The 230686-nt window shown below is 53.9% G+C and carries 206 protein-coding genes, 4 tRNA genes, 2 pseudogenes and 2 riboswitches (2 of these 214 cut by a window edge); of the genes and pseudogenes, 128 read left to right on the top strand and 84 right to left on the bottom strand.

Annotation, left to right across the window (positions count from 1 at the left end; all coding sequences use genetic code 11):
* The 3 genes from acnD to BW956_RS09105 form a co-directional block, all read left to right on the top strand.
* Positions 1–1556 carry the 3' portion of a Fe/S-dependent 2-methylisocitrate dehydratase AcnD gene (gene acnD, locus BW956_RS09115; RefSeq protein ID WP_076462485.1) on the top strand. Its footprint begins 1060 nt before the window's first position, so 1556 of the gene's 2616 nt are visible here — the last part of the coding sequence; its start codon lies off the left edge, out of view; it ends in the stop codon at positions 1554–1556.
* A 236-nt stretch (positions 1557–1792) separates the two neighbouring features.
* A complete protein-coding gene (prpF, locus tag BW956_RS09110; protein ID WP_076462484.1) occupies positions 1793–2971 on the top strand; it encodes a 2-methylaconitate cis-trans isomerase PrpF in 1179 nt (392 codons plus the stop codon).
* Positions 2972–3117: 146 nt separating this feature from the next.
* Positions 3118–4506 carry a diguanylate cyclase domain-containing protein gene (locus tag BW956_RS09105; protein WP_083703000.1) on the top strand — a complete coding sequence of 463 codons (1389 nt, stop codon included), beginning with the start codon at positions 3118–3120 and terminating at the stop codon, positions 4504–4506.
* 23 nt (positions 4507–4529) lie between these two features.
* Here BW956_RS09105 and BW956_RS09100 read toward each other — a convergent pair whose 3' ends face one another.
* Positions 4530–5597: a 3-deoxy-7-phosphoheptulonate synthase gene (locus tag BW956_RS09100; RefSeq protein WP_010323965.1), complete on the bottom strand. Its 1068-nt coding sequence runs from the start codon at positions 5595–5597 to the stop codon at positions 4530–4532.
* Between the two features lie 240 nt (positions 5598–5837).
* Between BW956_RS09100 and dsbD the strand changes: the two genes are divergently transcribed.
* Both dsbD and BW956_RS09090 read left to right on the top strand, forming a co-directional pair.
* Positions 5838–7661: a protein-disulfide reductase DsbD gene (gene dsbD / locus BW956_RS09095; protein WP_076462483.1), complete on the top strand. Its 1824-nt coding sequence runs from the start codon at positions 5838–5840 to the stop codon at positions 7659–7661.
* A gap of 17 nt (positions 7662–7678) precedes the next feature.
* Entirely contained in the window at positions 7679–7996 is a 318-nt protein-coding gene (locus BW956_RS09090) for a hypothetical protein (RefSeq protein WP_076462482.1), read from the top strand.
* Between the two features lie 38 nt (positions 7997–8034).
* On the opposite strand, the gene BW956_RS09085 is transcribed toward BW956_RS09090, so the two are convergent.
* The 5 genes from BW956_RS09085 to BW956_RS09065 form a co-directional block, all read right to left on the bottom strand.
* Positions 8035–9984 (bottom strand): acetoacetate--CoA ligase, encoded by a 1950-nt coding sequence (locus BW956_RS09085; RefSeq protein WP_076462481.1) that lies wholly within the window; start codon positions 9982–9984, stop codon positions 8035–8037.
* 148 nt (positions 9985–10132) lie between these two features.
* The gene (locus BW956_RS09080; protein ID WP_076462480.1) at positions 10133–10678 is read right to left on the bottom strand and encodes a hydrolase; all 546 of its coding nucleotides are present in this window, start codon (positions 10676–10678) and stop codon (positions 10133–10135) included.
* 178 nt (positions 10679–10856) lie between these two features.
* Positions 10857–12041: an alpha-hydroxy acid oxidase gene (locus BW956_RS09075; RefSeq protein ID WP_076462479.1), complete on the bottom strand. Its 1185-nt coding sequence runs from the start codon at positions 12039–12041 to the stop codon at positions 10857–10859.
* Positions 12042–12059: 18 nt separating this feature from the next.
* Positions 12060–12788 (bottom strand): FadR/GntR family transcriptional regulator, encoded by a 729-nt coding sequence (locus tag BW956_RS09070; protein WP_010323971.1) that lies wholly within the window; start codon positions 12786–12788, stop codon positions 12060–12062.
* A 258-nt stretch (positions 12789–13046) separates the two neighbouring features.
* Positions 13047–14357 (bottom strand): Nramp family divalent metal transporter, encoded by a 1311-nt coding sequence (locus tag BW956_RS09065; protein ID WP_139327155.1) that lies wholly within the window; start codon positions 14355–14357, stop codon positions 13047–13049.
* A 617-nt stretch (positions 14358–14974) separates the two neighbouring features.
* Between BW956_RS09065 and paaY the strand changes: the two genes are divergently transcribed.
* On the top strand, positions 14975–15592 hold the full coding sequence (gene paaY, locus BW956_RS09060; protein ID WP_076462477.1) for a phenylacetic acid degradation protein PaaY: 618 nt from the start codon (positions 14975–14977) through the stop codon (positions 15590–15592).
* Between the two features lie 54 nt (positions 15593–15646).
* On the opposite strand, the gene BW956_RS09055 is transcribed toward paaY, so the two are convergent.
* From BW956_RS09055 to efpL, 3 genes are all read right to left on the bottom strand, one after another.
* Entirely contained in the window at positions 15647–16207 is a 561-nt protein-coding gene (locus BW956_RS09055; RefSeq protein ID WP_010323974.1) for a DUF2889 domain-containing protein, read from the bottom strand.
* A gap of 27 nt (positions 16208–16234) precedes the next feature.
* Positions 16235–17155: a phenylacetic acid degradation operon negative regulatory protein PaaX gene (paaX, locus tag BW956_RS09050; protein ID WP_076462476.1), complete on the bottom strand. Its 921-nt coding sequence runs from the start codon at positions 17153–17155 to the stop codon at positions 16235–16237.
* A gap of 79 nt (positions 17156–17234) precedes the next feature.
* Complete coding sequence (gene efpL, locus BW956_RS09045) at positions 17235–17801, bottom strand: elongation factor P-like protein EfpL (RefSeq protein ID WP_076462638.1); 567 nt, start codon at positions 17799–17801, stop codon at positions 17235–17237.
* A gap of 152 nt (positions 17802–17953) precedes the next feature.
* On the opposite strand from efpL, the gene BW956_RS09040 reads away from it, so the two are divergent.
* On the top strand, positions 17954–18319 hold the full coding sequence (locus BW956_RS09040; RefSeq protein ID WP_076462475.1) for a DOPA 4,5-dioxygenase family protein: 366 nt from the start codon (positions 17954–17956) through the stop codon (positions 18317–18319).
* On the opposite strand, the gene ppsR is transcribed toward BW956_RS09040, so the two are convergent.
* Complete coding sequence (ppsR, locus tag BW956_RS09035; protein WP_076462474.1) at positions 18320–19138, bottom strand: posphoenolpyruvate synthetase regulatory kinase/phosphorylase PpsR; 819 nt, start codon at positions 19136–19138, stop codon at positions 18320–18322.
* Positions 19139–19344: 206 nt separating this feature from the next.
* Between ppsR and ppsA the strand changes: the two genes are divergently transcribed.
* The 12 genes from ppsA (at position 19345) to BW956_RS08975 (ending at position 32436) form a co-directional block, all read left to right on the top strand.
* Positions 19345–21714 (top strand): phosphoenolpyruvate synthase, encoded by a 2370-nt coding sequence (ppsA, locus tag BW956_RS09030; RefSeq protein WP_076462473.1) that lies wholly within the window; start codon positions 19345–19347, stop codon positions 21712–21714.
* 282 nt (positions 21715–21996) lie between these two features.
* The gene (locus BW956_RS09025; RefSeq protein WP_076462472.1) at positions 21997–25383 is read left to right on the top strand and encodes an EAL domain-containing protein; all 3387 of its coding nucleotides are present in this window, start codon (positions 21997–21999) and stop codon (positions 25381–25383) included.
* A gap of 120 nt (positions 25384–25503) precedes the next feature.
* Entirely contained in the window at positions 25504–26268 is a 765-nt protein-coding gene (locus tag BW956_RS09020; RefSeq protein ID WP_076462471.1) for a hypothetical protein, read from the top strand.
* 13 nt (positions 26269–26281) lie between these two features.
* Positions 26282–26464 (top strand): tRNA (uracil-5-)-methyltransferase, encoded by a 183-nt coding sequence (locus BW956_RS09015; RefSeq protein ID WP_076462470.1) that lies wholly within the window; start codon positions 26282–26284, stop codon positions 26462–26464.
* A 124-nt stretch (positions 26465–26588) separates the two neighbouring features.
* Positions 26589–27416, top strand: coding sequence for a CvfB family protein (locus tag BW956_RS09010; protein WP_076462469.1), 828 nt, complete (start codon positions 26589–26591; stop codon positions 27414–27416).
* An 87-nt stretch (positions 27417–27503) separates the two neighbouring features.
* A complete protein-coding gene (locus BW956_RS09005) occupies positions 27504–27773 on the top strand; it encodes a PepSY domain-containing protein (RefSeq protein WP_076462468.1) in 270 nt (89 codons plus the stop codon).
* Between the two features lie 10 nt (positions 27774–27783).
* Positions 27784–28317, top strand: a complete 534-nt coding sequence (locus BW956_RS09000) for a cytochrome b/b6 domain-containing protein (protein ID WP_076462467.1) — start codon at positions 27784–27786, stop codon at positions 28315–28317.
* Positions 28318–28343: 26 nt separating this feature from the next.
* Positions 28344–28664: a PepSY domain-containing protein gene (locus BW956_RS08995; RefSeq protein WP_237708656.1), complete on the top strand. Its 321-nt coding sequence runs from the start codon at positions 28344–28346 to the stop codon at positions 28662–28664.
* Positions 28665–28666: 2 nt separating this feature from the next.
* Positions 28667–29344, top strand: coding sequence for a response regulator transcription factor (locus tag BW956_RS08990; protein WP_076462466.1), 678 nt, complete (start codon positions 28667–28669; stop codon positions 29342–29344).
* A gap of 1 nt (position 29345) precedes the next feature.
* Positions 29346–30674 carry a sensor histidine kinase gene (locus BW956_RS08985; RefSeq protein ID WP_076462465.1) on the top strand — a complete coding sequence of 443 codons (1329 nt, stop codon included), beginning with the start codon at positions 29346–29348 and terminating at the stop codon, positions 30672–30674.
* Between the two features lie 90 nt (positions 30675–30764).
* A complete protein-coding gene (locus tag BW956_RS08980; RefSeq protein ID WP_244894341.1) occupies positions 30765–31766 on the top strand; it encodes an inorganic phosphate transporter in 1002 nt (333 codons plus the stop codon).
* Positions 31767–31797: 31 nt separating this feature from the next.
* A complete protein-coding gene (locus BW956_RS08975; RefSeq protein ID WP_010323989.1) occupies positions 31798–32436 on the top strand; it encodes a DUF47 domain-containing protein in 639 nt (212 codons plus the stop codon).
* On the opposite strand, the gene BW956_RS08970 is transcribed toward BW956_RS08975, so the two are convergent.
* A complete protein-coding gene (locus tag BW956_RS08970) occupies positions 32423–33472 on the bottom strand; it encodes an NAD(P)H-dependent flavin oxidoreductase (protein WP_076462463.1) in 1050 nt (349 codons plus the stop codon). The two genes, BW956_RS08975 and BW956_RS08970, sit on opposite strands and share 14 nt — an antisense overlap.
* A 383-nt stretch (positions 33473–33855) precedes the next feature.
* Here BW956_RS08970 and BW956_RS08960 point away from each other — a divergent pair, with 383 nt between their 5' ends.
* The 7 genes from BW956_RS08960 to BW956_RS08925 all read left to right on the top strand — a co-directional run bounded on the left by BW956_RS08960 (position 33856) and on the right by BW956_RS08925 (position 52020).
* On the top strand, positions 33856–34611 hold the full coding sequence (locus BW956_RS08960; RefSeq protein ID WP_076462461.1) for a hypothetical protein: 756 nt from the start codon (positions 33856–33858) through the stop codon (positions 34609–34611).
* A 1-nt stretch (position 34612) separates the two neighbouring features.
* Complete coding sequence (locus BW956_RS08955; RefSeq protein WP_076462460.1) at positions 34613–35077, top strand: hypothetical protein; 465 nt, start codon at positions 34613–34615, stop codon at positions 35075–35077.
* Positions 35078–35320: 243 nt separating this feature from the next.
* Positions 35321–36085: a response regulator transcription factor gene (locus BW956_RS08950; protein WP_076462459.1), complete on the top strand. Its 765-nt coding sequence runs from the start codon at positions 35321–35323 to the stop codon at positions 36083–36085.
* 238 nt (positions 36086–36323) lie between these two features.
* Entirely contained in the window at positions 36324–37748 is a 1425-nt protein-coding gene (locus tag BW956_RS08945; RefSeq protein WP_175611988.1) for a TolC family outer membrane protein, read from the top strand.
* Positions 37749–37775: 27 nt separating this feature from the next.
* Complete coding sequence (locus tag BW956_RS08940; protein ID WP_076462458.1) at positions 37776–39896, top strand: type I secretion system permease/ATPase; 2121 nt, start codon at positions 37776–37778, stop codon at positions 39894–39896.
* Entirely contained in the window at positions 39893–41323 is a 1431-nt protein-coding gene (locus BW956_RS08935) for an HlyD family type I secretion periplasmic adaptor subunit (protein ID WP_076462457.1), read from the top strand. The genes BW956_RS08940 and BW956_RS08935 overlap by 4 nt, the downstream gene beginning before the upstream one ends.
* A 56-nt stretch (positions 41324–41379) precedes the next feature.
* Positions 41380–52020: a DUF5801 repeats-in-toxin domain-containing protein gene (locus tag BW956_RS08925; RefSeq protein ID WP_175611987.1), complete on the top strand. Its 10641-nt coding sequence runs from the start codon at positions 41380–41382 to the stop codon at positions 52018–52020.
* Positions 52021–52040: 20 nt separating this feature from the next.
* On the opposite strand, the gene BW956_RS08920 is transcribed toward BW956_RS08925, so the two are convergent.
* The gene (locus tag BW956_RS08920; protein ID WP_175611986.1) at positions 52041–53927 is read right to left on the bottom strand and encodes an ATP-binding protein; all 1887 of its coding nucleotides are present in this window, start codon (positions 53925–53927) and stop codon (positions 52041–52043) included.
* A 204-nt stretch (positions 53928–54131) separates the two neighbouring features.
* On the opposite strand from BW956_RS08920, the gene BW956_RS08915 reads away from it, so the two are divergent.
* Positions 54132–54467 (top strand): helix-turn-helix domain-containing protein, encoded by a 336-nt coding sequence (locus BW956_RS08915; RefSeq protein ID WP_076462454.1) that lies wholly within the window; start codon positions 54132–54134, stop codon positions 54465–54467.
* A 32-nt stretch (positions 54468–54499) separates the two neighbouring features.
* Complete coding sequence (locus BW956_RS08910) at positions 54500–55729, top strand: type II toxin-antitoxin system HipA family toxin (RefSeq protein WP_076462453.1); 1230 nt, start codon at positions 54500–54502, stop codon at positions 55727–55729.
* Between the two features lie 6 nt (positions 55730–55735).
* Here BW956_RS08910 and ppiC read toward each other — a convergent pair whose 3' ends face one another.
* Entirely contained in the window at positions 55736–56014 is a 279-nt protein-coding gene (gene ppiC / locus BW956_RS08905) for a peptidylprolyl isomerase PpiC (protein WP_076462452.1), read from the bottom strand.
* Between the two features lie 205 nt (positions 56015–56219).
* Here ppiC and BW956_RS08900 point away from each other — a divergent pair, with 205 nt between their 5' ends.
* Positions 56220–57050: a mechanosensitive ion channel family protein gene (locus BW956_RS08900; protein WP_076462451.1), complete on the top strand. Its 831-nt coding sequence runs from the start codon at positions 56220–56222 to the stop codon at positions 57048–57050.
* Between the two features lie 61 nt (positions 57051–57111).
* Here BW956_RS08900 and BW956_RS08895 read toward each other — a convergent pair whose 3' ends face one another.
* Entirely contained in the window at positions 57112–58032 is a 921-nt protein-coding gene (locus BW956_RS08895; RefSeq protein WP_076462450.1) for a DMT family transporter, read from the bottom strand.
* Between the two features lie 109 nt (positions 58033–58141).
* Here BW956_RS08895 and BW956_RS08890 point away from each other — a divergent pair, with 109 nt between their 5' ends.
* Positions 58142–59080 (top strand): LysR family transcriptional regulator, encoded by a 939-nt coding sequence (locus tag BW956_RS08890; protein ID WP_076462449.1) that lies wholly within the window; start codon positions 58142–58144, stop codon positions 59078–59080.
* A gap of 1 nt (position 59081) precedes the next feature.
* Here the strand turns inward: BW956_RS08890 and BW956_RS08885 are convergent, their stop codons facing one another.
* On the bottom strand, positions 59082–60272 hold the full coding sequence (locus BW956_RS08885) for a benzoate/H(+) symporter BenE family transporter (protein ID WP_076462448.1): 1191 nt from the start codon (positions 60270–60272) through the stop codon (positions 59082–59084).
* A 165-nt stretch (positions 60273–60437) separates the two neighbouring features.
* Between BW956_RS08885 and BW956_RS08880 the strand changes: the two genes are divergently transcribed.
* Positions 60438–61001 (top strand): helix-turn-helix domain-containing protein, encoded by a 564-nt coding sequence (locus BW956_RS08880; protein WP_076462447.1) that lies wholly within the window; start codon positions 60438–60440, stop codon positions 60999–61001.
* On the opposite strand, the gene BW956_RS08875 is transcribed toward BW956_RS08880, so the two are convergent.
* Positions 60998–61546 (bottom strand): DUF924 family protein, encoded by a 549-nt coding sequence (locus tag BW956_RS08875; protein WP_076462446.1) that lies wholly within the window; start codon positions 61544–61546, stop codon positions 60998–61000. The two genes, BW956_RS08880 and BW956_RS08875, sit on opposite strands and share 4 nt — an antisense overlap.
* Before the next feature lie 266 nt (positions 61547–61812).
* Positions 61813–63000: an NO-inducible flavohemoprotein gene (gene hmpA / locus BW956_RS08870; RefSeq protein ID WP_076462445.1), complete on the bottom strand. Its 1188-nt coding sequence runs from the start codon at positions 62998–63000 to the stop codon at positions 61813–61815.
* A gap of 175 nt (positions 63001–63175) precedes the next feature.
* Between hmpA and norR the strand changes: the two genes are divergently transcribed.
* The 3 genes from norR (at position 63176) to BW956_RS08855 (ending at position 66102) form a co-directional block, all read left to right on the top strand.
* Entirely contained in the window at positions 63176–64759 is a 1584-nt protein-coding gene (gene norR, locus BW956_RS08865) for a nitric oxide reductase transcriptional regulator NorR (RefSeq protein WP_076462444.1), read from the top strand.
* Positions 64752–65702 (top strand): HPP family protein, encoded by a 951-nt coding sequence (locus BW956_RS08860; RefSeq protein WP_076462443.1) that lies wholly within the window; start codon positions 64752–64754, stop codon positions 65700–65702. The genes norR and BW956_RS08860 overlap by 8 nt, the downstream gene beginning before the upstream one ends.
* Positions 65703–65796: 94 nt before the next feature.
* Positions 65797–66102 (top strand): MTH1187 family thiamine-binding protein, encoded by a 306-nt coding sequence (locus tag BW956_RS08855; protein WP_010324012.1) that lies wholly within the window; start codon positions 65797–65799, stop codon positions 66100–66102.
* A gap of 77 nt (positions 66103–66179) precedes the next feature.
* On the opposite strand, the gene BW956_RS08850 is transcribed toward BW956_RS08855, so the two are convergent.
* Entirely contained in the window at positions 66180–67355 is a 1176-nt protein-coding gene (locus BW956_RS08850) for an MFS transporter (protein WP_076462442.1), read from the bottom strand.
* 186 nt (positions 67356–67541) lie between these two features.
* On the opposite strand from BW956_RS08850, the gene BW956_RS08845 reads away from it, so the two are divergent.
* Entirely contained in the window at positions 67542–68441 is a 900-nt protein-coding gene (locus BW956_RS08845; RefSeq protein WP_076462441.1) for a LysR family transcriptional regulator, read from the top strand.
* Positions 68442–68473: 32 nt separating this feature from the next.
* Here BW956_RS08845 and BW956_RS08840 read toward each other — a convergent pair whose 3' ends face one another.
* From BW956_RS08840 to BW956_RS08825, 4 genes are all read right to left on the bottom strand, one after another.
* Positions 68474–69076, bottom strand: a complete 603-nt coding sequence (locus tag BW956_RS08840) for a hypothetical protein (protein ID WP_076462440.1) — start codon at positions 69074–69076, stop codon at positions 68474–68476.
* Positions 69077–69090: 14 nt separating this feature from the next.
* Positions 69091–69774 (bottom strand): HupE/UreJ family protein, encoded by a 684-nt coding sequence (locus BW956_RS08835; protein ID WP_175611985.1) that lies wholly within the window; start codon positions 69772–69774, stop codon positions 69091–69093.
* Between the two features lie 252 nt (positions 69775–70026).
* Positions 70027–71178 carry a (R)-mandelonitrile lyase gene (locus tag BW956_RS22225; RefSeq protein ID WP_076462438.1) on the bottom strand — a complete coding sequence of 384 codons (1152 nt, stop codon included), beginning with the start codon at positions 71176–71178 and terminating at the stop codon, positions 70027–70029.
* 152 nt (positions 71179–71330) lie between these two features.
* Positions 71331–72275 carry an alpha/beta hydrolase gene (locus BW956_RS08825; protein ID WP_076462437.1) on the bottom strand — a complete coding sequence of 315 codons (945 nt, stop codon included), beginning with the start codon at positions 72273–72275 and terminating at the stop codon, positions 71331–71333.
* Positions 72276–72541: 266 nt separating this feature from the next.
* On the opposite strand from BW956_RS08825, the gene BW956_RS08820 reads away from it, so the two are divergent.
* Positions 72542–73486, top strand: coding sequence for an AraC family transcriptional regulator (locus BW956_RS08820; protein ID WP_139327153.1), 945 nt, complete (start codon positions 72542–72544; stop codon positions 73484–73486).
* Between the two features lie 100 nt (positions 73487–73586).
* On the opposite strand, the gene BW956_RS08815 is transcribed toward BW956_RS08820, so the two are convergent.
* Positions 73587–74006: a DUF4399 domain-containing protein gene (locus BW956_RS08815; protein WP_076462435.1), complete on the bottom strand. Its 420-nt coding sequence runs from the start codon at positions 74004–74006 to the stop codon at positions 73587–73589.
* A 194-nt stretch (positions 74007–74200) separates the two neighbouring features.
* On the opposite strand from BW956_RS08815, the gene yghU reads away from it, so the two are divergent.
* Positions 74201–75052 carry a glutathione-dependent disulfide-bond oxidoreductase gene (yghU, locus tag BW956_RS08810; RefSeq protein ID WP_076462434.1) on the top strand — a complete coding sequence of 284 codons (852 nt, stop codon included), beginning with the start codon at positions 74201–74203 and terminating at the stop codon, positions 75050–75052.
* Positions 75053–75057: 5 nt separating this feature from the next.
* Here yghU and BW956_RS08805 read toward each other — a convergent pair whose 3' ends face one another.
* Both BW956_RS08805 and BW956_RS08800 read right to left on the bottom strand, forming a co-directional pair.
* A complete protein-coding gene (locus BW956_RS08805) occupies positions 75058–75438 on the bottom strand; it encodes a thiol-disulfide oxidoreductase DCC family protein (protein ID WP_076462433.1) in 381 nt (126 codons plus the stop codon).
* A gap of 64 nt (positions 75439–75502) precedes the next feature.
* On the bottom strand, positions 75503–76441 hold the full coding sequence (locus BW956_RS08800) for a LysR family transcriptional regulator (RefSeq protein WP_083702994.1): 939 nt from the start codon (positions 76439–76441) through the stop codon (positions 75503–75505).
* Between the two features lie 162 nt (positions 76442–76603).
* Here BW956_RS08800 and ydiJ point away from each other — a divergent pair, with 162 nt between their 5' ends.
* A complete protein-coding gene (ydiJ, locus tag BW956_RS08795) occupies positions 76604–79663 on the top strand; it encodes a D-2-hydroxyglutarate dehydrogenase YdiJ (protein WP_076462431.1) in 3060 nt (1019 codons plus the stop codon).
* A gap of 108 nt (positions 79664–79771) precedes the next feature.
* Positions 79772–80266 (top strand): ribonuclease E activity regulator RraA, encoded by a 495-nt coding sequence (gene rraA / locus BW956_RS08790; protein WP_076462430.1) that lies wholly within the window; start codon positions 79772–79774, stop codon positions 80264–80266.
* A gap of 348 nt (positions 80267–80614) precedes the next feature.
* Here the strand turns inward: rraA and BW956_RS08785 are convergent, their stop codons facing one another.
* Complete coding sequence (locus BW956_RS08785) at positions 80615–81841, bottom strand: EAL and HDOD domain-containing protein (RefSeq protein WP_076462429.1); 1227 nt, start codon at positions 81839–81841, stop codon at positions 80615–80617.
* 119 nt (positions 81842–81960) lie between these two features.
* On the opposite strand from BW956_RS08785, the gene ylqF reads away from it, so the two are divergent.
* From ylqF to BW956_RS08770, 3 genes are read left to right on the top strand one after another with little or no spacing between them, the layout of a single operon-like run.
* Positions 81961–82884, top strand: a complete 924-nt coding sequence (gene ylqF / locus BW956_RS08780; protein WP_010324024.1) for a ribosome biogenesis GTPase YlqF — start codon at positions 81961–81963, stop codon at positions 82882–82884.
* Positions 82874–83173 (top strand): hypothetical protein, encoded by a 300-nt coding sequence (locus tag BW956_RS08775; RefSeq protein ID WP_076462428.1) that lies wholly within the window; start codon positions 82874–82876, stop codon positions 83171–83173. The genes ylqF and BW956_RS08775 overlap by 11 nt, the downstream gene beginning before the upstream one ends.
* A gap of 30 nt (positions 83174–83203) precedes the next feature.
* The gene (locus tag BW956_RS08770) at positions 83204–84379 is read left to right on the top strand and encodes a BaiN/RdsA family NAD(P)/FAD-dependent oxidoreductase (protein ID WP_076462427.1); all 1176 of its coding nucleotides are present in this window, start codon (positions 83204–83206) and stop codon (positions 84377–84379) included.
* 19 nt (positions 84380–84398) lie between these two features.
* Here the strand turns inward: BW956_RS08770 and BW956_RS08765 are convergent, their stop codons facing one another.
* The 3 genes from BW956_RS08765 to BW956_RS22545 all read right to left on the bottom strand — a co-directional run bounded on the left by BW956_RS08765 (position 84399) and on the right by BW956_RS22545 (position 86932).
* Positions 84399–85502 (bottom strand): MBL fold metallo-hydrolase, encoded by a 1104-nt coding sequence (locus tag BW956_RS08765; RefSeq protein ID WP_076462426.1) that lies wholly within the window; start codon positions 85500–85502, stop codon positions 84399–84401.
* A gap of 81 nt (positions 85503–85583) precedes the next feature.
* Positions 85584–86330 carry an SDR family oxidoreductase gene (locus tag BW956_RS08760; RefSeq protein WP_076462425.1) on the bottom strand — a complete coding sequence of 249 codons (747 nt, stop codon included), beginning with the start codon at positions 86328–86330 and terminating at the stop codon, positions 85584–85586.
* A gap of 26 nt (positions 86331–86356) precedes the next feature.
* Positions 86357–86932 (bottom strand): cyclophilin-like fold protein, encoded by a 576-nt coding sequence (locus tag BW956_RS22545; protein WP_217695114.1) that lies wholly within the window; start codon positions 86930–86932, stop codon positions 86357–86359.
* A 59-nt stretch (positions 86933–86991) separates the two neighbouring features.
* On the opposite strand from BW956_RS22545, the gene BW956_RS08750 reads away from it, so the two are divergent.
* Both BW956_RS08750 and BW956_RS08745 read left to right on the top strand, forming a co-directional pair.
* Positions 86992–87891, top strand: a complete 900-nt coding sequence (locus BW956_RS08750; RefSeq protein ID WP_076462424.1) for a LysR family transcriptional regulator — start codon at positions 86992–86994, stop codon at positions 87889–87891.
* A gap of 198 nt (positions 87892–88089) precedes the next feature.
* Positions 88090–88740 carry a peroxiredoxin gene (locus tag BW956_RS08745; protein WP_076462423.1) on the top strand — a complete coding sequence of 217 codons (651 nt, stop codon included), beginning with the start codon at positions 88090–88092 and terminating at the stop codon, positions 88738–88740.
* Positions 88741–88822: 82 nt separating this feature from the next.
* On the opposite strand, the gene BW956_RS08740 is transcribed toward BW956_RS08745, so the two are convergent.
* Positions 88823–89806 (bottom strand): acyltransferase family protein, encoded by a 984-nt coding sequence (locus tag BW956_RS08740; RefSeq protein WP_076462422.1) that lies wholly within the window; start codon positions 89804–89806, stop codon positions 88823–88825.
* Positions 89807–90051: 245 nt separating this feature from the next.
* On the opposite strand from BW956_RS08740, the gene BW956_RS08735 reads away from it, so the two are divergent.
* From BW956_RS08735 to BW956_RS08725, 3 genes are all read left to right on the top strand, one after another.
* Positions 90052–92238, top strand: a complete 2187-nt coding sequence (locus tag BW956_RS08735) for an OsmC domain/YcaO domain-containing protein (protein ID WP_076462421.1) — start codon at positions 90052–90054, stop codon at positions 92236–92238.
* 114 nt (positions 92239–92352) lie between these two features.
* Positions 92353–93798 (top strand): rhomboid family intramembrane serine protease, encoded by a 1446-nt coding sequence (locus tag BW956_RS08730; protein WP_076462420.1) that lies wholly within the window; start codon positions 92353–92355, stop codon positions 93796–93798.
* Positions 93782–95164, top strand: coding sequence for a tetratricopeptide repeat protein (locus BW956_RS08725; protein ID WP_139327152.1), 1383 nt, complete (start codon positions 93782–93784; stop codon positions 95162–95164). The genes BW956_RS08730 and BW956_RS08725 overlap by 17 nt, the downstream gene beginning before the upstream one ends.
* Positions 95165–95221: 57 nt before the next feature.
* Here the strand turns inward: BW956_RS08725 and BW956_RS08720 are convergent, their stop codons facing one another.
* Both BW956_RS08720 and BW956_RS08715 read right to left on the bottom strand, forming a co-directional pair.
* Positions 95222–95869, bottom strand: a complete 648-nt coding sequence (locus BW956_RS08720) for a pentapeptide repeat-containing protein (RefSeq protein WP_076462418.1) — start codon at positions 95867–95869, stop codon at positions 95222–95224.
* A 70-nt stretch (positions 95870–95939) separates the two neighbouring features.
* Positions 95940–97820, bottom strand: a complete 1881-nt coding sequence (locus tag BW956_RS08715) for a PQQ-dependent methanol/ethanol family dehydrogenase (protein WP_076462417.1) — start codon at positions 97818–97820, stop codon at positions 95940–95942.
* A 386-nt stretch (positions 97821–98206) separates the two neighbouring features.
* Between BW956_RS08715 and pedF the strand changes: the two genes are divergently transcribed.
* The 8 genes from pedF (at position 98207) to BW956_RS08675 (ending at position 108741) form a co-directional block, all read left to right on the top strand.
* A complete protein-coding gene (pedF, locus tag BW956_RS08710; RefSeq protein ID WP_076462416.1) occupies positions 98207–98647 on the top strand; it encodes a cytochrome c-550 PedF in 441 nt (146 codons plus the stop codon).
* Positions 98634–99569 (top strand): substrate-binding periplasmic protein, encoded by a 936-nt coding sequence (locus BW956_RS08705; protein ID WP_076462415.1) that lies wholly within the window; start codon positions 98634–98636, stop codon positions 99567–99569. Before pedF ends, BW956_RS08705 begins: the two co-directional genes overlap by 14 nt.
* Before the next feature lie 37 nt (positions 99570–99606).
* Complete coding sequence (locus BW956_RS08700) at positions 99607–100374, top strand: quinoprotein dehydrogenase-associated SoxYZ-like carrier (protein ID WP_083702993.1); 768 nt, start codon at positions 99607–99609, stop codon at positions 100372–100374.
* Positions 100375–100383: 9 nt separating this feature from the next.
* Positions 100384–101298 (top strand): quinoprotein relay system zinc metallohydrolase 1, encoded by a 915-nt coding sequence (locus tag BW956_RS08695; RefSeq protein WP_076462414.1) that lies wholly within the window; start codon positions 100384–100386, stop codon positions 101296–101298.
* 195 nt (positions 101299–101493) lie between these two features.
* A complete protein-coding gene (locus tag BW956_RS08690; protein WP_139327151.1) occupies positions 101494–103260 on the top strand; it encodes a PQQ-dependent methanol/ethanol family dehydrogenase in 1767 nt (588 codons plus the stop codon).
* A 314-nt stretch (positions 103261–103574) separates the two neighbouring features.
* A complete protein-coding gene (locus BW956_RS08685; RefSeq protein ID WP_040886301.1) occupies positions 103575–104720 on the top strand; it encodes a porin in 1146 nt (381 codons plus the stop codon).
* A 264-nt stretch (positions 104721–104984) separates the two neighbouring features.
* The gene (nosP, locus tag BW956_RS08680) at positions 104985–106145 is read left to right on the top strand and encodes a nitric oxide-sensing protein NosP (RefSeq protein ID WP_076462413.1); all 1161 of its coding nucleotides are present in this window, start codon (positions 104985–104987) and stop codon (positions 106143–106145) included.
* 1 nt (position 106146) lies between these two features.
* The gene (locus tag BW956_RS08675) at positions 106147–108741 is read left to right on the top strand and encodes a hybrid sensor histidine kinase/response regulator (protein ID WP_244894339.1); all 2595 of its coding nucleotides are present in this window, start codon (positions 106147–106149) and stop codon (positions 108739–108741) included.
* 77 nt (positions 108742–108818) lie between these two features.
* On the opposite strand, the gene BW956_RS08670 is transcribed toward BW956_RS08675, so the two are convergent.
* Both BW956_RS08670 and BW956_RS08665 read right to left on the bottom strand, forming a co-directional pair.
* Complete coding sequence (locus tag BW956_RS08670) at positions 108819–109493, bottom strand: response regulator (RefSeq protein ID WP_010324042.1); 675 nt, start codon at positions 109491–109493, stop codon at positions 108819–108821.
* A 22-nt stretch (positions 109494–109515) separates the two neighbouring features.
* Positions 109516–110079 carry a rhodanese-like domain-containing protein gene (locus BW956_RS08665; RefSeq protein ID WP_244894338.1) on the bottom strand — a complete coding sequence of 188 codons (564 nt, stop codon included), beginning with the start codon at positions 110077–110079 and terminating at the stop codon, positions 109516–109518.
* A gap of 246 nt (positions 110080–110325) precedes the next feature.
* Here BW956_RS08665 and BW956_RS08660 point away from each other — a divergent pair, with 246 nt between their 5' ends.
* Both BW956_RS08660 and BW956_RS08655 read left to right on the top strand, forming a co-directional pair.
* Positions 110326–110673, top strand: coding sequence for a PilZ domain-containing protein (locus BW956_RS08660; RefSeq protein ID WP_010324044.1), 348 nt, complete (start codon positions 110326–110328; stop codon positions 110671–110673).
* Between the two features lie 10 nt (positions 110674–110683).
* Positions 110684–111289 (top strand): hypothetical protein, encoded by a 606-nt coding sequence (locus tag BW956_RS08655; protein WP_076462410.1) that lies wholly within the window; start codon positions 110684–110686, stop codon positions 111287–111289.
* A gap of 21 nt (positions 111290–111310) precedes the next feature.
* Here the strand turns inward: BW956_RS08655 and BW956_RS08650 are convergent, their stop codons facing one another.
* Positions 111311–112186, bottom strand: coding sequence for a DMT family transporter (locus BW956_RS08650; protein ID WP_076462409.1), 876 nt, complete (start codon positions 112184–112186; stop codon positions 111311–111313).
* Positions 112187–112301: 115 nt separating this feature from the next.
* On the opposite strand from BW956_RS08650, the gene BW956_RS08645 reads away from it, so the two are divergent.
* Entirely contained in the window at positions 112302–113612 is a 1311-nt protein-coding gene (locus BW956_RS08645) for an MFS transporter (RefSeq protein ID WP_076462408.1), read from the top strand.
* A gap of 16 nt (positions 113613–113628) precedes the next feature.
* Here the strand turns inward: BW956_RS08645 and BW956_RS08640 are convergent, their stop codons facing one another.
* On the bottom strand, positions 113629–114060 hold the full coding sequence (locus tag BW956_RS08640; protein WP_010324048.1) for an RrF2 family transcriptional regulator: 432 nt from the start codon (positions 114058–114060) through the stop codon (positions 113629–113631).
* Positions 114061–114302: 242 nt separating this feature from the next.
* On the opposite strand from BW956_RS08640, the gene BW956_RS08635 reads away from it, so the two are divergent.
* Both BW956_RS08635 and rnk read left to right on the top strand, forming a co-directional pair.
* Positions 114303–115619 carry an LssY C-terminal domain-containing protein gene (locus tag BW956_RS08635; RefSeq protein WP_175611984.1) on the top strand — a complete coding sequence of 439 codons (1317 nt, stop codon included), beginning with the start codon at positions 114303–114305 and terminating at the stop codon, positions 115617–115619.
* 323 nt (positions 115620–115942) lie between these two features.
* Positions 115943–116323: a nucleoside diphosphate kinase regulator gene (gene rnk, locus BW956_RS08630; RefSeq protein ID WP_010324051.1), complete on the top strand. Its 381-nt coding sequence runs from the start codon at positions 115943–115945 to the stop codon at positions 116321–116323.
* 69 nt (positions 116324–116392) lie between these two features.
* Here the strand turns inward: rnk and paaK are convergent, their stop codons facing one another.
* Genes paaK through paaF form a run of 6 tightly spaced genes read right to left on the bottom strand, consistent with a single transcriptional unit; the run spans position 116393 to position 122518 of the window.
* Positions 116393–117697 (bottom strand): phenylacetate--CoA ligase PaaK, encoded by a 1305-nt coding sequence (gene paaK / locus BW956_RS08625; RefSeq protein ID WP_076462406.1) that lies wholly within the window; start codon positions 117695–117697, stop codon positions 116393–116395.
* A gap of 56 nt (positions 117698–117753) precedes the next feature.
* Positions 117754–118962 (bottom strand): 3-oxoadipyl-CoA thiolase, encoded by a 1209-nt coding sequence (gene pcaF, locus BW956_RS08620; RefSeq protein ID WP_010324053.1) that lies wholly within the window; start codon positions 118960–118962, stop codon positions 117754–117756.
* Positions 118963–118973: 11 nt separating this feature from the next.
* Positions 118974–119429: a hydroxyphenylacetyl-CoA thioesterase PaaI gene (gene paaI / locus BW956_RS08615; RefSeq protein ID WP_076462405.1), complete on the bottom strand. Its 456-nt coding sequence runs from the start codon at positions 119427–119429 to the stop codon at positions 118974–118976.
* Positions 119426–120937 carry a 3-hydroxyacyl-CoA dehydrogenase PaaH gene (gene paaH, locus BW956_RS08610; protein WP_076462404.1) on the bottom strand — a complete coding sequence of 504 codons (1512 nt, stop codon included), beginning with the start codon at positions 120935–120937 and terminating at the stop codon, positions 119426–119428. The genes paaI and paaH overlap by 4 nt, the downstream gene beginning before the upstream one ends.
* Positions 120938–120939: 2 nt before the next feature.
* A complete protein-coding gene (paaG, locus tag BW956_RS08605) occupies positions 120940–121731 on the bottom strand; it encodes a 2-(1,2-epoxy-1,2-dihydrophenyl)acetyl-CoA isomerase PaaG (protein ID WP_076462403.1) in 792 nt (263 codons plus the stop codon).
* 4 nt (positions 121732–121735) lie between these two features.
* A complete protein-coding gene (gene paaF / locus BW956_RS08600) occupies positions 121736–122518 on the bottom strand; it encodes a 2,3-dehydroadipyl-CoA hydratase PaaF (RefSeq protein ID WP_076462402.1) in 783 nt (260 codons plus the stop codon).
* 394 nt (positions 122519–122912) lie between these two features.
* Between paaF and paaN the strand changes: the two genes are divergently transcribed.
* From paaN to sppA, 5 genes are all read left to right on the top strand, one after another.
* On the top strand, positions 122913–124583 hold the full coding sequence (gene paaN / locus BW956_RS08595) for a phenylacetic acid degradation protein PaaN (protein ID WP_076462401.1): 1671 nt from the start codon (positions 122913–122915) through the stop codon (positions 124581–124583).
* 14 nt (positions 124584–124597) lie between these two features.
* A complete protein-coding gene (locus BW956_RS08590) occupies positions 124598–125383 on the top strand; it encodes an enoyl-CoA hydratase-related protein (protein WP_010324059.1) in 786 nt (261 codons plus the stop codon).
* A gap of 138 nt (positions 125384–125521) precedes the next feature.
* Complete coding sequence (locus BW956_RS08585) at positions 125522–126268, top strand: SDR family oxidoreductase (protein ID WP_076462400.1); 747 nt, start codon at positions 125522–125524, stop codon at positions 126266–126268.
* 27 nt (positions 126269–126295) lie between these two features.
* A complete protein-coding gene (locus tag BW956_RS08580) occupies positions 126296–126955 on the top strand; it encodes an HAD family hydrolase (RefSeq protein WP_076462399.1) in 660 nt (219 codons plus the stop codon).
* 14 nt (positions 126956–126969) lie between these two features.
* Positions 126970–128007, top strand: coding sequence for a signal peptide peptidase SppA (sppA, locus tag BW956_RS08575; protein ID WP_076462398.1), 1038 nt, complete (start codon positions 126970–126972; stop codon positions 128005–128007).
* On the opposite strand, the gene BW956_RS08570 is transcribed toward sppA, so the two are convergent.
* The gene (locus BW956_RS08570; RefSeq protein WP_076462397.1) at positions 128008–128595 is read right to left on the bottom strand and encodes a Maf family protein; all 588 of its coding nucleotides are present in this window, start codon (positions 128593–128595) and stop codon (positions 128008–128010) included. It abuts the gene before it with no gap.
* Between the two features lie 126 nt (positions 128596–128721).
* Between BW956_RS08570 and BW956_RS08565 the strand changes: the two genes are divergently transcribed.
* From BW956_RS08565 to BW956_RS08500, 14 genes are all read left to right on the top strand, one after another.
* On the top strand, positions 128722–129243 hold the full coding sequence (locus BW956_RS08565; RefSeq protein WP_076462396.1) for a YceD family protein: 522 nt from the start codon (positions 128722–128724) through the stop codon (positions 129241–129243).
* Between the two features lie 17 nt (positions 129244–129260).
* Positions 129261–129440, top strand: coding sequence for a 50S ribosomal protein L32 (gene rpmF, locus BW956_RS08560; protein ID WP_010324065.1), 180 nt, complete (start codon positions 129261–129263; stop codon positions 129438–129440).
* 2 nt (positions 129441–129442) lie between these two features.
* The gene (gene plsX, locus BW956_RS08555; protein WP_076462395.1) at positions 129443–130480 is read left to right on the top strand and encodes a phosphate acyltransferase PlsX; all 1038 of its coding nucleotides are present in this window, start codon (positions 129443–129445) and stop codon (positions 130478–130480) included.
* 162 nt (positions 130481–130642) lie between these two features.
* Complete coding sequence (gene fabD, locus BW956_RS08550; RefSeq protein WP_076462394.1) at positions 130643–131572, top strand: ACP S-malonyltransferase; 930 nt, start codon at positions 130643–130645, stop codon at positions 131570–131572.
* Between the two features lie 29 nt (positions 131573–131601).
* Entirely contained in the window at positions 131602–132345 is a 744-nt protein-coding gene (gene fabG / locus BW956_RS08545; RefSeq protein ID WP_076462393.1) for a 3-oxoacyl-ACP reductase FabG, read from the top strand.
* A 181-nt stretch (positions 132346–132526) separates the two neighbouring features.
* On the top strand, positions 132527–132760 hold the full coding sequence (gene acpP / locus BW956_RS08540) for an acyl carrier protein (protein ID WP_010323864.1): 234 nt from the start codon (positions 132527–132529) through the stop codon (positions 132758–132760).
* Positions 132761–132851: 91 nt separating this feature from the next.
* Positions 132852–134090, top strand: a complete 1239-nt coding sequence (gene fabF / locus BW956_RS08535) for a beta-ketoacyl-ACP synthase II (protein WP_076462392.1) — start codon at positions 132852–132854, stop codon at positions 134088–134090.
* Positions 134091–134126: 36 nt separating this feature from the next.
* Positions 134127–134951: an aminodeoxychorismate lyase gene (pabC, locus tag BW956_RS08530; protein WP_076462391.1), complete on the top strand. Its 825-nt coding sequence runs from the start codon at positions 134127–134129 to the stop codon at positions 134949–134951.
* Entirely contained in the window at positions 134948–135982 is a 1035-nt protein-coding gene (gene mltG, locus BW956_RS08525) for an endolytic transglycosylase MltG (protein WP_076462390.1), read from the top strand. The genes pabC and mltG overlap by 4 nt, the downstream gene beginning before the upstream one ends.
* A 4-nt stretch (positions 135983–135986) precedes the next feature.
* Positions 135987–136616: a dTMP kinase gene (gene tmk / locus BW956_RS08520; RefSeq protein WP_076462389.1), complete on the top strand. Its 630-nt coding sequence runs from the start codon at positions 135987–135989 to the stop codon at positions 136614–136616.
* Complete coding sequence (locus tag BW956_RS08515; RefSeq protein WP_076462388.1) at positions 136613–137605, top strand: DNA polymerase III subunit delta'; 993 nt, start codon at positions 136613–136615, stop codon at positions 137603–137605. Before tmk ends, BW956_RS08515 begins: the two co-directional genes overlap by 4 nt.
* A gap of 17 nt (positions 137606–137622) precedes the next feature.
* Positions 137623–137973 (top strand): PilZ domain-containing protein, encoded by a 351-nt coding sequence (locus tag BW956_RS08510; protein WP_010323858.1) that lies wholly within the window; start codon positions 137623–137625, stop codon positions 137971–137973.
* Between the two features lie 15 nt (positions 137974–137988).
* Entirely contained in the window at positions 137989–138771 is a 783-nt protein-coding gene (locus tag BW956_RS08505; RefSeq protein WP_076462387.1) for a TatD family hydrolase, read from the top strand.
* Entirely contained in the window at positions 138771–139676 is a 906-nt protein-coding gene (locus BW956_RS08500; RefSeq protein WP_076462386.1) for a radical SAM protein, read from the top strand. The genes BW956_RS08505 and BW956_RS08500 overlap by 1 nt, the downstream gene beginning before the upstream one ends.
* An 80-nt stretch (positions 139677–139756) precedes the next feature.
* Here BW956_RS08500 and BW956_RS08495 read toward each other — a convergent pair whose 3' ends face one another.
* The 7 genes from BW956_RS08495 to BW956_RS08465 all read right to left on the bottom strand — a co-directional run bounded on the left by BW956_RS08495 (position 139757) and on the right by BW956_RS08465 (position 143258).
* Positions 139757–140317, bottom strand: a complete 561-nt coding sequence (locus tag BW956_RS08495; RefSeq protein ID WP_010323855.1) for a chemotaxis protein CheW — start codon at positions 140315–140317, stop codon at positions 139757–139759.
* The gene (locus tag BW956_RS08490; RefSeq protein WP_076462385.1) at positions 140295–141107 is read right to left on the bottom strand and encodes a hydroxypyruvate isomerase family protein; all 813 of its coding nucleotides are present in this window, start codon (positions 141105–141107) and stop codon (positions 140295–140297) included. The genes BW956_RS08495 and BW956_RS08490 overlap by 23 nt, the downstream gene beginning before the upstream one ends.
* Positions 141108–141134: 27 nt before the next feature.
* Positions 141135–141467 (bottom strand): TusE/DsrC/DsvC family sulfur relay protein, encoded by a 333-nt coding sequence (locus BW956_RS08485; RefSeq protein WP_076462384.1) that lies wholly within the window; start codon positions 141465–141467, stop codon positions 141135–141137.
* A 2-nt stretch (positions 141468–141469) separates the two neighbouring features.
* A complete protein-coding gene (gene tusB / locus BW956_RS08480) occupies positions 141470–141751 on the bottom strand; it encodes a sulfurtransferase complex subunit TusB (RefSeq protein ID WP_076462383.1) in 282 nt (93 codons plus the stop codon).
* Entirely contained in the window at positions 141748–142107 is a 360-nt protein-coding gene (tusC, locus tag BW956_RS08475) for a sulfurtransferase complex subunit TusC (protein WP_076462382.1), read from the bottom strand. Before tusC ends, tusB begins: the two co-directional genes overlap by 4 nt.
* Positions 142104–142502, bottom strand: coding sequence for a sulfurtransferase complex subunit TusD (gene tusD / locus BW956_RS08470; RefSeq protein ID WP_076462381.1), 399 nt, complete (start codon positions 142500–142502; stop codon positions 142104–142106). Before tusD ends, tusC begins: the two co-directional genes overlap by 4 nt.
* A gap of 75 nt (positions 142503–142577) precedes the next feature.
* Positions 142578–143258, bottom strand: a complete 681-nt coding sequence (locus BW956_RS08465) for a Bax inhibitor-1/YccA family protein (RefSeq protein ID WP_076462633.1) — start codon at positions 143256–143258, stop codon at positions 142578–142580.
* Between the two features lie 114 nt (positions 143259–143372).
* On the opposite strand from BW956_RS08465, the gene BW956_RS08460 reads away from it, so the two are divergent.
* Positions 143373–143460, top strand: a tRNA-Ser gene (locus tag BW956_RS08460).
* 35 nt (positions 143461–143495) lie between these two features.
* Positions 143496–144281, top strand: coding sequence for a pseudouridine synthase (locus BW956_RS08455; protein ID WP_076462380.1), 786 nt, complete (start codon positions 143496–143498; stop codon positions 144279–144281).
* A gap of 17 nt (positions 144282–144298) precedes the next feature.
* On the opposite strand, the gene luxS is transcribed toward BW956_RS08455, so the two are convergent.
* Entirely contained in the window at positions 144299–144820 is a 522-nt protein-coding gene (gene luxS, locus BW956_RS08450; protein ID WP_010323847.1) for an S-ribosylhomocysteine lyase, read from the bottom strand.
* 435 nt (positions 144821–145255) lie between these two features.
* On the opposite strand from luxS, the gene BW956_RS08445 reads away from it, so the two are divergent.
* From BW956_RS08445 to BW956_RS08405, 10 genes are all read left to right on the top strand, one after another.
* On the top strand, positions 145256–146260 hold the full coding sequence (locus BW956_RS08445) for a DUF4214 domain-containing protein (protein WP_076462379.1): 1005 nt from the start codon (positions 145256–145258) through the stop codon (positions 146258–146260).
* Between the two features lie 157 nt (positions 146261–146417).
* On the top strand, positions 146418–147182 hold the full coding sequence (gene mtnN / locus BW956_RS08440; protein WP_076462378.1) for a 5'-methylthioadenosine/S-adenosylhomocysteine nucleosidase: 765 nt from the start codon (positions 146418–146420) through the stop codon (positions 147180–147182).
* Positions 147183–147212: 30 nt separating this feature from the next.
* Positions 147213–148397 carry a pyridoxal-phosphate-dependent aminotransferase family protein gene (locus tag BW956_RS08435; RefSeq protein WP_076462377.1) on the top strand — a complete coding sequence of 395 codons (1185 nt, stop codon included), beginning with the start codon at positions 147213–147215 and terminating at the stop codon, positions 148395–148397.
* A 1-nt stretch (position 148398) separates the two neighbouring features.
* The gene (locus BW956_RS08430; protein ID WP_076462376.1) at positions 148399–149271 is read left to right on the top strand and encodes an NAD(P)-dependent oxidoreductase; all 873 of its coding nucleotides are present in this window, start codon (positions 148399–148401) and stop codon (positions 149269–149271) included.
* 124 nt (positions 149272–149395) lie between these two features.
* Positions 149396–149539, top strand: a complete 144-nt coding sequence (locus tag BW956_RS22425; protein ID WP_175611983.1) for a hypothetical protein — start codon at positions 149396–149398, stop codon at positions 149537–149539.
* A 72-nt stretch (positions 149540–149611) separates the two neighbouring features.
* A complete protein-coding gene (locus tag BW956_RS08425; protein ID WP_010323842.1) occupies positions 149612–149923 on the top strand; it encodes a hypothetical protein in 312 nt (103 codons plus the stop codon).
* 19 nt (positions 149924–149942) lie between these two features.
* Positions 149943–151772, top strand: a complete 1830-nt coding sequence (gene uvrC, locus BW956_RS08420; protein ID WP_217695113.1) for an excinuclease ABC subunit UvrC — start codon at positions 149943–149945, stop codon at positions 151770–151772.
* 30 nt (positions 151773–151802) lie between these two features.
* Entirely contained in the window at positions 151803–152351 is a 549-nt protein-coding gene (gene pgsA / locus BW956_RS08415; RefSeq protein WP_029511181.1) for a CDP-diacylglycerol--glycerol-3-phosphate 3-phosphatidyltransferase, read from the top strand.
* A gap of 98 nt (positions 152352–152449) precedes the next feature.
* Positions 152450–152525 (top strand) — tRNA-Gly (locus tag BW956_RS08410).
* Positions 152526–152545: 20 nt separating this feature from the next.
* Positions 152546–152619 (top strand) — tRNA-Cys (locus BW956_RS08405).
* 408 nt (positions 152620–153027) lie between these two features.
* Here BW956_RS08405 and BW956_RS08400 read toward each other — a convergent pair.
* The 4 genes from BW956_RS08400 to gap form a co-directional block, all read right to left on the bottom strand.
* A complete protein-coding gene (locus tag BW956_RS08400; RefSeq protein ID WP_244894337.1) occupies positions 153028–153651 on the bottom strand; it encodes a trimeric intracellular cation channel family protein in 624 nt (207 codons plus the stop codon).
* A 23-nt stretch (positions 153652–153674) separates the two neighbouring features.
* A riboswitch (glycine riboswitch) is annotated at positions 153675–153770 on the bottom strand.
* A gap of 2 nt (positions 153771–153772) precedes the next feature.
* A riboswitch (glycine riboswitch) is annotated at positions 153773–153859 on the bottom strand.
* Between the two features lie 39 nt (positions 153860–153898).
* Positions 153899–154123, bottom strand: coding sequence for a hypothetical protein (locus BW956_RS08395; RefSeq protein ID WP_076462375.1), 225 nt, complete (start codon positions 154121–154123; stop codon positions 153899–153901).
* Positions 154124–154205: 82 nt separating this feature from the next.
* A tRNA-Leu gene (locus tag BW956_RS08390) sits at positions 154206–154291 on the bottom strand.
* 116 nt (positions 154292–154407) lie between these two features.
* Positions 154408–155412: a type I glyceraldehyde-3-phosphate dehydrogenase gene (gap, locus tag BW956_RS08385; protein ID WP_076462374.1), complete on the bottom strand. Its 1005-nt coding sequence runs from the start codon at positions 155410–155412 to the stop codon at positions 154408–154410.
* A 132-nt stretch (positions 155413–155544) separates the two neighbouring features.
* Here gap and BW956_RS08380 point away from each other — a divergent pair, with 132 nt between their 5' ends.
* From BW956_RS08380 to BW956_RS08370, 3 genes are all read left to right on the top strand, one after another.
* Positions 155545–156201: a DNA-binding protein gene (locus tag BW956_RS08380; protein ID WP_081475223.1), complete on the top strand. Its 657-nt coding sequence runs from the start codon at positions 155545–155547 to the stop codon at positions 156199–156201.
* 95 nt (positions 156202–156296) lie between these two features.
* Positions 156297–156692 carry a response regulator gene (locus BW956_RS08375; protein ID WP_083702990.1) on the top strand — a complete coding sequence of 132 codons (396 nt, stop codon included), beginning with the start codon at positions 156297–156299 and terminating at the stop codon, positions 156690–156692.
* 56 nt (positions 156693–156748) lie between these two features.
* A complete protein-coding gene (locus tag BW956_RS08370) occupies positions 156749–157423 on the top strand; it encodes a response regulator (protein ID WP_010323219.1) in 675 nt (224 codons plus the stop codon).
* A 6-nt stretch (positions 157424–157429) separates the two neighbouring features.
* Here BW956_RS08370 and BW956_RS08365 read toward each other — a convergent pair whose 3' ends face one another.
* The 3 genes from BW956_RS08365 to BW956_RS22420 all read right to left on the bottom strand — a co-directional run bounded on the left by BW956_RS08365 (position 157430) and on the right by BW956_RS22420 (position 159759).
* Positions 157430–157726: a hypothetical protein gene (locus tag BW956_RS08365; protein WP_076462371.1), complete on the bottom strand. Its 297-nt coding sequence runs from the start codon at positions 157724–157726 to the stop codon at positions 157430–157432.
* A 251-nt stretch (positions 157727–157977) separates the two neighbouring features.
* Complete coding sequence (locus BW956_RS08360) at positions 157978–159570, bottom strand: hypothetical protein (protein WP_076462369.1); 1593 nt, start codon at positions 159568–159570, stop codon at positions 157978–157980.
* A 48-nt stretch (positions 159571–159618) separates the two neighbouring features.
* The gene (locus tag BW956_RS22420) at positions 159619–159759 is read right to left on the bottom strand and encodes a hypothetical protein (RefSeq protein WP_175611982.1); all 141 of its coding nucleotides are present in this window, start codon (positions 159757–159759) and stop codon (positions 159619–159621) included.
* A gap of 243 nt (positions 159760–160002) precedes the next feature.
* On the opposite strand from BW956_RS22420, the gene BW956_RS08355 reads away from it, so the two are divergent.
* From BW956_RS08355 to BW956_RS08315, 9 genes are all read left to right on the top strand, one after another.
* Positions 160003–163212: an SNF2-related protein gene (locus BW956_RS08355; RefSeq protein WP_076462367.1), complete on the top strand. Its 3210-nt coding sequence runs from the start codon at positions 160003–160005 to the stop codon at positions 163210–163212.
* Positions 163213–163273: 61 nt separating this feature from the next.
* A complete protein-coding gene (locus BW956_RS08350) occupies positions 163274–164089 on the top strand; it encodes a competence protein CoiA family protein (RefSeq protein WP_076462365.1) in 816 nt (271 codons plus the stop codon).
* Between the two features lie 81 nt (positions 164090–164170).
* Positions 164171–164986, top strand: a complete 816-nt coding sequence (locus tag BW956_RS08345; protein ID WP_244894352.1) for a GIY-YIG nuclease family protein — start codon at positions 164171–164173, stop codon at positions 164984–164986.
* A gap of 118 nt (positions 164987–165104) precedes the next feature.
* Positions 165105–167414, top strand: a complete 2310-nt coding sequence (locus tag BW956_RS08340) for a type I restriction-modification system subunit M (RefSeq protein ID WP_217695111.1) — start codon at positions 165105–165107, stop codon at positions 167412–167414.
* Positions 167411–168796, top strand: a complete 1386-nt coding sequence (locus tag BW956_RS08335; protein ID WP_076462359.1) for a restriction endonuclease subunit S domain-containing protein — start codon at positions 167411–167413, stop codon at positions 168794–168796. The genes BW956_RS08340 and BW956_RS08335 overlap by 4 nt, the downstream gene beginning before the upstream one ends.
* Before the next feature lie 23 nt (positions 168797–168819).
* Positions 168820–172083, top strand: a complete 3264-nt coding sequence (locus BW956_RS08330) for a type I restriction endonuclease subunit R (RefSeq protein WP_076462357.1) — start codon at positions 168820–168822, stop codon at positions 172081–172083.
* A gap of 22 nt (positions 172084–172105) precedes the next feature.
* Positions 172106–172657 (top strand): DUF6933 domain-containing protein, encoded by a 552-nt coding sequence (locus BW956_RS08325; RefSeq protein ID WP_420811629.1) that lies wholly within the window; start codon positions 172106–172108, stop codon positions 172655–172657.
* A gap of 474 nt (positions 172658–173131) precedes the next feature.
* Positions 173132–173458, top strand: a complete 327-nt coding sequence (locus tag BW956_RS08320; RefSeq protein ID WP_076462353.1) for a helix-turn-helix domain-containing protein — start codon at positions 173132–173134, stop codon at positions 173456–173458.
* 382 nt (positions 173459–173840) lie between these two features.
* Positions 173841–174029 (top strand): hypothetical protein, encoded by a 189-nt coding sequence (locus tag BW956_RS08315; RefSeq protein ID WP_076462352.1) that lies wholly within the window; start codon positions 173841–173843, stop codon positions 174027–174029.
* Here BW956_RS08315 and BW956_RS08310 read toward each other — a convergent pair whose 3' ends face one another.
* The 8 genes from BW956_RS08310 to BW956_RS08280 form a co-directional block, all read right to left on the bottom strand.
* Positions 174030–175037 (bottom strand): zonular occludens toxin domain-containing protein, encoded by a 1008-nt coding sequence (locus BW956_RS08310; RefSeq protein WP_076462350.1) that lies wholly within the window; start codon positions 175035–175037, stop codon positions 174030–174032.
* The gene (locus BW956_RS08305) at positions 175034–175330 is read right to left on the bottom strand and encodes a DUF2523 family protein (protein WP_076462349.1); all 297 of its coding nucleotides are present in this window, start codon (positions 175328–175330) and stop codon (positions 175034–175036) included. Before BW956_RS08305 ends, BW956_RS08310 begins: the two co-directional genes overlap by 4 nt.
* The gene (locus BW956_RS22220) at positions 175330–176601 is read right to left on the bottom strand and encodes a virulence factor TspB C-terminal domain-related protein (RefSeq protein WP_139327149.1); all 1272 of its coding nucleotides are present in this window, start codon (positions 176599–176601) and stop codon (positions 175330–175332) included. The genes BW956_RS08305 and BW956_RS22220 overlap by 1 nt, the downstream gene beginning before the upstream one ends.
* Before the next feature lie 54 nt (positions 176602–176655).
* Complete coding sequence (locus BW956_RS22620; RefSeq protein ID WP_244894336.1) at positions 176656–176781, bottom strand: major capsid protein; 126 nt, start codon at positions 176779–176781, stop codon at positions 176656–176658.
* A 197-nt stretch (positions 176782–176978) separates the two neighbouring features.
* A complete protein-coding gene (locus BW956_RS08295; protein ID WP_076462345.1) occupies positions 176979–177308 on the bottom strand; it encodes a single-stranded DNA-binding protein in 330 nt (109 codons plus the stop codon).
* An 11-nt stretch (positions 177309–177319) separates the two neighbouring features.
* Positions 177320–178486 (bottom strand): replication initiation factor domain-containing protein, encoded by a 1167-nt coding sequence (locus BW956_RS08290; protein ID WP_076462343.1) that lies wholly within the window; start codon positions 178484–178486, stop codon positions 177320–177322.
* On the bottom strand, positions 178486–178683 hold the full coding sequence (locus tag BW956_RS08285) for a hypothetical protein (RefSeq protein ID WP_076462341.1): 198 nt from the start codon (positions 178681–178683) through the stop codon (positions 178486–178488). The genes BW956_RS08290 and BW956_RS08285 overlap by 1 nt, the downstream gene beginning before the upstream one ends.
* A 6-nt stretch (positions 178684–178689) precedes the next feature.
* Positions 178690–178887 carry a hypothetical protein gene (locus BW956_RS08280; protein WP_076462339.1) on the bottom strand — a complete coding sequence of 66 codons (198 nt, stop codon included), beginning with the start codon at positions 178885–178887 and terminating at the stop codon, positions 178690–178692.
* 136 nt (positions 178888–179023) lie between these two features.
* On the opposite strand from BW956_RS08280, the gene BW956_RS08275 reads away from it, so the two are divergent.
* Both BW956_RS08275 and BW956_RS08270 read left to right on the top strand, forming a co-directional pair.
* The gene (locus BW956_RS08275) at positions 179024–179311 is read left to right on the top strand and encodes a hypothetical protein (RefSeq protein ID WP_076462337.1); all 288 of its coding nucleotides are present in this window, start codon (positions 179024–179026) and stop codon (positions 179309–179311) included.
* 294 nt (positions 179312–179605) lie between these two features.
* Complete coding sequence (locus BW956_RS08270; protein WP_083702988.1) at positions 179606–182329, top strand: MFS transporter; 2724 nt, start codon at positions 179606–179608, stop codon at positions 182327–182329.
* On the opposite strand, the gene BW956_RS08265 is transcribed toward BW956_RS08270, so the two are convergent.
* A complete protein-coding gene (locus tag BW956_RS08265; RefSeq protein ID WP_076462333.1) occupies positions 182319–183344 on the bottom strand; it encodes an ABC transporter substrate-binding protein in 1026 nt (341 codons plus the stop codon). The two genes, BW956_RS08270 and BW956_RS08265, sit on opposite strands and share 11 nt — an antisense overlap.
* 55 nt (positions 183345–183399) lie before the next feature.
* On the bottom strand, positions 183400–184707 hold the full coding sequence (locus tag BW956_RS08260; RefSeq protein WP_076462331.1) for a tyrosine-type recombinase/integrase: 1308 nt from the start codon (positions 184705–184707) through the stop codon (positions 183400–183402).
* 141 nt (positions 184708–184848) lie between these two features.
* Between BW956_RS08260 and BW956_RS08255 the strand changes: the two genes are divergently transcribed.
* On the top strand, positions 184849–185292 hold the full coding sequence (locus tag BW956_RS08255) for a YeeE/YedE family protein (RefSeq protein ID WP_076462329.1): 444 nt from the start codon (positions 184849–184851) through the stop codon (positions 185290–185292).
* 1 nt (position 185293) lies between these two features.
* Entirely contained in the window at positions 185294–185722 is a 429-nt protein-coding gene (locus tag BW956_RS08250; RefSeq protein ID WP_076462327.1) for a YeeE/YedE family protein, read from the top strand.
* On the opposite strand, the gene BW956_RS08245 is transcribed toward BW956_RS08250, so the two are convergent.
* The 3 genes from BW956_RS08245 to panD form a co-directional block, all read right to left on the bottom strand.
* Positions 185713–188019: a sensor domain-containing diguanylate cyclase gene (locus tag BW956_RS08245; protein ID WP_076462326.1), complete on the bottom strand. Its 2307-nt coding sequence runs from the start codon at positions 188017–188019 to the stop codon at positions 185713–185715. The two genes, BW956_RS08250 and BW956_RS08245, sit on opposite strands and share 10 nt — an antisense overlap.
* 184 nt (positions 188020–188203) lie before the next feature.
* Complete coding sequence (locus BW956_RS08240; protein WP_338066338.1) at positions 188204–190153, bottom strand: propionyl-CoA synthetase; 1950 nt, start codon at positions 190151–190153, stop codon at positions 188204–188206.
* A 272-nt stretch (positions 190154–190425) separates the two neighbouring features.
* Positions 190426–190860, bottom strand: a complete 435-nt coding sequence (gene panD, locus BW956_RS08235) for an aspartate 1-decarboxylase (protein ID WP_076462322.1) — start codon at positions 190858–190860, stop codon at positions 190426–190428.
* A 358-nt stretch (positions 190861–191218) separates the two neighbouring features.
* On the opposite strand from panD, the gene metH reads away from it, so the two are divergent.
* Complete coding sequence (gene metH, locus BW956_RS08230; RefSeq protein ID WP_076462631.1) at positions 191219–194941, top strand: methionine synthase; 3723 nt, start codon at positions 191219–191221, stop codon at positions 194939–194941.
* A 263-nt stretch (positions 194942–195204) separates the two neighbouring features.
* Complete coding sequence (locus tag BW956_RS08225) at positions 195205–197433, top strand: NADP-dependent isocitrate dehydrogenase (protein WP_076462320.1); 2229 nt, start codon at positions 195205–195207, stop codon at positions 197431–197433.
* Positions 197434–197511: 78 nt separating this feature from the next.
* Here the strand turns inward: BW956_RS08225 and BW956_RS08220 are convergent, their stop codons facing one another.
* Together BW956_RS08220 and BW956_RS08215 are read right to left on the bottom strand one after the other, a co-directional pair.
* Complete coding sequence (locus BW956_RS08220; protein ID WP_083702987.1) at positions 197512–198360, bottom strand: DMT family transporter; 849 nt, start codon at positions 198358–198360, stop codon at positions 197512–197514.
* Between the two features lie 104 nt (positions 198361–198464).
* Positions 198465–201380: an insulinase family protein gene (locus BW956_RS08215; protein ID WP_076462629.1), complete on the bottom strand. Its 2916-nt coding sequence runs from the start codon at positions 201378–201380 to the stop codon at positions 198465–198467.
* Positions 201381–201610: 230 nt separating this feature from the next.
* Here BW956_RS08215 and BW956_RS08210 point away from each other — a divergent pair, with 230 nt between their 5' ends.
* On the top strand, positions 201611–202000 hold the full coding sequence (locus BW956_RS08210) for a phasin family protein (RefSeq protein WP_076462318.1): 390 nt from the start codon (positions 201611–201613) through the stop codon (positions 201998–202000).
* A gap of 101 nt (positions 202001–202101) precedes the next feature.
* Complete coding sequence (locus tag BW956_RS08205; protein ID WP_010323206.1) at positions 202102–202593, top strand: phasin family protein; 492 nt, start codon at positions 202102–202104, stop codon at positions 202591–202593.
* A 64-nt stretch (positions 202594–202657) separates the two neighbouring features.
* Here the strand turns inward: BW956_RS08205 and BW956_RS08200 are convergent, their stop codons facing one another.
* The 7 genes and pseudogenes from BW956_RS08200 to BW956_RS22890 form a co-directional block, all read right to left on the bottom strand.
* On the bottom strand, positions 202658–203866 hold the full coding sequence (locus BW956_RS08200) for a UbiH/UbiF/VisC/COQ6 family ubiquinone biosynthesis hydroxylase (RefSeq protein ID WP_076462316.1): 1209 nt from the start codon (positions 203864–203866) through the stop codon (positions 202658–202660).
* Positions 203867–204008: 142 nt separating this feature from the next.
* The gene (gene serS / locus BW956_RS08195; protein ID WP_076462314.1) at positions 204009–205283 is read right to left on the bottom strand and encodes a serine--tRNA ligase; all 1275 of its coding nucleotides are present in this window, start codon (positions 205281–205283) and stop codon (positions 204009–204011) included.
* 59 nt (positions 205284–205342) lie between these two features.
* Positions 205343–205714 carry a fluoride efflux transporter CrcB gene (gene crcB, locus BW956_RS08190; RefSeq protein WP_083702986.1) on the bottom strand — a complete coding sequence of 124 codons (372 nt, stop codon included), beginning with the start codon at positions 205712–205714 and terminating at the stop codon, positions 205343–205345.
* On the bottom strand, positions 205711–207063 hold the full coding sequence (locus BW956_RS08185) for a replication-associated recombination protein A (protein ID WP_076462312.1): 1353 nt from the start codon (positions 207061–207063) through the stop codon (positions 205711–205713). Before BW956_RS08185 ends, crcB begins: the two co-directional genes overlap by 4 nt.
* On the bottom strand, positions 207063–207692 hold the full coding sequence (gene lolA, locus BW956_RS08180) for an outer membrane lipoprotein periplasmic chaperone LolA (RefSeq protein WP_175611981.1): 630 nt from the start codon (positions 207690–207692) through the stop codon (positions 207063–207065). The genes BW956_RS08185 and lolA overlap by 1 nt, the downstream gene beginning before the upstream one ends.
* 4 nt (positions 207693–207696) lie before the next feature.
* Positions 207697–209184: pseudogene (locus BW956_RS22895) on the bottom strand (DNA translocase FtsK); the annotation flags it as partial.
* 549 nt (positions 209185–209733) lie between these two features.
* Positions 209734–210252: pseudogene (locus tag BW956_RS22890) on the bottom strand (DNA translocase FtsK 4TM domain-containing protein); the annotation flags it as partial.
* 237 nt (positions 210253–210489) lie between these two features.
* On the opposite strand from BW956_RS22890, the gene trxB reads away from it, so the two are divergent.
* From trxB to infA, 4 genes are all read left to right on the top strand, one after another.
* Positions 210490–211446 carry a thioredoxin-disulfide reductase gene (gene trxB, locus BW956_RS08170; RefSeq protein ID WP_010323199.1) on the top strand — a complete coding sequence of 319 codons (957 nt, stop codon included), beginning with the start codon at positions 210490–210492 and terminating at the stop codon, positions 211444–211446.
* A complete protein-coding gene (aat, locus tag BW956_RS08165; RefSeq protein ID WP_076462309.1) occupies positions 211446–212165 on the top strand; it encodes a leucyl/phenylalanyl-tRNA--protein transferase in 720 nt (239 codons plus the stop codon). Before trxB ends, aat begins: the two co-directional genes overlap by 1 nt.
* Positions 212158–212886, top strand: coding sequence for an arginyltransferase (locus BW956_RS08160; RefSeq protein ID WP_010323197.1), 729 nt, complete (start codon positions 212158–212160; stop codon positions 212884–212886). The genes aat and BW956_RS08160 overlap by 8 nt, the downstream gene beginning before the upstream one ends.
* 77 nt (positions 212887–212963) lie before the next feature.
* The gene (gene infA / locus BW956_RS08155; protein WP_010323196.1) at positions 212964–213182 is read left to right on the top strand and encodes a translation initiation factor IF-1; all 219 of its coding nucleotides are present in this window, start codon (positions 212964–212966) and stop codon (positions 213180–213182) included.
* A 33-nt stretch (positions 213183–213215) separates the two neighbouring features.
* Here the strand turns inward: infA and clpA are convergent, their stop codons facing one another.
* Both clpA and clpS read right to left on the bottom strand, forming a co-directional pair.
* Positions 213216–215474, bottom strand: a complete 2259-nt coding sequence (gene clpA / locus BW956_RS08150) for an ATP-dependent Clp protease ATP-binding subunit ClpA (RefSeq protein WP_076462308.1) — start codon at positions 215472–215474, stop codon at positions 213216–213218.
* Between the two features lie 14 nt (positions 215475–215488).
* Complete coding sequence (gene clpS / locus BW956_RS08145; RefSeq protein ID WP_040886193.1) at positions 215489–215830, bottom strand: ATP-dependent Clp protease adapter ClpS; 342 nt, start codon at positions 215828–215830, stop codon at positions 215489–215491.
* A gap of 298 nt (positions 215831–216128) precedes the next feature.
* Here clpS and cspD point away from each other — a divergent pair, with 298 nt between their 5' ends.
* Together cspD and BW956_RS08135 are read left to right on the top strand one after the other, a co-directional pair.
* Positions 216129–216338, top strand: coding sequence for a cold shock domain-containing protein CspD (cspD, locus tag BW956_RS08140; protein WP_010323193.1), 210 nt, complete (start codon positions 216129–216131; stop codon positions 216336–216338).
* An 8-nt stretch (positions 216339–216346) separates the two neighbouring features.
* Complete coding sequence (locus BW956_RS08135; RefSeq protein ID WP_076462306.1) at positions 216347–216955, top strand: rRNA large subunit pseudouridine synthase E; 609 nt, start codon at positions 216347–216349, stop codon at positions 216953–216955.
* On the opposite strand, the gene moaE is transcribed toward BW956_RS08135, so the two are convergent.
* A complete protein-coding gene (gene moaE, locus BW956_RS08130) occupies positions 216952–217410 on the bottom strand; it encodes a molybdopterin synthase catalytic subunit MoaE (RefSeq protein ID WP_076462304.1) in 459 nt (152 codons plus the stop codon). The two genes, BW956_RS08135 and moaE, sit on opposite strands and share 4 nt — an antisense overlap.
* An 88-nt stretch (positions 217411–217498) precedes the next feature.
* Here moaE and BW956_RS08125 point away from each other — a divergent pair, with 88 nt between their 5' ends.
* The 6 genes from BW956_RS08125 to BW956_RS08100 all read left to right on the top strand — a co-directional run bounded on the left by BW956_RS08125 (position 217499) and on the right by BW956_RS08100 (position 222757).
* The gene (locus BW956_RS08125; protein ID WP_076462303.1) at positions 217499–217945 is read left to right on the top strand and encodes an NUDIX hydrolase; all 447 of its coding nucleotides are present in this window, start codon (positions 217499–217501) and stop codon (positions 217943–217945) included.
* Positions 217945–219078, top strand: a complete 1134-nt coding sequence (gene mnmA / locus BW956_RS08120) for a tRNA 2-thiouridine(34) synthase MnmA (RefSeq protein ID WP_076462301.1) — start codon at positions 217945–217947, stop codon at positions 219076–219078. Before BW956_RS08125 ends, mnmA begins: the two co-directional genes overlap by 1 nt.
* Positions 219078–219752 carry a high frequency lysogenization protein HflD gene (gene hflD / locus BW956_RS08115; protein ID WP_076462299.1) on the top strand — a complete coding sequence of 225 codons (675 nt, stop codon included), beginning with the start codon at positions 219078–219080 and terminating at the stop codon, positions 219750–219752. Before mnmA ends, hflD begins: the two co-directional genes overlap by 1 nt.
* Before the next feature lie 35 nt (positions 219753–219787).
* On the top strand, positions 219788–220360 hold the full coding sequence (locus BW956_RS08110; protein WP_083702984.1) for a DUF3750 domain-containing protein: 573 nt from the start codon (positions 219788–219790) through the stop codon (positions 220358–220360).
* Between the two features lie 141 nt (positions 220361–220501).
* Entirely contained in the window at positions 220502–221866 is a 1365-nt protein-coding gene (gene purB / locus BW956_RS08105; RefSeq protein ID WP_076462297.1) for an adenylosuccinate lyase, read from the top strand.
* A gap of 57 nt (positions 221867–221923) precedes the next feature.
* A complete protein-coding gene (locus BW956_RS08100; protein WP_076462295.1) occupies positions 221924–222757 on the top strand; it encodes an alpha/beta fold hydrolase in 834 nt (277 codons plus the stop codon).
* Positions 222758–222785: 28 nt separating this feature from the next.
* Here the strand turns inward: BW956_RS08100 and BW956_RS08095 are convergent, their stop codons facing one another.
* The gene (locus tag BW956_RS08095; protein WP_083702983.1) at positions 222786–223595 is read right to left on the bottom strand and encodes an HD domain-containing protein; all 810 of its coding nucleotides are present in this window, start codon (positions 223593–223595) and stop codon (positions 222786–222788) included.
* Positions 223596–223792: 197 nt separating this feature from the next.
* Between BW956_RS08095 and BW956_RS08090 the strand changes: the two genes are divergently transcribed.
* The 5 genes from BW956_RS08090 to BW956_RS08070 form a co-directional block, all read left to right on the top strand.
* Positions 223793–224527: an RNA methyltransferase gene (locus BW956_RS08090; RefSeq protein ID WP_010323183.1), complete on the top strand. Its 735-nt coding sequence runs from the start codon at positions 223793–223795 to the stop codon at positions 224525–224527.
* 71 nt (positions 224528–224598) lie between these two features.
* Positions 224599–224862, top strand: coding sequence for a hypothetical protein (locus BW956_RS08085; protein WP_010323182.1), 264 nt, complete (start codon positions 224599–224601; stop codon positions 224860–224862).
* Complete coding sequence (locus tag BW956_RS08080) at positions 224852–226003, top strand: cupin domain-containing protein (protein ID WP_076462291.1); 1152 nt, start codon at positions 224852–224854, stop codon at positions 226001–226003. The genes BW956_RS08085 and BW956_RS08080 overlap by 11 nt, the downstream gene beginning before the upstream one ends.
* A 506-nt stretch (positions 226004–226509) precedes the next feature.
* Positions 226510–228105, top strand: coding sequence for an isocitrate lyase (locus BW956_RS08075; protein ID WP_076462289.1), 1596 nt, complete (start codon positions 226510–226512; stop codon positions 228103–228105).
* A gap of 864 nt (positions 228106–228969) precedes the next feature.
* On the top strand, positions 228970–230686 hold the 5' portion of the coding sequence (locus tag BW956_RS08070) for a B12-binding domain-containing radical SAM protein (protein WP_076462287.1). The gene runs 218 nt beyond the window's last position; only the first 1717 of its 1935 coding nucleotides appear in the window; the start codon lies at positions 228970–228972; its stop codon lies beyond the right edge, outside the window.

Genomic DNA, 230686 nt, shown 5'->3' with positions numbered 1-230686 from the left:
ATCTGTCCTCTGTTGAGCGTAACCTGGCAGGTCCGTCCAACCCGCACCGTCGTCTGCCGACGTCTGCACTGCATGATCGCGGTATTGCCGATGAAGACATGCTGGCTGCCGCGCGCAAGGAAGAGGAAGAAGGCCTGCTGCCTGATGGCGCCGTCATCATCGCCGCGATTACGTCTTGTACCAATACGTCCAACCCGCGCAACGTGGTCGCAGCCGGCCTGGTAGCCAAGAAGGCTAACGAGCTGGGTCTGATCCGTAAGCCCTGGGTGAAATCATCATTTGCACCGGGCTCCAAGGTTGCGCGTCTGTATCTGGAAGAAGCGGGCCTGTTGCCGGAGCTTGAAAAGCTGGGCTTCGGTATCGTCGCTTATGCCTGCACCACCTGTAACGGCATGTCTGGCGCTCTGGATCCGAAGATCCAGCAGGAAATCATCGATCGCGACCTGTACGCAACTGCCGTACTGTCCGGTAACCGTAACTTCGATGGCCGTATCCACCCGTACGCCAAACAGGCGTTCCTGGCGTCTCCGCCGCTGGTTGTCGCTTACGCCATCGCTGGTACCGTGCGTTTCGACATCGAGAAGGATGTGCTGGGCACCGATCAGAACGGTAACCCCGTTACCCTGAAGGATCTGTGGCCGTCGGACGAAGAGATCGATGCGATCGTCAAGGAAAGCGTTAAGCCGGAACAGTTCAAGCAGGTCTACATCCCGATGTTCGACCTGGGTCAGGTTGAAGAAGCGGAAAGCCCGCTGTACGACTGGCGTGAAATGTCCACTTACATCCGTCGTCCGCCGTACTGGGAAGGTGCGCTGGCCGGTGAACGTACCCTGACGGGCATGCGTCCGCTGGCGGTACTGGGTGACAACATCACGACCGACCACCTGTCACCGTCCAACGCTATTCTGGCCAGCTCTGCAGCCGGTGAATACCTGGCCAAGATGGGCCTGCCGGAGGAGGACTTCAACTCCTACGCGACTCACCGTGGTGACCACCTGACAGCTCAGCGTGCAACCTTCGCCAACCCGAAACTGTTGAACGAAATGTGTCGTGATGACAACGGTGAGGTGATTCAGGGCTCCCTGGCGCGCCTGGAGCCGGAAGGTCAGCAGATGCGCATGTGGGAAGTGATCGAAGCCTACATGAATCGTAAGCAGAACCTGATCATTGTTGCCGGTGCTGACTACGGTCAGGGCTCGTCACGTGACTGGGCCGCCAAGGGTGTTCGTCTTGCCGGTGTGGAAGCGATTGTGGCTGAAGGCTTCGAGCGTATCCACCGCACCAACCTGGTCGGCATGGGCGTACTGCCGATGCAGTTCAAGGAAGGCGAGACTCGCCACACTTATAACATCGACGGTACCGAGACCTACGATGTGAAAGGTGAGATCGCACCAGGTGCTGAGCTGACGCTGGTAGTGAACCGTGCCAACGGTGAATCCGTTGAAGTGCCGGTAATCTGCCGTCTGGATACTGCTGCGGAGGTGGAAACCTACAAGTACGGTGGTGTTCTGCAGCGTTTCGCCAAGGAGTTCCTGCAGGCTGAAGGCGCTGCCTGATTCCGCAATTCCACTGATATACCCCGGGCCGGCACTGCTGGCTCGGGTATTTCCCGGAGCAGGTGCAGCTACCGTGCCGGGATGTAACTGCATCGGACACGCCGTAAACCCGTCCATGGGGCTCGTTGTTGCCGTCCATGGCAACAGACGGTCCGCTGCAGCCACACCCCGTCCCGTCTTTAAGTTCCTTTTGGCTCTTCTGTATCCGGTAACCGACTTATTTTTGGAGCATTTACATGTCCAGTGTTCCCCAGATCAAAGTACCGGCCACCTATATCCGTGGCGGTACCAGTAAAGGCGTTTTCTTCCGTCGTGAGGACCTGCCGGAAGCCTGTCAGGAGCCCGGTGAAGCCCGTGACAAACTGCTGATGCGTGTGATCGGCAGCCCCGATCCCTATGGTCAGCAGATCGACGGTATGGGCGGTGCTACATCGTCTACCTCCAAGACCGTCATTCTCGATAAAAGTACTCAGCCCGATCACGATGTTGACTACCTGTTTGGTCAGGTAGCGATCAACAAGGCGTTCGTGGACTGGTCAGGCAACTGTGGCAACCTGACTGCCGCTGTGGGAGCGTTCGCCATCAGTGGTGGCCTGGTTGATGCGGATCGTATCCCTGAGAACGGTATCTGCACCGTTCGCATCTGGCAGAAGAATATCCAGAAAACGATTATCGCTCATGTGCCGATCACCAATGGTGAGGTGCAGGAAACCGGTGATTTCGAACTGGATGGTGTTACTTTCCCGGCCGCCGAAGTGGTGATCGAGTTCATGGACCCGGCCGATGGTGAGGGCTCCATGTTCCCTACCGGTAATCTGGTCGATGATCTGGAAGTACCAGGAGTAGGTACTTTCAAGGCGACCATGATCAACGCCGGTATCCCGACTATTTTCGTTAATGCGGCCGATATCGGTTATACCGGGACCGAACTGCAGAAAGACATCAACGGCAACGCAGAAGCTCTGGCACGTTTCGAAACCATGCGTGCCTACGGTGCCGTCAAGATGGGCCTGATCAAGGACATTGAAGAGGCTGTTGCGCGTCAGCACACGCCTAAAATTGCCTTTGTAGCGCCGGCGACTGACTATGAAGCCTCCAGCGGCAAGCAGATCAGTGTAAATGACATCGATGTCTGTGTACGTGCCTTGTCCATGGGTAAGCTGCACCATGCCATGATGGGAACAGCCTCGGTTGCGATTGCGACGGCGGCGGCTGTGCCGGGGACTCTGGTTAATTTGGCGGCGGGGGGCGGCCCGCGTGATGCGGTGACCTTTGGCCATCCTTCTGGCACCTTGAAAGTCGGTGCAGCTGCCGAAGAACTTCAGGGTGAATGGACGGCTAAAAAAGCCGTTATGAGTCGCAGTGCTCGTGTCCTGATGGAAGGTACCGTGCGAGTACCGGGTGATACCTTCTAATCAGACCGCTTTGTAGCGTGACTGGAGCAGGCCCGGCACATGCCGGGCCTGCTACTTTATGTCATAAGTGTTTATTTTTACGGACAGCAAAGGACCTGATAGCGTAAACTGATACAGGAATTGTACCGATTGAGTGATTATACCCAATGGTCCGTAAGCTAATCCGCACTGGCCCGTCCCCGGCTATCGCTTACTCGCTGATCGCAGCACTCACACTTTGCCTGTTGTTACTCGGCGGCTATGTTGTCCGACAAGCAGAGCAGCGTGTCACACAGATACAGCAGGTTGAAGCCGTAGGTATGCTGTCGCAGAAACGGGCCGAGCTGGAAAGCCGTATCAATTCAGTCCTGTATCTATCATCCACGCTCAGTACTTATATCGCGGTCAATCCTCAAGAGGATATGCAGCGCTGGTATGACATCTCCAAAGAGATCGTCAAGGAAGCTCCCCTGGTTCGCAACATAGGCCTGGCGCCTGATAACGTGATTCGGTTCGTTTTCCCGTTGTCCGGTAACGAAAAAGCGTTGGGTCTGGATTATCGCAAGGTTTCTTCTCAATGGCCTGCTGTTGAAAGAGCGATGAAAACCGGGGAGATGACGTTGGCCGGGCCTGTCAATCTGGTGCAGGGTGGACGTGGTCTTATCGGACGCACACCCATCTTCACTCTTGATGGCGCAGACTCTCGATATTGGGGGTTGTCTTCGGTTGTTATTGATTACGACGGTTTGCTGGAAAGTGTTGGGCTTTCCGAGCAGATCGGTGAGTTTGCCATTGCCATTCGTGGCAAGGATGGAGCAGGGGGGCAGGGCGAGCTCTTCTTTGGTCGTGAAGATACTTTTTCTGACGCACTTGCCAAGCTTGAGATCTATTTCCCCGATGGGTCCTGGGTGATAGCGGCATCGCAGGCAACCGATACCCGTATATCACTGGTTTGGCTCAGAGTCCTGTCCTGGGCGTTGCCTTTGTTTCTGTGCCTTGCCTTGATCATCATGTATCAGCTTTATCGCTTTGCGCTGACACAGTCGCTCACTGACTCGCTGACGGGCTGTGATAATCGCCGCTCTCTGATGCATAAAATGGAGCAGCTGGCTGCCCTGCATCCCCGCACCGGTCAGGGCTTTGCATTACTGTTCATCGACTTGAACCACTTCAAGGAAGTGAACGATACGCACGGTCACCATGTGGGTGATGAGCTGCTGAGGCAAGCAGCTAAAAGGCTACGGATGCAGGTGCGTCAGTCAGACTCGTTGGCGCGCAACGGGGGAGATGAATTTATTCTTCTGTTGCCTTCTATGGGTGGAGAGGGTGCAGGCAAGCTGGCTGGCAAGTTCGAGGCTTTGATGGCGGAGCCATTCAAGATTGATGATATCGAAATCACTATTTCTGCCAGTGTGGGCTATGCCATTTTCCCGACTGAAGTGCAGACCGCTGATGAATTGATGAATCTTGCAGACGCCCGCATGTATGAGCGAAAACGAGAGAAAAAGGCGCTGGAAGCTGCAGGTGAAAAAGAAGAGGTGATTGCGGAGTCCTGAAGCTCAGGACTCCGCAGCCGGTTTTAGCGGCTGGCCAGCGGTGATTTCAGGCGGTCAGCCATATCACGCAGGCAGGTTTCGGTTGCATCCCAATCGATGCAGGCATCGGTAACCGATACACCGTATTTCAGCTGTGACAGATCATCAGGAATGGATTGATTGCCCCATTCCAGGTTGCTTTCGATCATCAGGCCGACAATGGATTTGTTGCCTTCCAGAATCTGGTTGGAAACGTTCTCTGCAACCAGCGGCTGCAGGGCAGGGTCCTTGTTGGAGTTGGCGTGGCTGCAGTCAACCATGATGTTGCTCTGCTGTCCGGCTTTTTCCAGTGCCTGTTCGCACAGTTTAACGCTGACAGAATCATAGTTGGGCTTGCCGTTACCGCCACGAAGTACAACATGGCCGTAAGCGTTACCACGGGTGCGGACCATGGAAACTTCGCCATTACCGTTGATACCCAGGAAGTTGTGCGGGTGGCTAACGGACTTCATCGCATTCACAGCAACGTCCAGACCGCCATCGGTACCGTTCTTGAAGCCGACCGCACAAGACAGGCCGGAGGACATTTCACGGTGCGTCTGGGATTCAGTGGTACGTGCGCCGATAGCAGACCAGCTGATCAGATCCTGCATGTACTGGGGAGAAATCGGGTCCAGTGCCTCAGTGGCCAGCGGCAGACCCATCTCTGACAGGTCAATCAGCAGCTTACGGGAAATATGCAGGCCTTCTTCGATGTCGAAGGAGTCGTTCAGATGCGGATCATTAATCAGGCCTTTCCAGCCCACGGTTGTACGGGGCTTTTCAAAATAGACACGCATAACCAGATACAGACTGTCCTTAACCTCGTCCGCCAGGGCCTTGAGCTTGCGGCCATATGCCAGAGCGGCTTCCGGGTCATGGATGGAGCAGGGGCCGACAACAACAAACAGACGCTTGTCCTTGCGGTCCAGAATGTCCTTGATTACCTGGCGGCCTTCCATAACGGTTGCGGCGGCTGCTTCCGTGATGGGCATTTTGGCCTTGAGTTCTTCCGGGGTAACCAGGCGAACATTGGATTCGATATTAAGATCTTCTACACGTGTATCGGTCATCGTATTGTCCTGACAGCGGCTTGGTAGCTGAGACCGGCTTCTTGTGAGCCGATTAATTCTGTTTTACCACATCAATGCTTTGGTTATAAGTGCCTGTTGGTGTTAGTACCGGGCGGTTTCAGGGCAATGGAGGTGGTAAACTTATTCAAGGCAGGCAGAACGATTTGCCAGCTGTCGGGTCACAGAGTGAGTGTTAGTGTCAGGATAAGGAAAACCAGCTTGTTTATACGCCTGTTTTTAATGCCTCTAATATTGCTAAGCCTGTTTTCAGGGCCTGCTGCGGCAAGCCTGTTTGGCTCGGGTGCGAGCAATGATGGTCCCTTGGACGTTGAAGACGCTTTTCGCCTGCGTGTTGAGGTGCCAGCGGAGGGTATTACCCGCCTGGTATGGGAAGTTCAGCCGGATTATTACCTTTACCGTGAGCGCATAGAGGTGACTCCGCCGGATGGTGTTGAGCTGGTAGAGCGCCGTGATATTTCCGGTGACATGAAGGACGACCCGCTTTTCGGTCGGGTAGAGGTTTACCATAACGAGGCGCAGGTTGATTTGCTGCTCGGGCGTGCAGAGGATGCCAGTGAGCAAGCACAGCTGCAGGTAACCTATCAGGGCTGCTGGGAAGGGGGTGTCTGTTACCCGCCTGTCACCAAAACCGTAGATGTGGATGATCTGCCACTTGCGGCAGGTTTGAGCTGGCCTGAACAGGCTGGAGATACTCAAGCCAATGCTCCGACTGAGGCAAGCAATCCTGTGCTGCCGGCAAGCGAACAGGACCGCTTTGCCAGTCTGCTGGCCAGTGATAGCTGGACACTGATGCTGGGGGCATTCTTCCTGGCGGGTCTGGCTCTGTCGCTAACGCCCTGTGTGCTGCCGATGATTCCTATCCTGTCCAGCCTGATTGCAGGGCAGGGGCATAAAGCCAGTACCCTGCATGGCTTCCTGCTTTCGCTTGTCTATGTGTTGGCAATGGCTCTGACTTACACGGTGGCCGGTGTCTTGGCCGGGCTGTTTGGCGCCAACCTTCAGGCGGCGCTGCAGAACCCCTGGGTTATCGGTACTTTCAGTGGCTTGTTTGTGCTGCTGGCGTTCGCCATGTTCGGATTTTATGACCTGCAACTGCCCAGCGGACTGCAGACTCGTTTGAGCAAGCTGAGTCATAATCAGAAAGGCGGCACCCTGGCCGGTGTTGCCATCATGGGTGTGTTGTCCGCCTTGATTGTCGGGCCGTGTATGGCGGCACCTCTGGCGGGGGCGCTGATCTACATCGGTCAAAGTGGCGATCCGGTGTTGGGCGGGGCTGCGCTGTTTTCCTTGTCCATGGGTATGGGGGTTCCGCTGCTGCTGGTGGGTGCATCGGCAGGCAAGCTACTGCCTCGTGCCGGCGCCTGGATGGAAGGCGTAAAGGCCGGATTTGGCGTAGTACTGTTGCTAATGGCCGTGTGGATGCTCGACCGTATTCTGGCGACCGAAATCACCATGCTCTTGCTGGCGTTGATCCTCATCATCAGTGCGGTATATCTCAAGGCGCTGGATCGCCTGCAGCATGAGACCAGTGGTTGGCACCGTTTCTGGAAAGGTGTTGGTGTCATCATGTTGCTCTATGGAGGCGCATTGCTGGTCGGTGTTCTCTCTGGCGGCAAGAGCCTTCTCTATCCGTTGCAGGGTGTGATGGGTGTACAGGCGCAAAGTGTTGAAAGCCAGAAATTGCCTTTCGAGATGGTCAGCACTCAAGCCGATCTGGACCGCCTGCTGGCACAGGCAAAAGCCAATAATCAGCCGGTCATGCTCGATTTTTATGCCGACTGGTGCATCAGTTGCATTGAATTGGACTATGTTACCTTCAGTGATGCAGGGGTACAGCAGTCGCTTGCACCATTCAAACTGATTAAGCTGGACGTAACGTCCAACGATGCTGAAGCGAAAGCGCTGTACAAACGCTTTTCCATAATTGGACCGCCCGCACTGATTTTTTATGACGCAGATGGTGAAATCAGGCCTGAGTTAACCTTGATCGGGGTGATTGATCCGGACGACTTCATTGCTCAGGTGGGTTACGTTCAACAGTAACGCTCTGGGGCAGGTGTATGAAAATAAGCAGATGGGCCGGTGTGCTGGCGCTGACAGCAACCTCGGCATTGGCCGCAGACCCGGAAATGGGTCAGCAGCTGTATCAGGATGTGGCAATTGAGCGCACGATCAAAGGCCAGCACTATACCGATGCCAACTGTGAAACCTGTCATCAGGCATCCTTTTACCAGCGTAATGACCGTAAGGTCAGCAGTATTGCCGCATTGGAAGCCTACGTGGAAGGCTGTAATACCAACCTTGATGTAGGCTGGTTTCCGGATGAGGTGGCAGATGTTGCTGCCTGGTTAAACCAGGAATACTACCGTTTTGAGTGAACAAGAGCCCCGTTTTGGGGCTCTTGTGTTTCTGCGCTTCAGCTTTGCAGCTCAGGAAGATTTCGGAACAGTTCCAGCGCTTCAGGGTTTGCCAGCGCGTCCTTGTTCTTCACATCTTCACCCAGCACGACCTTACGCACGGCCAGTTCGACGATTTTGCCACTGATGGTGCGGGGAATATCCGTTACCTGAATCACCTTGGCGGGCACGTGCCGTGGTGTGGTGTTGGCTCTGATCGTGCTGCGAATACGATCAATCAGTGCCTCGTCCAGTTCGACCCCCTCGCGCAGGCGGACGAACAGTACAACGCGCACGTCGTTATTCCAGGGCTGCCCGATACAGAGGCTTTCCAGTACTTCTTCAACCTTCTCGACCTGGCGGTATATCTCGGCGGTGCCAATGCGTACACCACCGGGGTTCAGTACGGCATCGGAGCGGCCATGGATAATGAGGCCATCCTGAGCCGTGATTTCGCCATAGTCACCATGGGCCCAGATATTATCGAACTGATCGAAATAGGCATCGTGGTATTTTTGCCCATCCGGGTCATTCCAGAAGCCAATCGGCATGGAGGGGAAGGGGTGGGTGCACACCAGTTCGCCTTTCTCGCCGATAACGGGTTCACCTGCATCGTTGTAAATTTCAACCGCCATACCCAGGCCGCGGCACTGGAGTTCGCCTGCATAGACCGGGCGGATCGGGCAGCCAAGGGCAAAGCAGGAGATGATATCGGTACCGCCGGAGATCGAAGACAGCTGCAGATCCGCCTTGATGTCACGGTAAACATAGTCAAAGCTCTCATGAGCCAGCGGCGAGCCGGTCGACAGCACCGCTTTGAGTGCAGACAGATCATGGCTTTCACGGGGTTTGACACCGGCTTTCTCCAGTGCGGCAATGTATTTGGCACTGGTACCGAAAATGCTGATCTTTTCCTGCTCGGCAATATCCCACAGGTATTCGGGTTCTGGCGCAAAGGGGGAACCGTCAAACAGTACCAGGGTGCAGCCAGTGGCCAGGCCGCTGACCAGCCAGTTCCACATCATCCAGCCGCAGGTGGTGTAGTAGAACAGGCGGTCATCGCGACCCACATCCGTGTGCAGGATATGTTCTTTCAGGTGCTGCAGAAGAGTGCCGCCGGCACTGTGAACGATGCACTTGGGCACGCCGGTAGTGCCGGAGGAATACATGATGTAGAGCGGGTGATCAAACGGCAGCTGTTCGAATTCGATCTCGGTGGCGTCGGTATCGACATAGTCATTCAGCAAGACAGCGCGATCAATTGCGCTGATATCCGGTTGTGCGCTGATGAAGGGTACCACCACGACTTTTTCGATGGAGGGGATCTGCTTAACAATGCCTTCAACACGCTCCAGGCTGTTCAAAGCCTTACCGTTATAGCGGTAACCATCGGTTGTGAGCAGCACTTTAGGTTCAACCTGGCCAAAACGGTCCAGCACACCATTAATGCCGAAGTCGGGTGAGCAGGAACTCCAGACTGCGCCAATTGAAGCGGTGGCAAGCATGCCGATAAGTGTTTCCGCAATATTGGGCATGAAGCCGGAAACACGGTCGCCGGCAACAACGCCCTGGCGGCGCAAGGCGCTGGCGAGCTGGGCAACCCGCTGGTGCAGCTCGGCATGGCTCAGTTCGACGCGGGTATCGTCTTCACCACGAAAGATGACAGCGGGTTTGTCGTCACCGTAGCGCAGCAGGTTTTCAGCAAAGTTCAGGCGAGCTTCAGGGTACCAGCGCGCACCGGGCATGCGATCCGGATGTTCCAGAACGCGGTCGCCTTTGTGGCTGGCGATGACGCCGGCATACTGCCAGAGTGCATCCCAGAACGTCTCATTGCTGCTCAGGCTCCAGTCATACAGGCTTTTGTAATCGTTCAGTTCCAGTCCATGCTGCTGGTTGAGCTGCTGCATGAAATCCATGATTCGGGTTTCATTGCAACGTGCCTGGCTGGGTGTCCAGAGTGGTGCCGTCATCGACCTCTCCTGTCTGTCGTTCTTATTCGTGAGAATAGTGGCGTTAGATAGCGAAACGCTTGTCTATCGATGAAAGTTTACGTTTACGTAAACTTTCATCGATATGGAGAGGGGAGTCAAGAGGACCTAGGGAAAATACTGATATTTGCTAGCGCAGGTAGGATTTGCTGATGTCCCGGAAGGTATCAGTGCCAGCACGGCGTAACCATTCAAATGCGACCATTTCACGGGTTACGACATGGATGCCACAGTGACGGAAACGTTCCAGTGCGGCCGCACGATCGGCAGGCTTGCGAGAAGAGACGCAGTCCTCGACAACATAGACTTCGCGTGCCTGCTGTTTCAACTCAATGGCGGTTTGCAGTACACATACATGGGTTTCCATGCCGACCAGAATAACCTGATTATGTTTGCCGCTATTGATCACACGGTTGGGTTCGGCATCCGACATGGCTGAAAAATGGATCTTTTCGAGGATGTTTTCCTCGGCAATTAGCTGACGCAGTTGCGGCAGGGTATAGCCCAGTCCTTGAGGGTATTGCTCGGTCGCCAGGACCGGTACTTCAAGGCGGTTGGCAATTTCAATCAGCCAGCGGCAGTTGTCGATGACTTCATCGGCCTGGTGGATCACGGGTGCCATCTTTTCCTGAATATCAATGACGAGCAGGCAGGATTTATCGGGGTGGATCAACATGATTATGTCCTCATCAGGTGCGTGGGGGCAGCTTAGCCCGAACCGGGGCCAGGGTGAATGGTGGCTTGATGAATTGAGCGTTGCAATAAAAACCAGAGGGACGTTTGAGGAAGGGGCAGTCGTTGCCGGTGCGTGACCGGCGAACGGCTGCCTTTGCTACGGAGCGGTTCTAATCAGCTCAGTTCTGGATAGAGGAGTCCTGGTAACGTTGCGGCAGGTACTTGAAATGTTCGGGGCCGAGATCGGTTACGGAGTTAACCCCCATTAAGGCAAGTGAGCGTTCGATTTCAGTCTTTAACAGGGTTAGAGCGCGCTCAACACCTTGCTGGCCACCTGATGCCAGCCCGTAAAGGTACGGACGGCCGATTGAGCAGGCATCGGCACCCTGAGCCAAAGCCTTGATGACATGGGTGCCGCGACGAATACCACCATCCACGATCAACTCCAGTTGGTTGCCAATGACATCCCGGATGGGCGCTATACAGTCAACGGGGGCCGGGGCGCTTTCCAGCTGGCGGCCGCCATGGTTTGACACCATAAGTGCAGTAGCACCGATCTCGACAGCGCGCTGGGCATCTGCCGGCGATTGAATCCCCTTGATAACAAAGGGGCCATCCCACTGTTCGGCGAGCCAGGCGGCATCTTCCCAGGTAACGGTCCGGTCGAACTGGCTGTTCACATAATCAATCAGTGCCATGGCTCCCTTGTCCAGTGCATCGACACGGTGGACCACATTAGCAAGACGGAAGTCGGAATCGCGGGTGAGGTTGTACAGCCACTCGAAACTGGTGCCATAGCTGAAAAAGTTACGCGGCGTGATCTTTGGTGGCATGGTCATGCCGTTATACAAATCACGTTCTCGGTTGCCGGCAAGCGGCGTATCAACCGTCAGGCAAAGGGCCTGGTATCCGCTGGTTTTGCAGCGTTGCACGAACTCACGGGTCAGCTCTCGATCCTTGAGTATGTAGATCTGGAACATCTTGGGCCCGGCTGTCGCAGCGGCGACATCTTCCAGACTGGTGGTGGCCATGGTCGACAGGCTGTAGAGAGTACCGAAATTGTCAGCTGCGCGGCAGGCACCCAGTTCCTTGTCGTGGTGAAAGAGCCGTGACATGCCGGTTGGCGACAGGAAAAAGGGCAGCTCCAGCTCAGTACCCAAAACCCGGGTCTTCAGGTCGATATTATCGACATTGCGCAAATAGTTGGGCATCAGTTCGTAATCATCGAACGCCTCAGTGTTGCGCCGCATGCTCCACTCATCGTCAGCACCGCCGTCAATGTAATGAAACATGGGAGCTGGCAGCTTGCGTTTGGCACGTTTGCGAAGGTCGGCAATATTGTGGCACTGCGACAGTTTGGGCATGGCAATTTCCTTATTGTTTTACGGCGAAGTTTGCGTGTTCAGGCTTTCGGCTACGGCATCGATATGGGCTCTGGCGGCACGGCGGGCAGCAGCCGGCTGGCGCTGGGCTATGGCACGGTAGATACGGCGATGCTGGGTTCGTAGCTGGCTTTTGATTGAAGCCTTGAAATAGAGCTGATCAGATGTATTGAACACAAAGCTCATCATCAGATCGCGAATACTGTTAAGCGCCAGTAGCAGAATAGGGTTGTGGGCGGCTGCGTAGACTGCATGATGAAAGCGCATGTCACGCTCGGCATGGGCAGAGGCGCTGTCTTTTTCCGGCTGTTCCTCGACCAGTGCATGATAGACAGTCGTGAGCTCACGCAGGTCCTCTTCGGTCGCGCGCTGCGCCGCCAGGTACGCAGCTTCTCCTTCGAGTAACCGGCGCACTTCCAGAAGGGATTCAAGTGTTTGCGGATGGTTTTTCAGAAGCTGCTGCAGGGGTGAGCCTGGATCCATCGGCTGTACCTGTGGCTGCATTTCACGAAAATTACAGACGTAATGGCCACTGCCGCGACGCGATTCTATGACGCCTCGAGTGCGCAGGGTCTTCAACGCTTCTCGCAAGGTGTTGCGTGATACATGCAGCTTTTCCACCAGGTGTCGCTCGGATGGGAGGCGGCCGCCTGCCTTGAGCCGGCCATCCAGGATCATGGCTTCTATCTGGCGTGCAACAAGCTCTGGCAGGGACTGGGAGGCGGTCATGGGGGCGAATGTATCCAGGTTAATGGTGAGAAGCGAATCTAGCCATAGTTGTATCTTTGTGGCAATCCAGAAACCAGGTAAGCCCTGATTTACTCTTGTAACTAATTGAATAATTTAATTTAAATCTGAATTTGTGTAGAAGAATTATGCTGAAAACTGGTGGGGCCAATTTTGGGGTTTGATCGTATAGTCCGGTGATCCCGGTGATCCCGGTGATCCCGGTGATCCCGGGGATCACCGGACTGTGTCAGGCTGCTATCAAGACACCCAGAATCTCAGATAGAGATAAGAGCAGGCAAAACTGATCATGACGGCAATGGAAAAGCGACTATACAGTGTCATCAGCTTGCCGGGACGACAGTCCGCAGGCACGAAGTCTGATCGGATTGCCCGGTGGTTCAGGTAGGCGATCAGAGGAGCGGTGATGAAAGCAATGGTGGCCGCCATATCGATCAGGCTTGTCAGTGATGTCATAAAGAACTGATAGGTCAGCGCCGCGCCGGCAGCCATCAACACCAGAGTGCCAATGTAGAAAGGATCAGACTCGGTAAGCTTGTGGTCGTCCTGGTCTTCCGGGATATCCAGCCAGCGACGGTGCAGTGAGGATAGCGCGCGCGGGAAGGCATCCATAATTGCCAACAGGCTGGAATAGATGATTGCCAGGGCGGCAATACCGATCACGGGTCCTGCACTGCTGCCGAATACGGCTTGATAAAGGCTGATGAGCTGAGCCGAAAATGCGGCTGAACCGGATTGCAGTTCTATACCCTTGTCATGCATCAAGCCTGCGCCCAGCAGCATGAAGCACACCGCCAACAGCAGTGTGCCGCCAAAGCTGAGGTTAAAGTCAAAACGACTCTGGGCAAGGGTCGGAGGATGTTCGCTGTTTTCTGCCTTGGCTTTGGCCCAGAGTGATTGCCATACGGACGCATCCAGAGGAACGGGCATCCAGCCGATAAGGGCGGCCACAAACATCAGGCCGACAACATCAAGCTCAGTCGGCAGCCATTGCACGCCTTCACTCCAGGATATCTCCGGTATCACAGTCGCAGTGGCAAAGAGGGTGCACGCCATCATGACCACGACCAATACCTTGGTAACGCGCTCCAGGGTGTTGTAGTGGCCGATCACGAGAATCGCCGAGGTGACAGCAATCAGGCCCAGCGCCATCCAATGTGTCGGGAGTGTAAGGGCGAATACGACCTTGATCAGCCCCGCAGACATCAGGGCCAATGCTGATACTGCGAACAGCAGGGAACTCAGCGTAATAAAGAAATACACGCACAATACCCAGCGACCCTGGCGGCGGTAGGCTTCAAGCAGCGTTACGCCTGTTGCAGGCAGGTAGTCACTGGCAAAACGAAAAGCGGGATATTTGACGGCATTGGCGACAATGACAATCAGCAGGAGCGCAAGGCCGTAGAGCGCCCCGGCTCGGGTCGATTGCACCAGGTGAGAAGTACCTACACTGGTGGCCGCAAACAGCAGACCAGGTCCAAGAACACTGAGGTTGTTTAGCCAGGAGGGTTTAGCCGCTGGTGCGAGCGGCAAGGATGGAGTCCGTTTCATACATAGCTGTCTCTTATAGATTCTTATATGCATCTGAGTCCGTTTCAAGCTGTCAGCGAGGCCCTGAGTTACGGGGACGTACAGCCATGGCTCGATTGCGGCAGCTAAGCTAATTCAGCGCCAGGAGTCCGGCAAGCGATCGGAGATGCTTGAAATTTGTATGATTTTAAATAATTGATTTATAAGGCTTTAATTTCATTTTGCCTTATATCTTTTTGGTAATAACTGGTCCAACCACTTTTGGTTTGGGCGGGGGGGGAGTGTCGGGCTGCAATGAACGGGTATGTAGGAGTTCAAGGCGATCTGGAACAGGCGTGAAGGAAGTACCTGGGTTTGTCTTCGCTGCCTGAGAGGCGCTGGTAAACAGATATAAAAAAGGCAGGCTCTGACGAGCCTGCCATATAAGGGCAAAGTGTTACTCTGGGCTCGTCCTGGGACGTGCCGGATGGGAGTGCAATTGAAATCGTATTTCGACTGCATGCGTTCAGAATAGCATAATCGCCAAAAAGAGATACACTAAATATAATAAATAAATTTATTGTGTATCACATTAGCTGGCTTGCACACTCAGGCTGTGTTAGAAAAGATGCATATAAAAACAACTCTGGAGACCCAACATGAAAGTGTATTCCATCGACGGCATTACCCCGGTGATTGATCCCACCGCCTATGTTCATCCTTCTGCTGTCTTGATTGGTGACGTGATTATTGGTCCGCGCTGCTACGTTGGCCCCGCGGCCTGTCTGCGCGGTGATTTTGGCCGCCTGGTTCTGAAGGAAGGCGCCAATATTCAGGATACCTGTGTCATGCACGGGTTCCCGGGCACCGACACCATTGTGGAAGAGGACGGGCATATCGGCCATGGTGCTGTATTACACGGATGCGTCGTCAAGCGAAATGCACTGGTGGGTATGAATGCGGTGATTATGGATGGTGCGGTTGTGGGTGAGTCATCCATTGTTGCGGCTATGGCGTTTGTAAAAGCGAAGTTTGAGGTTCCGGACCGTTCACTGGTTGCAGGTTCACCGGCTCGGATCATTCGTGAGCTGGGAGAAGAGGAGATTGCCTGGAAATCCAAGGGCACTCAGCAGTACCAGGACCTGGCGGTTCGCAGTCTCAATACCATGCAGGAAGTAGAAGCACTGACCGAAGTGGAGCCGGACCGAAAGCGTTTAAGCTTTGATGACGAAGTCATTCCGCTGTACCAGGCCAAACAGAAGAGTGGCGACGCCTGAAGTCGGTAAGGTCAGGCCCGAGCTGGATGTTCGTTGTCCCGCTCGGGCCAGCTATCAGTTTTCGTCTTCGTGGAACTGGGGCCAATATTGTTTAACGACCGGCCCTTTGGTATCGAAGGCGTGACAGGTATTCAGCATTGGTGGCGGATTATCACCCTTGGCACCAAAATCTTCACGCTTTTCGCGCTCATGGTGAGTGGTCTGGTAGGCCGTCGTCGCCAACACGCCCAGCATTTCCAACAGGTGGGTACACCCTTGTGTGCCACCCAATAGTTCACGCGTCAGTCGGGTGAATCCCGGTGCAATACGGTGCCCGATCAGTCTGCGGAAATTGTCCGCAACCTGAGGGCAGTAACGGAAAGGCGTGTAGTCCATGCATGCCTCAACATCGTGGATGTTGAGATCGTAGTCGATGGTCATGCGCAGTGACATCTTGTGCAGGGGTTCACCGGCAGGAATCAGGCCGTTGTTACGCTCTGCAACCTCAAGATCAAAGCTTTTGATATCGACCAGTTCGCCTTCAATATCCCAAAGGCCATCACTGCGTTTGTAACCGTTGCAGGTTACATGACGGGTATGCAGCAGCTCACGCTGGACAGGAGTTGAAAGAGGCATGGTGTTCTCTCTTGGGCTTCAAGTGGATCAGAGCCCGCCGAAACGCTTGTAAAAGCGGGGCGAAGGTTCTGGCAGGGGGCCATCTGCGGTTTCCTGAGTGTGTGACAGCCATTCATCCGCCTTATTGTAGATCAGGCGGTAGATATTGCGGCACAGCACACGGGCTGAGGTGCCAGCCCAGTCAGCAGGCAGCAGTTTTTCCGGTAATAGCGGGTCCCGCAACAGCAGACGTCGATAGTGGTGAATCAGCAGGGTGCGCAGCTGGAAACACTGTTCGGGCTCCAGCTCGTCGGTCGACTTGATCGCCCGCAGAATCGGTCGGAACCGGTCCAGGAACTGCTGATAGTCTTCAGCCAGTTGCTGCAGGTTCCAGCATTCATGGACCAGCTCTTTCAGCGACTCCGATGTCTGGGTGCCGACCAGCTCAGACTTCATATGGATCACTTCGTTCTGCACACAGAGTTCTTGCAGAGTGTTCGTCAACTCAAGCTCATCGGCCATCGGGTGAGCCATGATGCTGGGGGCGATATTGCCGAACCCCTGCCACTCAAGCTCTTTCTTCAATACCTTGCGCAATTCGTTATCCAGCTGGTTGGCAAGGATCATGTCCCATTTACCATCCCATTCAGGATACAACTTGGCATAGATACGGCGGAAGGCGCTTTCAAAACGGCGGCGACCGGAATCGGTGAGGCTGTAATAGCTGCGTCGACCAATCTGGGTAGACGTTAGCCAGCCATCTTTGGTCAGACGGAAGATTGAGGTGCGCACCAGACGCTGGTTCAGCCCCAGAGGCTCCAGCAAATTGATCAGGCTGCCAAGCCAGACGGTTCCCCCGCGCGGCGCAATGGCATCACCGTAGATGGTGATGATCAGTGAGCCGCCTCGAATAGGACGTTGCTCCTTGAACTCCTGAACGAGCTCTTCGATACAGCGTATTTTTGTCATTGGGGAATTCTGTAACACATTGGCAGCTCTGTAAGACTAGGATTTTAAAGCCAAACGGGGCGCATTCTCAAGTTGGCGCTTAAGCGCGTGATAAAAACTTGCCTGTTTCGGTGTTAATTTTCACCTGTTCACCGGCTTCCAGGTATTCCGGTACCTGCAGTTCCAGGCCGGTGGCAAACCTGGCCGGCTTGGTTCGGCCGGTGGCGCTGGCTGCTTTCATTCCGGGGACAGTTTCAACGATTTCCATAACGACGGTGGCAGGCATTTCGATGGTCAGGATCTCGCCGTCGACCAACAGTGCCATGATGTTGTCCATACCATCCATCAAGTAAGGCAGTTGGGCTTCAATGGCATCCGCGTTCAGCATGTACTGGGAGTAGTCCTCAGTGTCCATGAAGGTATAGAGGTCGTCTTCTTTATACAGGTAAGAGACTTTGCGGCGCTCCAGCAGAGCGTCCTTGATCATGTCATCGCCGGTAAAGCTCTCTTCGTACTTGCCACCACCGGGCAGTTTGTTAAAGCGGATACGATAGAGTGTTTTGGCACCGCGGGCGGTTGGGCTGGAAACATCAATTTGCTGGACCAGCATGTAGTGCCCATTGATTTCGACCAGGTTGCCACGTTTAACATCAGCCGCTTTCGGCATAATGAAGTACTCCATACACAGGTACAGGTTAGAAAAAGGGTATTCTAGGTGAAAACCGGCGGACGGCACAGATTCCAGCATGACTGGTTGTGCCGATGCCTCCGGCGAACGTACACTCGGAGGTATCCAATCTACCCAGGTGAGTATGCGTCATGTCCAGACCATCCCCGCGCTTTCCGGTGAATTGCCTGAAGGCTTACCACGCTCATATCTATTTTGATCAGGACACCTTGCCACGCGTCGAGCAGTTATGTGCCCGCTCTGCGGAAGAGTTCGGTTTAAAAGTCGGGCGTATCCACCAAAAAAACGTAGGTCCGCATACTCGCTGGAGTGTACAGGTTCTGTTTGGCACCCGTGACTTTGATGCGTTTATCCCCTGGCTGGATGAACAGCGGGGTGACCTGAGTGTGCTCGTTCACGGCCTGACCGGTGATGACTACAAGGATCATACCGATCATGCCTATTGGCTGGGCCCGGCCGTTGAGCTGGATCTGTCGATGTTTACACCGACTGAATGATCAGCTGATACGGCGCTTAAGGCCCGTTTCATTGATGATGCGGGTCGCAATTTCTTCAATGGAGAAGTTGGTAGTATTGATGCAATCCACATTTTCCTTGGTAAACAGACGCTCGACCGTACGCACCTCGAAGTCACACTGATCCAGTGACGCGTAACGACTGTTGGCGCGGCGTTCGTGACGAATAGCGGCCAGCTGGAAGGGATCGATGGTCAGACCGTACAGCTTGTGGCGATGCTGCTGCAGAATTTCCGGCAAGCGGTTGGCCTCCATGTCTTCCTCTGTTAGCGGGTAGTTGGCTGCGCGAATACCGAATTGCAGTGCCATATAGAGACAGGTCGGTGTTTTACCGCAACGGGATACACCTACCAGAATAATGTCGGCCTGATTGTATTGACGGGTACGCGCACCATCATCGTTATCCAGCGCAAAGTTGACGGAATCGATACGGTCTTTGTAGCGCTCCATCTCATTGATCGCGTGTGATTTGCCTACGGAGTAGGAGGAGTGGGTTTCCAGCTCTGATTCCAGCGGCTTCAAGAAAGTTGAAAAAACGTCGATTTTGAAGCCGTTACAGCTGGCCAGCAGATCACGTATTTCATCATTGACGATGGTATCGAGTACAATGGGTGGCTTACCGTCTATTTCGCCCTGGCGATTTATACGGTCTACAACCTGTTGCGCTTTTTGGACAGTGTCGACATACGGCAGGGTTATCTTGTCAAATGTAATATCTTCAAACTGCGAAAGCAGGCTGTTCCCCAGGGTTTCAGCCGTAATGCCTGTGCCATCTGAAATAAAGAAAGCCGTGCGTTTCATACCTACCTCGATTGTCGACAACTTGGGTGTTCTCCTGCCATGGCAGGGGGGCTACTTTAGCAGAAAAAAACCGTCCCGTTCTTGTAGTTAAATTACATTTTGGCCAGGCCAAGATTTTTTGATTTATCTGCAGTATTATCCGGCTCTCAGACTGAATAATAAGAATGATCCTTACGTCAAACGGCTCAGACTCAGGAGAACTGGCTTTGCAGGATTATGTACTGCGCCTTGAACAGGCGGGCATGGGAGATGTCGACAAAGTCGGCGGCAAGAATGCATCTTTGGGTGAAATGATTCACCAGCTTAGTGATGCCGGGGTGCGAGTACCCGGCGGTTTTGCCACCACCGCGCTTGCCTATCGTGACTTTCTGGCGCAAAGCGGTCTTGCTGATCGTATCAACAAGGCGCTGGACGAACTGGATGCGGATGATACCCGTGCACTGATTGAAACCGGTAGCCAGATCCGACAGTGGATCATGGATGCCGAATTCCAGCCCGAGCTGGATCAGGCGATCAACGATGCCTGGGCAGAAATGAGCGAGGGCGATGATATTTCCGTTGCCGTACGTTCATCTGCAACCGCAGAAGATTTGCCCGATGCTTCCTTTGCAGGCCAGCAGGAAACCTTCCTGAACATTCGTGGCCTGGAAAATGTAAAACACGCCATCAAGGAAGTGTTTGCATCCCTCTACAACGACCGCGCCATTTCCTATCGTGTGCACAAGGGCTTTACCCACGCCGAAGTTGCCCTGTCTGCCGGCATTCAGCGCATGGTGCGTTCTGAAACCGGCTCTTCCGGTGTCATGTTCACCATGGATACCGAATCAGGTTTCAACCATGTGGTGTTCATTACCTCCGCTTACGGCCTGGGTGAAACCGTGGTGCAGGGTTCCGTAAACCCGGACGAATTTTACGTTTACAAGCCGACTCTGGCGCAGGGCGCCCCGGCTATTTTGCGCCGTACCCTGGGCTCCAAAGCGATCAAAATGGTCTACACCGAAGACGGCAGTGCCGGCAATGCGGTTGAGACCGTTGATGTCGCCAAGGCTGATCGCAACCAGTTCTCCATCAGTGATGCTGATGTAGAAGAGCTGGCGCGCATCGCTGTGATCATCGAGAAACATTACGGCCGTCCGATGGATATCGAGTGGGCCAAAGATGGTGATGACGGCTTGCTGTACGTGGTTCAGGCGCGTCCTGAAACCGTTCAGAGCCAGAGCAAGGGTACCGTGATTGAGCGCTACCTGCTGAAAGAGAAGGGCAAGGAACTGGTTGAAGGTCGTTCCATTGGCCATCGTATCGGCTCTGGCCCGGTACGTGTGGTCAGCGGTCTGGATCAGATGCACGAAGTCCAGCCGGGTGATGTGCTGGTAACCGATATGACTGACCCGGACTGGGAACCGGTCATGAAGCGTGCTGCTGCCATTGTTACCAACCGCGGTGGACGTACTTGCCACGCGGCTATTATTGCCCGTGAGTTGGGTATTCCGGCGATTGTCGGCTGCGGCGATGCCACCGAAAAGCTGAACGATGGCCAGCTGGTCACCGTATCCTGCGCCGAAGGTGATACGGGTCGCGTCTATCAAGGCGAGCTGGCGTTCGAGCATCAGAGCAACAGTGTTGAATCCATGCCGAGCCTGCCGTTCGAAATCATGATGAACGTAGGTAACCCGGATCGCGCGTTTGACTTCCAGTCCCTGCCCAATGCCGGTGTTGGTCTGGCGCGCTTGGAATTCATCATCAACCGCATGATCGGTGTGCACCCCAAAGCGCTGCTGAACTTTGATGATCAGCCGCGTGACACCAAGCAGGTGATCGAACGCCGTATCGGTGGTTATGCATCTCCGGTCGATTTCTATGTCGACAAGCTGGTGGAAGGTATCTCTACGCTGGCGGCTGCCTTCTATCCGAAGAAGGTGATCGTGCGCATGTCTGACTTCAAGTCAAACGAGTACGGACACCTGATCGGTGGTGATCGTTACGAGCCGAGCGAAGAGAACCCCATGCTGGGCTTCCGTGGTGCGGCGCGCTACATCTCCGATAACTTCCGTGACTGCTTCGAGCTGGAATGCCGCGCCATCAAGCGCGTGCGTGACGAAATGAAGCTGACCAATGTGGAAGTGATGATGCCGTTCGTCCGTACCCCGGGCGAAGCCAAGCAGGTCGTTGAACTGCTGGCGGATAACGGTCTCAAGCGTGGTGAAAATGGTCTGCGTCTCATCATGATGTGTGAGATTCCGTCCAACGCACTGCTGGCAGACCAGTTCCTGGAATACTTCGATGGTTTCTCCATCGGTTCCAACGACCTGACGCAGCTGACATTGGGTCTGGACCGGGACTCCGGCATTATTGCCCACCTGTTTGATGAGCGTAATGAAGCGGTCAAACGCCTGCTGGCAATGGCGATTGAGGCCTGCCGCAAGCAGGGCAAATACGTCGGTATTTGCGGTCAGGGCCCGTCTGATCATCCTGATCTGGCGCGCTGGCTAATGGAGCAGGGGATCAACAGCGTTTCCCTGAACCCGGATTCGGTTCTGGATACCTGGTTCTTCCTGGCCAACGAAGAAAAGGCCTGATCGAGTGAACCATGCGCATGGCCCGATAGCGGGCCATGCCTTCCCCTTCTTGAATAACAGTCTTCTGCCTCTTTCCTCTTGCTCGATACCGCTGACTAAGACCACGTCGGTTTATCCTTGTCTCTTGCGTACAATCACTCGACCTAAGACGACTTCTTTAATTGTTCCAAAGCAACTAATATAACTTTCAAGTCGGCATGGGGTTCCCCACCCTCTGTGAAAATGGAAGTCATAGTGTGTCCATACGCCGGCATGGTCGTATCTCGGGATGCAGGATTGAGCATGACTTCCAGTAACAAACGCAAACCCAAACCACTGACTGCTGACACTCAGGCCTCAAGCCGGAGTGAGGATTTGATACGTAGTTTGGAACATCTGGTGTTCAACTCGACCGAGGGTGTCCTGCAAGACCTGCTGGATGCCATACCTGATCTTGTCTGGCTGAAAGACAACGACGGTGTTTACCTGTTTTGCAATGCCGCTTTTGAGCGTTTTTTCGGCGCTTCCCGCCAGCAGATTCTGGGGAAAACGGACTATGACTTTGTCGACTCCGAGCTGGCAGACTTCTTCCGTAAACACGACCTGAGCTCCGTCGCCAATGGTAAAGCCAGCATCAATGAGGAATGGCTGACCTTTGCCAGCAATGGCTATATCGGTCTGTTTGAAACCATCAAATCGCCTTTAAGAGACGCAGAGGGGCAACGTTTGGGCGTCCTCGGGGTTGCCCGTGATATCTCCAAGCTGAATACCGTCAGGGAGTCGCTGCGGGAACGCCAGAGCATGCTGGAGACCATTGTTAATCTGGCTGGCAATGCCATTGTTCTGGTCGATCCCGAGACGGGCGGTATGCTGGAATTCAATGAAGCCGCCTACCGGAACCTTGGCTATAGCCGAGATGAGTTTTCCGAGCTGACCATATTCGATCTTGATGAGCTGACGGAGATTCAGGTCCGCAAAAAATTTGATCGCATCCTCGAAGCCGGCAAGTTGAGTTTTGAAACGCGTCACCGACATCGTGACGGTCATTATCGTAACGTTGTGGTCAGTACCAGTGTGATCGAGCTGCAAGGCCGTGCCTATATCGAGTCTTCCTGGACTGATATCAGTGAAATCAGGCAAGCAGAACAGGCGCTGCGCATTCGAGAGTGTGAGCTTGCACGAGCTCAGCAGGTTGCCAGAATTGGCAGCTGGTCTCTGAATGCGGAAACTGGCGAGTTGAGGTGGTCAGATGAAACCTATCGGATCTTCGGGATTCCAGTCGGGCAGCCTATCGACTACGCCGGCTTTATAGCGCGTGTTCATCCTGAGGATGTCGCTGAGGTGCGTGATGCCTGGTCAAATGCGATGCAGGGTGCACCTTATGATATCCGCCACCGCATCATTGTAGATGGGGAAACCCGATGGGTTCATGAGCAGGCAGAGCTGGAGACCGAGCACGAAGGGCAACTGTTCAAGGGAGTGGGCACAGTACAGGATATAACGGAGTCCTGGCGCGACCACCTGCTGCAGGAAACCAGCAACGCTACCTTGCACAGTCTGGCGCAGGGGAATTCACTGTCAGCTGTTTTAACAACACTGGCCACCGGTCTGGAAAGTATCAATCCGGAGATGTTTGCCAGTATTTTCCTGCTTGAACCTGGCGGGGCAGGATTGACCCTGGGCGCTGCGCCCCGATTAAACCCCGGCTTCGCCCAGGCCCTGGCCTCATTGGGCATGGAAAGGGTGCCCGCCATGTTCAAGGCGGCTATAAACAATGTCCAAACATCAGTACTCGATGATATTACCCAGGCTCAGGATTGGGTGGAGTTATTGGGGCTGGTCAAGGCGGCGGGGTTCCGTTCATGCTGGTGCCGGCCCGTATTGTCTAAAGAAGGGCAGGTGCTGGGCGTGTTCGCGGTCTTCTATCAGCGCCCCGGGTTGTCTTTGACCGCTGACCAGGTGCTGGTGGAATCGCTGGCAGGTTTGACGACCCAGGTGATAGAGCAGACGCGGGTACAGGATGCATTGCACCTTTCTTCCCGCGTCATTGAGTACAGTCACAGTGCCATTACGGTTACGGACGCTCAGGGCTACATTATCGCAACCAACCCGGCCTTCACACAGTTGAGTGGTTACACCCAGGACGAAGTGATCGGGCGTAAACCGGACGTGCTGCGCTCGGGGCTTCAATCCGAAACCCTTAACGATTCCTTCTGGAAGGCCCTTGAGGAAGACGGCTATTGGCGGGGTGAAATCTGGAGCCGACGCAAGGATGGCAGCCGCTACCTGCAATGGCTGACGGCCAGTGCCGTGCGTGATTCCAAAGGTGCCATTACCCACTTTATCGGCATTTCAGATGACATCACTGAAAACAAGGAAGCGATGGAGCGTATCGACTTCCTCGCCTACCACGACCCCTTGACCGAGCTGCCTAACCGCCAGTTGGCGCGAGACCGTATGGAGCAGGAACTGACCCGTGCCAAACGGGAAGTTGATGCCCGCTTTGCCTTGTTATTTGTAGACCTGGACCAGTTCAAATCGATCAATGATGCGCTTGGTCATACTCAGGGCGATGACCTGATCCGTGCGGCGGCTGAACGTCTGGTGGAAACCGTTCGCGAAACCGATACCGTGAGTCGTCAGGGCGGTGACGAGTTTCTGATCATGCTCACGGGCGACATAGAGATGCACGCCGTGTCGTCCATTTGTACCAAGGTGTTGTCGGCCATGGCGCGGCCATTCGATTTGGCGGGGCAAAGGGTATCAATCTCGGCTTCCATTGGTGTCGCCATGTACCCCGATGATGGCACCTGCTTTGACAGCTTGATGAAAAAGGCCGATATGGCCATGTACAGTGCCAAGGAAGCCGGGCGTAATGCCTACCGGTTCTTTACCAACAAGATGAATGTGGACGTGATGGATCGAATCATGGTCCGTAATAGCCTGCTCCGAGCGTTGGAACGTCGCGAGTTCGTCTTGCATTATCAGCCACAGCTGGACATAAAAAGTGGTCACATCGTTGGGGTAGAGGCTCTGATCCGTTGGGAAAACCCTGACATTGGTATTGTCCCGCCGGACCGATTTATTCCTGTGGCAGAAAGCAGTGGTTTGATCGTGGAAATTGGTCGTCGGGTGTTGCAGGAAGCCTGTCGCCAGCTGAAGGCCTGGCAAGAAGAATTTGGCCTCGCTGACTTTGTCATGGCGGTCAATATATCGGCTCTCCAGTTTACCCGGGGTGACCTCTATGAGGCCGTTTCATCGGCGATACGTGAATCAGGCATAGATGCCTCCAATCTTGAGCTGGAACTCACGGAGTCCATATTGCTTAAAGAAGCCGACCAGGCACTGGAAGTCATGAGTCGGTTGCGCAAGCTGGGTGTTAAAATGTCTATCGATGACTTCGGCACCGGTTATTCGAGCATGGCTTATCTGAAGCGGCTCTCGGTTGATAAACTCAAGATTGATCGGTCATTTGTAAAAGACATCGATGTGGACAGTGAAGATGCTGCTATTGCTCATGCTGTCATTTCGCTGGGCCATATACTGGGGCTGACTATCATTGCAGAGGGTGTCGAGAATGAAGCGCAGCTGGCATTTCTGCACGCGCACGGCTGCGATCAATATCAAGGCTACTATTACTCGCGTCCGCTCCCGGCAGCTGAGTGTGGCAGGCTGTTAAGCAAGAACTAGAGGGTGACCGGTCAGGGAAACCAGTCCACTGACGTTATGCAAATTTGAATACAAGGAAGTATTCATGGCTATTCCACGACATCGTTTGTACACGAATAGTGACGTACTGAGAGATAGCAAATGATGAAGTCTCTCATGCGTGTACTCATGGTATGGGCTTTGCTGGTTGTCGCGTTCTCCCTTGCGTTTTTAGTCATTGATGGTGGCTCCGACTCGTACCAATGGCTTAACCAGTTAATAGCTCGACTAAACATCAGCGCCATTGTCACCGCTCCGGTCGCGATACTGGTTTGGTTGTTTGGACTCAGAAGTGCCCGGCGAGAAAGGGACAGGCAAAAAATACAGGCGCTGATTGAGCAGCCGTTTCCTCAAGGGGAGGTGGTGTTTTCCTATCTGCACAATAGCCGGCGTGCAGTTTTGGCACTGATTGTGTTGTGTCCGGTTATTCTGCTGCTTGGCGTTAAACTTCATGAGTGGTCCCGGCTGGATCAGGTCGAGGTCGGTCTCTGGCTGATGTTGGCCCTTATGTTTCTCACCTTGCTGCCAACCCTGTGGCGAGCACTGGTAAATCTGCGAGTTGCCCTGAGCGGTGGTTTCACTGTGAGGGTTGGGGGTGAATACGTTCAACTACCGGTATACAAGCACCTGAAGTATCACAGGGCATCGGTTCCACTGGCGGGACTTACATTTGTCAGTATTATGGGGAAAAGAACCGGCGTGCGTAGCCTCTGCTTCGGCAGCAGCAGAGACCGTTACGTGCTCGAGGAAAGGCATTCAAATGAGGTGGACTTCATGCGAATGTACAGACTCATTCGCCAGCGTGCGCTTGAGATCAAAAAGCAGCAAAACAACGCCCATAAATCGATTACCCAGGGCGATACATGAGCGGAGAGTGATAATGGCAGATACCAGGGTCATAGACTTTGCCACGGCCGGCAGCAAGCACCGTGAAAAGCGCGAGCATGAGGAAAAGGAGGGGCGTGCCGAGGCCATGCGTGATCGGTTTGCCAAGGCATTACCTGATAAGCCTCGCCCGGTAAAAGATTATTTTAAAAGGAAAAAGGCCAGCAAAAAGCGGTAAGAGGGTGAATAAAGCGCTCGTGGACACCGCGGTCGGAAGATTACTCAGGTATACTGTACAGGGCATCCGTTGGATGCCTTTTTTATTGGCGCATCAGCGCGAGAGACAGTGATCGGGGTGTTAAATGGTTGAAACCGGGCAGCTCAACAAGCTCAAGGTAATTCGTGAAGTCGATTTTGGTGTCTATCTGGAAGGTGGCAGCGAGGGCGGTATTCTATTGCCCAAGTCTGAAGTACCTGAGGGGACGCGCCTGGGCGACAGCTTGCAGGTATTTGTCTACCTGGATACCAATGACATGCCGATCGCGACCACTAAGCGACCGCGGGCCCAGGTGGGTCGGTTTGCCAATCTGAAAGTGGCGGAAGTGAATGAGGTCGGGGCTTTTCTGGACTGGGGCCTGCCCAAGGATCTGTTTCTGCCTTACAACGAGCAGACCCGTCGCCTGGCTCAGGGCGATTACGTCACGGTATTCCTCTATCTGGACAATACCGGACGCATTGCGGCAACCACCAAGCTGGAAAAACACTTTGACCCTGAAGTGACTTACGAGCAGGCACAGCTGATTGAAATGCTGGTATGGCGCCGTACCGATATCGGTTATCTGGTGATTATCGATAACTGCACCTCTGGCCTTTTGCACCAGCAGGATATTCATCGTCCAGTACGTGTTGGGCAGAAGCTGTCGGGCTTTATCAAGCAGGTGCGTGAAGATGGCAAAATCACGGTAATGCTGGAAAAGCCGGGGTACGGGCGTGTTGACCCTCTGGCACAGCAAATTTTGCAGTATCTGGAAGCCCGTGAGGGTTTCTGTGCGCTGGGAGACAAGAGTGACCCTGCTGCCATTAAGGAAACCTTTGGTGTCAGTAAAAAGGCCTACAAGATGGCGCTGGGTCAGCTGATGAAAGCCGGTCGAATTCGTCAGGACGAGCAGGGTATCTATCTGAACACCTGATTTATTTACATCCCCTTCGCGATTTAAGTTTCATTTAAGTCCGCTTCTCTATTCTGGCTCCTGTCAATCAACACAGGAGTCAGATCGATGAAAACACTGCTTACCTCTCTGCTGCTTTCCACCGCCGTAATCGCTTCACCGGCCTTTGCGGGTGACAAATGCGATGTCCCTAAAGATGAGTGGCAGTCTGAGCAGGCCTTCCGTGATGCCGTGGCGGCCAAGGGCTGGGAAATCAAGAAATTCAAAATTGACGATGGCTGCTACGAAATTTACGGCTACGACGAGAAAGACCGCCGCGTAGAAGCGTACTTCGATCCCAAGAGTTTCGATATTGTAAAAATGGAACTCGAGGACTAAGGAGGTTGCCATGGTCACCGTAAAAGTCTGGGACCCGTTGGTCCGTGTGTTTCACTGGTCGCTGGTGATCTGTTTTACGGTGGCCTGGATCAGCGCTGATGAATGGCAGGATCTGCATGAAGTGATGGGCTACATTACGGCAGGTCTGGTCGCTTTCCGCATTATCTGGGGGCTTACGGGTCCCCGCTATGCGCGCTTTACGCAATTTGTCCGCTCACCCGGGCGTGTTTTCAGTTACCTGCAGGATATCCGCAAGGGGCGTGAAACCCGTCATATCGGTCATAATCCGGCCGGGGGCATGATGGTCGTTGCTCTGCTTGTGTCTCTGTGTGCGCTGACGCTCAGTGGCTGGCTGGGGACCGATATCTTCTGGGGTGAGTCCTGGGTCGAAGAGGTTCATGAAAGTGCCGGGAATCTGGTGCTGCTGCTGGTCGTGTTACACCTGGGCGGTGTATTCTGGGCCAGTTTCAAACATGACGAAAACCTGCCGCGTGCCATGATCACCGGGCGTAAACGCCCCGCAAGCGGCACGGACCAGGAATAGCGGCAACAATATCAAGGGAGGTATACGTGAGTAGATTCACCAGACATTTATCAGTGCTGGCGTTGAGTTCTGGCTTGCTGTTCTCCCTTGCTGCATCAGCCAGTCGTGATCTCGATCAGGACGAAGTCATGCAGCTGGTTCGGGAGGGCAAAATACGTCCGCTGACCGAGTTGATGGCTCTCAACCCTGACCGGTTCTCGGGCCACCTTCTGGATGTGGAGGTGGAATATGAAAATGGCCGACTGGTGTATGAGATTGAGATACTGGATGACGCTGGTAATGTCAGGGAGTTCTACCTTGATCCGGTCACCGGTGCGATTCTGAAGGAAGAGATTGAGGATGACTGAACATGCGCGTGTTGCTGGTCGAGGATGACAATGCACTGGTAAACCGGTTAAAGCCTGAGCTGAAGAGTGCAGGCTTTGCAGTTGAAGTTTCAGTAGATGGCGTAGATGCCGAGTTCATGGGGCTGGAAGAAGCCTTTGATGTCATCGTGCTGGATCTTGGCCTACCGAAAAAACCGGGCATGCAGGTATTGCAGAGCTGGCGTAGCGCCGGTTGTACCACTCCGGTGCTTATTCTCACGGCCCGTGATGCCTGGCACGAACGAGTCGATGGGCTTAAGGCCGGTGCGGATGACTATTTGGGCAAGCCCTTCCATACGGAAGAGTTGCTGGCCCGGCTGGAAGCACTGGTGCGACGCCAGCACGGCCATGCCAGCAGTTTGCTGGAAGTAGCCGGTTTGCAATTGGATTCTGATCGACAAACGGTCCTGGATGCGCAGGGGCAACAGCATCAACTGACAGGAGTTGAGTTCCGTCTGTTGCGATACCTGATGCTTAATCCTGACCGTATCCTGTCGAAAACACAGCTCAGCGAACACGTCTATGAAGAAGATCAGTTGCGTGACAGCAATGTCATAGAGGTTTATATCAATCGCCTGCGCCAGTATCTGGGCAAGAACGTGATCCTGACCCGCCGCGGCCAGGGCTATAGCTTGCCTTCAACCCCCGCTGCGACGCATTAACATGCCGAACTCTCAACGCTCACTTGAGTGGCGGATTCGACGCCAACTGCTGTTCAGCCTGTTGTTAATGTTGTGTGGCTTGATGCTGGTCGTGCATTTTGGTGTTACCCATTTGACCCGATCCTTTGTTGTCAGTCGTTTGGAAACGGATGCCGAAAGCCTGATAGCAGCACTCTCTCGGGAGGCGAATGGGCAGTGGCAGCTGAGCGAAGGCGCCATCATGCAAGCTTATCAGCGCGTTCAGTCAGGACATTATTATCGCCTCAAAGCGGACGAAGTTGATCTGCGCTCAAGGTCGCTGTGGGATCTGGATCCCGAAGTCGAATTGCAGGCACCGGGAGAATCCAGAGTGGCGGAATCCAGTCCCCTGCAGAGTCAGCACTGGCTGGCGCTGGAACAGGGCTTCACGCGCGGGGGTACCCGTTTTACCCTCTGGGTGGCTCAGGATATAGCCGAGCTTAAGCATGATCAGGAACAGCTGGCAGTCTGGTTAATTGTGCTGGTTGGCCTGAGTGTCCCCCTTGTGCTGTTACAGCAACGCCGAGTACTCAAGCGAGGTTTTCAACGGCTGGAACCCTTGCGCCAGGCATTGGCTCGGCAGCAGGCGGGCGAGGATATCGACTTGCCGGCTGATGTGCCCAGGGAAGTGGAGCCGCTGGTAACCAGTATCACGCAACTGCTACATCAATCAGGTCAGCAGATTAGCCGTTCACGCATGGCGCTGGGCAATCTTGCCCATGAACTCAAACGGCCGCTGCAGCAATTGCAGTGGTTGGCAGATCAGCATCCGGACCCTGAGCAGAAGCAGCAATTGATGTTGCTATATGAGGAGCTCTATCAGCGTATTGAGCGTGAGCTGAGGCGAGCACGCATTGCCGGCGCGCCAGGGCCCGGGCGTCACTTCAATCCAAAGGAAGAAATTACGCATCTGGTGCAGCTGCTGCAGCGTATTGGTCGCGATGATATCCGGTTTCAGTCTGAGTTACCCCAGGGCACCATGCCGTTTGACCGTGACGACATGCTGGAATTGCTGGGCAATCTGCTGGATAACGCCTGGCGACACGCCACCCATTGTGTGTCCTTGCAAATCCTGCCGCCGTCGCCCGATATCGATGCCTGGTGCCTGATCATCAGTGATGACGGAGCCGGAGTATCGGAGGAAGCCATGCAGCGCATGTCGCTGCGCGGGGTACGGATAGACGAGCAAAGCGGAGAGGGCAGCGGACTGGGATTGTCGATCTGTTCCGCTATCGTGGAGAGTTATGCTGGCAGCCTGACATTTGGCCATGCGCAGGAAGGCGGCCTTCAGGTCAGCATTCAACTTAGATAATGACAGATCTGTTATCATTTCCTTACACGGTACAGGGATAACGCTAATAAAATGGATACAGTCTGGCTGCTGATAGTGTTAGCTGGCCTAATGGTCGTACTCTTCGATTTTACCAATGGTTTTCATGATGCCTCCAATATGGTGGCATCTGTCATCGCATCACGGGCAATGACACCACTGCAGTCGGTATTGATTGTGGGCGGGTTTACCTTTCTCGGGCCTGTATTGGGTGGCACGGCAGTCGCCAATACCATTGGCAAATTTGTCACCCTTGATGAGCTGCCTGATACGCTTTCGCTTGTGGTCGTGCTATGCGGATTATTTGCAGCAACGGCCTGGAATTTCATCACCTGGTGGCGCGGTATTCCGTCATCGTCTTCTCATGCCTTGGTGGGTGGGCTCTGTGGTGTTGTTGTTGTATCAGCCGGGCCTGATCAGGTGGTTTGGGGGCTGGAAGCACTGACGCGTGGCGAATTCACTGGCGTGACTAAAGTACTGCTGGCACTGATCCTTTCCCCTTTGATGGGCTTCTGGTTGGGCTTTGTATTGCAGCGCGTGATGCTGCTGTTATTGCGCTCCGCCAGCCCTCTGGTGAACCGGGAACTCAGGGGCGCACAATGGCTGACTACCGCCGGCTTGGCATTTTCCCATGGTGCCAATGATGCCCAGAAAAGCATGGGCATATTGACACTTTGTCTGCTGCTGAGTGGCCAGATCGATACCTTTGAAGTGCCGCTATGGGTCATCATGCTCTGCGCATCCGCCATCACGCTGGGCACCGTATTGGGTGGCTGGAAAATTGTCCGTACTCTGGCATTTGCCATCTATAAGATTCGCCCCCTGCATGCGTTGAACTCACAGCTGACCTCCGCCGGAGTGGTCTTTCTGGCCTCCCTGGTGGGCGCACCGGTATCTACGACTCACGTAGTTTCATCCTCCATTATGGGGATAGGCGCTTCGGAACGCCCCCGCGCGGTTCGCTGGACCAAGGCCCGTGAGATCGCACTCACCTGGCTGATTACCATTCCCGGTGCCGCAGTTCTCGCCATGCTGTGCTACGGGCTGGTAAGTCTATTCGGGCTGGGCCAGTAACTGTTCGGCCGACATTGAAGGACACAAGGATATGGCACAAAAAGAAGGTTTTCTGTCGCGGTTGATCGATAGGGTGATTCCCAAGCCGCCCGATTTCTTTACCCTGCTGGCTGAGCAGAGTGCATTGGTGACGGAGACCATCTCCAACCTGCATCAGTACATGCAGCAGCCCAATGAAGCCCTGGCTGAGCTACTGACGGAAGAGGAGCATGCCGCGGACACGTTGAAGATACGCAACTTGCATCAGCTCAACCGTGCCTTCTCAACGCCGATTGACCGTGAAGATATCTACCGCGCGATTGACGGGCTGGACTGGATCATTACCCATTGCAAAAGCACCATCAATGAGATGCTGGATCTGGACGTTAAGCCGGACAAACATATGCAGGCAGTGATGGATGAGATGCTCAAAGGTTGTGAAGCGTTGGAACGTGGATTTCGCCAGCTGGAAACCTATCCGGCCGGGGCAGAGAAGGAGGCCCACTCGGCACGCCATGCACACCGTCGTATCGAGCGGCTGTATCGACACAGTCTTGCCGAGTTGTTTCAGGGTGAGGTCACTGCCGAGATGTTGAAGAAGCGCGAGATCTACCATCACCTGATGGATGGTTCACGGCGTCTGCACTCGGCAGCGAATGTGCTGCACGATATTTTTGTTAAGCTGGTGTGAACCCTTGCGCCAAAGCCTTGGTGATCTCGGCTGCAGGCACTGCTCGGCAGCCGGAAACGTTTTGACCGGCCCAGAGCGGTGTAAAGTCGCCTGACCCTTTGGCTTCAGCGGCAGCTCTCAAAGGCGCGGAGGCTGCGGTGGCAAGCGGGAAGCGGGGAGCGCTTTCATTCATGGGCCCCAGCTCGCGAATCATTCGATTCACTATGCCGCGGGCCGGGCGGCCACTGAACAGATTGGTCAATACCGTGTGGGCTGCTGCATCCGACTGCAACGCTGTACGGTGAACCGCTGAGGTGGTGGCTTCATCACATAAAAGGTAGGCAGTGCCGACCTGCACACCAGCGGCACCCAGAGCCATGGCTGCGGCGACCCCCGCTGCATCGGCAATAGCACCGGCGGCGATCACGGGAACGCTAACGGCATTCACGATCTGGGGCAGCAGTGCCATCGTGCCTGATTGTTGGGTGATATCTTCAGTCAGGAACATGCCACGGTGCCCGCCGGCTTCAAGCCCCTGCGCAATAATGGCATCCACACCCTTAGCTTCCAGCCATAGTGCTTCCTCCAGAGTTGTGGCTGATGACAGCACTTTGGCGCCACTGGCACGTACTTGCTCCAGTAAGGCTGGGTGTGGCAAACCGAAATGGAAGCTCACCACCTCGGGTTTGACGCTTGTAACTACGTCGGCCATCGCCTGGTTGAACGGCTGGCGCCCGGGGCCAGCAGGACCCTTGGGTACGGCAACTTCCAGTTCGCTGTAATAGGGGAGAAAGTTGTCGAGCCAGTTGGCTAATACTTCTTGGTCGGGCTCTGGTTGTGTGTGACTGAAGAAATTCAGGTTGATAGGGCCAGTGCTGCGTTGACGAAAAGCATCTACCGCAGATTCCACACCCTCAGGGGTCAACATGGCACAGGGAAGTGATCCCAGGCCACCTGCTGAAGCAACGGCAGCCGCCAGCTCCCAGCCCTGAACACCGGCCATGGGGGACTGAATCAGGGGAAATTGTGTGTTGATGAGCTGTGTGAGGCTGGCCATTGTTACTCCTTGGAACTACATCCTGTTGCGCCAGCCAGCCTTTCAAGAGTGAAAGGCCTCTGGCGGATAGAAGGAGCAATGCTAAACGCCAATGATCAAAGTGTGAATTATCCATTGGCGCTATTCCTGTAATGAGGGGTATCAGGCAGAGTGCTTGTGTTTAAAGGCTAACCAAGCGACTGTCAGGCTTGACGCTGTCAGCAAGGCTGCACTGAGACCAAAGGCACTTTGATAGCCATGCAGATCAAATACCAGGCCACCAAGGGTTGAGCCCAGTCCGAGCAGCAACAGTGCAGTTGATAGGCCGGTAACACAACGGAGTGCACGAGCACTGTGATAAGGTAGCGATGCAATTATTACCATGAAAGACTCAGGGAAGGGCTATGTCGCTAGAGGCTGACTATCTCGCGTTAAGCAAAGGTGCGCGTATGCACCTGAAATGCAGGGCAGGTGATCGGTTCTATTTTAGAACATCAGGGCAGGTGAAATGGATTATCTGGGGTGTCATTGGGCTTATCTGCTTGCTGAGCTCTTTACTAATGTCTGTGGTGCTGGATGGTGCGGAGCAGATCATATACATGGTGACATCGCTCTGTCTCATCATCGCAGTCACGATCTCATTGGGGATGCGGCGTCATCTGGTATTGGATACCACCAATGGCAAGTTGCTGCGTGAGAAATCCTGGTGGGGCTTGAGGCGATCTATTAAGTCTGCAGACCCTTTGACTAATCAGCGTGCAGTGGTCGCCCCAATCGCAGAGCTTTCACAAGGCTGCTTGCTAGAGATTGCCGATCAAAAATACACCATTGGCACCTTTGATCAGACACGTCAGTTAGCCATCTTCATCAACCGGTATTTTGCAGTGCCGGCGTTTGATCGCGTGACCCGGTGGCCAAATGAAATTGAGCTGCAAGACAAGCAGCACGCGGAGACTGGCAGTTGCGCCTCACCTGCACCACAACAGCCTTTATCCAGTGCAGGTCTGGAAGAACACAAAAGCCCATCAGCAGTGCCTACCCAGGCTCGCTATGTCCCGATTGGTGATCAAAAAGTCTTTCTCAAATTGGCACTGCCTTTTCCGCTGTTTCTGTTGTTGGGTATCCTGCTAAGCCAGCTTGCTAACAGGGGAGGGGTTTGAAATGAGTCGTTGGCAGTCGTCATCCCCCAATGTCAGTAAGCTTGTGTTGACACGGAAGCTATGGATTGTCGCAATCCCGCTCCTGTTTGCATCAATACTGATGGTGTATCTGGGGCTCTCAGCTGAGTTTCCCGTTATCCTTAGCTGGGCACTGGTCTCCACCCTGGCGTTGCACAGCCTATGTGTCCGCCATTACCTGCTTGTAGACAAGAACAAGGGTACATTGACGCGTCATCTGAGCAGTTTATTCCCCATTGCTCGACTGGAGTTGCCGTTGGAGCACATCGCCGGTTTCTGTGTGACTAAAAGCTTTCTGGAGCGGCATGAGTTCAACCTGGTTGTTATGATGAATGACGGCCAGCGCGTCAGCCTGTTGTGCAACAGAGCGTTAAGCGAAATGGAAGAACATGGTCAATACCTTGCACGGTTTTGTCGTCGGCCATTCAAACTTGAAATCAGCCAGTAAATTTACATCTTGCTGAACTTTACGTATTGGTTACTTTGTTGGTTTAAACAAAACAAATATTCCTTTGCGCAAAGGTATTTTTTGTCCAAGGTGTTCAAAATTGCCAAACTGGTCCGGCCACTGACTTTCTGTTCAGAGCCGGCCTGTAAAGTTTGAGTATAAAAGATGTATCTGTCATGGCGCAGGGTTGTACGTAAATCATACAATTTGCAGCTATATTCGGATGCTGGAACGGACTAGAAAATGCATTCAGCTCGAGCCCCCAGAGTATTACTGATAGACGATCAACCTGAAGGACTTGGTCCATTGGTCAGGCTTATGCATAGCCAGGGTTTTCAGGTGTTCCAAAGCAACAGTGCCCGAATAGGGTATCAGCGTGCACATGCAGTAACCCCCGACCTTATTCTTCTGGACCTGTATATGCCGGAAATGGATGGGTTAGCGGTGTTGCGGTTGCTGAGAGAATCACCAGAGACACGCGAGATCCCGGTTATTTTTTTATCATCTACTTCGTCCATTGACGACAGGTTGTCCGGGTTTGAATTAGGGGCGGTGGATTTCGTCAGTAAACCCTATATGCCAGAGGAAGTTGTAGCGCGTGTCAGGGTGCACCTTGGCCGAACGCTCCAGGTCACTGATTCAAAAGGCCTTACAGATACTGATACGAACCTTTGCCAGGATGAAGTGATGTTACAGGCGGCTTTACGTATTCTTGAGAGCCGTTTAAGTGACCCGCCAAGCGTGATGGAACTGGCTCGTTCAGTGGGTACCCATGACAAACGCTTACTGCGAATCTTTCGTGCTCAGCTGGGTACAACCGTCTCAGCGTACATCCGGCAATCACGCATGGAGTTGGCCAGGCGCCTGCTGCGCAATGATTCGATCAGCATTGAAGAAGTTGCGGCCCAGGCAGGCTTCAGAAATGCTGCTAATTTTTCTACTTCATTTCGACGTGAAGAAGGGTTGTCCCCACGACAATATCGTCAGCGTTGTTTGGCTGAATCCTGATACCTTTTGGTGCTCATTTTTTGAGCGCCTTTCTTTCCCGCAAAGCTTTCGTCCTTAATATCAAAAGTAACCTTTTCAAGGGCGCCTAGAATGGCGAATAAAATTTTTTAAATAATTTGCAAACTGCTGTGATCCAAACGGGTAAACCCTTTGTATTAAAGCGCTCAAACAGTTTGCAGACTATCTGGAAAGTGTTAGCCCCCCGGCTCAGGTGAGCTTGTTAAAGGAGATGTTTTGTATGGACGCGGCCCCCAAAAACCGCTTAAAAAATAATCACTGGGCAGCCCTGCTGGTAACAGGTGCATGTTTGGCAGCCAGTGGTCAGGTAAACGCTGAAAATATCACTTCAGTTGTGGCTGAAGCACTGGATTCAAATCCGGAAGTCCGTTTTCAGGCCGATGCTCTGCGTGCACTGAGCGCAGAAACCCGTCAGCAAAAAGGTGGTTATCTGCCAAGTGTTGATTTGGATATGTCCCTGGGACAGGCGCGTCGTGACTTCGACAACCGTGGTACTTTCGATCGAAATTATGCCGAGCTTTCAGTAACACAGATGCTGTTTGACGGCTTCAAGGTCAGTGGCCGTGTTGATGAAGCCGAACATAAACAACTTGAGCAGTATTATCGTCTGCGAGGTGAAGCGGAAGACAAGGCGCTCGAAGTGGCTCAGGTGTATCTTGATGTTGTCCGCTATCGCCAGCTGGTCGAAATGGCTCAGATTAACGTTGATGACCATATTCGTGTTCGCGATCAAGTTCAGGAACGTAACGAACGGGGTGTGGGTAATCGTGCCGACCTGTATCAGGCGGAAGGGCGTCTGGCACTTGCGCGCTCCAATCTCAAAACAGAGATCAGCAATCTTCAAAGTGTTACGGCACGCTTCCAGCGCCTGGTCGGGCGCGCTCCAGAGACGAACATGCAGTCGGTGTATGACCTGAATATCAGCATACCGCAAACACTTGAGCCGGTTCTGGAAAGCGCATTCGCCAACAATCCATCGATCCATGCGGCGTTTGCCAACATTGACGCGGCACGTTCGGCGTTGACCATAGCCAAATCCGACAATTATCCAACGCTGGAATTGGGCTTTAGACAGGGTCTCTACGAAAACAACAACGGTTTTGATAACCGCACCGACCCGGACAGCACGGGTGATGAAAGCCTTGTTGAGCTGCGTCTGCGCTACAACCTCTACCGTGGTGGCAGTGACCGTGCGGCTCAGCGAGCAGCCCATAACCGTATTGGTCAGGCTGAGAGCCTGAGAGATAAAGCCTGTGTTGATCTGCGCCAGACGGCCACAATCGCCTGGGCCGAGCAAGGTAATCTGGAGCAGAAACTGCAGCTACTGGCCGAGCACCGTTCTTCCTCGTTTAACGTTGTTAAAGCCTACCGTCACCAGTACAGCATTGGCCGTCGCTCTTTGCTGGACGTATTGGATGCCGAAAACGAGTCCTTCCAGGCTGAACGTAACTTCATTCAGGCGGAATTTGACCTGCTGCTGAACCGTCTCCAGGTATTGAACAGCATGGGTGAGCTTCTGGATACGCTGGGTATGGCACCCGCTATGGAAGGACTGACTGAAATGGACGTAGTCCAACAGAATCAGGAGCTGCCAGCGCGCTACTGCGCTGCCGTCTCTGAAGCTTTGGTTAGCCTTAACAAGTAAGGCCATCGTGCCAAGTGAGCCCCCGACATGCACGATGATCCTTTGTGTCATTGCCTATTGTGGCTGGCGCATAGCACCGGTGCGTCCCTGACACGGGATGCACTGGTTGAAGGCCTGCCACTCAAAAGCGGTCAACTGACGCCCTCTCTGCTGCCCCGTGCAGCGGAGCGGGCAGGTTTGCTGACGCACCCTGTGCGCCAGGCTTTACCGCGCATCAATTCCAGGCTGTTGCCTTGCATTCTATTGCTGAATGGCAATCGTGCCTGCCTGCTTGAAAGCCTCAACCTTGATGAAGGTGAGGCCGTTGTTCGTGTGCCCGAGCTGGGTCTTGAGCCACAGAGCATGGCGGTGGATGAGCTGGCCGCCGATTTCTCAGGCGTGGTTTTCTACTGTCGCCCTGCATTGAAATTGACAGAAACGTCTGCCGAGAAGGCCGCCAGCGCCGACAATGGGCACTGGTTCTGGTCGGCTATTCGCCGTAATCGTCGTATCTATCGCGACGTTATTCTGGCATCTCTTTGTGTAAACCTTTTTGCCCTGGCCATGCCGCTTTTCGTCATGAATGTGTATGACCGGGTGGTGCCCAACCAGAGCACAGAAACACTCTGGGTACTGGCGGCTGGTGCCGCGATAGTCATCTTCTCTGACCTGGTTCTACGCATGTTGCGCACATGGTTTGTGGAGCTGGCAGCCGGGCGAGCAGATGCGCGCCTGTCAGCGCGTATCATGGAGCGTGTGCTTGGCATGCGACTTGAGCACTGGCCCGCCTCGGCAGGAGCCGTTGCCGGCAACATCCAGAGTTTTGACAGTGTCAGGGCGTTTTGTGGGTCTGCCGTGGTTACAGCTTTGGTGGATCTGCCGTTCTTTCTGTTATTCCTGCTTATCATACTGCTGATTGATCCGCTGATGTCGATCCCGGTTGCAGTCGGTGCTGGTGCCTTGTTGGTCTATGCACTGTCTGTGCAACAAAGAATGCATCGTTTGGCGGAAGTGTCAGGGCAGGCATCATCACAGCGCTCAGCGGGTCTGATCGAAAGCTTGAACTGCCTGCCGGTGCTGAAAAGTTTTAATGCAACCGGTCGTATGCAGCGGCAATGGGAGCAGGCAACACGCTTTCTCGCCGGTTGCAGCAGCCGCCAGCGCCTGTTGGGAGCATCAGTGACCACTGGAGCTGCCTGGGTGCAGCAAACCGTTGCAGTCTGCATGATCATCATCGGTGTGTATCTGGTGATCGATGGTCAAATGACTCAGGGCGCGCTGATCGCAGCCTACATGCTGAGTTCCCGTGCCATGGCACCCGTGTCCCAGACGGCAGCTCTTCTCACGCAATATCATCAGGCTGCTGCATCGCTTAATACTCTCGAAGAAATGATGGCCGTTCCCCAGGACCGTGAAAACGAGAAACAGTATGTCAGCCGCGAAAATATACGCGGAGATATCGAATTCAATAAGGTCAGTTTCACCTATCCGGGTGCCGATCGCCCGGCTTTAAAACAGGTATCTCTGCGCATATCTGCAGGTGAAAAGGTGGCCATTTTGGGCGCTGCCGGCTCCGGCAAAAGTACCTTGGAGAAAATGATAGCCGGCCTGTATCGACCCACTGAAGGCGATATATATATCGATGGTGTACATCAGCAGCAGCTGGACCCTGCTGAGTTACGCCGTCATCTGGGCTACTTGCCGCAGGATGTACAGCTCATCAACGGAAGCATCTTCGACAATGTAACCCTGGGAGATGACCTGGCAGAGCCGAAACGCCTTCAGCGTGCTTTGAAAACATCGGGTCTGGAATCAGTTATTGGACGCCATGCTGACGGATGGTCCATGCAAGTAGGGGAGAACGGGCGTGCCCTGTCCGGCGGGCAACGCCAGACCGTGGCACTGGCCCGGGCGCTTGTGACTGAGGCCCCCGTCCTGTTACTGGATGAGCCTGCCAGCGCGTTGGACAGCATGATGGAGCAGCACATCTGCTCAAGTCTGAAAGCCTACTGTAAGCCGCGCACTTTGCTGCTAATCACGCACAGAACCAGCTTGCTGACACTCGTCGACCGTCTGATCGTCATGGATAAGGGCGAGATCATTGCGGATGGCCCCAAGCAGCAGGTGCTTGAAGCGCTCAACAAGGGTCAGTTGAGGCGTGCCGCATGAGTAAAAACAACAAAACCGTCGAACAGGGTGGCTTTGAAGCATTGGGTCGCCTTGCTGCACCGGGAACCGGTACCGGGCGACTGGCGCAAGGCCTGATGAACCCTCTACTGAGTCGCGTCGAATCCGAAGGCGTTGACTGGACGCAGGATGCCGAGTTCAGCCTGGTAGAGGCTCGTGAGCCGGGGGCACGTGGACTGATTTACGTCATCCTGGTCATTTTTACACTGCTTTTGGTTTGGGCAGGGCTGGCGCCCATTGATGAAGTGACCCGTGGTGAAGGCAAGGTAATCCCGGCCAGCCAGTTACAGATCATCCAGTCCACGGACGGCGGTGTGGTACGCGAGCTGTTCGTAGCAGAGGGTGAACAGGTGAAAGCGGGGGATCTGCTGGCACGGATAGACCCGACCCGTTTCATATCAAGTTTTCAGGAAACTGAAGTTCGTATTTTTGCCCTGCAAGCAAAGGTAAAACGCCTTGCAGCGCTGCTTAATGATGAAACCTGGCAGCCCGATGAGATGGCATCGCTAAGTCCGGAGCAACGGGCGGTATTGCAGCGAGAGCATGCATTTTTCCGCGAAAGCCGGGATGAATATGACCAAAAGCTGGCAATTGCCCGCGAGCAGCTGAGTCAGCAGCAACGTGCTCTGGACGAGGTTCAGGCAAAAGTCAGAGCAGCACGCCAGGCTGTTCGTCTGTCTTCGCAAGAGCTCAGGGTCACGCGCCCCTTGCTGGCATCCGGTGCTGTGTCGAAAGTTGAACTGCTGCGCCTTGAACGAGATCTGGCAGCAGCTTCTGGTGAGTTGCAGCGTGCGCAAGCCGATGTTGAGCGACAAAAGGCTGCCATTGAAGAATCAGAAGCGCGTATCGCTGAGGTGGGGCACACCGCCCGCAACCGTTGGCGCACAGAGCTGAGTGACGCTTCAGCGGAATTGAATGGTTTGAAAGAAGGCGCAGTAGCCCTGGCTGACCGGGTCAAGTCAGCTGAACTGCGATCACCCGTCAGCGGAACAGTGCAGCGAGTGCTCTACAGCACTGAAGGTGCCGTTGTAGGGCCTGGTGATGCAGTTGTTGAAATCGTCCCGGCGGATGACCGCTTGCTGGTGGAAGCGAAAATTGCCCCTCGTGACATAGCTTTTCTGCGGCCGGGCTTGCCGGCCATGATCAAACTGCATGCTTATGATTTCTCTGTCTACGGTGGCATTGAAGCCGAAGTGCAGCATATCAGTGCGGACACGATCACGGATAAACGTGACAACACCTATTACCTGGTGCGCGCAATCACCCACGAAAAAGCGCTTTCTGAGGCGCTGGAGGTCATGCCGGGCATGACCGCCCAACTCGACATCATAACCGGGGAGCGCACGGTGCTCTCCTACCTGCTTAAACCCATTTTACGTGCCAAAGACAATGCTATGGGCGAACGCTGACCGGATGGAACCGGAACAGCTCCCAAGACAGCATACAAAACAGTAAAGAGGCGGATATGAATACTGTAGCGACTGTGATCTCTGTAAATGGTCAGGCATGGGTGCAAAATGCATCCGGTGAACGGCGTTTGCTGGCATCAGGTGACCAGATGCAGCCGGGTGAATCCCTTATCACCACGGAGACAACCCGAATAGTAATGGACTTTGGTGGTGAGCGTCCTTTGGCATTTGTAGGTGCAGAACCGGGTACTGAAGCGGCTGCCGAAGATGCCGATATTCCGGTTATTACGTTGCCAGCCACGCCTGACAACGCAGAAGAAGCTCGTTCGGAAGACAGTGACCGCAGCTCCGCTGTTGCCGATGGGCACAGGTTTTTGCAGCTGGTTCGCGTATCTGAAATTGTAGAAACCGATGGCATTACACCACTGACAGTGGCTGCCATCAGGGAAGTGCTTGACCCCCTGGCAATGACCTGGCCAGACAATGATGAAGATCTGGAGCCGGAACGTGAAAATGCCAGTTCTGGATTGGAAGAAGTGTTGATGAATCCAACGCAACCCGAGCCCGAGCCAGAACCAGAACCTGAGCCAGAACCTGAGCCTGAGCCCGAACCTGAGCCCGAACCTGAGCCGGAACCCGAACCCGAACCTGAGCCGGAACCTGAGCCGGAACCTGAGCCGGAACCCGAGCCAGAACCGGAACCTGAGCCTGAGCCTGAGCCTGAGCCGGAACCCAACCCTGAACCCGAACCGGAGCTACCCACGCCACCGGATCGTGTAGATGTGGACAGCGAGCCTGTTTCTGTCACCTTGGACCTCGGGAAGCTGTTCAGTAATCTGGACGGTGAGATTACGTTCGAGATTTCAGGTCTGCCGGACGGACTTACATTCGATAGCCTTACCGGCAAAATCGAAGGTTTGCTGACGGCCCCTGCGAGCCAGGGCGGTAATGATGGTGTGTATACCATCAAGCTGACGGGCACCGGTCAAGGCGGTGAAACACATACGCAAACTTTCAAGTGGACCATCACCAATCCGGCGCCGGAAGCCGTCAATGACACGAACAGCACCGATGAAAATACGGTACTCAATGTCGATGACGCCGAAGGCATTCTGTCCAATGACAGCGACCCGGACGGTGATGAACTGCATGTGGCAACTATCCAGACCCCGGATCAGACCAACGAAACCCCGGTCGTCGATGCCGGTGTAACTGTACCTGGCGATAACGGCGGTACCTTCACGGTCTACCCCAACGGCAGTTACGACTTTGACCCTAACGGCGAGTTCAGTGGACTTAATCCCGGTGATGAGGCAACCACCAGTATCACCTACACCATCAGTGATAGCGAAGGCGGCACGGATACCGCGACGCTTACTGTTACTGTCACCGGATTGAGTGGTGGTGCGCCCAGTCTGGGCATCAATAATGAAAACGGTGCTGAAGCGGGTGATCACAGCATAGCTGAAAATGCGGATCAGCCTGTGACCGGTACGTTTACAGTCACAACCCCTGATGGGCTGAAACATATTACGGTTGGCGGCAGCACGGTAACGGCTGATCAGATGGAAAATCTGAGTACCTCGCCTGTCATTATTCCCGGCATTGAGGGGCTTTTGAAGTTAACCGGTTTCGACCCTGAAACCGGTGACGTGACCTATGAGTATCAGCAAAACGGTTCTAACAAAGACCATAGTAGCGGTGATGGAAGTATCACCGATATCTTCACTCTAATGGTTACAGATCAGCTGGATAACACCACCACACCGCAGGATCTGACGATTCTGATCACTGATACACAACCGGTGGCCAAGGCTGACCGCAATGCGGTGACGGAAGGGGATGTCGATGCTGCCACCGGCAATGTCTTTGACGGCAGCGGCGCCTCGACCGGCGACGTGGCCGATGTTCCGGGTGCAGATGCAACCACGCTAACTGGCGTTATGGCCGGTACACCAACCACGAATCACGTCAGTGACGGCAATCTGGCAACCGAAATTACGGGTCAGTACGGAACGCTGGTTCTCAACAGCACTGGTACCTACACCTATGAACTGGATAACACCAATCTGGTGGTGAACGGCCTGAAAGATGATGAAACGCTGGAAGATGTTTTCAGCTACACCCTTACCGACAGCGATGGTGATCAGTCAACAACCACGCTGACGATTGTGATTGACGGTGTAACGGATGGCGCACCGACCATTACACCCCGAGACCACAACGGTGGTGAAGACTCAAATGATCTGACCACCTACGGCCAGGCCACCGTGTATGAGCGTGGGCTGGTCGAGAGCGATGATTCGGATAAAACGAACGGTGCGATTGATGTCGAAGCCAGCGACGGCATCAAAAGTGTCAGTGTGGGTGGGCAGCCGATTGCGCTTTCAACCTTGCAGGGGCTGGACCCGGTCGACAGTGACACGCATATCAGTATTACGACTGACTATGGCACGCTAACGCTCACCGGTTTCACTGAAACAGACCACTACAACGGTATTCCGACTGCGGGCACGCTCGCCTATGACTATGTGCTGACCACTGAGTACAGCAACACGGCACCGGCCGAAGGCGAAAATGGTTTCGATCAGATCAGCCTTCAAGTGACTGACGTGGGTGATGTGACTGACACTGGCACGCTGAATGTCAATATCATCGATGATGTCCCCACTGCGAATGCCGACATAGGTGAGCTTACGGAAGATACTCCAAGCCTCACCAATAACGTCTTCACCAACGATCGTATCGGTGGCGACGGTCCTGACAGTCCGGGGCCGGTTACGGGGGTGAAGCCCGGTTCGGATACTGTGACCGATGCCAGTGGCAATGTCGGCAGCAGCGTAGCGGGCGAGTATGGCCAGATCACTCTCGATGCGAACGGCGCATACACCTATGAACTGGATAACACGCTGCCGGTCGTACAGAACCTGAGTGAGGGTGAAACCCTGACGGAAACTTTCGTATATACCATCACGGATGATGATGGTGATACCAGCACGACCACCCTTACCTTGACCATCAATGGTGAGGCCGATGTTCCGACCATTACACCCGTTGATGGCAATGAAGGTGATGCCAATGCGGCAGGCCAGGCAACTGTATATGAGTCCTCTCTGGATAATGTGGGAACAGATGCAGCCAATACACTGGACAGTACAACAGGTGAAATCACGGTAGATTCAAAACACGGGCTGGAGAAAGTCATTATCGGTGGCACTGAAATCGCTGAATCGGCACTGCTTAATGTGAGTGAAAGCGCCCCCGTTACGATTGATACACCCTACGGCACGCTGACCATTACCGCTTACACCCCCACCCATACAGACAAGGATAGCAGCGGCAATCTGCTCGATGGCAGTGGCGTCATCAGCTACACCTATGCGCTCAAGGACAGCACTCAGGATCATACACAGCCTGATAACGATGAAACCCTGACGGACAGCATTGCGTTGACGGTGGTCGACCGTGACCCGGATACAGCCGATGGCACCGGAACTCTGGATATCACCATTGTAGATGACCAGCCGGTGATTGCAGCCGGCACAGCTGACCCGACACTAACCGTCGATGAAAGCGACTTCACTACAAACGCGAGTGCAGACTTCTCGGGGCTGTTTGGTGAGATCAACTACGGTGCGGATGGCCAGGCTGATGCCAATGCCAGCAGTTATAAACTGGCCATCAATAATCCTGATTCAGGTCTGGTGGATACGGCCACCGGGCAGACCGTGGTACTTAGCCAGACGCCGGACGGTGTGGTTGAAGGTAAGAATGAAAGTGGCGAGCTGGTATTCACTGTCAGCCTTGAGACTGATGGCAGGATTACGCTTAATCAGTCGCGAGCCGTTAGCCATGCTGATACAACTAACCCTGATGACCAAGTCACACTGACCAATGATGCCCTTAGCCTGGATCTGATTGCGGTCGACAATGACGGTGATGAAATACCGCTGTCACAAAACATCGGTGATCGTCTGATCTTCAAAGACGATGGTCCCGAAATTACCGTGGGTACACCGGCCTTCACTCCGGGTCCTCTGCAGACCCTGGACGCACAAACGGCAAGTGGTAGTACCTCCACGGCTGTGGTTGATTACACAGACGCTTTCAATGTTGCCAGTAAGGATGCAGGCAGCGATGGCGAGCAATCTGAGGTCTGGACGTATGCCTTGAGCTTGGCGGAAGGTGCCAGTACGTCTCTTACCAGTGGCGGCGATGCTATCACCCTGAGCCTTGAAAATGGCGTAGTGCTGGGTAAAACCGGTGATGGCAGTGAAGTCTTCCGTGTCAGCGTTGGTGGCGATGGCAAGGTCACTCTGACCCAGTCGGAGCCAATTGATCATCCGACAATGGATGATGTTACTGAAATTGCTTCCCTGGAAGCGGACCTGATCTCACTTACCGGTACTGCTACTCTCACGGATGCTGATGGCGATACAGCCGAAGACAGCCAAAGCATTAACCTGGGTAGCATCCAGTTCCAGGATGACGGCCCCAGCATCGGTACGCCTGGTTCTTCAACCGTGAGCGAAGCGAACCTGGAGACAGGCAGTGCCCCCAACGAGGCAGCACTGACCCAAACCGGTACTCTCAGTGTCAATACAGGTGGTGATGATGAAGCCGCGCTGTTTGATACAACCTTCGCAGCGGATCAAGCTTCACTCGATGGGTTAAGCCTTACATCTGGTGGCACACCTGTGGTCTGGTCATTGGATACAGCTGGTCACGTGCTCACAGCAACGGCAGGTGATGGTGGCCCCGTTGTCTTCACTGCTAGGATCAAGGATCCGGCGTCTGCCAGCGCAAGCTATGAGTTTGTGCTTCACGCTCCACTGGATAACCCGACTAGTGGTGAGGCAATTACCTTGCCATTTGATTTTGTCGTGGCGGATGCTGACCTGGATACGGCTGCTAACACGTTCGAAATTACGGTAGTGGACGACAACCCGGACCCGGATGTTTCGCAGAACAAGGTTGTTGACGAAGATTCAGGCGAGGGTGACCCAGAGAACACCTTCACGACCAATGCCGATGCCACTGGCAATAACACCAGTATTGATGGCGGCACACCGGATGCCGATGGCTGGGTGGAAACGCCTCATGGCAAGGCGAAGGTCAATGAAAACGGCACGATCAGTTACGAACCCAATCCCAACTTCAGTGGCGATGATATTTTCACCTATACCACTGTCACAGATAACGACACTAAAACGTACACGGTCGAGGTAAAGGTTAACCCGATTTCAGACGTTCCGGGTGTAACCAGCGATACTGCAAATGTCATCACTGATGAGGATGTGGCTGTTGCCGTAGGTTTGAATACCCCGACCATTACAGACCCGGTTCAGGAAACGGGTGCAGGTGATGCTGACTATCCCGAACGCCTGGGTGCTATCAGCCTTGAAGGAGTTCCTGCTGGCGTAAAAATACTGGACGGTGCCAATGCTGACACAGAGCTGTTCACCACAACGGGTGAACCGGTAACCGTACTGATTCAGGAATACCTGGATGGAAGCAACCATCTCAATGGTTTGAGTGCCTCAGACGTCGACCTTGTGCTGACACAGGCCCAGTACGACGCATTAAAAGTGTTGCCCCCAGCACATGATGCTGACAACTTTATAGTTACTGCCAGCGTAGATTCACATGAAGTGGATGTGAATGGAAACCAGCTCTCTGGTGTTCCATCGGCTAACAACACAACCAGTGTCAATGTTGAAGTAATAGCCATTACCGACCCGGTAGTGCTTGCAATTAATGGCTCCGATGAAGGGTCATATACCGCAACATTGGATGAAGATACTCCGCTTGATCTTACGGCTCTATTGAGCGCCAACTTCAATGATATTGACGGTAGCGAAGGCCGTGAATTGGTGATCGAAGGACTGCCAGTAGGTAGCGTCGTCAGTGTAGGTGGAAGCAGCACGACAATCGATACGAGTGGGGCGATCAACATTCCGGCACCTGGGCTGAGTGAAAGCACCGATAGCTTCCCATCCATCACGATTACACCGCCGAAAGATTTCAGTGGTGATATCAACGACATCAGTGTCACCCTCAAAGCAGTGGATACCGATGCCGATACGGACCTGGACAGCCATGGCGGCAAGCCGGGCGAAGAAACCAGTACCGTCACCTTGAACATGCACGTGAACCCGGTCGCGGGTGATATCAATACCTCCAGCAACCAGGAAACGCCGGAAGATACGGCGGTGGCTTTCCTCTCGGGTGTTCAGGTAACCGATACCGGCGCAGATGGAACTGAAATCATCACCGAAGTGAGTTTTAAGGTTCCATCCGATGCCAACGGCAGCTGGGCCTTTGATAAAGCCGCGTCCGGCGAAGGCAGTGATTGGAAAATCACTAATGCAGGTGATAGTCACATAATCAGTGCGCTCAATGGTTACAATCTGGCAGAGATTCTCTCTGACTTTACCCTGACGCCACCAGCACACAGCAGTTTGGATGCCAGTGTTGACGTATCCGTAACCTCTGCAGATAGCCAAACGGTCAATGGCAGCACGGTCACCAGTTCCCCCGTGACGACTAATCACACAGTGGCCATCACGGTTACGCCGGTGGCTGAAACCTTTGATTCCAGCCATCAGCCGACAGATACGGATAGCAACGGTACTGATGATATCGGTATGTCGCCAAACCATGAGTACCAGACCGAAGGCCAGGAAGATCAGTGGTTTGCGCTGGGCACTGAAAATGCGTTCAACCTGAAGGACGATTGGACGGTAGAAGACGACGAGCAGCTGTTCGCTGCCTTGACGCCGGAGCTAACGGCAACCAATGGTACTCAAACCGACCCGATTGGCTCCCAGTTCCGTTATTCCACTAATGGGGATACAACCGAAGAGGGCGGCGCATGGATCACCCAAACCTTTGGTGGCGATGCGGTGCGTATCCCGGTCGAGTATCTGGATACCCTGGAGTTCAAGGGTGCGGAAAACTTCTCCGGCCAGTTCAAGATCAACGTTCAGGCGCTAACCATCGACACGGATGATGATGGTGGTGAGTCGGTTGAGGCCATTAGTGGCCTTTCAGAACTCACAAATGTGCTGATTAAGCCGGTGGCGGATGCGGTAACGACTACGGTAACGGCTCGTGTTAACGGTGATGAAGACGCTCAGGTGCCGCTGTCGATTCGTCCAAGCAGCTCAGATCCGTCGGAAACCTACAAGGTTACCATTGACGAAATTCCCAACGGGGCCGTACTCAAATATGGCGCTGATGAAATTTCTGATACGAGCTTTGGTGGCTATACAGTCACTGATAACGGCAATGGGACCTGGAAGCTGATAATTGAAGACTTTGATCCGGCAACAGGCAGCACTGGCATGGCCATCACTGCGCCAGAACACTCGAATGAGCCGTTCACCCTTAAAGTCGGAACAGTTGCTGTCGATAGTCTGACGGTCGACGGTAACCTGTATGAGAATGAGTCAGCGTCGTTTGATCTCACCATAAACGTGACCCCCAAGGGTGTCGCGGACCCGGCAAGCGTTGACCTGAAGTCACTGGATGCCCAGGGCTTTGTAGAAGAATCGGTCGATTTTGCTGGCGGAGTGATGCTCAGCTACTTGTTCAACAGCATGCCGGCATTGATCGATACTGATGGCTCTGAAACCCTGAGTTTCAAGCTAAAAGGGCTACCTGAAGGGTTTGGTGTGGAAGGTGCAACCTCGCTGGGTAACGGTGAATGGGTCATCACTCCGGGCGACTGGGACAACATCAAAGTTACGACGCCGAAAAACTTTGGTGGTGATTCAGGTACATTTGTCTTGTCGACCATTACGACCGAGAACGATGGTGACTCACGCACCGATGATCACGACCTGCAGATCAGAATTGAGCCTTCCCCGGAAGCCACCATGAATCTGAGTAGCAGTGCCGGCGAAGATACGCCCGCATTGCTTGATTTTGGTGTGCAGCAGCAAAACGGGGAAACGGGTGAAAGCATTACCGCTGTCTGGATTAAGCAGGCCGACGTGGACGGTGCTGCTGGCTTTAGCCTTACCGTTGGCGCAACAGGCGATCAGCTGGATGGAACAGCGGAGGGCGTCACCCTGGAAGATGGCTGGTACAAGCTCGATGAAGCGGCCATGGGTAACATTTACCTGAAAGGTGATGCCAACTGGCACGGCTCTGGCAGTTTCGGTGTTCAGTATGAGGTAACTGATCAGGGCAATAATGCAGGTGCAGGTTTAACAACCAGTCTCTCTGGTGAGCAAACCTACCACGTCAGTGTTAATCCTGTAACTGATCAGCCAGATCTGACACTGGTCAGCAGTAATGCCATCAGCATGACGGAGCCCGGCATTACGACGATTGAGATGAATGTCGCAAACCAGGGCGTTAATGGTGGCGATTATGATGGCAGCGAACAGCTGACGCGTATTCTGCTGGATGGTGTTCCAGAGGGTGTTACTGTTCAAGGTGCCGATTTTATCGGCGGTAGTCAGTGGCTGTTCGTTACGGACGATAGCTTCAATGCGGCTTTGGAAAAAAACATTAGCCTCGACGTGCACTATGAAGCCGATGATCTGACCGACCATCCGATCAGCATCACAGTTACCACGGAAGATGCCGCAAACGGTCAGTTGCTGACCGACAGCATCAGTGTGAACCTGACAACCAACTTTGAGGATGGCCCCGGCAGTGCGCCGCCGGCCGTGATTGTGGATTGGTCACAAGCAGAGTTCGCTCCAACCGAAGATGCCGCATTTACAGTCAGTGATGCCTTCAATGGTGAGATTGAAAGTGGCGTAACGGGTAATGGTTTCAACATCACATTGTCCAATGTCCCTGAAGGCACCCAAATCAGTGGTATGACTGAAACGGTGATCAACGGCGAAACTGTTTGGACGGCCTCGGGTATGGGGGGGAATGCCGAGCTGCAAACCCTGATGCAAAACATCAGCATCACACCGCCAGCTGATTGGAACATCAATAAAGGCACGTTTGATTTTGACGCCAAGCTGACAACCTATGTGCCCAGCGGGTTGCGAAATGAAGCGACGATAGTGGATGGTGCCCGCTTTGCCGTGCAACCGGTAAGCGATACCCCTGAAATATCTATCAGTGCGCCTGCTGTCGATGAAGGCAGCGACCTGACGTTCACCGTTGATCTGGCAAACAGTGCAGATGCACCGGACTGGTCACTGGTGGATGGAAAACTCTATCTACAGCTGGATGACTCGGATATTGATGGAACAGGTGTGCTTAAGCAGGGTGTAACGGAACTTGCCCAGACCTCAGTGAGCGGCATCAATGGTGTCCCGGATGGTAGTTACTATGTAATTGAAGGGGTAGACCCGGCCAGCTCTGTTGTTCTGACATATACACCGTCCAGCACTCACAGTGATGGCTCCGTGAGCCTCTCGGCCTGGGCACAGGGAACCGAGGCAGGTTCAGACCGGGTTGTCACGGGATCGAGTGCTGAAACAGGTGTGATCCAGCCCGTAAACAGTGGCTATGACTTCAGTGTGGCGCCTGCGAGTGGTCTGGAGAATGGCAGTCAGCAAGCCGAAGCAGACAAGTCCAACGTCATTCAGCTGAACATTACCGATAATGGCTTGAATGACACCGATGGTTCTGAATCGATCGGGACTGTCCTGCTGAGGGATATTCCCAATGGCTTCCTGGTGTTTGTTGGCGATAGCGCAGAGGATGCATCCCTGGCGGAATTGTCCAACAACGCCGGCGGCGACGGTACAGACAATACCTGGCTGCTGGGTCAGGGTGATATCCCGGCTTATGTGGGCGTCATGCCGCCTCAATTCTGGAGTGGCACGCTGAATGATTTGAAGCTGCAAATCACCTCAGGTGAAACTTCTCTGGCGTCAGAAGGGATTAGTGAAGAGCTGTTCGACCTTGTGGTTGAACCGGTCGCTGATGGCCTTAACTCCCTCTCTCCAACACCGAGTTTTGGTACTGAGGGTGACATCATTCAGCTCAACCTCAACCATGAACTGGCTGATCCTGAAGCAGTTGGCCCGGAAACAGGTGATTTTCAGGATGAGTCCAGCGAGACTCTGACGCTGGAATTCTCGGGAATGGGTGAGCATGCCGCTTTCTATCTCGATGGCGTATTCATCAGCGGTACTTCACAGGTCGTTGATAATGGTGGTGGTAACTACACTCTCAATGGCCTGACGCCTGAAGAAGCTGAACGGCTTGGCTTTATGCAGGCTGCGGGTGATCTGGATAATGTCCAGGTAAGAGCCCGTACCGAAGAAAGCGGCGGTGGCGAACCATCTGCCTGGACGGAATTCAAGCCCATCGATACCAGCAGTGTGACAGAGCAGTTCGGCACATCTGGTAACGATGAATTGCTTTGGACTGGGCAGGCCATTGATGGCTTTGGCGGTGAGGATGTGGTCCAACTGCGCTTTGATGAAGAGCTTACTGGCTCTGAGTTGGGCGCGTCTTTGGCCAATATCGAGTCACTGGACATGACCGGCATGGGGAGTAATGCAATTACGAGCCTGAGCGCTCAAGATGTGCTGGATATGACCGATAGCCGCAATTCACTGAAGATCAGTGGTGAGGACGCTGACTCGGTGAATCTGGATAGCGACTCTGGCTGGGCTGCTGGTAGCAGCAGTGGCGGTTACACCAGCTATTCGGCCACTCTGGCAGGCGGTGAAACCGTAACACTGGAGGTTCAAAACACCCTGGTGGAATAACGGTGTGGCCGGAAGGGCTTTCAGTCACTTCCTGCTTCGTTGTTGCCCTTGGTCAGCTGTTGGATCAGATCCAGCAGCTGATCACTACCCGCAGGTCGCAGCAACTCGGCTGCAAAGGATAGCTGGCTTCCGGGCTGTGCCGGCCGAGAGGTATAGAGCGCAACTGGAGTCGATGCAGGTAGTGTCGTCGTTCCCTTGAGGAAGTCCCAGGCGCTGCCATCGTGCAGGTCCATCTCCGTTATGACGAGGTCGACAACCGACTCTGCCAATACCTGGCGAGATTCATCAATGCCTTCACATGCCAATACATCCATTCCGTAGCCAAGCAGTAACTCTTCCAGCATCTCTCTGCTGATCGGGTCAGGGTCGACCAGTAAAACACGCCGCTCTGCTGCACTTGATTCAAGCACGTGCCGCTCGATGTAGGCATCGGGTGTATCTGCAGGTAAGGGCAACTCCAGGTCGAAATGAAAGTCGGACCCTCCACCTGCATTCGAATGATATTGAAGGTGGCTACCCATCTGGCGCAGCAGATCCGTCACAATCATCAAACCCAGGCCGGCACCACTGTTGGCGTGCTTACCCTGTTTTTGCCTGTCCTGCATTCCGGGACCATTGTCTGATACCCGGAAGTGCAAACGGCAGTGACCTTCCCTCGAATCTGGCCTCTCAACACTCAGGGTGATTAAACCATGCTGAGTAAACTTGGCAGCATTACTGAGCAGGTTGATCAGAACGCGTTGTAATTGAACAAAATCTGCTTCAATGATGGCAGGAAGGTTGGGCGCAAGGTTGAGCGTAAAGCGATTGCCATAGCTATCAGCCAGGGACTCTGCCTGCTCACCGATTTCCATCAGGTAGCGGTAGGTATAGCCGGGTTCGGGGTGGCTTTGATTCTCACGCTCCTGGTCTTGTGAGTATTCAAGCAATTGATCCACCAATGACAGCTGGTAGCGCACGCTTTGCTCAATGGTGTTTGCCTGTTGCAGTGAATCACCGCGGGCAAGGTAACGCGCTTCGTTCAGAATGTGCTGCAACGGTGCGCGCAGATCGTGCGTAATACGTGCCAGCAGGTGCCGTTGACTATCCGAAGCTCTGTGCTCATTGCCACTTTGCGACAAGGCTTTTCGAAGTTGATACTCATTGGCAATGGTCTTGAGGACTCGGTGATAAACATAGCCCAGCAGAAGTGTGATGATGGCAGAACCAAGGATTTTGAATACAAGCAGCCAGTTGAAGGAGGGGCGGTATGCAAGTTGCAGTAACCACTCGTGGTTCGGCAGTTTAATAATGTGTTCCACGTTTTGCTTCGGCAGTTTTTCGGTATTGCCAAGAATAAGCGGTTTGTCTGCACCCGAGCGCAACATAAAGAGCAGGTTGCTGCTCCTGTACTGCAGCAACATGGACTCGATCAGCTCCGGGAACTCATACACAATCGACACAAAGCCCCAAAAACGGCCTGATTCATATAGAGGCAAACGGGCTATCACAGCCTGACCACCCTGAATCAGGTTATATGGGCCGGTTACAGTCATCTTGCCAGTCTTCCGAGCCAGCAGCGCGTCTCGAATCCGCTCAGGATCGGCAAACATGTCATGGCCAAGTGCCTTAATGTTTGGCTCCAGGGGTTCTATTTGTTGCACTACTCCCCGGGGCAAAATGGCGACATTCAAAATATTGGGATGGCTGGCGCGCATCTTTCGCACAACCCTGTCGAGTCCTTCAATAGGTCCCTGGCTTTGCAGCGCAAGCTCACCAATGCCATAGAGAGACAGCGTTGAACTATGGATGCTGATCGAAAGGTTATCTGCCAGTGACTGGGCGACTTCATCGAGCTCTTCCAGCTGTTCCCTGTCGCGTGCGCATTCGCTCAGGTAAACCCAGCAGCCAAGCAGGAGTACGGTCACCAGGAGCAATAGCCTGAAATAGAGCCTGTGTCTTTGGTGAATGTCCATTTCTACCTTGTGAATCCTGTCGCTTAAAACTGAGTTTTGCATGCTGCAATATACCAGAGAGCGGGGACATATTACTTGTAGCTGCGACATGTGACATCGGGCAGAAGAGAGAAATAGCCTCCTTTATGATCACAATATTGTACCTTAAGTGATTTAATGCCTATTATTCTGATCATGACGAAGATAATTCCGTATGAATCCGAGCATGCGCTGCAAAAGCTGGGGCAGCGCCTTGTTCATGCTCGCCAGCGCAGCCATTGGCGTCAGTCCGATGTGGCTGATCGAACGGGGCTCTCGCGTGGCACCATCCAAAAAATGGAAAACGGAGAGCCTGGCGTAGCGATGGGCAACTACATGATCCTGCTGGCGCTTTATGGTGCGGCGTCGGATCTTGATGGTGTATGTACAGAAGTATCTGCACGTGACGACCCTGAGTCTGAGCAAGCACGTCTGCGTGTGCGCAATACCCATGAGTTGGATAATGACTTCTGAGATGAAGGGTCATACCAGACGGAGTTACTTCAATGGATGAGGTGAAAGAAGGTTGGGTTTTTGTTGATATGCCGGGAGAGGCATCACCGGTGCTCGCGGCCCGATTGGTAATCGATGGCGGCGTTGGTCGGTTTGTGTACGGCAAAACCTATTTGGCAAGGAGTGATGCTTTCCCACTGGATCCAATTAATCTGCCTTTGAGCACATCGACCCAGACCATCAATGGCAATGATGGTGTGCCCGCCGTCTTGCTGGATGCAGGCCCCGATAACTGGGGCAAGCGGCTGATGCGGGTGCTTCACTCACGCCAGCCCGCCAACAAACTGGAAGAACTGCTCGCGACCAGGGGGACAGGCGTTGGTGCGATAAGAGTTTCCATGTCGCGCAGCAAGCCCAAACCCGCTCAGGGCTTTCAGCCGCTCAGTGAGCTTGAGAACATAGGCGAGAGTGTCCAGCGCGTGTTGGACAGCAATGAGGTCATACCTGAGGAAGTTCTTCGCCAACTGGAACCTGGCTCTTCAATGGGGGGGGCGCGGCCCAAAAGTGTGGTGCAGGATGACGACGGCGTTGTCTGGATCGCAAAATTTACCCGGCCCGATGACCTTTTCGATCAGAGCAGGGCAGAACAGCTGTGTTATCTGATGATGCGTGAATGCGGAATCGAAACGGCCGAAACACGACTGACTCGCATCGCGGGCCGTTCCGTTCTGCTGGTCAAACGGTTCGATATCACTGTAAAAGGACGGCGGCATTTTATCAGCGCCCATGCCTTGAAATACCAGCCTCGCGTCCGTCAGGCGGATTTCAACCTGGTGTATTCCTACCCGGCATTGGCCGATCTGATCTGGAAACTCAGCGATGTACCTGAAGCCGGTAATGCAGAGTTATTCAGTCGCATGGTGTTCAATGTGCTGGTGGGGAATACAGATGATCACCTGCGCAACCATGGATTTCTGAAAAACCTGAATAACCATCAATACAGGCTCTCGCCAGCGTATGATGTCGTGCCTCAGCCCACCAACCAGGGGCAACAGGCCATAGCACTGGGCGCGTTTGGTCGTGGCAGCTCAGTAGAAAGCTGTCGCCAATGTGGGCGGTATTTTGGCCTTGACGAGCACGCAACCAACTCGACTATCGAGCGCCTGCAGCAGGTTGTCGCTGGATGGGAAAGGTTTGCCGAAGCTGTTGAACTGTCTGATGTTGATCGACGGATTTTGCGACCCGTTTTCGGGGTTAAGAAGACGGGTCGCCAGGTGACTTGAACCGGATCAGTTTCGGTACAGTGTTTTAATCAGGTGGTAGCCGAATTTGGTTTTGATGGGTCCATGCACTTTCAGCAGCGGGCGTTTGAACACAACGTCGTCAAAGGGTTTTACCATATCACCACGGTGAAACTCACCCAGATCACCCCCACGCTTGCCTGAAGGGCAGATGGAATAACGTTTGGCCAGGGCGTCAAACTTTTTGCCGCGCTTCAACTGGTCCAGAATATCCAGTGCTTCTTTCTCTGTTTTTACCAGTATGTGCAGTGCCGCTGCTGTGGCCATGGTGTCTCTCGCTGATCGGGTTTCAATTGAATCGAATGATTTTATCAAGAAACGAGGTGCGGCGGCGCGGCGAATGGCAGGAAATGGGTATACATTATGATTAGCTGGTCAGTAGCTCACTTGCAGGCTAGGCAGTTTAGCTGCCTCGAAGGAGCGACAGGCTTTAACTCAAGCCTTGAAAGGATAGCTTCCCAAGGAGTGTTCCATGCAAGAACTGATGAACAAGCTCGACATTAACCAATATCTGCCAGCCGCGCTGGATTGGTTGATGAATATTCTGCTGGCGCTGGTGATTCTTATTATCGGCATCTGGATAGCCGGCAAGGCCTACAAGGCGGTCGTCCGCATCGCAACCAAGCATGAGCAGCTGGACGATACGCTGTTTCGCTTTTTTGGCAGCCTTGTGCGCTACACCATACTCGCCTTTGTCGGCATCGCCGTACTCAACCGGTTTGGTGTCCAGACGGCCTCTATCATCGCGTTACTGGGCGCAGCAGGTCTGGCTGTGGGCCTGGCATTGCAGGGCACGTTGACCAACCTGGCCGCAGGCGTAATGCTGTTGATCTTCCGCCCCTACAAGATCAATGACTTTGTCGATATCGCCGGTAACTTTGGCAAGGTACTAGAAATCGACATGTTCACCACCATTCTGCAAACCTTTGATAACCAGCAGATCATCATTCCCAATGCCAAAATCTGGGGTGAGCAGATCGTCAACCACTCCCATCATGCGGTGCGCGGTGTCGATATGACCTTTGGTATCGCCTATGGCGAGAGCATCGACAGTGCGCGGGAGGTAATTCAAAACGTTCTGGCTAACCATCCATTGGTACTTAAGGACCCGGCTCCCTTCATTGAAATCGAAACCCTGAATAACAGCTCCGTGGATTTCCTGGTGCGTCCTTACTGTGCCGGCGAGCACTATTTCCAGGTGCGCTATTCAGTCCCTGAACAGATTAAGAAAGCCCTGGATGACGCCAATATCGAAATCCCGTTCCCGCACCGCAAAGTGATTGTCGTGAACGAGAGCGGCTAAACCTGAGAAAGCATGACCATGGCAAGCCAGTAAACGCTGATCTTGCCATGGTCGCCCTCTTTCAGTATTTAACCGTAGCAATAAGAGTCGACAGGAGAATGCAGCCAGCTCCCAGCAACTGGACAGTTGTAAGAGTCTCACCCAGCCAGGCGAACGCAAAGAGGGCACCAAAAGCAGGTTCCGATCCGGTCAAAAGTGCGACCCTTGAGGGAGATGTACGCTTAAGACCATAGTTCTGAGCGAAGAGTGCATATAGCGTGCAGCAGAACGTAAGATACAACGCTGCCAGCCAGAACTCTGATTCCAGCGGTAACAGCTGTGATACAGGCTGGTCACTCATTGCAAAGATGCAGAGTGCGCCCAGCATGACGACCCAGGCCTGGGTACTGGTCGTTGCCAACGGAGAAAGGGATTTACCTAGCATCAAACGATTGGTCATCACGACGAGAACGGCACGCAGTAACGCCGCCAATAGCATCAGGTAATCCCCTGTGTTCATGTGCCAGCTACCTGAGCCCTCGGCTATATCGGTTTGAGTCAGTAGTGCTACGCCCAAAAACGAGAGCATCACGAGGCAAAGCAACCTGGTGCCGGGCCAGCGGCGCTCGACCAAACCCTGTACCAAAGGTGTGATCAGCACACAGAGACTGATCAAAAACGCTGCGCGAGTAGCTGAGGTAAGGAACACACCCCAGGTTTCCGCCAGGAAAATACACAAGAGCACAGCTCCCATGGGGAGCGCACGAATGCAGTCCCGCCCATAACCTGCTCTGATTTCCCTGATATGAAATGGCAACAACACCAGTGCCGTGAGGCCAAAACGAATGACTATAAATGCGATGGCACCGGTAAATAGCAGTGCCTCTTTGGTTACGGCGTAGCTGGTGCCCCAGAAAGCCGCTACCAACAACAATGACAGTTCAGGTAATGGCAGTCGGATACGGAGTTGTTGGCCAGAATAAAGCCGAGAAGGTATGAGCATTGCCTTGTTACACCCCTAGTACCTATGGAATGCGGGCATACTAACTTCATATCACTTGGGCAATAATAGGGTATTAAGTCAAATAACTTGTGATTCATAAGCATTAATTATGGATATCTCCAAACTGATACCGCTGTTACCCGATATGGCCGCCTTTGTGGCCGTGGTCGAAACCGGCAGCTTCACCAATGCTGCAGAAAAGATGGGCATTACCCCGTCCGCTGTCAGCCGACAGGTTGCCCGTCTTGAAGCGTCACTGGCGGCTCAACTTATTGAGCGCACTACTCGCCGCCAGTCGACAACCGCTGTCGGGATGGCGGTCTACGAGCAGTGCCGGAATATGCTGGATAATGCTTCTGAAGCCTTGCGCGTTTCCGAAAGCGATACCTCAATACCCAGAGGGCGTTTGAAAATTGCCATCCCCAAGGCGCTGGCAAAACAAGTATTGGAACCGCACCTGCTCGCTTTTGGCAAAGCCTATCCCGAAATTTCCCTTCACCTTATGGTGACCGATCAACGAATGGATCCGGCGCGGCAGGATGTTGATATTGTCTTTCATGTTTCTGCTGAGCCACTAGAACACCTGGTTAGCAAACGGTTGGGTTCAGTCAGATCAATTCTGTGTGCCAGCCCGGACTACCTGGATAGGCGGGGAAGACCATCAATGCCTGCCGACCTTTTAAACCATGACTGTATTCCCCTTGGGCTGAATCAGGGTGATAACCACTGGAAGCTGACAAGGGCAACACAACAGGTGACGCTTGCGGTGACGGGGCGCTATACCAATAACCATTCTGAAATGAGGCTAAGGGCGGTAAAGGAAGGGTTTGGCATCGGCATCTTCCCTGACTTTGTTGTACATGAAGCACTGGCGGAAGGTCTGGTCGAGCAAGTGCTACCTGGTTGGCATGTGCATAGCGACTTTCAGGGTGAAGTCCATATGCAATTCCAGCCAATGCGCTTTATGCCCGCCAAAATGCGAGCATTTATAGATTTCATGAAACGCTTGGGTGATTTAACCGTTGCGATCGATCAGCCGCGGCTCTGAATTATGACTCTGAGGTTGATACAACCCTTGGCTTGGGCCAAAACCACATCTGCAGCTGGTATGCCAACAGTCCAGCAACCAGCCCCCAAAAAGCACTGCCAATGCCCATCAGGCTGACACCTGAGGCGGTAATCAGGAAGGTAATCAACGCAGCTTCACGTCCTGTTTCCTCAGACAGGCTTGCTGAAAGGCTGTTGCCAATGGTTCCCAGCAAGGCCAATCCTGCGATTGCCATGATCAGTTCAGACGGAAAAGCGGCAAACAAGGCTGCGACCGTGGCGCCAAACAACCCTGTCAAAAGGTAAAAGAAACCGGCCCAGACAGATGCCCAGTAGCGTTTATCGGGATCAGCACCGGCTTCTTTCCCCATACAAATAGCGGCGGTTATGGCGGCCAGGTTAAACGCAAAACCACCGAATGGAGCCAAAATCATGCCGGTCAGGCCTGTCCCTGCAATGAGGGGAGATGCGGGCATCTGGTAACCGTTCGCACGCATGACAGCAATGCCAGGAACATTTTGTGATGCCATGGTGACGATAAACAAGGGGATGCCGACCCCGATCAAGGCCGGCAGAGAGAACTCGGGAGTTACCCAGACGGGAGATGAGAGCTGCCAGCTAACCGACCCCAGTTGCAAATCACCCTGCGCATAAGCCACCGCACAGCCCACGGCTAACACCGCTGGAATCACATAGCGGGGGATCAGGTGTCGGGCCAGTAGATAGCTCAACAACATCAGGCCTACCAGTAATAGCTCGGTTTCCAGTACATCAAATAGCTTTAACCCGAACTGCAGCAACACACCTGCCAGCATGGCAGATGCAAGAGGTTGGGGCACCAGCCGCATGACAGTGTCGAACAGCCCGGTCACGCCACAGATCAGTAATAACCCGGAGCAAAAGATAAAAATGCCGATCGATTCAGCCAGTGAATATCCCGATAAGCCCGTTACCAGAAGGGCTGCACCCGGAGTCGACCAGGCGGTTAATACTGGCGCGCGATAGTAGAGCGAAAGCCCGATACTGGTCACGGCCATCCCGATACCCAGCGCCCACAGCCAGGAATTTATCTCGGCAGGGCCTGCACCCGCAGCTTCCGCGGCCTGAAAGATAATGACCGCTGAGCTTGTATACCCTACAAGCACGGCAACGAAACCTGCTGAAATATGTGAAAGGCTCAGTAATGCCTTCATGAAACACTCTCCCGCCTGCGTAAACTAATCCCGCATTGGATATGCTCAACCCCAGGCGCTTGACCCGGCCAAATCCCATTCGTACGCTATAGCGCACAAAACGAAGGGTACACCTGTGCGTTATAACGCACAATCCCGCGACTAACTATTCAGTGGTAACCATCAATGCAGCCGATCGACCAGTTCCTGTCTCATCGCCTTAAAACCCTTCGCAAGGAAAAGGGCTGGAGCCTGGACAAAACTTCGAAGGAAACGGGGGTCAGCAAGGCCATGCTCGGACAGATCGAGCGCAGTGAATCAAGCCCCACACTGGCTACGCTTTGGAAGATCGCCAGTGGATTCAATACCTCGCTTTCAGCTTTTATTGAGAGCAATCAGGATGTTTCTACAGGCAATGAAATACGCGAAGCTGATCAGTTACGTCACAAGCCTTCTATTGATGAAATGCTGGTCGCGCCACTGTTTCCGTATGATCAGCAATACGGATTCGAACTTTTTGAACTGACATTAATGCCCGGGTACGAACGCTTATCCGACCCGCATGTGAAGGGCGTGACCGAACATGTCATCGTGATCAGGGGTGAGATGGAGTTGCTTATTGAAGGGAAATGGCAACCGATGAAGCAGGGGGAAGCCATTCGCTTTGCAGCCGACAAGGAACATGGCTATCGAAATCTGTCAGACCAGCCGGCTGTGTTTCATAACCTGATTTATTATGCAGAATCTTAAAATGCCGAGTTTGGCTGTTTAAGAAACTCATTTTCTTCCTCGGTCGACTGGCGTCCCAGAATTTTATTCCTGTGAGGGTAACGGCCAAACCGGTCAATGATCATTTTGTGTTTATGCTCGAAATCCAGATTGTTTTTAATACCTAAGGCTTCATAAAGCTTCACGGCCTCTACATGGATCAATTTTGACTCGCTGTGCATAAACGGCATATATAGAAAAGAGCACTGAATATCAGACAATTCTTTCTCAAACCCTTTTGAGATCGCAAATTGCGCTAAAGCCAGTGCCATAGGGTCAGAAGCGAAGGCTTCAGGTGTGTCACGGTAGATATTGCGTGAAAACTGATCAAGGATGATAACCTCAGCGAGGCTACCAAAAGCTGTATCTCGCCACGTAAAAAGCTCGCCTGACTTGGCTTGACGATGAAGAGCGTCAAAACGCTTCTGAATCATGGAATCAAGGCCTTCATCCTTCTGCCACCACTGTTTTGGCTCAAGTTCATTAAACCAAAAGTCCAGGACTTCATTATATCTTTGGGCTGTCATTTCCGACCTCAAGTGATAGAGATTACGATGCAGCAATAATCTGCATGAACCTTTGGGTGTCTGCAAAACAGGTAAAAAGTGTATTACACAACTTCATGATCTACTGATATTGGACCAGATTTCCGAGTGTTGCCAACAGATGCCTGTATTTGAAACTGTTGCCACAGTGTCTTCAGCACAGAGGTAGAACATATCAGGCTGGGTCGTCCCAAAAAAAGCCCTGCAACCACTGCAGGGCTTTGCCAAGCTCAAAGGTAGATTTTCACTTACACAGCAGTGCTATCAAACTCTTCTAATGGGCCGAAGAATTCAAAACGGATGTGTTCAGCCGGAACATTGAGAGATTTCAGGTCGCGGTAGCAGTTCTGCATAAAGGCTTTAGGGCCCAGGAAGTACACGTCTGGTGCTTTCTCCAGCGGCAGCAGGGCTTCCAGGCGCGAGCGGTCGATGAACCCGGTGGCTACGTCCTGATCATCTGCCAGCGGTTCGCTGTAGCAGTAGCTGGTATGCAGATTTGTGTATTCCTTGTTGAGTTGGTCGACGACACCCTTGAATGCATGGGTGGTGCTATTGAGGGCACCATGGACAAAGTGAACCTCGCGGCCGCTATCCAGTGCGGGGCGCAGCATGCTGATGGTCGGGGTCAGGCCGACGCCGCCGGACAGCAGTACCAGCGGGCGGTTGGTGTCTTGCAGCACAAAGTCACCACAGGGTGGGGTGAGCTTTACGGTGTCACCGGGGTTCAGGTGGTCGTGCAGGTAATTGGATACCAGGCCTTGAGGTTCGCGTTTTACGCTGATGCGGTAATAGGGCTTGTCGGGGCTGTCAGACAGGGAGTAATTACGACGCGTTGTTGCGCCGTTAATGTCCAGAATGATGGTTGTGAACTGGCCGGGTTTGAAATCGGCTACCGGCTCACCATCAGTGGGTACAAAGTAGAATGATGTGATCACGTCACTTTCGCGTTCTTTACCCATCAGGCGGAATTCACGTTCGCCTCGCCACCCGCCAGATTTGGCTTCATTCTCCTGATAAACACTTTCTTCCGCGGCGATGAGGATATCCGCCAGTTGCTGGTAGGCCTCACCCCAGGCGTTAAGGACTTCATCCGTTGCAACGTCGCCGAAAACTTCCTTGATGGCCGCCAGCAGGCATTCACCGACGATCGGGTAATGGTCCGGCAGGATGTTCAAGGACGCGTGTTTTTGCACGATCAGTGATACTGCATCACCCAGTAGTTCCAGCCTGTCCAGGTTGCTGGCATAGGCGACAACGGCATTGGCCAGTGCCTGGCGTTGAGTACCCTGAACCTGGTGGGCCTGGTTGAAATAGGCCTTCACTTCCGGGTAGCGGCTGAACATCAATGGATAGAACACTTCAGTGATGGCGCGTGCATTCTCTTTAACAGCTGGCAGGGTGGCATCGATGATGGCGCGGGTTTCGCTGGACAGCATAGCTTTCTCCTTATGTGACGGCCCTAACAGGCTGTTAAGGGCCGACGATGTTTGCTGCCATCTATGCGGGAACTGTGCCAATCTCTATAACATTGATATTATATACATCTTAAAGGCTTTTCATGTCATTTTGACTGGTAGGCCATATTGTTAAATTGACACTGGCATTGTCTAAATGACTACTTCAGGTATTTCAGAATCGATGATATCGGTCGTTTCTGACTTGTCACGGCATATTCCACCCCGCAAGCGCTATCAGCAGTTGCTGGAAAGGATACAGCACCACTTTCCCTGTGATGCGGTTGCGCTTCTGCGCTTGCGGGATTCTGTGCTTTACCCGCTGGCAACTTCCGGTTTGTCAGATGACACCCTGGGCAGAACCTTTCGTGTGGAGGACCATCCGCGGCTGTCCAGAATCCTGCTCAGCCGAGACCCGGTTCGCTTTCCGTCTGACTCGGCACTACCGGACCCTTATGACGGTCTGGTCAACGGGCCTGAAACCGCGTTGCATGTGCACGACTGCATGGGCGTTGCGCTATTTGTCGATGAACAGCCGTGGGGGCTGCTAACACTGGATGCGCTAAATCCGAAGGCATTTAATCAACTGGACTTGGAGTCGCTGCGAGTGTTTGTCCGTTTGGCAGAAGCATCCATTCGGGTAGCTGAGTTGATCCAGTCTCTGGAACATCAGGTCAAGAAGGAGCATGAGGTTGCCAGGGTACTGTCACAGGACAGCGGGTACAGCGAGATAATGGGGGAAAGCAGTGCTATTCAGGCACTGGTTAAAGAGCTGGATCTGGTTGCAGCTTCAGACCTCTCTGTCCTCGTTAGCGGTGAAACCGGGGTCGGGAAAGAGCTGGTTGCCCGGCACCTTCACGCGGGCTCTGCTCGCGCTGACGCGCCATTGGTGTATGTGAACTGTGCAGCATTGCCGGAAAACCTGATTGAAAGTGAGCTGTTTGGACATACCAGGGGGGCATTTTCGGGAGCGACGGGCGCGCGCAAGGGCAAGTTTGAGCTTGCTGACGGGGGCACACTTTTTCTGGATGAGATAGGTGAGCTGCCATTGGCCATGCAACCCAAGCTGCTGCGCGCCTTGCAAACCGGAGAAGTTCAGCGGCTGGGCAGTGATCATTACCACTGTGCGGATGTACGCGTGATTGCGGCGACAAACCGTAACCTGAAAGAGGAAATACTGGCTGGGCGTTTTCGTGCGGATCTGTATCACCGACTCAGCGTTTATCCTGTTACTGTCCCGCCTCTGCGAGAAAGGGGACGGGATGTACTTCTGCTGGCCGGTCATTTCCTTGAGTTGAATCGCCGTAAATTGGGGCTTGGTTCACTAAGGTTATCCAAACACGCGTGTAGAGCACTGACCGGGTATGACTGGCCGGGCAATGTGCGTGAGTTGGAGCACTTGATCAGCAGGGCAGTTTTGCGATTGTCTGCTACCCGCAAGCCGTCCGGAAGGGTGCTGACACTGGATGCGGCACTACTGGAACTGCCGGTTGATCCGACGCATTTCAGTGCATCAGAAAGCGCACCTTTCCAATGTAATGAGCACCCACAATTCACTGAAACCTTAAGTTTACGCGAAGCAACGGACCGTTTTCAGGCCGATATGATTGTTCAGTCCTTGCGGATGCACGCATTCAATAGAACAGCTACCGCCCGAGCACTGGGGGTTGATCCGGGTAACTTTAACCGTCTTTTAAAGCGGCTGGAGATAAATGTAGAGGAGTTGAAACTGAATGCCTGAGCGTAAAGAATCAATGATCACCCAATTGCTGAGCATTGGTGAGAATACTACCAGCCATGTCGAAAAGCTGATTTCCGGGTTGGGCGCAATGCTGAGCCTGCTCAGTGTGTACTATGTTTCACACCTGTACTTGGGAGAACAAAGCGGTGCGTTAATGGTTGCCTCCATGGGAGCAACTGCAGTGTTGTTGTTCGCTGTCCCTCATGGTGCCTTGTCTCAGCCCTGGGCTGTATTGGCAGGGCATCTGATTTCGGGAACGATAGGAGTCGCCTGTCAGCAACTATTGCCAGATAACCCCTTAACGCCTGCTCTGGCGGTCGGGTTGGCAGTGGCAGCCATGCACTATTGTCGGTGTATTCATCCACCTGGCGGTGCCACGGCATTAACGGCCGTCATTGGAGGCGATGCCGTTCATGCGCTTGGGTTTACCTACCTGCTGACGCCCGTCCTGATCAACCTGATGTGTATGCTGAGTGTTGCCTGTCTCTTCAATGGACTTTTTCCCTGGCGACGTTACCCGGCGGTGCTATCGGTGCGACCGGTGACAAAACAAACCCAGGGCAAGAACAAGCAGAGCAGTATGCTCAGCCATGAAGACCTGGCGGCTGCGATGGAACAGGTAAATTCCTATGTTGATGTGACCTCGGAAGAGTTGGCCGAGCTGTTTGACCTGGCCGTAGAGCATGCCACCAGATCGGCGCAGAAGGACTTTGAAATCAGTGTCGGCTGCTACTACAGCAACGGACTATTGGGCGATCGTTGGGCGGTGCGTGAGGTGCTGGATGGCCCTGATGTGATTCGCTCTGCCCGCGATTGTCTGGTGTATAAAACCGTGGCGGGTGCTGGCAGTTACGAGACGGGGAGTTGTACCCTCGCAGAGTTCCTGGAATGGGCCGGATTCCCGGTGGAATTTTCGAACGAGCGCTGGGTTCGCAGCCATTAAAAGAATGCCCATGCGTGGCATGGTAGATTCCTCCGGTCGTCATTCCGTCTAGAATACGGAGCGAATATTCCTTTTAGCCAATCAGGAAGCTGATATGAACGTCATGATTGATCTTTGTGTAGTCCCCGTTGGGGTTGGCGTCTCGGTATCCGAGTATGTAACGGCCTGCCAGCGTGTGCTGGAGGATGCGGGGCTTGAGCACCAGATGCATGCCTATGGCACCAACATTCAGGGCGATTGGGACGAAGTAATGGCGGCAGTAAAGCGTTGCCATGAAGTCGTGCATGAAATGGGCGCCCCGCGCATCACCTCATCCATGCGACTGGGAACCCGGACTGACAGGGATCAGAGCATGCAGGACAAGATCGATAGCGTTGAAACCAAGTTGGCTGCCCATTAAGGCCAAATCGCCAAACAATAAAGTAACCGCTTGCATATGAAAGGGGCCAAAGCGGCCCCGTAATGCAAGCTGAGCCTTTAGCAGGCTTCAGCCAACACTGCTTCCTGGGCTTTCTTGTGCCGCTGAAACAGTATTACCAGGACCAGGCCCGCTGCAGAGGTAGCGGCACCCGCCAGTGCTACGCTGGGTAGCCCCAGACCAAGATGGATAACGGCACCACCTAATGCTGCACCTGTGGCATTGCCCAGGTTGAACGCGGCAATATTCATGGACGATGCCAAGTTTGGCGCATCTTCGGCTTCCGAGATGACCAGGGCCTGCAAGGGTGGAACCACCGCGAAGCTGGTAATACCCCAGGCGAAAATAAGCGGAGGAATAATCCAGGTGACCTGCATGGTAGCGGCGAATACCGTCAGCAGAACCATTGTTGTCAGCATGGAGAGCACCAAAGTACCTGTCAGGTTGCGGTCGGCATAGCGGCCCGATAGCAGGTTGCCCACGGCTAGACCGAGGCCATACAGCACCAGCATTGCCGTCACGAACAGAGGGCCAACACCGGCTTCATCCTGCAGAATGGGCGCTATGTAACTGAAAACCGTAAACATCGAGCTGGAGCCGACAACCGTCAGCAGCAGGGCAAATAAAACGGACCCCTTGCCCAATACTCGCACTTCATTGGCCAGGCTGGCTTGTTCTTGTACCGCCAGTTTCGGCAGGGACACACGCAGGGCAATCAGTGTTACCAGCCCCAGAGCGGTCATGCCCATAAATGCGGTGCGCCAGCCGATGGTTTCAGCGATATAGGTCGCCAGCGGAACACCGCCGATATTGGCAATGGTGAGGCCTGAAAACATGGCTGCCACTGCGCCAGCACGTTTCTCGGGTGGCACCAGTTGAGTTGCAACGACTGACCCCACGCCAAAAAACACGCCATGGTTGAATGAAGTCAGCACCCGACCGAACAGCAGGGCGCTGTAGCTATCGGAAAGCGCAGAGATCAGGTTGCCAAGCGTAAAGATGCTCATGGCCAACAGGAGCAGGCTGCGGCGTGACATATTGGCAAAGCCAAGTGTCATGATTGGCGCGCCCACCACAACACCAAAAGCATAGGCACTGATCAGCATGCCGGCAGTCGGAATGCTGACCTCCAGGTCGCCGGCTATGACAGACAACATGCCCATAGGTGAAAATTCAGTAACCCCGATTCCGAACGCTCCCAGTGCAAGAGCCAGCAGGGGCAGGTTTGATTTCATGTGTACTCCAGTGGATTGGTTGTTCCTGTGCGGAATGTACACAAGCCCTTGGCGTTGAAAAACAGGTGTTAAGGTCACTCAGCTTTGAATTAAAATCACAAATAGATCCGTGCAATCACCAGCGGTCATGATCAAGCTGTTACACAGGTGCCTGCTTTCCGCAGCACCGGAAAAGGGGGGCTTAAAATGGAAAGCAGACGTGCGGATCGCACCACCGAGATGGAAACCTTTCTGGCGGTCGCCTGTGCCGGTTCTTTGAGCGGCGCAGCACGAGAGCTGGGGCTTACGCCATCGGCAGTGAGCCGTTTAGTAACACGCATAGAGCAACGACTGGGTGTTAGGCTTGTTGTCAGAACGACGCGCAACCTGAGGCTGACCCGTGAAGGCGAAGACTACGCACTGGCGGCCCGCCGGATACTCCCCGATCTTAACCAGACTGAAACCGCATTGGCCGACCGTGCCAGGCCCAAGGGTGTGGTGCGCATCAGTGCCGGTCTGGCTCACGGGCGTTTGTCGATTGTGCCATTGATACCCGCGTTTCTGTCACGTTATCCCGATATCAATGTGGATCTGCAGCTCAGCGATGAAATTGCTGATGTCGAAGCAGGGCACGTTGATGTTGCTATTCGCTTTGGTCCTCTCCCCGACAGTCTGCTGAGTGCGCGTCGTCTCGGTGAAACGGGGCGGTCCGTGGTGGCATCCCCGGAATACCTGAAAACACACGGCTATCCGGAAACGCCGGAACAGTTGAACCGGTTTAACTGCATGGACTTCAGTTTCAAGCGTATTGAACCGGGTTGGCCATTTCTGGTGAACGGGGAGCGTCTCATGCTGCCCGTTAGCGGGAATGTGCAAGCGAACAATGGCGAAACACTGGTACAGCTGGCACTGGCGGGTATGGGAATTACACGAATGGGCAATTTCCATATCGATGCCGAGCTCGCTTCTGGGCGACTGGTGACTCTGCTGGATGAGTTCAATCCTGGCGATACCGAGGCGATCCACGCGGTTTTTATCGGCGGAACCAATATGCCAGCACGGGTACGTGTGTTTATCGATTACCTGGTAGAGAAATTCGATGCCTAAAGGCCCTGCTTTATGCCGGCATCTTGTTAGTGTCAGGGCATATAGAGGTCGCCATAAAAGCCATGTGTCTGCAGGACTACCGTAACAGGTGTATCGCCCTTGTTTTCCCAATACCAGCCATGCGTGCCTTCAAAGGGTGCGGTAAAGGCACCGCTGGACTGCTGCGTATCATCGCCCAGCCAGAAGCTGGTAAAGGCACCACCGGAGTTGGGTCTTTCACCATGCATATCAAAGGATACCCTGCCGCCTTCGACCTGCCAGGTGAACACAAAATGGTTGCCGGGCATCATTCGGGATTTTATCTCGGCGCCCTGGCCCGGCATTAGAGGAATTTTGAGAGTATCAGATCGAAGCTCTGTTGCTGCTTTCAACAGATTTTCAGACTCAACATCACTTGCCTGAACGTTGTTGGCAGCTGGTTCGGTAGATAGCTCGGCTGCTGTTACTGGAGTCGCTTCATTCAGCTGCATCAGTCCAAGTGCCTTACCCAGACCGGTCGGATCAATTCCATATTCGGCAGGCAGCACCGTCGTTACCAATAAAAGGGCGGCAATGCAGATGGAACCCAGAGTCGCTTTAAGCAGTTGACCGCAGGACGGTGCCGAAACAGGGTTGTTATGAAGGCTGTCAGTCATGTTGCACGCTCCTTTTATCGAGTGAGCCAATAACCACTTAGCTGGTAGCCCATAAGCAAAAAGCCCGATGTCATCAGGCTGACATTGGCCGCAACGGCGTGACGCGAAAAAGCAGGATATTGTCGCCACAGGTTCATCAGAATCAGAATGCCGGCCAGAGCCAGTAGCTGGCCTATCTCGACGCCGACATTGAACGCGAGGATATTAGGCACCAGACCATCGGGTGACAGGCTGAAGTCCTGCAATTTGGTCGCCAGGCCAAAGCCATGGAAGAAACCGAAAATGAGCACGGCTGCCCTGGTATCGGGCTGGAACCCGAACCAGCGTGGGTAGGCGCCCAGGTTATCAAGTGCCTTGTACACTACGGAAAAGCCGATAATGGCATCGACCAGGTAGGGGCTGATTTCGGTACCGCTGAGTACTCCGTAAAGCAGGGTAGTGCTATGCCCAATGGCAAACAGTGTGACGTAAAGGCCTACATCCTTCATGCGGTGCAAAAAGAAAATAACGCCAAGCAGAAACAACAGGTGGTCGTAGCCTGTGACCATATGTTTGGCGCCCAGATACATGAACGGGATCAGGTGCTGACCACTGACATTTTCAATGAAAGACGCATCGCCCTCCGCCACACCGTGTGCCCATGCACTGCCGGGGATCAACGCAGCCAAAGCACCCAAGCTGAGGAAAAGACTAAACATTACCAGACAGCTAGAGCATGCGAGTGCCCGGCTAAGACTTTCAAATTGGGAGGGTGTTCGCATATAGCCTGTACCTGCACGTTCATCGAGTCTACAGAGGCTAGCGCGTCAAATTCCGAGGCAACAGGCTACTTCGGAGCCATTTATTTCAGACTTCCGGCTGTAAAATTCTTCCTGTGGCCCTAAAAAATAAAACCCGCGCCTGAATGCTTTCGTAAGGCGCGGGTGAAAGTGTAAAACGATCAGTGCAATTTAGCCTTCGGCGTGCAGTACATTCTCGATTGCCTGCTCCACGCGCTGACCTTGCTTGCGGCCAATGGTGTGAGCCAGAGAGGCTGCAATATCATGCAACTGCGCTTCAGTCACACCCACGTTGGTTGCCATGCGAATATGGGCCGCCAGTTGAGGCTCGGCACCATCCAGGCTGGCCAAAGCAGCGACGGTGATGAGCTCGCGGTGTTCATAGTCGAAGATACCGCGTGCAAAGATGTCACCAAACAGGTGGCTCTGCAGGTAAGTATTCATGACCGGTGCAAAATCGAACAGAGGTCCGGATACCGGGCGACCCACCAGTTCAGTCTGTACCTGTTCGCCAATCACCAGGCTGGACTCTCCTTCAGGGATTGAAGAGGGCTGAGGGCCGACAGGATCATTGATACCGTTTGCTTTGCGCTCTTCAACCAGTGTCATCAGGTTTGCCATGGCATTAAGTGCACGCGGAAAGCCGGTGTAGCCATAGAGGTGAACATGAATTTCACGGATTTCGTTCACCGTCAGGCCTGCATCCAGGCCGTCAGCCATGGCCACTTTCAATGATGCCATATCACCGCTGGCAGCAAAGGCTGCAATGGGCACAATGGCTTGTTGCTGCGCATTCAGCGCTTTGAACGTCGGGCCGGTATCGGTATTACCAGCCGCGTACTGCGCATCGGTTACTTTCTCTTTCCAGACAACATTCTCACCATCCTTGCTGCCGGTAACCACCAGGTGCGTCATGGATGCGTGAGGTGTGGCGCCGTGCCAGTGATCTTCACCCGGCGGACACCAGACGGTCTCACCTTCGGTGAATTTGATCACTTTGCCATCACGGGTGCCAGTAAGAGCGGTGCCGCTGGTAACAACCATGTGCTGGCCAGCCGGGTGAGAGTGCCAGGCTGTTCGTGCGCCAGGCTCAAAGGTTACGTATGCGCCGGAAAAGTTGGTATCTTCGTTTTCGGGAAAGAGAATATCGACACTGACATTGCCGGTAAACAGGTTGTCAGGGCCTTCAAAAGAGCTTTGAGATCCATGCGGATAATGCGTCTGAGCCGAATGAGCATGGTCGTCAGCATGAGCACCGTAGCTGGCGAGACAGCCTGTCAGTGCCAGTGCAGCGGTGTTAAAGCGTCCAGTCTTGAGTGTCATCATAATCTCCCTGGCGTTTCCAATGGATAAACCGTTTAAGAACCTGATTGAATTCATTCAAACAAAGTGGCGCTGGTTGCCTGTAACACGATTCAACGTGTTTCTTGCCTAATCCTCAGAAGCCGGCGGCGAGCTGCCCGCCGCCGGAGGTCTTACACCAGTGCAGCGGTGAAGAAGTTGTCCAGCTTGTTGAAAGGAATCACGTCAGTGCGGTCATAGAGATCGACATGGTTTGAACCTGGCACGATATAGAGCTCTTTGGGCTCCGCAGCATCCGCGAACACATCTTCGCTGTAGAAACGGGAGTGTGCCTCTTCACCCATGATTAACAGCACCGGGCGCGGCGCAATCCATGACAGCTTGTCCAGCAGCGGGAAGTTCATGAATGACAGCGCTGAGGTTTGCGTAAACTGTGTGATTGAGTTCGGGTGATAACCACGCGGGCGGGAATAGAACTCACCGAACTCGCAACCGATGGCGTGGGTGTCTTCGTCAATCTGCAGTGGTGAGCCGCGCTCGCTCAGTTCCGGGCGACCACTCTCGAACTCGGCCCAGCGCTGTGCTGCCAGTGCATCAAGGGCCTGATTACGGGCATCTTCATCCAAAGTGCCGGCAAACCCTTCGGCATGGAGCTTGGAAATGTCGTACATGCTGACAGTTGCAACCGCCTTGATACGCTTGTCTACCTGTGCAGCGCTCAGGCCAAAGCTGCCGGAGCCGCAAATACCGATAACACCGATGCGGTTACGGTCAACGCCAGCCTGGGTGCCCAGAAAATCAACACCGGCATGAAAATCTTCGACAAATATTTCCGGGGATGACAAATGTCGAGGCTGACCCGTTGAGTCACCGTTGTAGGACGGGTCGAACGTAAGCGCCACATATCCGCGCTGGGCCAGTTCGTTGGCATAAATGCCTGGGCCCTGTTCCTTAACACCACCGTAGGGAGCGCCGATCAGCAGAGCGGGATAGGATGCATCGGCGTCGAAATCCGCTGGCAGGTATAGATCTGCAGCCAGGGTAATGCCGAAGCGGTTCTTGTAGCTGACGGGTTTGCGGATGACGTTATCGCTGAGTGAGAAAATGTAGTTACCCATTAAGTGCCTCCAGGTGCTTGGAGGTGGTCCACACAAGTAATTGGGGCCACCCCGGTTTATTACGCTGGCAGCTAAATGTGTGTCGCGATCTTTCAGGCAAAGAAGCCTGATTGCCAGCTGGTGATTGGCATTTTGGGAGAGCTGAGTTGGCTGGCGGTATAATGATTCCGCAAGGTTATTGCCTGATCCTGCAAATAGCTGGATAACCCTTCGACAGCTACGCGCGCGCGAGCTAAGGTCTGCCTATATCCTATCTGGAGACTGCTATGGCCACACAATACCCGCCTTCACACCCAACCCTTGAAATGCTTCATGGGCAATTGGCAGCCATGATTGATCACTGGACAGCTGATCAGGAAGATGTGGAAACATCCATTTCCAGCTTGTTCCTGTTTCGGCGTGAGACCATGACCGAGCCTTGTGAATGCGTCGTCGAACCCAGTATTGTGCTAGTGGCCTCGGGCGTTAAACAGCTTATTATCGGTGATCATGCTTACCGTTATGATCCCAGCCATTTCCTTTTGACCTCACTGGACCTCCCCGCGCGTTCGCAGGTGCTGGAAGCCTCGCCGGAGCAACCGTCGATGGGCCTGGTGTTTAACCTTGATCTGAACATTATTGCGGAATTGATTTCCCATCATCGGCTATCGCCTCCGCAGGAGAAATTAAGCGAGGAGGGGGCGTATATCGGCCAGCTGACACCTGATCTGCTGGAGCCATTCAATCGCTTACTGGCGCTGATGAATCGGCCTGAAGATATCCCGGTTATCGCTCCCTTGATCAAACGTGAAATTCACTACCGTTTATTGAAAAGCGACCTGGCGGCACGGCTATGGAAAATCGTATCGGCGGGTAGCCAAAGTCAGCGGATTTCACGTGCCATTGACTGGTTAAAGAATCACTACAACCAGCCTCTGCGTATTGATGAATTGGCAGCGCATGTGCAGATGAGCTCATCCAGCCTGCACCATAACTTCAGGCAATTAACGGCCAAAAGCCCGCTGCAATATCAAAAGTGGCTGAGACTGACAGAAGCCAGGCGACTGATGGTGAATGATGGTCTGGATGCAGCCAAAGCCGCCTTTCAAGTCGGTTATGAAAGCCCATCTCAGTTCAGCCGCGAATACAGCCGCGCTTTTGGTGCGCCACCAAAGCGTGATGTGGAAGCCTTACGCAAGCGCACTGATCAGATAGCTAATACGGGTAGCTGAGACAAAAGCTGAATGGTCCGCAGTGCATTCCCTTGCTGCGGCCCATTCAAAACGCTGGAGTTGGTAAGAGGTCGGGCAATACTTGGCCCAATACCTGCCTTTATTCGACTGTAATCGTCACTACTTCAGACATAACCGGTGGATGGTGTGGCGCATGGGCCATATCCCCCAGGATCAACTGAAGGGTGTGCTTGCCGGGTGGCAAGGTCAGGGTTGTTTCGGTTTGTCCGCCACCAAAATGCATGACCTCGTCACCCATTGCCTTGCCCGCCATGGGCATCTGCTTACCATCAATCATCAGATGGTGATGGCCAGTGTTGGCCTTGTCTGTGCCGGCCGGTGCTACACCCATGCCCATCAAGCCAAACTGTACATGGAACGTCTGCGGCACTGTTGCTCCATCAGCAGGTGAAATGATGTAGGCCTTGGCGTCGGCAGGCGCTGGGTTGGCTGACTCTTGAGCAATGACGCCTTGTGAAAAAAGAGCTGCCAGAACGGACGCCATTAGATGTCTCATCATAGATGCACTCCTTGCCTGGAAGTTGGGGGCACAGGGATGTGTTGTTGGATTTGCTCCAGTACATCATCAAGGGTAGTTGAGATTTACAAAGTTGATGCCATATCTTGAAGAACTGGCGATGCCATTTGGCCGTCAACCTTCATGTTACACAGCACGCAGCCGCAGGTTGTTGTCTGATCAGAAAGGAGTTCGTAATGTCCGATCAAACTTATACGCCACCGACGGTCTGGAAATGGGAACAACCCAGTGGCGGACAGTTTGCCAGTATTAACCGCCCAATATCCGGAGCCACCCATGAAGCGCCCCTGAAGGTGGGTAAGCATCCTTTGCAGCTTTATTCTCTGGCGACACCCAACGGCGTCAAAGTGACCATAATGCTGGAAGAGCTGTTGGCGCTGGGACACAAGGGAGCTGAGTACGATGCCTACCTGATCAAAATTTCCGAAGGGGACCAGTTCGGCAGCGGCTTTGTGTCTGCCAATCCCAACTCAAAAATTCCGGCCATGGTTGACCAGAGCGTGCAACCACCGCTGCGGATTTTTGAGTCAGGTTCAATTTTGCTCTACCTGGCGGAAAAGTTTGATGCGTTTTTGCCCAGCGAGCTGAGTGCACGTACCGAGGTCATGAACTGGTTATTCTGGCAAATGGGCAGTGCGCCTTTCCTGGGCGGTGGTTTTGGCCACTTCTATGCCTATGCGCCGGAAAAATTCGAATACCCGATTGACCGCTATACCATGGAGGTGAAACGACAGCTGGATGTACTGGATAAACAGTTGGCCGAGAATACCTACATAGCGGGAGATGAATACACTATTGCCGACATGGCTATCTGGCCCTGGTATGGCGCACTGGTACTTGGCCGCCTTTATAACGCGGCCGAGTTCCTGGATGTGGAGAGTTACACCCATGTTATGCGTTGGGCAAAGCAGATTAATGAACGCCCGGCTGTGAAGCGCGGGCGCAAGGTCAATCGCAACTGGGGAGCCCCCGAGGACCAGCTACCCGAACGTCATGATGCCAGTGACTTGGACGCTCTGGGCCAATAAACCGGTCAGGGCTGCGGTGGAAGACTGCAGCCCTCTTTGCAACGTGATTTGAAGCGTCTGCTGGCAAACTTGAGATAGGCCCAATTTAACAAGCTCTCCAGGCGCAAGGTTCGAATCACCATAGCCAGCTGCCGGTAGTAGGGGAGCTCCTGCCATATCGCCATAAAAGCGTTTACCCCTTTAAGGACTTGGCCGTCTTGCCCGATGGCGTGGATGACACGCATGGCATCAAGTTTGTCCAGGTTCCACGGTTCCAGGCGGGTCGCGGGATCAAACAGATCTTGCCAGTCCACTCGCTGCTCGCTGTCGAGGCGCTGGTAATGAGCGATCTCACGTCGACAAAGCGGGCACTGCCCATCGAAAAAGAGTATAGGTTTGTTCGGCATGGTTCCTCCGTTAACACATTGCCTTTACGTCGTTCCTTCCGATACGGATTATTGAGATTAACCTTTAATCATGCAGGGTTTCTACCCAGTTGGGCAGATCAACCTTGGCCAGGTGCTGGCGAGCGGTGTCCAGCAGCGCCGCCGCTGCAGGCGATAGTGCACGTCCCTTGCGGGTAATGACGCAGATTTCGCGCTCAACCACGGGGTCATGCAGCGGAACGAAAGCGACACCCGCGAACGAGTGGGTATCGGCGGCCAGGGCCGGCAGCAGGGAGACGCCAAGCCCCTTGCTGATCAAGGCGGCCATTCCCGCCGGGTTGGAGACCTCAATCTGAACATGATCAAGCTGGACGGGGATATGGCCGCTTTGACTGAAACGCTGAAGCTGCGCGCGTATGCCGGTATCTTCTGACAACAGTAACAGATCGTCGTCCGGTAATTGCTGCCAGCTCAGCAGCCGCATCCGGGCCAGCGGATGGTCCGCAGGCAGTACCAGACCATAACGGTCACTCAGCAGGGGGCTGTAACTCAGCTCTGGCTGCTGCGAATGGTTGCCGGCAATGGCAAAATCGACTTCATTATTCAATACCCGCTGCTCAAGACTGCCGGCGCTTTCATCCCGGATATCGACTTGAATGGACGGGTACTGGCGGCGAAACTCCACCAGGGCGCCGGGTATCAGGCGAGTCACAACAGAAGGGGAGCCGGCCATGCTCACTTTCCCCTGCTGCAATTCCGCTCGCGCACGCAGATCGTCCAGTGCCGCATTGAAATCCGACACCAGGCGCTCGGCCACCGGCATGAAGTGTTCACCTTCTGCACTGAGCACTACGCGGCGGGTTGTGCGATCAAACAGCGTTAAACCTGCATCCTGCTCAAGCTGTTTAATGGTGGCCGTGAGTGCCGATTGGGTCAGGTGCAAATGCTCGGCGGCACGAGTGAAGCTGCCGCTGCGTGCCACCTCTATGAATGCCTGAACATGGCGGATACTGATGTTGCTCATTATTAATCTCTAAAAATGATTAATTAATAGAATTTAATCATTTGAATGATAAATCAGGATTTTGCATCATTACCCGCAATTGAACAATTGCCGATTGATGTGCCAGCCAGATACCCGCGCCTGATGGCTTGAGGGTACAGCCAGCAGGCAGTGGAGAATGACATGATCCCTCGTATCGACCAGATCGATGACACCCAGAGCCTTTACCTGGACTTTATCGAAACGCTTAAGCAAAAAGGCTTCAAGGGTGATCTCAACCCGGACTATGCCAACCGTACGGTTCTCGCCACCGATAACAGTATCTATCAGGTACTGCCTCAGGGTGTGCTCTACCCGAAAAATACCGATGATCTGATGATGATCGCGGCTATGGCCAATGAACCACGCTTCAAAAACCTGGTACTCAGCGCCCGTGGTGGCGGTACAGGTACAAACGGTCAGTCGCTTACCGATGGCCTGATTGTCGATGTGTCCAAACACATGAACCGCATTCTGGAGATCAATCCGGATGAGCGCTGGGTACGCGTGCAGGGCGGGGTAGTCAAAGATCAGTTGAACGCGGCGCTCAAGCCCTATGGCCTGTTCTTCGCACCTGAGCTGTCGACCAGCAACCGCGCCACTGTCGGCGGTATGATCAACACCGATGCCAGTGGTCAGGGCTCAGTGCTCTACGGCAAAACACGTGACCATGTGTTGGGTCTGACCAGTGTCTGGCTGGATGGCACCTTGTGGGAGTCCGGCCCCATTGATGACGAGACGCTGGAAGAGCACAAGCAGCGCACGGACCGTGTCGGTGAAGTCCACCGTCTGCTGGATGATATTCAACGCAGCAAACAGGATGAAATTGCTGCTTGTTTTCCCAAGCTCAATCGCTGCCTGACAGGGTACGACCTGGCACACATCCGTGATGAGTCCGGCCGCTTTAACCTGAACTCCATTCTCTGCGGTGCAGAAGGCTCCCTGGCGTTTATTGCCGAAGCCAAACTGAATGTACTGCCCATTCCCAAGTATGCCGCCCTGGTCAACATCAAGTACGACAGCTTCGAAACATCGCTGCGTGATGCCAAGGCGCTGATGGAGTGGCAGCCGACGTCTGTCGAAACGATTGATTCCAAGGTTCTGAACCTGGCCATGGGGGATATCGTCTGGGATACAGTCCGTGACTACTTCCCGGAAAAAGAAGGTGACCCGGCAATTCAGGGTATCAATCTGGTGGAATACACCGGTGATGATGAAGCCGAGTTGCGTGCCAAGGTAGAAAAACTCTGCCAGCACCTGGAAAGCGTCAACGGCGAAGCCGGCAAGAGCTTCGGTTACACAGTGGTTTATGGTGCGGCCGAGATCAACAAGGTCTGGGGCATGCGCAAGAAGGCTGTAGGTCTTCTGGGCAATGCTCAGGGTCAGAAACGTCCTATCCCCTTTGTTGAAGACACCGCAGTCCCGCCTGAGAACCTGGCTGACTTCATCATGGCGTTCCGCAAGGTGCTGGATGACCGCGGCCTGGCCTATGGCATGTTTGGCCATGTGGATGCAGGTGTATTGCATGTGCGTCCGGCCATCGATATGAAAGACCCCGAGCAGGAAACGCTGATTCGTGAAGTTACCGATGAAGTTGTGCGCCTGACGCAGGAATACAAGGGCTTGCTGTGGGGTGAGCATGGCAAGGGCGTGCGCTCTGAATATGCCCCCGAGTTTTTCGGACCGCTGTACCCGGTACTGCAGCAGATCAAGGGCTGCTTCGATCCGCGCAACCAGCTTAACCCCGGCAAGATCGCAACGCCCATGATTGAAGGCGCTGAACTGCTGAAGATCGACCAGGTGGCCACCCGTGGGCAGTACGACCGCCAAATCAGTGAGCCGGTGCGTGATCAATACGATTCGGCCATGAACTGTAACGGCAACGGCGCCTGCTACAACTACGATCCGAATGACGCCATGTGCCCAAGCTGGAAAGGGACTCGTGAGCGTATCCATTCTCCGAAAGGCCGTGCATCCCTGATTCGTGAATGGCTGCGCCTGATGGCTAATCGTGGGGTGGACGTCACCGCTGAAGCGGAACAGATTCGTCAGCGTGGCTTTATTCGCAACCTGCCCAAGCGCATCCGCAACACCCTTGGCAAGAACAAGGGTGAATACGACTTCTCCAATGAAGTACACGAAGCGATGATGGGCTGTCTGGCCTGTAAGTCCTGTGTTGGTCAGTGCCCGATCAAGGTAAACGTGCCCGATTTCCGTGCCCGTTTCCTGGAGGTCTACTACGGACGTTACCTGCGCCCGATGAAAGACTACATGGTTGGTAGCCTGGAATACATGATTCCGACGCTTTCCAGGTTCCCGGCACCTTATAACTGGGCCATGCGCAATACACTGGTGCGCAGCTTTATGCGACGCGTGGGTGGCATGGTTGATAGCCCAGTTATCTGCACCAACAGCCTCAAGCAGGGGCTGGATGAGCGCGGTATCGAGCTGGCGACCCCGGATGTGATCGAAGGACTGACCGATGCCCAGCGTGAACGGACCGTTGTACTGGTACAGGATGCCTTCACCAGCTACTTCGAAACCCGGCTGGTAATGGACGTGATCGATCTGCTTAGTCGTTTGGGCTTCTATGTGCTGGTGGCGCCTTTCATGCCAAACGGCAAGCCACTGCATGTGCACGGCTTCATGAGTGCCTTCGACAAGGCTGCAAAGCGCAATGCACAGATGCTGCAGCAAATTGCCGATGAAGACCTGCCCTTGGTCGGTATCGATCCGTCCATGACGCTGACCTATCGTCAGGAGTACAAGGATGTGATTGAGGGTGAATTGCCGCCGGTACAGCTGATCCAGGAGTGGCTCAGCACTCAGACCGAGCGTTTCCAAAGCCGTGAAGTGGGAGGCAGCAAACAGGTATTCCGCCTTATGGCACACTGCACCGAGAAAACCTCTGCAGCACCATCCTTGCGCCAGTGGCAGAACATCTTTGCCGCGCTGGGCCAGGAGCTGGAAGTGGTTTCAACCGGGTGCTGTGGCATGAGCGGCACCTTTGGCCATGAGAGTGACAACCTGCAGCGCTCCAAGGATATCTACGAGCTGAGCTGGCGTGGCATTGTAAACCAGCCCGAAAACAAGGGGCGCCTGGTCGCGACGGGATACTCATGTCGCTCGCAGGTAAAACGTTTTGACGACAAACAGTTACCGCATCCTGCTCAAGCGCTTTTGGACGTGCTTAAAGCCTCTTGATGTGGGTAATAACTGCGTAAATGCCGGGTACTTAAGTTGTAGTGCAAATGCAGCATGAATCAGCCATGATGCCCGGCTGACAACATCATTTTTAGCGAGGAGCGTCCGATGCAAGATCTGCTGCCCGATCTCTGTGACCATTTCGAAGAGCTGGTTCAGGTTGTTGAACCCATGTTTGCCAACTTCGGTGGCCGTGAAACCTTCGGTGGTGAAATCGTCACTATCAAGGCATTCGAAGACAACTCTCTGGTACGTGAGCAGGTTGCTCAGCCGGGCGAGGGCAAGGTGCTGGTTGTTGATGGCGGTGGCTCTCTGCGTCGTGCCATGCTGGGCGACATGCTCGCTGAGAAAGCCGAAAAGAACGGTTGGGAAGGCATCATCATTTACGGTTGCATCCGTGATGTGAACGCCATCGGTGCGCTGGAGAACCTGGGGGTTCAGGCACTGGCAACGCATCCGATGAAAACCGAGAAACTGGGCGTGGGTCAGCTGAATGTACCGGTCACCTTCGGTGGTGTTACCTTCCGCCCGGGTGAGTTCGTCTATGCCGACAATAACGGTGTGCTGGTTGCGCCTCGCAAGCTGGAACTGCCGGAAGACTGATATCTGTTTTCCACTCGGGGTTGGCCGTCCGGTTGACCCCTACTATTTTTCAACATCCTGCCTGTTTACTTAAAGCCAAGTATAGCTTTCGTCTCTAATTGCCTGATATCGAAGATATAAAAATAAAGTACAAAAAATAAGCAATTTTTCGGGCGAAAATTTTTCAGCTCTGTCTATACTTAGGTCAACAGCGCACCGAGGACGTACGCTGGCTCGGTCAGCCGAGCACATAGGGACGTTACTGCACGCATCTGGTACCCCTTCGCCCGATGCGTGCCTTTCTTTTGTCTGCAGTTTAAGAATCTAAGCTAACTGATTGAACTTCCTGTGTAAGCGATAAGCGTGTACTTATTCGTACATCGCTTGCATGGCATCTTTGGTCCACTTCAGACTGTGTCGGTAGGCCGCTTCATACAGCGAGATATCAAAGTCGCTTGGCAACAAGTCCCAGTCACCATTCTCGTAAGCCAGTACCTGATTCAACAAGATACCCATGGGGCCTTCGCCTTTTGCCAGGGCTGCCTTGGTGTCTTCACCCAATGGCAGCTGCTCGAGCAGGGTGGCCTGATCAATATCCAGCATGGCATGCAGGCCAGACATCATGCCCACCATGAAAAAGCTGGACGGGTTCGGCATCTTCTGGGTTTCCGCGATCATTTCGCACATGTGGCCACGGGTCAGCAGGATACGGGTCAGCTCTTCAGGCTTGTCACTGTTGGCTGACATGGCAATCAGGCTGGCCCATTTGCGGACCTGCTCCATGCCCAGCAGCACCACAGCTTCGGCAACCGATTCAACCTGACGGACCAGAGAATAGGCGGCAGAGTTGACGATACGCAGCAGCTTGTAGGTGAGGATCGGGTCGCGGATGATCAGGTATTCAAGCTTTTCCGGCGTGGTATTGGGCTTCTGCAGCTCCTGGATCAACTGCATCATGGCGATCTGGTTGGCGTTGACGTTACGGCCTTTCACCGCCTTGGGCTTACTCAGGAAGCTGCCCTGAAACAGCTTGTAGCCGCTCTCGATACAGCTTTCCAGAGTGTCGAACTGGCTGATATTGCTGGCCATCAAAGTGGTTTTGTAAGGCGCAAGTTGTCCGGCCAGTTCCACCAGCTGTTCGGTGGTTTTGTCGGCTACATCGACCTTAACGATCTTCGCCAGTTTCAGCGCAGTGTCAAAATCAGGGCTGAATTCAAAGTCGGTCAGCGCAAAACGATAGCCATCCTTCACCATCTGGTGGATCGCCTTGAGCAGTTCCATGTTCTTGGGCTCGGTCAGGCGAATGCACAGTACAATCTGTTTCGCTGGCAATGCCGGAACGCTACCCTCGAGGATCATGCGCGGGCTGACCTGGATAAAGGCCGGTACGCGTTTGACCTCACCCTGGTCCGAGATGCTGGTATAGGCATGCAGCAGCAGCTCGGAGCTGGACTCAGCTTCAGGGTTGGCTAGAGCCATGGCATCAAGATGGTGATCGGCGCCGTACAGCACCTCATAGGCAATGACACGTTGCTGGTGGTCAAAGATGGGCTGGCGCGCCAGCATCGCCTGGCTTTGCTCAGAAGAGGCTTCCATTCGTATCCTCGAATTGATCGACATGGATGGGTTAACACACCAATTTTAACACTTAGGTATGGTTGAATCACTCTGGGCGCTATAATAACGCCCCGTTTTGAAAATTGCTGGACTTCACGATGACTTCTATCAACTGGTTCCCCGGCCATATGCACAAGGCGCGTAAAGAGATCGCGCAGGTGATGGACGAGATCGACGTGGTAATTGAGGTGCTGGATGCGCGTCTGCCCATGTCGAGCGAGAACCCCCTGGTTGAGCAACTCAGAGGCGCCAAGCCGGTGCTGAAACTGCTGAACAAGCAGGATCTGGCCGACCCCGTGCGCACTCAGGAGTGGCTGGACTACTTGAACGCCCGTGAAAACACCCTGGCCGTGGCTCTGGATACCCAGCAGAAAAAACAGATCAAACAGATTCCTGAACTGTGCAAGAAGATGGTGCCGGCGCGGGTACGTCAGGAACGTCCGGTACGCGCCATGATCATGGGTATTCCCAATGTGGGCAAATCCACCCTGATCAATGCACTGTTGGGCCGCAAGATTGCCAAGGTAGGTAACGAACCGGCGGTGACCAAGGCGCAGAAACGATACAGCGTTCACAACGGCATGGCCTTGTCTGACACGCCGGGGATTCTCTGGCCGAAGATCGAAGACCCGGATTCAGGTTACCGTCTGGCAGCCAGTGGCGCGATTAAAGACACGGCCATCGAGCATGAAATGGTGGCAACCTATGCCGCGGGTTTCCTGCTGGAGGATTATCCGGAGCGTGTGATGGAGCGCTACAAGCTCAAAACCTTGCCGGAAGACCGCGACAGCATGCTGGATGCGCTGGGCCGTAAACGCGGTTGTCTTCGTCCGGGCGGCATCGTCGATTTGAACAAGGCTTCCGGCATCCTGCTGACAGAGTTGCGGGCCGGCAAGCTGGGTCGTATCACCTTTGAAACGGTGGACGAGTGGGAACGTAAACGTATTGAAGCCGAGATTGCAGCTGCAGAAGCAGCCGCCGAGGCAGCCCGAGAGGCAGAGGAAAACAAGCATGAGTCGTAACAAGAAATCACGTAAAGACAGCGCCCGCATGACGGTACTGGAACGCAAGCCCAAGAAACAGGAGCTCCTGGCTGACCCGACCAGCAAGGAAAGTCGTCGCAAGAAAGCGAAAGAGCAGCGTAAAAAGCACCAGTCGGTGTATGAAAAATCCCAGGCTACACAGAAAGCTCAGGAACGTGATACCCAGGCTGGCCGCCGCGGTACCCGTCATGGCGGCCCTCTGGCCGAGAAGATCCGCAAGTTGAACGCGGAAAAAAAAGAGCAGTCACAGCAGTCTGACGAAGATTAAGCCACTCAGGCGACCCCGGTGGAGATACGAGTGAAGTACGATGTCATTATCATAGGCGGTGGTGCCTCAGGGCTCATGTGCGCTGCAACCGCTGCCTACCGGGGCCGCAAGGTATTGCTGCTGGAACATACCAAGAAAATCGGGCGCAAAATCCTGATGTCCGGCGGCGGGCGTTGCAATTTTACCCATCTGCATAACACCCCCGCCAACTTTCTCTCGGCCAACCCGCATTTCTGCAAATCGGCCCTCAGTCGTTTCAGTGCAGCCGACTTTGTCGAGTTGGTGGATAGGCATGGTATCGAATACCACGAGAAGACGCCCGGCCAGCTGTTCTGTAATGAATCCAGCAAGGAAATCCTGCAGCTGCTACTGACGGAATGTGAATGGTCCGGCGCCGAGTTGATGACCGAAACCAGTGTGTTTGAAGTAGAGCAGGGCACAGCCGGCTATCATGTCCGAACGTCGCGCGGCCAGTTCGACGCCGAATCATTGGTCATTGCATCCGGTGGTTTGTCCATTCCCAATGGCGGGGCAACCGGCTTTGCCTACGAAGTGGCTGAACAGTTTGGTCTGCAGGTGACACCACGGCAGGCAGCCTTGGTGCCTTTTACGCTGCAACCGGATCTGCTTGAGCACCTCAAGCCTCTTTCCGGGGTTTCCCAGCCGGTGACAGTATCCTGCAACGGCATGAGCTTCACGGAAAACCTGTTGCTGACCCACCGAGGCTTAAGTGGTCCTTCGATTTTGCAGATTTCTTCCTACTGGAAGCCGGGTGACGAAATCGAAATCGACCTTCTGCCTCAGCTGGATCTGGATGCCTGGTTGAAAGAGCAGCGTCAGCAACGACCCAAAGCTGAATTGCGCACGCTGATGGCGCAGCACATGACCAAACGCCTGGCGCAGACACTCTGCGAACTATGGGACTTTGAGGGTGAAGTCGGGCAGTACAGTAATGCCCGACTACAGGAAGTAGTGCAGCAGTTTAAACACTGGCGCCTGAAACCTTCCGGTACCGAGGGCTACCGAACCGCCGAGGTTACGCTGGGTGGCATCGAAACCGATGAAGTTTCTCAGAAAACCTTCGAGGCCAAGAAAGCACCGGGCCTGTATTTCATTGGCGAGTGTCTGGATGTGACAGGTCACCTTGGCGGTCATAACTTCCAATGGGCCTGGGCATCCGGGTATTGCGCCGGTCAGTTTGTCTGAGCCGGCGCTTTCTATCAGGTTATTCCCACCAGCTTGAATAACGAGCTGTCGCTAAGGCGTCCAGACTCACCTGATCGCCAATTTGAGGTGTCAGCAGTTTTACCTCCCGACTGGCTGTGGCTGCGGTAATACGCTGGAAGGGTTCATCCCAGGCGTGCTTTGCCAGGGCAAACTTGCCTACATGAGCCGGAAGAAGCGTTTTGGCACCCAGCTCCTCGGCGGCCTGAGCTGCCTGCTCTGGCGTCATGTGTACATGGGCCCAACGGTCGTCGTACTGTCCATGATCCAAAGCAACCAGATCAAAACCATCAAAGCGTGTGGCTATCTCCTTAAAGTGAGGGCCATAGCCTGTATCCCCACTGAAAAGCAGACGCTTGTCGCTGCCTTCGAGAACAAAGCCGGCCCAAAGGGTCTTGCCACGCGTCAGCAGGCGTCCGGAGAAATGGCGTGCCGGAATCAGATGAAGTTTCAATTGTTCGTTCAGATCGAACGCATCGTACCAATCACCTTCGATAACCTGCTGCTGACTGTAACCCCAGTTGCGTAAATAGCCCCCCACACCCAGAGGGGTGATTACCTGGCTAACCTTGGGTTGCAAGGCTTGAATGCTGGCATAATCCAGATGGTCCCAGTGGTCATGGGTAATCAGCAAATAGTCGATTGCGGGCAGGTCAGTTGCTGTATAGCGGCTGGTGCCATCGAAGGCTCTGACAACGAAGGGGACAGGGGCGGCATAATCGCTGAATACAGGATCGATCAGAATACGTTTGCCGGCCATTTGCACGTAGAAGGATGAATGGCCCAACCAGATAACCAGGTCCTCATCAGGATCGAGGGCATGAAAATCCAGTGGTTGTGCAGGAATAGCCTGTTCAGGTCGCAGCTGTGCCGAATCTGCCGTCAGGTTCTCAAACAGAACGGACATGAATGACTGGTCCTGTGTGAACATGGGTGTGTCGATCAGGTTCTGGAACTGCCCATCACGATAGTTCGGAGAGGTTTGCAGAAGACTCAGGTGATCGCCCGTTGGCAAGTCGCCGAATTTGGGGTGCTGCATATAGGCCCATACCGAGCCTGATGCTACCAGAACCACGCCCAGCAGCCAGAGTAATGCCAATTTCAATGAAGGGGTCTTCCTGTATTTGGAGGTTAAATCCGGGCAGCAAAGGTGCCGGGGCCTGATTAAACAGGCCCCGGGCAGTTATCAGATCGGCTGCGCCGTGGGGCGGAACAGGATCTCGTTCACATCCACGTTTTCGGGCTCATTAATGGCAAAAGCTACCATACGCGCAAAACTGTCTGCCGGAATGGCAATCTGGTCGACAAATGCGCGAGTATCGGACTGGATTTTTTCATCACTGATATGGTCCAGCAGCTCGGTCGCAACGGCACCCGGAGAGACAATGGTAGTGCGGATGTTATACGGCTTCACTTCCTGACGCAGACCTTCCGAGAGCGCGCGCACGGCATGCTTGGTTGCGCAGTAAACGGTGGCATCCGGCCCCAGTTTGTGACCGTAAACGGATGAAACATTGATGATATGACCGGACTTCTGCTTCTGCATCTGTGGCAGGGCAGCCGCAATGCCGTACAAGGTGCCTTTCAGATTGACATCGATCATCTGGTCCCACTCGTTGGTCTTGAGCTGCTCCAAAGGTGCCAGCGGCATGATGCCGGCGTTATTGATCAGCACATCGATTTTGCCAAAGCTGTCAACGGTTGTGTTGATCAGTTCCTTTACCTGGGCTTCATCCACCACGTCGGTTTGAACGGCTTTCGCCTTGAATCCGGCGTCGGTCAGCTCCTTTTCAAGTGCACTGATACGGTCCAGGCGGCGTGCAGCCAGGACGACAGTCGCACCACATTCGGCAAGGTGGCGGGCCGCCGCTGCGCCGTTACCGCTGCTGGCACCTGTGATGACAATTACTTTTCCGGCGATGTTATTAAGCATGGTGAATCTCCTGGTTGAGTATCGGTTCAGTCGTTGTCAGCAGGTGAAATAACCACCCTCAGATTGTCTTCGGCGGTCAGCAGGCCAAGGTCGCCCTCGATGCGCCCGAGCCGAATCAGCCCGCGTGAATAGCCAAAGTCCCGATAGAAAATGGCGAGATTACCCCAGGGAGCGAAATAGGTGAGATCGCCGACTTCCGGATCTATCCCGTCGGGAAGACCTTTGGTAGGCAGCTTGCTCGGCAGATCGGCAATTTTCTCAGTGGCGTGATAGTCACTCAGGTCCAGTTCTAGCGGCAGTAAGCGGCTGAATGCTTCTGAGGCTGCATTCTGCTCCAGGGTTGCCTTGAGCTCGCCTTTATCCGTGGTAATGAGGATATTCATGAATTCTGTGCTCTGGTTGGCGGTTTCAGCATGACTGAAGGGCGAGATCAGCATTAATGCGATAACGGCAGAAGTGACCGATATCTTTGATAGCTGTCTGTACGTCAAATTGTGCGCCATCGCGTTCACCCTTTTCGGCATGGCCTTTTCGATGGCATACACGATAAGGGAGGAAACTGATGCAATAAATAGAGGTAAATTTCTATCTCTTATGAGCATGATTAATTAATCTATTGCTGAAAGAACAGGGCGACTGCCAACCTATAGAGGCTAGTGTAGTGCTAAGAGAAAATATTACTGACCTGATGTCCTTCGTTGTGGTAGCCCGTGTGGGCAGCTTTACCCATGCCGCCGCGCAGATTGGCGTATCCCAGTCGGCACTGAGTCATGCAATCAGAGGGCTTGAAAGTCGCCTGGGCGTGCGCCTGCTGACAAGGACGACGCGCAGTGTAGCGCCCACCAGCGAAGGCGAGCGTGTGCTGTCACGAATAGCGCCCTTATTGTCACAGATTGAAGAAGAGCTGCAGGGGGTCATCGATATGCGTGACCAACTGGCCGGTTCTTTCCGAATCACCACCAGCGACCATGCTGCCGATACCCTGATTTGGCCAAGACTGGCGCCCTTGTTGCAACAGTACCCCGATTTGAAGGTCGAGCTGGTCAATGATTACGGCCTGACTGACATCGTTGCCGAAAAGTTCGATGCGGGTGTACGCCTGGGAGAACACTTGTCGGATGGCATGATTGCGGTGCGTATAGGCCCTGACATGCGCTTTCTGCCGGTCGCCTCACCTGAGTATCTGGATCGGCATGGTATACCCGATCACCCCCAAGCCCTGACCGAGTACAGCTGTATCAATCTGCGTTTGCCAACGCACGGGGGTGTTTATGCCTGGGAATTTGAAAAATACGGCCGTGAATTGAAAGTACGTGTCGATGGTCAGTTAACCTTCAACAATATTTACCCAGTGATCCGGGCGGCGCTGGATGGATATGGGCTGGCATACGTGCCGGAAGACCTGGTGGAGGAGCCTATAAAGCAGGGCAGACTGAGGGCAGTACTGGAGGACTGGTGCCCGCCTTCAGCCGGGTATTTTCTCTATTACCCGCATCGTCGGCAGGACTCACGTGCCTTTCGGGTACTGGTCGATGCATTGCAGTATGACCCCGGACAATAGGAACCGGTTTACCTGCAGCTTCACATTCTTTGGGGCGAGACTCTGCTAATCTGGGTTTGTCATGATCTCTGTGCGGTTGATATCCGATCACTATGACGCTGATTGAAATCTTAAATTTACTTTGGTTATAAGCTTATGTGATTATGTTCTCAGTGCAGGCGAGCTTGCACATCAACGGAAGACAATTGGAGAAAGCAGATGGCACTTCGCATTAATGACACCGTTCCGAATCTTGATCTGAAAACTGATCTGGGTGATTTCAAACTGCATGATTTCATCGGTGACAGCTGGACAATCCTGTTCAGCCACCCGAAAGACTTTACGCCCGTCTGCACCACCGAATTTGGTGCCGTGGCCCAGTTGGCGGCCGAGTGGGAAAAGCGTGGCACCAAAGTAATCGGCCTGTCTGTCGATGGTGTTGACGAGCACGTTGAATGGAAAGCAGATATCGAGAAGTTCTCGGGTGCACCGGCAAAATTCCCGATCATCGCTGATGATGACTTGGCTGTATCCAAGGCACTGGACATGCTGCCCGCAGATGCCTACCTGGCGGATGGCCGCACAGCTGCAGACTCTGCCAGCGTACGTGTTGTGTTTATTTTCAGCCCGGACAAGAAACTGCAGCTGGCCATGACATACCCGATGTCTATCGGCCGTAACTTCGCAGAAGTGCTGCGTGCCCTGGATGCATTGCAGGCAACTTATCAGACACCCATCGCAACTCCGGCAAACTGGGTGAGCGGTCAGGACGTGATTGTTGCCCTGTCACTTAATGATGATGAAGCCAAAGCCAAGTTTGGCGATATCGATATCAAACTGCCGTACCTGCGTACCACCAAACAGCCGTAAGGGTTACTAACAGGCTGTAATTGAAATGCCCTGCCGGTAATGCTCCTCGGCAGGGCATTTTTGTATTCACAAGCCGTTGTGTTCAGGTTTCGGCGTGGACATCCTGAGCGCGCTTCTTCTTGCGTAACTTCCTCAGCAACCAACTCTCAAGTCGGCTGCAGTAATCGGCCAGCAGCAACATGAGCCCCAGGTAAAGACTGATCGCCAGTGAGACAGTGATACCCGTGTCACGGAATGTTTCGACCAAAAACAGAAACGGGTAATGCACCAGAAAGAGCGGGAACGACAGGTCACTGAGTTTGCGGACCAGGCCGGTCAAAGGCAGTTTCAGCGACTGCCAAGCGGTAGGCGGAAGCATCAACGCAAGATAGATGCCCAGGCCAAACTCGAACAGGCGACAGGGCGGAAACCAGTCACCCGGACGGCCGGGCATGAAGCCGTATTGACGGTATAACCAGCCTTCCACCTGCTCCAGCACGGATATATCCAGAAACGGCAGCCCCCATTGGCCGACATACCAGCGACTGGCAAGACTGACACAGAAGAGTATCAGCAATGCCGGGAGTGCCCAACGATTCAGCAGATACACCAGGGCCGGTGCCAGCATATAGAGACTCATAATCAGGCTGATATACCAGCTTGGCGGGTTATAAGGGCCACCCCAAAGTCCCCACCAGGCATAAAAGCCCGTCAGACTGCCGACCAGATCCACAGCAACACCATTGGGGAAGAGGTCGGGCATATCGCCCTGCAGCAATCCATCGCTCAGGGCGTAGCCGAACATGGCAAGCGGAATGGAGATCCAGTACAGCGGATAGATACGCTGTATCTTTTTAAACAGGTAAGCAGCGTAACCTTTAAGTGGTACCGGCCTGGCTAAACCGGCGAGAACACCGGACAACACCAGGAAAAGGGTTACTCCCACGCCTCCGAGACTGACAAAATAGATGTTCTTCCAGCCAAAGAACGCGCCGCTTTCATGCCCCAGAAGCTGCCCTGTATGCGCAATGAGCACCAGTGCTATTGCCAATATTCGAAGACTGTCGAGTAAAAGTGAACGCCCCATTGAACGACCTCGATGACCAGCAGGTATTCTGCGCTACTTTAGGGGAGGTCGATGACAGTTTGGATGCAGGCATGGAGGGGCAGAATTTCGTCCTGGGCACCGGAAGCATGCTAGAATTCGCGCCAGTTCACGTCGCCTGCTATCAGGCTAACCATTGCGAGGTTTTATGCCGCTAATGGAGTTTGTACTGCACCTGGAGCAGATACCTGCGACACCCTTCACCCACGAATCCAGAAAGTGACTCAATGGAAATCAAGGTAAATTTTCTCGATAACCTCCGACTCGAAGCCAAATTTGATGACTTCACCGTAACGGCGGACCAGCCTATCCGCTACAAGGGTGATGGCTCCGCGCCGAGTCCCTTTGATTACTTTCTGGCGTCGTCGGCACTCTGTGCGGCTTACTTCGTCAAGGTATACTGCAAGGCGCGCGACATTCCCACAGACGATATTCGCCTGTCACAGAACAACATCGTCGACCCGGAAAACCGCTACAACCAGATTTTCCAGATTCAGGTTGAGCTGCCGGACACTATTTCCGACAAGGACCGTCAGGGCATCCTGCGCTCCATCGATCGCTGTACCGTGAAGAGAGTGGTGCAGGAAGGCCCTGAGTTCAAGATTGATCAGGTCAAGAGTCTGGATGAAGACTCCGCGCTGCTGTTCTCTGACATGACCGAAGGTGATGGCCGCACCTACATTCCCGGCAAGGACCTGCCGCTGGAAGATACCATTGCCAACATGACCCGGGTGATTGAACAGCTGGGCATGAAAATCGAAGTTTCCTCCTGGCGCAATATTGTCCCGAACGTCTGGTCACTGCATATTCGCGATGCGGCCTCACCCATGTGTTTCACCAACGGTAAGGGTGCCAGCAAGGAAAGCGCGTTGTGTTCCGCGCTTGGCGAGTTTATCGAGCGTGCCAGCTGTAACTTCTTCTACAACGACCAGTTCTTCGGCGAAGAGATCGCCAACAGTGAGTTCGTTCACTACCCGACGGAAAAATGGTTCAAACCCGGGCCTGATGATGAAATCCCTGAAGGGCTGCTGGATGAATATTGTCTGGAGATCTATAACCCGGACGGAGAGCTGAAGGGCTCCAACCTGATCGATACCAACTCGGGACGTGCGGATCGAGGCATCTGTGCCATTCCGTACACACGTCAGTCGGATGGTGAAGCCGTCTATTTCCCGTCCAACCTGATCGAGAACCTCTTTGTCAGTAACGGCATGAGCGCGGGTAACACCCTGTCTGAAGCACAGGTTCAGTGTCTGTCGGAAATTTTCGAACGTGCGGTCAAGCGTGAAATCATTGAAAACGAGATCGCCTTGCCGGATGTTCCCCAGTCAGTTCTGGATAAATACCCGCATATCGTTGCCGGTATTCAGGGACTGGAAGAGCAGGGCTTCCCGGTTCTGGTAAAGGATGCTTCTCTGGGCGGTCAGTTCCCGGTGATGTGTGTCACGCTGATGAACCCGCGTACCGGTGGCGTCTTTGCCTCCTTTGGCGCACACCCCTGTTTCGAAGTGGCGCTGGAACGCAGTCTCACCGAACTGCTGCAGGGCCGCAGCTTTGAAGGCCTGAATGATGTGCCCCAGCCGACCTTCAACAGCCACGCGGTGACCGAGCCGAACAACTTTGTTGAGCACTTCATCGATTCCACTGGTGTGGTCTCCTGGCGCTTCTTCAGTGCCCGCTCTGACTATGAGTTCAATGAATGGGATTTCTCCGGCACCAGCGAGGAAGAAAATGCCTGCCTGATGGGCATTCTCGAGCAGCTGGGCAAAGAAGTGTATGTGGCCGTATTCGACGACCTGGGCGCAACTGCATGTCGTATCCTGGTACCGGATTATTCCGAGGTTTACCCGGTCGAAGATCTGATCTGGGATAACACCAACAAGTCGCTGTTGTTCCGTGAAGACATCCTCAATATCCACTCGCTGGATGAAGATGCGTTGGCCGACCTGGTCGAGCGTCTGGAAGAGAGTGAGCTGGATAATTACACCGAAGTGCCCACGCTGATCGGTATTGAGTTCGACGAAAATACCGTCTGGGGCCAGCTCTGTGTCGGTGAGCTCAAGGGCATGATCTATCTTGCGCTGCAGCAGTACGAAGAAGCCTATGATCTGGTGTGTGAGTTCCTGTCCTACAACGACAACACCGTTGAGCGCGGCCTTTATTACCAGGCACTGCGCGCAGTACTGGAAATCGTACTGGATGATGAGCTGGAGTTTGAAGACTACCAGCACAACCTGACGCGCATGTTTGGTGATGCAGTGATTGATGATGTCATCGGTGCCATTAATGGTGATCGTTCCTTCTGTGGCCTGACGCCCACCAATATGCAGCTGGAAGGGCTGGAACGTCATCAGAAACTGATTGAAAGCTACAAGAAACTGCATGCAGTAAGAGCTGCACGGGCCGGACTTTAAGCACATTTCGCGGCCCTTAGTGGAATACTTAAGGGCCGCACAGCTCCCGCAAGATGCACCCGAGCTGTAAAAAGAACCATACTTCACCTGTAACGGACTATAGGCTGATTCATAATGATCATTGTCCCTACCGAGAAGCGCCTTGACTGGCGTACCACCCCTGTTGTTCTGATCAGTATTCTGATTTTGAACACGCTGGTCTTTTTGTTCTACCAGAGCAATGACCAGCAGAAAATCAACGATGCCGTCACGGCCATGCATAATGCCGGCTATATCGAGCATGAATGGCCGGTTTTCGAGCGTTACCTTGAAGCTCAGCCCTCGCGTGAAGAGGAGTTGGACTGGGCCAGACAAGCCTATGACTCCGAGCAGGTCTACTGGCTTGCTCAGGCCATGCTGATGGACCGGAAATACTATGACCAGGTGCAAGGGGAAGCCCGGCAGGTATTTGATGAGCAGCTCTATGTTCGCTGGCGCAATAAGCGTCCGGAAATACAGGCGACCTTTGAATCAGTCAGCAGCTTTGCCTATGGCTTGAAGGCAACGGATGTATCCTTCACTACTTTGATAACCCACCAATTTCTGCATGGCGACCTGGGTCATCTGCTGGGCAATATGATCTTCCTGCTGATCTGTGGTTTTGCGGTAGAAGCGGCCATAGGGCATCTGCGTTTTCTGGCGTTCTACCTGCTGGGTGGCATTCTGGCTGGTGTAACCCAGGTCGTTACCAATCTTGGCAGTGATGTGCCACTTGTCGGTGCATCAGGCGCCATATCCGGGGTGATGGCGATGTACCTGGCAGTATTCAGGCTCAAGCGTATCGAGTTTTTTTACTGGATCTTCTGCTTTGCCGGTTATTTCCGTGCACCTGCCTTGATGATTCTGCCGTTGTATATCGGTAAGGAGGTCTACCAGTACCTCTTCATGGAAGGTTCCAATGTGGCGTATATGGCACATGCCGGTGGTTTTGTGGCCGGTGCCATTTTGATTGGCCTCTCGATGGCATTTAACCGCAACACCATCAACGACGACTATATAGAACAGGAACAGGGCATTTCAGCAAGGAATCAGGCACTGGCTGATATCTATAGCGCGATTGAGAACCTGCAGTTCGATTACGCCCGTAAACAGTTAAGTGATCTGATTGAGCGGGAAGGCCTGGACTTTGAGTTGGCCAAAATTCGTTACAACCTGGACAAAATCAAAGCGGGCAAAGCTGTTGAAAACAGCTTCCGTGAATTGATGACTCAGAAAGGCATGTCCTCGACTGAGCTTTCACAACTCAGCCGCCTTTGGATGGCAGAGACATCTGCGCAAACTATATTGCCAACCGGGGATCAATTGCAGTTGGCTTTTCGCTTTACCAAGCTGGACGACCTGACCGCCGCTGCAGGCATGACAGACTATCTATATCAGCAAAAAGCCGATCCCAGGGAGCTGTTACTGTTGCTCCAGCGTTTGGCATCCCGGTTTTCCAGTCAGAATAATCCACGCCAGGCGGCAAAGTATCAGAACTATATCCAGCAATTGACCAGGGAGGGTCATGATGGAGTCATGTAAGTATCACCCGGATACAGCACCTAATTTCACCTGTTCGCAATGCGAGATCGACCTGTGCAAGGAGTGTGTGGACCACTCAATTGCTGGTGAAGCACGTTGCTTTCATTGTGGTTCGCCACTGACTATTCGGGTAACGGCGTCCAGCATGGAATCCCTGGCCCGGCGCTTGCCCAAGGCGTTTCGCTATCCCATGACGGCTGATGCCATGATGTTCATCTTCGGTCTGAGTGTTGCCACTACCTTTTTAGCTGTCTTGCCGCTGGGCGGTTTTATCAAATTTTTGGCAATGCTGTTCTGCACAGGCTTGGCGGTGAACTACAGTTTTCTGTGCCTTAAAGCGACGGCGGCTGGCGATATGACACCACCAAGGCTACAGGAAGCAGCGGGTGGCTCATTAAGTATCCTGATCCGGCTGTTTGCCATCATTTTCATCACCGGCATTTTTCTTAATTTTGTTGCTTCTTCAGTCAGTTCAGCACTGGCTATTACGATTACACTGGTGCTGGTCATTGGCATTCCGGCCATGCTGATGTGCCTGGCCATGAGTGATTCGATCACTGAAGCCATTAATCCGGTCAACTTTATCGGGTTGATGCTTAAGACTGGCATTCCATACCTCATTCTGGTCGGCTTTCTATTTATCATGGTGAGCTCGGTTTCCCTGATTCAAGCCGTGATTGGTGACGACCTCCTGTTTTTGTCAGCCATTCTGCAGTCGGCAGCATCCAGTTACTACGCAATGGTGGCCTTTCATTTAATGGGATATCTGTTGTATCAGCATCAGGATGCGCTGGGGTATGTAAGCGAAGATGCAGAATCCGCATTGCTGTACCACGCTGAGCCCGAAGCGGTGACCCATGCACATGTCAGTATCTGTCTGAAAGAGGGCGACTATGAGCAGGCAAAAGGGTTACTGCATTCTGCCATCAAGCAGTCTCCAAAGATTCCTGCCTTGTGGCAGCGGTACTTTGACCTGCTATGCCAGATGGAAGATCGGCAGGCCCTCATGGATATGGCCGACAAGCACTTGAGCCTGTTACTCAAGCTTGATCAGGGGATACCCATGTTGCGCAACTATCGCAGATTGGTCCGTATCCTGCCCGAATATGTACCAGGGACGCCTGCGTTAAGGTTGAGCCTGGCGCGTTTGAACCTTGAAGGCGGTGATGCAAAAGCGGCCGTCAGGCTGTTGAACGGGTTGCATAAGGCATTCCCTGAGTATGATCGACTGGTCGAGTCAGGGATCTTGCTCAAAACTGCCCTTGAGGCAATGCCAAACATGGAAGCCCAGGTGGAAAAGTGCCAGAGCTTGATTGATCAGCTTCGGATCCGTTATCCGGAGCAGGTAGCAGAAGGGCAGGTGTAGTAAGGGTAAGTCAGGTGAGGGTTATGCAGGAGATCTGCTCTCCTGCATGAAACATATTTACTGCACAGGGTTTTTCGGCACCATCCAGTCCTGCGGACAGTCCACACAATCCACCATGTGAGTGCCCTGGAAGGTAGCGAAACGGATGCTGGCGCCGCGCAAGTCAGCACCTTCCATATTGGCATAATTCAGTTTGGCCTCCTGCAGGTTAGCGTTTTGCAGATTGCAGTTCAGGAAGCGGGTTTTAGTCGCCCACACCATCTCCAGGTTGGTGGCGTAGAGTACGGCATCGACAAAACGTGCGTTGCTCAGGCGTGCGAAAGAAAGGTCGGCTCCATCCAGGCGTGTTTCCTTGAACGATGCGCCCTGGGCATGCATGGCCCAACCCGCTACGGCAACCATATTGGCATAATCCAGCGTAGCGCCTTTCAGGTTCGCTTTTTCCAGGTTGGCGCGGCTAAGCAAGGCGTAACTGAGGTCTGCACCGCTCAGGTTGGCACCGCGTAAATCCGCATGGCGAAGATCGGCGTAACGCAGGTTGGCACCGCTGAGGTCAATGCGATCCAGCTGCTGGCCGGAGAGGTCCTGTGCTGACAAATCGGCACCGGAGCACTGGGCTTCAATACCGGGCTCACATTGAGCCGCCACTGCTGAAGACATTACCAGGGTCAGCACACCAGCTGAGATCAGGGTTGCTTTGGACATGATCAGATCTCCGTAAAAAGGGCCTGCCAAACGGCAGGCCCGGGGACAGCGTTAACCGTTTATGCGGTTATTATTTCTTGGCAACCTTGTCTGCCCATTTCGGCAGTTTGAAGGCCCAGAAAGAACCACCCTGAGGTACCGGCTTGGTCAGGTCAGCCATATCGCCACCCCACAGCGGCACTGCACCACCGTAACCAGAGGCAATACCGACGTACTGCTCGCCATCCATCTCCCAGGTGACCGGGCTGGAGACGATGCCGGAGCCTGTCTGGAACTTCCACAGCTCTTCGCCGGACTTGGCATCAAAGGCTTTCAGGTAACCGTCACCGGTACCGGTGAATACCAGACCACCCTTGGTAGTCAGGACGCCGGCCCACAGCGGCAGTTTTTCCTTGTGCTCCCAGGCAACATCGCCAGTCAGCGGGTCCATGGCACGCAGAATACCGACATGGTCGTCATACATCTTGCGGATACGGAAGCCCTGACCCAGGTAAGCTGCACCTTTCTGGTACGTTACTTCCTCAGTCCAGTAATCCTCTTTCCAGTGGTTACCCGGCACGTAGAACAGACCAGTATCCTGGCTGTAGGCCATCGGGTTCCAGTTCTTGCCGCCAAGGAAAGGCGGAGAAACTTCGATGGACTCACCCTTTTTCTCGCCAGGTTTGGGGGGCGGCGGACGCTGACCTTCTACCTCGGCCGGACGACCGGTTTTCGGGTCGATGTGTGTCGCCCAGGTGATGTTATCCACGAACGGGAAGGCGCGGATGAAATCACCGTCTTCGCGGTCAACAACGTAGAAGAAGCCGTTACGGTCAGCGTGCGCAGTGGCCTTTACGGTTTTACCGTCTTCTTCATATTCGAACAGCACCAGCTCATTGTTACCGGAGAAATCCCAGGCATCATTCGGCGTGTGCTGATAGAACCAGTCCACTTCACCGGTGGTCGGATCGACGGCTACCTGGCCAGAGGTGTAGAGGTTGTCGTAGTCCTGCGGGTTGCCGCCTTCAGAAGTACGCTCCCAGGTGTTCCAGGGCGCCGGGTTGCCGGCACCGACGATGATGCGGTTGTTCTCGACATCGAAGCTGGCGCTCTGCCAGGGTGCGCCACCGCCGTGGCTCCAGGCTTCAACCTTGCCGGTCGGGGAGTTGGGGTCATCCGGCCAGGTCGGCGCACGCGGGTCACCGGTCGGGGTGCTTTCTTCACCGTTCAGGCGGCCCATGTGGCCCTCGACAAACGGACGCATCCAGATCTCTTCGCCGGTATCCGGGTCACGGGCAAACAACTTGCCCACAACACCGAACTCATCACCGGAAGAGCCGTGAATCAACAGGACCTTGCCGGTTTTCTGATCCTTGATCAGAGTGGGAGCGCCGGTCATGGTGTAGCCGGCCGTGTGATCACCGAATTTCTTCTTCCAGACGACCTTGCCGGTATCCTTGTTCAGAGCAACCATGGCGGCATCCAGAGTGCCAAAGAACACCTTGTCACCAAAGATGGCTGCACCACGGTTTACAACATCACAGCAGGGGCGGATATCATCCGGCAGGCGTGCGGTGTAATCCCAGAGCTGCTTACCGGTTTTGGCATCGATTGCGAAAATACGGGAGTAGGAACCGGTGATGTAGATGACACCATCATGTACCAGTGCCTGGGATTCCTGGCCACGTTGCTTCTCGTCACCGAAAGAGAAAGACCAGGCCGGTGTCAGCATCTCGATGTTCTCAGTGTTGAGCTGAGTCATCGGGCTATAACGCTGGGCCTTGGGGCCAATACCATAGCCAAGAACATCTTCAGGTGTTGCCTGGTCATTCAGAATGTCATCCCAGGTCACTTCAGAAGTAGAAGCCTGTACAGTGGCGCTGCTCAGCCCGATCGCGGCGCCCAGTACGACCGCTTGTACTCGCTGGCTCAGCAGAGAACGGCGCGGGGCTGTTATTGTTTTTTTCATCATTTCAATACCCTGTTGGTGAATGACGACAGCTCATGAGGGGAGCTGAAGTGTGCAAGGGCATTGTGCGGACCGGACAGGAGAACCGGCCACGGCAAAGCACCCGACAAAACCGGGCTATGAGCGGAAGGAAAGTGGGAAAAATTCGGATAAGCCGGGAAAAAGTCCCGACTAATCAAAAGGTTACTCCTTAGTTTTACGACTTTGGGTGGTGGAAGTCAAACCTTGGTCGGCATTATTCTCAATTTTTACTACCAAGGGACCATATTTTGGGTGCCAAGGTGTAATTCTGACCTTTCCGACCCTGGTTCATCATGTGCCTCATCAATGTCGGGCAACTCGCCTTTCATTCCGATTTCCAGTTTTGATAACAATAACGGTGAACGCACATGTCTAAGCTGAATAAAATCACAGGTCTGGTTGCTACTGCTGCACTGACCGCAGCTGTTTCCGGAACCGTAATGGCGCACGGTGATGTGACCCCGCAGGCAGTGGATACAACTGGCCTGACTCCGCTGGGTGAAGAGTGGGCTGATACCAACCCGTACCGTGACAGCGATGATTTCGACCGTGCTGTCGAGATTGGTGCATCTGCTTATAACCAGAACTGTGCCCGTTGTCACGGTCTGGATGGCATTTCGGGTGGTATCGCACCGGACCTGCGTTACCTGACAGCTGATTACGACGGTGATGAGTGGTTCAAATACCGCGTCATTAACGGTGCTGTCCGTGACGGTGCTGTATACATGCCGAAAATGGCCGACACCCTGAGCCAGGAAGCCCTTTGGGCGATTCGTAGCTGGCTGGAGACCAAGTATGTTGAGGAATAAGCTGCCCAAACTGCTTATTTCCCTATGCATTAGCCTGCTCGCTTGCGAGCAGGCTTTTGCGCGTTTGTACGATGACGTTATGGCGTCCGGCTACATCCGCATGGGTGTATACAAGGATTTTCCGCCGTACTCATTCGTACAAGAAGGGAAACCGGCCGGTGTAGACGTTGAAATTGCCCAGCGTGTGGCTGAGGCGTTCGATCTGGAGCTACAGGTCCACTGGATTACACCGGATGAAAATCTGGAAGATGACCTGCGCAACAATGTCTGGAAAGGTCACTACCTGGACAAGGATCAGGAAAACCCGCTGGCAATGAAGACACTGGCGGATGTGATGCTGCGCGTGCCCTACGACAAGCAGTATGCCTACAAGCAGGATTCGCTTGGCTACCTGATCAATGAAATGGTGGTGATGATGGCACCTTACCAGCAGGAACGCTGGCAAGTGGCATACGACTCCGAGCGTCTGGATGCAGTGCGAACCGTGGCTGTGTTCCAGTATGAGCCCATTGGAGTAGAGGTGGATAGCGTGCCGGCCTTCTACTTCACATCCGCCATGCGTGGGCGCATGCGTGATATGACACATCATTTCCCGACGCCACGGGATGCCTTTGCCGCCATGCAGTCGGGCGAAGTGGCCGCGGTTATGGCCATGCAGTCAGAGATCGACTGGCTTCTGAGCGAAGCTGATGATAGCCAGTATCGACTGGCCGAAAACGGATTTCCCACCATGGGCAAGCAAACCTGGGATATTGGCATTGCTATCCGTCAGACCGACCGTCAGCTGGGGTATGCCGTTGAAGCCGTATTGGACAAGATGATTCGATCCGGTGAAATGGCTGAAATCTTTGCCCGTTACGGCCTGCGCTATACCAAGCCGGAGTTTTATCAGGTCGCCGAGGAGGCTGCCATTTCTGAATAACCGGCTGCCTGACAATAAAAACAAAAGAGGTAGACTCATGAAGCTCAAGCAACGCCTGACGGCAGGGACTCTGTCCCTGCTGCTGGCGGGCCCCCTGATGGCGGCTCAGCCAGCCGATCCCCTTGACTCTGTCATGTGGGAGTACACCCGCGATATTTTCATCGGTAACGACGATTATCGCTTTGATCCGGACATCCAGGTGGATGTTCCTGCCTTCGCCGAAGATCCAACCCAGGTTCCCATTACCATCGATGCCCGTGCACACGCCGGCAATATTGAAAAGATGGTTGTCTGGGCTGACCTGAATCCCATTCAGCATGTACTCAACTATTACCCGGGCAGTGGTGCCAACCCCAAGGTGTCGCTGAGAATCAAGGTTCAGCAAAGTACGGCAGTCCGTGCGGCAGTACTGACCCGGGATGGGCTCTGGCATGTTGGCTATGCACAGCTCGATGCAGCCGGTGGTGGTTGCACCACGCCGAGCATGGGCAATGCTGACCCTTATTGGCAAAGCCATCTGGGTGAAATCCAGTCACGTCGCTTCCAGAGTGGTCAGGACGACAGTGCTCGTTACAAATTCCGTGTTATTCACCCTATGGATACCGGTCTGGTTGATGCCATTCCTGAATTCTATCTGGAGCAGGTAGAAGTCAGAGATGCCGAGAATCAGACGGTTGTGCGCATGGAGCTGTCACCGCCGGTATCCGAGAACCCGGTATTTACCTTCGATCTCAAGGACCAGGCCAATGAATATCACCTCTGGTTGCGTGACAACGGTGGCAACGAATTCGAGCAGGCGTTATAGGAGGCAGGGATGAAGAATCTGTTTGTAATCGCATTGCTGATGATTCAGCCGGCGGTAGCGGCCAAGCTGGAATACAATCTGGATGCCGAGCAGGTAGCGGAAAACACCTGGTTTGTCGAAGGTACAACAGAAGACTTCAGTTTTGAGAATGGCGGTAACATCGTCAATACCGCTTTCATTGCAACGGGAGAGGGGGTATTGGTGCTCGATACCGGTGTATCGCGCCGCTACGGTGAAGAGTTGCGCTCCCTGATCGAGGCAACCACAGAGCAACCGATCAAACTGGTCATCAATACCCATCAGCACCCTGATCATTTCCTCGGTAATCAGGCCTTTACGGAAGCACCCATTGCGTCGCTGGCCAAAACACAGCAGCAGATTGAACAAAGCGGTGATGCCTTTGCCGAGAATATGTACCGACTGGTTGGTGACTGGATGCGCGGTACCGAGTCGATCACGCCTGATCAGGTGCTGGAACCTGGCATGGTGCAGATGGGCGAGCACAAGCTCGAGTGGATCGAGCTGACTGGCCATAGTGGGGCTGATCTGGTGCTGTTCGATCATACCACCGGGGTACTGTTCCCCTTTGATATGGTGTTTTATCAGCGTGCCTTAACCACGCCCCACACGCCCGGACTCAAGCAGTGGCGTTCCGAGCTGGAGCAGCTGCGACAGATCCCCTTCAAGCTGATGCTGCCGGGACACGGTCCCGCTGTAACAGATGCCCGTGCACTTGATCAGATGCAGGCCTATCTGGATTGGCTGGATACTACATTCACGCATGCGGCAGAACAGGGTTTGAGCATGACTGAAGTGATGGCACTGCCTATCCCGGAGCAATTTAACAGCATCAGTTTGCGCCAGCAGGAGTTTGAACGCTCGGTGTTCCATCTCTACCCCGACTATGAAGCGGCCGCTTTTTGATCGGCTCTCCAATTTTTGACCATGCTGAAGGCCCCGTTTTACGGGGCCTTTTAGCGAGTATTACTACCAAGTGAGGATAAAACTGCTTCGCCGGTTCAATTGTGAGATTGCACCCCAAATTCAAGAATGCCCAAACGGGTCGGGAACTTTTCCCGACTGCTCCTGGAAAACAAAAAATCCTAAAAGGGGACAGCGATGAAGAAATTTGGCCGCAGCACAGGCTTTGCAGTATCCACGCTGGTTGCTGCCATGTCCTTTGCCGGAATGGCACAGGCGGGCATCACCGACAAGGATATTCTGGCTGACCAGATGACGACTGACGATGTCGTGTCTAACGGTCTGGGTCCGCGTGGGCAGCGTTACAGCCCGCTGGACAAGCTGAACACTGAAACCGTAAAGGAACTGCGTCCGGTATGGTCGTTCTCCTTCGGTGGCGAGAAACAGCGTGGTCAGGAATCTCAGCCGATGGTTAAGGATGGCGTCATGTACGTCACCGGTTCCTATTCACGTGTATTCGCAATTGACGCCAAAACCGGCGATGAGCTCTGGGAATACAACGCACGTCTCCCCGACGGCATCATGCCGTGCTGTGACGTAATCAACCGTGGTGTTGCCCTGTATGGCGACCTGGTCATCTTCGGTACTCTTGATGCCAAACTGGTTGCCCTGAACAAGGACACCGGTAAGGTTGTCTGGAAAAAGAAAGTAGCTGACTACAAGGAAGGTTACTCTCTGACCGCCGCGCCTCTGGTGGTTAAAGGCAAAATCATTACCGGTGTGTCTGGTGGTGAGTTCGGTGTAGTGGGCAAGGTTGAAGCCTACGACGCGGTAACGGGTGACATCGTTTGGACACGTCCGACCGTTGAAGGTCACATGGGTTACATCTGGAAAGATGGCAAAAAAGTCGAAAACGGTATTTCCGGCGGCAAGGCGGGTGAAACCTGGCCGGGCGATCTGTGGAAGACCGGTGGTGCTGCAACCTGGCTGGGCGGTACCTACGATCCGGAAACTGACCTGATGTTCTTCGGTACCGGTAACCCGGCTCCGTGGAACTCTCACCTGCGTCCGGGTGATAACCTGTTCTCCTCTTCACGTCTGGCAATCGACCCGGATACCGGCAAGATCGTTTGGCACTTCCAGACCACGCCGCATGATGGCTGGGACTTTGACGGTGTAAACGAGCTGATCTCCTTCGACTACGAAGAAGGCGGTAAAACGGTTAAGGCAGCGGCTACTGCTGACCGTAACGGTTTCTTCTACGTCCTGAACCGTGAAAACGGCGACTTCATCCGTGGCTTCCCGTTCGTCGACAAAATCACCTGGGCTGAAGGCCTGGATGACAAGGGTCGTCCAATCTTCAAAGAAGGCGGTCGTCCGGGTAACCCGGCAGATGCCAAAGAAGGCAAGAAAGGCGAGTCTGTTGTCTCTGCTCCGTCCTTCCTGGGTGGTAAGAACTGGATGCCGATGGCTTACAGCCAGGACACTGAGCTGTTCTATGTTCCGTCCAACGAGTGGGCCATGGATATCTGGAACGAGCCGGTTTCCTACAAGAAAGGTGCTGCTTACCTGGGTGCCGGTTTCACCATCCGTCCGATGAATGAAGATTACATCGGTGTGCTGCGTGCGATCGACCCGAAAACCGGTAAGGAAGCCTGGCGCTATGAGAACTACGCGCCGCTGTGGGGTGGTGTGCTGACAACCAAGGGTAACCTGGTGTTCACCGGTAACCCGGAAGGCTACCTGATGGCCTTTGACGCCAAGACCGGTGAGATGCTGTACAAGTTCAACACCGGCTCCGGCATCGTTGGTTCCCCGATTACCTGGGAAGATGATGGCGAGCAGTTCGTCTCTGTCGTCTCCGGTTGGGGTGGTGCGGTACCGCTGTGGGGTGGTGAAGTCGCCAAGCGCGTCAAGCACCTGAACCAGGGTGGTTCTGTATGGACCTTCAAGCTGCCTAAATAACGCCTGACCTTTACCTTCAAGCGTTACCCAAGCCCTGCCGGCACTGCCGGCGGGGCTTTGTCCGTTTGTACTTTGTGCTATAAAAAGCCCTTAAATATCAATATGATGAATATATTATCTTTGCTGCGACTGCGTCTAATACCAGGGGGCAGGGTCGTAATACTCTGGTAGTTGGCAGGGTATTGCTACAGACCAGCCGCAACCAATGTAGCATCCTAAACCCGCCATAGAAGCATGTTGCAAATACCCGCCAGAACGGATCATCAGGGCATCGTAATCACGATGTCATGAACGAACTTCCATCTGGGGGAAATATGAAGAATAAGAATTTGTCCATGAAACTGCTGCCGGCAATGGTTGCACTGGGCATGGCCGCACAGGCACAGGCGGGCATTACCTTGTACGACAAGGACGGCACCACTTTCAGCACTGATGGTCTGATCAACGCTTTCTACGTACACAGTGAAAACGACGACCGTGAGCAGTCACGCGTGAAAATGGGCTTCCTGCCCAACTACATCGGCTTCAACTTCGGCAAGGACACTGGCGATCTGCAGCTGGGTGCCCGTTCCTCTTTCTGGGTGAGCATCAACGATTCCGACGTTGTGCGTGCCAACAACCAGGGCCGCGGCGAATCCCTGGGTACCGACACCGGTATCGATGTACGTCAGTTCTACGGCACTGTTGATGCTGACTGGGGTCAGGTCCTGATCGGTAAAGACTTTGGTCTGTTCAACCGTACCAACATCATGTCTGACGAACTGCTGCTGGGCTACGGCCAAACCTCTGATGCGCTGGGCCTGATCGATGGCGGCAACGTATCCTTCGGTAACATTGGCAGCGGTTACACTTACCCGTTCCCGAAAGCTCAGATCACCTATCGCAGCCCGGCCAAACATGGCCTGCAGCTGGCAGTTGGTATCCTGGATCCGAGCAAATCAGACGTGGACTCGTCTGAAGACACCCCGCGCTTTGAAGGTGAGCTGACCTACAGCGCCGATTACAACAACACCGCATTTAAAGCCTGGATCGGTGGCCTCTACCAGAGCTCTGACGATCCCGATGGTACCGATGTAAACAGCATCGATTCCACTGGCGTTTCCTTCGGTGCCAACGTTAAGTTTGGCGGCCTGTCTCTGACCGCTTCCGGTTTCGAGAGCGAAGGTATCCACCCGGCTGCAATCGACAATTTTGTAGTTGCTGAAGCGGCGGAAATGGAAGGTTACCTGCTGCAGGGTTCATACACCTTCGGTAAAAACCGCGTAGCCCTGTCTTATGGTGAGAACGAAGGCGAAAATGGTGTCGACTTCACCTACGAAAACACCGCTGTTGCCTGGTTCTACACTGTGAACGACAACCTGAAACTGGTTGCTGAATATGACCAGACGGAAATCGATGGCTCCACTCTGGGTAAAGAAGAAAACGACACCGTTGCACTGGGCGCTGTTATGACCTGGTAATACGAGCTGTCGTAGTGCCTGCCGCACAACTGGACCCCTTCACCGGTTGTGCGGTTTTTTTATGCCTGAATGATGCTTATAGTGCTTAAGTAGTACAAAACCTCAGCATTGGGATGTCTTTTCCCTCAAAAAAAGATAAAACCTTTTATATTCATTGGTTTGTGTACGACTCAAGGCTTTTTAGAAGATACTGAAGTAGCATTACTGCCGAGTTGTAACAGCAGATACAATTATCCTGTGTAAATCCTAGCGCGAGTGAGAGCCATGAACGCGCCACTGTTTCAAGAGCCGGTACGATCGGCCATGTCTTCACATCGAGATGTCGGGCGCGCTGCAACAGAACTCGCTGCGCAATTGTCACATCCTGATCTCGGTTTTGTGTTGTTTTTTTGTTCCGCAGAATATGATCTCGGAGCCTTGTCGTCTGCTCTGGAAGCGGCCTTTGCCGGCGTGCGCCTGGCAGGCTGCACTACGGCAGGGGAGTTGACGCCGCGCGGCTATGACCAGGGCACTATTACGGCCCTGGGGTTTGATCGCAACCTGTTTGCCGTCGAAGTGGGCCTGGTCGAAGAACTCGAGACCTTCACCTTGCCACGTGCGCAAAAGCTGGTGGATACCCTGATCGGCCGTTGTCGTGATACGCGTGTCGCACCCATCAAGGGACGCACCTTCGCCCTGACGTTACTGGACGGTCTGTCCAGCCAGGAAGAACAGGTACTGGTAACCCTGGACTCCGCACTGGGCAGCATCCCCCATTTTGGTGGTTCTGCCGGTGACGATATCCATCTGACCGGTACCCATGTATACGTAGATGGCGCTTTTCGCACTCAAGCGGCTGTCGTGGTAATGGTGAATACCCCTCTGGATTTCGAGGTGTTTACCACGCATCACATGCAGAGCCTGGAAAAGAAGCTGATTGTCACCGAAGCTGATCCGGCTACCCGCACCGTGTATGAACTGAATGCAGAACCGGCAGCGGTTGAGTATGCCCGCCTGTTGGGTATCGAGCTGGATGATCTGGATTTTGGTACTTTCGCCATGAATCCGCTGGCGGTGCGTATCGGTCAGGAATACTTTGTACGCTCCATTCAGAAGGTAAATCCGGACCTGAGCCTGACCTTCTACTGTGCCGTCGAGAACGGCATCGTTCTGACGGCCATGCGCCCTGATGCCATGCTGGCCAATTTGCGTCATCGCCTGGACGGAATCGAAAGCACGCTTGGTGAGCCTCTGATCACCATTGGCTGCGACTGCTTCCTGCGCCGTCTGGAAGCGGAGCTGACCGGCCAGGCGGATGAAACCTCGCGCCTGTTGGTGCAACATAACGTGGTGGGCTTCAACACCTACGGTGAGCAGTTTGATGGCATGCATATCAACCAGACATTTACTGGTGTGGTAATCGGACGGACGCAGAATGACTACTGATATGACAGCAGCACAAATGCAGGCGCGTATCGATGAGCTTGAGCAGGAGAATGCCAAGCTCAGACGTATGAAGGATGCGTTGATAGAACGGGTGGAATCCAGCAGTTCTGTTCGTACCGCCCCTTATGCCGCATTTGAGCATTCTGTCATTCTGGCCGAGCAGGTACGTGAACGTACCGAAGCACTGAATGCTGCGCTGGCCGAGTTGAAACAAAGCAACTACGCACTGAAGCAGGCCAACCAGGAAGCCGCGACGGCACATCAGCGTTTGATCGATGCCATCGAGAGCATCACCGACGGCTTTGTGTTGTTCGATTCCGACCGACGCATTCTGCTGTTCAATAGCCGCTTCCGTGATTACTGGGCCGGTACGGGTACGCGTATCGAGCGGGGTACCACCATCCAGGACGTTCACCGCCTGGCCATGGATAGCGGCCTGATCGTTGAGCAACATGAAGGACGTGGCGATGATGATGCCACGGTATTCCGACTGTTCAATAATCGCTGGGTACAGGTCAACGAACGTCATACCGGTGATGGTGGTCTGGTCATCCTGTATACCGATATCACGGATCTAAAGGCCAGCGAAGCGGCTCAGCGCGAGCAGGCGTTGGCACAAAAAAGCCGTCAGCTGCAGCGGACGGTCGATAACCTGTCGCAAGGTGTGGCGCTCATCAATGCCAATGGCTGGCTGGAAGTCTGGAATGATCGCTTTAATGAGTTGATCGGTCTGACAATCAATCACGAACAGCCCTTTGCCGAAGTGATGGCGGCCTCGGAAGTGGGCCTTCTGACACCGGATACGCTGAGCCCCAGTGGTGAGCAGCTGTTCGAAATGGAACAGCGTCTGTCCGATGGGCGAGTCATTGAGATCAAGACCCATCCAATGCCGTCCGGTGGCTTCGTTAATACCTACACCGATATTACCGAGCGTGACCAGTACGCCGAGTCCTTGCGTGAAAACGAGCGCTGGCTACGCCTGATTACCGACCATATTCCGGCCCTGATCGCCTATGTCGGCGCCGACGAGTGCTTCCAGTTTACCAACCAGGTATACGATGACTGGTACGGCTGGCCAAGAGGCAGCCTGATTGGCCAGAGCATACGCCAGGTGCACGGGGACAACCTCTACACCCGGCTGGAGCCGCACATCAAGCAGGCATTTGCCGGCGAGAATGCCACCTTCGAAATTGACGAATGTAACGCTGCCGGTGATAACCGGCATATGCTCAAGTCCTACGTACCCAATCGAGATGCCCAGGGGAATACCGTGGGCTTTTTTGTTCTGATTCGTGATATTACCGAGCGCAAACGCACGGCATTGGCACTGCAACAGGCTTACCAGAACCTGGAGCAACGGGTAAAAGAGCGCACCTCGGAGCTCACCGAAGTCAACGGACAGCTGCGTCAGGAAATTGAAGAACGTCGTCTGATCGAAGCTCGCTTGAGGGATGCCAAGCAGGATGCCGAGCAGGCCAACCTGTCGAAGAGCAAGTTCCTGGCGGCGGTAAGTCATGACTTGCTGCAGCCCTTGAATGCAGCTCGCCTGTTCACCGGCGCCTTGCTGGAACAACCCATGCCCGAGCGCATCAGTGAGCTGATCTATTCAGTCAGCAACTCCCTGCAGGATGTGGAAACACTGTTGGGTACTCTGGTGGATATCTCCAAACTGGATGCAGGCGTCATCAAGCCTGATGTAGCGCCGTTCCGACTCAATGAGCTGTTGGATACCCTGACTGCTGAATACCGTCAGCTGGCGGCTGTAGACGGCCTCAAATTCCGTTTCCGTGGCACTGATGCCGTGGTCATGAGTGATGCTACCTTGCTGGCACGTGTACTGCGTAACTTCCTGACCAATGCCCTGAGGTATACCGATGTGGGCGGAGAAGTGCTGCTGGGCTGCCGTATGCGCTCCGGCAGCGTTTTGATCGAGGTCTGGGATACAGGGTCAGGTATTCCTGCAGACAAGCTCACCGAAATTTTCCAGGAGTTCCGCCGTATTCCACGTGGTGGCCGACAGCAGGACAAGGGCCTCGGTCTGGGTCTGGCCATTGTCGATAAGGTCAGCCGTATGCTGGAACATCCCGTGCGTGTACGCTCCCGTCAGGGCAGGGGCTCGGTGTTCTCAGTAGAGGTGCCGCTGGGGCGCCTCAAGCCTGAATCCTTCTCGCCGCAGTTCAGAGAGCCGGGGATCGATAATCAGCTTCAGGGTGCGCGCATTTGGATGGTGGATAATGACGCCTCCATCTGTGATGGCATGGCAACCCTGTTGGGCGGCTGGGGCTGTGAGGTGGTGACGGCCTATGGGCTGGAAGACCTGCAGCAACAGGTGTCGATCGGTCAGGCCGAGTTGGACCTGCTGATCGCCGACTATCATCTGGATAACGGTGAAACCGGCATCGACCTGGTGCGTGAAGTACTGCAGCAGCGGGTGGAAGTGCCCCCCGTATTGATGATTACCGCGAACTACAGCAACGACCTGAAGCAGGAAGTGAAACAGCAAGGCTACCTGTTGATGAACAAGCCGATCCGCCCACTTAAGCTGAAGGCCACGCTTGGGCACCTGCTGCAGCAAAGACGCCAGTTACCTGCCTGAGAGAATATGGGGAAAGGTTGCAGAACTGAAAATGGGCTCATCAGAGCCCATTTTTCATTGTCTTCACGGATCGTCCGTTAACGTCTCAGGTATTGTGCAAAGTCGATATCGCTGGCAGACAGAATGGCCTGTACACGGTTATGTACACCGAGTTTACGCAGGATCGCAGACACGTGGGCTTTCACCGTCGTTTCCGCAATATGCAGGTTGTAGGCGATCTGTTTGTTCGATTCACCTTTGGCCATGCGCTCCAGCACCAGTAGCTGGCGGCGGGTCAAGGAGGAGAGCAGCTCGGGCGCTATTTGCGGGTGGTCATTGGTGCGACGGTTACGACGGCTGCTTTCCTGATCACTCTGACGAATAATATCGGAAGGCAGGTACACATTGCCCTGCAGGATCTGCTCCAGTGCTTCTGTCATCTGCGCACGTGGCGAGGATTTCGAAATGAAGCCCACTGCACCGCAGGTTATCGCCTGCAGCACTATCTGCTTGTCATCTTCGGCAGAGACAATCACCACCGGAATGGTCGGTGCTTCATTACGTAAGGAGATGAGGCCGTTCAAACCGTTCATGCCCGGCATGTTGAGATCCAGCAGCACCAGGTCGAGGTCATCATGGGTTTGCGCCAGTGAAAGGGCGGTCTCCAGATCTTCGGTTTCCAGCGTTTCGGCCTCGGGGAAACCGGTTTCAATCACGTTGGTGATCGCCTCACGGAACAGTGGGTGGTCATCGGCAATCAGTATCTTGTACACGTCTCAGTCCCCGTTATCGTTATTATCGAGTGGTATCAGGACGATCCGTATCCTGAAGTTTTTGCTTGTCCGGTAAGGGTACCGGCTGCGCAGCTACCAATTTGCGCTCAGCTTCCCGCCATCCATCCGTTCCTTCGGCAAACCAGTAGAGCTGTTGATAGCCCCATTGGTTGGCGCGTTTTACCGCATTCCACGACATCCAGCAGTCGGCTGTGCAATAAACCACAATTGCCCGCTGCTTGTCACCTTGCGTTATGCGATGCAGGTGTGTCTGAAAATAATCGGTCCAGCGTTCATTCAGCTCGCCAAGGCCAACATTAGGCAGCCAGACACTGCCCGGCAGGTTGTAACGTTGCCGGGTCTGGAGGAAGATACCGCTTTGCCAACTGACCGGCTGTACATCCAGTAGAATCGGCGCTGGTTTGGCGCTACTCTGTAACCTGACAAGCTGCTGCACATCGATTCTGGTGCCGCCCTCGGCCTGTTCAGGCGTAGGGCTGCGATAACGGCCAATTCGGTATCCTTCCCAGGAAAAATACAGGTCGGTCCTGTCCCGGTCGCTGCCAGCGCTCCAGACAGGAGACACAGGTAGCGATATCGAAACCGCTAATGCAATTATTGCTGCTTTTTGCACACAGAACATAGGCAGTACTCCATAAGTGCATTACACCTGCCACAAGGTTCAAGAGGTATTGAACATTGGCCCCAAAAAACCGGTACTGAAGTAGTAGATGGCCCTGTGTAGATTGTTGATTTGACTGACCTCCGACATTGTCCCTCTGGCCAGTAATGACTAGGATTGAAGACAAATAACGCTGTACCGAGAAAGATCATGTTTGATGAACGCCGTATTTACCCCCGTGTCGCCTGTAACCTGCCTGCCGAGCTTGAAACCTCGACGGGTGAGTCTATCGATGTACGTATCGTTAACCTGAGCAGGGGCGGCTTCTATGTAGAGGGGGATGCCAGCCTGGTGGGCATTGAATCGCCGCAAGGGGTTGGCCCGATCGAAATATGGCTGCACTTCGGCCTGCCCACCAGCGCATTGCATTGCCATTGTCGTGTCGTTTATAAACGCCGCCATGCACATGATCACGTAGGACTGGGCCTGAACCTGATATCGACGGATCATCAGGCGATTGAGCAGTTGGACGATTTTGTCGGAAATAACCTGCAGTAGGGCTTAGGTGATGATTCTGCGTCCCTGGCAATGGCTATTGGTTGTACTGCTGGTAGCCGGCTTCTGGGTTGTGCGTATGGAGCCACCTGAGCCGGCACTGGAAACACCTCTTGTCAGTGTCAGCGCCTCTCCAGAACTACCTGGTCAGCGCATGCTGTCAAATGCACCCTCTATCCGCAAAGATGAATATCAACTGCGCCTGCTGGCTGAGTTTGCCATTGATGCCCGCATTCTGGCCCGTGAGGACTACAGCTTTGGCCGTGAGAGTGACTTGTCACCCTGGGACTTCGCCCTGGGTTGGGGAGATATGGCCCGGCCGGAAGTCGCAGACAAATTTTCTATCCGCCAGTCCGGTCGCTGGTACTACTGGCGTTCGGAGCAGTTGCCTATCCCCCGGCGCGCGGTTGAAACCAGTAGTGCCAACATGCACCTGGTCCCGGCCAGTGATGAAGTGCGCGACCAGCTTGAGGCACTGGACGAAGGGGATGAAATCAGCTTCAAGGGTTTTCTGATTGAGGCCCGTGGGGATGATGGCTGGCGCTGGCGCAGTTCACTGACTCGCGAGGACACCGGTGACGGTGCCTGCGAGCTTATTCTGGTGACAGAAGTACTTTGATGGCAGTCTGACAAAAGCAGCTTAATCGCTGTGCAGCGGCAGGCGCTTGCGGTGCTCAGCCAGAATGTTCACGAAGTTACCTGCCAGCATCATGGCGGCACCGACGGCAACAGGCCAGTCAATAACCTCTGAATAGAACAGATAGCCAACCAGAGCGATCAGTGGCAGGCGCATGAAGTCCATCGGCACCACCACGGTTGCATCGGCCAGTTTGAACGCACGCGTCATGCAATAGTGTGCGCTCATGGCCGTTACCCCGACCAGCACAATCCAGGGAACAGAGCCCAGAGAAGGCGTTTTCCAGTCCATCAGGCTGGGAATCATTCCCATCGGAAGCTGCATCAGGGTCATGTAGAACAGGATGCACAGCGGCGTTTCCGTGGCTGAAAGTGACTTGGTTTGTATATAGGTCAGCGAGTAGCCAATAGCACCGGCCAGCACGGCAAAAGCAGCCGGGTGAACCGCTCCCATCCCCGGACGTAGAATAACCAGCAAGCCGGTAATACCGAGCACCAAAGCCGTGAGCCGTGGCAGTGTCAGGCGCTCTCCGAGAAAAATTGCTGCAAGCAGGGCTGTCCAGACCGGTGTCGTGAATTCGATGGCAATAACTTCGGCCAGGGGAATAAACGCCAATCCGAAAAACCAGCCGTACTGCCCACCAAAATGCGCCACATTACGTATGAGGTGCCCCTTGAAACGGTGCGTTTTAATCTGAGCCCATCCAGACCGGGATACCAGAAAACTGATCAGCAGTACCCCGATAACGCTACGGAAAAAGAGTATCTGGTAGGTCGTGAATTCAGCAGACAGTTCGCGGCCTGAAATGGCCATTGCCATAAACGAGAAAAGGGCACCGACCATCCAGAGAGTGGCTTGAAGTACGGAGGGGGCTGTCATTATCCTTGTATCCTTGGACCCGAAAGAGGCAGCAAGCCTAGCAACTTCGGTCAGGGAAATGAACTCTGGACAGCCTAGCTGTCACGCACGCGTCTTACCTAAGGAGCACACACGAATGTCCAAGGGCACGTTAAGTCAGGACCTGTATGCAAAACTACTGAATGAGGAGGATGCCCGGGCCTGTAAAGCCATTGATGAAGATGCCTGTAAAGAAGTACCCGGTAATTTTTTATGGCTGGTCCTGAGCCAGTTTCTAACCAAGCTGGGTGATGCTCTTGGCAACCCCAAAGTGGTGTTGCCGGCGGTGATGGAGGCCGTGAGCGCGCCCCTCTATCTGCTTGGCTTCCTGGTGCCTATCCGTGAATCCGGCTCCATGATGCCACAGCTGCTCATTGCAGGCTTTGTTCGGCGCTTACCTATACGCAAGCATGTCTGGGTTGTTGGCAGCCTGTTGCAGGCATTGTGCATGATGTTGATCGCACTGGTTGCCTGGCAGCTTGAGGGGGCGGCAGCGGGCTGGTCCATCATTGGTTTGCTGGTGTTGTTCAGTCTGTCACGTGGACTGTGCTCCGTTGCGGCCAAGGATGTGTTGGGCAAAACCATTCCGAAAACACAGCGCGGGCGTGTTAACGGCTGGTCAGCCAGTGTAGCAGGGCTGGTGACACTATTGGCCGGTGCCTGGTTTGTGCTGGCAAACGGAGAAGGGGACATGAGTGGCGCCAGTTTTGGTGTGCTGCTTTCACTGGCGGGCCTGCTGTGGATTCTGGCAGCCTTAACCTATTCCCAGATACGTGAATTTCCCGGTGAAACCGATGGCGGTGTCAACGGCATCACCGAGGCGTTCAAGCGACTGGATATATTACGCACCGATTCGGCCTTCAGGCTGTTTGTCATTACCCGTTCTCTGTTTCTCTGCTCGGCCCTGTCTGCGCCTTACTATGTGGTGCTGGCACAACGGGCTCAGGACAACTCACCGGCATTGCTGGGTCTGTTTATTATCGCCAGCGGCGCGGCCGGACTGATTTCAGGGCCGTTCTGGGGGAGGTTTGCCGATCTGTCCAGCCGTTCCGTCATGACACTGGCAGCACTGATGTCATCACTGGCGGGGATTATCGTCTGGGCGATTGCCACCTGGTTCCCCCAATGGCTGGATATTTTCTGGCTTATACCGCTTTGCTATTTTGCACTGAGCATTGCCCACCAGGGCGTGCGTGTTGGACGTAAAACCTTTGTCGTGGACATGGCAGAGGGTAACAGACGTACCGACTATGTTGCGGTGAGCAATACCGTCATCGGTATAGTGCTGCTGATTATGGGCTTCACCGGTGCGCTGAGTGTTGCCGTGCCTATCAGCACCATTATTCTGATTCTTTGCCTGATGGGATTGGCCGGCGTAGTGCTGTCACTGCGTTTGCCGGATGTGTAACCTGGCCCCTCCAGATTTACCCCTCCAGATTGACCTGAATTAGCGCCTGCATCTGCCGGTCGTTAATCAGGTCTGCCAGGGTGTATTGCTGCAGAACGGCAAAAAAGGCCTGTTGCGCTTCGGCCAGTACACCCTGCAATCGACAATGTGCAGTCAGCCGACAGGGCTGGCTGTTGCAATCAATCAGCGGCGTGGTGCCTTCGGTTTGGGACAACAGCTGGCCCAGGTTTATCTCTGCAGCAGGCCGGGCCAGGCTGATTCCACCACTCTTGCCGCGATAAGTACTCAGGTACTCAAGTTTCCCCAGCGTATGCACCACCTTGCGTAGATGCTCCCGTGAAATGGAGTAGAAGTCGGCTATTTCAGCCAGGTTGGAGCGTTTCTGGTCATTGATGGCGACGTAAAAGAGTACGCGCAGGGAGTAGTCGGAAAAGCGGCTTAGCTGCATGGGTTGGCTCGATTAATGTAAGCAGGCTGATGATACAAATTTACTGACCTGTTGTCCTCGATCTACATGGCTTCACACTGAATATCCTTGATCCACTGCACATACTGGCGTGAAAACAAGCCTGGAAAGCTCAAAGCCTCTAGCGATTAAAACCTTTCGCGACTAATTTAAGAGAGTCTGTATTTTATTAGCCTTAGCTCAGGGCTGTTTAACCAGATGGTTACTTTCCAAACCAGATGGGTGTGAAACAGGATCTGGTTCTTGGAGTTTACGTCGCTATGGGCTCACCGCTAAAGACCTCTTCACTCATGCGTATTTGTGCGCTCTGTCTATCCGTCGTTGTTATTAACGGCTGTGCTTCGTTTAGCCCCGAGCAGGATCTGACTTCATTTGAGGACCGTATACAGGTTCAGGAGCAAGGCAATGTCATTGTGTCTGCATCTGTACTGACAGAGGAAGAGAGCAGAAGACTCTTTGGTGTCGATTTGGCATCGAAACAGATACAGCCTGTCTGGATGCGTGTTCAGAATAATGACTCCCATCCATATTGGATGTTGGCAACCGGGCTGGACCCTGAGTATTTTTCACCTCATGAAGTCGCCTATAGCATGCATCGCTGGCTTCAACCCGGGTACAACGAACAGGTTGATGTCTACTTCACGCAAATGAGTTTTTTCAACCCCATTCTGCCCCAAACGACGCGCAGCGGTTTCTTTTACGTCAACCTTGATGAAGATGAGAAGCAGCTGGATATCGACCTCATCAGTAAAACAGAGACCAAGTTTTTTGATTTTTACTTTGAGCTGTCGGAACTGAGGGCCCGGTCATTAAGGGAAATTGAAGGGCAGCAGCAACAGGAAGACATCACCTCACTTGATCGCACAACGTTGCGAGAGGCCTTGCGCAACTTGCCTTGCTGTACCACCAGTGAGAACGGTCAGAAACAGGGTGATCCCCTTAATCTGGTACTTATTGGTAATTCCAAACATCTCTTTCCACCCTTTGTGCGTCGTGGCTGGCACTATGCTGAAGACAGCTACCTGCGCTCCATCTGGAAAACCATCAATTCTTTCCTGTTTGGCAAACACTACCGTTATTCGCCCGTCAGTAATCTCTACTACGAGGGGCGTAAACAGGATATTGCGCTACAAAAAGCACGTGGCACGATTCACCAGCGAAACCACTTGCGGTTGTGGCTCACAGACATGCGTTATGAGGGCAAGGAAATATGGGTAGGGCAGATCAGCAGGGACATTGGCGTGCGCTTTACGACGCACACACCTACATTCACTACCCATAAAATCGACCCTGATATTGATGAAACCCGCACGGCCTTTATTGAAGACATGTTGTATTCACAGGGGTTGATGCGTCTCGGGTTTGTCAAAGGGGTCGGCAAGAGGCCGTTGAGCCGGCCCGGATATAACCTAACGGGTGATCCCTACCACACGGATGGGCTCAGGGCGGTGCTGGAGTTTGATACTCGGCCCAATAACCTCGAAGATGTGCGCTTCTTTGACTGGGTCGACCCGCCGAGACGGCGGATGTATTCGCAGTAATAAAAGGCCTGCAGGGCTGGCAGGTGCTTCAATGGCTATTCTTAACCCTGCGCTATTGCACTAACGGGGTTAAAGCGTAACAATGCATGCAGGGTGCATCGCACCTTTTTACCTTCTGTGAGGCTCATTTCCCTTATGTTGTATATCCGGATGACATTGCTGTCCGCAGCCCGCCTTGTTGCAGGCCTGCCGCTCACACGCTGATTTGTATCGGCCTGTGTCTGTAGGGCAGGCCGACGGGTATACGAACACCTCTTGAATTTTCTGGTAGTCCCGGTAATCCGGCGGCTGTCTTTATTTGTTGTAAAAATGGAGTAAACGCCATGGCTGAGATGCCGTGTATTCTGGTGTCCGAAAAGGATATTGACCAGCTTGAAGCGCTGCTTGAGCGCAAAGAATTTCGTGATAACCCTGGTCTGGACGCGCTGCGTACCGAGCTGGCACGTGCTGATGTGGTTGCCGAAGAGGCAATGCCGGCAGATGTGGTGCGCATGAATTCCTGTGTCACCTTCGAGGTGGAGGAGACAGGGCAGCAGTTTCAACGTCATCTGCTGTACCCGCATCAGCTGTCATCGGTTGAGCATCCCATCTCGATTATGGCACCCATCGGTTCGGCATTGCTCGGACTGCAGGTTGGCCAAACTATCGATTGGACGCTGCCGGGTGGCAAGCATAGCCATGTCCGTATCGTGTCCATCGATTAAAACCGACAGTACAGATACGAAAAAGCCGGCAAATTGCCGGCTTTTTTACGTTTTGAAGCCTGGTAAGGCTTACTTACGCTGGTCAGATACGCGCTGGGCCTTGCCTTCAGAGCGCGGAATGCTGCCGCTGTCGACAATGGCAATCTTGGTGCTGATGCCGATGTAGGACTTGATGTGGTGCTGCAGTTCCTTGATCACAGCGGCTTCATCAGTACCCTTGGCTTCAGGTGCCAGCTCGACTTTAACGTCGACCATGTCCAGGTTGCCGTTCTTGGTGATGATGATCTCGTAGTGCGGTGCCAGTGCTGCAACTTTCAGGATCTGTTCTTCGATCTGAGTCGGGAATACGTTAACACCACGGATGATCAGCATGTCATCGGAACGGCCAGTGATCTTGTCGATACGACGCATCGGACGTGCAGTACCCGGCAGCAGACGGGTCAGGTCGCGTGTACGGTAACGTACAACCGGCATGGCTTCCTTGGTCAGAGACGTGAAGACCAGTTCACCATACTCACCGTCCGGCAGAACTTCACCGGTGTTCGGATCGATGATTTCCGGGTAGAAGTGATCTTCCCAGATGGTGGGACCATCTTTGGTTTCGATGCACTCCATGGCAACACCTGGGCCCATCACTTCAGACAGACCATAGATGTCGACAGCGCTGATACCGGCGCGCTGCTCGATATTCTTGCGCATTTCATCGGTCCAGGGCTCGGCACCGAAGATACCGGTACGCAGGGGCAGGTCACGCGGGTCAACGCCCTGACGTTCCATCTCATCCAGAATGTTCAGGAAGTAGGACGGGGTCACCATGATGATATCGGGCGCAAAGTCCTGGATCAGCTGAACCTGCTTCTCGGTCTGGCCACCGGACATGGGGATCACGGTGCAGCCCAGACGCTCGGCACCGTAGTGCGCGCCCAAACCACCAGTGAACAGGCCGTAGCCGTAGGATACGTGTACCTTGTCACCACGATGTCCGCCAGCAGCACGGATAGAACGTGCTACCACATCAGCCCAGGTATCGATATCGTTCTGGGAGTAACCCACAACGGTCGGCTTGCCGGTTGTACCGGAGGATGCGTGGATTCGTACAACTTCGTCCATGGGGATGGCGAACATGCCGTACGGGTAGTTGTCACGCAGATCCTGTTTGGTGGTGAACGGGAAGTGCTTCAGGTCTTCGAGTGATTTCAGCTCGAACGGGTGAACGCCTTTCTCGTCACACTTCTGCTTGAAGTGGGGGACATTATTGTAGGTATGCGCGAGGCTCCAGCGCAGGCGACGCAGCTGTACCGAACGCAGCTCGTCAATGCTCGCGGTTTCAATTTCTTCGAGGGATCCACGCATCATAGGCTGTTGGTGTTTCATGCTTGTTATTATCCCGTTGTTTGTAATAGTTGGAGTTCTGGCACCTGAGTTGGGGATCAGACGCGTTCAATAATTGTGGCAATACCCTGACCGACACCGATGCACATCATGCACAGCGCGTAACGACCACCCGTACGGTGCAGCTCGTACATGGCAGTGGTGATCAGGCGGGCGCCGCTCATGCCCAGCGGATGACCCAGGGAGATAGCACCACCGTTCGGGTTAACGTGTGCTGCATCATCCGGCAGACCCAGGTCGCGGGTTACGGCCAGCGCCTGTGCTGCAAAAGCTTCGTTCAGCTCGATGACATCCATATCTTCGATGCTCAAGCCCGCTTTAGCCAGTACCTTGCGTGCAGCCGGTGCCGGACCAAAGCCCATGATACGCGGTTCTACACCTGCGGTTGCCATGGCGACGATGCGTGCTTTAGGTGTCAGGCCATTGGCTTTAGCCGCTTCTTCAGACGCGATCAGCAGGGCACAGGCACCATCGTTAACACCGGAAGCGTTTCCCGCTGTTACCGAACCACCTTCACGGAAAGGTGTTTTCAGTTTAGCCAAGCCTTCCAGAGTTGTGCTGGCACGAGCGTGCTCATCGGTATCAAACACGATCGGATCCGCTTTGCGCTGCGGAATGGTGACCGGGATGATCTCTTCAGACAGCTTGCCGTTTTTCTGTGCTTCAGCAGTACGCTGCTGACTGCGCAGGGCAAAAGCGTCCTGATCTTCACGGCTGATGTTGAAATCAGCGGCTACGTTTTCCGCAGTTTCCGGCATGGAGTCCACACCGTACTGAGATTTCATCAGCGGGTTGATGAAACGCCAGCCGATAGTGGTGTCATACAGGCCGTTCGGGTTACGGGTAAACGCAGATTCAGCCTTGCCCATCACGAAAGGCGCACGGGACATCGACTCAACGCCACCGGCAATCATCAGTTCGGTATCACCGGACTTGATGGAACGCGCCGCCAGACCCACTGCATCCATACCGGAACCACAGAGACGGTTCACAGTAGTGCCCGGCACTTCTACCGGCAGGCCTGCCAGCAAAGAAGACATGTGCGCCACGTTACGGTTATCTTCACCGGCCTGGTTGGCACAGCCGTAGATGACATCATCTACCTGAGTCCAATCCACGTCCGGGTTACGCTCCATCAGCGCTTTCATCGGGATGGCGCCCAGATCGTCAGCACGAACGCTGGCGAGGGTGCCTGCATAGCGACCAATCGGTGTGCGGATAGCATCACAGATAAAGGCATCTTTCATTGGGTTTCTCCTCAGGCGGCTGGTTCATCTTCCGGCAGCAATGTCCCCTTGATCTGGTAGGACTTGCCACGGAAGAGGGCCAGCTCTTCATTGTTCTGGTTAAAGACGGTGATGTCATAAACGCCGGTGCGACCCTTACGCTGACGTTCTTCTGCAACCGCAGTCAGGGTGTCGTCCAGGAAACCGGGTGCAACAAACTCAATGCTGCAGCCACTGGCGACAGTCACCTTGTTATAGCTGTTGCAGGCATGGGCGAATGCCGTATCCGACAGCGTGAAAATGAAACCGCCATGGCAGATGGCATGGCCATTGAGCATATCCTTGCGGACTTTCATGCTCAGGCGCGCATAACCCGGGCGGGTTTCTTCAATCTGAATATCCAGGCCCTGAGCGGCAAAATCATTTTCATGCATGGCGGCGCTGGAGGCTTCAGCCAATTGTTGCGGGTTCATTTCGCTCGCTTTCATGACTGGCGACCTCCGGCAACCTTACGCAGCAGCAGGGGAGACGGGCGGTAACGGTCTTCACCGTAGCTGGCACCCAGGTTGCGCAGAACGTGCAGAATGCGCGCCAGGCCAACTTCACTCGCCCAGCTGATCGGACCACGCGGGTAGTTCACGCCGCCCTGCATGGCGATATCAACGGCTTCTTCGTTGCACACCTGCTGGTTAACCGCATCAAAGCCTTCATTGGCCAGCATGGCCAGCGTACGCATCACAACCATGCCCGGGATGTCATCGATCAGGCTGACCGCTTTGCCAGCGGCCTGGAACAGACCAACCGCCTTGTGGATGGCAGACTCGTCTGCCTTGTCAGCGGGTGCCAGCGCAATACGCGTGGACTGGCTGTAATCCAGCGCCAGATCGAAATGGATCAGGTTGCGGTTGCTGGTTTCGGCGGCACGAACAGTGGTGAACTGGCCGTTGGTCAGCATCAGGGTGGCATCACCGACGCGGATGCAGCCATCACCCTCAGTGCGCACAACTTCAATACCGGCTTCTTCGAACAGAGCAACCAGAGGCTCGGCAACACCCAGCTCACCTTCAATGGTGACCGTGTTGGGCTTGTCCGCATCGGCAGCTGTGATCGGCGCAGGCTTTTCAGCACCTTCACTGTAATCATAGAAGCCCTTGCCGGTCTTGCGACCAAAGTGGCCAGCATTAACCAGCTCCAGCTGAATCAGAGAGGGCAGGAAGCGCTGATCGTTGTAGTAGGCCGCAAATACGGATGAGGTCACCGCATAGTTGACGTCGTGGCCGATCAGGTCGGTCAGCTCGAAGGGTCCCATGCGGAAACCGCCTGCTTCACGCAGCAGTGCATCGATGGTCGCGGTATCGGTACCGCCTTCCTGGAAGATACGGAAGCCTTCAGCATAGAAGGGACGTGCAACACGGTTAACGATGAAGCCCGGTGTGGACTTGGCGTGTACCGGCTTTTTGCCCCAGCTGGCGGACAGATCGAAGATGGCGTCAGCGATTTCAGGTTTGGTATCCAGGCCGCTGATCACTTCAACCAGTTTCATGATCGGTGCCGGGTTGAAGAAGTGCATGCCAACCAGGTTCTGCGGGCGCTTGAGGGTGCTACCGATGGCCGTCACGGAGATGGAGGAGGTGTTGGTCGCCAGTACGGTCTGCTCGGAGCAGATATCTTCAAGCTGACCAAAAACACTCTGTTTAACGTCCAGGCGTTCAACAATCGCTTCGATAACCAGGGCGGCAGGCGCCATCTCTTCCAGTGAGGTGATTACCTGAATGCGACCAACCAGTGCATCCACGTCTTCAGCGGTCATCTTGCCGCGAGCAACCAGTTTCTGCAGGCCCTTGGCCACATTTTCACGGCCACGTGCTGCAGCGCCTTCAGCGGCATCAAACAGGAATACCGGATGGCCAGCCTTGGCAGCCACCTGAGCAATACCTGCGCCCATGGTGCCAGCGCCAATTACGCCGATAACGGATTCAGTTGTAAAAATGCTCATGATTACTTGCCTTTGAAAGTGGGCTGACGCTTGTTCATGAAGGCAGAAACGCCTTCGCGATAATCTTCAGTGCGACCGGCCAGGGTCTGCAGGTCACGTTCCAGGTCCAGCTGCTCGTCAAAGCTGTTGTCCCAGCTTGACTGAATGGCACGCTTGATCAGAGCCAGGCCCTTGGTCGGCTGAGTTGCCAGCTGCTTGGCCATGGCCAGCGCTTCGTCTTTCAGCGCTTCATCATCGATGCACTTCCAGATCATGCCCCAGGCCATCGCCTGTTCAGCACTGATTTTGTCACCCAGCATGGACAGGGCCATGGCGCGCGCGTGACCGACCAGACGCGGCAGCGTCCAGGTACCACCGGAATCCGGCACCAGACCAATTTTGCAGAATGCCTGGATGAAAGACGCAGAACGGGCAGCCAGGACGATGTCACAAGCAAAGGCGATGTTGGCGCCGGCGCCGGCTGCAACACCGTTCACCGCACAGATAACCGGCATTTCCAGCGCCTGCAGGCTGCGGATCAGCGGGTTGTAGTTCTTTTCAATGGACTCGCCCAGATTCGGCATTTCCGCATTGGGATCAACGTTGCGATCGCTCAGGTCCTGGCCGGCACAGAAACCACGGCCATTACCGGTGATCAGCAGGCAGCGAACTTCTTCGCTCTTTTTCGCCTGCTTGATCGCATCACGAACTTCAGCATGCATCTCGGTGTTGAAACTGTTCATCCGGTCAGGACGGTTCAGTGTCAGTACTGCAACGCCGTCAGTAATCTCGAATTCGATTGTTTCGTAAGCCATGGTCTTATTTTCCTGTGAAGTTCGGTTTACGTTTTTCCATGAAAGCCGCAATACCTTCATTACGGTCTTCAGTGGCCGCCAGCAGGGTAAAGGCTTTGCGTTCCAGACTCAGGCCGCTGTCCAGAGTTGTTTCATAGGCCTTGAGCAGGACTTCTTTCGCCTGACGAACAGCAATCGGCGGCTTGGTCGCAATCTTGTGTGCCAGCTCGGTCGCACGTTCCAGAGAACGCTCCGGGATGGTGACTTCGCTGACCAGACCAAAATCTCGGGCCTGTGCAGCAGAAATGAATTCGCCGGACAATACCAGCTGCATCGCCATGGACTTGCCTACGGTACGCAGCAGGCGCTGAGTGCCACCAGCACCCGGGATGATCCCCAGGTTGATCTCGGGCTGGCCAAACTGGGCATTGTCACCGGCGATAACGATGTCGGCATGCATCACCAGTTCACAACCGCCGCCAAGGGCGAAGCCGTTTACAGCAGCGATCAGAGGCTTGGAGAACTGGGCAATACGACGCCAGTGAAGTACACGCGGGTCATTAAGAACACCCACGGCGTCCAGTGCAGCCATCTCCTTGATGTCAGCACCGGCTGCAAACACTTTTTCGTTGCCGGTGATCACCACCGCGCGAACGTCATCATTCTGTGCTGCCTGGTCCAGAACCTCGGCCACTTCGCTGAGCAACTGGGTGCGCAATGCGTTGTAGGCTTCAGGACGGTTCAGGGTGATGGTCAGCACACCGCTGGAAATATCGGAGACAAGAATGTCCTGATACTCATGCTGCATAGAAATACCGTTTTAAGTGTTTTGTTATCGTTGTCGCCGTATCATTTTCTGGCCGCTCAGACTTGGACAGTCCCTGATAGGCACTATAATAGGGGCTCAGGCGGTATGGCGCGGAAGCGAGCCAAGCCTTGGCATGGGCCCCTAAAGCTTCGGCAAGGTTAACCCAAAAGACAAAAGAGATACAATATTTAACAGATATATTGTTCTTTTCGTATCACAATGATTGCTGTATCTTGTTGATCATATCGAGATCAATATAGTCGTAAACAAATGAGTACGCCCCGCAAGGGTGCGTCTCGGGCATACAGGCACTGGCCTGGCTGCCATACTCAGACTCCAAACAGAACAAAATCGCGTTGCCTATGAGCAGCGCATAGCACAAGGGAGACACCTGATGAGCGAGAACCTTTTTGCCAAGCACAAAAGCACCCTCGATGGGGCGCTGGCGGCCATCCATAGCCGTGACTACTTCAGTCCCTGGTCCGAGAATCCGAGCCCGCGTGCCTACGGCGAGACGGCAGCTGCTGATGGCGAAGCTGCATTCAAGGCTCACCTGAACAAGCCTTTCGAGCTGGAAATGCCGGGTGTCAGCGGTCGTACGGGTGCTGAAGTCTCCCCCTACGGTATTGAACTGAATGTACAGTACCCGACTGTTGATATGGACAAGCTGCTGCCGGCAATGGAAGAAACCCGCAAGGCATGGCGTGACCAGGGTGTAGAAGGTCGTACCGGCATCTGCATGGAGATCCTGGATCGCCTGAACAAGCGCAGCTTTGAAATCGCGCACGCTGTAATGCACACCTCTGGTCAGGGCTTCATGATGGCCTTCCAGGCGGGTGGCCCTCACGCTCAGGATCGTGGTCTTGAAGCCGTTGCCTATGGTTACGAAACCATGGCAGGTGTTCCGGCGCAGGCTACCTGGACCAAGCCGCAGGGCAAACATGACCCGCTGGTTATGGAGAAGAAGTTCACTGCCTGTGGTCGTGGTGTAGGTCTGGTGATCGGTTGCTCTACCTTCCCGACCTGGAACACTTACCCGGGTCTGTTCGCCTCTCTGGTTACCGGTAACCCGGTAGTCGTGAAGGCACACCCGGCTGCTGCACTGCCGGCTGCCATCAGTGTTCAGGTTGCGCAGGAAGTCCTGAAAGAGCAGGGCCTGCCGCCGCACATTGTTTCTCTGTATGTTGACAGCGATCCGGCCAAACCGGAAACCATGGAGCTGGCTCAGCGTCCTGAAGTGAAGCTGATCGACTTCACCGGTAACACTGCATTCGGTGACTGGCTGGAGCAGAACTGCCCGCAGGCGCAGGTTTACACCGAGAAAGCTGGTGCCAACACCATCGTCATCGACTCTACTGATGACTTTAAAGGCATGGTTCGCAACCTGGCGTTCACACTGAGCCTGTACTCCGGCCAGATGTGCACCACGACTCAGGATATCTTTGTACCCAAGGACGGTATCGAAACCGACCTGGGCCACAAGTCCTTCGATGAGGTAGCTGAAGCCATCGCAACCGGCGTGACCAAGTTCCTGTCCGATCCTGATCGTGCCGCCATGGTTCTGGGTGCTATCCAGTCTGAGGCGACTGCTCAGCGTATCGAGGACAGCAAAGGTCTGGGCACCGTTGTCCGTGACTCCGAGAAGCTGACTCACCCGCAGTTTGAAAACGCGCGTGTTCGCAGCCCGCTGATCATGACCATCGATGCCGAGAAAGAAGATGTTTGGGGTCAGGAACTGTTTGGCCCGATCAGCTTCATCGTTCGCTCTGACAGCCGCGATCACAGCATCGAACTGGCTCGCGATATCGTCAAGAAGCACGGCGCCATCACCATGGGTTGCTACAGCAGCGACGAAGCACAGATTGAGAAGATCGAAGAAGCCGCGCTGGATGCCTGTGTTGCACTGAGCACCAACCTGACCGGCGGTGTATTCGTCAACCAGAGTGCTGCCTTCAGTGACTTCCACGCGACTGGTGGTAACCCGGCAGCTAATGCTGCACTGTCTGACTACGCCTTCGTGGCCAACCGTTTCCGCTTCGTGCAGAGCCGTCGCCACCCAAAGTGAGTCAGGAGCGCGTAATGAACTTTGAAACCGTACTGGTGGAAGTGCGTGACGCAGTTGGTATCGTCACGCTCAATCGCCCCAAGGCGATGAACGCGCTCAACCTGCAGTTGACGTCTGAACTGGGTCAGGCAATTGACGCGCTGGAAGCCGATGAAAACGTGCGCTGCATTCTGCTCACCGGCGGTGATCAGGTGTTTGCGGCCGGTGCTGACATCAAGGAAATGAAAGAGCATAACTTCGCCTCCTTGTATGCACTGGACTTCCCGTACGTGAAGCGCGACTGCTGGCGAGCCATTGATGAAGCCCGCACGCCGGTGATTGCTGCGGTAGCAGGCTTTGCATTGGGTGGTGGCTGTGAAATGGCCATGGCGTGTGATTTCATCATTGCCGCTGAAACCGCCAAGTTTGGCCAGCCTGAAATCGGCATCGGCACCATGCCGGGTGCCGGTGGCACTCAGCGCCTGACCAAGGCCGTGGGTAAAGCCAAGGCTATGGAAATGTGTCTCACCGGACGCATGATGGATGCTGAAGAGGCCGAGCGCAGTGGTCTGGTAGCACGCATTGTTGCAGTTGAAGAGCTGCAGGAGTCCGCGTTCAAGACTGCACGCAAGATTGCCTCCAATTCGGCACCCGCTGTTGGCATCATCAAGCAGGCCGTCAACATGGCGGTGAGCGCCAATCTGGCAGACGGGCTCAAGCATGAGCGCTTCGCATTCCAGTCCACGTTCGCGTTTGAAGATGCGGCTGAAGGCATGAATGCATTCGCTGAAAAGCGTAAACCCGAGTTCAAGCACCGTTAAGTAGTGCGTGTCAGGAGTTCCCGAAAACCGCTGTCGCTCGCGTCAGCGGTTTTTTCGTTCTGGTGGACCCCGTTCTGAGCATGCTTCAGAATAGGCGCCATTCAGATGTGAGTCATAAATACGTTGTTGGATACCTCTATGAAATTCAAAGGTAAACGCGCCTGGGTTACGGGTGCCAGTTCAGGTATTGGCCAGGCCGTCGCCCGTGCGCTGGCAGGCGAGGGCGCTGAGATTGTGCTTTCCGCCCGTCGTGAAGACCGCTTGCAGAGCCTGGCAGAAGAACTGAAAAACCAGGGAGCGCAGGTTCATATTGAAGCGGCGGACGTTTCTGATCGTGCAGCCATGGAAACTGTCGCGGAGCGGCTGGCCGCATTGGGCGGTATCGATATCCTAATCAACAATGCCGGCACCATGCCGATCAGCCCGATCATCAATGGCCGCGTTGATGAATGGGATCAAATGATCGATGTGAATATCAAAGGCGTACTATATGCAATTAATGCCGTCTATTCAGGCATGGCTGAGCGTAAAGCAGGGCATATTGTAAACGTCAGCTCCATTGCCGCGCGCACAACCTACCCCAGCGCAGGGGTCTATGCCGGCACCAAGCATGCAGTGCGAGCCATTTCTGAAACCCTGCGCAAGGAAGCGATCCGCTTCGGTGTACGGGTTACCGACATTCAGCCGGGCTCCGTGGATACCGAGCTGCCTGACAGCATCGGTCACGAGAAAATTCGCGGCATTGTTAAAAGCAACATGTACGGTGAAGATGCCGCCATGCTTAAAGCGGATGACATCGCCAATGCGGTTATCTATGCGCTGGAGCAGCCAGAGCATGTGGATGTGGGTGAGCTGCTGATCTGGCCGACACGCCAGGAAAGCTAAGCGTCGCAACTGAAAAAGGAGTCAGGCTTGTACAAGCTGCTAATATTTGACTGGGACGGGACAGTAATCGACTCGACCACCCGTATCGCGTCCTGCCTGCGCTCTGCAGCACGGGATCTGGAGCTCCCGATCCCTAGCTGGGAAGCAGCCAAGGACATTATCGGCCTTGGTTTGCCTGAGGCGATCGCGAAGCTGTTCCCGGGAGAGGGTGACCACATCATCGATCCCGTACGTGAGCGATACGGTCACTATTATCTGGGCGCTGATCCGACGCCTGCCGTACTTTTCCCCGGTGTGCAGCAAACGCTGGAAAGCCTGAAGAGCAAAGGCTATCGGCTAGCGGTGGCGACCGGTAAAAGTCGTAAGGGGCTTGATCATGTCTTTGCAGAAACCGGGATTGGCAGCCTGTTTGAGCTGTCGCGCTGCGCCGATGAAACGGCATCAAAGCCGGACCCGCTCATGCTGCACGAACTTCTTGAGCAGAGTGGTGTCTCTGCTTCGCAGGCACTGATGATTGGCGATACAGAGTACGATCTGGAAATGGGGCGTAATGCCAGCATGGATACGCTGGCCGTCAGTTATGGCGCCCATCATATTGACCGCTTGAAGGTACTAAAGCCGGTCGGTGAAATTCACCATTTCCCGGATCTGGAACACTGGCTCGAAAAGCGTAACGGAATCAACTGATACGAGGGATAGATGTGAGTGATGAGCATTGGGGCGTAGAGCCTCCACATAAACAGGAATCCGAGTCAGGCTCGTCAAACAAGCCTCAGGGCAAGCCTGTTGAAAAGCCCGGCACGGAACGCGAGTGGCGCCTGATTGAGAAAATGCTTGGCAGTTTGCATGTCGAACATCGACGTGCACGCCGTTGGGGAATTTTCTTCAAGCTGCTGACATTCACCTATCTGTTCGCGATTCTGGGTCTTTTCTGGCTGGGTAATGACTTCAATACAGATGATGTCGTGCCGCATCCGCATACCGCACTGGTTGAAGTCAAAGGCCCGATTGCCGATGACGAGCAGGCCAATGCCGATGCTCTGGTTACCGCACTGCGGGAGGCATTTAAAGCGGAACGTAGTCGTGCAGTGATTTTGCGTATCAATAGCCCCGGCGGCAGTCCGGTTCAGTCAGGCTATGTTTATGATGAAATCAAACGTCTGCGAGCGCTTTATCCGGAGAAAAAGGTTTATGCCGTTATAACTGATATCGGCGCATCCGGTGCTTATTATATTGCTGCCGCTGCGGATGAAATATATGCCGATAAAGCAAGCCTGGTTGGCTCCATCGGTGTTATCTCCTCAAGTTTTGGCTTTGTTGAGTTGATCGATAAGCTGGGTGTTGAGCGTCGCACACTTACGGCGGGCGAGAATAAAGCCTTCCTGGATCCCTTTGCGCCGCTGCAGGATCAGGATCGTGAATTCTGGCAGACTGTTCTGGATACCACTCACAAACAGTTTATTGACCAGGTTAAAAAGGGGCGAGGCGATCGTCTGCAGGAAAATGATGAGCTGTTTTCCGGCTTGATCTGGACCGGTGAGCAGGCGCTTGAGTTGGGTCTTATCGACGGCCTGGGCAGTAGCTCAATGGTGGCAAGGGATATCGTGGGCGCTGAAAAGCTTGTCGACTATACCTCTCGCCCACGCCCGATTGATCGAATTATCAAGCAGTTTGGTACCGAGGTGGCGCGGGAGCTGGCGTTGCAGTTTGGTGCCCGCGCCGGATTTAGTCTGCAGTAATCAAAACGGGTGTACGCCCTCCGACTCCAGCATCCTGACCAACCGAATCAACGGCAAGCCGATCAGGGTGTTGGGGTCATCCCCCTCCAGACGCTCGAACAACACAATGCCCGCGCCCTCGGATTTGAAGCTGCCGGCACAGTTGTAGGGCTGTTCGTGCCTCAGATAGCCTTCAATCATCTGCTCTGTCAGTTCACGAAAGTGCACATGAAAGGGCACGACTTCCGTTTGCGCGTTTCCAGTTGCACTGTTGAGCAGCGTCAGGCCCGTCAAAAACGTTAAGCTTCGACCAGATGCGGCTCTTAGTTGCTCAACCGCACGCTCATGAGTACCCGGCTTGCCGATAATGCGGTCATCCAGCACCGCAACCTGATCGGAACCAATGATCAAAACATCTTCATGTGTTTCCGCTTCAGCGACTTTTTGCGCCTTTTCAAGCGACAGGCGGCTGACCAGATCAGCGGGGGATTCATCAAAGAGAGCTGTTTCGTCGATATCAGGATGCCGGGTGCGATAGGGCAAACCCAGCTTATCCAGTACTTCTCGACGCCAGGGTGAGCTGGAGGCCAGCACTATATTCGGCAACATATCGACTCCTTTTAATATGAAGTAGGGAGTAATGAAAAGGTTCTGATATAATAGGCGCCTCAAATATTCCGTTAAACCCCTATTTCCTTTGACAGATAGGGGTTCTAACCCTAGAATTGCGCGCTTATGTCGTACGGTCCATTACCGAAAAAAATTGAACCTCGCAAACTGGCTGAGTGGGAAACGGCACTTGCCGGTACGGCTGCTATTGCAGCCATGCCACGATTGGCTTCCAACCTCGTTACTGACGAGGGTGTTGTAGATGTCGATCTTCAGTTTGCGAAAGATGAACAGAACCTGTGCATCCTGACTGGTCATGCGCACGGCAGTGTCTTAATGACATGCCAGCGTTGTCTAGAGCCGGTTAAAGTAGACGTTAACGCCGAGTTCAATCTCGCGGTAGCGCTGACGGATGAGCAAGCGAAGCATCTGCCCCGTAGCTATGATCCTTTGATCATTGAAACGGATGAGATTGAACTGCTACCAGTCATCGAGGACGAGCTGATGCTGAGTCTGCCGCTGGTTCCGTATCACGATGATTGCAGTATTCAAACCTCGTTCGGTGACGCGGAAACGGCCCGGACGCAGGAAGAAAAACCTAACCCCTTTAGTGTATTGGCCCAGCTTAAAAAGGCCGATAAGAGTTAAACCAGGAGCTATTTACCATGGCAGTACAGCAGAACAAAAAGTCCCGTTCAAAGCGTGATATGCGTCGCTCTCACGATGCACTGGGCAACCCGACTCTGGCTGTTGACGCAACTACCGGTGAAACCCACCGTCGTCACCACGTCAGCGCTGACGGTTTCTACCGTGGCCGTCAGGTCGTAGCCAAAGGCGACGAGTAAGCTTGACCGCAGGGTATCGCATTGCGGTTGATGCGATGGGCGGGGACCATGGTCCCCGTGTTACCGTATTGGCCGCCATCGATGCCCTGTCTCGCCACCCCGACCTGGAAATACTGCTGTTTGGTCAACAGTCCTCCCTTGAGCCTTTCCTGGCACGTCACCCTGACAATCTGATCCAACGCCTTCATCTTGTCCATGCCGACTCTGTTGTGGCCATGGATGAGAGACCATCCTTTGCATTACGCCGTCGCCGCGATTCCTCCATGTATATGGCTCTGGAAGCCGTTGCCAAGGGCGAGGCTCAGGCATGCATCAGTGCGGGCAATACCGGTGCCTTGATGGCCATGGGGCGCACCTGCCTGCAAACCTTGCCAGGCATTGATCGTCCCGCGATCACCACGGCCATTCCCACGCTCAAAGGCCACTCCTACATGCTTGATTTGGGGGCCAATGTGGACTGCTCCTCCGAGCATTTGTTGCAGTTTGCCATTATGGGATCAGTCATGCTCCAGGCCGTTGAACAGATCAGTCAGCCAACCGTTGGCTTGTTGAATATCGGTGCAGAAGAAATTAAGGGTAATGAGCAGGTCAGGCTGGCGTCGCGCCTGCTGTCAGAAGAACCCGGGCTTAACTATGTCGGCTTTATCGAAGGCGATGGCGTATTTTCCGGCAAGGTAGACCTTGTTGTCTGTGACGGTTTTGTTGGCAATATCGCCCTCAAAAGCAGCGAAGGCCTGGCCCGCCTGATGAGCCGCAAGGTGCGCAGAAGCTTTAGCCAGAGCCTGTACCGCCGTTTGCTGGCTTTTCTGGCACGGCCGATATTGAAGGAACTTCAGGAACAACTGGACCCAAGTCGCAGAAATGGAGCCAGCCTGTTAGGCCTGCAAGGGATAGTGGTCAAGAGTCACGGCGGCGCCAATCGCAAGTGCTTCGGTCATGCCATCGATCAGGCAATCAGCGAAGTGGAAATGAATATCCCCGCTTTAATCAGCGATCACCTGGAACAACACCTGCCTCGTTCCGGTTCTGTTCAGAACTAATCTTCGGTTTATCTTTCTGACGTTTTTTAATACTGGTTTATTTCCTTTACGCCCTGCATAAAAGCCTCCAATCTTCTATTTGCCCCCGAATGTTGTACACTAGCGGCCTTTAACCTGAGCGTTTCGCCAGGCTCAAAGTCACACGTAGAATATGGGGAAACCATGTCGCAGACGCTTGCTTTCGTTTTTCCTGGTCAGGGTTCACAGCAGCTGGGTATGCTCTCTGAGCTGGCCAGTGCCAATCCGATCATCGAGCAAACTTTTGCCGAAGCATCCGAAGCTCTGGGCTTCGATTTGTGGGCCATGTGCCAGGATGGACCAGAAGAGTCCCTCAACAGCACTGAAAATACCCAGCCTGCGCTGCTAACCGCCGGTGTGGCTCTGTGGCGCCTTTGGCAGGTGCAGGGTGGTGCTGCGCCTGTCGTTATGTCAGGCCACAGCCTGGGTGAATACACGGCTCTCGTATGCGCAGGCGCAATGTCGCTGGCAGACGGCGTCAAGCTGGTGAAGTTGCGTGGTGAAGCCATGCAAGCTGCAGTACCGGCTGGCACAGGTGCCATGGCGGCAATCCTGGGGCTGGCAGATGACGCTATCGAAGCAGCCTGCGAAGAAGCTGCCGAGGGTGCAGTTGTTTCTCCCGTGAACTATAACTGTCCTGGACAGGTTGTGATTGCAGGTGAAAAAGCGGCCGTAGAACGTGGCATTGAGGCCTGTAAGGCTGCCGGCGCCAAACGCGCTGTACCACTGCCGGTGAGTGTTCCTTCTCACTGCGCCCTGATGCAGCCGGCCGCAGAGCGCCTTGAGGCGGCTCTGGCCGACATCGAACTGAGCATGCCTGCTATCCCGGTAGTACAAAATGTATCGGCCGAGCAGGCAGCTGACCTGGCAACCTTGAAGCAGAATCTGGTTGCCCAGCTTTACAGCCCTGTCCTGTGGACGCGTTGCGTGCAGCAGATGGCAGGCAAAGGGGTAGATACCCTGATTGAATGTGGTCCTGGCAAGGTACTGACAGGCCTCAATAAGAAGATCGACCGTTCCCTGACGGGAATTTCCATCAGTGAACCGGCTGGGCTGGAAAAGGCCCTTAGCTGAAATTTTTCAGGACGTTAGGAACAACTTTCATGAGTATTGAAGGCAAAGTTGCACTGGTTACCGGCGCAACCCGAGGAATTGGTAAGGCGATTGCTTCGAACCTGGCCGCTCAGGGCGCTGTCGTAATCGGTACCGCTACCAGCGAAAAGGGCGCCGAAACAATCTCGGCATACCTGGCTGAGGCCGGCAATAAAGGCACCGGAATGGTGCTGGATGTGGCTGATTCCGCATCCGTTGAAACCGTGCTGAAGGCTGTTCAGGCTGATTTCGGTACGGTTGAGATTCTGGTGAACAATGCCGGTATCACCCGTGACAACATCCTGATGCGGATGAAGGAAGATGAGTGGGACGGTGTAATCAACACCAACCTGAACTCCATGTATCGTCTGGTAAAAGGCTGCCTTCGCGGCATGACCAAGGCGCGCTGGGGTCGTATCATCAGTGTCAGCTCCGTGGTGGCATCCATGGGTAATGCGGGGCAGTCCAACTACGCCGCAGCCAAATCCGGTATGGAAGGCTTTACACGCGCTCTGGCGCGCGAAGTCGGCTCTCGCAACATTTCGGTTAACTGTGTTGCACCGGGCTTCATTGATACCGATATGACCTCTGGTCTGGCAGATGAGCACAAGGAAAACCTGCAGGCGCAGATCCCGATGAACCGTCTTGGTCAGCCGGAAGAAGTGGCAGCAGTTGTTGGTTTTCTGGCCAGTGATGGTGGTGCTTATGTCACCGGTGATACCATTCACGTGAACGGTGGTATGTACATGTCCTGATCAAGGACAAAATCCGGCGAAAGAAAATTTGTTTTTTTCGTCGGATTGTTGATAATTGGCCGTCAGTTGACGGAGATACAATTCCAAACCGTCACACTTGTTGCCAGAGCGTAATGGGTTTTCTAAAATTCCATCTCGCATCCTGCGATGTGATGGTACTGAAGAGATAATAGGAAGAGATATGAGTAACATTGAAGAGCGCGTAAAAAAGATCATCGCTGAACAGCTGGGCGTCAAAGAAGAAGAAGTTGTTAACTCCGCTTCCTTTGTCGAAGATCTGGGCGCTGATTCCCTGGACACTGTTGAGCTGGTAATGGCTCTGGAAGAGGAATTCGAAACTGAGATTCCTGATGAAGAAGCTGAAAAAATCACCACCGTTCAGCTCGCGATCGATTACATCAACGCTCATCAGTAATCAATCCCGACAGAATTAGTCGAAAAGCCGCATCTATATGCGAATATAGTGCGGCTTTTCTTTTATCAGGCCTCTAGACTGGAGGAATAGGATGTCTCGCAGAAAAGTGGTTGTAACCGGACTGGGTTTGCTTACACCTGTAGGTAATACCGTGAAGGACACCTGGGACAATATCCTTGCCGGTAAAAGCGGCGCAGCACCTATCGATTTCTTCGATGCCTCTCAGTTCGCAACGCGCTTCTCTGCATCGGTCAAGGACTTCTCGCTTGAACCGTACATGAGTGCCAAAGAAGCACGCAAAATGGATCTCTTTATTCAATACGGTATGGCTGCGGCCGCTCAGGCCATTGAAGATGCCGGTATTGAAGCGACTGAATCCAATGCGCACCGCATTGGTTGCGCAATCGGCTCTGGCATCGGTGGCCTGCCGATGATTGAGAAGACCCACGATACACTGAACAACTCCGGGCCTCGTCGCGTTTCACCTTTCTTTGTTCCGGGCAGCATCATCAACATGATCTCCGGAAACGTGGCAATTAAGTATGGCCTGCGCGGACCTAACATCGCGATTACCACGGCTTGCACCAGTGGTACGCACAACATTGGCCACGCCATGCGCATGATCCAGTACGGAGATGCGGATGTCATGGTGGCCGGTGGCGCTGAAATGGCGACCACTCCGCTTGGGCTGGCAGGTTTCTCTGCTGCACGAGCACTCTCGACGCGTAATGATGACCCGACAGCGGCCAGCCGCCCCTGGGATCGTGACCGTGATGGTTTCGTTCTGGGTGATGGGGCAGGTGTGCTGATTCTGGAAGAATACGAGCACGCCAAAGCACGTGGCGCTCATATCTATTGTGAGCTGTCCGGCTTCGGCATGTCTGATGATGCCTTCCATATGACGGCACCGCCTGAAGATGGCGCCGGCGCAGCCCTGTCCATGCAGAATGCCGTGAACGATGCTGCGATCGATCCGGGTCGCATCCATTACATCAACGCCCATGGTACATCCACGCCGGCAGGCGATATCGCCGAGTCCAACGCTGCCAAGCGTGTACTGGGCAGTGCTGCCGACCAGGTTCGCATGAGCTCAACCAAATCCATGATCGGCCACCTGCTGGGTGCTGCCGGCGCGGTTGAAGCTGCGTTCTGTGTGCTGGCTCTGCGTGACCAGGTGGCACCGCCAACCATCAACCTGGATAACCCCTCAGAAGGCTGCGACCTCAACTATGTGGCGCACACCTCTCAGGAGTGCAAGATTGATGCGGCAATGTCCAACTCCTTCGGCTTTGGCGGTACCAACGGTACGCTGATTTTCAACCGAAGCTGAGGTAAGAGGAGGCGCTAGCGCCTCCTTCTGTTTCCGATGTCGACCTCAACCCTGATCAACGGCCTGCCTGCTTCGACGATTCCTGTTTCGGATCGTGGTTTGGCGTATGGGCAGGGCCTGTTCGAAACCATTCTGGTCAGTGCTGGCCAACCCGCATTACTCCACGCCCACTTTGACCGCCTGCTGCAAGGCTGTCAGCGATTGGGCATTCCTGATCAAGGGCTTATGGACGCCCTGAAAGCCGATATCGCCGGGCTGAGCTTGCCAGCGGGCGATGCAGTTCTCAAGCTTATTGTGACTGCGGGAAGTGGTGGCCGTGGTTACCTTACGCCAAACCCTGCCAACCCCAATCGCATCGTCACACTTTCCCCCATGCCCGCATACCCGGATCAGCCTGAAATGGGTATAGATGTGTGCTGGTGTGAAACCCGGCTTGCGGTTCAGCCTGCCCTGAGTGGTATCAAGCACCTGAACCGTCTTGAGCAGGTGTTGGCCCGTGAAGAGTGGCGACACACCAATTGTCGCGAAGGCCTGGTATCAGATACCCGCGGTTTTGTGATTGAAGGCACGATGAGCAATCTTTTTTTCGTGTCTGAAGGTTGCCTGCACACCCCCGACCTGTCCGGCAGCGGTATCAATGGTATTATGCGGCGCCAGATCATTGCTCAGGCCGATGCCTGGGGTGTCCAGATCCATATTGGTGATTATTGCCCCGAACAGGTAATGGCTGCTGACGAACTGTTTCTCTGCAACAGCCTGAATGGCATCTGGCCAATTACCAATTTGGGCGAGCATGAATACCCGCTGGGACATATGACGCTTCGCCTGCAATCATTGCAGCTACAACGGAAGGTAAAATGATTAAAAAGCTGCTGCTGTTGCTGACCCTGCTTATTGTGCTGGTTGCTGCTCTGGGATGGGGCGGCTATCAGATGCATCAGGAAAAAATGAGTGCCCAGCTGCCGATTGAGCAGCCCAGGCAATTACACGTCGATGCCGGAACCTGGTTCCGCAAATTTGCCCAGCAACTCAGTGATGAAGGGCTCATCGACAGTCCTCTGTGGCTACGTCTCGAAGCCCGCCTGAACCCTTCGGTAACCGCTATTAAAGCCGGTGAATATCAGATTGAGCCCGGCATGTCGGTGCGCGACCTGCTTGATCGGGTGGTTGCGGGTGAGACCATCAGTTACAGCTTCACACTGGTTGAAGGGATGACGTTCAAGCAGTTGCGCCAACGCCTTTTGGCAGATGACCGTCTGGAGCACACACTGGATGCGCTTGATGAAAAAGCACTGTTGAAAGAATTGAATTCGGATCTGCCGGCCCTTGAAGGACTTTTCCTGGCCGAAACCTACCAGTTCGAACGCGGCACCAGTGATGTCGACCTGCTACAGCGGGCTTACGCCGATTTGCAGGAAGTACTGGCCGAAGCCTGGGAGTCACGTAAACCTGAGCTGCCTTATGATACGGCCTATGAGGCCCTGATCATGGCATCCATTATTGAAAAGGAAACCGGTGTTCCTCGTGAGCGCCCCCAGATCGCCGGTGTCTTTGTCCGTCGTCTGGAGCGTGGCATGCGCCTGCAGACTGACCCCACAGTCATCTACGGTATGGGCGACCGTTACCAAGGCAATATTACACGTGCGGATTTGCGCCGACCGACACCCTGGAATACTTATGTAATCAACGGTTTGCCGCCAACACCTATCGCACTGGTGGGGCGCGAAGCCATCGAGGCCGCCATGAACCCGGCACCAGGCAAGGCCCTGTATTTTGTTGCCAAGGGCGATGGCACTCACCAGTTTTCCAATACATTGCGCGAACATAACAACGCCGTGCGCCGTTATCAGTTGAGCCGGCGCAGCGATTATCGTTCGTCACCAGAAGAGTAAGAAGATGCAAAGCGGTCGCTTCATTACAGTCGAAGGTGGAGAAGGGGTGGGCAAAACCACCAATCTCGATTTTATTGAAGCCAGCCTCAGGGCACAGGGGCGCGACGTTGTCAGAACGCGTGAACCCGGTGGCACTCCGCTGGCCGAATCAGTGCGAGAGTTGCTGTTGGCGCCCCGCGACGAGCAGGTATCCGACCTGACGGAGCTGTTACTGGTCTTTGCGGCACGCGCCCAGCACCTGGAACAGGTTATCAAGCCTGCTCTGGCCGCAGAAAAGTGGGTGCTCTGCGACCGGTTCACCGACGCGACCTACGCCTACCAGGGGGCTGGCCGAGGTATGGATATGACAGCCATTGCCACCCTTGAGCAGCTGGTACAACAAACGCTCAGACCCGATCTGACCCTGCTGCTGGACGTTCCGGTCGAAATCGGTATGGCACGTGCCAGTGCCCGAAGTGCACCGGACCGGTTCGAGTCGGAGCAGCTGCAGTTTTTCGAAGCGGTTCGTAAGCTCTACCTGCAACGTGCTGAAGCAGAGCCTGATCGCTTTGCGGTAATCGATGCCTCACCTGAGCTGCCTGTCGTGCAACAGCAAATCCAGGACGTTTTGCAGCGCTTTGGAGCCAGTGTATGAGCGATGTAGCTGATTACCCCTGGTTTGGCAGCCGCTGGGAGCGCGTCATGGAGCAGCGCCAGCATGGTCGGCTACCGCATGCGTTGTTGCTGTCGGGGCCTGCCGGTATCGGCAAGGCAGAATTTGCCGAAGCGCTGGGTAATTTGCTGCTGTGCCACAACCCTAAGGGCAACAAGCCCTGCGACCATTGTCATAGCTGTGAATTGCGTATCGCCGGTCACCATCCTGACCGCTTTCAGCTGCGTCCTGAAGCCCAGGGCAAACCTATCAAGGTGGACCAGGTACGTGAACTGATCGATCGCCTGCACAGCACTGCCCAGCAGGGCGGCTACCGTATCGTAACCCTTGAGCCGGCCGAGTCGTTAAACACTTCATCAGCCAACGCCTTGCTGAAGATTCTGGAAGAGCCCGGAGAGGATACGCTACTGATCTTGATCAGCCACCAGCCGGGGCAGTTGATGCCAACTATCCGCAGCCGCTGTCAGCGCATCGATTTTGCTATACCATCGCCAGATGAGGCCGCTCAGTGGCTGACGCAATCGCTGGAACTTGAGCCGGCCAAGGCCAGTCAACTGCTTGGTCTGGCTCACGGTGCGCCTTTGCGCGCGCGAGACCTGTACCAAAGTGATGCCATGGATCAGCGCAAGCTGCTGATGACGGGGCTTGCAGACCTGCTGCGAGGCCGTACCAGTGCATCCGAGCTGGCAACCAAACTTGGCAAGGCGGATCTGCTAAACTGTCTGGACTGGCTCGCCAGCCTGCTTAATGATGTTGTGCGCATGCAGATGACCGGCTCGGACGAGCCGCGGGTCAACGCCGATATGCGCCGCATGCTGGAAGCAGTTGCCAAACAGACCAGTCGCGTTAGAATCTTTTCGTTAGCCGATCGCATCCAGGAAGAGAGGGTCAGTCTTATGCTGCGTCAGAATCCCAATCGACAGCTGTTGCTGGAGACACTTCTGCTGCAGTGGTCTGCATTGGTCCGATAACAGGGGAACGTTGAATCATGTCCATAATTCCAAGGATCAGTCACGGTATACTGTCCCTGAATATCGACAACAAGGAAAATCTCTACAAGGCCTACATGCCGTTTGTAACGAATGGCGGGCTGTTCATTCCCACGACACGCAGCTATCAGCTCGGGGAAGAGGTTTTCATGCTGCTCATGTTGATGGATGAGCCGGACAAGATTCCGGTGACGGGCAAGGTTATCTGGGTGACACCAAAAGCAGCCCAGGGCGGGCGTGTACCGGGTATCGGTATCCAGCTCTCCAGTGATGACTCATCGCTGGTCAACAAGATCGAAACCTACCTGGCGGGTATGTCCAGCAGTGGGCGCCGCACCAACACACTGTAAAAGTTCAGAGGCTTGATGTTTATAGACTCTCATTGCCATCTCGATATGCTTAAGCTCGATAAGCATGATGGCCAGCTCAGCAATGTCATTTCTGCCGCTCAGGAACGCAACGTCGACAAGATGCTGTGTGTCTGCGTCGATCTTAACAAGTTCGACAGCATGTATGCCTGTGCCAGCGACTTCGACAATGTGTTCTTCTCGGCCGGCATTCATCCGCTGCATGTAGAAGAAAGCCCCTACGATGAAGGTCGCCTGCGCCAGCTGGCTGATAACCCTCGCATCGTCGCGCTGGGCGAAACCGGTCTCGATTACCACTACACCCAGGACAGTATCGAACAGCAGAAAGAGAGCTTTGCCGGTCATTTGCAGCTGGCAGGGGAGTTGGACTTGCCGGTTATCGTGCATACCCGTGATGCACGTGAAGATACCATTGAGCTTATCAAGGCGCATGGCAATGTGAACTCGGCAGGTGTCCTGCATTGCTTTACCGAATCCCTCGAGATGGCCAAATCCGCACTGGAGCTGGGTTACATGATTTCCTTCTCGGGCATCATTACGTTTCGCAATGCAGAGGAACTGCGTGAGGTCGTTAAAGCCGTTCCGCTTGAGCGCATGCTGATCGAAACCGACTCTCCCTACCTGGCTCCGGTACCTTTCCGTGGCAAGCAGAACCAGCCGGCGTATGTTGCCGATGTGGCTGCCTGTGTGGCGGAACTGAAGGGTATCCCGGTGGAGCAGGTGGCCGAGCAGACCACTGAAAACTTCTACACCCTGTTCAAGCGCACCCGAGCCAGCTGATGTGGTATTCACAGCCGCCGGTCGAGTATATCGAACCGGTGTTCCGCCCACCCAGCGAGGCTGACTCTCTAATCCTGCAGGTCACCAATGGTTGCAGCTGGAACCGCTGCACCTTCTGTGACATGTACACCGATGACCACAAGCGCTTTCGCCCCAAGGCAGAAGATGAGGTGATGGCAGAGATCGTGCGCTGCGGACAGCAGCTGCCTCAGGTGCAGCGCGTGTTCCTGGCGGACGGTGATGCCATGGCGTTGTCTGTTCGCCGCCTCAAGGCCATTTTGCAGGCTATTCGCGAACATATGCCATCGGTGCGTCGCGTTTCTGCGTACTGCCTGCCTTCCAACCTCAAGCGCAAGTCGGTTGAAGAGTTATCGGAGCTGCGTGAACTTGGCTTGACGCTGATTTACATGGGTGCGGAAAGTGGTTCAAATACCGTGCTCAGCGCCTTTGATAAGGGTGAAACCTTCGATACTACGGCTGAGGCTTTGCTCAAGGCCGGTGAAGCCGGTATCAAGCGCTCGGTGATGCTGATCAACGGTGGTGGCGGAAAACGCTTTAGCGAGGAGCATACGCGGGAATCGGCACGCCTGGTCAACCTGGTGCAGCCTGAGTATCTCGCCACCCTGGTACTCTTCTTTCGGCGCGGTACCGACAAGAAGGTTCTGGCCGGTTATGACGGTGATTTTCAGCCGCTTAACGGCTTGGAATTGTTCCAGGAGATGCGGATGCTGATTGAAGCCACAGAGCTGAAACAGAGTATTTTCCGCAGCGACCATGTGTCCAATTCGCTGGTTTTGAAGGGTACTCTTGGGCGTGACAAAGCCCGTATGCTGGCAGAAATTGATCAGGCAATTGAATACGCCAGTCAGCACGAGATCCCGCTGTATCGCCAGGAAGGTTTCTAGGTAAACCTGAAGCAGGCCCCCATACCAAAACAGGCAGCCAACGGCTGCCTGTTTTGTTTCGATGCAAGCGCTGGTTATGCTCAGTAGCGCTGATTCATCAACTCTTCTTCTGTCAGCGGCGTGATGCTGAGCAGCATCTTGGTCAGATCCAGCAAAATGATCAGGATATTGTTGTGGTAGCACACACCCTGCACAAAACGCTTGGTGGAGTCGTCGCCAGAAACGCTGGGCGCGCGATCAACATCGTTATGCGGCAGATTGATCACCTCATCGACACTGTCGACGACCAGGCCAATGACTTCCTGTTCGTTGAATTCCACCACGATGACACGGGTATCGTCGTCATAGGGTACCATCGGCAGGCCAAACATCTGGCGGGTATCAATAACGGTTACCACGTTACCACGCAGATTGATGATGCCCAGAATGGAAGTATCAGCACCGGGAACCGGCGTAATTTCGCTGAAACGGAGTACTTCCTTAACCTGCATGACATCAATGCCATAAAGCTCGTCATCAACGCGGAAGGTCGCCCATTGGTGGTATACGACTTCTTCCTGCTGAGAGCGACGATTCTGGTCGTCGGCCTGATGGTTTTCCTGAAGCTGTCGCAAGTGTTCAGCCGCTGCATTCATGCTCATGCTGTCTGTCCTGTGTCATCCAAGGTTTCAGCCACTCGAGGCCGGCGTCGGTACGCCCCAGTGGATTGTACTCGAGGCTGACAATATCAGCGTATCCCATTGCCTCGAGCGCTTTGAAAAGATTAGCAAAATGGATCTCACCTGTCCCCGGTTCATGACGCCCCGGAACATCGGCAATCTGTATATGACCGATTTTGTCTCTATTGCGCTGCAAAGTCGAGATCAGATTACCTTCCATTTTCTGCATATGATAAACATCGTACTGCAAAAAGCTGTTTTCAAGGCTCAGTTCGTTGATCAGGGACAGCACTTGCTGGCTGTTATGCAGGTGGAAGCCGGGAATATCATCGGTGTTAATGGCTTCGATCATCAGTTTCAGCCCGGCTTCACCGCAACGACAATCGGCCAGTCGCAGGTTATGGGCCAGGGTTGCCTGAACCTGCTCGGGTGATGCATCAGGCGGTGTTTTTCCGGCCAGGCAGTTGATACGAGGCACACCCAGAACCTGACACCACTCAATCGCCATTTCCAGCCCTGCAGCAAACTCCTGCTCCCGCCCCGGAAGGCACGCCAGCCCGAGCTCTCCGGCTGCAAGATCACCAGCAGGAATATTAATCAGCACTAACTCCAGCTCGTGCCTGCTCAGCTCCAACTCTACCTGCTCATGCGGCAGGGAGTAGGGGAACTGAATCTCAACCCGGTCAAACCCGGCCTTGCGGGCCTGAGCAAAACGTTCAATGAGCGGGTATTCGGTAAACAAGAGACTGAGGTTGGCAGCAAAGCTGAGCATCACTATTCCTGAGGTGGCAAAAGGGTGTCAGAGGCAGTTTTCGGGCTTGGGGAGGCCTGCCAGCCGCGCTGCGACCTTGGCGGGACTGCCCGGGAACAGCTTCATAAGATGGATGCTGCGCCCCTTTTCAGGCCCCAGCTCAGCAGCAACCGCCTTTACCAGTGGCCGCATGGCAGGAGAGAGCTGGTAGGTTTGGTAGAACTGACGCAGAACATGGATAACCTCCCAGTGCTCATCCGTGAGTTCCAGGCCATCCTCTGCAGCCAAAGCCTTAGCTACGGCAGGCGACCAGCTATCCAAATTGTACAGGTAACCCTCTTCATCCAGGCTGACGGCCTGGCCATTCACTTCAATATCCATCCTCAGAACCAGCTCACACTACGTTCATTTTCCAAGCAAAGCTCTACAAACCCGCTGTCGTCGACTTCTGCCAGGGCTTCGAGCTCAACACCCCTTGCTTCACGATCCGCTTTCAGAAGCTTCACACGGGCCGGCAGGCGAGCCAGTTCAGGGCGGTGCTGGGGTAAAGCCCAGTACACACCGTCTTCGATCAACAGCAGAGTATCACCGTCCATCAGGGTGTCGCGACAGGATTCAAAGGTCGTACGATCACTGGGAGATGCGCCCAGAATATGTAAAGTCATAGCGTCAACACCACCTCATGACGGGCAATGAAATGTCTCAGTTCTTCTGCGTCGAGCACGGTCGGTGCAGGCTCCAGGCTATCGGCTTGCAAACCATGCAGGGCAAGCGAGCCCAGGCTGGTGTAGATATGCTCGATATCGTACATGGGCAAGGCGCCAAGCATGGCATTGGGGTTCTTGGCCTGAATGGCACTGCTGCGCTGACCGGGGAGTAGCTGAAGTACAGCATCATCCAGCAGAAGCAGGCTTACCGGCTGTTCAAAAACAGCGCCAGCCAGCGCCATATCCAGAGCATCCCGCGCAGAGGAAGAGCTGTAAGGCGCGCTGCGGCAGATAATCAGAATCGATTTGCTCATCGGCCACCTCCGAAGGTCACCACACGGTCCGAAACGACGCTGGCTTCGATCAACTGGCCGAGACCTGAAAGCTCAAAGCGCTTGGCCAGATTGCCGGCCTTTTTCTCGTAACGCCTGGCTTCTTCCTTGTCGAGTATGCCGCGGCGAACGGCGGCAGCAATGCACACAACCAGGTCCAGGTCATGCTCCTTGGCCAGTGCGCGCCATTCTTGTGGCAAATTCTGTTCGTCACGCGGGGGCGATGCCAACGCGGATGCGTTGTGTACGCCTTCTCGATAGAAAAACACGCGATGGATCTGGTGTCCCGCGTCCAATACGGCACGTGCAAAGCGCAGGGCCGTGCCGGCAGAGGCTGATTGGTAAGGTGCTGAGTGCACGACAAGTGTAAATCGCATCAGGAGGAATCCGTCATGAAAAAAGCCCCGCCATCTTAGCAGATGACGGGGCTTCTCGGGCAGGTATGCTGTGGCTTAGTCGTCGCTGAAAGCACCAACCAGGCTCAGCAGGTGCACCAGCAGGTTGTAAATGCTCAGGTACAGACCAACAGTCGCCATCACGTAGTTGGTGTAGCGACCATTAACGATGTTGCTGGTGTCATAGAGGATAAAACCGGACATCAGCAATACCACGGCGGCAGAGAAGGCAAGCTGCAGGCCGGAGATATCAACACCGAACAGCGGCAGCACAAACAGGGCCAGCATGGCTACCAGCAGGACAATGGAGCCCGCCGCCAGGAAGCCACCCATGAAGCTGAAATCCTTGCGGGAAGACAGCACATAAGCAGACAGACCCAGGAAGGTGATTGCAGTCATACCCATGGCTGTCATCACAATCTCACCGCCATTGGGCAGAGCCAGGTAGTGGTTCAGGATTGGGCCCAGACCAAAGCCCATCAGGCCGGTGAAAGCGAAGGTAAGGGGCAGGGCAGCTGCGCTGTTCTGCTTGCGGTTAATGACGAACAGCAGGACAAAGCCGAGCAGCACGCTACCCAGGTAGACCATGAACGGAGGGTTGATCGCCATGGAGACACCTGCTGTTGCCGCACTGAATACCAGTGTCATGGCCAGCAGCATGTATGTGTTGCGGATGACCTTGTTGGTCTCCAGCACCGCCTGTGTCGAGCGGCTATCAACAGTACGAACGTTATCCATCATAAACCTCGTGTTTTATTTCCATTTGGAGCAATGATGCGGGTTTGTAACCGTATTTCAAGCACTTTGACGGTTTGACAGCGAAAAGATTCCCAGTACAATCACTTTCGTCGCGGAGGGGTGGCTGAGTGGTCGAAAGCACCGGTCTTGAAAACCGACGAGTCGAGAGGCTCCCAGGGTTCGAATCCCTGCCCCTCCGCCATCTTCATATGATGCCTGTCCTGCTGACGAGTTCCCGTGACCGAAGAATCTCCTGCGCTACCATTGAACATCCTTTACGAGGATGAGCACCTTGTTGCTGTCCATAAACCGGCCGGTTTGTTGGTACATCCCAGCTGGATAGCGCCTGCCAGAACGCCTAATCTTGTCGCCATGCTGCGTGAGCGCTACCCCGGCGAGAAGGTTCACACAGTGCATCGACTGGACCGGGCAACTTCAGGCGTGATCCTGTTTGCGCGAGAAAAAACGGTCGGGCAACACCTGCAGCAGCAGTTCATGGATCGAAAGGTCAAGAAAACCTACCTCTGCGTTGTCCGTGGCTGGACCGATGAAGCCGATGTCATTGACTATGCGTTGAAGCCAATTCATGACAAGCGCGAAGATCCGCGTGCAAATCCTGACAAGGACCCTCAGGATGCTGTATCGGCCTACCGACGCATCGCAACCGTCAGCCTGCCCATCCCGGTCGGACGCTACCCTGAAGCACGTTATTCACTGGTGGAAGTAAAACCGACGACCGGGCGCAAGCATCAGATTCGCCGCCACATGAAGCATATCCTTCATCCCATTGTTGGCGACACCAAGCATGGGGAAGGGCGTCACAATCGACTGTTTCGCGAGAACCTTGATTCTCACCGTTTGCTGCTGATGGCAACGGAAATCGAGTTCGAGCATCCGGTCAGTGGTCAGATGCTGCGTATTGAAGCTGGTGTAGGCGAGGATATCGAGCGGCTATTTGGAAAGCTGGGCTGGCTGGAAGGCTATCCGGTCGCGAGCCGAGTAGGCGCGCGACCGGCAGAGTAATTCGCTGACTGGATTACTTACACTTCATTGCCCAGCTTACGCAGAGTGTCTTCATCCATTTTCAGATCGTCGTTTTTATTGACGCCAACACCATGATCCAGAATGGATTGGGCAATTTCTTTTGCTTCTTCCAGAGAGTGCATCATGAAGGTGCCGCACTGATATTCGTTCAATTCAGGAATATCTTCAGCGTTCTTAACATTGATGACATCCTTCATGGACGCAACCCAGGCGTCCGCAACGCGTGACTCTTCCGGAGAACCGAGCAGGCTCATGTAGAAACCTGTGCGGCAACCCATCGGCGAGATATCGATGATTTCTACGCCATTGCCGTTGAGATGATCACGCATAAAGCCCGCAAACAGGTGCTCAAGGGTATGAATGCCTTTCTCGCCCATCATGCTGTCATTGGGTTTGTTGAAACGTAAATCAAACACAGTGATGGTGTCGCCAGACGGTGTGCTCATGGTTTTAGCAACACGAACGGCAGGCGCATTCATGATCGTATGGTCAACGGTGAAGCTGTCGAGTAATGGCATTTTCAATAATCCTGGATGCTTTGCTAAACAAGAACGAAGTTTTAACGCCTGATCACCAGTCCTGACACGGAGTTGCAGTCCGCTGCACGTAGTTTCATACATTCGCTGCTGACAGGTGAGAGCTGGTGACCCGTCATTGGTCTTCATTATAACAGAACGCAGATTGTCTCATGCCGAGTTGCCTGTTGGCAGCCTTAAAGCCGGGTGCGCACATGAAAATCTCGAATGTTTAAAGGGTGTTAGCGCCAGAAATTCCAGCACTCCCTGATAAGCACAAAACGGGTTCGTTGTGAGATACGAGGGTAGGCTACCCAGGCGCATCAAGTCGGCTGCCTTTGGCTTTCTGACTGTGAGTTGCTATAAACAGTGAACGACAGAGTCTAGTGAAAACGCCGTTAAGAAATGCACTGAATTACCCCAACAGGAGACAGGGATATGTCCAGAATCGAAACATCTATTCAGCTTCGCGAAGTAACGCCTGATGGCAAGCCTGTACAGCAGGCGTACCAAGCATGGATAGAGGATGGCAACAGCAATGGCCTCCTGTTCGACGACCCGCTTGAGCGCGAAGATGGAACGATTTTTTCCGCCGAAGAAATTCAACTATACCGACTTATGCACCTTGCCGCGGGCGGTCCGCCGGAAAATGACAGCTTCCGGCTTCGTCTTAATCACGAGCAGCCAGACAAGCTGGAACGCATGGCGGATGCCTTTGCCGCACACCCCGACACTTATAAGGCGATCGGTGCGGATGAAAGAGAGCCGATTGAGCACTCAGACCTGCTTGAATACATCCTGTATGACTTTGCAGGCCTGGATACAAACACGCCGCTACATGATCTTTGGCTGGACCGTCTTCTGGCAGGCAGCCATGACCAGGGAGATGCGGTATTAGGGATTGTTGAGTCCAATGAGTTTATTACCTCCACCTTCGATGAAGTGGCAAAACTTGAATTCAGCAGTTTCATCGCCCGCTTCAATGATGAAAATGATGATGGGCTCCTATACGACGCAAGCGTTGACGTAGGGGATGGCCCGGTACTTTCTGCAGAGGAGGCGCAGCTATACCGACTGTACCTGGGCGCGATGGAGCGTATACCCGAGACAGAAGGTTTTTTGTGGTGGCTCGACAAAATGAGGTCAGGCGAAAAAAACCTGACTGATGTGGCAGCAGACTTTATTCACTCGACTGAAATGACGCAACTAATGGATACGGACCAAAATGGCGCTGTAGCCCACTCAGAGCTACTGAACCATCTGTATGGCACCGTGCTTGACCGGGCGCCGGATCAAGCCGGCTGGGATTGGTGGATGCAAGAGCTGGAATCCGGAGCCAAGAATCAGGCGGAGGTGCTAAATGCCTTTGCACAATCAAATGAATTTGCAGAGACAACGCTGCAGATTGTGGGTGACTACAACTTTGTGGATTTCATCCAGTAATAGTACTTAATACATACATAGTATTATTGATACATACTGAAGAATTTAACCTCCCGCGCCCCAAGCCTTTGCCTTGGGGCCTTTGTGGTAATTGCCAATTCATAAAGGCGTGGTAGCATGGCTTTTCGCTATTTAACCGTCCAAGCATGCAATCCTAATGACAATAAACGCCTCCCTGTCCGAACAGCTCAAAACCCTAGACCGCCGCCCACGTGTTGCCCTGATTGGCGCCATGGACCAGGAGGTCGAGCTACTGAAGAACAATTTGGAAGACCTTGAATCACACCGCCTGTCCGGCTTCGACTTTTATACCGGCCGTATGCAGGGAGTCGATATCACATTGCTGAAATCGGGCATCGGCAAGGTTAACGCCGCTATCGGCACCACACTGCTATTACAGATGTTCAAACCGGACGGTGTTATCAATACCGGCTCCGCAGGTGGTTTTGATGGTGCTCTGGAAGTAGGCGACGTCGTCATTTCCGATCAGGTCTGCCACCACGATGTGGATGTGACTGTTTTCGGCTATGAGCCGGGGCAGGTGCCTGGCCTGCCTCCTTCGTTTACCGCTGACCCCTTGCTGGCCCGTTTCGCTGAAGAGTCCATCGCACAGATGACTCACGCGCGAACGGTTCGCGGCCTTATCGCTACCGGCGACAGCTTCATGAACTGCCCGGATCGTGTTGCCCAGACACGGAAACTGTTTCCGACCGTGAAGGCCGTTGAGATGGAAGCTGCAGCGATTGCGCAGACCTGCCACCAGTTCGGCACACCCTTCATCGTCATTCGCGCGCTGTCTGATATCGCCGGCAAGGAATCCAATCTTTCGTTTGAGCAGTTCCTGGATACTGCCGCCCAGCATTCAGCCGAAATGGTCATGGCGATCGTTGCCAAGATCTCTAAAGCAGCTTTAAAGAATTAAAATAACACTTTGATATAAAGGAATAATTCAATGATTACATCCTTCCATCCGCCGCAACGTACCCTGATGGGCCCAGGTCCTTCCGATGTTCACCCGCGCGTTCTGTCCGCGATGGCTCGACCCACCATTGGTCACCTGGATCCTGCGTTCATCGGAATGATGGATGAAATCAAACAGCTCCTGCAGTACGCACTGCGTACCGAAAATCCGCTCACCATGCCGGTTTCGGCACCCGGTTCTGCCGGCATGGAAGCCTGCTTCGTCAACCTGGTTGAGCCTGGTGACAAGGTCATCGTGTGCCAGAACGGTGTGTTCGGCGGGCGCATGAAGGAGAATGTCGAGCGCTTCGGTGGCGAAGCTCTGATGGTTCAGGATGCCTGGGGCACGCCTGTCAGCGTCGACAAAGTACGCGAGTTGATGCAGCAGCATGACGACATCAAGGCGCTCGCTTTCGTACACGCCGAAACCTCTACCGGTGTATGTTCCGACGCCCAGGCCCTTTGCCGTCTTGCGCGGGACTATGGCTGCCTGACAATTGTTGACGCCGTAACGTCACTGGCCGGTGTCGAGCTGGAAGTCGATCAGTGGGGAATTGATGCACTGTATTCAGGTACTCAGAAGTGCCTGTCGGCACCTCCGGGTATTTCGCCTGTCACTTTCAGCGAAGCTGCGCTGGAGAAGGTAAGCAAGCGCGAAAGCCGCATCCCCAGCTGGTTCCTCGATAAAAAGCTGGTCATGGGGTACTGGGGCGGTGGTCAGAAACGCGCCTACCACCATACAGCGCCCGTCAATGCCCTCTATGGGCTGCACGAATCACTGGTCATGCTGCAAGAAGAGGGCATCGAAAACGCCTGGCAGCGCCACGCCATGCATCATGAAGCACTGAAGGCCGGCCTGGAGACCCTGGGCCTCAAGTTCACCGTAGCCGCTGATGCACGTCTGCCCCAGCTGAACTCGGTACAGGTTCCCGAAGGCGTTGATGAAGCCAAGGTGCGCTCACTCCTGCTGCAGAACTACAGCCTTGAAATCGGTGCCGGCCTGGGCGACCTGGCAGGCAAGGTGTGGCGCATCGGCCTGATGGGCAGCTCCTGCACCCGTCGACATGTCATGCTGTGTATTGATGCATTGGAAAACACCCTGGGCGAAATGGGCGTAGAACTGCCTTCAGGTGCTGCCGCTGCAGCCGCCGCCACTTACGCAGCACAGGAGCAGTAATATGGCCAAGGTCGCATTCATAGGACTGGGCGTCATGGGCTTCCCCATGGCGGGCCACTTGGCCAATGCCGGTCACGAGGTGTGCGTTTATAACCGCACACCTGCGAAAGCGGAAGCCTGGTGCAGCACTTACACGGGTCGCATGGCCGAGACGCCGGCAGCGGCTGCAGAGGGAGCAGAATTTGTCTTCACCTGTGTAGGCAATGATGACGACCTGCTTTCCGTCACCGACGGTGATACTGGCGCACTGAAGGGCATGTCAGCAGGCAGCACTCTGATCGACCATACCACGGCTTCCGCCGATGTGGCGCGCGTACTGAATCAGCTTTGTTCCGAACAGAACCTGGGCTTTCTTGATGCGCCTGTATCCGGGGGCCAGGCCGGCGCCGAAAACGGTCGCCTCAGTATCATGCTGGGCGGCACGGAGAGTGACTACAGCAAGGCGGCCCAGGTGTTCGAATGCTATGCCGCGTCACACAAGCTGCTTGGGCCGGCAGGCTCAGGCCAGTTGGCAAAAATGGTCAATCAGATCGCTATCGCCGGACTGGTACAGGGGCTCTCCGAGGCCGTTCATTTCGTGAAACAGTCTGGACTGGACGGTGAAGCCGTATTCGATGTAATCCAGCATGGCGCTGCCGGGTCCTGGCAGATGGTGAATCGACATAAAACCATGCTCGAGAATGAATTCGACTTCGGTTTTGCTGTCGACTGGATGCGCAAAGACCTGAATATCGCCCTGAATGAAGCTCGCAAAAATGGCGCCCGCCTGCCGGTAACCGCGCTGGTGGATCAGTTTTACGCCGATGTACAGGCGGAAGGTGGCGGCCGTCTTGACACCTCAAGCCTGCTCAAAAGGCTTGAGAAGGACAGCTAAAGCTTCGATAATGCCCAGCTTTTAGCCTTGCAGTGCGTTGAAAACGCGTTATCGATGAATCGGCAACGCAGATAGGTTTTCAGCACACTGCCAGGACACACAATGACTATAAAGGTACAGTTCTATGTTCAATATCGATAAGTACAGCCTGATCTCCTTTGCTCCCAGCATTGCCATTGTGGCTGCCATGCTGGTGATTACCTTCTTTGGCATCCGCTTCATGAAGCGCGAAATGGTCAAGGATGCACGCAAGGCAGGCGAGCGTTAATTCAGCGCGCCTGACTCACACGGCCGGCATACACGCCGGCCAGCTTCTTTTCTCCCGATTGACAGGTTAACCATGAGCAGCTCACGCCGACAGCAGGCATCTAAACGGTCACCACAAGAGATTGAACGCCATCCTCTGCTTTCAGATACCGACATCAACAAGATTCTGGTCAATGGCGCTCAAATTTCGCTCAGCAAGCTGAAGCGTGCCCAGTCATTCGATGCCCGTCTGTACTACTATGCGGAAATTGGTGTTTACCTGGAAGTTTCGCTCTCTCGTGGCGCCGGCATCCTGGATGCAACCCGAGAGCAGCTGGAGTCCATCCATCGCGAGGCGACTCACCTGCACATGGAAGCCAACAAAACACTCAATACGGTCTCCTGAAACAGAATAAGGGGAGGGCGTGTTGACCACCGAATTTGATAGCAAGGCATTCCTTAAAAATCTGACTCGCCGCCCTGGCGTCTATCAGATGTATGCCGAAAATGGCGACCTGCTGTACATCGGCAAGGCCAAAAACCTTAAAAATCGCGTCAGCAGTTATTTCCGCAGCACCGGCCAGTCACCTAAAACCCAGGCACTGGTTGCTCGAATCGCCAATATCGAAATAACCGTTACCAGCAGCGAAACTGAAGCCCTACTGCTGGAACAGAACCTGATTAAACAGTACCGCCCACCGTACAACATCCTTCTGAGGGATGATAAATCCTACCCCTATATCTTCGTGTCTGACCGGGATACCTATCCTGCCATTCGTTTCAGACGCGGCAGCGGGCGTAAAAAAGGGCGCTATTTCGGGCCCTATCCCAGCTCGGGCGCGGTAAAGGAAAGCCTTAACCTGCTGCAGAAAGTGTTTCGCATCCGCCAATGCGAAGACAGCTTCTTTCGCAATCGCTCCAGGCCTTGCCTGCAATATCAGATCAAGCGCTGTACAGCGCCCTGTGTCGGCATGATCTCCGAAGAGGAGTACCAGCAGGACATTAAGCACGCCATGCTGTTCCTGCAGGGGCGCAACCACGAGATTATGAAGGTTCTGGCAAACGAGATGGAAGCGGCGTCTGCAGCTCTGGAATTTGAACGGGCAGCACAGCTGCGCGACCAGATCACAGCCTTGCAGCAAGTTCAGGAGCAGCAGTTTGTCAGCAGCCAGGGCGGTGATGCTGACGTGTTTGGTTGTGCTGTGCAGCCCGGCGGTGTGTCTATTCACGCACTGTTTGTACGTGGCGGAAGAGTCATCGGCAGCAAGGCTTACCACCCTCGCGTATCACTTGAAGATACGCCTGCCGATATCCTGGGGTCTTTTGTTGCACAGTTCTATTTGTCAGGGCCAAGAGAAATTCCGCCGCTATTGATAACGCCGGAAAGCCTGACAGATCAGGAGTGCCTTGAAGACGCACTTGGCCAGAAGCGTGGCCGCAAACTGAGCATTCAGGCCAATGTACGCGGTGATCGCGCAGGATGGCAGCGTCTGGCACAAACCAATGCGGAACAGCAGCTGAGCAGCTACCTGGCCAGCAAACAGAACATGTATAACCGCTTCCTGGCGTTGCAGGAAGTGCTGGAGCTCGATCAGCCACCGCGTCGACTGGAGTGCTTTGATATCAGCCACAGTTCAGGCGAGGCGACCGTAGCTTCTTGTGTGGTGTTTGATCGCGAAGGGCCGAAAAAATCGGATTACCGGCGTTTCAACATCGAAGGTATTACCGGTGGTGACGACTACGCCGCCATGCACCAGGCACTCTTGCGGCGCTATACACAGGTGAAAAAAGGGGAAGGGGCTGTGCCTGACCTCCTGGTCATTGATGGCGGCAAGGGACAGGTCAGCCAGGCCATGCAGGTCCTTGAGGAGCTTCAGCTACAGGACATTCTCGTCATCGGTATCGCCAAAGGCCCCACCCGAAAGGCCGGCTTTGAGGTACTAATCAGTGGCGACACCGGCGAAGAGCAAATACTGGCTGCCGACTCGCCCGCTCTGCATCTTTTGCAGCACATTCGTGACGAATCACACCGTTTTGCCATCGTCGGCCACCGCGCAAAACGCGGCAAAGCGCGTCGCCAATCACAGCTGGAAGGTATTCCAGGCGTTGGACCCAAACGCCGACGCGAGCTGCTGAAGCACTTTGGTGGGGTTAAAGAAGTCGAACGAGCCAGTGTTGAAGAAATCGCAAAAGTCTCTAGTATTAGCCGGACGCTTGCGCAGGACATATACGCAGCACTTCACCCCGACTCATAAGCTGACAAACGGGACGCCCCATTGCTATCGATTAAAATCCCCAACCTGCTCACGCTGGTTCGTATTATCCTTATCCCGGTTTTTATTCTGGTTTATTACATGCCATACGCCTGGGCACCCTGGGCCGCCTCAGCCATTTTTGGCCTTGCCGCCATTACCGACTGGTTTGACGGCTACCTGGCTCGCAAACTGGACCAGAGCTCGCCCTTTGGCGCCTTCCTGGACCCTGTAGCCGACAAGCTCATGGTTGCGGCCGCGCTGGTCGTGCTGGTAGAGAGCTTTGCTTCTCCCTGGGTTACCGTTCCTGCCGTAATTATTATTGGCCGTGAGATCGTCATTTCAGCCCTGCGTGAGTGGATGGCGGAAGTAGGGCAGAGAGCAAGCGTTGCCGTGTCCATGATCGGCAAGATCAAAACCACACTGCAAATGGCCTCCATACTGATGCTGCTGGCTTTCCCGATCTATTCAACTCTGTCCTGGGCAGGCATTGCTGCACTCTATGGGGCAGCCGCTCTGACGCTGTGGTCGATGTTCATCTACCTGCGTGCGGCCTGGCCACATCTGAGTGAAGATATCTAAGTAAGTGGTTAATTTTTAAGCAAAAATAATTAAAATTTTCTTTGTAATCTTGTTGACACCCAAGCTGAGGTCCTTATAATACGCTCCAACATTGAGACGCGGGAATAGCTCAGTTGGTAGAGCACGACCTTGCCAAGGTCGGGGTCGCGAGTTCGAGTCTCGTTTCCCGCTCCACTCAATGTTAAACAAAGAATGGCTGGATGGCAGAGTGGTCATGCAGCGGACTGCAACTCCGTGTACGCCGGTTCGATTCCGACTCCAGCCTCCATTCTTTACAATATTACACAGTAGTGTTGTAAAGAATGGCACCCCTCCGGGAAGCATCCCACTTAGAAGACCCTCGCTACTTACTTCAATTTAAATACTTCATTTTCATTTCGATATTTAATCGCTATATCTACCCTCGCGCTTAACAGAAAATTTTCTTCTTTTTATCTTCCATACTCGTTTTGCGTTCTAACTGCAGAAACCAACTTGAGTCACTTCGCTCAGTCAGCCTGAGACATTCAGAGCCCAACTTGATAGGCAGCCTCAGAGGCGTCCTGGCGCCCTTTGAGAAGCATATAAACCTGCACAAGGCATAAAGATAAAAAGATACAGCAGGGGAGAAGGGAGTGAATACAGCTCCCGGTAATACCCGGGAGCCGAATGTCATATCAGGCCGCAGGAAGCGCTCTTATTTCCATTGCTTGGGCGAGTAACTGAACACCGGCAGGGAGAGGTGCCAGTAGATCGCACATACGCGCAAAATGATTCCCACTGCAAAGGATGCAATCAGGCATAAGTCATGATTAATACCCAACTGCTCCAGCTGCAGGTACAGGATGCCTACCAGAAGCGAAACACTGGCGTAGAGTTCATGGCGCAGCACCACAGGCACGCGCTGGCAGAGGATGTCGCGCAGCACGCCACCACAAATACCTGTAATCATACCGGCCATCAACACAATGGCGGTGTGATAGCCAAGCTGAAGAGCCACGTTACAGCCGATAATGGTAAAAGCCACAAGCCCCATGGCATCCAGTAGCAGAAACAGACGATGCAGGTGGTGCATGAAGCGCGCCATCACGACGGTTAACAGGCCGGCAGAAACGGTCAGGTAAATGTATTCAGGATGTTGTGTCCAGGACACCGGGAAGTTTCCGAGCAGGACATCACGAAGTGTTCCGCCGCCCAGGGCGGTAATAAAGGCAATAACACCCACGCCGAAGATATCCATGTTGCGACGGCCGGCAGCAAGTGCGCCAGACATGGCCTCAGCGGTAATGGCGATAAGATAGATATACAGAAGCACGGTCATACCCTCCTGAAAGAGTAGTTGCCGTCCCTCCCTCTGTCCGGTTACCTGAGAGTTTGCGCGCTCATCCGTGCGCGTTGCCCCTTCGGTGGGTCTTGCGACCTCTCTCCAGTAGACGAGTCAATTTGGTGTCGCAGTACTGTTGCCTGAGCGATTATGGGAGTTTGCGCCTTCGGCGGGGCACTGAGGCCCTCTCTCCTGTGACCGGCGCATTATAGCGAGCCTGAGCAGTCTGTCTACCACATCCGGCTCATGACCGGCGTTTAATATCCTTGATCAGACTGGAGAGATCCAGCCCTACGTTTTCAGCCATGGAATCCAAATCATTAAAACTGGGCGGAAAACGGGGTTTTGATTTCTGTTCTGCCTGTTCCTTGGCACGTTGCTCAGCACGCAGTTGAAGGTCTGCGGTAATTTTATCCAGCTGCTCCAATTCCAGCTGCATTAAAAAAACGGACACATCAGTGTCTGACATATAAGCCAACCCGGCACTAGCCTGTTAATGGAACAAAAGCGCAAAGATTAATAGGTGGGGGAACGCATGAAGCATTTGCGATTGGTGCCCGGAACCGGACTCGAACCGGTACAGCCGAAGGCCGAGGGATTTTAAATCCCTTGTGTCTACCAATTTCACCATCCGGGCACATGAAACGCTGTTAAAAAGCTGCGACAGCCTGTTTAATCAATGCGTTGGGAGGCGTATTTTCCCGTTGACCTGCGTAAAAGTCAAATAGGAAAATAGCCTCCGACGAAAAAAGACTAACCTTTAGCCATACACGCCGCAGTATCCAGCATGCGGTGAGAAAATGCCCATTCGTTATCGTACCAGGCGAATACTTTAACCATTCTGCCCAGCACATGCGTCTGTAAACTGTCGAAAACGCAGGACGCACTGTGGTGGTTGAAATCGATGGAAACCAAGGGGGTCTGGTTATATTCAACAATATTGGCCAGGCTGTTTTCAGATGCGCTTAACATCGCCTGATTGATTTCATCGACACTGGTGTCGCGCAAGGCGGTAAACGTCAGGTCGACAAGCGAGACGTTGGCCGTGGGAACACGCACCGCCAAACCGGACAATTTTCCATCCAATTCGGGCAGGACAAGGCCTACCGCTTTTGCTGCACCCGTTTTGGTCGGAATCATGGAAAGAGCCGCTGCACGTGCACGATAAAGATCCTGGTGATACACATCTGTCAGGTGCTGATCATTGGTATAGGCATGAATGGTTGTCATCAGGCCCTCTTCGATACCAACGGCCTGATGCAACACCTTGGCCATGGGCGCGAGGCAATTGGTGGTACAAGAGGCATTGGATACAAGGCGATCCTCAGTCCGAAGCTGATCATGGTTTACGCCAAAGACAATGGTTGCATCCATGTCCTTGCCTGGAGCAGACAGCAAAACCTTGCCAGCCCCCTGATCAAGGTGAACCTGAGCCTTGGCACGCTCGGTCATTCGCCCGGTGCATTCCAGAACGATATCAACACCCAGATCGGACCAGGGCAGGGTAGAGGGGTCAGGCATACACAGCATGGGGATGCGATATTCACCCACTACCAGACAATCGTCTTCGGCCTTAACTGGCCACTGAAAGCGCCCGTGCACAGAATCATACTCGGTCAGGTGCGCACTGACACTGGCATCGCCAAGGTCATTAATCGCAACTATCTCAAATTCATCATTACGCCCCGACTCAAACAGGGCACGCAGGATATTGCGTCCAATTCGGCCATAACCGTTGATGGCAATACGTACAGGCATGGCATCACTCCTTTGCAAGACAGACCACGATTACATAGTAGATGACAGCGACCTTTTTGCCGACTTGTCATCCGGCTGTTAACAGCATAAGTTAGTGTTTAATACATATTCTTAATACATATCAAGTATCAGATGACTAAGAAAAGTGATACCCATGCCAGAGCCATGCAGGTAGCCGACCAACTGCTGGAAGAAGGCGTCCGACCCACGCAGCAGAATGTGCGTGAACGACTGGGGAGTGGAAGCCTGACCACCATCAATCGTGCACTCAACGACTGGTGGCATACTCTGTCGGATCGCATACAGCGCCGCAATCAGCATCCAGACCTGCCTGAACCAGTAGCAAAACTGGCCAGTCAAACCTGGGATCGCGCACTGGCGTATGCCGAAAACCGCTTCGAGCAGCAGCGAAGAGCGCTTGAAGAGGAACAGCAATCCCTTCTGGCGCAGTCTGAAAGCATGCGAACCGGTGGTGAGCAGGCACTCTTTGAGGCACATAAGCAAAATGCACGCCTGCTTGAGCGATGCGAACAGCTGGCCGACGATAAACGCCAACTGGAAAAGCGCATTCTTGAGCTGGAAGAGTCCAATATGCGACTCAGCTCGGAGCGGGATAACCTGGTACGCGACCTGAAACAGATGCAGCACATGGCCGGAACCGGATCAGCAAGCTCTGAAGAAATGATCGAACTGCGTGTTCGCAGCCGTGTACAGGAAGAAGAACTGCAAAGACTACGTGACCAGAACCATTCACTGGCAGGTGAAGTGGCGCGCCTCAGGTCCAGCTGAATTCTAACAAATTACTTTTCATTTAATGGTTAACCATTTGAAAAATGGAAATATATCTACCCACAGAGACGCGTGTTCAGGATGTAACCGAGCGCATGAGAGCTTGCGAGTCGGGAGATATTGTCAGCTGTTCTGACGAAGCTCTGTTTGAAGTGATCAAGGCCGTTATGGTGCGTGAGAAACTTACTGGCCTGACGATCCAGCTACTCGATTCCGACGAGTACGTACTGCGCACAGTAACAAGCAAGCGCCGCAGCGAAAAACAGCAGGACCGTTTTACAGACCGCCAGGAAGCCGTCATACGCGCACTGGAAAAGGTGCTGGCACACTGTGAAAAAGAAGGCATTCAGCTGGTCGGCTTCAGCGATGAGCTGGTTGCAATTCCGGCACACATGGACGATGGCTCCGGCTTCTCTGCAGCTGCAGTCGATATTGATACATCAGGCATCTATCGCGGCGCTGATTCACGTCAGGGTATACCAAAGATTTAACAAGTTATGCGCTAGCATCTGATACCCTGTAACCTGATTTACCAAGGCACTTACTTATGAGCTCCAAGATCCGCATTCTACTGGTTGATGACCACTCCATTGTTCGCGCCGGCTTTCAGCATATGCTGCTGAAGGAAGCGGATATGGAGATCGTGGCCGAAGCCGAGAATGGCGGTGAAGCCGTTGAGCTCTACCGCAAGGTCAAGCCGGACGTGGTCGTCATGGACCTGGCAATGCCGGCGGACAACAACAGCACGGAGTCATCCTCAACGGCAGGAGGCCTGGACGCCATCAAGCGCATCATTCTTGATGACGCCGATGCCCGCATCCTGGTACTCACCATCTGGGAAGCATCGCCATACCCGGCACGGGTCGCAGAGGCAGGCGTCAAAGGCTATGTGACCAAGCGCTGCGCACAAAACGAACTCGTTCATGCCGTACGTGAGGTCTATTCAGGACGGCAGTATTTCTCGCCCGCCATCAGCGAACAGATTGACGCCGATGGCGACAGTAACTGCGACAGTTCTCCCATTTCACAACTCACGCGCCGTGAGCTTGAAATCTTCACACTGCTTGCCGAAGGGCGCAGCGTGAATGCAATCGCCGATGCAATTTTCCTCAGCCCCAAAACCGTCCATGCGCATCGCGCCAACATCCTGCGCAAACTTAACCTCACCAACGGCTCTGAGCTGATCTACCTGGCACTGCGCAGCGGCATTATCCAGACCTGATTCTCATCAGGCGTAATGAACGGGTGCCTGGTCATCCAGATAGTTACAGATCAGTCCCGGATAAAGCTCTACCAACTGACGTGTCAGCTCCGACTCCACGACAAACATTTGCTGGCCGGGAAGGGCGTCTGTCTTCGCCAGCACTTCATAAAGCCTGCCTCTGGTTAGCAATTGAGTATCACCTTCGTATAGATCCGCCTCCAGCTGAACCAGCGAACCCACTGGTATCGAAGCCCACAAATGCTGCGCTTCCAGCAGGGTATCAACGATGTAATCGACAGAGGTCGACTCTGATTCACGCATAGGCAAGTACCTCGATAAAAGCCTAATATAAATATTAGACCCCTTGTTGGCAGGAAGGGTCAGATTTATCTGGTATATGTCTGAAAGCCTATGATACCAATCGTATTTATATAAATATATTTCAATAAAAACAGTGTGTTAGAATGTACTTCTTAAAGTTGATTTGCTATCCAATTTGAAAGGATCCTCCAACCAAGAGGCTGGGACACATAGACATGATTACATGCCTTAGCGCCCTCCCAGACCACGTTTCAAGCAAACTCCATATGCTGGTACATTGTGTAAAGTGTTTTGACATTATCCATAGACTCTTCCCATTCGCTATCCCACAGTCTGACGGGAATCTGGAGGTAGCGTGCCCAGGCAAAAGCTTTCTTGAAATCTTTCCAGGACTGCACTTTGGCACATACTTCCAAATAACCCTGAACAAGCGGCTTTTGTCGGTCACCTGCACAGTATTTCCCAAGCCCGAACGCGTTGCCCAAGTGTTTGTGTGCCAGCTTTTGGTCACCATTTCTCATGTGGAGTGAACCTTCATTCCATTCAGCTAGCCAGGACAGGGCTGTAGACCATGAACTTTTTTCCACGCTCTCTTTGTAGACCCTAACTTGATTCAGGCTACTGTTCCGATTCAGTAGGCTCTCTCCTTCGACAACGAGTTCCATAAACCCCTGCGGCATGGGATAACTCTCAGAAATGTCAAGTCCATGTTTCAAACATGTAAAAAAGTATGGCCCATATCGCCTTTCAATATAGGTCAGTTGCTCCTGAGTCAGCGGTTCACCATGATTCTCGAGCAGAAAGCTCTGGGTTTCTTCGCCTGCTTGGGCAAAAAACCGACCCACATCCCACCAGTACTGGGGTACGGAGTCTCTCCAAATACAGTCAATAACCTCTTGAGGGGGGCTACCCTTAGCTGTAGCTGCCTCACCAATGAGCTTCTCAATTGTGCTGCTCATATGTGCATGCACGTCACTTCGAAGCACCTGACTTTGCTCTTTGAACTGATCAAGTAGTTGCAGCAGCACGTCACGCCCGTAATGCTTGTCTATTTCCTGTGTGATGTACGTCGCGGCTCGGGCAATGAATACAACCAAGACAACTTGAGCTTGGGTACTCTCTGGAAGCTGGCGCTGATGTTGACTGTCGGAACAGGCCTCCATCGCAGCAAACGACTCCATCAGATTAGTATGCAGAACTCCCCAATTGGGCAGGCTTCGGGCGTGAAGCCAATTTTCTGCGCTTTCCAAGTTCTGGCTCAGCTGAAAGTTTTCAGATTTCACATTTTTTCCAGGAAAGTGAAAGTGCGTCTGAGAAGTGTCAGCAACGCTATATGCCCAGCGCATCGCCTTTTCCAATGGCCAGACTAGGCAGTCATCATGGATGTCAGGCAGGAACCAGTACTCATCCTCAGGCGTAGAGAGTCCCAAATCTTTGAGGTTAAAGAGCAGTACATTCTTCTGTGAAGAAACGACTGCACGTCCGACCAGCTTGGATTTCAGCACATAGCCCAAGGTATCTTTCACACCGAGGTAAGTACCTTCATTCCGTACCAGATCGGAATACTGAACGAGCAGGTCCCAGATAGATTCAGCGATTGCCGCCGTAACCCTGGGAGAAGGGGATATCTTGTCCACGCACCCCATCAAGAGTGACAAAACATCGTTCAGATTCTCTTCCAGCTCGCCATCTTCATCCGTCAGCCGCTTCAATCGGGTCTGCAGGCTCTTTTTATCTTTTTCAGACAGAAGCAGACCAAGAGAGTCATCTTTCTGGGCCAAGACGCCAGCAGCATTAAACAAAAATCGTGTAACCGCACCAATCGTTGGGAAACCAGTTTGCATCTCCATCTCCTTATGTAAGGGCCCCACCTGGGGCCCTATTTCCGTTACTTACTTCTTATTGTTCGGGTTCAGCTGTTTGCCTCGATTGCCGTGAGCCTTGGCATTCGTTATGTTGGTGCCAGACGTACCGTAGTTTGGGTTCTTGATGTTTGCACGCTGGTTGTTTTGAACTCGTGTTTTGTTAGACATGTCAGTCTCCTTCTTGGTTTGTGAGTCGCAAGAAAGAGCGTAACTTGTAGGCCTTCATAGGTAGCCCTGAAAGTTGGCGACACGAGTTTGATCTACGTGAGTTCGACATGGAGTTATGTCTGCATTTTGCTTGTATTGGGCGTCATTTTCCATTGCTAGCGCCAAACATGACTACATTTAGGATGGACAACATGCCATGTAAATTACATGCAATTCATCCTTCACAGGGCAAAGGAATCAGGAATGGAATGGCCCAACCAAGACAGGTTTCCAACTAACCGCCCCCAGTTCACGGTTCACTCGACAATCAAGGACTGGTTTTTCAACTCTGAACAGCTGTTGCTAGTCACTGGTTATGCCAGCTTAGGCAAGGTCATTGACTTGATCGCCAGTCTTTCCATCGATCACCAGCACGCTCGTATCTTCCTCGGCAATGAACCTCAGCCAATCATGCGTGAGAGAAGCACTTCCACAGTAGCCGATGAAATGCGTGACTACTGGCTCGCAAAGGGCCTTTCTATAGATCAGTGTCCACGTATCGAAACGGCAGCTCGCCGATTGCGCGCTCGTGATCTAGAAGTGCGAATGCCTGGCCGAGGGGAGCGGCGAGTGCATGCCAAGCTCTACTGTGCCACTGATAATGTGCTGCTGGGGTCTTCAAACTTCACGCACGCAGGCCTCCACAACCAAATAGAAGGAAATACCATTTTCAGCCGCTCACGCGACAAGGCACGATATGCCGAAACCTGGTCGCTGGCAGAGGCTATCTGGGAGACAGGTGAATGCTGCAACGATTGGCTTGCAGATCTCATTGAGCAGTTGATGAAAGTCGTTACTTGGCAAGAAGCGCTGGCGCGAGCCTGTAGTGAGCTCTTGTCTGGTGACTGGGTAGACCTGTTGCTCAGCATGGAGCATGAAAGTGAGCGGCTGTGGCCTAGTCAAAGGGACGGCATAGCACAGGCACTCTACATCCTGGATAACACAGGCGCTGTTCTCATCGCGGACGCTACAGGCTCTGGCAAGACGCGCATGGGCGCCTTTCTGGTTCAGGCCACAGCGGCACGTGCCAGGGCAACAGGAAGAGTCAGCAGCCTATGCGGTATCATCTGTCCGCCAAGTGTCATTGAGAACTGGGTGACTGAGACCGACAGGCCTGGCCCGAACACATGTGTTGGCTCAAGTGGTTTGCTGGGACGCCGCTCTAAGGATGCGAAACGGATTGAACGCATTCTCGCCCAAGGCGATATCCTGGTAGTGGATGAGGCACACAATTACCACAACCTGAAATCCAACCGTTCCCAAAAGCTGCTGGAAAGCGTCGCCACTGACTTGATGCTGTTCACAGCGACTCCGATTAATCGGTCAGCCAGAGATCTATTGGTCATGATCAATTTGCTCGGCGCTGACAACCTGCAGGAGCAAACGCTCAAGCAACTGGAGTCTTACCTGGGGGGCCGTAAACGTATTGCCAAGCTTGATCAGACCGTCATACAGCAACTCTCAAACGAGATCAGGCAGTTTACGGTGCGTCGAACTATCAGCCAGCTGAAAGGCTATATCGCCGCCCAGCCAGAGGCTTACAAAAACGCCTTGGGCGAAAACTGCACATACCCCGAGATCATCAACCAGGTCTACGCCATTGATGGCAATGAGAGAGACCGTGAAATTGCGCTGCAAATTGCTCAACTGGCGAGTCAACTCAAAGGGCTAAATTACCTGTTAAAGCCCATCAAGGATGACCCAGGATTGGGAGAGGCAGATCCTGAGGCCCTTCAGCGATATGTCGAGTGGCGAATCGATGCTGCTCGATTCCTGGCCGCTTATACCATCATGCATGCCTTACGGGCTTCAACGTATGTTCTGATGGAAGTGGTTTTAGGCCACGAAGCCGCCTGCAATGCAGCCAGGCTCAAACCCGATGACAACCATACAGAACGGCAAGGCCTCATTGAAAGAATCCGCCAGAAAGCACGCAAAATGCCTGCGCCCGCTGTCGATCCCGCATTTCTACCCGATTTCTTGAAAAATGCTGACCGCTACCAGGACGCGGTCGCGCAGGAGCTCCAGCTCTATGAGCAGATAGCTGCGCTAACGGCAGAATTGAGTCTGGAGCGCGAAAAGACCAAAGTGAGGCAGATCCAAGAGGCATCTCAACGTCACCATAAGTTGCTCGTGTTTGAGGAGCGCATTCTCGCATTACGGGTGATCGAAAACCTGCTGAAGCAAGCTAAGCCAACTCACCATGTACATCTGGCAACAGGTAGAGACCCGAAGGCCAAAGCAGAGCTCTGTGAGCTCATGGGGCTGGGAGGCAGAGAAGGGAAGCACATAGGACTGTGCTCAAATGCCATGGCGGAGGGCGTCAATCTGCAGTCAGCATCTTGTCTTATCATGCTGGACCGCCCGTCAGTGATCCGTCACGCGGAGCAGCGCATTGGGCGCATCGAACGATTGGATTCACCCCACCAAGAGGCAGAGGTTCTCTGGCCGCTTGATGCGCCCGCGTTTCGACTCAACCGCGATCATAAATTTATTTCACGGCATCAAGAAACCAAACGCCTCATCGGGGCCAATTTCGAAGTACCTGAAGAGTATGAGGCGGATGACTTCGATACCATGGCTGAGGAGAGCAGTGAAGAGCTGATCTCAAAGCTCGAGCAGTCTCGCGAAGAGCAAAGTTTCGGGGTGCAGGACGCTTTCCACACGGTCAGATCCCTATACGATGGAAACGGCGCTGCACTGATACCGAAGACATTAGTCAATCAAATGAAGGCCACTACGGGCGTTGTTATCTCCCGCGTCAGCGTAGTGGGGTCCAAAACAAGCTCATCTTGGGCCTTTATATGCCAGGCAGGCACGAATCAGCAGCCAGCACGCTGGGTATTAGTCAGTGATGATGAGCGAAACACAACAGCTAGACTTGATGAAATCGTAGCATTCCTCAAGGCCAATCTCGGCCCTGACACGTGCGATGTCAAACCAACTGATGCGAGCATCGCTCAGATGGAGAAACTGGTCAAAACACTCAGAGAAAATCCCGACATCACCCTTAGCAGTAATCGCTTGGCGTTATTGAAGTTGTTGTCACAGTACGTCGACCACATGTCCCATGTGACAGCGAAAAAGCAGGATCAGCAGCAACTGGATTACTATCACGCCGTGAAAACCATACTGCCATGGACAACAGGCGGCTTGCTGGATGAGGGCAGGGACAACGCCAGCCTTAGGCAGCTCGAAAGCTTGGCAGACGCATTTCAGGTGCTTCTACAACCACTGAGAACAGAGCGATTGAAGAAGATGGGTAACAAGAAGCTGGTTCGCCACCGTGACTTGCTTCCCAAGTTGAAGCAATCACCACTTGAGTTCAATGCTTTTAAGAGAGCGACCGAGTTGGCGCTACGTCAGTCATCTTGTGAACCTTCGACTGCAGCGGTTATATTCGGTGTAATGTGAATGCCTGAAACGCTGTAGCGATAGGGCACACCCCCTGAGTATCAGGAGCAAGGAAGCTGCCATGAACAAAGTACCCTTCGCTTTGGAGGTCGACACTGGTCAACTTGTAGATGTACATGAAGTGGCCAGAGGCCTTCAGTGCGGCTGTATCTGCCCATCTTGCGATACTCCACTTCAAGCCCGTCAGGGTGAGAAAAACGCTTGGCATTTCGCTCATGCGACCCGAGGCACCTCTGATCAAACAGATCAAGAGTGTGAATACTCGTTCTACGTGTCTGTAACACAGATGGCAAAGCAGCTGTTTGCAGAGCTGGCCAAAATCAAGATCTCCTTGCCCAAGTACGTTTACCCACTGAGAATTCAGTATGAAGGCTACGCGCCTCTGGAGGTGGACATCGAAGTCACACAGGCATCAACCGTTCAGTTTGAAAAAGTGGAGCTGGAGACAAAAATAGAGTCGGTATACGGTGATGTTATTGGTTGGGTCCATGGTGTCCCACTGATTATTGGCTTCGATCACCCAGAGCGCCACTTTCTCATTGATGAACCTGCTGCAGATAAGGCTCGAGCAGGGGTGATCAGGATTGATTTGAGTGCCACCTTGGGTTGTTTTTTTGGGCATGCAGGAAAGGGCGTGCAGTCATTCAAAGAGCAGCTCAAGTCATATTTGTTCGATAGCCCCGAGCATGTTCACTGGCTCTACCATCCGCGTAGAGACAGGGCTATTGAGTGGACGAAAACTAATATGCCCGACCCAGCGAGCATCTCCACACAAGACCTCTTTGCCTGCCCTGAGGATATACCTTCAGAATCGGACCAAGGCGATTTCATTGATCGAGCACTTGCTGGATTCACCCTCAACCGAAGCAGACGGTAACCAAAGGAATTCGTAATGCCCCAATCACCTTTCTCAATCCGAATATTCGTAGCTGATGGCGATCCAGACGGCTTGCGGCTGGTGGAGCGCTCAAACTGGATAGGGAAGGCGGTGCTATTTCCACGTTCACACCTGCCACGCGTCAAGAACCGTGATGAATTCAAGCAGACAGGCGTCTACCTCCTGCTTGGGCCTGAAGAGGTCGGCGATGGTGAGATGCTCTACATCGGGGAAGGCGATCCCGTTTTGCCGCGCCTTGAGAGCCACTTTGCCAAAAAGGACTTCTGGAACCGTTGCGTGTTCTTCGTATCGACGGCAGGGCAGCTGAACAAAGCACATGTGCAGTACCTTGAGCATCGCCTTGTCGATATCGCCAAAGAAGCCAAGCGGCTGGCGCTGGATAACATCCAAACGCCATCCAGGCCAACGCTGACCGAGGCAGACCAGGCTGACATGGAGGTTTTCCTCGACCATATTCTGGGCATCCTGCCTGTTCTGGGTATCCATGCGTTTGAACAGCCACCTTCCAAGAAGGCATCACCAGCCACAAGGTTGTATATCAAGGCCCCGACAAAAGGCATACAGGGATCGGGAACAGAGTCGTCCCAGGGCTTTACAGTATTTGAGGGCACTGATGTCTCAACTGAAGAGGTGGCATCGGTGCCAACCTCCGTTTCTCAGATGAGAGCCAAGCTGTTGACGGCTGGGGTCATTGCGGAAATGAATGGCCGTTTAAAATTCACTCAGGACTACAGCTTTTCATCACCTTCAACCGCTGCAGGAGTCGTGCTCGGGCGCTCAGCGAATGGACGTCTGGAATGGTCAGATAAGAATGGCAGGTCGTTGAAGGAAATCCAGGAATCACAGGTCCCGCTGAGTAGTGAGCACGAAAGCTAACGCAGTTCCGCCTGACAAATTTAGTACCTGCATAGTACACTGATTTTCAAATAGAAATTCGGCAGACGTACTTCATCTCAACACCTGTCTGCCATTACATGGATTAGACGTCATCTCAATGGAAAACTTCTCTCAAACTGCTGCTTTCATCTGGTCTGTGGCTGACCTGCTTCGTGGTGACTTCAAACAAAGCCAGTATGGGCGGGTGATCCTGCCTTTCACACTGCTGCGTCGTCTGGAATGTGTGCTGGAACCCGACAAAGAAGCTGTGTTGGCGGAGTATAAAAAAGTTAAAGCCATGGGACTGCCTGAGGAAGCTGCTGAGAAACTCATACTCAGAGCCACCAAGCAGGCGTTCTTTAACACCTCACCCATGACGCTTTCCAAGCTTGGCGAGTCGGGCATCAAAGACAACCTTGAGAATTACGTACAGAGCTTCTCACGTGATGCACGCGAGATCTTTGAGTACTTCAAGTTCGATGAGTTTGTCGGCCTGCTCAGCGATGCCAACCTGCTGTACAAGGTGGTTCAGAAGTTCGCCAACACCGATCTGAGCCCCGAACGCCTCTCCAACCACGAAATGGGCCTGGTGTTCGAAGAGCTGATCCGTCGCTTTGCTGAAAGCGCCAACGACACCGCAGGTGAGCACTTTACCCCGCGTGACATCGTCAACCTGACGACCTCCCTGGTGTTCATGGAAGATGATGATGTCTTCACCAAGGAAGGCATTGTACGAACCATCTATGACCCTACAGCGGGAACAGGGGGCTTCCTCTCCAGCGGCATGGAATACGTGCTGGAACGCAGCCCTAACCAGAGCGCCGTAATCCGCGCTTACGGCCAGGAGCTGAACCCCGAGTCCTACGCGATTTGTAAAGCCGACATGCTGATCAAGGGGCAAGAGGTCAACAACATCAAGCTGGGCAACACGCTTTCCAATGACCAGCTCTATGCCGACAAGTTTGACTACATGCTCTCCAACCCGCCGTTTGGGGTGGACTGGAAAAAAGTCGAGGGCGAGATCAAGGACGAGCACAGCATCAAAGGCTTCGATGGACGCTTCGGTCCTGGTCTGCCACGCGTATCCGATGGGTCGCTGCTGTTCCTGATGCACCTGATCAGCAAGCTGCGTGATCGCACCCCGACCGAAGGCGATTCTATTGAAGGCGGAGGCCGTATTGGCATCATCCTGAACGGGTCGCCTCTATTCACGGGCAGTGCGGGGAGCGGTGAAAGCGAGATCCGCCGTTACATCCTGGAAGCCGACCTGCTGGAAGCCATCATCGCGTTGCCTACAGACATGTTTTACAACACGGGCATTGCCACCTATATCTGGGTGCTTTCCAACAAGAAGCCTGCCGAGCGCAAAGGCAAGGTCCAGCTGATCAACGGTGTGAACCTGAGCAGCAAGATGCGCAAGTCCCTAGGCTCCAAGCGCAAATATCTGACTGAAGATGATATCCGCACCATCACGCGTGAATTTGGTGCCTTTGATGAAGCCTGTGCCACCGATCCAACCAACGGCCAGCCGCTGACCAAGATCTTCGATACCACCGATTTCGGCTACCGACGCATCACCATCGAGCGCCCGCTGCGCCTATCGGTACAGATGGATGATGAACGCCTGGCAACACTGCGCTTTGCGCCCAAGCCCTTCAACGCACCCATGCAGTGGATCTGGGAGCAGTTTGGCCCGCAGTGGGACAACGACTCCTACGGAGAGCTGGCGGCAGTCGAGAAAGAGATCAGGGTGGAGATGAAAGCCAGCTTCCCTGAGCTGAAAGAGAAACAGGTCAAAGACCTGCTCAGCCCCAAACTCTGGCGAGACCAGAAAGCGCTGCTCGATGCGGCCAAAACCCTGCGTGACCAGTTGGTTCAGCAGATGGGCGAGGGCGCTCTCGTCTCTGGTCAGTGTGACGATTTCAACCCGTTTGAAGATGAGCTGAAAAAGGCGCTCAAGGCCACAGGCATCAAGCTGGACGCAAAACAGAAAAAGCAGCTGCTAGACGCTATCACCTGGAAGAACTCCGACGCTGAGCGGGTCATCAAGAAGGTGCTGAAGGAAACAGCACAGCCAAAATATGGCGCGTTTGAAACCACAGTCAAGGGCAAGCCCACCGTGGTCGAATACCAGCCCGATAGCGACTTGCGCGACTACGAGAATATCCCGCTTGATCCATCAAAGCGGGTGGAAGAGCTGATCGAAGACTACTTTGACCGTGAAGTCGCACCGCACGTACCAGATGCCTGGATTGACGCCAACAAGCGTGACGAGAAGGATGGGGAGATCGGTATCGTTGGGTATGAGATTCCGTTCAATCGGCATTTCTATGTGTACCAGCCGCCACGTAGTTTGGAAGAAATTGATGCGGACCTGGATAAGGTGAGTCGGGAGATTATGGACCTGTTGGCGGAGGTTCACTCATGAGTGCGATCAGCTACAAACCATATCTTCAAATGAAAAATACGGGAGAAAAGTGGCTTGGTGAAATACCCGTCCACTGGGACTGCCTAAATGGTAAAAGGCTGTTTAGAAGCGTTAGAAAATCAGCATATTCTTCCGATGAACAGCTCGCAGCTAGTCAAAAATATGGTGTTGTTCCGCAGTCATTAATGATGCAATTAAATGATGCAAAAGTGATGCTTGCACTGAAGGGAACTGAATCATTTCGACATGTAGAAAAAGATAACTTTGTTATTAGTCTCAGAAGCTTTGAGGGCGGCATAGAGCATAGTAATTACGTTGGGTGTGTTTCTCCTGCGTATACGGTTTTGGAACCCGCTGGGGGCTTGGTAAAGCCTACATATTATAAGTACTTATTGAAAAGCAATCCGTATATCTCTGCACTTCAGGCATCAACAGATAGCCTGAGAGATGGAAAGTCTATCTCATATGATCAGTTTGGCCGAATTCAACTACCTGTGCCTGAACTAGCAGAGCAGCTTGATATAGCAAGGTTCCTCGACCACGAAACCACCAAAATCGACACCCTGATCGAAAAGCAGCAACAATTAATCAAGCTGCTGAAAGAGAAGCGTCAGGCGGTGATCAGCCATGCGGTTACCAAGGGCCTGAACCCCGATGCGCCGATGAAAGATTCAGGCGTGGAGTGGCTGGGGGAAGTGCCTGAGCATTGGAGTGTAGTGCCACTTAGACATATCACACCCGAAGTTACCGTCGGTATCGTGGTGACACCAGCGAAGTATTATGTTGATAACGGGATACCTTGCTTTAGATCGCTTAACGTTAAAGAAAATAGTATTGAAGAACGGGATTTTGTATACATATCCAAGGCCTCAAACTCCGACCTCATAAAAAGCCAAGTTTTCCAAGGAGATATCTTAGTAGTTCGCTCAGGACAGCCTGGTAAAGCTGCTGTTGTTTTAGCTAAACATGATGGCTACAACTGTATAGATCTAATAATAATTAGAAAGAGTAAAAAAATAATATCTGATTTTTTGTGCTATCAAATCAATTCAGATGTATGTAAAAAACAAATATCGTCAGGTTCAGGTGGAGCGATCCAGCAGCATTTCAATGTTGAACTGGCAAAAGGATTATATGTAACCTTTCCTCCCTTGGAAGAGCAAATGGAAATTTCTAAATACATCATGAAGCAGATAAAAGCTTTTGACTCTTTGGTAAAAAAAGCGGAGATGTCAATCGATCTCATGAAAGAACGCCGATCAGCTCTAATTTCCGCTGCTGTAACAGGCAAAATCGATGTTAGAAACTGGAAACCACAGTCTTCAGCGAACAAGCAGCCGAAAACAACAACCGAGCCAGTAGCAATACCCGCAGCACACTGACAGAACCACAGGGACGTTTGGATATGAGTAGTTACGCCAGCAAAGCACAAGAATCCGTTTTCCAGAATGAAGTCATTGAACAGCTACTGGCAAACGGCTGGCTGTTGGGTGAACCTGCTGGCTACAACCGCGAGCTGGCGCTGTATGAGGAAGACTTGCTCGGGTTCGTGAAAGACACCCAGCCTGAGCAGTGGCAGAAGTACTGCAAGCTCTATCCGAACGATCCTGAAAAGGCATTTCTGGAACGGGTGGCCAATCAGCTGAGCAAGGCGGACCCGAACGCCGCCAACAAGGAGCTGCGCACCTTTGGCACGCTCGGTGTCCTGCGCCATGAGCTTAAGGATCGCGGCACCCGTTTCCGCCTTTGCCAGTTCAAGCCTGATCACGACCTGAATCCTGACACGCTGGCGCGCTACAAACAGAACCGCCTGCGCGTCGTGCCCGAACTGGTCTACAGCCCTTATGCCACCGCAGAACATATGGCTCTCACGGGTAAACAAGCCAAAAAATGGCGCATCGACCTGGTGCTGTTCCTGAACGGCCTGCCCATCGCCACGCTGGAGCTGAAGTCCGAATTCAAGCAGGCGGTAGAGCGAGCGATCAAGCAGTACAAACTGACCCGTTTGCCTAAAGACCCTGCCACCAACAAGCCCGAGCCGCTGCTCACGTTCAAGCGCGGGGCGCTGGTGCACTTTGCCGTCAGCCAGTACGAGGTGTACATGGCCACGCGGCTGGAAGGCAACGACACCTTCTTCTTGCCGTTCAACAGGGGCACGAAGGAGGGCGGTGCTGGCAACGAGGTGCCCGAGAACCCGAACGAATACGCCACTGCTTACCTTTGGCAGGAGGTGCTGGCGCCTGACAATATCCTGCGCATTCTGGCTCGTTTCGTTCACCTGCAGATCGAAGAGAAAGAGGACTGGCAGGGCAAGAAGTACAAGAAAGAGACGCTCATCTTCCCGCGTTACCACCAGTGGGATGTAGTCACCCAGCTGGTAGCGGATGCCCGCGAAAACGGTCCAGGCCACAAGTACCTGATTCAGCACAGCGCGGGGTCGGGCAAGTCCAACTCCATCGCCTGGACTGCGCATCAGCTTGCGTCACTCTATGATGAAGCGGGCAATAAGCGTTTCCACTCGGTGATCGTCGTCACCGACCGTACTGTGCTTGATGATCAGCTGCAGGATACCATCTACCAGTTCGAGCATGCCGACGGGGTGGTCGGGCGCATCAACAACAAGGAAGGCGACGGCTCCAAGTCTGAAAAACTAGCCGCCGCGCTGGAAAGTGCCCAGCCGATCATCATCGTTACCATCCAGACGTTCCCGTTTGTGCTCAAGGCGATTGAGAACAGTGTGAGCCTGAAGGAGCGCAACTATGCCGTGATCGCGGATGAGGCACACTCGTCCCAGTCGGGCTCGACCGCTCGTCAGCTCAAAGAAGTCCTGATGCTTGAGCCAGATGAAGAACAGGACGAGTTAACCAGCGAGGATCTGCTGGATGCCACACTGGCGGCCCGCAAGGGCAACCAGAATCTCAGTTTCTTTGCGTTTACCGCCACGCCCAAGCCCAAAACACTGGAGCTTTTTGGACGACGCCCCGATCCAGATAGCCCCCCTTCAAGCAGTAACAAGCCCGAAGCTTGGCATGTCTACAGCATGCGCCAGGCCATCGAAGAAGGCTTTATCCTGGATGTGCTGAAGAACTACACCAGCTACAAGGTGGCCTACCAGCTTGCTCAGAAGGTACGGGAGCAGGATGAAGAGGTCGACGCCAAGAAAGCCAAGGTGAAGCTGAACCAGTGGGTGCGACTGCACGACTACAACATTGCCCAGAAGGTGCAGGTGATCGTTGAGCACTTCAGAGAGAACGTCATGGGGCTGCTGGGCGGGCAAGCCAAGGCGATGGTTGTCACCAGTTCTCGCAAAGAGGCTGTGAGCTACAAAAAAGCATTCGACAAATACGTAGCTGATCACAAGTACCAGAAGATCCACGCCATGGTGGCATTTTCGGGTGAAGTGGAGTTCAACGAGAACGATCCGAACGCGTCAGCTCTGCTGGGTGAAAAATTCACTGAAACCAGCATGAACCCGAACCTCAAGGGGCGGGATCTGCGCAAGGCATTCGATACCGATGACTACCAGGTCATGCTGGTGGCCAACAAGTTCCAGACAGGCTTCGACCAGCCCAAACTCTGCGCCATGTACGTGGACAAGAAGCTGGCAGGCGTCGAGTGCGTACAGACGTTGTCACGCCTCAACCGTACCTATCCTGGCAAGGCTGAATCGGGCACCTTCGTGCTCGATTTCTTCAACGACCCTCAAGATATTCTCGAGGCCTTCCAGCCCTATTATCAAACAGCTGAACTGACAGACGTGTCAGACCCGAACAAGGTCTTTGACCTGTTTGATAAGCTGAAAGCACAGGGCATCTTCACTTGGGCTGAGGTTGAGCAGTTCACTACGGCGTTTTTTGTACCTAACAAAAGCAACGCAGCGATCAGCAATATCTGCAAACCCGCTGTTGAGCGCTGGCAGAAGCGCTATGCCAACGCCGTGGATGCGTACAAAACCGCTAAAGAGATGTTCGAGCGCTGCAAGGCATCAGGCGATGCGGTATTGATCGCCAATGCAGAAAACAGCCTGAAGGAATGCAAGCAGGAAAAAGATGCGCTGGAGATCTTCAAGAAAGATCTTGGCACCTATGTGCGCTTCTACGAGTTCATGTCACAAATCGTTGATTACGATGACAAGGAGCTGGAAAAACTGAGCCTCTACGCTCGTCACCTGCGTCCGATGCTCCGTGAAAAGGTCGATGAAGATGACGATGTCGACCTCAGCAATGTCACGCTGAGCCATTACCGCCTTTCAAAGATCAAACAGCAAGATCTGCAGCTGAAAGAAGGCCATGGCGAGTACGGCCTTGAGCCAGGTAACGAGATGGGTTCAGCCAAAGCCCGAGACAAGAAAGAGGAATTTCTTTCTACCATCCTTCAGCGACTGAATGAGCTGTTTATCACCGACAATCTGACTGATGACGACATGCTCAATTACGCTCGCACGGTTGCAGACAAAGTAGGGGAGAATGAAAGAGTGATGCATCAGCTCAGGAACAACTCGCCCGATCAGGCTTTTCTTGGAGATTTCCCGCAGGCCGTAGATGATGCAGTCATGGGCAGTTCGGAAGCACATCAGAATCAGATGATGCAAATCCTTAGCAACCCGCAGATCGCACAAGGCTTCGCACGTGTCGTTTTTGATATGCTAATCAACAAAAACAATCAATAAATCATATGGTTGAAGGGTTGTCTTGAGAATCCACGTTACAAAAAAGTTGGCAGAAAAACTCAAGAAGGCTGGCTTTGAAATCGCTGATTCAGCTGAGGAGCAGCCATCTGTGCTAGGCGACTGGCATGCTAATATCACCACAATCCAGCGTCGCCAGTGCCTGGTGTTTACTCACGACCAGACGCGGTTCTCCATCGCGCTTACAGGTGTGCCCCAGAAAGAGATCAAAGCACTGACGTTCTGGTTCAAGGATATGCTGGCCAGTGCCATGCTGAAGCTGGGCTTTCCTGAAGTGCTGGTCGAGCGAGCCGTCGTCCAGGTTGGTGAGCTGAGTTTTGATACCCAATGCAGCCGATCTGTTCAGGGCACGTTGAGAACAATGATCGCCGACCTGGAATCCTACACTTGGGACGGCAGTAACATCATGGAGCTGGGCCCGTACTCATTATCTGCAAGTCTGAGTGATCGACCATGCCGCATTAAAGGCATGAAGGAAAGCGAGTACCTGATACCAGCTCACGAGATGCGTAAACTACTGGAGCTGCTGCCTCGCACAAATGAAACCGTTAACTAGCGGGCAATAGCACAACGTGCACCAGCTTGCACGGAACGACGCTCAACCCACGAAACGGAAATCTTCGGCACTCTCCGCACGAACTGGTTAAGGCTTTATCACACCCAAAAATTCTGCTTAGCGTTTTGCGCTCGAAAAAACAGGATCTCATCTTATCGACAGTTAACCGTTTTGGCAGAACAGGGCGAATCCGCCTGTAGGCCAGGCGCTGTCAGGGATTGGGCTTTAGTCCGTAAGATGAGATCGATCTCACGGTAAAATACAAATAACATGTATGTCAGCTCAGCATCACTCTAGATATACCTAATTTAACATAATATACATTATGCGAAGTTGGATATAGCACGTATAAACAGCCGATTTCACCGCGAAAGACCCCCACAGCGTCACGGTTCACCAACAGAACCCCACACCTCATAAGATCCTAGCCGCTCGCTCAGAGCATGAAAAACTTTCAGGTTAAGGATCGACAAAATGACCATCTATCATATGAGTGCATATCAGAAAAAGCTGGCTTTCATTAGTGCGTGCGGAGAATACACACGTTTTCTGACACCGCAAGACCTCATGGACCTGCTTTCAGTGTCCAGGGCAACCGCCTACCGGATGCGAAAAGATGGTAAATTCAATTCCGCACAGCGCGAGATTCTGGAATTCAAGCTGTTCGGGCTGATACCTGGCTGGCATGGCTGGAGGATTGAACCGGGCGAGCTGATCGACCCGACCGGATACCGTTACAGCATGGGTGACATTCAAAGCATCCCGTTGCTTAAGTCCATGAGCCGTACCATTAATACCTAATATGTATTGCCGATAAATCAGATTATCGGCATTGATTGATCAAGCCTAGTGCGATCAGCGCATCAGACACATACAGAGAGATCGGAGACTTTACCCCCCTATTAGTTTATGGGGGTAATAAGGGTATTCCCCTAACCATTGTGCCAACCCAGAAACAGCAAAAGCGGTTGATCATGGCGCGGCCCGGCCGTTGTCATCGCCGGGATCGCAACGACGCGAAGACGTAACGCAGGCTCATTACGTTAATCGCAATTGGGCCCGTACGTTAAAAATAACGTAAGGCGAGCGAGGAACCGCCGGGGATGGATTAGCACATTGACCAAGGGTTATCATGCCGGCTGATGCGCTACGCGCAGGATGCCAACAACAAGGAGTGAACACGATGGGCTTACAGGATCGCAAGTGGTACGCAGAGGATCGCAAACGGCGGGATGCCATGAACGTGAAGACAGGGGCAAGTGGATGGAACACCTCCCCTACTTCACTCGATATGAAACAAAACCTGTTCTGGATGTCAGTTACGCTTAACGTGATATTGGCCGGCAGCCTGGCTTACGTCCTGATGCGGTAATCACAGAATAGAAACGGTCTTCCGTTCGCGTTCCGTGCCTCCACGCGAATCAGAAGACCGTTTTTGATCGCGTTTGATTTGATCAGCAAAATTCAAGGTGCTGCCTTCAGCGTGGATCATGCATTGCGCAAACTCTAGATCAGCAACACGGCCATATACATCATGACAGCGACACTCAGAACGCTGGGCCCAGACAACGCAACCAATTAAGCGCGCAGGCGGACGCTTAGAGACCGTTATGGGTTCACTATAACCATCGACAGACGCTATAACTTCAGATTCAGGATCAATGATCTCGGATGCCTGATCACCCGTGAAAAAGCCAATACTCTTATAGCCTAGAAAAAGCACCAATGCCAAGGCTACAACCATTCCAAAGACAGCCTTCTTCAACCATGCAGGCAGCATTGCCTTATGGGTGTGGACGGTTGCAGATTTGTAGCATTCAAATAGACGTTTTTCGTAACGCCACGGTATCTGATCACACCGATCCAGAGCTGTTCGGCTCTTGGTATCAATCAGCTCATCGCGCCGGAATATCAGTACATTGTGCGAACCGTATTGGCGCTGAATATGGAAGTGGCGCCCGACCAGATCACGAATATGGGCATGAAGGAGCCGTTCCCGCTGGGTGATGAAATACAAGTCATGGCCAGTATGCCTGTGCTTCTCAAGTGCCTGTATCTGAGGATTTTTGGCCCTGCCTGAGCCATCAGGACCATAACGCTCCTGGCATTCATCCATGAAGACAGCCGAGCCTTCAGGTGTATCACGCCAGTCAGCTGGTGTCTCATGCGTACCAAAACGCTCATGATCAAAGCCTGCAATATCCGTATAAATTTCGCGAATATTAGCTTTGCAGGCAGCGATTTTATCTGGATTGCCTTCCTCTTCTAGTTTGGGAAGCTCCTTTATCGCCTTTGATTTTGCATCTAAAAGATCAAGAATTAATTTAACAGCGTATTGGCTTTTCCCTGAGCCCGGAACACCGGTAATTAACGTGATCATTTATCGCCCCCTTTATATGTAAGACCTACACTGTTCATAGCGGTCATTAACGCGATTCTGGTTAATATCGCACCACCGATAATAGAGAAGAATTCAGATATACCTGCTAACAATGCAAGCTGAAGCGCAGCAGAAGGAAGGCCGTTCAAGCCATCTACAGCAGTATCTAAAAGCTCTGAAACCATTGCATCCAAGCCAGCAAATACAATCATTGATAAACCGGCATGCGTCATCATGCTAGTGATGCCACCAGTTGAGAACCATTCAAGAAGTTTAAAAAGTGACTTAAACATTAAGCCCCCCTCCTTTGTGCACCTACAATTATCATTGTCGCAATAATTCCAGCTATTGAAATAACAAGCGGCTTAAAATAGGTGCTTACATTTTCGCAGGCGACCGTAAATTCATATTTGATTGACTGGCCATTAAAAGAGGTTGTTATAGGTGCAGGACATGAGCCAGCACCTAAGCCGGAGCTGTAATCTTCCTTAATATCATCAAGGGTTAACTCTTCGACCGGGAAATCATCTGGATCAAGGTTTTCTTCTTCTTCCTTTGTCCATTCAATCCAGTCACAGACGACACTTGCCCAGTCACAGAAGCCCGGCCATTCAGGTTCTGCATCAGGCTTATTGGCCGTGTCTTCACTGGGCGGGGTGTATTCCCCAGTTGTTGTAGAGCCGTCAGGGTTCGTGATGGTAATTCGCCCTGGGCCCACGTACTCAACGTTTGGATCATTTTTGGCAACCTCCTTGAGCCAGTCGTTTATCGTGGTGTCGATTACTGGGTTAGGACTAGGATCACCCGACTTTTGACGGAATAGGTCCCAAAGGTATGAGGCTGGCATTTTCAGCAATTCCTCTACCATCTTGGGAAGCAGGTCTTCATCAGGAACAGGCTCATTTGTTCCCGGTAATACGATATCGGAAGGGTCTATGTTGCAAAGCGGATTAGTTGAATTGCATGCCTTCTTTTGCCACCAAAAGGTTTGGCCGTTTGAATAGGTAACTGAAGGTTCCATGCGGCCAAATATCTCTTTCAGGCCGTGAGAGGTCTGAGGACATGTACCATTTGGCCCGCAATTGGGTAATGACTGTGGTGCAATCAGATAGCAGTGCTGAGGAGAGATACAACTAGGGGTAGATGCCTGCTTTGTCTGGTAATAATACCCTTCAACATGATCATCTATATTAGTAGGTGAGGACTTTGTTATCTGACCAGTCAATTCGTCAATCAGCCAGCCAGCACCGGCAGCCGCACCCGCAGCAGCTGTTGTTACAACCAAAGCACCCGGATTACGCCCTTTTAATGATGCCATTAAAGGAACAAGATCAGCTTCTTTAAAATCAGCCGATAAAACCTTATGGCGTGGAATATGCGAGTTTTCAGGCGTCGTTTTAACTGCATAGTCTACACGTATTTTTTGACCGTGCTTTTTAACCTTCAAAACTTGTGCGGCAGTTGTAAAAATAGCCTGCCCCGAAGCATTTACCGGAAGTATATAAAAGCAGCTGAAGAAAGAACAAATAATAAAAACCAGCCTGTTAAATCTGTCATTTAACATACCCCTGTCCCCATTAAAAAAGGGGGCGCGAGCCCCCTAGTAAAAAAGCCGGAATCAAGCAGCGCGACGCAGTTTTTTCCAGACCTTCAATCCGATCTCAACGATCAGGGACGCGTTAGCGATCGCGGCGATCGCAACACCACCAGCCACGAGGGCTTCAACAGCTTCTGTAGTATCCATAATTCACCTTCAGACAGTTGAGGACCGCATACGACGAAGAACCCAAACCAGCGCAAGCAGTCCCCAAACGGCACTAGAAAGGGTAAGCGCATCCTCAACGGTTAGAACCGGAAAGGACGACAACTGTGAAACAGATACCCACTGGCAGGCTGTTTGGCTGGCATTGCAGACCTGAACGACGTCAGTGGGATTCATGCTTATTTACTCGCAGCAGTAGTTGCAGCAGATGCCGTCGCACCTGTTGCGGCCTTGGGCGCGGCAGGTACGAAGACCAACTTTCGTGCGTCGATACCCAAACCACCGAAGCGATCAACGGAAAGTGCGGCTTCAACGTCCAGGGTGTATTCACCGGGACGAAGTGCACGGTCAGCAGAGTCGTGAGAGATTTCGATCTTCTCAGGAAATTTAGATGTACCGATAAAGGCATGAACAGGCTGCTTGTAGAAGCAGTAGTTCTTACCAGATTTTGAAGACGTTCCGGATACCTGTTCAGTAGCGGAAGACTCGACATACACACGAATAGACATAGCTATTTCTCCTATTGCATCAAACCGGGCACAGCTACACGGTGCATCGACCGAGGCACAGCATCCCGAATCAGTTGATCTATGATTTGTTCATCAGAAAGGCCACGCGCTTTACGCATGACATTGATCACACCACCGACAACGCGACGGGCGTTCTCGACAGAGCGGTTATATTGAGCAACAGCCGCCATCTTGACTGACTGGGTGTCACGCTTGCGGATCGGAACGGTTACAGCTTCAGGCACAGTGGCCGCGTCAGCTTCAGCCACGAGTTCGAGAACGTGAGCAGACCACGGATAGAACCCGGCAAAATACTGATCAGGCTTGGTCAGAATATGCAGCGGGATTTCACGGTTAGAAGAGCGTAGCTCGACCTCATGCCGGAACCAGAGCGATTCTGTATCACCGCCCTGCTTGCCCTTTTCGTATCCACGGTAGAGCTTGCCACCAGCACGAGAACCGACGTAGAACGTCCGGCCTTTGGTGTATTCAATCTCACGGGTCCCCGCTTTTTTAACACCGCCGGAACCATTGCGATCACACTGGGGAGGCTTGCCACGGGTCACAAACTGGTCATCCAAGAAGGCCTGTTCAGCCGCGTCATAGCCACCCGTTACACCGGCGAAGTCATCAAGGGCAACATCGACACGGGTCAGCTTAACCAGGGGAAGCGAGCGAAGAATACGGTGCACAGAGTTGAAGTCGAGAAGACGACACCCGCCGCCAGTGACTGATACATAACAGGAACCCTGTTGACCACCAGAAGCAGCAAGACCAATGATGTGACCGTCAAGAACCAGATCAAACGCACGTCGATAACCAAAGACACCCCCTGCTCGCTCGATCAACTGGAAATGGTCCTCCCAGAGGTCAGCTGTTGAGTATTCACAGTTGGCAAAAATGTCCTTGCCCACGGACATGAAGAACGTCTTCAGCTCATCCAGTGCGGCATATTCAAGCTGATGCAGGTCGAGCGGATCACCAACGGATTCACGGTATTTGATGAACTGAGCCATGTTTTTAACAGGCTTGCCCTCCTCGCTTTCAGGATCGACAAACCGGCCAGACTGGGCCAGACGGCGCAAGGGCTCGATTTCAGCCGGGCACCACGTGAAGGACAGATAATCTATGATGCAGAGCTGCTTAAGCTCCGGTACTTGTTTCGGAGGAAGGCGCATTAGAAGAATACCCCCGAATCATAAAGCTCTTGCCAGTTGTCACGGGTCACTTCGACCATGACCGCATTCCCTTCCGGCACCGCATCAGACACAAACGCGCCCATTTCATACTGGGAACGGAATTCACGGATCGACCCACTATCCATCAGGTAGTAGGTGCCGTTGATCAGTTCGTAGTAGAAAGTGGGCGCGGTCATTAGCGATTAGCCTTCTATCTCATCTGAAACAGCGAGCGAGAGGAAAAGACGAGAAAAACGCTCAGAGGCCATTTCTTCACACTTGAACAGGTCCATGATTTGATCACGGGTTAGAGAGTCAAAATCGGCACTAAGAAGTGCCTTGTGTGCAGAGCGGTACTCTGAAAGAGCAGCCTGCAAAGTTTCGTTCAATGTGACTTTCATCCGTGAATCTCCTGCTAGGTGTCAACTTGATTGAACCTAATCTAGTCATCTGGATTGAACCTGTAAACACCATAAAACCGTAGTCAGACCGGATAACGTCAACTAGGATTAGAAATATTCAAGAATTGGGGGCGATATGAATTACAGTGAACGCCTCATTGACGCGATGAAAGAGGCGCAGGAACTGCCCTCTGACTACAAAGCAGCGCAGCTTTTAGGAATTACGAGACAAATGGTCTCTAATATCAGGGCAGGAAGGCGGAATCTATCGCCAGAACAAACACTTAAAGCCGCTAAGCTGGCCGGAATTGATCCCGGAATAGCGTTATTGAGAAGATACCAGGAAACAATAGACGATCTCGAAACTAGACACGAGATTTCAAAAATAGAAGAGGAAATTCAAGAACTTAGAACGGTTTCTTAACGGGCTTAATATACATTATGCGAAGTTAAATACAGGGCGTATCAGGGTTCAATTTGACGGTTACTCAGGGGCTTCCACTAATCTTTGCTTAGTACCGATAACCTGATTTATCGGCATTTGTGTAAGCACAGTCTGCCTGACTTCAATGCACCTCTTTTTACGGTTCCCAATCATTAGCCAAACCAAATAACTTCGGCCTCGCGAATCTACCATTCATTGGAGCGACAACTGCTCAGGTGCGCGCAGCTTTTTAGCCGGCCTATACTAAGACTTTCAAACCAACACGTGTGAACCATGTCGATCATTTGGCGCTGCTGGATTACTGTCACTGTCATCCTTGCTCTCATGCTTGGCACCCTGGGTGTTTTGGTCAGCCTTCAGCATGATGCTGTCCTGGCATCGCTCACCAAAAAGCGCATTTCGGTTATCGCACAGAACACGGCAAACAGCTTTCAGCAAGCACTCGATATCGGTCTTCCACTTGCCAGCATCCGCAATGCCAATGACATGCTTAATCGTATCCGTGGTCAATATTCGAGCCCACTTCAAATATCGGTTACAGACACATCTGGCGACATCGTTTTTATGACAGATCAGCATGCCAATTTGCTGCCTGACGACCAATGGCTAATGCAGCTCAGCGCCAGTAATGAACAAACTCTGCATTCTGAAACGGATAAGTTGTTAACCAGCGGGCTTAAGCTAAAAGCCATTGATGGCAGTGTCGCAGGAATCGTTATCGTCGCGTATGCCAAAGAACACTTTGATGATGTCAGTCACAGCCTTGTAACCAAATTAATTTCTGGCGCCCTGGTCATGATGGTTATTTTTTCATCAGCAACCTGGCTGGTTCTTTTTTATACATTGAGAGATGCGCGTCGTGGATACAGAGAAATAATCAAGCTTTTACGCTCTTACGCATCCACCCAGTCAAAGCTCCCCCGCCCTGCTCCGCCTACCATTGCTTCTTATGGCTTTTTTACCGATGCGGTATATGAGCTTCATAACAACCTTGCTGAGGCTGAATCCTGTTTCCGCCGACTGCAATATGAGCAACAAACACCTGAGGACGGTACCAGTACCCGCTCAACATTAATCATGCCGTCGCCCAATAATTCCCTTGCGTATTCGATGAGCAGATACCTGACCCCCTGGGTAGCACTTATTCTGGTTTCGGCCATTATGAGCTTTGGTGCCTATGCTCATCATCATACCCAAAGCTCGTTTGAACCAGAGCAAGCGGAACGCCTTCAGTTGATCGGCAAGCTTGTAAATACAGACATACAGCGCGCAGTAGACTCAGGGGTTCCACTGCGGGATTTGGTTGGTGCCTCAATTTATTTCAATGAGTTATTAGAAGCTTTTCCAGAGATTTCTTACCTTGGCATCAGGGGTGATATTCTGAATGTTTCTGCAGGCGCACAAACAGAGCCAGGATTCTGGTCATTCGGAAATATCAGCTTTACCGGCCTTCCCATTCGACATGATGGTCAACAAATAGCGGAACTCATTATTCAGCCGAACCCGCATTATTTCACCCTTCAATTTCGGGACATCCTGCTGGACCTCGGTGTATTCACAATTGCAGCTTTGTTAGTGGCTTTCCACGTTTTTGCCGTGACATTCAGCGCAACGTTAACCGGTCCGTTTAACCGTCTTATGTATTTGAGCCAGCGCCAGGCCAAAGGTGACTTTACAGTTCGTCTTAATCACTTCAGGCATAGTGAGATTGATCGAGCAGCCGCTTTTTTGTCAGAGAGAACAGCCCGCTTGGGAGAGACTTCAAGCTCGTTAATTAAACCTCGCGCACCGAATGTACTCGAGTTTGCGTACCTCAATGATGTACGCCTTCCTTTATTCCTGTATGCATTCACAGATGCTCTATCTGTTTCTTTTTTGCCCGTATACACCGCCAACTTGAGCAATAGCTTCCACTGGATTGAAGGCCCTCTGGTTCAGAGCCTGCCCCTGGTGGGTTACCTTCTTGCTATTACACTGATATCTCCCCTGGTAAGGCCAGTCATTGCCAGAATGGGTCACCGCCGCACATTACTGTGGAGCAGCCTGCTTTGCTCCCTTTTTTATGCCGGATTATGGAACGCCGATACTACGGTCGAGCTTACGCTCTATCGCTCATTAACCGGGGCCGGTTTTGCGCTTTCTACACTGGCATGTCAAGACTATACCCTTGACGTTAGCCAGCCTGCTCAGCGTTCACGGGCACTTGCCCTGTTTACCAGCACGCTGTTCAGCGGAGTTTTTACAGGTGTTGCTGTAGGTGGCATCCTGGCTGATCGAATAGGTGCATCCAATGTATTTGCCATTGGCGCGGCTATGGTACTCCTGGCATGGGCGCTTGTTTTTTTGATGCTTCCGCGCCAGCATCACCGCGCATCTATGCACCCGTTCAGCCTCAAAATTTGGCGTCCTTTATCCAACAGGCAATATCGACTTCTTGTCTTGGGTGCAGCGATACCATCAAATGCACTCACACAATGCTTCATAGCATTTCTGTTGGCATTGCAGCTTCATTCTATTGGTGCATCTGCAGCTGATATTGCCCGGGTAATGATGCTCTACTATCTGATTATCATGATTGCCAGCGCCCTTGCTCCTCGCCTCTTACCCGAAATAAGCAATTGGACAAAAGCAACGCTAGGCCTTTTGATTTCAGCATTTGCTCTGGGTATGGCGTCCGTCTCAACGACTTACTGGACCCTTCTATTGGCTGTTATCGTAGCTGGCCTGGGGCAGGCACTATTGAGGGACCCGACTATCGCCACGGCACTGCAGCTGTCTGACTCTCAACTAAAAGCCTTTGGCAGTGATACCATCCTGAGCAGCCTGAGGGCCATTGAACGTATTGGCAGTGCCTTAGCACTTCTCGTCATTGCTTTTATGGTTCAGCACTATGGTTATAACACCGGTATTGCCGTGCTGAGTGTTTGGCTCGCACTGGCGGGGACTGTATGCGCGATCTGGCAGAGACAGTGCATGTCTCAACCACTCAATGATTAACCGTTTCAACAAACTGAAGCATCTCGACGGATGGGTAAAGTTGAAGCTTTTTCGCCGTGCCCATATTCACTACGTAGGCAAAATTTTGCACTCTCGCGATGGGAATATCACCCGGCGTGCGCTTTTCTATTATTATTTCCTCTGCAAGCTCGCCTGCCAGCCGACCAACTTCATAATACCTGGCAGCAACAGACAATAGAGCACCAGACTCTCTTACCAGCCGTTCATAAGGGCTAAACAACGGCATCTGATTCGCAATTGCTGCGTCCGCCAGAGTATCCCGGTGCGTATCCAAAAAGGAGCTGGAGCCTAGATACAGGAACTCCACACCTTGCGATTTCAGCATGGCCACTTTCGGAGCAATATCACTGGCGATTGGCTTACCCTCGACATCCTGAGCCAATGGCAGCGCTACTAATTCCAAACCCATTCCGGGCGCCAAGATGGCCAACTCTTCCTTTTTAAGTACAGAGTTTGGTTCATCCTGATTGTAAATCAGCCCCAATCGCTTCAGAGTCGGCAAATATGCGCGCATGGCATTGATGTTGACCTTCTCAGGCACTTGATTAAGTGTACCTGTCAGGTTTTTACGGCCCGAGTATTCCAGGCTTTCGACAATACCGGCTCCGACAGGATCGGCAACTATGGTGAATATTTGTGGAATCTCTCGATTGTAATTTTTGTTATCGCGCTCCCCCATACGTCCCGCAAATGCCAGCGTTACGCTCGTTCCCCAGGACAAAATCAGATCGGGTTTCAGCTTTTTGGCCTCTGCCAGCAGTTGCGGTAACCGTTGCGGCTGGCGCTGGGCATTTTTGATGGTCAGCCTGACACTGGGCAAATGTTCTGCCAGATAATCCTTAAAGCCTTGGCATGATTCTTCACAGCCACGCCAGTAAACAGCATAAATATGATGCGTAGCCTCAGAACCATCCGCATCAGTGGTGCTTGCGCCAGCAACAGGCAATGCCCAAACACAACAGCTGATGAGTATTCCAAATAGTCTGGCAACCATGAAGAGCCCTCCTTTTATCCCTTTTCAGGGTAGCTCCTCATGCCAAACTCTGTAGCTAGTCCGGTTTCGTAATATTCTCAAGCCGATCCAGTTGTTTACCTGCTGCTGACTCATGGCGCTCTATCCGGCCTGTATGCAGATAGCGCGAAGTCGTATCGATACTGTCATGGCCGGCATCTGCTTGCACATGCGAGAGCGGTCGCCTGTTAAGGTTGATATCGTGTGTTATCCCCGTGTGCCGCAGGCTATGCGCTGTCATCTGCCGGATTTCGGCTGCATCTTCTATAAAGCCGTCATCGGCTGCTGCCGAAGCGGCTTGATAAAACAGATCATCCAGCAGTTCTCGTACCTGACGAATCCCCAGATTGGCATTCTGGGTTCCCGCATCTCGACCACGGCCTGCAGCCCTGTGCCTCACAAACAACGGCGTTTCATCACCCGGAGGTGGCAGGTCTGTGAGACCCAGGTAGCGCCGGTATCGTTTGAGTGCCTGCAGCAGTGCTTTGGAAACCGCCACGCTACGCTGCTTGCCACCCTTGCTGCGAGGGATGTGGTAACTCCAGATGCCTGTCTGACTATCTCGCCTGAATTGCCCCATGATGGGCGCAAACCCGGGCCTTGCAGATACTTCGGAAATGCGCAGATAACACCCGTACATAAGACTGACCAGGAACAGGGTTCGCTCGTGTAATTCAGGCTCCTCTCGAGCAAGCTCGCGTGCGGTTGCCATAACATAAGACCACTGCAGCTCACTGAAGGCCTTGATACTTTCATTATCCTCGCCACTGGCCTGAAACTGGCTGCCAGCCTTGAACACGCCACTTTTTAGGATTTGCCGTGCAGGGTTTCGCTCTGTCAACTCTTCATCAATGAGGTAGCTGTAATACGCGGACAGAATTGCCAGTTTTGTCCGCAATGCCTGCTCACTGAGTCGATATGGAAGTACCTCGCCCGACTCTTTGCGTCCCAGGAAAGGCCGCCAGTTTCCATTGGGGTATCGCTCACCGGTTTCCTTGTGGGTTTTGAATTGGGCGGTATTAAAGTAAGCAATCAGCGCATTGGGCGGTTGACGGCAAAATTCCACATAACGGAACAGGCTACGGCGCGTTGTATCCAACGGGCTCTCCTGTTCAACCTCGAAGCACCAGTAGAGAAAGGTCGTCAGTTCCGAGCGGTATGTTTTGAAATTGTTCTCACTGGCGCGCTGCTCCAGTAGCCAGTCCACGGAATACTCATAGACCAACGCTGCATCCTGGATACGATTGACTGTGAGCCTGGCCAGATATTCATTCACCAGAGCATTGCCGTCTTCGAGGTACTCAACTGCATCAAAAAGCGGCAGAGCCAAAGGGATTTCTTCCATAATACAGACACTTAATAATATTATATAATGTTTAACATTAGCAAATTTCCGCTACACATAGCCATTTCCATCTGCGGCTTAGTTGAATCGATCCAATGAAATCACTATTATATAAGCAATAACTAATTTAAAGGATCGTATATGACGATTATCAATTTCACCCCCGGGCCAGCTCTTCTGGGCGGTGCTCTCATTGGTCTGGCGGCTGCTTTCCTTTTGCTGGCCAAAGGACGCGTGGCAGGAATCTCTGGCATCGCTGGCGGCATTATTTATCCAGAATCCAAAGAAGATATTGGCTGGCGACTGGTATTCCTTATCGGGCTCGTGCTGGGTGGCTTTATCTACCAGGCAAGTGGATTCGGTGCCGGGGTTGAACATATTGAAGCCATAGTCAGCACCCCGATGCTGATTGTTGGCGGCCTGCTGGTAGGTATCGGCACCCAGATCGGCACCGGTTGCACCAGCGGTCATGGTATTTGCGGTCTCGCCAGACGCAGCCCACGCTCACTGGTTGCAACCCTGTGTTTCATGGGTAGCGCCATTGTTACCGTATACATTACCCGCCACCTGATGGGAGCCGCTTAACATGTCCCCTGCTCTTCGACTCCTGGCGGCACTGTTCGCCGGTACGCTATTCGGGCTTGGCCTTTCAGTCGCGCAAATGATCGATCCTGCCAAGGTAATCAACTTTCTCGACTTTACCGGCAATTGGGATCCATCACTGGCATTCGTCATGGCAGGCGGTTTGCTTGTTAACGCCCTGATAACTCCTATTATTCTCAAGCGAAAACACCCGTTGCTGGGCGAATATTTTCGTCTACCCAACAAAACACAAATCGATGCGCGAATCGTTATAGGCGGCGTTATTTTCGGAATAGGCTGGGGATTGGCAGGCTACTGCCCGGGCCCAATGCTAACTTCGTTGAGTTTCGCCAACACGGACATTTTGACTGTCGTTGCTGCCTTTGCGGTCGGTACGCTGGGTACACGCTGGTATCTAGCAAATCAGTCCTGAGACTGATCGGAACGAACGACACGATTGCGCCCGGTATTCTTGGCCTGATACACCGCCCTGTCGGCCCGGAGCAAGGGCGCATCACTGCTGCTGTCATCCAGCGTAAGCACGCTTACACCTACGCTGGCGGTTAGCTTGAGATCCGGGTATTGCTCAATACGAGCACCTTCTACTGCCTGCCGCAAACGCTCGGCCAGAATGAATGCTCCGTCCATATCAGTGCCTGGCAGCAATAATGCAAACTCTTCGCCACCAATACGGCCAAGAATATCAATATTGCGCAGCTGGGCACTGGAAACTCGGGCAAATAGCTTCAGTGCCTCATCACCGGCGGCATGGCCAAAACGATCATTCACCTGCTTGAAGTGATCAAGATCGATCATCAGCAGGCCACAAGGACTGCCAAATCGCTGTGTACGAGCCTGCTCCTGCGCCATACGTTGCATGAAGTGACGTCGATTGGCCAACCCTGTCAACATGTCTCGCGTTGCCAGCTTATGCAGTTCCTGTTCACGGTTTTTTTGCCGCGTTATGTCCTGCACCATGCCTGTAGCCAGCAGAATACCACTGTCATCATGTTGAAAATCGGCAATGGAGCGCACCCAACGTTCTTCACCATTCACTACAATACGATGTTCAAGATCATAATCACCGCCCTGCACCGCTTCATGCCAGGCATTTTCGACCTGCGCGCGATCCTCCGGATGAACACGACTTATAAAGGTCGCATAATCGGCATCACTGGATTGACCAAGCCCCAGGATATGACAAGCCTCATCTGACAGAGTCATGATGCGATCGGCAAACTGATACTCCCAGCTGCCAACATGCCCAATCGTCTGCGCTCGCCGAAGGGTACGCTCACTGCTCGCCAGTGCTGACTCGGCATGCTGCTGAGCACTGATATCAACCAATGCACCGTGCAGCACCTGACTGCCATCATCCAGGGCGACCAGACGGCTCCGATCTTCCAGCCACAGCCAGCTTCCTGACTTGTGCCTTAAACGGTATCTCAGTCGACGGGTTGAATCCGGCTCTGGAGACGCATCTGCTACCAGCCAGTGCTGGTCCAGAGGGTGCGTATGCTCCAGCCACCAGTCGGGTGTATCCAGAATATCGCGATCACAGTAGCCGGTGAGCTCCAGGCAATTCGGGGAAATATAACTCAGGGTATTAGCGGGCATTTCCAGGCTATAGGTTACAACCGGCGAATCCTTGAGCACCGACATCAGCTGCGCATTCGCGCTCTTGGCAGCTGAAGTCGCCTGATCAATTCGGCCCTGCATAAGGGTTCTTAACCGCAGCAATAGAAACAACAGCAGCAATTGCACCAGCACATAACTGCCCACCAGCATCAATTCAAGCTGACCTATACCCTGCTGGTGCTTTTGCCAGGCGGGCGTGATGTCCTGCCAGGTAACCACCCGCCCTACCGGCCCCTTGCTGACACCCTGGTAGTCGTAGAGAGGAAAGCTGACCAGCGCATAGGTCGCTTGCTCCTGGGTAAGTGTCGTAACGGAGGTCTTCATATCAGTGACAGCCGGATACTGGATAGCACCGGATTTAAGCCAGCTTTCCAGCTTTGTATCGGTCTGACCTTCGATATAACAGTCACAGGCCTCCATAGCCCTGGTGCGATACTCGCTCCAAACGGCACCATCAATATTGGTGCGGTTCAAAAGCACAGCCAGATCCCCATCGACAAATTCAGCCAGGTTACTCAATAAGGAATCGACAGAAGTACCCGCTTCCAGGGAGCCTATATGTTCTTTACTGCCATCCTGGCGGGTATACCAGACCGGCACAATGCCGCGAATGCCGGAATAGATACGACCGATCTCAAAACCGGACAGCGGCTCTTGCAGACGGTTACTGTCTACGATGATCTGGCGTATATCACTGAGGTCATCGCCGTATTTGCCGGGCTGATGTACACGCAAGAACGAGGTGGCGGGCGGCAAATGAAAGTGCAGCTGACGCAGGTTGTAATCACGCTGCATCTGCTTCCAGGAGGCCTCGACCTCTTCCAGTAACGCCTGACGCAAGCGACTGGATTCACCAGCGCCCTTGGCACCGCCTTCCACGCGCACCATCTGCGTACCGTATTTGAACAGCTCCTGGATTTCCGGGTCCGCAGCTACAAATGAGGCCAGCAACAGCATCTGGCTTTCCTGCTCCTTGAAAGCCACGCTGAAGCTGCGTCGAATGATGTCAGCATTGTTTTGCAACTGCTGCTTGAAGGCCTGCTTTTCCTGGTTTCGCTCGGACAGCGAGATACCAAGAAAGACAACGGCCAATAACAGGCTTGCCAGTATAACGAGGGTGCGGAAACTGATAGGAGCGGCCCTGCAAGGTTAAGCTGCATTAAAAATTCAAGTTTAACGCGAACAGCAGGGAAATAAAGCCCAAACAGAGCTGATAAGGCAGGAAATAGAACTACGGCTGCGTATTCGCAGCCGTAGTTTCAAAGCGTTTTCAGGTTCAGCTGCTGGCCACCAGGCCACGCTGATCCATCAACTCCTCGATTTCAGACAGACTGGACGGATCATCGATGGTTGACGGCACCTTGTACTCCTGACCATCAGCAATCTGGCGCATCAGCTTGCGCAGAATCTTGCCGGATCGGGTCTTCGGCAGGCGCTGTACTACCAGAGCGCGATTGAAGCAGGCGATAGGCCCGATATCCTTGCGCACCATGGCAACCAGTTCTTTCTCCAGTTCTTCTTCGTCGATATCAACACCATCCTTCAACAGCACCAGGCCGATCGGCACCTGGCCTTTGAGGCTGTCATTGATACCGATAACGGCACACTCGGCAACCGCAGGATGGTCTGCGACAATTTCTTCCATCTCACCGGTAGAAAGACGGTGACCCGCCACGTTGATCACATCATCGGTACGACCCATGATGAAGACATAACCATCTTCATCCTTGTAGCCGCCATCACCCGAGGTGTAGTAGCCTGGGAAGTCGGCAAGATAACCAGCGGCAAAGCGCTCATGGTTGTTCCAGATGGTCGGCAGACAGCTCGGCGGCAGCGGCAGTTTCACGGCAATGGCGCCCTGCTCACCGGCCGGCATTTCATTCCCTTCCGGATCCAGAATCTGAACATTAAAGCCTGGCACCGGTAGAGTCGCGGAACCCGGCTTGGGTTCTTTGGCTTCAACGCCCATCAGGTTACCGCAGATAGCCCAGCCTGTTTCGGTCTGCCACCAGTGATCGATTACCGGCTTACCGGTTTTCTCGACCGTCCAGTGGTAGGTCGGCGGATCCAGACGCTCACCGGCCATAAAAATGATCTCCAGATTGGAAAGATCATAGTTACCGATCTGAGCACCTTCCGGATCTTCCTTCTTGATCGCACGGAAGGCAGTGGGCGCAGCGAACAGCGCCTTGATCTTGTACTCTTCACACAAACGCCAGAAGGCACCGGCATCAGGTGTACGAACCGGCTTGCCTTCGTAGACGATGGTGGTGGCACCTGCCAGCAGCGGCGCGTAGACAATATAGGAGTGGCCGACCACCCAGCCCACATCCGAGGCTGCCAGGAATACATCACCCGGCTCAATATTGTAGATCGCCTTCATGGAGTAGTTCATGGCGGTTGCATGTCCGCCATTATCACGCACAACCCCTTTCGGCTTACCGGTGGTGCCGGAGGTATACAGAATATAGAGCGGATCAGTACCTTTCACCGGTACACAGTCAGCCGGCTCAGCACTGGCAATCGCGGTTTCCCAATCCAGGTCACGACCCGGAATCAGTTCAGCCTTGGCCTGTGGGCGCTGCAGAATGACACAGGCATCGGGCTTGTGCGCAGACTGTTCGATAGCGGCATCCAGCATCGGCTTGTATTCCAGCACCTTGGATACTTCAATGCCGCAAGAAGCCGTTACAATCACTTTAGGCTCGGCATCTTCAATACGCACAGCCAGCTCGTGCGGTGCAAAACCGCCAAACACGACTGAATGGATGGCGCCCAGGCGTGCTACCGCATACATGGCAATCAGTGCTTCAGGCACCATCGGCATGTAGATAACGACACGGTCACCCTTTTCAACGCCCTGAGCCTTGAGCACACCGGCAAATGCCGCCACCTGGTCACGCATTTCACGATAGGTGTATACGCGCTTGGTGTCAGCAACCGGCGAGTCATAAATAACAGCCGGCTGGTCACCACGACCGTTCTCAACATGGTAATCCAATGCCATGTATGCCGTGTTCATTTCACCATCGGCAAACCAGCGGTCAATGCCATTTTCATCTTTGGACAGGATCTTTTCCGGCTGCTTGAACCAGGCAAGTTCAGCTGCTTTTTCAGCCCAGAATTCTTCAGGTGCTTCAATAGACCGTGTGTACTCGGCGTGGTAGCTCATGACAACGTCCTCTAACTCTCGGTTTTGTGCCGCATACTTATTTATTGTTGACACTTTGTGTCTTTAGGACTGCACTCTAACGAAAGTTTGCCTGCAACGAACTAAGACAAAAGGCGTAAAATGAACGTAAAACACTGTGTTTCAGTATTAAAACGCTGATTTGGACGCACTTTTTACACTTTGGTCTTACATGGCCACTCTTGATCAAAATCAAGGTGTCGACACTAGGACACATAAATCAGGGAATATCCGAGCACACCAGAATTTCAGGCACAAAAAAACCCGCACGGCGATGCCGGGCGGGTTTCTGACCACTGATGAAGTGGTTACATGTCGCTGGTCTGAACCGGAATTGCGGATTTCATTCCAGTCAGCGTGTTGCGGTTGCGCAGCTCATCATCAGAGATGCCAACACCGTTATCGGATTTGGCATTTTCGAAGTAGCAAAGAGTCGGCTGGTAATTATCCGCTTCCTGTTCGTCCAGCTGGACGTAGGAGCAGATGATCAGCAGATCGCCCTTCTGTGCCTTGTGAGCGGCTGCGCCATTCACGGAGATTACGCCACTGCCATTTTCGGCCTTGATTGCGTAAGTGGTGAAGCGCTCGCCGTTATTGATGTTGTAGATGTGAATCATCTCGTATTCACGAATGCCGGATTTCTCCAGCAGATCACCATCAATGGCACATGAACCTTCGTAGTGAAGCTCTGCATGAGTAACGGTTACTCGATGCAGTTTTGCCTTCAAGAATGTCTGCAGCATACTGAAAACCTGCGTCTTCTCTTTTTAGTACCGGCCAGCCGGTATTTCATTTTACCGCTTCCGCCATCCGTGGATGGCTTATCTTTCTCGCGGTTACCCCTTCACCCAATAAGCACAGTTCCCCTGCTCGCATAAGAGAGGGACATACACCATTAGTAGAAGTGGACAACGAAACGGTCCAGAGAAGCGATCTGAAAAGTGCGTGCATTCTATCACGATAATTCCAAAAGATAAGGTGAATATACGTAAAATTTCTGCAACGCAGCAATCTTCAAATATTTTCAATAGACTATGACTTCCCCTCAGCCAAAGAGACGGCCGTTTGGACTACAATGTCGTCCTTCAATCGGTCACTGCAATGGAAGTACACGTGAAAGACAACTCTCTGCATGCGCAACTCAGCCACTCTCTGAACCAACGCATCCTGATGCTCGATGGCGGCATGGGCACCATGATCCAGGAGCGCCAGCTGTCCGAGGCGGATTTTCGTGGTGACCGATTCGCCGACTGGCACCTGGACGTAAAAGGCAACAACGACATGCTGGTGCTGACCCAGCCCGACATGATTCGTGAGCTGCACGTTGCCTACCTTGAAGGTGGCGCCGACATCATTGAAACGAACACCTTCAATGCCACCCGCATCGCCATGGCCGATTACGAAATGGAGGCCCTGACCCGCGAAATCAACGTGGAAGCAGCCCGTTTGGCACGCGAAGCGGCTGATCAGGTTAGCGCGCAGACGCCGGACCGCCCCCGCTATGTTGCCGGTGTGCTTGGCCCAACCAACCGTACTGCCTCCATTTCACCTGACGTGAATGACCCGGGCTTTCGTAACGTTACCTTCGATGAGCTGTTTGAAGCCTACACCGAGTCTATCGATGGCCTGATTGAAGGTGGTGTCGATATCCTGCTGATCGAGACCATCTTCGATACTCTGAACGCCAAGGCTGCCATCTATGCCATTGAAGATTACTTCGAGAAGCATGACCTGCGCCTGCCGGTAATGATCTCCGGCACTATTACCGATGCATCCGGCCGTACGCTTTCAGGCCAGACAACTGAAGCCTTCTGGAACTCGGTGCGACATGCTCGCCCCATCAGCATTGGTCTTAACTGTGCATTGGGTCCGAAAGAGCTGCGCCAATACGTGGAAGAGCTGTCTCGCGTCGCCGATACCTACGTTTCCGTTCACCCCAACGCCGGCCTGCCCAACGCGTTTGGTGGTTACGATGAAACGCCGGAGCAGATGGCCGAAGAGATTCGCGAATGGGCCCAGTCCGGCTTCGTGAACATTGTCGGTGGTTGCTGTGGTACGACGCCCGACCATATCCGCGTGATCCGAGAGGCCCTGCTGGATCAGGCACCGCGCCCGCTGCCCGAGATTTCAGTGGAGTGCCGCCTGTCAGGCCTGGAGCCGATGAACATTGGTGCCGAGACTCTGTTTGTGAACGTGGGTGAGCGTACCAACGTCACCGGCTCGGCCCGCTTCCGTCGCCTGATCAAGGAAGGCGACTATGAAACCGCGCTGGAAGTGGCTCGCCAGCAGGTGGAAAACGGCGCCCAGATCATCGATATCAATATGGACGAAGGCATGCTGGATGCGGAAGCGGCCATGAACCGCTTCCTTAATCTGATTGCTTCCGAGCCAGACATCTCCCGTGTGCCGATCATGCTCGACTCCTCCAAGTGGCATGTAATGGAGGAAGGCCTCAAGCGTATCCAGGGCAAGGGCGTGGTCAACTCCATTTCGTTGAAGGAAGGTGAAGAGAACTTCATCGCGCAGGCACGCAAGATTCGCCATTATGGTGCGGCTGTTGTGGTCATGGCGTTTGATGAAACCGGTCAGGCCGATACCTACGAGCGCAAGATCGAAATCTGTGAGCGTTCTTACCGGGTACTGGTCGACAAGGTCGGCTTCCCGCCGGAAGACATCATCTTCGACCCCAACATTTTTGCCATTGCTACCGGTATCGAAGAACACGACAACTACGCCAACGACTTCATTAATGCCACTGGCTGGATCAAGCGACACCTGCCCTATGCCAAGGTATCCGGCGGTGTGTCCAACGTATCCTTCTCCTTCCGCGGCAACGACAAGGTGCGTGAAGCGATTCACTGTGTGTTCCTCTACCACGCCATTCAGAAAGGCATGGACATGGGTATCGTCAACGCCGGCCAGCTGGCGATTTATGACGACCTGCCGGCCGAGCTGCGCGAGCATGTTGAAGACATCGTACTAAACCGTCGCGAGGACGGCACCGAGCGCATGCTGGAACTGGCCGAGAAATACCGTGGCGGCGCGTCTGAATCCTCCGTCAAACAGGATCTGGAATGGCGCACCTGGGACGTCAACAAACGTCTGGCGCATGCACTGGTCAAAGGCATTGCCGATTACGTCGATGAAGACGTGGAAGAGTGCCGCCACAACTACGAACGTCCGCTGCAGGTCATTGAAGGCCCCTTGATGGACGGTATGGGCATTGTCGGCGACCTCTTCGGCGCCGGTAAGATGTTCCTGCCCCAGGTGGTCAAGTCTGCCCGTGTCATGAAGAAAGCCGTGGCCTACCTGATGCCTTTCATCGAAGAGGAAAAAGCGGGCAGCGAAAGCAGCTCCGCCGGCAAGGTGATCATGGCGACCGTTAAGGGCGACGTTCACGACATCGGTAAAAACATCGTCGGCGTGGTTCTGCAATGTAACAACTTCGAGATTGTGGATCTGGGCGTCATGGTACCGGCCGAAAAGATCCTGCAGACTGCCCGTGAAGAGAATGCCGATATTATCGGTCTGTCTGGCCTGATCACTCCGTCCCTGGACGAAATGGTTCACGTCGCCAAGGAAATGCAGCGTCAGGATTTCCATATCCCGCTGTTGATTGGTGGCGCAACCACATCCAAGGCGCACACAGCGGTCAAGATTGAGCCCAATTACAAGAACAACCAGGTGGTGCATGTCACCAACGCATCCCGCTCGGTTGGCGTTGCCTCCTCTCTGCTTTCTAAAACCAAAAAAGAAAGCTTTATCAAGGAGATAAAGGAAGATTATCAGGCGGTACGTGAACGCCATGCTGCACGTCAGCATGACCAGCGCCGCGTTACTCTGGAAGCCGCCCGTGCCAACTGCCAGCCCATTGAATGGGAGGGCTATCAGGCACCGGTACCTGTTCAACCAGGCCTGCATGTATTTGAAGATTACGACCTGGAAGAACTGAGCCAGTGCATCGACTGGACGCCCTTCTTCCAGTCTTGGGAATTGGCGGGCCGCTTCCCGCGTATTCTGGATGATGAAGTGGTTGGCACAGAGGCACGCAAGCTGTACGAAGATGCCAAGCTGATGCTGCGCGATATCATCGACAACAAGAAACTGCGTGCCCGTGGTGTGCTTGGTCTGTTCCCGGCCAACAGCGTTGGTCATGACGACATCGAGATCTATACCGATGACAACCGTGACCAGGTGCGCATGAAGGTACACCACCTGCGTCAGCAGACGCAGAAGGTCGAAGGTCGCTACAACCATTGCCTGAGCGACTATGTAGCACCCAAGGAAACCGGCGTTCAGGATTATGTCGGTGCTTTCGCCGTAACAGCAGGCATCGGCATCGACAAATGGGTTGAGCAGTATGAAGCCGATCACGATGACTACAACAGCATCATGATCAAGGCCCTGGCGGACCGCCTGGCTGAAGCTTTTGCCGAGCGCTTGCACCAGCGCGTTCGCACCGAATTCTGGGGCTACGCTGCAGATGAGAACCTCGATAACGAAGCGCTGATCCGCGAGCAGTATCAGGGCATTCGCCCGGCCCCGGGTTACCCCGCCTGCCCGGACCACACCGAGAAAGCATTGTTGTGGGAACTGCTGGATGTTGATCACAATGCCGGCATGACCCTGACAGACAGTTTTGCAATGCTGCCGACAGCAGCGGTCAGCGGCTGGTACTTCAGCCATCCGGAAGCTCGCTACTTCGGTGTCGCCAAGATCAGCGAAGATCAGGTGGAAAGCTATGCCAAGCGTAAAGGCATGAGCATGGACGAAGCGGAACGCTGGCTGGCACCCAACCTCGGCTACGAGCCGGAACAGGGCTAACACCCTTATCAGGGCGTTTCATTCGAAGCGCCCTTCTCTCCCCCTTCCCGCTGTATGAATTTTGTTTTACTACAACACGAATGCAGCATTCGATGGCTATAGTTAGCCCTAAGTCGATACTCTTCGGGTATGAAATCGACCCTTCAGGCTTTATAATTTGTAGCCGATTTACAAGCGCCAGGCTCTCTGGACAGCGCAGGGTGGTTATCCATCACCCAAACGAGCCTTTGGCAATCCAGCCATAAATCATTTCGGGGAAAAACATGCCTACAAAATCAAAAATCATCTACACCCTCACTGATGAAGCACCGGCTCTTGCGACCTCTTCGCTGCTGCCGATCATTCGCACCTTCGCATCTACCGCCGATATCGAAGTTGATCTGAGCGATATCTCTCTGGCTGGCCGTATTCTGTCAGCCTTCCCCGAGCGACTGACCGAAGAGCAGCGCGTTGAAGACGGTCTGGCAGCCCTGGGCGAGCTGACCAAAGACCCGCACGCCAACATCATCAAGCTGCCAAATATCAGTGCTTCTGTTCCTCAGCTGCGCGCTGCCATCAAGGAGCTGCAGGGTCAGGGGTATGACATTCCCGAGTACGCTGACAACCCTCAGACCGATGAGCAGAAAGAAGCTAACGCACGCTATTCCAAGATTCTGGGCAGTGCAGTAAACCCGGTTCTGCGTCAGGGTAACTCTGACCGTCGTGCTCCGGCTGCCGTTAAAGCCTTTGCGCGCAAATTCCCGCACTCCATGGGCGAGTGGAGCAAGGCATCCCGCTCCCACGCCGACTACATGCGCGGCGGTGACTTCTTCTCCAGCGAACAGTCCATCACCATGGCTGACGCCGGCGACGTGCGCATCGAATTCACCCCCAAGGGTGGCGAAACTGTTGTCAAGAAAGAGCTGAGCCTGGAAAAAGGTGAAGTACTGGACAGCATGTTCATGAGCGCCAAGGCGCTGGACGAATTCTTCGAAGACACCCTGCAGGATTGTAAAGAAGCTGGCGTCATGTGGTCTCTGCACGTGAAAGCCACCATGATGAAGGTGTCTCACCCGATCGTATTCGGCCACGCGGTACGTGTTTTCTACCGTGAAGTATTCGAGAAATACGGCGAGCTGTTCGACGAGCTGGGCGTTAACCCGAACAACGGCATGAACAGTGTTCTGGAAAAAATCAAAACACTGCCTCAGTCCAAGCAGGATGAGATCGAAGAAGCGATCCACGCCTGCTACGAACACCGTCCGGAAATGGCGATGGTTGATTCCGTTAAAGGCATCACCAACCTGCACGTACCGAGCGATGTAATCGTAGATGCTTCCATGCCGGCCATGATCCGCAGCTCCGGCAAAATGTGGGGCCGCGACGGCAAGACCAAGGACACCAAAGCGGTGATGCCTGAGTCTACTTACGCGCGCATCTACCAGGAAGTAATCAACTTCTGTAAAACCAACGGTGCATTCGACCCGACCACCATGGGTACCGTACCGAACGTTGGTCTGATGGCGATGAAAGCCGAAGAGTACGGTTCTCACGACAAGACTTTCGAAATCGAAGAAGACGGCACCATGCGCGTTGTTGACGCCAACGGTAACGTTCTGATGCAGCACGATGTTGAGAAAGGCGACATCTGGCGCGCTTGCCAGACCAAGGACGCGGCTATCCGTGACTGGGTCAAGCTGGCCGTTACCCGCTCTCGCCAGTCCAACACTCCGGCTGTGTTCTGGCTGGATCAGGAACGTGCGCACGACCTGGAACTGACCAAGAAGGTCAAAGAGTACCTGAAAGAGCACGATACCGAAGGTCTGGAAATCCACATCATGTCCTACAACGAAGCGATCCGCTTCTCTATGGAGCGAATGATCCGTGGTCAGGACACCATTTCCGTAACCGGTAACGTTCTGCGTGACTACCTGACCGACCTGTTCCCGATCATGGAGCTGGGTACATCTGCCAAGATGCTGTCCATCGTTCCGATGCTGGCCGGTGGTGGCATGTACGAAACAGGTGCCGGCGGTTCTGCGCCCAAGCACGTTCAGCAGGTTGAGCAGGAAAACCACCTGCGCTGGGACTCTCTGGGCGAATTCCTGGCTCTGGGCGTTTCTCTGGACGAACTGGGCATCAAGGAAAACAATCCGCGTGCTCGCGTACTGGCTAACGCACTGGACAAGGCAACCGAAACCCTGCTGGAAAACGGCAAGTCTCCGTCCCGTAAGGTTGGCGAGCTGGATAACCGTGGCAGCCACTGCTACCTGGCTCTGTACTGGGCACAGGAACTGGCCGCTCAGACTGAAGATGCCGAACTGGCAGCTGAATTCAAGCCGCTGGCTGAAGCACTGGCTGCCAACGAGCAGAAGATCATTGAAGAGTTCAACGAAGCCCAGGGCAAGCCGGCTGAACTGGATGGTTACTACCACGCCAGCCTGGATACTGTTGCCAAGGTAATGCGCCCGAGCGCGACCTTCAACCAGATCATCGACAGCTTCAAGAAGTAATCAACCAAGTTGATACATGAAAAACCCGGGCCTTGCCCGGGTTTTTTTGTTTCTCCCTGTACAGCTTTGAGAAATGCTCTACCCTTTTCCTTTAAGCGCCAGCAAGCCACCCAGCATCACCAACGCCATCCCGGCAAGCGTCGCCAGACCGAGGCTTTCATCCCACAACCACCAGCCGGCCAAAGCCGCGAACGGAATGGATGCGTAGGTAAAGGGCCCTAAAACACCCGCTCCCACCAAGCCATAAGCCCTGCTCAACAAAAGCTGGGCTAGAGTCGAAGCAGCCGCCAGCGCCAACAACCAGATCCAGTCCACCCCCACTGGCATCACCCAGTTCTGCCAGGCCGGTATCGCCGCGAACAGGGAACCGAACAAGGCAAAATAGAACACGATACGCTGTGGCGACTCGGTAGTACGCATGGCGCGAATACATACCTTGGCCGTAGCCCCCAGAGCAGCGCCGGCAAGCCCAATCAGCACAGCGGCTTCAAAACCGCCTGATGCAGGCTGCAATATCACCATCACACCAAGAAAACCGATGAGTATTGCCCAGCGCACGGCCGCATTGATTCGCTCCCCCAACCAGAAGAAGGCGATTAATGGCATGAAGAATGGTGCTGTCTGTTTCAGCAGAGCCGCCTGCGACAGGGACAGATTGGCCCAGGAGTAATACAGGCACGACATTGCCGTTACGCCGACCAGCGCACGCAACAGGTGTAGATGTATTCGGCGGGTTCGCAATTCACGCTGCCCTCGCCGAATGATCCAGGGCAGCAACCACAGCAGTCCCAGACTGTTGCGCAAAAACACCAACACCTCTGTCGGCAGAGTGTCACTTAACTGGCGAATAATAATCCCGCTGGCAACCAGAGCCCATTCCGATAACAGAATCAGCAAGGCCCCCTGCAGCAGAGGGTTGGCAATCACAAGATGGTCTCCAACAGGCTCTCCCGAACGTGCGTTAAAACATGCTTAACGCAAACAAAAAGGCCACCCGCCCTGGGGTGGCCTTGAACACTGACAGACTCAAATCAGATTTCGATACGCTCGAATGCTGCCGGAAGCGTTTCAGCCGTTTTCTGGCTGGTCACAACCGCAACGCTGGCCAATTCAGGCTTCAGGTAGGTACGCGCAACCCGCTTGAGATCTTCCAGGCTTACCGCCAGGATCTGCTGACGAAATGCCTGACGCACCTCCGGTGTACGACCAAACAGAGAGCTGTGATAGGTGGATTTGGCCTCACCCGCCGGTGAGCCCGGCTTATCCATGGAGCTCACCACACCCAGAATTGCCTCCTGCAAACGCTGGGGTTCATCTTCACATCCAAGCAGCCAGTCAACGGCCTTGTTGAAGTCATCAAGGGTGCCTTCAACGCGCGGGTCACGGTATGAGAAGAAGCGGAACACGCCATCACCATTATCCTGACCAGCGCCGGCACCGTAGGCACCACCCTGCTCGCGAATGGCACGGTGCAGATAACCATTACGCAGGAAGTCGCCCAGCACGGTCAGTGCTGCAGCATCCGGGTGGCCACTGGTCACCGTCGGGAAGGCGCTGGCGCAGAAGTTCACCTGAGTGCTTGTGAGCCACAGCTGCTTGACGGTCTTTCGGGTTGAAGGCAGTGCCAGCGGCGCAAAGTCCTGTGCAGCAGGTGCCTGCCAGTACTGCTCCATTTGCTGCAGCATGGCGTCCTGATGCTCCTCTTCACCAACCAGCAGGAAGCGACGCGGCGCCTGACGAATACGCTCGTGCAGGCTGGCCAGCTTGGCCGCCAATACCTGCAGGGCTTCCGGCTCCTGTACCTGCTTATCCAGTGCCTTGATACGGCGCACACCTTCGAGGCCCCGAGTACGGTGGGAGAACTGGGCAACCGGTGCCAGCTCCGATACAGCGGCCATCATGGCAAAGGCATGGCCTGAACCGGTGATGCTCTGCTCGCGACGTGCACGTTGTTGCGCAACGATTTCGCGGATGCGGGCCTGCTCATCAAAGCGTGCCTTATCCAGGGTTTCAGCCATCAGTGCCGTGAGCTTTTCGCTGTTTACGGTGAGCGCCTTGCCGGACATGACCAGATAGGCTGATACGGATTGCTCATCGCCAACACTGCCGCGCAGACTGGTATAGGCATGCAGACCACCGGTCACCTGGCTCTGGTAAGCCTGGTTTTCACGATAATCACGCTCGGCACAACCCAACTCCGTCAGGCAGTAAGTGTACAGAGGCAACAGCGCCTGCTCGTCTTCATCAAGCTGCGGCAGATCCAGAATGACTTGCTGATAGACCAGACCATTGGTACCGGCATTAAACAGCGTGGTGTTGGCAGGCCCCTGGCTCAGCTCTGCGGCTGTGGGCAGGTTCAGTTCAGACGGTACATCTTCCAGCGTGACACAGGGCAAAATACTGTCGTCGTCAACCTGCTCCTGACGTGCTTCCAGGGCAGCTGCACGTTCAACCACGGCCTGCTTCTCGGCTTCGCTCAGTCTCTGTTTAATCTGCTCAAGCTGGGCTGTCTCAGCCGCATCACGACGATTTGACAGTTCAGCATCAGGACGCAGTGTCAGGCGCACTCGATGCGGGTTATCCAGCAACTGGCGTCGGATCAGCCCCGGAATAAAGTCCGGATCCTTGATCAGTTCACGCAACTTTTCCAACGCAGGGTCAATATCCAGCACACCGATAGGATTACCACGGTGAATCGCCGCAGGCATGGCTGCCAAAATGAGCTGCAGCCCAAAGGGATAGCCGTCACCGGTGATCTCGCGCTGAGCCAATTCCAGCTGGTGCAACTGAGCTTCAACCATATCCATGGGCACACCCTCTTCCGCAACACGCGCCAGGGTATCCATGACCAGTTGCTCAAACGCAGCGGCATGTTCAGGCTCGCTGCCTTCCAGGCCACAGAGGAAGCTCATTTCACGGTTGGAATCTTCCAGGCCGCACAGAGGTGAAGGCGCACTGCCCAAATCGGTCGATTCCAGAGCCGCACGCAGCGGCGAGCTGGAGTTATCCAACAATACACGGCTCAACAGATGCGCCTGCATCAGCTCATCCAGATCGATAGAGCGCGGCAGCAGCCAGCCCATGACATGATGCGTGCTGCTGCTCAGGTCTTCCTGAGACAGCGCATAGGCTTCTTCGACACGGACAGGCGCAAAGTAACGCTTCTCGTCGGTTACCTCGATGACCTCGTCACGGCGCTCAAAACGCGAAAGTGCATTGTCTTCAAATCGCTGATGCAGCTCTTCGACCGGGATATCACCGAAGGTCATGAAAACGGCATTACTGGGGTGGTAATGGCTGCGGTAGAACTCCAGCAGGTCTTCGTAGGTCAGATCCGGGATGCACTCGGGATCACCGCCACTGTTAAAGTGGTAAGTCGTGGTCGGGAACAGATGCTTGGTCAGGGTCTGCCACAGCGTCGACACCGGTGAGCTCATGGCGCCCTTCATTTCGTTGTAAACGACACCCTTGAAGACCAGATCCGACTCAGGATTGTCCGCCTCGGCAAATTCGACACGGTGCCCTTCCTGGGCGAAGTCGAGCGGGTCCAGACGGGAGAAGAAGGTCGCATCCAGATATACGTCCAGCAGGTTGAAATAGTCCTTGCGGTTCTGGCTGGCAAAGGGGTACGCAGTCCAGTCGCTGCTGGTGAAGGCATTCATGAAGGTGTTCAGGGAACGGCGCGTCATCATGAAAAAGGGATCACGCACCGGGAAACGTTCACTGCCGCACAGAGCAGTATGTTCGAGAATATGCGCGACACCCCGGGAGTCTTCAGGAACGGTACGGAAGGCGACCAGAAATACGTTCTCGTCATGCTCGGATGCCAGATGATAATGGCGGGCACCTGTAGCCTTGTGTTCGTACTCGGCTACTTCGACATTCAGAGCATCGACCACTTTGTTGCCAATAAAGCGAAATGCGGAATGACACTGTTCTGCTTGCATGAGTTGCCTATCTACCTTTTCGGAATCTTGGTGTTTTACCGCATTGTAACCATTACCGATCATCATTGCAGTGAAGTCATCCGCAGGCCTTTAAAATCGGGGGCTAATCTTTTTTGTGCAGCGCACAAAAAAGTGCTTGACTGGTCATTCGTTGTTCACTAGAGTGAAACCCATGTTGCATTGCACAATAACTGTTGCATGCAGATGTTCACATTGAAGAGGTGATAACCATGTACGACAAAATGAAAGAATCCATGCAGCCGATGGTCGATATGGCCGAAATCAACAAAAAGACTACCGAGAAGCTGATCGCTCTGCAGTCTTCTTACGTGTCTGATTTTGTAAACGCCAGCCTGACTCAGATGAAGACTCTGTCTGAAATCCGTGAGCCGAAGCAGGCCCTGGAAATGCAGGTTAAATACCTGAAAGACGTTGAAGCCAAGCTGACTGACGTTGCCGAGAAAGAGATGGCAGCACTGGTTGAAGCCAAAGAAGAACTGACCGGTCTGGTCGAGAAAAGCGTCGCTGACATGAGCGAGCTGAAAGACCTGAAAGAGATGCCGTTCATGGCTGAACTGCAGAAATTCATGAAGCCGATGGATATCACTGCCAAGAAGTGATCCTTCCGGGGTGGCCTGGCCACCCCCGCTTCTTCACGGGAGTGCTGCATAGCAGCATAAGCAGGGACGTTTGATCCTCACAACTATAATAGGTGGCAAGCATGTTCGACGCGTTGAAAGAGATGCAGGAAAAAATGAAACCGGTAACCGCTTTGACTGAAGCCAACCAGAAAGCGGTTGAGAAGATTTTCGCGCTGCAGTCCGAGTACTTTACCGAGTGCGTTAACGCCAGCCTGGCCCAGGTTAAGGCCCTGGCTGAAGTGAAGGACCCCAAGGAAGCTTTTCAGCTGCAGATGGATTACCTGAAAACTCAGGAATCCAAATGGAGCGAAGTTGCAGAGAAAGAACTGGCAACACTGAACGAAGTACGTGAGCAGGCATCTACCCTGTTCGAGGAAAGCCTGCTTTCCTTCGGTACCGACCTGCCCAAGTTCGAGATGCCGTCCATGGACATGGCCAGCTTTGACATGAGCAAGTTCATGCCTACTCTGGACACCGCAACTGAAGAAAAGCCGAAGAAGCCGGCTGCAAGCCGTACCACGGCGCGCAAGTCCAGCTCCGCATCATCTGCGGCTGCGACCTCCGCGTCCTGATCCTCTTCAAGCTACAACAAATGACCGCCCCTCGGGGCGGTCATTTTGTTTATGCGCCCTGCCTTTATTGCGCCAGCGTCGGCAGACTGCCTTTCAATCCCATGGCAAAGGCCATCACCTGATTCCGAGCCGGTGGCAACCGCCCAGCCAACCCCAGACCTGCATTACGCAGTAATTTCAGCGGGCCGATATCGTTGCTGAAGACACGATAGAAACTGTCCATTACCTGCATCATCAGCAGGTTGTGCTGACGCCGCTGATGCTCGTACTGCTTTAGCACATGCAGATCAGCAAGCGAGTGTCCTTCGGCATACGCCTTAAGCAACACTTCGGCCAGAGCAGCTGCATCCAGCAAACCGATATTGACTCCCTGCCCGGCCAATGGATGAATCATGTGTGCCGCATCACCAGCCAACGCCAACCCCTCGAGAACGTAGGACTGTGCATGCTGACGACGCAGCGGGAAACTGCCACGCCCCTGCAGCTCGGTGAGATGCCCCAGCTCCTCGGGGAATGTCTGATGCAGTTGCTGCATGAACACTTCATCAGGCAAGGCCTTCAGGCGCTTCACCTCATTGGGCGTGTTGTACCAGACGATGGATGCGTTGTTTCCACTCAAGGGCAGGAACGCCAGAGGGCCCGTCGGGGTGAATTGCTGCCAGGTAATATCCTGCTGCGGATAGGCTGTGGTCACACCTGCAACCAGCGCATGCTGGTCATAATCCCATTGGGTTACACCAATACCGGCAGCCTGGCGCACAAGCGAATCACCACCATCCGCAGCCACAACCAGGCGGCCTACCAGCTGCTCACCACTCTCAAGCTCTACCAGTGTGGCACCGGGCGAGTAATCAATACGGGTCGTTTTGGCTGGAGTGATCAGATCAATGTTGTCGAAATCTCGCAACCGATCCAGCAACGCCAACTGAATCACGCGGTTCTCGGCAATATGACCCAGGTGGTCATACCCGATCGCGGTGGCATCAAACTCGGTTGCTGCTCGACGGGAATCACTCTCCCACACTTTCATGCGCCGGTAAGGGCAGCTGCGCCGGTTCTGGATGCCGTCCCAGGCCCCGATATTGCGCAGAAACCGCTCTGATGCGATGCTCAACGCCGAAACACGCAGATCATGTGGCTGATCAACGCTGAATGCCGGAGGCAAACTGCGCTCCAGTACTGCAACCGACAAGCCACTGCCGCCCAGTGCACAGGCCAATGAAGACCCGACCATTCCGCCGCCTACTATTAGAACATCGTACCGCGATTTCATCGCCTTGCTCCTTCCACGCATTTGCTGCAATCGATCAGGCGCCAGTATACCCGAGGCACAGGCACACCGCTTGCCCGAGGTCAGGCCTTAAACGAAAAAGCCCCGCACAGGCGGGGCTCTCACAGCTACAGGGCAATTGAACTTAGAGTTCAGTGATACCGCCCATGTAAGGCTGTAGCGCTTCAGGTACACGTACGGTTCCGTCTGCGGTCTGGTAGTTTTCCAGCACGGCAACCAGGGTACGACCCACTGCCAGGCCTGAGCCGTTCAAGGTATGCACCAGCTCGGGCTTACCGGTTTCCGGGTTACGCCAGCGCGCCTTCATGCGACGTGCCTGGAAATCACCCATGTTGGAGCAGGAAGAGATTTCACGGAATTTGCCCTGTCCCGGCAACCATACTTCGATGTCATAGGTCTTGGCAGCGCTGAAGCCCAGGTCACCACCACAAAGCGTGACAACGCGGTACGGCAGTTCCAACTTCTTCAGGATGGCTTCAGCATGACCGGTCAGGGCTTCCAGCGCATCCCAGGATTTGCTCGGCTCAACCACCTGAACCATTTCGACCTTGTCGAACTGGTGCTGACGAATCATGCCACGCGTATCACGACCGGAAGCACCGGCTTCAGAACGGAAGCAGGGTGTGTGACAGGTGTACTGCAGCGGCAGATGAGCAGCGTCCACGATTTCGTCGCGTACGGTATTGGTCACGGGCACTTCAGCGGTGGGGATCAGGTAGTAATCACGCTCACCGAAGGGCACGCGGAACAGATCTTCCTCAAACTTGGGCAGCTGGCCGGTACCCTGCAACGAGTCCGCGTTCACCATGTAGGGAACATAGATCTCTTCATAGCCGTGTTCGCTGACATGGGTATCCAGCATCATCTGGGTCAGAGCACGGTGCAGGCGCGCCATTTTGCCCTTCATAACGGCAAAGCGGGAACCGGTCAATTTGGCCGCTGTTTCAAAGTCCAGTTCGCCGTTTTTCTCGCCCAGCGCAACATGATCCAGTGCTTCAAAGTCGAACTGGGCCGGCGTGCCCCAAGTGCGTACTTCAACGTTGTCGTCTTCATCCGCACCCTCAGGCACGGACTCATGCGGAATATTGGGTACGCCCAGCAGCAGATCATCCAGCTGTGCCTGTACTTCGTTCAGGCGCTCTTTGGCCGCATCCAGCTGGTCGCCCAGATTCTGCACCTCGGCCAACAGCGGCTGGATATCTTCGCCGGCCGCCTTGGCCTTGCCGATCCCTTTCGATCGGGTGTTACGCTCGTTCTGCAGGTTCTCGGTTTCGGTCTGGATAGTCTTGCGCTGATTATCCAGCTCGACAAATTGCTCCACCGGAAAATCGTAGCCTTTCTTCTTCAGGAGAGCGGCCACCTCGTCCGGGTTGGCGCGTACATATTTGGGATCCAGCATGAGATCAAACTTACCTTGTATTCAGAACAGTTGTCAGAACACGTGCAATACACGTGATTTCAGAACAAGCGGGTCAACCACAATCCGGCACCAAGTGCCGCAATGCACAATGAAACGCTCAATAATATATAAATCAGGGCCGACATGACATGCCCTTCCCCGATCATCGCGACGGTTTCCAGGGAAAAAGTGGAGAAGGTGGTAAATGCGCCCAAAAAGCCCACCATCAACAGAGGTCTCAATTCGGGAGAAAGTTTGGCGCGCTCCAGAATCAATACAAAGCAGACTCCCATCAGAAACGACCCCAGTACGTTGACGCTCAGCGTTCCCATTGGCAAGCGGTGCTCAGCATTATTCAGCAAGCCGCTAACCCAGTAACGACCGAGTGCGCCCACAGCGCCGCCAAGGGCTACCGCTACCAAATGCATCATCGCCGTCTCCTGTATCGCTGCTTGCTGCTTTGCGCATCCTGCTGGCGCAGGCGCTGCAGCTTTTCCCTGATCTTGATTTCAAGCCCGCGAGGCTCCGGCTCATACCAATGCTGGTCGGCAAGCGGTTCCGGCAGATAATTCTCGCCGGCGGCATAGGCATCCGGCTCGTCATGGGCATAGCGATATTCCGCGCCATAGCCCAGATCCTTCATCAGGCTGGTCGGTGCATTGCGCAGATGCTCAGGCACAGGTAACGAACCGGCCTGACGTACATCCGTCTGGCACTGGTTGAACGCACGATAGACCGCATTACTTTTGGGTGCACAGGCACAATAAATCGCCGCCTGGGCAATGGCACGCTCTCCTTCTGATGGACCTACGCGCTCAAACGCATCCCAGGCCGAGAGTGCCACCTGCATCGCGCGGGGGTCTGCGTTGCCGATATCCTCGGAAGCGATCGCCACCAGGCGCCGTGCTACATACAACGGGTCTGCGCCACCATCCAGCATGCGACAATACCAGTACAGGGCGCCATCCGGTGAGGAGCCGCGCACCGACTTGTGAAATGCCGAGATCATGTCGTAGAAGTGGTCACCGCCCTTATCGAAGCGACGGCCGCCTGCCTGCAGCACCTCGGTCAGCACCTCAGGGGTAACCTGACGGGTACCGTCTGCCTGCTCTTGCGCCAAGTCAGCAGCAATTTCCAGCAGGTTCAGAGCAGTGCGGGCATCACCATCCGCTGCCAGCGTTAACTGATCACGCATCTCTTGCGGTATCTGTAGCTGTTGCGACCCCAGGCCCTGCTCTTCGTCACTCAGTGCCTGCTCAATCACCTGCCCCAGCTCTTCCTGCGTAAGCGAACGCAGCAGATACACCCGCGCTCGGGACAGGAGTGCATTATTCAGTTCGAATGAGGGGTTCTCGGTGGTCGCGCCGATAAAGATGACCGTGCCATCTTCCACATAGGGCAGAAAGGCATCCTGCTGGGATTTATTAAAGCGGTGCACCTCGTCCACAAACAGAATGGTTTTGCGACCACTCTGTGCCTTAACCTGCCGTGCCTCATCAACGGCCTGACGAATTTCTTTTACCCCGGCCAACACGGCAGACACTGTCATGAAGTGTGCGTCCACCTGGTGCGCTACCAGCTTGGCCAGCGTGGTTTTCCCTACACCCGGCGGTCCCCAGAGAATCATCGAATGGATTGCGCCCTGTTCAAGCGCCTGACGCAGGGACTTACCTGCAGCCAGCAGATGGCTTTGGCCGATGTACCGATCCAGCCGCGTGGGACGCATACGTGCGGCCAACGGCTGGTAGCCAGAGGGCTGGCTGGCAAACAGGTCTTGCATCAGAGCCCCTGATCCAGAATAACGTCCGTTCCTTCCGGTGGTGTGAATTCAAACACTCCTTCAGGCAACTCGGCATCATATTCAAGTCCCTGCAGTGTCAGCATGCTGCGCTGCCCCAGGCTATCCTGCATGGACAATTCGCTGATCCGGTCCTGCTCAAACAGCAGACGGATACGCGTAAAGGTGCTGTTTTCGGTATCGACGGGAACCAGCTCAAACAGCGAGACACCACCGGTATCTTCATCCAGCTTGCGGATTTCAAAGGTTTCACTCAGCTGTTTGATTTGGCCGTTCAAAATCATGGCCGGGGCGCTGCCACCCTGCTCGTCGGCAGCCTTGCGCGTCACCTGCTCCAGATCAGGGTCGTGAATCCAGATGTAATCGCCATCACTGACGATTTCCTGCATGAAAGGGGTTTCCGTAACCCAGCGAAAACGGTTCGGTCTGGCTACAACAAAATGTCCGGTTGATTCTTCTGCCCGGCCACCACTCTCATTCATGGAGAACTGGGTAAAACGGGCCTGTGCCGTCTGATGGCCCGACAGGAGCGCATCCAGGTCTTCAACCGGCCCTGCCTGGGCAGTCAGGCTCATCAGCAGGGCTGTACTGGTAATCAATCGTTTCAACATCAAATCAGTCCTTGGGTGGAGGCGGGGCCAACACTTCGCGCTGACCATTGCTGCCGGCTTCTGACACCACACCGGCCGCTTCCATGGATTCAATCATGCGGGCGGCGCGGTTATAGCCGATCTTCAGTTTGCGCTGGACACTGGAGATGGACGCCTTGCGAGACTGAGTCACGAAGGCGACCGCCTCGTCATAGAGCGGGTCCTGCTCATCATCGAACAGGTCACCACCGCCGCCAGAGTCACTGCCTCCGTCGGACAGAATCTCTTCTATATAGTTCGGCGTCCCCAGCAGCTTCCACTGCTCTACCACGCGGTGAACCTCATCATCGCTGACAAAGGCGCCATGGACACGGTTGGGAATGCTGGTACCGGCCGGCACATAGAGCATATCGCCGTAGCCCAGAAGGCTCTCGGCGCCGCCCTGGTCCAGAATGGTACGGGAGTCGATCTTGGACGATACCTGGAACGCAATGCGGGTAGGAATGTTGGCCTTGATCAGACCGGTGATCACATCCACCGACGGGCGCTGGGTCGCCAGAATCAAATGGATACCGGCAGCACGGGCTTTCTGCGCAATACGGGCAATCAGCTCTTCTACCTTCTTGCCTACCATCATCATCATGTCGGCAAACTCATCGATCACAACGACGATATACGGCAGCGCTTCCAATGCAGGAGCCGGCTCCCCTTCCGGATAACCATGTTCTTCCGGCTTCCACAGCGGGTCAGGAATCGGCTCTCCACGCTCCTGGGCAGCAACGACCTTGTCATTAAAGCCGCTGATGTTACGCACACCCATTTTCGCCATCAGACGATAACGACGTTCCATCTCCGCCACACACCAGCGCAAGCCACCGGCGGCTTCTTTCATATCGGTGATAACCGGTGTCAGCAGGTGCGGAATGCCTTCGTAGATCGACAGCTCAAGCATCTTAGGGTCCACCAGAATCAGGCGCACCTCTTCCGGCGTGGCTTTAAGCAGAAGACTCAGCAGCATGGCGTTCACACCAACCGACTTACCGGAGCCGGTGGTACCCGCTACCAGCAGGTGAGGCATTTTGGCCAGGTTCGCCACCACCGGGTTACCGGCAATATCATTGCCCAGCGCCAGTGTCAGGCGTGAGGAGGCATCCAGATAGGGCTTGGCATTGAGGACTTCGCTCAACTGTACGGTCTGGCGAACCTCGTTCGGAATCTCCACACCCACCACGGACTTGCCGGGGATGACCTCCACCACACGCACGCTCATCACGGCCATGGAACGAGCCAGGTCACGCGAGAGGTTGGAGATCTTGCTTGCTTTCACACCCGGCGCCGGCTGCAATTCAAAGCGGGTAATCACCGGCCCCGGATTTACCTCAACCACCTCGGCGACAACGCCAAAGTCTTTCAATTTCGTTTCCAGCAGACGCGACATCTGCTCAAGCTCATCTTCGCTATAGCCCGGTTCCTGCTGCAGCGAGGGCGGGTCCAGCAGTTCAAGCGAAGGCAAGCGCGGCAGCTGTTTTCGCTGTGGCGCTGAAGCGGGCTCGTTTTCTTCTGCCAACGGCTGATGAGTTTCCGACAGCGGCACGATTTTGAGGCTTTTCTTCACTTCAGCGGCTACCGCTGCAGCGCTGACAGGACCGCCTTTGGACTCAACAGTGGGCGACACGGGCTGTGCCTCTGGCTGTTTTGGTTCTGACACCGTTTTCGCTTTGGCAGAGGTTTGCGGTTGAGTCGCAGGCTGGGCGCGTGACGCAGGTTGTGCCCTTGAAAAGTCCTGACCGGATGCCTCGGCCTGAACGCTTGCCACTTCGTCCTCCAGTGACATCACCGGCTCAATGCGCTCATCAGAAAGGTGCACAGGTTGGTCCGACTCAGGGTCCACCGCTTTCTTGAAGAAACTGCGGAAATCACGACCGGACTTGGCTTCATCAGCAGATTCTTCGTAATGCGCCTCGGTTTCGTACTCGGGCTCATCATAGGATTCGACGGGTGCACGTTGTAGCTGGTTGCGCAGTTTGTTCACGCCACCCAACAACCAGCCGCCCAATCGCTCCAGCGCATCGCGCCAGGAGACTTCCAGAAACAGGGTCAGCCCCAGCAGCAAGCTGGTCCAGAGCAAAACACTGCCACCGGCCACATGGAACCAGCTCACCACCCAATCGGATATGGCCTCACCAACCAGGCCTCCCACGGTAAAGGGATAATGCAGGCCTTCGTTCGACAGATGAATTGAAGCCAGGGCACAGACGCTGAACAAACCCAATACGGCGCCCAGTGTCCTCAGCATCATAAAGGGCACACTGTCGAGCAGACTGGTATCGCGGCGGCGCACAAAGCGCCAGATGGGCACGACAAGGAGCGGCGGCAGCAGGTAGGCCCCTACTCCCAACGCCGAGATGGCGCTGTCAGCCAGCCAGGCACCAGCAGCACCTGTAAAGTTTTCCACCTCCGGCTGATAAGCCAGATGTGACCAACCCGGATCCCTGGGGTCATATCCCAACAACGCCAACAACAGTAACAGGTTGGCACCCACAAGAATGATCAGTGAACCTTCCCGGGCAATATTGATCAACTGTTCAGCCAACGGGGGTGCTGTGGGGGGGCGATTCGCACTCAATACAACAATCCTTACACTCGGTGATGCTTAGACGTGAAAAATATCACAATACTGCCCCAGACACCGAATCCGCGCGGAGGATTCCAGCGTTGGACAATTTTGTTGTTGACGTTTAGAGTCAGCTCCAAACGGCTAATCTGACAGTATACCTGTCTCAACTTACGAATATCTTAATCTGGATACCCAACATTCATGAGCGAAGTAAAACACCACCGTCTGATTATTCTGGGCTCTGGACCGGCTGGCTACACAGCAGCGGTATATGCGGCACGCGCTAACCTGAACCCTGTGGTTATTACAGGCATGCAGGCTGGCGGTCAGCTGACAACAACGACTGATGTTGATAACTGGCCCGGTGACGTTGATGGTGTTCAGGGACCGGAATTGATGCAGCGCATGCAGGCGCATGCCGAGCGCTTCAACACTGAAGTCATTTTTGACCACATCCACACCACTGAACTGCAGCAGCGCCCCTTCCGCCTGAAAGGCGATATGGGTGAGTACACCTGCGATGCCCTGATTATCTCCACGGGCGCGTCTGCCCAGTACCTGGGCCTGGAATCCGAAGAAGCCTTCATGGGCAAAGGCGTGAGCGCCTGTGCTACCTGCGACGGTTTCTTCTACCGCGGCCAGAAAGTCGCTGTTGTCGGTGGTGGTAACACAGCCGTTGAAGAAGCACTGTACCTGTCCAACATTGCCGCCGAAGTGACACTGATTCACCGTCGTGACAGCCTGCGTTCTGAAAAGATTCTGCAGGACAAGATTCTGGAACGTGCCGAGAACGGCAACGTCAACATCATCTGGAACCACCAACTGGACGAAGTACTGGGCGATGATTCCGGTGTGACCGGACTGCGTCTGCGCAGCACCCAGGATGACAGCAGCCAGGAAATCGATGTTGCCGGCGTGTTTATCGCCATTGGCCACAAACCCAACACTGACCTGTTCCAGGGCCAGCTGGATATGAAAGACGGCTACCTGAAGATTCAGTCCGGCCTGGAAGGCAACGCTACCCAGACCAGCATTGAAGGTGTGTTTGCAGCAGGTGATGTTTGCGACCACATTTACCGTCAGGCTATCACTTCAGCGGGCTTCGGCTGCATGGCTGCGCTGGATGCCGAAAAGTATCTGGATAACCTCGATAGCTGATGATTCCATGGCTGGCTGATGACAGCCTCGATTTTCCCCCGCTCGAGCTGGCACTGGACGAACCCAATGGCCTGCTCGCGGCGGGCGGAGATCTCTCCCGCGAGCGCCTGCTCAAGGCATATCGCAAGGGCATTTTCCCCTGGTACAACCCGGGGGAGCCTATTCTTTGGTGGAGCCCGGACCCGCGCTGCGTCATTTGGCCCGAAGATCTGTACCTATCACGCAGCCTGCGCAAGCGACTGCGCAAGCAGGACTACACAGTTACCTTTGATCAGGCGTTCCATCGTGTCATTTCCGCCTGTGCATCTCCCCGCCCCAAGCAGGATGGCACCTGGATCAGTAATGACATTTTTTGCGCCTACCTTGACCTTCACCATCAGGGCCATGCGCACTCCGTTGAAGTCTGGATTGATGATGAACTGGTCGGCGGCCTATACGGGCTGGCAATTGGTCGTGTCTTTTTTGGCGAATCGATGTTTTCGCGACAACGTGACTGTTCCAAAATTGCCTTTGCCTGGTTGGCCCGACAGCTGCAATACTGGGGGTATGAGCTGATCGATTGCCAGGTCTACAATGACCATCTAGCCAGCCTGGGCGCATCGGAAGTGCCGCGACAGTATTTCGCCGAACTGCTGGATGAATTTACGGTGCAGCCGCTGGTTCATGACTGGGCTTTTGATCTGACACGCGAGGCATTTAACGGAGCACGGGATGAGTAGTCTACGTACGCTCAAGTTCTACGCCACACCGGTGCACGACTGCAGCTATCTGGATGACCAACAGGCACGCACGCTGTTTGTCGACCCCAGGGCCCATGTCGGCAAGGCGCTGTACAGCCAGCTTTCCGACCTGGGCTTTCGCCGCAGCGGCAGCCACATTTACCGCCCCCACTGTGAACATTGCCAGGCCTGCATTTCGGTCCGCATCCCGGTACAGGCGTTCAAACCATCCAAGACCCAGCGCCGGATTGAGAACCGCAATCAGGATTTGCTGATTCGCGCCCTGCCCTGCCAGCTCACGGCCGAGTACTACGCACTTTATGAGCGTTACATCTGCGAACGCCACCAGGATGGCGACATGTTCCCGCCATCACCAGAGCAGTTCATCAATTTCCTGATCGAAGGCATGCAGGACAGCCTGTTTTACGAATTCCGGGCACCGGATGGTCAGCTGGTGGCAATCAGCGTCTGCGACCGTCTGGATCAGGGACTTTCCGCGCTTTATACCTTCTACGACCCGGATCTGGACCGGCGCAGTCTGGGGGTTAATGCTATTCTTTGGCTGGTTCGCGAAGCGCAACGCCAGGGTTTGCCCTATCTCTACCTGGGTTACTGGGTCAAAAATTGCCGCAAGATGAACTACAAGACAGCCTATCGACCGCTGGAAATGCTGCTGGATGGTGAATGGCAGCGTATTCAACAGGGCAGCAAGCCCGATTAGATTTTGAATTCAATCGCGGTTTCAGGCAGAATATTGCGCTTTCCAACAGGCAACAAAGCCTTCAAGGTAGGTAGTTAATGGCTAAAGAAGAAGCTTTTGAGATGGAAGGTACTGTCATCGACACCCTTCCGAACACCATGTTTCGCGTCGAGCTGGAAAACGGCCACGTTGTAACAGCTCACATCTCCGGCAAAATGCGCAAAAACTACATCCGCATTCTGACCGGCGACAAGGTCAAGGTTGAACTGACACCTTACGACCTGAGCAAAGGCCGCATCGTATACCGCGCCCGCTAATTTCCAGGCGCGGCTCCTGACGGATGGCAGCCCTTAGGCTGCCACCGTTGCCACTTCCAGTTCCAGCTTCCCATCCTCGCCGACACCGATGTCGACGTCGCCACCGGATTCGGCCAGCTCTCCAAACAGGATCATTTCAGCCAGCGGCTTCTTGAGCTGATCCTGAATCAAACGCTGCATCGGGCGAGCACCCATCTTCTCGTCGTAACCGTTCTCGGCCAGCCAGAGTCGAGCCTCTTCGTTCACATGCAGCACCACATGTTTCTCGTCGAGCTGGGCCTGAAGTTCGGTCAGGAACTTGTCGACCACACCCTTGACGATATCCAGCGTCAGCGGCTTGAACTGAATCACCGCATCCAGACGGTTACGGAATTCAGGTGTGAACAGGCGCTTGAGTGCTTCCATGGCATCGGTGCTGTGATCCTGCGTCGTGAAACCGATGGATGGACGGCTCTGGGCTTCCGCGCCCGCATTAGTGGTCATCACCAGAATAACGTTACGGAAGTCTGCCTTGCGGCCGTTGTTATCGGTCAGCGTACCGTTATCCATCACCTGCAGCAGCAGGTTAAAGACTTCCGGATGCGCCTTCTCGATCTCATCCAGCAGCAATACACAGTGCGGAGACTTGGTAATCGCCTCGGTCAGTAGGCCACCCTGGTCGAAACCGACGTAACCGGGAGGTGCACCAATCAGGCGGGATACCGTATGGCGTTCCATGTACTCCGACATATCGAAGCGCACCAGCTCGATACCCAGGATGCGCGCCAGCTGCTGAGTCACCTCGGTTTTACCGACGCCGGTAGGACCGGAAAAGAGGAAGCTGCCCACCGGCTTGCTGGGCTCTTTCAACCCGGCACGGGACAGCTTGATGGCAGACGCCAGTGAATCGATCGCCTCATCCTGCCCCAACACAACCATTTTGAGGTTGCCTTCCAGCTTGCGCAGCTGTTCCTTGTCGGAGGTGGAAACGCTCTTCGGCGGAATACGGGCAATCTTGGCCACCACGGTTTCCACTTCATCCACGTCGATTATGCGCTTGCGGTGCTCTTCCGGCATCAGGCGCTGGTAGGCCCCGGCTTCATCAATGACATCAATGGCCTTGTCCGGCATATGCTTGTCGTTAATGTAACGGTCTGCCAGTTCAGCCGCTGCACGCAAGGCTTCGTCGGTGTACTCGACATCATGGTGCTCTTCAAAGCGTGACTTCAGACCACGCAGGATACGGTAGGTATCCTCGGCACTGGGCTCCAGCACGTCGATTTTCTGGAAGCGTCGAGCCAGCGCACGGTCCTTCTCGAAAATGCCACGGAATTCCTGAAAGGTTGTCGAGCCGATGCAACGGATCTCACCCGAGCTCAGCAGCGGCTTAAGCAGGTTTGATGCATCCATGGAGCCACCTGATGCAGCGCCAGCACCGATAATGGTGTGGATCTCATCAATGAACAGGATGGCGTGATCCTGCTGTTTGACTTCATTCAGCAGCGCCTTGAGACGTTTCTCGAAATCACCACGGTATTTGGTACCCGCCAGCAGCGCACCCAGGTCCAAGGCATAAACCACGCTGTTGCTGATGATCTCCGGCACCTTGTCCTCGATGATCAGCTTGGCCAGGCCTTCCGCGATGGCGGTTTTACCCACCCCGGCCTCACCCACCAGCAAGGGGTTGTTCTTGCGGCGGCGTGACAGGATCTGCACCACGCGCTCCACTTCGGAATCACGCCCTACCAGCGGATCAACGCGACCAAGCGCGGCCTGCTGGTTCAGGTTAACGGCATACTGCGCCAGTGCGCTCTTGTTGCTTTCGCCACCTTCTTCACCATCCGAAATGGCTTCGTGATCGTCCGCTTCGCTCTCGTTGATGCGAGAGATGCCGTGGGAGATGTAGTTCACCACATCGACACGTTCTATGCCCTGCTGTTGCAGTACAAAAACGGCATGGCTTTCCTGCTCACTGAAAATGGCAACCAGCACATTGGCGCCGCTTACTTCCGTTTTGCCGGACGATTGCACATGGAAAACAGCACGTTGCAGTACCCTTTGAAAGCCCAATGTTGGCTGGGTTTCAATGTTGGGTATGTTTTCGGGCAATAGCGGTGTTGTTTCGTCAATAAAGGTCGACAGCTGACTGCGCAATCGATCCATATCAGCGCCGCAGGCATTGAGCACTTCGGCCGCCTGGCGGTTATCCAGCAGAGCCAGTAACAGGTGCTCTACTGTCATGAATTCATGTCGCTTGTCTCGGGCAGACCGAAACGCAACGCTCAGGGTGTCTTCCAGTTCTCGATTCAGCATGGCATTCGCCTCCGTCAGACCGACTCTACTTCACACAGCAGCGGATGCTTGTTTTCTCGCGCATATTGATTGACCTGCGCAGCCTTGGTTTCGGCGACATCGCGGGTGAATACCCCACATACGCCCTTACCCTGAGTATGGACCGCTAACATCACTTGTGTCGCCTTTTCCTGGTCCATCCCGAAAAAAATCATCAAAACCTCGACGACAAAATCCATCGGCGTGTAGTCGTCATTCATCAGAACCACACGGTACATGGGCGGACGCTTGAGTTTTGGCTTGGCCTCAGCCGTTGTCAGCTGGCCACCATCGTCATCATGGTGCTCTTCATCACTTGCCCGTGGTGCGTTACTCATCAATTTGAACTCTTGAACCTGTTGCAGCAACATCTCCACCTTCGATATTAGTCTAAAACCCTTAGGAAAAACCCGACATTACCTAGTGTCATAGGCTGCAAATGCTATACTCGGCTTTACTAAGGAGAGGTTAAAGGCAGCCTGCCGAGAAGTCTACGCCCGTAACACGCGTTACGTTTCGGGCAGTGCAGAATCTGCCCACCTGCAGTCCCTGGAATATAAATGGAAAGCGCCGCTTTTTATCGAGTGGACAAGTTATGACATAGAGCCTGGCTCCGAAGTCGCAGGGGGAGTACTAATGCAGATAGGGACAGTAAAGTGGTTCAACAACGCCAAAGGCTATGGATTCATCCTGTCAGACGAGTGTGACGAAGAACTTTTTGCTCATTTTTCAGCAATCGTCATGGAAGGGTACAAAAGCCTGAAAGCCGGACAAGCCGTCAAGTTCGAGATCCAGCAAGGCCCCAAGGGGCTGCACGCGATCAACATACAACCCACGGAAACCTGAAATACTGAATGTCGAGAGTTCTTTTATTCAATAAACCCTTTCGTGTACTGACCCAGTTTACGGATACAGAAGGCCGCTCGACACTGGCTGATTTCATCGACATCCCCGGCATCTATGCCGCAGGAAGGCTTGATTACGACTCTGAAGGGCTGCTGATACTCACCGATGACGGCAAGCTGCAGAACCAGCTTGCCAGCCCTGCCTTCAAGATGCCCAAAACCTACTTTGTGCAGGTTGAAGGCGTACCGGACGAAGCATCCATTGAGCAGCTGCGCAAAGGCGTCGAACTCAAGGATGGGCTTACGCGCCCGGCCCAGGCAAGCCTGGTTGATGAGCCCGAATGGCTCTGGCCGCGCAACCCGCCCGTTCGTTTCCGTAAAAACCAGCCCACCAGCTGGCTCAAACTCACTATCAGCGAAGGCCGCAACCGCCAGGTACGCCGCATGACGGCTCATATTGGTTTCCCGACCCTGCGCCTGATTCGCTGGTCAATCGGTAACTGGACGCTGGACCAGCTCAGCCAGGGACAATACCGCCAGGAACAGGTACACCTGCCCAAGGCACCGGCCAAACGTCGTCCGCGACCCCAGCATGCCAGGCGCCGCAACAGGGCCTAATCTTCGGTTTGCCAGCGCTTGGCTGCCTGCCGGTCACTTTCCTTCTGTTCAACCCAATGCTCTTCGCCGTTGATGCGCTCTTTTTTCCAGAAAGGCGCATCCCGCTTCAGGTAATCCATCAGAAACTCGGCAGCCTCAAAGGCTTCGGCACGATGAGGTGAAGCCAGAGCGACAAGGACGATATTGTCACCGGGTGTGAGCCAGCCAATGCGATGATGAATACAGACCGGTCCCAGCGACCAGCGCTGACGCGCCTGCTGAATGATATTGTCCAGCGCGTTCTGCGTCATGCCCGGGTAGTGTTCAAGATATAGGCCATCCAGGCCGCCCTCTTCCAGGTCTCGCACCAGCCCGGTGAATGTCACTGTAGCGCCGCAGGGAGTATCGCCCTGCTTCAGCCAATTCTGTACTTCGGTCAGGTCAAAGTCTTTTGTCGAAATTTCAATTCTGTTCAAGCGCTTCCGCTCCTTTCATGGACAGGCATTCAACCCTCTGAGCTGGTATTATTACCGCCCAGTAACACCGAGTACAAACGGAGAGATGATGCGCTGGACACCTCATGCAACCGTCGCCTGCATCGTAGAGCGTGACGGCAAGTTCCTGCTGGTGGAAGAGATAGCCGATGGCAAACGGGTTTTCAATCAGCCGGCCGGCCATCTTGAATCGGGGGAAACCTTCGTAGAAGCCGCCCGGCGCGAGACCCTGGAGGAAACCGGTTGGGAAGTGGAACCCGAAGCCCTGCTGGGGCTCTATACTTACTATGCGCCCAGCAATGGCCAGACTTATCACCGTTTCTGCTTTATTGCCCGCCCCCTTCGGCAACAGCCTGATGCATCGCTGGATGACGGGATTATTGGCCCGCACTGGCTGACACGCAGCGAAATCGGTGCGCTCGGATCTCAATTGCGTAGCCAACTGGTTACCCGATGCATCGATGATTACCTGCGCGGTGTTCGTTACCCTCTGGACTTTATTCAGGAAACTGCTTGATGACTGCACCCAAGCCCAACGATCAAACCAAAGTCATTGTCGGCATGTCCGGCGGTGTCGACTCCTCGGTTTCTGCCTTGCTGCTGATGCAACAGGGGTATCAGGTCGAAGGCCTGTTCATGAAAAACTGGGATGAAGATGACGGCACCGAGTACTGCACGGCCAAGGAAGACATGGCCGATGCGCAGGCGGTCTGCGACAAGCTGGGCATTACCCTGCATGGCGCCAACTTTGCTGCCGAGTACTGGGACAACGTGTTCGAGCATTTCCTGGAGGAATACAAGGCCGGTCGTACGCCAAACCCGGATATCCTCTGCAACCGCGAAATCAAGTTCAAGGCGTTCCTGGAATATGCCCAGATGCTGGGTGCAGACCTGATTGCGACCGGTCACTACGTACGCCGCGGCGAACGCGATGATCATACAGTGCTGCTTAAAGGCCTGGATAACAACAAGGATCAGAGTTACTTCCTGCATCAGGTGGGTGAAGAGGAGCTTAAACTCAGCCTGTTCCCGGTAGGTGAACTGGAAAAGCCCGAAGTTCGCCGCCTGGCTGAAGAACACGGTCTGATCACTCACGACAAGAAAGACAGTACCGGTATCTGCTTTATCGGCGAACGCCGCTTCAGCGACTTCCTGAAGCAGTACCTGCCGGCCCAACCCGGCAAAATCGAAACACCTGACGGCGAGGTTATCGGTGAGCATCAAGGGCTGATGTACTACACCATCGGCCAGCGTCAGGGGCTCGGCATTGGCGGTCTTAAAAACCACCCTGAAGAACCCTGGTTCGCAGCAGCCAAGGACCTGGACCGCAATGTACTGATTGCTGTGCAGGGCAAGCACCCGCTGCTCTACTCTGACTGGCTGCATGCCAGCGATATTTTCTGGATCAGCGGCGAAGCTCCGCAATTACCGCTACGCTGCAAGGCAAAGGTACGGTATCGCCAGTCCGATCAGGACTGTGTCGTGGAAGCAGCTCCAGAAGGCGGTTACCGCGTTGTCTTCGACCAGCCCCAGCGTGCTGTCACCCCGGGCCAGTCAGTTGTTTTGTATCTGGATGATGTCTGCCTGGGCGGTGGGGTGATTGAGTCCACCTCCCGTCATTCAATCGCCGCGTCGGTCAAGGAGGCCTGATGTCACGTCAACATGATGAACAGACCCTGGCGCTGGCCGGCATGTTTCAGGCCGCCAGTCTTGTCGACCAGGTTGCCAGCCGCGGCATGGTGCCGCAGAACAGTTATGAAGCCAGTATCGCCAGCCTGTTCGTAACCGATCCCAAACTGACCGAAGATGTCTTTGGCGGGGTCAGCGAAGTGCCCTACACCCTAGGTTTGGGCCTGCGCCACCTGCAGGACATGGTTGAGAAAAACGAGAGCGCGCAGAACAAACGTATCGTTCAGTATGTTTTGGGCATGATCATGCTGGAGAAGCAGCTGGATAAGAATCCGGACGTTATGGCCAAAGTTGGCCAGGGCATCGATGCCGTGGCCGCCAAGGCACGTTACTTCAATGAAAGTGATGAGGGTGCAGCAGCTGACCTGGAACCGGTTGCCTACACGCACCGTAACGTCATCGCAGCGCTGGATAACCTGTACCAGGAAACCATCAGCCATTTCAGTTTCCGTATTCAGGTTGGCGGTGATCCTCGCCATCTGCAGAACAGTGAAAATGCCGCACGCGTACGCGCCCTGCTGCTGGCAGGTATTCGCTCTACCCTGCTCTGGCGCCAGGTCGGTGGTAAGCGCTGGCATATGCTGTTCTTCCGCTCACGCCTCAAACCTTCCTTGCGTCGCATCATGGGTAGTTGATCCAGCACACTTGGAGCCAGCGTAGGAATATTCAGATGAAACTTAACGATTCCAGCTGGCTCGATACATTCCCGACCATGAAGAAACTGCTCGCCACGCTTGTTCTACTGCCCCTGCTAACGGCCTGTTCCAGCAACGATGGCTGGCGTACAGCCAGTCGGGCATCTGCCGGTATTGCACCAGATCCTGAATCCACACCCGAAGCCGTCATCCAGGTATATGGCGCCGATGCCTGGGGCTGGCGAGGCATTTTCGCCATCCACACCTGGATTTCGGTCAAGCCCTCCAATACCGATCATTACAAGGTCTACGAAGTGGTTGGCTGGCGCGAGCGCAGTGGGTTGCCGGTACTGAGCGTGAAACAGGACATTCCAGACCGTCACTGGTTTGGTGCGCGCCCCGAGCTGATTCTGGACCGACGCGGCGAAGGCGTGGACGACCTGATTCAGCGCATCGATGCAGCGGCGCAACGTTACCCCTGGCGTGATGAGTATCGCGTTTTCCCGGGCCCCAACAGCAATACCTTCCCGGCCTGGATCGGCCAGGAGGTGCCGGAACTGGGCCTGGAACTACCCTTCAGCGCCATTGGCAGCGGCTGGGCAGACTGACCAGCCTCGCTCTCACAGCGGCTAAAACCCGGGTTACGCCAAAACCCCACCACCTGTCAGCTTATCGGCATACCCAGTGGCGGCCATTTTCCGTATAATCGCCCCTTTAATGACACAAGCTGATAAGTGAGACTGTGTAACATGGAGCTTTCTGCCCTTACCGCCGTATCCCCGGTTGATGGCCGCTATGGCAGCAAAACCGCTGACCTGCGTGCCGTATTCAGTGAATTCGGTCTGATCCGTTTCCGCGTACAGGTTGAGATCCGTTGGCTGCAACAGCTGGCCTCCCACCCGCAGATTCAGGAAGTACCGGCTCTGAGCGCAGAAGCCAACGCCCTGCTGGACAGCCTGGTCGACAACTTCAGTGTCGAGCATGCCGAGCGCATCAAGGAAATCGAACGTACCACCAACCACGATGTAAAAGCGGTTGAGTACTTCATCAAAGAGCAGATCGCCGACAACGCCGAGTTGATGGCCGTGAACGAATTCGTTCACTTTGCCTGCACCTCTGAAGACATCAACAACCTGTCCCACGCACTGATGCTGCGTCACGGTGTTGAAGTCACCCGTAACCAGATGCAGCAGGTGGCGGACGCCATCGCTGAGCTGGGCCGCGAACATGCCAACCAGCCGATGCTGTGCCGTACCCACGGCCAGACCGCCTCTCCCAGCACCATGGGCAAGGAGATGGCCAACGTTGCCTACCGTCTGCAGCGTCAGCTGAAGCAGATCGACAGCATTGAATTCCTGGGCAAGATCAACGGTGCCGTGGGCAACTACAACGCTCACCTGTCTGCCTACGCTGATATTGACTGGGAAGCCAACGCCAAGTCTTTCGTTGAAAGCCTGGGCCTGACCTGGAACCCGTACACCACTCAGATCGAGCCGCATGACTACATCGCCGAGCTGTTTGATGCGGTTTGCCGTTTCAACACCATCCTGATCGACTTTGATCGCGATGTCTGGGGCTACATCTCGCTGGGCTTCTTCAAGCAGAAGACCATCGCTGGCGAAGTGGGCTCATCCACCATGCCGCACAAGGTAAACCCGATCGACTTCGAAAACTCCGAAGGCAACCTGGGTATCGCCAACGCCATCATGCAGCATCTGGCCGCCAAACTGCCGATCTCCCGCTGGCAGCGTGACCTGACTGACTCCACTGTTCTGCGTAACCTGGGTGTTGGTTTCGGCCACAGCCTGATCGCCTACCAGGCCAGCCTGAAAGGCATCAGCAAACTGGAGATCAACGCAGCACGCCTGGCTGAAGATCTGGACAACGCCTGGGAAGTTCTGGCTGAGCCGATCCAGACAGTGATGCGCCGTTACGGCATCGAAAAGCCGTACGAGAAGCTGAAGGACCTGACCCGTGGTAAAGAGATGAATCAGGAAACCATCCAGAACTTCATCGATACCCTGGATATGCCGGACGCGGCCAAAACCGAATTGAAGGCGCTGACCCCGGCGCTCTACATCGGTAACGCTGCCGACCAGGCCAAGCGCATCTAAGCATTCTCACGGGGCCTTCTGGCCCCGTTTTCATATCTGCATGGAGTCTAGGCACGTATGGAAACCCTGCTCAGTTCCGACCAACACCCTATTCGTTATGTCAGCCTTGGCCGTGGCCAGGCCGTTATTTTTTTGCACGGCTGGACCCGTGCCGCCCAGGACTGGCTGCCCTTCGCCAACGAATTAAGTGATCGCTACCAGACGTTCAGCTGGACGGCCCGAGGCCATGGCCAGTACCCCGCTCCGGCACTGGAAAGCATGCAGATCAGCCGGCTGGCGGATGACCTTGAACAGATGATGGAACATCACGGAATCCGTGATGCGGTACTGGTTGGGCACTCGATGGGCGCATTGATCGCCTGGGAATATATTCGCAACTACGGTCTGGGCCGTTTGGCCGGCCTCTGCATCATTGATATGACCCCAAAAATGGTGACCGACAGCGACTGGTCACTGGGCATATATGGTGATTTCGACCATGAGCGGAATCAGTCGCTTATCAAGCGCATGCAGGAAGACTTCGCCGAGGGTGTACTGGAGCTGGCTGCAAACGGACTCAATCCGCGTATTCGCGATGCCTACGCACAAAATAGCCATGGTATCCAGCAGCTGCGTGATTATCTGCGCACGCTCGACAGCGCCGCCATGATCCACTGCTGGGATTCGCTGGCACAACAGGATTATCGTGGCCTTCAATCTAAAATCGATCGGCCGGTGCTGATGGTGTATGGCGATACCAGCCAATTCTACAGCCCCGAAGTTCCCGCCTGGATGGAGGCCGAGCTGCCTTGGCCTGAGCTGCACATCTACCCTCAGGCCGATCACTCACCGCAGGTCTGGCACAAGGAACAGTTCGTTCACCATCTCAGCCGCTGGCTAGGCAAACTGTAGGCTCAGGCTCACGGGGACTCCTGCCAACCTACTCTGCTCCAACTGGCTCAAAGTGCGCTGTGGCCTTGTTTTTAGCTTCCAGCCACAAACGTCGCACCAGCACCTTGAGCCCCTCATCGCCATGCACCAGCACACCGACTTCCAGCCGCTTCTCCTCCAGATAACAATCCAGTGCGAATTCGGGGTCAAAGTGACCGATAGAAGCCAAATTGGAAGCAATATTGGCTAATTTAACGGTATGAACGTCCTTGTCAGCTGAGGCCAAACGATTGCGATAGCGTTGCTTGCGCGCTGCACGCGGTATTCGACTGTTAGCTGACCCGGTCAAGCAACGAACACCATCGGCAATCGATGCACCAAAATCACGCTCAATGTCACGCAAGGTTAAACTGGTCTCTTCCACAGTCGCATGCAGCCAAGCCAGGGCTATCCCTCTGGGAGTCACGCTGCTAGAACTGGCAACCAGCCCGGCCACTTCCGCAAGATGTTTCCAATACGGCTCGGCCGTATAACGCCTTTGCTGGCCATGATGGGCTTTCAAGGCATATTCACGCGCCTCTATCAGACATAAAGGCTTGGCGGCGGGTGCGGGTGCGGGTGCGGGTGCGGGTGCGATAGAAGATTTTAATACTGACTTGCCTTCAACCTTAGCCACTTCAACCTGATCCTTTGCTTGCAGCGGCTTTATTACTTCACCATCACCGGAAACTGCCGGCGTAGCACGATCAGCCGGAGCCACTGTATCAAACAAGTCAGGTCGCCATTTATGAACGTTCTCCTCGGAACCGAGAAGCTCATCTAAACTATGGAGTCCATCCCAGTCGTCATTAGCTGACATAAGAACACCTCATCCATTGAGTCTTTAGTACATAGCCAAGATTGTATTCAACAATAACTGGCTAGCTGCTGAACAGACAACATACATCTGCAGCCTTGGATCAACTACCTGTTCATGCGTCTACTCAATAACAGTATCCCGTTTTCCTGCACCCCATTGCCCCCTATAATGCGGCCATCCAAATTTGCGAGGCCGCTATGCTCGAGAATATCCGCATTGTCATGATTAATACCTTCCACCCCGGTAACATCGGGGCGGCAGCTCGTGCGCTGAAAAATATGGGACTGGGCCAGCTGTGGCTGGTAGACCCGGTTGAATTCCCGCATGAAGACGCTGAGTCCCGCGCAGCCGGTGCCAAAGACCTGCTGGACCAGGCCGTTGTCGTCAACACCGTTGAAGAAGCCATTGCCGATTGCCAGCTGGTGATCGGTACCAGCGCCCGCCAGCGCAGCTTCGACCAGCCGTTGATGGATGCGGAACAGGCCGCCATGATGATGACGGATGAAGCCCGCAATGGTCAGGTCGCTATCCTGTTCGGCCGCGAAACAATGGGGCTGACCAATGAAGAGATGATGCTGTGCCATCGACACCTGTTCATTGATGCCAACGAAGACTACCCGGTTCTCAATATTGCCCAGGCCATTCAGCTGGTGAGCTACGAACTGCGTCGTGCATCCAAACAGGCGGACAAACTACCCGAGCCTGCGCCCTACCCGCGCCAGCAGGAAATGACACTGTTCTACGAGCACCTGGAAAAGGTATTGCGCCGCACCAGCTTTATTATCCCGCAGCACGAAGGCCGCGTAATGGACAAGCTGCGACGCTACTTCAACCGCACACGTCCGGAAAAGGCAGAGCTGGGAATGTTGCGCGGCATCCTGACTTCGGTTGAGGAAGTGCTGGAGCGTGAAGTCGATAACACCAAAAGTTGACTGGCCAGCGGGGCTTAAGCCTCGTTAAAGTAAGGTTATACAACAACGATATCTGGACCTGGGGAGAGAGCATGAGCCATTCCAACTCACTCAATGAACTGGCCGCACAGGCGGAAGCTCTGCGTGACAGCCTGAGCCAAACCGCCAAGGACTTCGAGCAGTTCGAGTTCAACGTACGCGGTGTACATGAATGCATGGAACGTATCCAGAAGTGTATGCGTATGGTGGGTAATGACCGCAAGGCCGCCCTTTCTGCCCGTGACACCCGCAAAGTCATGGCCGAGATGGAAGATGCTGTCGCAGAAATGTCGGGGTTACTGAACCTTGATCGCTGAAATCAACTGGGGTGACCTTTCCGCCGAGCGTTTCCTGAGCGAATACTGGCAGAAAAAGCCGCTGCTTATCCGTAACGCCTTCCCTGACTTCGAACCTTGCATCAGTGCTGATGAGCTGGCCGGCCTGGCCTGCGAAGAGGACATTGAATCGCGACTGATCGAAACCGACCCGAATAACGGTGACTGGTCGCTTGAGCACGGCCCCTTTGCCGAAGACCGCTTCGCGTCTCTGGGCGCCAAACCCTGGACCCTTCTGGTGCAGGCTGTCGATCATTGGGTACCCGAAGTGGCACCACTGATGCAAGCCTTTGACTTTATTCCCAGCTGGCGCCGTGATGACTTGATGATCAGTTACGCCAGTGATGGTGGTGGTGTCGGCCCCCATTACGATAACTATGATGTATTTCTGCTGCAGGCAGAAGGTGTTCGTCGTTGGGAGTTCGGTGGTCTGTACGGCGAAGACTCGCCGCGCCGCGAGAACACGCCGGTGATGATTCTGCCGGTATGGCACGCCGAAGAAAGCTTCGACCTGCACCCCGGCGACATGCTGTACCTGCCCCCGCGGGTTGGACATAACGGCGTCGGGATGGGAGATGGCTGCATGACCTGGTCTATCGGCTTCCGCGCCCCATCCCATGCCGAAATCCTGCAGGGGCTGAGCAGTCACCTGAACGATAGCCTCAGCAGCGACCTGCGTTATGAAGACCCTGACCTGAGCATCCCTGACAACCCGGGTGAAATCGATGCCCAGGCCATTCAACGCGTACGCAAGGCGCTGTCTCAGTACCTGAATGATGATGCCTTGCTGGCCAACTGGCTGGGGCGTGCCATGACCGATCCAAAGTATCCAGACCTGGCCGGTGGTGATCACGACTGGACGCAAGCGGAGGTTGATGAGCAGTCGGCTGAAGGCGCTACTGTTTACCTAAACGAAGGCGCGCGTCTGGCCTTCCATCGCTTCAGCGAGGATCACCTGGTGCTGTTTGCAGACGGTCAATCTCATGATCTTTACGCACCTGCAGCAATCACCTTCGCCTGTGAAATCTGTGCTCAGGGACAGGCAAACCTCAGCCCTGAGACCGAGCTTTCAGCTCTGGTTACAAGCCTGTTAAATCAGGGCTCTGTGTACCTCGAAGACTGATTTAACAGGCCTCTGTAATACCCAAGCCACCTCCTTGCGAGGTGGCTTTTTTGTATCTGCTCGACTTTGGTCGTAAGAGAAACCATTATAAGCCGTTGAAATTGCGAATTTTTCAGTAAATGTAGTAAACCCTTTATAGAATTTTATGGAATATTAATTTCGATTTTTATTCCATATATTTTTTGTAAATTTGTCTTTTTAATCCTCATACCAAAGTGGCTAAGCCTTTGGTTTTAGCGCCTCAAAACTGCGTGGTTTCTGGCCTGCAGAGAATTTACGTTGTGAAACCGGCTGTAGTCATTTTACAGTTTTGTCATCATCCCGAGTGTAGTCTGACTACATCTTTTTTGCTCTGCACAAAATCGCTTTGACTCCTAGAATTGGGAGGATCATCATTCGTTCCAACACATCGGGACTGCCCCAAACAGTCCGGATGCAAGATCAGGGATTGGCTACCGTCGCCCGTCCCGACATTACCTAAACACAAACACTGTGAAGGAATGACCATGTCAGCTTACAAAAATGAGATCGACGCCATCGCAACCGCTCGCACTGCTGCGGGTGACTCTTGGGAAGCGATCAACCCTGAATACGCTGCTCGCATGCGTCTGCAGAACCGTTTCAAAACCGGTCTGGACATTGCCCGCTACACCGCCAAGATCATGCGCCATGACATGGCAGACTACGACGCAGACACTGCGCAGTACACCCAGTCCCTGGGCTGCTGGCATGGTTTCATCGGTCAGCAGAAACTGATCGCGATCAAGAAGCACTTCGGTAGCACCAACAAGCGTTACCTGTACCTGTCCGGTTGGATGATCGCTGCACTGCGTTCTGAGTTCGGTCCACTGCCCGACCAGTCCATGCACGAAAAAACATCTGTACCGGCTCTGATCGAAGAACTGTACACCTTCCTGCGTCAGGCTGATGCTCGTGAACTGGGCGGCCTGTTCCGTCAGCTGGACGACGCTCGCGAAGCTGGCGACGCAGCCAAAGAAGCTGAACTGCAGGGTCAGATCGACAACTTCCAGACTCACGTAGTGCCGATCATCGCTGACATCGACGCCGGTTTCGGTAACGAAGAAGCAACTTACCTGCTGGCCAAGAAAATGATCGAAGCCGGTGCCTGTGCGATCCAGATCGAAAACCAGGTATCTGACGAGAAGCAGTGTGGCCACCAGGACGGTAAAGTAACCGTTCCGCACGCCGACTTCCTGGCCAAGATCCGCGCCGTACGCTACGCGTTCCTGGAGCTGGGTGTTGAAGACGGTGTTATCGTTGCACGTACCGACTCCCTGGGTGCTGGCCTGACCAAGCAGATCGCTGTTACTAACGAACCGGGCGACCTGGGCGACCAGTACAACAGCTTCCTGGATGGCGACTACATTGAGAGCGCTGCCGACATCGACAACGGTGACGTGGTTGTTAAGGCTAACGGCAAGCTGCTGAAGCCGAAGCGTCTGGCCTCTGGCCTGTTCCAGTTCAAGAAAGGTTCTGGCGAAGACCGCGTAGTTCTGGACTGCATCACGTCTCTGCAGAACGGTGCTGACCTGCTGTGGATCGAAACCGAGAAGCCGCACGTTGGTCAGATCGCTGGCATGGTTAACCGCATCCGTGAAGCAGTGCCGAATGCCAAGCTGGTTTACAACAACAGCCCGTCCTTCAACTGGACTCTGAACTTCCGTCAGCAGGTATTCGATGCCATGGCTGAAGCGGGTCAGGACGTATCTGCCTACGACCGCGCTAACCTGATGAGCGTTGAGTACGACGAGACTGAACTGGCTGCCGCTGCAGACGAGAAGATCCGTACCTTCCAGGCTGACGCTGCCCGTGAAGCAGGTATCTTCCACCACCTGATCACGCTGCCGACTTACCACACTGCGGCCCTGTCTACTGACAACCTGGCCAAAGAGTACTTCGGTGAAGCTGGCATGCTGGGCTACGTTGCTGGCGTACAGCGTAAGGAAATCCGTCAGAGCATCGCATGTGTTAAGCACCAGAACATGGCTGGTTCTGACATGGGCGACGATCACAAAGAGTACTTCTCTGGTGACGCTGCACTGAAGGCTTCCGGTAAAGACAACACAATGAACCAGTTTTAATTTGGTTCAGTAACCCCTTGCCTATCAAGGGGTTACAAAACATAAACATTTCCGTGTGCCATTAGTGTGCCGAAATGTTGAAGAGCCGCATCATTCTTCCCCGAGATGGTGCGGTTTTTTTATGCCCACCCTCTGCCCCTCTGTTTAGTTGCAGAAAATCCCCTTTCAAGCACAGCTATTCGTGCTGCCTGAATACATGCAGCCACTATCACACCTCAATCCGGTTGCCTCCACTCGAGAAATTATCGACCCTATTCGCTACATAGAACCTCGGCAGCGCCGATAGACCTGACACTTGAGACCTTAAATGAAACGACGCAACTTCCTCGCGGGCCTGGGATTAATCGGCATGCCGCATCCTCTTGCCTTAGCTGAACTGAAAAATTCCCTGCCCCGCACCGATACTCTCCCGGCATTGTTTATCGGGCACGGGAGTCCGATGAACGCCATTGAGAGCAACCGATTCTCCTAGGGCTGGCAATCGCTTGGCAAAACGCTCCCGAAACTGGCCGTAATTCTGTGCATCTCCGCACACTGACTGACGTGGGGAAGCTTTGTCAGATTCATTAACGAGTGGGTGACAAAAGGCGCTAACAGTATGCGTTCGGTCATTCTGGAGCCCGCATAAAATATGCCCTGCTCCAGGCTTGCTAGCAGCATACCGGCAGGCCAGAACGCTCAGGCATGGATAGCACAGCCAAATGTCACCCTATGCTCATACACCGGGAATAGAGCCGGTGGCGCAGATTGAAGTAGTACGGCTATAGCGCATTTGCTAGGATCCACACTTGTTTTGGCGACCGCCAGGGTCGCCACGCTCGGTGACACCCGAGCTCTCAAGGCTTTTGATCTGCAGGCTGGCTAATGACCGTTCTTCTCATGACTCCCCCAATGACCCAGTTGAATACGCCCTACCCGGCAACCGCGTATTTAACGGGCTTTTTACGTTCTCGCGGGTATGAGGCGGTACAGCGAGATCCTGCCATTGAGCTGTTTATTGAGATGATGACAGCCCCTGCGCTGGAAATTATTCGTCAGCATGTTGAAGCCAACTACGAGCAGTTTGAGGATGATGAGCTGCCGCCAGTGATCTTCAACTTCCTGGCCGAGTTTGATCGTTACCATCAAACCGTTGAAGCAGCGATCCGCTTCTTGCAGGGCAAAGACCCCAGCCTGGCACTGCGCATCAATTCCCGTCGTTTCCTGCCGGAGGGGCCAGCATTTGACGCCATTGCACAGATGGAAGCCGTTTCCGGTGATGTATTGAAAGCCGCTTTTGGTAACCTGGGCGTACAGGACAAAGCCAAATACCTGGCCACCCTGTTCATCAACGACCTGTCAGCTGTCATCACCCAGGGAGTTGACCCCTATTTTGAGGTGAGCCGTTATGGTGAGCAACTGGCAGCAGCAAATCCAAGCTTCGACAACCTCTATGACACGCTGATGGATGAGCCGAGTTTCAGCTCGGAGATCCTGGAGCAACTGGTCGAACAGTACCTGGAAGAGACACAACCCTCGGTTGTTGCACTCACAGTCCCCTTCCCCGGCAACATGCTGGGGGCTTTGCGCATTGCCCAAACCTGCAAGGCCATTGATCCGGATCTCCCCGTGGTGATGGGCGGTGGCTTTATCAATACCGAGCTGCGCGCATTGAAAGACCCCCGCGTGTTCGAATTTGTCGACTTTATCTGTCTGGATGATGGCGAACGCCCCTTCATGACGTTGCTTGAATTCCTTGGCGGACAACGTGAAATCGACGATCTCGTGCGTACCTATTTCCTTGCCGAAGGAGAAGATGGCGAGCCCATCGTCCACTTCAATGAAAATAAAGCGCTGCATGACATTCCGCAGTCCGAGGTGGGTGCACCTGTTTATGACGGCCTGCCCTTGGACGAATATCTATCCCTGTGTGAAATGCTCAACCCCATGCACCGTATCTGGAGTGATGGCCGCTGGAACAAGCTGACCATCGCCCATGGCTGTTACTGGCGCAAATGCAGTTTTTGTGACGTCAGTCTGGACTACATTGACCGTTACGATGCTGCCAGTGCCGATGTACTGGTAGATCGCATCGAAGAACTCATCGAAGAGACCGGACAATCAGGCTTCCATTTCGTTGATGAAGCCCTGCCGCCCAAGCTAACGTTTGCCTTGGCGCAACGGTTGATTGAACGCAATGTCGTAATCAGCTGGTGGGGCAACATCCGTTTTGAAAAAACCTTTACCCCCGAGCGTTGCCAGCTGTTGGCTGACTCGGGTTGTATCGCGGTCAGCGGCGGTTTGGAAGTTGCTTCGGATCGTCTGCTGAAACTGATGAAAAAAGGCGTTAGCGTTGAACAGGTCGCCCGCGTGACCAAGGCTTTCAGCGATGCAGGTATCCTGGTACATGCCTATTTGATGTATGGCTTCCCCACCCAAACTGAACAGGAAACCGTCGATTCTTTGGAGATGGTACGGCAAATGATGCAGCAGGGTTGCTTCCAATCCGCGTACTGGCACCGCTTCGTCGCCACGGTACATAGCCCGATCGGCATGTATCCTGAACAGTACGGCATTACCCTGGTCGAACCTGACGAGATCC

The organism is Marinobacterium stanieri (genome assembly GCF_900155945.1).
Lineage (GTDB): Bacteria > Pseudomonadota > Gammaproteobacteria > Pseudomonadales > Balneatricaceae > Marinobacterium > Marinobacterium stanieri.
This window is presented reverse-complemented; position numbering and strand designations above follow the sequence as displayed.

Excerpts from the sequence above, each read along its gene's own strand:
- prpF (WP_076462484.1), top strand. The coding sequence starts at position 1,793 with ATGTCCAGTGTTCCCCAGATCAAAGTACCGGCCACCTATATCCGTGGC.
- BW956_RS09105 (WP_083703000.1), top strand. The coding sequence starts at position 3,118 with ATGGTCCGTAAGCTAATCCGCACTGGCCCGTCCCCGGCTATCGCTTAC.
- BW956_RS09100 (WP_010323965.1), bottom strand. The coding sequence starts at position 5,597 with ATGACCGATACACGTGTAGAAGATCTTAATATCGAATCCAATGTTCGC.
- dsbD (WP_076462483.1), top strand. The coding sequence starts at position 5,838 with ATGCCTCTAATATTGCTAAGCCTGTTTTCAGGGCCTGCTGCGGCAAGC.
- BW956_RS09090 (WP_076462482.1), top strand. The coding sequence starts at position 7,679 with ATGAAAATAAGCAGATGGGCCGGTGTGCTGGCGCTGACAGCAACCTCG.
- BW956_RS09085 (WP_076462481.1), bottom strand. The coding sequence starts at position 9,984 with ATGACGGCACCACTCTGGACACCCAGCCAGGCACGTTGCAATGAAACC.
- BW956_RS09080 (WP_076462480.1), bottom strand. The coding sequence starts at position 10,678 with ATGTTGATCCACCCCGATAAATCCTGCCTGCTCGTCATTGATATTCAG.
- BW956_RS09075 (WP_076462479.1), bottom strand. The coding sequence starts at position 12,041 with ATGCCCAAACTGTCGCAGTGCCACAATATTGCCGACCTTCGCAAACGT.
- BW956_RS09070 (WP_010323971.1), bottom strand. The coding sequence starts at position 12,788 with ATGACCGCCTCCCAGTCCCTGCCAGAGCTTGTTGCACGCCAGATAGAA.
- BW956_RS09065 (WP_139327155.1), bottom strand. The coding sequence starts at position 14,357 with ATGAAACGGACTCCATCCTTGCCGCTCGCACCAGCGGCTAAACCCTCC.
- paaY (WP_076462477.1), top strand. The coding sequence starts at position 14,975 with ATGAAAGTGTATTCCATCGACGGCATTACCCCGGTGATTGATCCCACC.
- BW956_RS09055 (WP_010323974.1), bottom strand. The coding sequence starts at position 16,207 with ATGCCTCTTTCAACTCCTGTCCAGCGTGAGCTGCTGCATACCCGTCAT.
- paaX (WP_076462476.1), bottom strand. The coding sequence starts at position 17,155 with ATGACAAAAATACGCTGTATCGAAGAGCTCGTTCAGGAGTTCAAGGAG.
- efpL (WP_076462638.1), bottom strand. The coding sequence starts at position 17,801 with ATGCCGAAAGCGGCTGATGTTAAACGTGGCAACCTGGTCGAAATCAAT.
- BW956_RS09040 (WP_076462475.1), top strand. The coding sequence starts at position 17,954 with ATGTCCAGACCATCCCCGCGCTTTCCGGTGAATTGCCTGAAGGCTTAC.
- ppsR (WP_076462474.1), bottom strand. The coding sequence starts at position 19,138 with ATGAAACGCACGGCTTTCTTTATTTCAGATGGCACAGGCATTACGGCT.
- BW956_RS09025 (WP_076462472.1), top strand. The coding sequence starts at position 21,997 with ATGACTTCCAGTAACAAACGCAAACCCAAACCACTGACTGCTGACACT.
- BW956_RS09020 (WP_076462471.1), top strand. The coding sequence starts at position 25,504 with ATGATGAAGTCTCTCATGCGTGTACTCATGGTATGGGCTTTGCTGGTT.
- BW956_RS09015 (WP_076462470.1), top strand. The coding sequence starts at position 26,282 with ATGGCAGATACCAGGGTCATAGACTTTGCCACGGCCGGCAGCAAGCAC.
- BW956_RS09010 (WP_076462469.1), top strand. The coding sequence starts at position 26,589 with ATGGTTGAAACCGGGCAGCTCAACAAGCTCAAGGTAATTCGTGAAGTC.
- BW956_RS09005 (WP_076462468.1), top strand. The coding sequence starts at position 27,504 with ATGAAAACACTGCTTACCTCTCTGCTGCTTTCCACCGCCGTAATCGCT.
- BW956_RS09000 (WP_076462467.1), top strand. The coding sequence starts at position 27,784 with ATGGTCACCGTAAAAGTCTGGGACCCGTTGGTCCGTGTGTTTCACTGG.
- BW956_RS08990 (WP_076462466.1), top strand. The coding sequence starts at position 28,667 with ATGCGCGTGTTGCTGGTCGAGGATGACAATGCACTGGTAAACCGGTTA.
- BW956_RS08985 (WP_076462465.1), top strand. The coding sequence starts at position 29,346 with ATGCCGAACTCTCAACGCTCACTTGAGTGGCGGATTCGACGCCAACTG.
- BW956_RS08980 (WP_244894341.1), top strand. The coding sequence starts at position 30,765 with ATGGTCGTACTCTTCGATTTTACCAATGGTTTTCATGATGCCTCCAAT.
- BW956_RS08975 (WP_010323989.1), top strand. The coding sequence starts at position 31,798 with ATGGCACAAAAAGAAGGTTTTCTGTCGCGGTTGATCGATAGGGTGATT.
- BW956_RS08970 (WP_076462463.1), bottom strand. The coding sequence starts at position 33,472 with ATGGCCAGCCTCACACAGCTCATCAACACACAATTTCCCCTGATTCAG.
- BW956_RS08960 (WP_076462461.1), top strand. The coding sequence starts at position 33,856 with ATGTCGCTAGAGGCTGACTATCTCGCGTTAAGCAAAGGTGCGCGTATG.
- BW956_RS08955 (WP_076462460.1), top strand. The coding sequence starts at position 34,613 with ATGAGTCGTTGGCAGTCGTCATCCCCCAATGTCAGTAAGCTTGTGTTG.
- BW956_RS08950 (WP_076462459.1), top strand. The coding sequence starts at position 35,321 with ATGCATTCAGCTCGAGCCCCCAGAGTATTACTGATAGACGATCAACCT.
- BW956_RS08945 (WP_175611988.1), top strand. The coding sequence starts at position 36,324 with ATGGACGCGGCCCCCAAAAACCGCTTAAAAAATAATCACTGGGCAGCC.
- BW956_RS08940 (WP_076462458.1), top strand. The coding sequence starts at position 37,776 with ATGCACGATGATCCTTTGTGTCATTGCCTATTGTGGCTGGCGCATAGC.
- BW956_RS08935 (WP_076462457.1), top strand. The coding sequence starts at position 39,893 with ATGAGTAAAAACAACAAAACCGTCGAACAGGGTGGCTTTGAAGCATTG.
- BW956_RS08925 (WP_175611987.1), top strand. The coding sequence starts at position 41,380 with ATGAATACTGTAGCGACTGTGATCTCTGTAAATGGTCAGGCATGGGTG.
- BW956_RS08915 (WP_076462454.1), top strand. The coding sequence starts at position 54,132 with ATGCCTATTATTCTGATCATGACGAAGATAATTCCGTATGAATCCGAG.
- BW956_RS08910 (WP_076462453.1), top strand. The coding sequence starts at position 54,500 with ATGGATGAGGTGAAAGAAGGTTGGGTTTTTGTTGATATGCCGGGAGAG.
- ppiC (WP_076462452.1), bottom strand. The coding sequence starts at position 56,014 with ATGGCCACAGCAGCGGCACTGCACATACTGGTAAAAACAGAGAAAGAA.
- BW956_RS08900 (WP_076462451.1), top strand. The coding sequence starts at position 56,220 with ATGCAAGAACTGATGAACAAGCTCGACATTAACCAATATCTGCCAGCC.
- BW956_RS08895 (WP_076462450.1), bottom strand. The coding sequence starts at position 58,032 with ATGCTCATACCTTCTCGGCTTTATTCTGGCCAACAACTCCGTATCCGA.
- BW956_RS08890 (WP_076462449.1), top strand. The coding sequence starts at position 58,142 with ATGGATATCTCCAAACTGATACCGCTGTTACCCGATATGGCCGCCTTT.
- BW956_RS08885 (WP_076462448.1), bottom strand. The coding sequence starts at position 60,272 with ATGAAGGCATTACTGAGCCTTTCACATATTTCAGCAGGTTTCGTTGCC.
- BW956_RS08880 (WP_076462447.1), top strand. The coding sequence starts at position 60,438 with ATGCAGCCGATCGACCAGTTCCTGTCTCATCGCCTTAAAACCCTTCGC.
- BW956_RS08875 (WP_076462446.1), bottom strand. The coding sequence starts at position 61,546 with ATGACAGCCCAAAGATATAATGAAGTCCTGGACTTTTGGTTTAATGAA.
- hmpA (WP_076462445.1), bottom strand. The coding sequence starts at position 63,000 with ATGCTGTCCAGCGAAACCCGCGCCATCATCGATGCCACCCTGCCAGCT.
- norR (WP_076462444.1), top strand. The coding sequence starts at position 63,176 with ATGACTACTTCAGGTATTTCAGAATCGATGATATCGGTCGTTTCTGAC.
- BW956_RS08860 (WP_076462443.1), top strand. The coding sequence starts at position 64,752 with ATGCCTGAGCGTAAAGAATCAATGATCACCCAATTGCTGAGCATTGGT.
- BW956_RS08855 (WP_010324012.1), top strand. The coding sequence starts at position 65,797 with ATGAACGTCATGATTGATCTTTGTGTAGTCCCCGTTGGGGTTGGCGTC.
- BW956_RS08850 (WP_076462442.1), bottom strand. The coding sequence starts at position 67,355 with ATGAAATCAAACCTGCCCCTGCTGGCTCTTGCACTGGGAGCGTTCGGA.
- BW956_RS08845 (WP_076462441.1), top strand. The coding sequence starts at position 67,542 with ATGGAAAGCAGACGTGCGGATCGCACCACCGAGATGGAAACCTTTCTG.
- BW956_RS08840 (WP_076462440.1), bottom strand. The coding sequence starts at position 69,076 with ATGACTGACAGCCTTCATAACAACCCTGTTTCGGCACCGTCCTGCGGT.
- BW956_RS08835 (WP_175611985.1), bottom strand. The coding sequence starts at position 69,774 with ATGTTTAGTCTTTTCCTCAGCTTGGGTGCTTTGGCTGCGTTGATCCCC.
- BW956_RS22225 (WP_076462438.1), bottom strand. The coding sequence starts at position 71,178 with ATGACACTCAAGACTGGACGCTTTAACACCGCTGCACTGGCACTGACA.
- BW956_RS08825 (WP_076462437.1), bottom strand. The coding sequence starts at position 72,275 with ATGGGTAACTACATTTTCTCACTCAGCGATAACGTCATCCGCAAACCC.
- BW956_RS08820 (WP_139327153.1), top strand. The coding sequence starts at position 72,542 with ATGGCCACACAATACCCGCCTTCACACCCAACCCTTGAAATGCTTCAT.
- BW956_RS08815 (WP_076462435.1), bottom strand. The coding sequence starts at position 74,006 with ATGATGAGACATCTAATGGCGTCCGTTCTGGCAGCTCTTTTTTCACAA.
- yghU (WP_076462434.1), top strand. The coding sequence starts at position 74,201 with ATGTCCGATCAAACTTATACGCCACCGACGGTCTGGAAATGGGAACAA.
- BW956_RS08805 (WP_076462433.1), bottom strand. The coding sequence starts at position 75,438 with ATGCCGAACAAACCTATACTCTTTTTCGATGGGCAGTGCCCGCTTTGT.
- BW956_RS08800 (WP_083702994.1), bottom strand. The coding sequence starts at position 76,441 with ATGAGCAACATCAGTATCCGCCATGTTCAGGCATTCATAGAGGTGGCA.
- ydiJ (WP_076462431.1), top strand. The coding sequence starts at position 76,604 with ATGATCCCTCGTATCGACCAGATCGATGACACCCAGAGCCTTTACCTG.
- rraA (WP_076462430.1), top strand. The coding sequence starts at position 79,772 with ATGCAAGATCTGCTGCCCGATCTCTGTGACCATTTCGAAGAGCTGGTT.
- BW956_RS08785 (WP_076462429.1), bottom strand. The coding sequence starts at position 81,841 with ATGGAAGCCTCTTCTGAGCAAAGCCAGGCGATGCTGGCGCGCCAGCCC.
- ylqF (WP_010324024.1), top strand. The coding sequence starts at position 81,961 with ATGACTTCTATCAACTGGTTCCCCGGCCATATGCACAAGGCGCGTAAA.
- BW956_RS08775 (WP_076462428.1), top strand. The coding sequence starts at position 82,874 with ATGAGTCGTAACAAGAAATCACGTAAAGACAGCGCCCGCATGACGGTA.
- BW956_RS08760 (WP_076462425.1), bottom strand. The coding sequence starts at position 86,330 with ATGCTTAATAACATCGCCGGAAAAGTAATTGTCATCACAGGTGCCAGC.
- BW956_RS22545 (WP_217695114.1), bottom strand. The coding sequence starts at position 86,932 with ATGCTCATAAGAGATAGAAATTTACCTCTATTTATTGCATCAGTTTCC.
- BW956_RS08745 (WP_076462423.1), top strand. The coding sequence starts at position 88,090 with ATGGCACTTCGCATTAATGACACCGTTCCGAATCTTGATCTGAAAACT.
- BW956_RS08740 (WP_076462422.1), bottom strand. The coding sequence starts at position 89,806 with ATGGGGCGTTCACTTTTACTCGACAGTCTTCGAATATTGGCAATAGCA.
- BW956_RS08735 (WP_076462421.1), top strand. The coding sequence starts at position 90,052 with ATGGAAATCAAGGTAAATTTTCTCGATAACCTCCGACTCGAAGCCAAA.
- BW956_RS08730 (WP_076462420.1), top strand. The coding sequence starts at position 92,353 with ATGATCATTGTCCCTACCGAGAAGCGCCTTGACTGGCGTACCACCCCT.
- BW956_RS08725 (WP_139327152.1), top strand. The coding sequence starts at position 93,782 with ATGATGGAGTCATGTAAGTATCACCCGGATACAGCACCTAATTTCACC.
- BW956_RS08720 (WP_076462418.1), bottom strand. The coding sequence starts at position 95,869 with ATGTCCAAAGCAACCCTGATCTCAGCTGGTGTGCTGACCCTGGTAATG.
- BW956_RS08715 (WP_076462417.1), bottom strand. The coding sequence starts at position 97,820 with ATGATGAAAAAAACAATAACAGCCCCGCGCCGTTCTCTGCTGAGCCAG.
- pedF (WP_076462416.1), top strand. The coding sequence starts at position 98,207 with ATGTCTAAGCTGAATAAAATCACAGGTCTGGTTGCTACTGCTGCACTG.
- BW956_RS08705 (WP_076462415.1), top strand. The coding sequence starts at position 98,634 with ATGTTGAGGAATAAGCTGCCCAAACTGCTTATTTCCCTATGCATTAGC.
- BW956_RS08700 (WP_083702993.1), top strand. The coding sequence starts at position 99,607 with ATGAAGCTCAAGCAACGCCTGACGGCAGGGACTCTGTCCCTGCTGCTG.
- BW956_RS08695 (WP_076462414.1), top strand. The coding sequence starts at position 100,384 with ATGAAGAATCTGTTTGTAATCGCATTGCTGATGATTCAGCCGGCGGTA.
- BW956_RS08690 (WP_139327151.1), top strand. The coding sequence starts at position 101,494 with ATGAAGAAATTTGGCCGCAGCACAGGCTTTGCAGTATCCACGCTGGTT.
- BW956_RS08685 (WP_040886301.1), top strand. The coding sequence starts at position 103,575 with ATGAAGAATAAGAATTTGTCCATGAAACTGCTGCCGGCAATGGTTGCA.
- nosP (WP_076462413.1), top strand. The coding sequence starts at position 104,985 with ATGAACGCGCCACTGTTTCAAGAGCCGGTACGATCGGCCATGTCTTCA.
- BW956_RS08675 (WP_244894339.1), top strand. The coding sequence starts at position 106,147 with ATGACAGCAGCACAAATGCAGGCGCGTATCGATGAGCTTGAGCAGGAG.
- BW956_RS08660 (WP_010324044.1), top strand. The coding sequence starts at position 110,326 with ATGTTTGATGAACGCCGTATTTACCCCCGTGTCGCCTGTAACCTGCCT.
- BW956_RS08655 (WP_076462410.1), top strand. The coding sequence starts at position 110,684 with ATGATTCTGCGTCCCTGGCAATGGCTATTGGTTGTACTGCTGGTAGCC.
- BW956_RS08650 (WP_076462409.1), bottom strand. The coding sequence starts at position 112,186 with ATGACAGCCCCCTCCGTACTTCAAGCCACTCTCTGGATGGTCGGTGCC.
- BW956_RS08645 (WP_076462408.1), top strand. The coding sequence starts at position 112,302 with ATGTCCAAGGGCACGTTAAGTCAGGACCTGTATGCAAAACTACTGAAT.
- BW956_RS08640 (WP_010324048.1), bottom strand. The coding sequence starts at position 114,060 with ATGCAGCTAAGCCGCTTTTCCGACTACTCCCTGCGCGTACTCTTTTAC.
- rnk (WP_010324051.1), top strand. The coding sequence starts at position 115,943 with ATGGCTGAGATGCCGTGTATTCTGGTGTCCGAAAAGGATATTGACCAG.
- paaK (WP_076462406.1), bottom strand. The coding sequence starts at position 117,697 with ATGAAACACCAACAGCCTATGATGCGTGGATCCCTCGAAGAAATTGAA.
- pcaF (WP_010324053.1), bottom strand. The coding sequence starts at position 118,962 with ATGAAAGATGCCTTTATCTGTGATGCTATCCGCACACCGATTGGTCGC.
- paaI (WP_076462405.1), bottom strand. The coding sequence starts at position 119,429 with ATGAAAGCGAGCGAAATGAACCCGCAACAATTGGCTGAAGCCTCCAGC.
- paaH (WP_076462404.1), bottom strand. The coding sequence starts at position 120,937 with ATGAGCATTTTTACAACTGAATCCGTTATCGGCGTAATTGGCGCTGGC.
- paaG (WP_076462403.1), bottom strand. The coding sequence starts at position 121,731 with ATGGCTTACGAAACAATCGAATTCGAGATTACTGACGGCGTTGCAGTA.
- paaF (WP_076462402.1), bottom strand. The coding sequence starts at position 122,518 with ATGCAGCATGAGTATCAGGACATTCTTGTCTCCGATATTTCCAGCGGT.
- paaN (WP_076462401.1), top strand. The coding sequence starts at position 122,913 with ATGAGCGAGAACCTTTTTGCCAAGCACAAAAGCACCCTCGATGGGGCG.
- BW956_RS08590 (WP_010324059.1), top strand. The coding sequence starts at position 124,598 with ATGAACTTTGAAACCGTACTGGTGGAAGTGCGTGACGCAGTTGGTATC.
- BW956_RS08585 (WP_076462400.1), top strand. The coding sequence starts at position 125,522 with ATGAAATTCAAAGGTAAACGCGCCTGGGTTACGGGTGCCAGTTCAGGT.
- BW956_RS08570 (WP_076462397.1), bottom strand. The coding sequence starts at position 128,595 with ATGTTGCCGAATATAGTGCTGGCCTCCAGCTCACCCTGGCGTCGAGAA.
- BW956_RS08565 (WP_076462396.1), top strand. The coding sequence starts at position 128,722 with ATGTCGTACGGTCCATTACCGAAAAAAATTGAACCTCGCAAACTGGCT.
- rpmF (WP_010324065.1), top strand. The coding sequence starts at position 129,261 with ATGGCAGTACAGCAGAACAAAAAGTCCCGTTCAAAGCGTGATATGCGT.
- fabD (WP_076462394.1), top strand. The coding sequence starts at position 130,643 with ATGTCGCAGACGCTTGCTTTCGTTTTTCCTGGTCAGGGTTCACAGCAG.
- fabG (WP_076462393.1), top strand. The coding sequence starts at position 131,602 with ATGAGTATTGAAGGCAAAGTTGCACTGGTTACCGGCGCAACCCGAGGA.
- acpP (WP_010323864.1), top strand. The coding sequence starts at position 132,527 with ATGAGTAACATTGAAGAGCGCGTAAAAAAGATCATCGCTGAACAGCTG.
- fabF (WP_076462392.1), top strand. The coding sequence starts at position 132,852 with ATGTCTCGCAGAAAAGTGGTTGTAACCGGACTGGGTTTGCTTACACCT.
- pabC (WP_076462391.1), top strand. The coding sequence starts at position 134,127 with ATGTCGACCTCAACCCTGATCAACGGCCTGCCTGCTTCGACGATTCCT.
- mltG (WP_076462390.1), top strand. The coding sequence starts at position 134,948 with ATGATTAAAAAGCTGCTGCTGTTGCTGACCCTGCTTATTGTGCTGGTT.
- tmk (WP_076462389.1), top strand. The coding sequence starts at position 135,987 with ATGCAAAGCGGTCGCTTCATTACAGTCGAAGGTGGAGAAGGGGTGGGC.
- BW956_RS08515 (WP_076462388.1), top strand. The coding sequence starts at position 136,613 with ATGAGCGATGTAGCTGATTACCCCTGGTTTGGCAGCCGCTGGGAGCGC.
- BW956_RS08510 (WP_010323858.1), top strand. The coding sequence starts at position 137,623 with ATGTCCATAATTCCAAGGATCAGTCACGGTATACTGTCCCTGAATATC.
- BW956_RS08505 (WP_076462387.1), top strand. The coding sequence starts at position 137,989 with ATGTTTATAGACTCTCATTGCCATCTCGATATGCTTAAGCTCGATAAG.
- BW956_RS08500 (WP_076462386.1), top strand. The coding sequence starts at position 138,771 with ATGTGGTATTCACAGCCGCCGGTCGAGTATATCGAACCGGTGTTCCGC.
- BW956_RS08495 (WP_010323855.1), bottom strand. The coding sequence starts at position 140,317 with ATGAGCATGAATGCAGCGGCTGAACACTTGCGACAGCTTCAGGAAAAC.
- BW956_RS08490 (WP_076462385.1), bottom strand. The coding sequence starts at position 141,107 with ATGCTCAGCTTTGCTGCCAACCTCAGTCTCTTGTTTACCGAATACCCG.
- BW956_RS08485 (WP_076462384.1), bottom strand. The coding sequence starts at position 141,467 with ATGGATATTGAAGTGAATGGCCAGGCCGTCAGCCTGGATGAAGAGGGT.
- tusB (WP_076462383.1), bottom strand. The coding sequence starts at position 141,751 with ATGACTTTACATATTCTGGGCGCATCTCCCAGTGATCGTACGACCTTT.
- tusC (WP_076462382.1), bottom strand. The coding sequence starts at position 142,107 with ATGAGCAAATCGATTCTGATTATCTGCCGCAGCGCGCCTTACAGCTCT.
- tusD (WP_076462381.1), bottom strand. The coding sequence starts at position 142,502 with ATGCGATTTACACTTGTCGTGCACTCAGCACCTTACCAATCAGCCTCT.
- BW956_RS08465 (WP_076462633.1), bottom strand. The coding sequence starts at position 143,258 with ATGGATAACGTTCGTACTGTTGATAGCCGCTCGACACAGGCGGTGCTG.
- luxS (WP_010323847.1), bottom strand. The coding sequence starts at position 144,820 with ATGCCATTACTCGACAGCTTCACCGTTGACCATACGATCATGAATGCG.
- BW956_RS08445 (WP_076462379.1), top strand. The coding sequence starts at position 145,256 with ATGTCCAGAATCGAAACATCTATTCAGCTTCGCGAAGTAACGCCTGAT.
- mtnN (WP_076462378.1), top strand. The coding sequence starts at position 146,418 with ATGACAATAAACGCCTCCCTGTCCGAACAGCTCAAAACCCTAGACCGC.
- BW956_RS08435 (WP_076462377.1), top strand. The coding sequence starts at position 147,213 with ATGATTACATCCTTCCATCCGCCGCAACGTACCCTGATGGGCCCAGGT.
- BW956_RS08430 (WP_076462376.1), top strand. The coding sequence starts at position 148,399 with ATGGCCAAGGTCGCATTCATAGGACTGGGCGTCATGGGCTTCCCCATG.
- BW956_RS22425 (WP_175611983.1), top strand. The coding sequence starts at position 149,396 with ATGTTCAATATCGATAAGTACAGCCTGATCTCCTTTGCTCCCAGCATT.
- BW956_RS08425 (WP_010323842.1), top strand. The coding sequence starts at position 149,612 with ATGAGCAGCTCACGCCGACAGCAGGCATCTAAACGGTCACCACAAGAG.
- BW956_RS08400 (WP_244894337.1), bottom strand. The coding sequence starts at position 153,651 with ATGACCGTGCTTCTGTATATCTATCTTATCGCCATTACCGCTGAGGCC.
- BW956_RS08395 (WP_076462375.1), bottom strand. The coding sequence starts at position 154,123 with ATGTCAGACACTGATGTGTCCGTTTTTTTAATGCAGCTGGAATTGGAG.
- gap (WP_076462374.1), bottom strand. The coding sequence starts at position 155,412 with ATGCCTGTACGTATTGCCATCAACGGTTATGGCCGAATTGGACGCAAT.
- BW956_RS08380 (WP_081475223.1), top strand. The coding sequence starts at position 155,545 with ATGACTAAGAAAAGTGATACCCATGCCAGAGCCATGCAGGTAGCCGAC.
- BW956_RS08375 (WP_083702990.1), top strand. The coding sequence starts at position 156,297 with ATGAGAGCTTGCGAGTCGGGAGATATTGTCAGCTGTTCTGACGAAGCT.
- BW956_RS08370 (WP_010323219.1), top strand. The coding sequence starts at position 156,749 with ATGAGCTCCAAGATCCGCATTCTACTGGTTGATGACCACTCCATTGTT.
- BW956_RS08365 (WP_076462371.1), bottom strand. The coding sequence starts at position 157,726 with ATGCGTGAATCAGAGTCGACCTCTGTCGATTACATCGTTGATACCCTG.
- BW956_RS08360 (WP_076462369.1), bottom strand. The coding sequence starts at position 159,570 with ATGCAAACTGGTTTCCCAACGATTGGTGCGGTTACACGATTTTTGTTT.
- BW956_RS22420 (WP_175611982.1), bottom strand. The coding sequence starts at position 159,759 with ATGTCTAACAAAACACGAGTTCAAAACAACCAGCGTGCAAACATCAAG.
- BW956_RS08355 (WP_076462367.1), top strand. The coding sequence starts at position 160,003 with ATGGAATGGCCCAACCAAGACAGGTTTCCAACTAACCGCCCCCAGTTC.
- BW956_RS08350 (WP_076462365.1), top strand. The coding sequence starts at position 163,274 with ATGAACAAAGTACCCTTCGCTTTGGAGGTCGACACTGGTCAACTTGTA.
- BW956_RS08340 (WP_217695111.1), top strand. The coding sequence starts at position 165,105 with ATGGAAAACTTCTCTCAAACTGCTGCTTTCATCTGGTCTGTGGCTGAC.
- BW956_RS08335 (WP_076462359.1), top strand. The coding sequence starts at position 167,411 with ATGAGTGCGATCAGCTACAAACCATATCTTCAAATGAAAAATACGGGA.
- BW956_RS08330 (WP_076462357.1), top strand. The coding sequence starts at position 168,820 with ATGAGTAGTTACGCCAGCAAAGCACAAGAATCCGTTTTCCAGAATGAA.
- BW956_RS08320 (WP_076462353.1), top strand. The coding sequence starts at position 173,132 with ATGACCATCTATCATATGAGTGCATATCAGAAAAAGCTGGCTTTCATT.
- BW956_RS08315 (WP_076462352.1), top strand. The coding sequence starts at position 173,841 with ATGGGCTTACAGGATCGCAAGTGGTACGCAGAGGATCGCAAACGGCGG.
- BW956_RS08310 (WP_076462350.1), bottom strand. The coding sequence starts at position 175,037 with ATGATCACGTTAATTACCGGTGTTCCGGGCTCAGGGAAAAGCCAATAC.
- BW956_RS08305 (WP_076462349.1), bottom strand. The coding sequence starts at position 175,330 with ATGTTTAAGTCACTTTTTAAACTTCTTGAATGGTTCTCAACTGGTGGC.
- BW956_RS22220 (WP_139327149.1), bottom strand. The coding sequence starts at position 176,601 with ATGTTAAATGACAGATTTAACAGGCTGGTTTTTATTATTTGTTCTTTC.
- BW956_RS22620 (WP_244894336.1), bottom strand. The coding sequence starts at position 176,781 with ATGGATACTACAGAAGCTGTTGAAGCCCTCGTGGCTGGTGGTGTTGCG.
- BW956_RS08295 (WP_076462345.1), bottom strand. The coding sequence starts at position 177,308 with ATGTCTATTCGTGTGTATGTCGAGTCTTCCGCTACTGAACAGGTATCC.
- BW956_RS08290 (WP_076462343.1), bottom strand. The coding sequence starts at position 178,486 with ATGCGCCTTCCTCCGAAACAAGTACCGGAGCTTAAGCAGCTCTGCATC.
- BW956_RS08285 (WP_076462341.1), bottom strand. The coding sequence starts at position 178,683 with ATGACCGCGCCCACTTTCTACTACGAACTGATCAACGGCACCTACTAC.
- BW956_RS08280 (WP_076462339.1), bottom strand. The coding sequence starts at position 178,887 with ATGAAAGTCACATTGAACGAAACTTTGCAGGCTGCTCTTTCAGAGTAC.
- BW956_RS08275 (WP_076462337.1), top strand. The coding sequence starts at position 179,024 with ATGAATTACAGTGAACGCCTCATTGACGCGATGAAAGAGGCGCAGGAA.
- BW956_RS08270 (WP_083702988.1), top strand. The coding sequence starts at position 179,606 with ATGTCGATCATTTGGCGCTGCTGGATTACTGTCACTGTCATCCTTGCT.
- BW956_RS08265 (WP_076462333.1), bottom strand. The coding sequence starts at position 183,344 with ATGGTTGCCAGACTATTTGGAATACTCATCAGCTGTTGTGTTTGGGCA.
- BW956_RS08260 (WP_076462331.1), bottom strand. The coding sequence starts at position 184,707 with ATGGAAGAAATCCCTTTGGCTCTGCCGCTTTTTGATGCAGTTGAGTAC.
- BW956_RS08255 (WP_076462329.1), top strand. The coding sequence starts at position 184,849 with ATGACGATTATCAATTTCACCCCCGGGCCAGCTCTTCTGGGCGGTGCT.
- BW956_RS08250 (WP_076462327.1), top strand. The coding sequence starts at position 185,294 with ATGTCCCCTGCTCTTCGACTCCTGGCGGCACTGTTCGCCGGTACGCTA.
- panD (WP_076462322.1), bottom strand. The coding sequence starts at position 190,860 with ATGCTGCAGACATTCTTGAAGGCAAAACTGCATCGAGTAACCGTTACT.
- metH (WP_076462631.1), top strand. The coding sequence starts at position 191,219 with ATGGAAGTACACGTGAAAGACAACTCTCTGCATGCGCAACTCAGCCAC.
- BW956_RS08225 (WP_076462320.1), top strand. The coding sequence starts at position 195,205 with ATGCCTACAAAATCAAAAATCATCTACACCCTCACTGATGAAGCACCG.
- BW956_RS08215 (WP_076462629.1), bottom strand. The coding sequence starts at position 201,380 with ATGCAAGCAGAACAGTGTCATTCCGCATTTCGCTTTATTGGCAACAAA.
- BW956_RS08210 (WP_076462318.1), top strand. The coding sequence starts at position 201,611 with ATGTACGACAAAATGAAAGAATCCATGCAGCCGATGGTCGATATGGCC.
- BW956_RS08205 (WP_010323206.1), top strand. The coding sequence starts at position 202,102 with ATGTTCGACGCGTTGAAAGAGATGCAGGAAAAAATGAAACCGGTAACC.
- BW956_RS08200 (WP_076462316.1), bottom strand. The coding sequence starts at position 203,866 with ATGAAATCGCGGTACGATGTTCTAATAGTAGGCGGCGGAATGGTCGGG.
- serS (WP_076462314.1), bottom strand. The coding sequence starts at position 205,283 with ATGCTGGATCCCAAATATGTACGCGCCAACCCGGACGAGGTGGCCGCT.
- crcB (WP_083702986.1), bottom strand. The coding sequence starts at position 205,714 with ATGATGCATTTGGTAGCGGTAGCCCTTGGCGGCGCTGTGGGCGCACTC.
- BW956_RS08185 (WP_076462312.1), bottom strand. The coding sequence starts at position 207,063 with ATGCAAGACCTGTTTGCCAGCCAGCCCTCTGGCTACCAGCCGTTGGCC.
- lolA (WP_175611981.1), bottom strand. The coding sequence starts at position 207,692 with ATGTTGAAACGATTGATTACCAGTACAGCCCTGCTGATGAGCCTGACT.
- trxB (WP_010323199.1), top strand. The coding sequence starts at position 210,490 with ATGAGCGAAGTAAAACACCACCGTCTGATTATTCTGGGCTCTGGACCG.
- aat (WP_076462309.1), top strand. The coding sequence starts at position 211,446 with ATGATTCCATGGCTGGCTGATGACAGCCTCGATTTTCCCCCGCTCGAG.
- BW956_RS08160 (WP_010323197.1), top strand. The coding sequence starts at position 212,158 with ATGAGTAGTCTACGTACGCTCAAGTTCTACGCCACACCGGTGCACGAC.
- infA (WP_010323196.1), top strand. The coding sequence starts at position 212,964 with ATGGCTAAAGAAGAAGCTTTTGAGATGGAAGGTACTGTCATCGACACC.
- clpA (WP_076462308.1), bottom strand. The coding sequence starts at position 215,474 with ATGCTGAATCGAGAACTGGAAGACACCCTGAGCGTTGCGTTTCGGTCT.
- clpS (WP_040886193.1), bottom strand. The coding sequence starts at position 215,830 with ATGAGTAACGCACCACGGGCAAGTGATGAAGAGCACCATGATGACGAT.
- cspD (WP_010323193.1), top strand. The coding sequence starts at position 216,129 with ATGCAGATAGGGACAGTAAAGTGGTTCAACAACGCCAAAGGCTATGGA.
- BW956_RS08135 (WP_076462306.1), top strand. The coding sequence starts at position 216,347 with ATGTCGAGAGTTCTTTTATTCAATAAACCCTTTCGTGTACTGACCCAG.
- BW956_RS08125 (WP_076462303.1), top strand. The coding sequence starts at position 217,499 with ATGCGCTGGACACCTCATGCAACCGTCGCCTGCATCGTAGAGCGTGAC.
- mnmA (WP_076462301.1), top strand. The coding sequence starts at position 217,945 with ATGACTGCACCCAAGCCCAACGATCAAACCAAAGTCATTGTCGGCATG.
- hflD (WP_076462299.1), top strand. The coding sequence starts at position 219,078 with ATGTCACGTCAACATGATGAACAGACCCTGGCGCTGGCCGGCATGTTT.
- BW956_RS08110 (WP_083702984.1), top strand. The coding sequence starts at position 219,788 with ATGAAACTTAACGATTCCAGCTGGCTCGATACATTCCCGACCATGAAG.
- purB (WP_076462297.1), top strand. The coding sequence starts at position 220,502 with ATGGAGCTTTCTGCCCTTACCGCCGTATCCCCGGTTGATGGCCGCTAT.
- BW956_RS08100 (WP_076462295.1), top strand. The coding sequence starts at position 221,924 with ATGGAAACCCTGCTCAGTTCCGACCAACACCCTATTCGTTATGTCAGC.
- BW956_RS08095 (WP_083702983.1), bottom strand. The coding sequence starts at position 223,595 with ATGTCAGCTAATGACGACTGGGATGGACTCCATAGTTTAGATGAGCTT.
- BW956_RS08090 (WP_010323183.1), top strand. The coding sequence starts at position 223,793 with ATGCTCGAGAATATCCGCATTGTCATGATTAATACCTTCCACCCCGGT.
- BW956_RS08085 (WP_010323182.1), top strand. The coding sequence starts at position 224,599 with ATGAGCCATTCCAACTCACTCAATGAACTGGCCGCACAGGCGGAAGCT.
- BW956_RS08075 (WP_076462289.1), top strand. The coding sequence starts at position 226,510 with ATGTCAGCTTACAAAAATGAGATCGACGCCATCGCAACCGCTCGCACT.